At 67.3% G+C, this 229366-nt stretch carries 192 protein-coding genes and 2 pseudogenes (2 of these 194 running past the window's edge); 99 read left to right on the top strand and 95 right to left on the bottom strand.

Features of this window, described 5'->3' with window-relative positions:
• The 6 genes from F0U60_RS27260 to F0U60_RS27235 form a co-directional block, all read left to right on the top strand.
• Positions 1-179, top strand: partial view of a phosphatase PAP2 family protein gene (locus F0U60_RS27260; protein WP_395803735.1) — the final stretch only. The gene continues 769 nt to the left of window position 1, outside the view; 179 of the gene's 948 nt are visible here — the last part of the coding sequence; its start codon lies beyond the left edge, outside the window; its stop codon occupies positions 177-179.
• Positions 180-195: 16 nt separating this feature from the next.
• Positions 196-1392, top strand: coding sequence for an aminotransferase class I/II-fold pyridoxal phosphate-dependent enzyme (locus F0U60_RS27255; RefSeq protein ID WP_395803733.1), 1197 nt, complete (start codon positions 196-198; stop codon positions 1390-1392).
• 66 nt (positions 1393-1458) lie between these two features.
• On the top strand, positions 1459-3354 hold the full coding sequence (locus F0U60_RS27250) for a methylmalonyl-CoA mutase (protein WP_395803731.1): 1896 nt from the start codon (positions 1459-1461) through the stop codon (positions 3352-3354).
• A 101-nt stretch (positions 3355-3455) separates the two neighbouring features.
• Positions 3456-4184, top strand: coding sequence for a class I SAM-dependent methyltransferase (locus tag F0U60_RS27245; protein WP_395803729.1), 729 nt, complete (start codon positions 3456-3458; stop codon positions 4182-4184).
• Positions 4177-4581, top strand: coding sequence for a cobalamin B12-binding domain-containing protein (locus tag F0U60_RS27240; protein WP_324956501.1), 405 nt, complete (start codon positions 4177-4179; stop codon positions 4579-4581). The genes F0U60_RS27245 and F0U60_RS27240 overlap by 8 nt, the downstream gene beginning before the upstream one ends.
• A complete protein-coding gene (locus tag F0U60_RS27235; protein ID WP_395803727.1) occupies positions 4548-5522 on the top strand; it encodes a hydroxymethylglutaryl-CoA lyase in 975 nt (324 codons plus the stop codon). Before F0U60_RS27240 ends, F0U60_RS27235 begins: the two co-directional genes overlap by 34 nt.
• Before the next feature lie 66 nt (positions 5523-5588).
• On the opposite strand, the gene F0U60_RS27230 is transcribed toward F0U60_RS27235, so the two are convergent.
• Positions 5589-7127 (bottom strand): penicillin-insensitive murein endopeptidase, encoded by a 1539-nt coding sequence (locus tag F0U60_RS27230; protein WP_395803725.1) that lies wholly within the window; start codon positions 7125-7127, stop codon positions 5589-5591.
• 303 nt (positions 7128-7430) lie between these two features.
• Here F0U60_RS27230 and F0U60_RS27225 point away from each other — a divergent pair, with 303 nt between their 5' ends.
• Complete coding sequence (locus tag F0U60_RS27225) at positions 7431-10697, top strand: C45 family autoproteolytic acyltransferase/hydolase (RefSeq protein ID WP_395803723.1); 3267 nt, start codon at positions 7431-7433, stop codon at positions 10695-10697.
• 152 nt (positions 10698-10849) lie between these two features.
• On the opposite strand, the gene F0U60_RS27220 is transcribed toward F0U60_RS27225, so the two are convergent.
• Positions 10850-11404 (bottom strand): hypothetical protein, encoded by a 555-nt coding sequence (locus F0U60_RS27220; protein ID WP_395803721.1) that lies wholly within the window; start codon positions 11402-11404, stop codon positions 10850-10852.
• 42 nt (positions 11405-11446) lie between these two features.
• Entirely contained in the window at positions 11447-13114 is a 1668-nt protein-coding gene (locus F0U60_RS27215; protein ID WP_395803719.1) for a hypothetical protein, read from the bottom strand.
• Positions 13115-13488: 374 nt separating this feature from the next.
• On the opposite strand from F0U60_RS27215, the gene F0U60_RS27210 reads away from it, so the two are divergent.
• Positions 13489-13779: a hypothetical protein gene (locus tag F0U60_RS27210; protein ID WP_395803717.1), complete on the top strand. Its 291-nt coding sequence runs from the start codon at positions 13489-13491 to the stop codon at positions 13777-13779.
• Positions 13780-13902: 123 nt separating this feature from the next.
• On the opposite strand, the gene F0U60_RS27205 is transcribed toward F0U60_RS27210, so the two are convergent.
• Entirely contained in the window at positions 13903-14709 is an 807-nt protein-coding gene (locus tag F0U60_RS27205) for a response regulator transcription factor (RefSeq protein WP_395803715.1), read from the bottom strand.
• Positions 14710-14820: 111 nt separating this feature from the next.
• On the opposite strand from F0U60_RS27205, the gene F0U60_RS27200 reads away from it, so the two are divergent.
• The 3 genes from F0U60_RS27200 to F0U60_RS27190 all read left to right on the top strand — a co-directional run bounded on the left by F0U60_RS27200 (position 14821) and on the right by F0U60_RS27190 (position 20453).
• Positions 14821-15372, top strand: coding sequence for a hypothetical protein (locus tag F0U60_RS27200; RefSeq protein ID WP_395803713.1), 552 nt, complete (start codon positions 14821-14823; stop codon positions 15370-15372).
• Positions 15373-15460: 88 nt separating this feature from the next.
• Positions 15461-18334 carry an ATP-binding protein gene (locus F0U60_RS27195; protein WP_395803711.1) on the top strand — a complete coding sequence of 958 codons (2874 nt, stop codon included), beginning with the start codon at positions 15461-15463 and terminating at the stop codon, positions 18332-18334.
• Positions 18335-18410: 76 nt separating this feature from the next.
• On the top strand, positions 18411-20453 hold the full coding sequence (locus F0U60_RS27190; RefSeq protein WP_395803709.1) for a serine hydrolase domain-containing protein: 2043 nt from the start codon (positions 18411-18413) through the stop codon (positions 20451-20453).
• A 21-nt stretch (positions 20454-20474) separates the two neighbouring features.
• On the opposite strand, the gene F0U60_RS27185 is transcribed toward F0U60_RS27190, so the two are convergent.
• Positions 20475-22070, bottom strand: a complete 1596-nt coding sequence (locus tag F0U60_RS27185) for a galactose oxidase-like domain-containing protein (protein ID WP_395803707.1) — start codon at positions 22068-22070, stop codon at positions 20475-20477.
• Positions 22071-22186: 116 nt separating this feature from the next.
• Positions 22187-26164 carry a serine/threonine-protein kinase PknK gene (locus F0U60_RS27180; protein ID WP_395803705.1) on the bottom strand — a complete coding sequence of 1326 codons (3978 nt, stop codon included), beginning with the start codon at positions 26162-26164 and terminating at the stop codon, positions 22187-22189.
• Positions 26165-26310: 146 nt separating this feature from the next.
• Here F0U60_RS27180 and F0U60_RS27175 point away from each other — a divergent pair, with 146 nt between their 5' ends.
• Positions 26311-26538 carry a hypothetical protein gene (locus F0U60_RS27175; RefSeq protein WP_395803703.1) on the top strand — a complete coding sequence of 76 codons (228 nt, stop codon included), beginning with the start codon at positions 26311-26313 and terminating at the stop codon, positions 26536-26538.
• Positions 26539-26566: 28 nt separating this feature from the next.
• Here F0U60_RS27175 and F0U60_RS27170 read toward each other — a convergent pair whose 3' ends face one another.
• Positions 26567-28843, bottom strand: a complete 2277-nt coding sequence (locus F0U60_RS27170) for an ATP-binding cassette domain-containing protein (RefSeq protein WP_395803701.1) — start codon at positions 28841-28843, stop codon at positions 26567-26569.
• 264 nt (positions 28844-29107) lie between these two features.
• Between F0U60_RS27170 and F0U60_RS27165 the strand changes: the two genes are divergently transcribed.
• Entirely contained in the window at positions 29108-29596 is a 489-nt protein-coding gene (locus tag F0U60_RS27165) for a YciI family protein (protein ID WP_395803699.1), read from the top strand.
• Positions 29597-29654: 58 nt separating this feature from the next.
• On the opposite strand, the gene F0U60_RS27160 is transcribed toward F0U60_RS27165, so the two are convergent.
• On the bottom strand, positions 29655-30701 hold the full coding sequence (locus F0U60_RS27160; protein WP_395803697.1) for an alpha/beta fold hydrolase: 1047 nt from the start codon (positions 30699-30701) through the stop codon (positions 29655-29657).
• Positions 30702-30876: 175 nt separating this feature from the next.
• On the opposite strand from F0U60_RS27160, the gene F0U60_RS27155 reads away from it, so the two are divergent.
• Both F0U60_RS27155 and F0U60_RS27150 read left to right on the top strand, forming a co-directional pair.
• The gene (locus F0U60_RS27155; RefSeq protein WP_395803695.1) at positions 30877-31983 is read left to right on the top strand and encodes a HEAT repeat domain-containing protein; all 1107 of its coding nucleotides are present in this window, start codon (positions 30877-30879) and stop codon (positions 31981-31983) included.
• 224 nt (positions 31984-32207) lie between these two features.
• On the top strand, positions 32208-34097 hold the full coding sequence (locus F0U60_RS27150) for a PKD domain-containing protein (protein WP_395803693.1): 1890 nt from the start codon (positions 32208-32210) through the stop codon (positions 34095-34097).
• 216 nt (positions 34098-34313) lie between these two features.
• On the opposite strand, the gene F0U60_RS27145 is transcribed toward F0U60_RS27150, so the two are convergent.
• A complete protein-coding gene (locus tag F0U60_RS27145) occupies positions 34314-35450 on the bottom strand; it encodes an epoxide hydrolase family protein (protein ID WP_395803691.1) in 1137 nt (378 codons plus the stop codon).
• Between the two features lie 185 nt (positions 35451-35635).
• Between F0U60_RS27145 and F0U60_RS27140 the strand changes: the two genes are divergently transcribed.
• Genes F0U60_RS27140 through F0U60_RS27125 form a run of 4 tightly spaced genes read left to right on the top strand, consistent with a single transcriptional unit; the run spans position 35636 to position 41767 of the window.
• Positions 35636-37336, top strand: coding sequence for a kelch repeat-containing protein (locus tag F0U60_RS27140; protein ID WP_395803689.1), 1701 nt, complete (start codon positions 35636-35638; stop codon positions 37334-37336).
• Positions 37337-37396: 60 nt separating this feature from the next.
• Positions 37397-39406: a kelch repeat-containing protein gene (locus F0U60_RS27135; protein WP_395803687.1), complete on the top strand. Its 2010-nt coding sequence runs from the start codon at positions 37397-37399 to the stop codon at positions 39404-39406.
• Positions 39407-39458: 52 nt separating this feature from the next.
• Complete coding sequence (locus F0U60_RS27130) at positions 39459-40043, top strand: hypothetical protein (RefSeq protein ID WP_395803685.1); 585 nt, start codon at positions 39459-39461, stop codon at positions 40041-40043.
• Entirely contained in the window at positions 39977-41767 is a 1791-nt protein-coding gene (locus tag F0U60_RS27125) for a kelch repeat-containing protein (RefSeq protein ID WP_395803683.1), read from the top strand. Before F0U60_RS27130 ends, F0U60_RS27125 begins: the two co-directional genes overlap by 67 nt.
• Positions 41768-41809: 42 nt before the next feature.
• Here F0U60_RS27125 and F0U60_RS27120 read toward each other — a convergent pair whose 3' ends face one another.
• Genes F0U60_RS27120 through F0U60_RS27105 form a run of 4 tightly spaced genes read right to left on the bottom strand, consistent with a single transcriptional unit; the run spans position 41810 to position 45636 of the window.
• Positions 41810-42739, bottom strand: coding sequence for a hypothetical protein (locus F0U60_RS27120; protein ID WP_395803681.1), 930 nt, complete (start codon positions 42737-42739; stop codon positions 41810-41812).
• A 10-nt stretch (positions 42740-42749) separates the two neighbouring features.
• Positions 42750-44351 carry a caspase domain-containing protein gene (locus tag F0U60_RS27115; RefSeq protein ID WP_395803679.1) on the bottom strand — a complete coding sequence of 534 codons (1602 nt, stop codon included), beginning with the start codon at positions 44349-44351 and terminating at the stop codon, positions 42750-42752.
• A complete protein-coding gene (locus tag F0U60_RS27110) occupies positions 44348-45100 on the bottom strand; it encodes an ACP synthase (RefSeq protein ID WP_395803677.1) in 753 nt (250 codons plus the stop codon). Before F0U60_RS27110 ends, F0U60_RS27115 begins: the two co-directional genes overlap by 4 nt.
• Entirely contained in the window at positions 45097-45636 is a 540-nt protein-coding gene (locus tag F0U60_RS27105) for an RNA polymerase sigma factor (protein ID WP_395803675.1), read from the bottom strand. The genes F0U60_RS27110 and F0U60_RS27105 overlap by 4 nt, the downstream gene beginning before the upstream one ends.
• A 277-nt stretch (positions 45637-45913) precedes the next feature.
• Here F0U60_RS27105 and F0U60_RS27100 point away from each other — a divergent pair, with 277 nt between their 5' ends.
• Genes F0U60_RS27100 through F0U60_RS27090 form a run of 3 tightly spaced genes read left to right on the top strand, consistent with a single transcriptional unit; the run spans position 45914 to position 49562 of the window.
• Positions 45914-47332 (top strand): hypothetical protein, encoded by a 1419-nt coding sequence (locus F0U60_RS27100; RefSeq protein ID WP_395803673.1) that lies wholly within the window; start codon positions 45914-45916, stop codon positions 47330-47332.
• The gene (locus F0U60_RS27095; protein WP_395803671.1) at positions 47322-47996 is read left to right on the top strand and encodes a hypothetical protein; all 675 of its coding nucleotides are present in this window, start codon (positions 47322-47324) and stop codon (positions 47994-47996) included. Before F0U60_RS27100 ends, F0U60_RS27095 begins: the two co-directional genes overlap by 11 nt.
• Before the next feature lie 9 nt (positions 47997-48005).
• Positions 48006-49562, top strand: coding sequence for a hypothetical protein (locus tag F0U60_RS27090; RefSeq protein ID WP_395803669.1), 1557 nt, complete (start codon positions 48006-48008; stop codon positions 49560-49562).
• A gap of 97 nt (positions 49563-49659) precedes the next feature.
• Here the strand turns inward: F0U60_RS27090 and F0U60_RS27085 are convergent, their stop codons facing one another.
• The 5 genes and pseudogenes from F0U60_RS27085 to F0U60_RS27065 all read right to left on the bottom strand — a co-directional run.
• Positions 49660-53775 (bottom strand): IPT/TIG domain-containing protein, encoded by a 4116-nt coding sequence (locus tag F0U60_RS27085; protein WP_395803667.1) that lies wholly within the window; start codon positions 53773-53775, stop codon positions 49660-49662.
• Between the two features lie 46 nt (positions 53776-53821).
• Complete coding sequence (locus F0U60_RS27080; protein WP_395803665.1) at positions 53822-55036, bottom strand: peptidoglycan-binding protein; 1215 nt, start codon at positions 55034-55036, stop codon at positions 53822-53824.
• A 2-nt stretch (positions 55037-55038) separates the two neighbouring features.
• Entirely contained in the window at positions 55039-55425 is a 387-nt protein-coding gene (locus F0U60_RS27075; protein WP_395803663.1) for a hypothetical protein, read from the bottom strand.
• A 112-nt stretch (positions 55426-55537) separates the two neighbouring features.
• A complete protein-coding gene (locus tag F0U60_RS27070; RefSeq protein WP_395803661.1) occupies positions 55538-56494 on the bottom strand; it encodes a homocysteine S-methyltransferase family protein in 957 nt (318 codons plus the stop codon).
• Positions 56495-56612: 118 nt separating this feature from the next.
• A pseudogene (locus tag F0U60_RS27065) lies at positions 56613-56795 on the bottom strand (SDR family oxidoreductase); the annotation flags it as partial.
• 1 nt (position 56796) lies between these two features.
• Here F0U60_RS27065 and F0U60_RS27060 point away from each other — a divergent pair.
• Positions 56797-57012 (top strand): annotated as a pseudogene (locus F0U60_RS27060) (LysR family transcriptional regulator); the annotation flags it as partial.
• Positions 57013-57067: 55 nt separating this feature from the next.
• Entirely contained in the window at positions 57068-57358 is a 291-nt protein-coding gene (locus F0U60_RS27055) for an alpha/beta fold hydrolase (protein WP_395826017.1), read from the top strand.
• Positions 57359-57572: 214 nt separating this feature from the next.
• Here F0U60_RS27055 and F0U60_RS27050 read toward each other — a convergent pair whose 3' ends face one another.
• Positions 57573-58373 (bottom strand): hypothetical protein, encoded by an 801-nt coding sequence (locus tag F0U60_RS27050; protein ID WP_395803659.1) that lies wholly within the window; start codon positions 58371-58373, stop codon positions 57573-57575.
• Between the two features lie 287 nt (positions 58374-58660).
• On the opposite strand from F0U60_RS27050, the gene F0U60_RS27045 reads away from it, so the two are divergent.
• Positions 58661-58870, top strand: a complete 210-nt coding sequence (locus F0U60_RS27045) for a hypothetical protein (protein ID WP_395803657.1) — start codon at positions 58661-58663, stop codon at positions 58868-58870.
• Positions 58871-59352: 482 nt separating this feature from the next.
• A complete protein-coding gene (locus F0U60_RS27040; protein ID WP_395803655.1) occupies positions 59353-62307 on the top strand; it encodes a dynamin family protein in 2955 nt (984 codons plus the stop codon).
• A gap of 182 nt (positions 62308-62489) precedes the next feature.
• Here the strand turns inward: F0U60_RS27040 and F0U60_RS27035 are convergent, their stop codons facing one another.
• On the bottom strand, positions 62490-63029 hold the full coding sequence (locus tag F0U60_RS27035) for a hypothetical protein (protein ID WP_395803653.1): 540 nt from the start codon (positions 63027-63029) through the stop codon (positions 62490-62492).
• A gap of 156 nt (positions 63030-63185) precedes the next feature.
• Positions 63186-63728 (bottom strand): GFA family protein, encoded by a 543-nt coding sequence (locus F0U60_RS27030; protein WP_395803651.1) that lies wholly within the window; start codon positions 63726-63728, stop codon positions 63186-63188.
• 212 nt (positions 63729-63940) lie between these two features.
• Between F0U60_RS27030 and F0U60_RS27025 the strand changes: the two genes are divergently transcribed.
• Both F0U60_RS27025 and F0U60_RS27020 read left to right on the top strand, forming a co-directional pair.
• Positions 63941-66067, top strand: coding sequence for a hypothetical protein (locus F0U60_RS27025; protein ID WP_395803649.1), 2127 nt, complete (start codon positions 63941-63943; stop codon positions 66065-66067).
• 29 nt (positions 66068-66096) lie between these two features.
• Positions 66097-66732, top strand: a complete 636-nt coding sequence (locus F0U60_RS27020; protein ID WP_395803647.1) for a nucleotidyltransferase domain-containing protein — start codon at positions 66097-66099, stop codon at positions 66730-66732.
• Between the two features lie 73 nt (positions 66733-66805).
• Here F0U60_RS27020 and F0U60_RS27015 read toward each other — a convergent pair whose 3' ends face one another.
• Positions 66806-68374, bottom strand: coding sequence for an alpha/beta hydrolase (locus F0U60_RS27015; RefSeq protein WP_395803645.1), 1569 nt, complete (start codon positions 68372-68374; stop codon positions 66806-66808).
• A gap of 196 nt (positions 68375-68570) precedes the next feature.
• On the opposite strand from F0U60_RS27015, the gene F0U60_RS27010 reads away from it, so the two are divergent.
• The 3 genes from F0U60_RS27010 to F0U60_RS27000 all read left to right on the top strand — a co-directional run bounded on the left by F0U60_RS27010 (position 68571) and on the right by F0U60_RS27000 (position 69658).
• Positions 68571-69134, top strand: coding sequence for an NAD(P)-dependent alcohol dehydrogenase (locus tag F0U60_RS27010; RefSeq protein WP_395803643.1), 564 nt, complete (start codon positions 68571-68573; stop codon positions 69132-69134).
• Positions 69104-69295, top strand: a complete 192-nt coding sequence (locus tag F0U60_RS27005) for a zinc-binding dehydrogenase (protein WP_395803641.1) — start codon at positions 69104-69106, stop codon at positions 69293-69295. The genes F0U60_RS27010 and F0U60_RS27005 overlap by 31 nt, the downstream gene beginning before the upstream one ends.
• Before the next feature lie 126 nt (positions 69296-69421).
• Positions 69422-69658: a hypothetical protein gene (locus tag F0U60_RS27000; RefSeq protein WP_395803639.1), complete on the top strand. Its 237-nt coding sequence runs from the start codon at positions 69422-69424 to the stop codon at positions 69656-69658.
• An 85-nt stretch (positions 69659-69743) separates the two neighbouring features.
• Here F0U60_RS27000 and F0U60_RS26995 read toward each other — a convergent pair whose 3' ends face one another.
• Positions 69744-70142 carry a VOC family protein gene (locus F0U60_RS26995; RefSeq protein WP_395803637.1) on the bottom strand — a complete coding sequence of 133 codons (399 nt, stop codon included), beginning with the start codon at positions 70140-70142 and terminating at the stop codon, positions 69744-69746.
• Between the two features lie 236 nt (positions 70143-70378).
• Between F0U60_RS26995 and rarD the strand changes: the two genes are divergently transcribed.
• Positions 70379-71296 carry an EamA family transporter RarD gene (gene rarD / locus F0U60_RS26990; RefSeq protein WP_395803635.1) on the top strand — a complete coding sequence of 306 codons (918 nt, stop codon included), beginning with the start codon at positions 70379-70381 and terminating at the stop codon, positions 71294-71296.
• A gap of 46 nt (positions 71297-71342) precedes the next feature.
• Here the strand turns inward: rarD and F0U60_RS26985 are convergent, their stop codons facing one another.
• The gene (locus tag F0U60_RS26985; RefSeq protein WP_395803633.1) at positions 71343-71867 is read right to left on the bottom strand and encodes a DUF4833 domain-containing protein; all 525 of its coding nucleotides are present in this window, start codon (positions 71865-71867) and stop codon (positions 71343-71345) included.
• Between the two features lie 172 nt (positions 71868-72039).
• Between F0U60_RS26985 and F0U60_RS26980 the strand changes: the two genes are divergently transcribed.
• Positions 72040-72399 (top strand): hypothetical protein, encoded by a 360-nt coding sequence (locus tag F0U60_RS26980; protein WP_395803631.1) that lies wholly within the window; start codon positions 72040-72042, stop codon positions 72397-72399.
• 44 nt (positions 72400-72443) lie between these two features.
• Here F0U60_RS26980 and F0U60_RS26975 read toward each other — a convergent pair whose 3' ends face one another.
• Complete coding sequence (locus F0U60_RS26975) at positions 72444-73478, bottom strand: cyclic nucleotide-binding domain-containing protein (RefSeq protein ID WP_395803629.1); 1035 nt, start codon at positions 73476-73478, stop codon at positions 72444-72446.
• A 218-nt stretch (positions 73479-73696) separates the two neighbouring features.
• Between F0U60_RS26975 and F0U60_RS26970 the strand changes: the two genes are divergently transcribed.
• Entirely contained in the window at positions 73697-75049 is a 1353-nt protein-coding gene (locus F0U60_RS26970) for a hypothetical protein (RefSeq protein ID WP_395803627.1), read from the top strand.
• Positions 75050-75078: 29 nt separating this feature from the next.
• Here the strand turns inward: F0U60_RS26970 and F0U60_RS26965 are convergent, their stop codons facing one another.
• The 24 genes from F0U60_RS26965 to F0U60_RS26850 form a co-directional block, all read right to left on the bottom strand.
• Positions 75079-76245, bottom strand: coding sequence for an FAD-dependent monooxygenase (locus F0U60_RS26965; protein WP_395803625.1), 1167 nt, complete (start codon positions 76243-76245; stop codon positions 75079-75081).
• Positions 76246-76639: 394 nt separating this feature from the next.
• The gene (locus F0U60_RS26960; protein ID WP_395803623.1) at positions 76640-77263 is read right to left on the bottom strand and encodes a TetR/AcrR family transcriptional regulator; all 624 of its coding nucleotides are present in this window, start codon (positions 77261-77263) and stop codon (positions 76640-76642) included.
• Entirely contained in the window at positions 77263-78678 is a 1416-nt protein-coding gene (locus F0U60_RS26955) for an amidase (protein WP_395803621.1), read from the bottom strand. The genes F0U60_RS26960 and F0U60_RS26955 overlap by 1 nt, the downstream gene beginning before the upstream one ends.
• A gap of 74 nt (positions 78679-78752) precedes the next feature.
• A complete protein-coding gene (locus F0U60_RS26950) occupies positions 78753-79424 on the bottom strand; it encodes a LysE family translocator (protein WP_395803619.1) in 672 nt (223 codons plus the stop codon).
• Positions 79421-80371 carry a pyridoxal-phosphate dependent enzyme gene (locus F0U60_RS26945; protein WP_395803617.1) on the bottom strand — a complete coding sequence of 317 codons (951 nt, stop codon included), beginning with the start codon at positions 80369-80371 and terminating at the stop codon, positions 79421-79423. The genes F0U60_RS26950 and F0U60_RS26945 overlap by 4 nt, the downstream gene beginning before the upstream one ends.
• A gap of 19 nt (positions 80372-80390) precedes the next feature.
• Positions 80391-81491, bottom strand: a complete 1101-nt coding sequence (locus tag F0U60_RS26940) for a hypothetical protein (RefSeq protein WP_395803615.1) — start codon at positions 81489-81491, stop codon at positions 80391-80393.
• 105 nt (positions 81492-81596) lie between these two features.
• Entirely contained in the window at positions 81597-82046 is a 450-nt protein-coding gene (locus F0U60_RS26935; protein WP_395803613.1) for a hypothetical protein, read from the bottom strand.
• 13 nt (positions 82047-82059) lie between these two features.
• Positions 82060-83211, bottom strand: a complete 1152-nt coding sequence (locus tag F0U60_RS26930) for a zinc-dependent alcohol dehydrogenase (protein ID WP_395803611.1) — start codon at positions 83209-83211, stop codon at positions 82060-82062.
• 110 nt (positions 83212-83321) lie between these two features.
• The gene (locus tag F0U60_RS26925) at positions 83322-84113 is read right to left on the bottom strand and encodes a glucose 1-dehydrogenase (protein WP_395803609.1); all 792 of its coding nucleotides are present in this window, start codon (positions 84111-84113) and stop codon (positions 83322-83324) included.
• Positions 84114-84232: 119 nt separating this feature from the next.
• The gene (locus F0U60_RS26920) at positions 84233-86137 is read right to left on the bottom strand and encodes a nitrogen regulation protein NR(II) (RefSeq protein ID WP_395803607.1); all 1905 of its coding nucleotides are present in this window, start codon (positions 86135-86137) and stop codon (positions 84233-84235) included.
• Positions 86138-86272: 135 nt separating this feature from the next.
• The gene (locus F0U60_RS26915; RefSeq protein WP_395803605.1) at positions 86273-86824 is read right to left on the bottom strand and encodes a VOC family protein; all 552 of its coding nucleotides are present in this window, start codon (positions 86822-86824) and stop codon (positions 86273-86275) included.
• Between the two features lie 51 nt (positions 86825-86875).
• Positions 86876-87658: an SDR family oxidoreductase gene (locus F0U60_RS26910; RefSeq protein ID WP_395803603.1), complete on the bottom strand. Its 783-nt coding sequence runs from the start codon at positions 87656-87658 to the stop codon at positions 86876-86878.
• Positions 87655-88431, bottom strand: a complete 777-nt coding sequence (locus F0U60_RS26905; protein WP_395803601.1) for a cupin domain-containing protein — start codon at positions 88429-88431, stop codon at positions 87655-87657. Before F0U60_RS26905 ends, F0U60_RS26910 begins: the two co-directional genes overlap by 4 nt.
• Positions 88428-89492, bottom strand: a complete 1065-nt coding sequence (locus F0U60_RS26900) for a zinc-binding dehydrogenase (RefSeq protein WP_395803599.1) — start codon at positions 89490-89492, stop codon at positions 88428-88430. Before F0U60_RS26900 ends, F0U60_RS26905 begins: the two co-directional genes overlap by 4 nt.
• Positions 89489-89872, bottom strand: a complete 384-nt coding sequence (locus F0U60_RS26895; RefSeq protein ID WP_395803597.1) for a hypothetical protein — start codon at positions 89870-89872, stop codon at positions 89489-89491. The genes F0U60_RS26900 and F0U60_RS26895 overlap by 4 nt, the downstream gene beginning before the upstream one ends.
• Positions 89869-90624, bottom strand: coding sequence for a cupin domain-containing protein (locus F0U60_RS26890; protein ID WP_395803595.1), 756 nt, complete (start codon positions 90622-90624; stop codon positions 89869-89871). The genes F0U60_RS26895 and F0U60_RS26890 overlap by 4 nt, the downstream gene beginning before the upstream one ends.
• Entirely contained in the window at positions 90617-91789 is a 1173-nt protein-coding gene (locus F0U60_RS26885) for a sedoheptulose 7-phosphate cyclase (protein WP_395803593.1), read from the bottom strand. Before F0U60_RS26885 ends, F0U60_RS26890 begins: the two co-directional genes overlap by 8 nt.
• A 76-nt stretch (positions 91790-91865) precedes the next feature.
• Positions 91866-93662 carry a GMC family oxidoreductase gene (locus F0U60_RS26880; RefSeq protein WP_395803591.1) on the bottom strand — a complete coding sequence of 599 codons (1797 nt, stop codon included), beginning with the start codon at positions 93660-93662 and terminating at the stop codon, positions 91866-91868.
• 195 nt (positions 93663-93857) lie between these two features.
• A complete protein-coding gene (locus F0U60_RS26875; RefSeq protein WP_395803589.1) occupies positions 93858-94739 on the bottom strand; it encodes an HNH endonuclease in 882 nt (293 codons plus the stop codon).
• Positions 94736-96193 carry an AAA family ATPase gene (locus F0U60_RS26870; protein WP_395803587.1) on the bottom strand — a complete coding sequence of 486 codons (1458 nt, stop codon included), beginning with the start codon at positions 96191-96193 and terminating at the stop codon, positions 94736-94738. The genes F0U60_RS26875 and F0U60_RS26870 overlap by 4 nt, the downstream gene beginning before the upstream one ends.
• 207 nt (positions 96194-96400) lie before the next feature.
• Positions 96401-98062, bottom strand: a complete 1662-nt coding sequence (locus F0U60_RS26865; RefSeq protein WP_395803585.1) for a hypothetical protein — start codon at positions 98060-98062, stop codon at positions 96401-96403.
• A gap of 119 nt (positions 98063-98181) precedes the next feature.
• On the bottom strand, positions 98182-98409 hold the full coding sequence (locus F0U60_RS26860; protein WP_395803583.1) for a type II toxin-antitoxin system HicA family toxin: 228 nt from the start codon (positions 98407-98409) through the stop codon (positions 98182-98184).
• Positions 98410-98847: 438 nt separating this feature from the next.
• Positions 98848-99726: a sugar phosphate isomerase/epimerase family protein gene (locus tag F0U60_RS26855; protein WP_395803581.1), complete on the bottom strand. Its 879-nt coding sequence runs from the start codon at positions 99724-99726 to the stop codon at positions 98848-98850.
• Positions 99719-101440, bottom strand: coding sequence for a GMC family oxidoreductase (locus F0U60_RS26850; protein WP_395803579.1), 1722 nt, complete (start codon positions 101438-101440; stop codon positions 99719-99721). Before F0U60_RS26850 ends, F0U60_RS26855 begins: the two co-directional genes overlap by 8 nt.
• Before the next feature lie 147 nt (positions 101441-101587).
• Here F0U60_RS26850 and zwf point away from each other — a divergent pair, with 147 nt between their 5' ends.
• Together zwf and F0U60_RS26840 are read left to right on the top strand one after the other, a co-directional pair.
• Positions 101588-103132, top strand: coding sequence for a glucose-6-phosphate dehydrogenase (zwf, locus tag F0U60_RS26845; protein WP_395803577.1), 1545 nt, complete (start codon positions 101588-101590; stop codon positions 103130-103132).
• Positions 103133-103272: 140 nt separating this feature from the next.
• Positions 103273-104202: a hypothetical protein gene (locus F0U60_RS26840; protein ID WP_395803575.1), complete on the top strand. Its 930-nt coding sequence runs from the start codon at positions 103273-103275 to the stop codon at positions 104200-104202.
• 91 nt (positions 104203-104293) lie between these two features.
• On the opposite strand, the gene F0U60_RS26835 is transcribed toward F0U60_RS26840, so the two are convergent.
• Positions 104294-104917 (bottom strand): DUF2239 family protein, encoded by a 624-nt coding sequence (locus F0U60_RS26835; RefSeq protein WP_395803573.1) that lies wholly within the window; start codon positions 104915-104917, stop codon positions 104294-104296.
• 157 nt (positions 104918-105074) lie between these two features.
• Here F0U60_RS26835 and agmC point away from each other — a divergent pair, with 157 nt between their 5' ends.
• Together agmC and F0U60_RS26825 are read left to right on the top strand one after the other, a co-directional pair.
• Positions 105075-106805, top strand: coding sequence for an adventurous gliding motility protein AgmC (gene agmC / locus F0U60_RS26830; protein ID WP_395803571.1), 1731 nt, complete (start codon positions 105075-105077; stop codon positions 106803-106805).
• Between the two features lie 121 nt (positions 106806-106926).
• Positions 106927-107511, top strand: a complete 585-nt coding sequence (locus F0U60_RS26825; RefSeq protein WP_395803569.1) for a hypothetical protein — start codon at positions 106927-106929, stop codon at positions 107509-107511.
• A gap of 21 nt (positions 107512-107532) precedes the next feature.
• On the opposite strand, the gene F0U60_RS26820 is transcribed toward F0U60_RS26825, so the two are convergent.
• Positions 107533-109512 carry a TIM44-like domain-containing protein gene (locus F0U60_RS26820; protein ID WP_395825115.1) on the bottom strand — a complete coding sequence of 660 codons (1980 nt, stop codon included), beginning with the start codon at positions 109510-109512 and terminating at the stop codon, positions 107533-107535.
• 102 nt (positions 109513-109614) lie between these two features.
• Here F0U60_RS26820 and F0U60_RS26815 point away from each other — a divergent pair, with 102 nt between their 5' ends.
• Complete coding sequence (locus F0U60_RS26815; protein WP_395825112.1) at positions 109615-110391, top strand: enoyl-CoA hydratase-related protein; 777 nt, start codon at positions 109615-109617, stop codon at positions 110389-110391.
• A 49-nt stretch (positions 110392-110440) separates the two neighbouring features.
• Here F0U60_RS26815 and F0U60_RS26810 read toward each other — a convergent pair whose 3' ends face one another.
• Positions 110441-111136: a head GIN domain-containing protein gene (locus F0U60_RS26810; protein ID WP_395825109.1), complete on the bottom strand. Its 696-nt coding sequence runs from the start codon at positions 111134-111136 to the stop codon at positions 110441-110443.
• 202 nt (positions 111137-111338) lie between these two features.
• Positions 111339-112349, bottom strand: coding sequence for a Kelch repeat-containing protein (locus F0U60_RS26805; RefSeq protein WP_395825106.1), 1011 nt, complete (start codon positions 112347-112349; stop codon positions 111339-111341).
• Between the two features lie 143 nt (positions 112350-112492).
• On the opposite strand from F0U60_RS26805, the gene F0U60_RS26800 reads away from it, so the two are divergent.
• The 3 genes from F0U60_RS26800 (at position 112493) to F0U60_RS26790 (ending at position 116278) form a co-directional block, all read left to right on the top strand.
• Positions 112493-113248: an ATP-grasp domain-containing protein gene (locus F0U60_RS26800; RefSeq protein WP_395825103.1), complete on the top strand. Its 756-nt coding sequence runs from the start codon at positions 112493-112495 to the stop codon at positions 113246-113248.
• A 201-nt stretch (positions 113249-113449) separates the two neighbouring features.
• Entirely contained in the window at positions 113450-114994 is a 1545-nt protein-coding gene (locus F0U60_RS26795) for an aldehyde dehydrogenase family protein (protein ID WP_395825101.1), read from the top strand.
• Between the two features lie 33 nt (positions 114995-115027).
• Positions 115028-116278, top strand: a complete 1251-nt coding sequence (locus tag F0U60_RS26790; protein ID WP_395825098.1) for a saccharopine dehydrogenase family protein — start codon at positions 115028-115030, stop codon at positions 116276-116278.
• On the opposite strand, the gene F0U60_RS26785 is transcribed toward F0U60_RS26790, so the two are convergent.
• Positions 116268-116837 (bottom strand): hypothetical protein, encoded by a 570-nt coding sequence (locus F0U60_RS26785; RefSeq protein ID WP_395825094.1) that lies wholly within the window; start codon positions 116835-116837, stop codon positions 116268-116270. The two genes, F0U60_RS26790 and F0U60_RS26785, sit on opposite strands and share 11 nt — an antisense overlap.
• A gap of 20 nt (positions 116838-116857) precedes the next feature.
• Positions 116858-117571 (bottom strand): autotransporter outer membrane beta-barrel domain-containing protein, encoded by a 714-nt coding sequence (locus tag F0U60_RS26780; RefSeq protein ID WP_395825090.1) that lies wholly within the window; start codon positions 117569-117571, stop codon positions 116858-116860.
• 283 nt (positions 117572-117854) lie between these two features.
• Here F0U60_RS26780 and F0U60_RS26775 point away from each other — a divergent pair, with 283 nt between their 5' ends.
• Positions 117855-119045 carry a family 16 glycosylhydrolase gene (locus F0U60_RS26775; RefSeq protein WP_395825087.1) on the top strand — a complete coding sequence of 397 codons (1191 nt, stop codon included), beginning with the start codon at positions 117855-117857 and terminating at the stop codon, positions 119043-119045.
• Positions 119046-119062: 17 nt separating this feature from the next.
• Here F0U60_RS26775 and F0U60_RS26770 read toward each other — a convergent pair whose 3' ends face one another.
• The 3 genes from F0U60_RS26770 to hutG all read right to left on the bottom strand — a co-directional run bounded on the left by F0U60_RS26770 (position 119063) and on the right by hutG (position 123057).
• On the bottom strand, positions 119063-120673 hold the full coding sequence (locus F0U60_RS26770) for a Na+/H+ antiporter (RefSeq protein ID WP_395825084.1): 1611 nt from the start codon (positions 120671-120673) through the stop codon (positions 119063-119065).
• A gap of 185 nt (positions 120674-120858) precedes the next feature.
• Complete coding sequence (locus tag F0U60_RS26765) at positions 120859-122244, bottom strand: formimidoylglutamate deiminase (protein WP_395825081.1); 1386 nt, start codon at positions 122242-122244, stop codon at positions 120859-120861.
• A gap of 15 nt (positions 122245-122259) precedes the next feature.
• Positions 122260-123057 carry an N-formylglutamate deformylase gene (gene hutG, locus F0U60_RS26760; RefSeq protein ID WP_395825078.1) on the bottom strand — a complete coding sequence of 266 codons (798 nt, stop codon included), beginning with the start codon at positions 123055-123057 and terminating at the stop codon, positions 122260-122262.
• 394 nt (positions 123058-123451) lie between these two features.
• Here hutG and F0U60_RS26755 point away from each other — a divergent pair, with 394 nt between their 5' ends.
• The 3 genes from F0U60_RS26755 to F0U60_RS26745 all read left to right on the top strand — a co-directional run bounded on the left by F0U60_RS26755 (position 123452) and on the right by F0U60_RS26745 (position 127124).
• A complete protein-coding gene (locus tag F0U60_RS26755) occupies positions 123452-124240 on the top strand; it encodes an alpha/beta fold hydrolase (protein WP_395825075.1) in 789 nt (262 codons plus the stop codon).
• Positions 124241-124254: 14 nt separating this feature from the next.
• The gene (locus F0U60_RS26750; protein WP_395825073.1) at positions 124255-126240 is read left to right on the top strand and encodes an ATP-binding protein; all 1986 of its coding nucleotides are present in this window, start codon (positions 124255-124257) and stop codon (positions 126238-126240) included.
• A gap of 134 nt (positions 126241-126374) precedes the next feature.
• The gene (locus F0U60_RS26745) at positions 126375-127124 is read left to right on the top strand and encodes an SDR family NAD(P)-dependent oxidoreductase (protein WP_395825069.1); all 750 of its coding nucleotides are present in this window, start codon (positions 126375-126377) and stop codon (positions 127122-127124) included.
• A gap of 169 nt (positions 127125-127293) precedes the next feature.
• Here F0U60_RS26745 and F0U60_RS26740 read toward each other — a convergent pair whose 3' ends face one another.
• Entirely contained in the window at positions 127294-127722 is a 429-nt protein-coding gene (locus F0U60_RS26740) for a hypothetical protein (RefSeq protein ID WP_395825066.1), read from the bottom strand.
• 76 nt (positions 127723-127798) lie between these two features.
• Here F0U60_RS26740 and F0U60_RS26735 point away from each other — a divergent pair, with 76 nt between their 5' ends.
• The 8 genes from F0U60_RS26735 (at position 127799) to F0U60_RS26700 (ending at position 136033) form a co-directional block, all read left to right on the top strand.
• Positions 127799-128542: an ABC transporter ATP-binding protein gene (locus tag F0U60_RS26735; protein WP_395825459.1), complete on the top strand. Its 744-nt coding sequence runs from the start codon at positions 127799-127801 to the stop codon at positions 128540-128542.
• A gap of 5 nt (positions 128543-128547) precedes the next feature.
• Positions 128548-129354 (top strand): ABC transporter permease, encoded by an 807-nt coding sequence (locus tag F0U60_RS26730; RefSeq protein ID WP_395825063.1) that lies wholly within the window; start codon positions 128548-128550, stop codon positions 129352-129354.
• A 45-nt stretch (positions 129355-129399) separates the two neighbouring features.
• Positions 129400-130395, top strand: coding sequence for an LLM class flavin-dependent oxidoreductase (locus F0U60_RS26725; RefSeq protein WP_395825060.1), 996 nt, complete (start codon positions 129400-129402; stop codon positions 130393-130395).
• Positions 130396-130452: 57 nt separating this feature from the next.
• Positions 130453-131442, top strand: a complete 990-nt coding sequence (locus F0U60_RS26720) for a protocatechuate 3,4-dioxygenase (protein ID WP_395825056.1) — start codon at positions 130453-130455, stop codon at positions 131440-131442.
• 164 nt (positions 131443-131606) lie between these two features.
• A complete protein-coding gene (locus tag F0U60_RS26715; RefSeq protein WP_395825052.1) occupies positions 131607-132206 on the top strand; it encodes a TetR/AcrR family transcriptional regulator in 600 nt (199 codons plus the stop codon).
• A 7-nt stretch (positions 132207-132213) separates the two neighbouring features.
• Complete coding sequence (locus F0U60_RS26710) at positions 132214-132651, top strand: hypothetical protein (RefSeq protein WP_395825050.1); 438 nt, start codon at positions 132214-132216, stop codon at positions 132649-132651.
• Positions 132648-134123, top strand: a complete 1476-nt coding sequence (locus F0U60_RS26705; protein ID WP_395825047.1) for a DUF3943 domain-containing protein — start codon at positions 132648-132650, stop codon at positions 134121-134123. Before F0U60_RS26710 ends, F0U60_RS26705 begins: the two co-directional genes overlap by 4 nt.
• 59 nt (positions 134124-134182) lie before the next feature.
• Positions 134183-136033 carry an ATP-binding protein gene (locus tag F0U60_RS26700; RefSeq protein WP_395825044.1) on the top strand — a complete coding sequence of 617 codons (1851 nt, stop codon included), beginning with the start codon at positions 134183-134185 and terminating at the stop codon, positions 136031-136033.
• 1 nt (position 136034) lies between these two features.
• Here the strand turns inward: F0U60_RS26700 and F0U60_RS26695 are convergent, their stop codons facing one another.
• From F0U60_RS26695 to F0U60_RS26685, 3 genes are read right to left on the bottom strand one after another with little or no spacing between them, the layout of a single operon-like run.
• A complete protein-coding gene (locus F0U60_RS26695; RefSeq protein ID WP_395825041.1) occupies positions 136035-138386 on the bottom strand; it encodes a hypothetical protein in 2352 nt (783 codons plus the stop codon).
• 13 nt (positions 138387-138399) lie between these two features.
• Positions 138400-139062: a hypothetical protein gene (locus F0U60_RS26690; RefSeq protein WP_395825038.1), complete on the bottom strand. Its 663-nt coding sequence runs from the start codon at positions 139060-139062 to the stop codon at positions 138400-138402.
• Entirely contained in the window at positions 139059-139838 is a 780-nt protein-coding gene (locus tag F0U60_RS26685; RefSeq protein ID WP_395825035.1) for a hypothetical protein, read from the bottom strand. The genes F0U60_RS26690 and F0U60_RS26685 overlap by 4 nt, the downstream gene beginning before the upstream one ends.
• Positions 139839-139915: 77 nt before the next feature.
• Between F0U60_RS26685 and F0U60_RS26680 the strand changes: the two genes are divergently transcribed.
• Positions 139916-140401 (top strand): hypothetical protein, encoded by a 486-nt coding sequence (locus tag F0U60_RS26680; RefSeq protein WP_395825032.1) that lies wholly within the window; start codon positions 139916-139918, stop codon positions 140399-140401.
• A gap of 21 nt (positions 140402-140422) precedes the next feature.
• On the opposite strand, the gene F0U60_RS26675 is transcribed toward F0U60_RS26680, so the two are convergent.
• Entirely contained in the window at positions 140423-141046 is a 624-nt protein-coding gene (locus tag F0U60_RS26675; RefSeq protein ID WP_395825030.1) for a nuclear transport factor 2 family protein, read from the bottom strand.
• Between the two features lie 114 nt (positions 141047-141160).
• Between F0U60_RS26675 and F0U60_RS26670 the strand changes: the two genes are divergently transcribed.
• Together F0U60_RS26670 and F0U60_RS26665 are read left to right on the top strand one after the other, a co-directional pair.
• Positions 141161-142234, top strand: a complete 1074-nt coding sequence (locus tag F0U60_RS26670) for a HEAT repeat domain-containing protein (protein WP_395825027.1) — start codon at positions 141161-141163, stop codon at positions 142232-142234.
• Between the two features lie 54 nt (positions 142235-142288).
• Positions 142289-143545, top strand: coding sequence for a TonB C-terminal domain-containing protein (locus F0U60_RS26665; protein WP_395825023.1), 1257 nt, complete (start codon positions 142289-142291; stop codon positions 143543-143545).
• Here the strand turns inward: F0U60_RS26665 and F0U60_RS26660 are convergent.
• Both F0U60_RS26660 and F0U60_RS26655 read right to left on the bottom strand, forming a co-directional pair.
• Positions 143542-144252, bottom strand: a complete 711-nt coding sequence (locus F0U60_RS26660; protein ID WP_395825020.1) for an MYXO-CTERM sorting domain-containing protein — start codon at positions 144250-144252, stop codon at positions 143542-143544. The genes F0U60_RS26665 and F0U60_RS26660 overlap by 4 nt on opposite strands.
• A gap of 231 nt (positions 144253-144483) precedes the next feature.
• Positions 144484-144831 (bottom strand): YtxH domain-containing protein, encoded by a 348-nt coding sequence (locus tag F0U60_RS26655; protein ID WP_395825017.1) that lies wholly within the window; start codon positions 144829-144831, stop codon positions 144484-144486.
• Positions 144832-145075: 244 nt separating this feature from the next.
• Here F0U60_RS26655 and F0U60_RS26650 point away from each other — a divergent pair, with 244 nt between their 5' ends.
• From F0U60_RS26650 to F0U60_RS26590, 13 genes are all read left to right on the top strand, one after another.
• Positions 145076-146605 (top strand): acyl-CoA carboxylase subunit beta, encoded by a 1530-nt coding sequence (locus tag F0U60_RS26650; RefSeq protein ID WP_395825014.1) that lies wholly within the window; start codon positions 145076-145078, stop codon positions 146603-146605.
• 35 nt (positions 146606-146640) lie between these two features.
• Positions 146641-147786, top strand: a complete 1146-nt coding sequence (locus tag F0U60_RS26645) for an acyl-CoA dehydrogenase family protein (RefSeq protein ID WP_395825011.1) — start codon at positions 146641-146643, stop codon at positions 147784-147786.
• Positions 147786-148655: a hypothetical protein gene (locus F0U60_RS26640; protein ID WP_395825008.1), complete on the top strand. Its 870-nt coding sequence runs from the start codon at positions 147786-147788 to the stop codon at positions 148653-148655. The genes F0U60_RS26645 and F0U60_RS26640 overlap by 1 nt, the downstream gene beginning before the upstream one ends.
• Positions 148656-148659: 4 nt before the next feature.
• On the top strand, positions 148660-149700 hold the full coding sequence (gene meaB / locus F0U60_RS26635; RefSeq protein ID WP_395825005.1) for a methylmalonyl Co-A mutase-associated GTPase MeaB: 1041 nt from the start codon (positions 148660-148662) through the stop codon (positions 149698-149700).
• Positions 149701-149706: 6 nt separating this feature from the next.
• Positions 149707-150492, top strand: a complete 786-nt coding sequence (gene rnc, locus F0U60_RS26630; RefSeq protein WP_395825002.1) for a ribonuclease III — start codon at positions 149707-149709, stop codon at positions 150490-150492.
• 77 nt (positions 150493-150569) lie between these two features.
• Positions 150570-151127, top strand: coding sequence for a peptidylprolyl isomerase (locus F0U60_RS26625; RefSeq protein ID WP_395824999.1), 558 nt, complete (start codon positions 150570-150572; stop codon positions 151125-151127).
• 145 nt (positions 151128-151272) lie between these two features.
• Positions 151273-152214: a GTPase Era gene (era, locus tag F0U60_RS26620; RefSeq protein WP_395824996.1), complete on the top strand. Its 942-nt coding sequence runs from the start codon at positions 151273-151275 to the stop codon at positions 152212-152214.
• 11 nt (positions 152215-152225) lie between these two features.
• Positions 152226-153677, top strand: coding sequence for a ribosome biogenesis GTPase Der (der, locus tag F0U60_RS26615; RefSeq protein ID WP_395824993.1), 1452 nt, complete (start codon positions 152226-152228; stop codon positions 153675-153677).
• Positions 153678-153756: 79 nt separating this feature from the next.
• The gene (locus F0U60_RS26610; RefSeq protein WP_395824990.1) at positions 153757-154566 is read left to right on the top strand and encodes a tol-pal system YbgF family protein; all 810 of its coding nucleotides are present in this window, start codon (positions 153757-153759) and stop codon (positions 154564-154566) included.
• Positions 154567-154576: 10 nt separating this feature from the next.
• The gene (locus F0U60_RS26605; RefSeq protein WP_395824987.1) at positions 154577-155737 is read left to right on the top strand and encodes a PQQ-binding-like beta-propeller repeat protein; all 1161 of its coding nucleotides are present in this window, start codon (positions 154577-154579) and stop codon (positions 155735-155737) included.
• An 8-nt stretch (positions 155738-155745) separates the two neighbouring features.
• Positions 155746-156165, top strand: coding sequence for a (deoxy)nucleoside triphosphate pyrophosphohydrolase (locus F0U60_RS26600; protein ID WP_395824984.1), 420 nt, complete (start codon positions 155746-155748; stop codon positions 156163-156165).
• Positions 156165-157049, top strand: coding sequence for a ribonuclease H-like domain-containing protein (locus tag F0U60_RS26595; RefSeq protein WP_395824981.1), 885 nt, complete (start codon positions 156165-156167; stop codon positions 157047-157049). Before F0U60_RS26600 ends, F0U60_RS26595 begins: the two co-directional genes overlap by 1 nt.
• Positions 157050-157181: 132 nt before the next feature.
• Positions 157182-158300, top strand: coding sequence for a serine/threonine-protein kinase (locus F0U60_RS26590; protein ID WP_395824978.1), 1119 nt, complete (start codon positions 157182-157184; stop codon positions 158298-158300).
• Between the two features lie 26 nt (positions 158301-158326).
• Here F0U60_RS26590 and F0U60_RS26585 read toward each other — a convergent pair whose 3' ends face one another.
• Positions 158327-158875, bottom strand: coding sequence for a hypothetical protein (locus F0U60_RS26585; RefSeq protein WP_395824975.1), 549 nt, complete (start codon positions 158873-158875; stop codon positions 158327-158329).
• Positions 158876-159268: 393 nt separating this feature from the next.
• Here F0U60_RS26585 and F0U60_RS26580 point away from each other — a divergent pair, with 393 nt between their 5' ends.
• The gene (locus F0U60_RS26580; protein WP_395824972.1) at positions 159269-161350 is read left to right on the top strand and encodes a S46 family peptidase; all 2082 of its coding nucleotides are present in this window, start codon (positions 159269-159271) and stop codon (positions 161348-161350) included.
• Positions 161351-161445: 95 nt separating this feature from the next.
• Here the strand turns inward: F0U60_RS26580 and guaA are convergent, their stop codons facing one another.
• Entirely contained in the window at positions 161446-162999 is a 1554-nt protein-coding gene (gene guaA, locus F0U60_RS26575) for a glutamine-hydrolyzing GMP synthase (RefSeq protein WP_395824969.1), read from the bottom strand.
• A gap of 95 nt (positions 163000-163094) precedes the next feature.
• Between guaA and F0U60_RS26570 the strand changes: the two genes are divergently transcribed.
• Positions 163095-163709: a hypothetical protein gene (locus tag F0U60_RS26570; protein ID WP_395824966.1), complete on the top strand. Its 615-nt coding sequence runs from the start codon at positions 163095-163097 to the stop codon at positions 163707-163709.
• 32 nt (positions 163710-163741) lie between these two features.
• Here the strand turns inward: F0U60_RS26570 and guaB are convergent, their stop codons facing one another.
• Entirely contained in the window at positions 163742-165199 is a 1458-nt protein-coding gene (gene guaB / locus F0U60_RS26565) for an IMP dehydrogenase (RefSeq protein WP_395824963.1), read from the bottom strand.
• Between the two features lie 163 nt (positions 165200-165362).
• Between guaB and F0U60_RS26560 the strand changes: the two genes are divergently transcribed.
• Positions 165363-167792 (top strand): TIGR02266 family protein, encoded by a 2430-nt coding sequence (locus F0U60_RS26560; RefSeq protein WP_395824960.1) that lies wholly within the window; start codon positions 165363-165365, stop codon positions 167790-167792.
• 59 nt (positions 167793-167851) lie between these two features.
• On the opposite strand, the gene F0U60_RS26555 is transcribed toward F0U60_RS26560, so the two are convergent.
• The 6 genes from F0U60_RS26555 to F0U60_RS26530 form a co-directional block, all read right to left on the bottom strand.
• Positions 167852-168601 (bottom strand): DedA family protein, encoded by a 750-nt coding sequence (locus F0U60_RS26555; RefSeq protein WP_395824957.1) that lies wholly within the window; start codon positions 168599-168601, stop codon positions 167852-167854.
• A gap of 336 nt (positions 168602-168937) precedes the next feature.
• Positions 168938-169393 carry a cyclic nucleotide-binding domain-containing protein gene (locus tag F0U60_RS26550; RefSeq protein WP_395824954.1) on the bottom strand — a complete coding sequence of 152 codons (456 nt, stop codon included), beginning with the start codon at positions 169391-169393 and terminating at the stop codon, positions 168938-168940.
• 38 nt (positions 169394-169431) lie between these two features.
• Positions 169432-169947 carry a gamma carbonic anhydrase family protein gene (locus F0U60_RS26545; RefSeq protein WP_395824951.1) on the bottom strand — a complete coding sequence of 172 codons (516 nt, stop codon included), beginning with the start codon at positions 169945-169947 and terminating at the stop codon, positions 169432-169434.
• A gap of 10 nt (positions 169948-169957) precedes the next feature.
• Positions 169958-171340 carry a tRNA (N6-isopentenyl adenosine(37)-C2)-methylthiotransferase MiaB gene (gene miaB, locus F0U60_RS26540; RefSeq protein ID WP_395824948.1) on the bottom strand — a complete coding sequence of 461 codons (1383 nt, stop codon included), beginning with the start codon at positions 171338-171340 and terminating at the stop codon, positions 169958-169960.
• Between the two features lie 92 nt (positions 171341-171432).
• Positions 171433-171936, bottom strand: a complete 504-nt coding sequence (locus F0U60_RS26535; RefSeq protein WP_395824945.1) for a hypothetical protein — start codon at positions 171934-171936, stop codon at positions 171433-171435.
• Between the two features lie 12 nt (positions 171937-171948).
• Positions 171949-173346: a VWA domain-containing protein gene (locus F0U60_RS26530; RefSeq protein ID WP_395824942.1), complete on the bottom strand. Its 1398-nt coding sequence runs from the start codon at positions 173344-173346 to the stop codon at positions 171949-171951.
• A 102-nt stretch (positions 173347-173448) separates the two neighbouring features.
• Between F0U60_RS26530 and F0U60_RS26525 the strand changes: the two genes are divergently transcribed.
• The 3 genes from F0U60_RS26525 to F0U60_RS26515 are packed head-to-tail and all read left to right on the top strand — an operon-like array spanning position 173449 to position 175792.
• Positions 173449-174174, top strand: a complete 726-nt coding sequence (locus tag F0U60_RS26525; protein WP_395824939.1) for an SDR family NAD(P)-dependent oxidoreductase — start codon at positions 173449-173451, stop codon at positions 174172-174174.
• Positions 174171-175010 (top strand): dihydroneopterin aldolase, encoded by an 840-nt coding sequence (locus F0U60_RS26520; RefSeq protein WP_395824936.1) that lies wholly within the window; start codon positions 174171-174173, stop codon positions 175008-175010. Before F0U60_RS26525 ends, F0U60_RS26520 begins: the two co-directional genes overlap by 4 nt.
• On the top strand, positions 175004-175792 hold the full coding sequence (locus F0U60_RS26515) for an SDR family NAD(P)-dependent oxidoreductase (protein WP_395824933.1): 789 nt from the start codon (positions 175004-175006) through the stop codon (positions 175790-175792). Before F0U60_RS26520 ends, F0U60_RS26515 begins: the two co-directional genes overlap by 7 nt.
• Positions 175793-175795: 3 nt before the next feature.
• On the opposite strand, the gene queD is transcribed toward F0U60_RS26515, so the two are convergent.
• From queD to F0U60_RS26465, 10 genes are all read right to left on the bottom strand, one after another.
• Complete coding sequence (gene queD / locus F0U60_RS26510; protein WP_395824930.1) at positions 175796-176158, bottom strand: 6-carboxytetrahydropterin synthase QueD; 363 nt, start codon at positions 176156-176158, stop codon at positions 175796-175798.
• 27 nt (positions 176159-176185) lie between these two features.
• Positions 176186-177475, bottom strand: coding sequence for a class I SAM-dependent RNA methyltransferase (locus F0U60_RS26505; RefSeq protein ID WP_395825455.1), 1290 nt, complete (start codon positions 177473-177475; stop codon positions 176186-176188).
• Between the two features lie 128 nt (positions 177476-177603).
• Entirely contained in the window at positions 177604-178260 is a 657-nt protein-coding gene (locus F0U60_RS26500) for a CoA transferase subunit B (protein WP_395824927.1), read from the bottom strand.
• Positions 178261-178269: 9 nt separating this feature from the next.
• Positions 178270-178968 carry a CoA transferase subunit A gene (locus F0U60_RS26495; protein WP_203404806.1) on the bottom strand — a complete coding sequence of 233 codons (699 nt, stop codon included), beginning with the start codon at positions 178966-178968 and terminating at the stop codon, positions 178270-178272.
• Positions 178969-179059: 91 nt separating this feature from the next.
• Positions 179060-180238, bottom strand: a complete 1179-nt coding sequence (locus F0U60_RS26490; RefSeq protein WP_395824924.1) for a thiolase family protein — start codon at positions 180236-180238, stop codon at positions 179060-179062.
• 647 nt (positions 180239-180885) lie between these two features.
• Complete coding sequence (locus tag F0U60_RS26485; RefSeq protein ID WP_395824921.1) at positions 180886-181692, bottom strand: class I SAM-dependent methyltransferase; 807 nt, start codon at positions 181690-181692, stop codon at positions 180886-180888.
• 40 nt (positions 181693-181732) lie between these two features.
• On the bottom strand, positions 181733-183898 hold the full coding sequence (locus F0U60_RS26480; RefSeq protein WP_395824918.1) for a diguanylate cyclase: 2166 nt from the start codon (positions 183896-183898) through the stop codon (positions 181733-181735).
• Between the two features lie 2 nt (positions 183899-183900).
• Positions 183901-184176, bottom strand: a complete 276-nt coding sequence (locus F0U60_RS26475; RefSeq protein WP_395824915.1) for a septum formation initiator family protein — start codon at positions 184174-184176, stop codon at positions 183901-183903.
• Between the two features lie 66 nt (positions 184177-184242).
• Positions 184243-184764 (bottom strand): TlpA family protein disulfide reductase, encoded by a 522-nt coding sequence (locus F0U60_RS26470; RefSeq protein ID WP_395824912.1) that lies wholly within the window; start codon positions 184762-184764, stop codon positions 184243-184245.
• On the bottom strand, positions 184761-185201 hold the full coding sequence (locus F0U60_RS26465) for a Fur family transcriptional regulator (protein ID WP_395825452.1): 441 nt from the start codon (positions 185199-185201) through the stop codon (positions 184761-184763). Before F0U60_RS26465 ends, F0U60_RS26470 begins: the two co-directional genes overlap by 4 nt.
• 231 nt (positions 185202-185432) lie before the next feature.
• On the opposite strand from F0U60_RS26465, the gene F0U60_RS26460 reads away from it, so the two are divergent.
• The 4 genes from F0U60_RS26460 to F0U60_RS26445 all read left to right on the top strand — a co-directional run bounded on the left by F0U60_RS26460 (position 185433) and on the right by F0U60_RS26445 (position 188640).
• A complete protein-coding gene (locus F0U60_RS26460; RefSeq protein WP_395824909.1) occupies positions 185433-186653 on the top strand; it encodes a hypothetical protein in 1221 nt (406 codons plus the stop codon).
• 17 nt (positions 186654-186670) lie between these two features.
• Positions 186671-187000 (top strand): FmdB family zinc ribbon protein, encoded by a 330-nt coding sequence (locus F0U60_RS26455; protein WP_395824907.1) that lies wholly within the window; start codon positions 186671-186673, stop codon positions 186998-187000.
• 297 nt (positions 187001-187297) lie between these two features.
• Complete coding sequence (locus F0U60_RS26450; RefSeq protein ID WP_395824904.1) at positions 187298-187888, top strand: hypothetical protein; 591 nt, start codon at positions 187298-187300, stop codon at positions 187886-187888.
• Between the two features lie 11 nt (positions 187889-187899).
• Complete coding sequence (locus F0U60_RS26445; RefSeq protein WP_395824901.1) at positions 187900-188640, top strand: hypothetical protein; 741 nt, start codon at positions 187900-187902, stop codon at positions 188638-188640.
• A gap of 62 nt (positions 188641-188702) precedes the next feature.
• Here the strand turns inward: F0U60_RS26445 and F0U60_RS26440 are convergent, their stop codons facing one another.
• A complete protein-coding gene (locus F0U60_RS26440; RefSeq protein ID WP_395824898.1) occupies positions 188703-189443 on the bottom strand; it encodes a PHP-associated domain-containing protein in 741 nt (246 codons plus the stop codon).
• 65 nt (positions 189444-189508) lie between these two features.
• Positions 189509-189784 (bottom strand): hypothetical protein, encoded by a 276-nt coding sequence (locus F0U60_RS26435; protein WP_395824895.1) that lies wholly within the window; start codon positions 189782-189784, stop codon positions 189509-189511.
• A gap of 208 nt (positions 189785-189992) precedes the next feature.
• Between F0U60_RS26435 and F0U60_RS26430 the strand changes: the two genes are divergently transcribed.
• The 5 genes from F0U60_RS26430 (at position 189993) to F0U60_RS26410 (ending at position 200256) form a co-directional block, all read left to right on the top strand.
• Positions 189993-190184: a hypothetical protein gene (locus F0U60_RS26430; RefSeq protein ID WP_203404795.1), complete on the top strand. Its 192-nt coding sequence runs from the start codon at positions 189993-189995 to the stop codon at positions 190182-190184.
• Between the two features lie 255 nt (positions 190185-190439).
• Complete coding sequence (locus F0U60_RS26425) at positions 190440-195065, top strand: HEAT repeat domain-containing protein (RefSeq protein WP_395824891.1); 4626 nt, start codon at positions 190440-190442, stop codon at positions 195063-195065.
• Positions 195066-195076: 11 nt separating this feature from the next.
• A complete protein-coding gene (locus F0U60_RS26420; RefSeq protein WP_395824888.1) occupies positions 195077-196636 on the top strand; it encodes an NACHT domain-containing protein in 1560 nt (519 codons plus the stop codon).
• Positions 196525-199899 (top strand): HEAT repeat domain-containing protein, encoded by a 3375-nt coding sequence (locus F0U60_RS26415; protein WP_395824885.1) that lies wholly within the window; start codon positions 196525-196527, stop codon positions 199897-199899. The genes F0U60_RS26420 and F0U60_RS26415 overlap by 112 nt, the downstream gene beginning before the upstream one ends.
• 36 nt (positions 199900-199935) lie before the next feature.
• Positions 199936-200256 (top strand): hypothetical protein, encoded by a 321-nt coding sequence (locus F0U60_RS26410; RefSeq protein ID WP_395824882.1) that lies wholly within the window; start codon positions 199936-199938, stop codon positions 200254-200256.
• Here F0U60_RS26410 and F0U60_RS26405 read toward each other — a convergent pair.
• Positions 200253-200546 carry a hypothetical protein gene (locus F0U60_RS26405; RefSeq protein WP_395824879.1) on the bottom strand — a complete coding sequence of 98 codons (294 nt, stop codon included), beginning with the start codon at positions 200544-200546 and terminating at the stop codon, positions 200253-200255. The genes F0U60_RS26410 and F0U60_RS26405 overlap by 4 nt on opposite strands.
• 274 nt (positions 200547-200820) lie before the next feature.
• Between F0U60_RS26405 and F0U60_RS26400 the strand changes: the two genes are divergently transcribed.
• The 5 genes from F0U60_RS26400 (at position 200821) to F0U60_RS26380 (ending at position 208735) form a co-directional block, all read left to right on the top strand.
• A complete protein-coding gene (locus F0U60_RS26400; protein WP_395824876.1) occupies positions 200821-202821 on the top strand; it encodes an alpha-1,4-glucan--maltose-1-phosphate maltosyltransferase in 2001 nt (666 codons plus the stop codon).
• Between the two features lie 15 nt (positions 202822-202836).
• A complete protein-coding gene (gene treS / locus F0U60_RS26395; RefSeq protein ID WP_395824873.1) occupies positions 202837-204498 on the top strand; it encodes a maltose alpha-D-glucosyltransferase in 1662 nt (553 codons plus the stop codon).
• Positions 204495-205832, top strand: coding sequence for a phosphotransferase (locus F0U60_RS26390; protein ID WP_395824870.1), 1338 nt, complete (start codon positions 204495-204497; stop codon positions 205830-205832). Before treS ends, F0U60_RS26390 begins: the two co-directional genes overlap by 4 nt.
• Entirely contained in the window at positions 205829-208027 is a 2199-nt protein-coding gene (gene glgB, locus F0U60_RS26385; RefSeq protein ID WP_395824867.1) for a 1,4-alpha-glucan branching protein GlgB, read from the top strand. Before F0U60_RS26390 ends, glgB begins: the two co-directional genes overlap by 4 nt.
• Before the next feature lie 195 nt (positions 208028-208222).
• Positions 208223-208735 (top strand): DoxX family protein, encoded by a 513-nt coding sequence (locus tag F0U60_RS26380; RefSeq protein ID WP_395824864.1) that lies wholly within the window; start codon positions 208223-208225, stop codon positions 208733-208735.
• A gap of 131 nt (positions 208736-208866) precedes the next feature.
• On the opposite strand, the gene F0U60_RS26375 is transcribed toward F0U60_RS26380, so the two are convergent.
• Positions 208867-209958: an acyltransferase domain-containing protein gene (locus tag F0U60_RS26375; RefSeq protein ID WP_395824861.1), complete on the bottom strand. Its 1092-nt coding sequence runs from the start codon at positions 209956-209958 to the stop codon at positions 208867-208869.
• 270 nt (positions 209959-210228) lie between these two features.
• Between F0U60_RS26375 and F0U60_RS26370 the strand changes: the two genes are divergently transcribed.
• Both F0U60_RS26370 and F0U60_RS26365 read left to right on the top strand, forming a co-directional pair.
• Complete coding sequence (locus tag F0U60_RS26370) at positions 210229-212007, top strand: protein kinase (RefSeq protein WP_395824858.1); 1779 nt, start codon at positions 210229-210231, stop codon at positions 212005-212007.
• 198 nt (positions 212008-212205) lie between these two features.
• Positions 212206-213300, top strand: coding sequence for a Kelch repeat-containing protein (locus F0U60_RS26365; RefSeq protein WP_395824855.1), 1095 nt, complete (start codon positions 212206-212208; stop codon positions 213298-213300).
• Positions 213301-213344: 44 nt separating this feature from the next.
• Here F0U60_RS26365 and F0U60_RS26360 read toward each other — a convergent pair whose 3' ends face one another.
• Entirely contained in the window at positions 213345-214541 is a 1197-nt protein-coding gene (locus tag F0U60_RS26360) for a trans-sulfuration enzyme family protein (RefSeq protein WP_395824852.1), read from the bottom strand.
• Between the two features lie 120 nt (positions 214542-214661).
• Between F0U60_RS26360 and F0U60_RS26355 the strand changes: the two genes are divergently transcribed.
• A complete protein-coding gene (locus tag F0U60_RS26355) occupies positions 214662-214883 on the top strand; it encodes a hypothetical protein (protein WP_395824849.1) in 222 nt (73 codons plus the stop codon).
• A gap of 123 nt (positions 214884-215006) precedes the next feature.
• On the top strand, positions 215007-216464 hold the full coding sequence (locus tag F0U60_RS26350) for an MEDS domain-containing protein (protein ID WP_395824845.1): 1458 nt from the start codon (positions 215007-215009) through the stop codon (positions 216462-216464).
• Between the two features lie 268 nt (positions 216465-216732).
• Here the strand turns inward: F0U60_RS26350 and F0U60_RS26345 are convergent, their stop codons facing one another.
• The gene (locus F0U60_RS26345) at positions 216733-217191 is read right to left on the bottom strand and encodes a YaiI/YqxD family protein (protein WP_395824842.1); all 459 of its coding nucleotides are present in this window, start codon (positions 217189-217191) and stop codon (positions 216733-216735) included.
• Positions 217192-217414: 223 nt separating this feature from the next.
• On the opposite strand from F0U60_RS26345, the gene F0U60_RS26340 reads away from it, so the two are divergent.
• Positions 217415-217897, top strand: a complete 483-nt coding sequence (locus tag F0U60_RS26340) for a peptidylprolyl isomerase (RefSeq protein ID WP_395824839.1) — start codon at positions 217415-217417, stop codon at positions 217895-217897.
• 17 nt (positions 217898-217914) lie between these two features.
• On the opposite strand, the gene F0U60_RS26335 is transcribed toward F0U60_RS26340, so the two are convergent.
• Positions 217915-218268 carry a hypothetical protein gene (locus F0U60_RS26335; protein WP_395824836.1) on the bottom strand — a complete coding sequence of 118 codons (354 nt, stop codon included), beginning with the start codon at positions 218266-218268 and terminating at the stop codon, positions 217915-217917.
• A 52-nt stretch (positions 218269-218320) separates the two neighbouring features.
• Positions 218321-218686 carry a VOC family protein gene (locus tag F0U60_RS26330; protein WP_395824833.1) on the bottom strand — a complete coding sequence of 122 codons (366 nt, stop codon included), beginning with the start codon at positions 218684-218686 and terminating at the stop codon, positions 218321-218323.
• A gap of 245 nt (positions 218687-218931) precedes the next feature.
• Here F0U60_RS26330 and F0U60_RS26325 point away from each other — a divergent pair, with 245 nt between their 5' ends.
• The gene (locus tag F0U60_RS26325) at positions 218932-219249 is read left to right on the top strand and encodes a hypothetical protein (RefSeq protein ID WP_395824830.1); all 318 of its coding nucleotides are present in this window, start codon (positions 218932-218934) and stop codon (positions 219247-219249) included.
• 69 nt (positions 219250-219318) lie between these two features.
• On the opposite strand, the gene F0U60_RS26320 is transcribed toward F0U60_RS26325, so the two are convergent.
• Positions 219319-221094: a DUF4832 domain-containing protein gene (locus F0U60_RS26320; protein ID WP_395824827.1), complete on the bottom strand. Its 1776-nt coding sequence runs from the start codon at positions 221092-221094 to the stop codon at positions 219319-219321.
• A gap of 128 nt (positions 221095-221222) precedes the next feature.
• On the opposite strand from F0U60_RS26320, the gene F0U60_RS26315 reads away from it, so the two are divergent.
• Entirely contained in the window at positions 221223-223535 is a 2313-nt protein-coding gene (locus F0U60_RS26315) for a kelch repeat-containing protein (protein WP_395824824.1), read from the top strand.
• Between the two features lie 59 nt (positions 223536-223594).
• Here F0U60_RS26315 and F0U60_RS26310 read toward each other — a convergent pair whose 3' ends face one another.
• Positions 223595-225490, bottom strand: a complete 1896-nt coding sequence (locus F0U60_RS26310; RefSeq protein WP_395824820.1) for a S8 family serine peptidase — start codon at positions 225488-225490, stop codon at positions 223595-223597.
• Between the two features lie 162 nt (positions 225491-225652).
• Entirely contained in the window at positions 225653-226219 is a 567-nt protein-coding gene (locus F0U60_RS26305; protein ID WP_395824817.1) for a TetR/AcrR family transcriptional regulator, read from the bottom strand.
• A 223-nt stretch (positions 226220-226442) separates the two neighbouring features.
• Here F0U60_RS26305 and F0U60_RS26300 point away from each other — a divergent pair, with 223 nt between their 5' ends.
• Together F0U60_RS26300 and F0U60_RS26295 are read left to right on the top strand one after the other, a co-directional pair.
• Positions 226443-227747, top strand: a complete 1305-nt coding sequence (locus tag F0U60_RS26300; protein WP_395824814.1) for a glycosyltransferase — start codon at positions 226443-226445, stop codon at positions 227745-227747.
• A gap of 8 nt (positions 227748-227755) precedes the next feature.
• Positions 227756-229366, top strand: the 5' portion of a protein-coding gene (locus F0U60_RS26295; protein ID WP_395825449.1) for an MDR family MFS transporter. Its footprint extends 183 nt past the window's final position; only the first 1611 of its 1794 coding nucleotides appear in the window; its start codon is at positions 227756-227758; the stop codon falls past the right edge of the window.

The raw sequence follows: 229366 nt of genomic DNA, 5'->3' as shown, positions 1-229366 counted from the left end.
CAGGCCTCGGCCTCATCCTCGCCACCCTGGTGGGCCGCTTCCACTACGCAACGGACCTGCTCTGCGCGGTGCCGCTGGTGATGGTGGTGGTGGGTCTGGCTCTGGGCTGGAGCCGAGCGACTGCGCGGCGCGATGCAGTGGCGCGCCCGGTACGGATGAACGCTATCGTGCGCCCCTGAACAAGGGAGCGTACGCATGAGCAGGCCAATTCTCGCGGGCCGCGTGGCCCACCTCGGTACCACCGTCTTCTCCGAGTTCAGCGCGCTGGCCCTGAAGCACGGGGCCATGAACCTGGGGCAGGGCTTCCCAGACTTCGACGGGCCCGAGCCCGTGAAGGAGGCCGCCCGCAAGGCCATCACTGACGGGGTGAATCAGTACGCCCCCAGCACGGGCCTGCGGGACTTGCGCGTGGCCATCGCCGAGCACGGTGCGCGCTTCCACGGACACACCGGCATTGATCCGGACACCATGGTGACTGTCACCAGTGGTGCCACAGAGGCCATCCTCTGCGTGATGTTGGGCCTGGTGGATCCAGGTGACGAAGTGGTGGCCTTCGAGCCCTTCTACGACTCGTACGACGCCAACATCGGCTTCATCGGGGCGAAGGCGCGTTACGTGCCGCTGCGTCCGCCGGATGCCTCGCACACCACGTGGTGGTTTGACCGCGACGAGGTGCGCGCGGCCTTCGGTCCCCGGACGCGGTTGCTCATCCTCAACACGCCTCACAATCCCACCGGCAAGGTGTTCACCCGCGAGGAGCTCGAGTTCCTCGGCGAGCTGTGCGCCGAGCACGATGTGCGGGTGCTCTCGGACGAGGTGTACGAGCACATTGTCTTCAGCCCCGCGCGGCACGTGCGTCCCGCCACGGTGCCTTCACTGACCGACCGGACGGTAAGTGTGAGCAGCGGCGGCAAGTCCTTCAGCCTCACCGGTTGGAAGATTGGATGGATCATCGCGCCACCGGCTTTGCGTGACGCGGTGCAGCGGGCTCACCAGTTCGTGACCTTCGCCACGGCCTCGCCTCTGCAAGCAGCCATGGCCGCGGCGCTGCGGATGCCGGACGCGTATTTCCAAGAGCTGTCCGCCTCCTATCTGGCGAAGCGCGAGCGGCTGCTGTCGGGCCTGGCCGAAGCGGGGCTGAAGGCGTACGTGCCCGAGGGCAGCTACTTCATCATCACGGACATCTCCGGGCGGGGCTTCGCGGATGACGTGGCCTTCTGCCGCCATCTGGTGACGGAGGTGGGAGTAGCAGCCATCCCTCCGAGTGTTTTCTATGGTCCCGAGCACAAGTCCCTGGGGCAGGGGATGGCACGCTTCGCCTTCTGCAAAACGGAGGCAGTGCTGGATGAAGCGGTGCGCCGGTTGAAGGTGGGACTTGCTCGGGGCCGCTGACGTCTGGACATCGGGAGCCGGGCGGCTTGCGACCCCTACACCCCGATGCTACATCCCCGCGCAACCATGCCCTCCTCTCGTTCCCCGACCGAGTCCAAGAGGCTCTCCGCTCCTCGTTCCAACCAGTCCGCCAAGAAGGCCGGCCGGTCCTCCACCAAGGTGTCGAAGGCCAGCAAGCCGGCCAAGGCGGCAAAGAAGGCCGTGAAGGCCGCCACGAAGGCCGTGAAGGCAGTCGCGCAGAAGGCCGCCAAGGCCGCTCCGCGCAAGAAGAACGTGGCGGTGCGCTCCTATGACTCGGCCGCGGTGAAGGCGGTGGGCAAGAGCACCGAGAAGTGGGCCAAGAGCGACCTGGCCGCGGTGACGCAGAAGATGCCGCTGCGCCGCAAGTCGTTCGTCACCGACTCGGGCATCCCCATCCCCGACGTGGTGACGCTGGCGGATCGCAAGACGGAGTCCCCGGAGCGCATCGGACTGCCGGGCCAGTTCCCGTTCACCCGCGGTCCGCAGCCGACCATGTACCGCGGTCGCCTCTGGACGATGCGCCAGTTCGCCGGCTTCGGCACGCCCGAGGACACCAACAAGCGCTTCAAGTACCTCATCAGCCACGGCATGACGGGCCTGTCCACGGCCTTCGATATGCCCGCGCTCATGGGCTACGACTGCGACCACTCCATGAGCCGCGGCGAGGTGGGCAAGGAGGGCGTGAGCGTCTCCTCGCTGCGTGACTTTGAGATCCTGTTCGACGGCATCCAGCTCGACAAGGTCACCACCTCGATGACGATCAACGCGAGCGCGATCGTGGCGCTCTGCATGTACATCGCGGTGGGTGAGAAGCAGGGCGTTCCGATGGCGAAGCTCGCGGGCACCATCCAGAACGACATGCTCAAGGAGTACATCGCGCAGAAGGAGTGGATCGTCGGCCCACGGCCCGCGGTGCGGATCGTGACGGACATGATCGAGTTCTGCACGAAGCACATGCCCAAGTGGTACCCGGTCTCCGTCAGCGGCTACCACATCCGCGAGGCCGGAGCGACGGCGGTGCAGGAGCTGGCCTTCACGCTGGCCGACGGCATCGGCTACGTCGAGGAGTGCGTGAAGCGCGGCCTGGACGTGGACGACGTGGCGCCGCAGCTGTCCTTCTTCTGGGACGTGCACAACGACTTCTTCGAGGAGGTCGCCAAGTTCCGCGCCGCGCGCCGCATCTGGGCCCACGTGATGCGCGATCGCTTCGGCGCGAAGAACCCGCGCTCCATGCAGCTCAAGACGCACGCGCAGACGGCCGGCGTGTCGCTCACCGCGCAGCAGCCCTACAACAACGTGGTGCGCACGGCGCTGCAGGCCTTCGCGGCGGTGCTCGGTGGCACCCAGTCGCTGCACACCAACTCGCTGGACGAGACGTACGCGCTGCCCACCGAGGAGTCGGTGACGATCGCGCTGCGCACCCAGCAGCTCATCGCCCACGAGTCCGGCGCGGACCGCGTGGTGGACCCGCTCGCCGGCAGCTACTACATCGAGTACCTCACGGACGAGATGGAGAAGCGGGCGCTCGAGTACATCCGCCGCATCGACGAGATGGGCGGCATCATCCGGGCGGTGGAGGAGCAGTACCCGCAGAAGGAGATCGGCGAGAGCGCCTACCGCTTCCAGCGCGAGGTGGAGCAGGGTGACCGACTCATCGTCGGCGTGAACGCGTTCAAGTCGGACAAGGACGCGCCCATCGAGCTGCTGCACATCGACGAGAAGGTGGCCGAGGCGCAGATCGCCCGGCTCAGCCAGGTGAAGGCCGAGCGCAACCAGGCGGCGGTGGACGCGGCGCTGGTGAAGGTGGAGGCCGCGGCGCGGGGCACGGACAACCTGATGCCGCCGGTGCTCGAGGCCGTGAAGGCCTACGCCACCCTGGGGGAGATCTGCGACGTGTTCCGCAAGGTCTGGGGCGCGTACCGCGAGGGTGGGGCGTTCTGACCTCCCTCTCCCTCTGGGAGAGGGTCGGGGTGAGGGTATGTGCCGGGTCAGCGGGTCACGGGGTCGATAACCCGTGGCCTTTGGCCCTGGAGGCCAACGCCATGAGCTTCTTCGGCGAGCTGTACCTGCGCTCCACGCTGCCGTTCATCTCGGAAGAGATGACGGCGAAGGAGGTGGCGTACCTCGCGAAGCGCTTCGAGGATCTCCAGGTGCCCGGGCCCGTGGTGGACCTGGGCTGCGGCCACGGCCGGCACGCCGCGCGCCTGAACACCGAGGGTCCCCTAGCGGGTCGCATTATCGGCCTGGAGCTGGATGCCCTTTCACTCCAGGAGCGGCTCCCAGGCTTTCCGGCGGTGCGAGCGGATCTCCGCTCTCTCCCATTCCGCACGGGCTCGCTGGCGGGAGCGTACGCCTGGTATTCGACACTGTTCGTCTTCTCGGACGAGGAGCACGTGGCCCTGCTGCGCGAGATCGCGCGGTGCTTGCGGCCTGGAGGGCGCCTGGTGCTGCACACCGTGCCGTACGAGCGGCTCGCGGCACAACCTGAGGCTTCCTTCTCCACTCGATTACCGGATGGGAGCCTGCTGGAAGAGCGGAGCCGTTTCGACGCGGCGCGTGGTCGAGACGAGGCCTCCAGGCGACTGACATTCCCGGACGGACGCGTCCTTTCAGGGCAATATGCCGTCCGTTACTATCCCCTTGCGGATTTGATCCAACTGTTGGACTTCACGGGATTTTCGATGTGCTGGGTGCATGGCGGGCTGGAGGGGGAGCCGCCGTCTGGCACGTCAACCGATCTCATCGTGGGAGCTGAGCTGCGACATGGCTGAGAGGAAGCTACGAATTCTGGTGGCCAAGCCGGGCCTGGATGGTCACGACCGCGGAGCGAAGATCATCGCTCGGGCCTTGCGCGACGCGGGCATGGAGGTCATCTACACGGGGTTGCACCAGACGCCCGAGATGATCGTCAACGCCGCCATCCAGGAGGACGTCGACGCGATCGGCATGTCCATCATGTCGGGAGCGCATATGACGCTCTTCCCGGCGGTGATCGATCTGCTGAAGAAGAGCAACGCGATGGACATCGCGGTGTTCGGCGGAGGCATCATCCCGGACGACGACATCCCCAAGCTCAAGACCCTGGGGGTGACGGAGATCTTCACACCCGGTAGCTCGACGCAGGACATCGTCCAGTGGATACGAACCAACATCGCGGCCCGCGCGTGACAGGGCTCGGCAGGCTGCCGGAGCGGGTCGACATCTACGAGGTCGGCCCTCGCGACGGCCTGCAGAACGAGCTGCGCACGTTGCCCACGCGCGACAAGGCGCGGCTCATCGAGGCGCTGATCGCCGCAGGGGAGAAGCGCATCGAGGTCACGTCCTTCGTGTCCCCGAAGTGGATTCCCCAGCTCGCGGACGCGGAGGAGCTGCTGCGTCTGGTGGGACGGCGTGAGGGCGTCACCTTCTCGGCGCTGGTGCCCAACCTCAAGGGCCTGTCGCGCGCCAAGGAGGCGGGCCTGGAGGAGGCGGCGGTCTTCATCTCCGCGTCCGAGGCCCACTCGAAGAAGAACATCAACAAGAGCATCGCCGAGGCAGTAGCCGAGGCCAGGCAGACCACCGAGGCGGCCCTGAAGGCGGGGCTGCGGGTGCGCGGCTACCTGTCCACGGTGTGGGGCTGCCCCTACGAGAACGAGGTGCCTGTGTCGCGCGTGGTGGAGATCAGCCGCGCGCTGGTGGACGGCGGCATCTACCAGCTCAGCCTGGGTGACACGATTGGCGTGGGGACGCCGAGGCAGACGGACGCCATCCTCTCCGCGCTGCTCGAGTACATCCCGGTGGAGAAGCTGGCGCTGCACCTGCACGACACGCGCGGCACGGCGCTGGCGAACGCGCTGGTGGGCCTCCAGATGGGCGTGACGACGTTCGACGCCAGCATCGGCGGGCTGGGCGGTTGCCCCTACGCCCCAGGCGCGGCCGGAAACCTGGCCACCGAGGACATCGTCTACATGCTCCACGGCATGGGCGTGCAGACGGGCATCAACCTCGACAAGCTGGTTGAGGCGGGCATGGTCGCCCAGGAGCTCATCGGCCGGAAGCTGGCGGGGAAGTTCCTCCAGGCGGCCTTGGGCGAGCGCGAGAAGAAGGCGAGCCGTCGGGCTCAAACCTGATCCGCGTCACTCGGGAGCGGGGGAGCGCGGTGTCCCCGCGCTCCCGCTCCGCTCCCACTCACACCTCTACCGCTTCAGCAACGGCATCACCGGCAGGATCGACGCCGAGGTGTGCGTCACCGCCGGCAGGCTCGCACCCGCGGGCGCCTCCCGAGGCAGCTCGGGGGCCTCGGGCTTCGTCTCGGGCGCGTTGTCGGCGCTCGCCGGCTCGCTGCCGCCCGTGTTCTCGGGCTGCGCGGCCATGGCGGGCTGCTCCGAGGCGGGAGGAGGCGTCGCGGCGGCCGGAGCCTGCAGGGTGACCTCCACCGACGCCGGCGCCGGAGCGGTCTCGGAAGCCGGCTTCGCGGCCACGGCAGGCGCCTGCTCGACGACCTCGGGCGGCATCCGCCGAGGAGGAACGACGAGGGGAGGGGGCACCGGGCAGCGGGTGCAGGGGCCCCGCAGGGGCACCGCGAGCACCTGGCCGAGGCGCAGGAAGGTGCTGCGCATCCGGTTGGCCTTCTTGATGCTCTGCACGCTGGAGCCGTAGCGCAGCGCGATGGCGCCGAGCGTGTCACCCGAGCGAACCCGGTGCATCTGGATGTTCTTGTCGGGCTGCAGCGCGAGCAGCGGGGCGATCCGCCGTCCCAGTTCCTGGGCGCGCGGGTTGTAGAACCGCACGTGGAAGTGGTCGCGGTGGCCGCGCGCGTGCTTGATGAGGGACTTCGCTCCGGCGTGGAAGAGCGAGTCCACCCACTCCTTGTTCTCGCCCTTGCGCAGCGCGTACTCGTACAGGACCTTCTGGACGCGCTTGTCCACGAGGATCATCTGCACGTCGGTGTGCACGGCGAGCGCCTTGATGAGGGCCCAGTTCAGCTCGAGGTCGATGTGCTTCTCGCGCTCGCGCACCCGGATGGGCTCGGCGGTGGGGTAGTAGAAGCCCAGGTCCACGTCCCGGCCGTTCTGGTGGCTCTTGTGGGGCCGCAGGTAGCCGCCCTCGCGGGAGCTGAGCTGGTTCACCCGGAGCGGGGGAGCCTTCGGATACGCGGCTCGCACCTCGCGGATGGCCTTGGCGATGTAGTCCAGCGTCTCGCGGGTGCCCCACGCCAGCTCGGGCGAGACCACGATCCAATCATCCCCCGCGGGAAAGCGCTCGGCATTCACCATCCGGCCGCTCTCGACGAACCCCACGGAGATGGAGCCGAGGGAGGCAGGATCCTTCTTCCACATCTCCGTCAACTGCTCGTCCGACAGCTCCGCGGTGTACAGCGGCCCCGTGGGAACCTCGCCCGTCGCTGCCTGGACCTCCTGAGCCTCGCCCTCATCCGCATCCGAGGCGTCCGCCGGCTCATCCTCTTCCCCCTCGTCCTCGCCGCTGTCGTCGGCGGAGGCCTGGAGGGCCGCGTCATTGTGCTCGACCACCTGCGTCACGGCTTCCGGGAGCTTCGGAGGCTGTGACGCCCCGTTCTCCTGCGAAGGCACCGCGTCAGGCTGGCCGGCGGCCGAGCCAGGAGACGCCGAGGCCTCTAAGGACGGAGCCGCCACGTTCGACGGGGCGACGGTGGGTACAACGTGCGCGGTGCAGCCGGCGCACAGCCACAGGATGATCCAGGATGTAGAACGCACTCGCGATACAGCATGACCCGAAATTGTTCCTGGCCAAAGTAATCCGTCGAAGCTGGCCAGGTCTCCTGGCAGGCGGTGCGATAGAACTTGACGCGTGGGGGAGGGCTCGTCCTACCCGCGGCGGCGCTCCACTCCCACGGATTACCAAGTGAAACCGGGTACTTGCTCTCGCGGGTTCTCGTTCCATCAGTCCTTCGGACCCCAAGTCCGGCCATCGGTTGACGGTCGGGGGGGCGGAGCGGGAGAAGTACGCGGACCCTTCATTTCCCACCACACTCCGGGAAGGACATGACCCCTCTCCGAATGACCTCGCGATTCCTCGGCGCACTGCTGCTCACCGCCGGAGCGCTCCACTCGCCAGCCTCATGGGCTGCGCAGGTGCCCGTGACCAATGCAGGCTTCGAGTCACTGGCCTCCTCGGGACATCCCACCGGCTGGACCGCGACGGGTGAGGGCAAGGTGACCTCCAGCCCGGACGGCAAGGCCGAGGGCGCGCGGGGGCTCTTCATCGAGAACCCAGCCAGCGGCGCCGAGACCACCGTCCAGTCCGAGCCCGTGAAGCTCCAGGTGGGCCGCCTCTACCGCTTGAGCGCGTGGGTGCGCACCCGAGGCGTGCAGGCCGATCCCCAGGCGCGCTACCCCACGGCGATCGGCGCCTGCCTGTCGATGAAGAGCTTCCCCTTCACCAACTGCTCGCCCACCCAGGGCGCGGACCAGGACGGCCGCGTCTCGGTGCTCTTCTTCGCCATCCAGGCCTCGGATCGCGTGCAGGTGCACCTGGGCCGCAACGGCAAGGCCACCGGCTCCGCCTGGGTCGATGACGTGCGCCTGGAGGAGGTGGACGACATCACCGCCTACATCCCCATGGAGTCCGTGCGCTGGGCCGGCAAGGGCTTCCGCTACGACGACGGCGGGTGGAAGTACATCCACATCGAGGGCGAGCCCTATGAGCGCGGCCAGCAGTACGGCCAGCTCGTGGCCGAAGACATCGTCCGCTACATGGAGAAGCTGGGCATCCAGAAGAACCGCCAGGACGCCGTCAATGGCTGGTCCCAGGTGCGGCTGCTCACCGACTCGCTCTTCCTGCGCAAGTACGACCCCGAGTACCTCGAGGAAATGAAGGGCATCGCCGACGGCGTCAACAAGGCCGGCGTGAAGTTCAAGGACCGCGAGCTGGATGTGCTGGACATCGCCTCGCTCAACTCGGCGGTGGACCTGGGTCAGCTCGAGGACGCCAACCGCGTGAGCGCCACGTCGCTCACCGGGCGCTCCTTCCTCAAGGCCGAGGACGAGACGGCCCGGGCGGGGGAGGGTGATCACTGCTCGTCCTTCGTGGCCACCCGCTCGGCCACCAAGGATGGCCAGTTCATCATGGGGCAGATCTTTATGTGGAACGGCTACACGGGCGTCCACTGGGACGTGATGCTGGACGTGCAGCCCACCCGCGGCCACCGCTTCATCATGCAGACCTTCCCGGGCGGTATTCACAGCGGCGCGGACTGGTTCATCAACGACGCGGGGATCGTCATCGGAGAGACCACGGTGGGCCAGACGCCCTTCGATCCCGATGGCACGCCCCAGAGCAACCGCATCCGCAAGGCGGCCCAGTACGCCTCGTCCATCGAGGACGTGACGCGCATCCTGAAGGAGCGCAACAACGGCCTCTACACCAACGACTGGACCCTGGCGGACGCCAAGACGGGCGAGGGCGCTTGCTTCACGCTCGGCACGAAGAAGACGAAGCTGTGGCGCACCGGCAGCAAGGGCCATGCCGCCGACACCCCGGGAAACCTCAAGGACTTCATCTGGGCCAACAACAACAACCGGGACCTCGAGGTTCGTAAGGAATACATCCCCAACCCCCAGAACGCGCCCGTGGACCTGGCCTTCAACACCTGGAACCGGGACATCGCCTTCCAGAAGTACTTCGAGCAGTACGGCAAGGGCGGCATCGACCTGGACAACGCCATCCGCATGCTGGCCTCCAGCCCCATCAACCGGCCCCACGCCTGCGACGGGAAGATCACCACCGGCGAGATGGCCAGCCGGCTCATGTTCCTCGCCCATTACGGCAAGACGACCCTGCGCGAGAAGATGGTGGGCGGCCGGTGGATCCAGGACCTCCCGGGCGCCTCGGCCCATCTGACGCTCGGCTACACCACCTTCAGCCCCATCTTCGTCGCCGATAAGCTCAAGGCCGCTCGCGCCAAGGCCCTCGCGAAGGAGGAGAAGGCCGCTGCGGCGAAGCGGGATACCGCCAAGATCAAGGACGCCCTCGGCTTCGACAAGAAGCTCCTGTGGGCCAACACCGTGTTCCCCGCCACGGATGGCGAGAACTGGCTCGTGAGTGGCACGGCCGCCTACTGGATCCAGCTCAACAAGCTGCCGGACTCCGCGGACAAGGCCTTCGATCTGCAGCGCGATGCCCTGGCGGAGCTCAACAGCCGCTACCTGTACCTCACCTCGCGCGAGGAGGACGTGGTGCCCGTGGCCGCACGCACCTCGTACAGCCGCTACGGCACCTACGCGATTCCTCGCATCAAGGGCACCTTCCTGCTGCACCAGCTGCGGCTGCTGCTCGGCAACAAGGCCTTCTCGAAGGTGATGGGCACCGTCCACGAGCGCTACGCCAACAAGAACATCACCACGGCGGACTTCGTGCGCACGGCCTCGGAGGCCGCGGGGAGGGATCTCAAGCCCTTCATTTCCCAGTGGGTGGATCGCGGCGGCCTGCCCGAGCCGCGTATCACCGCGAGCGCCACGAAGGCCAAGGACGGCTACGACGTGACGCTCAAGGTGGAGCAGGGCGGTAAGCCCTACCACTTCGTCACCGCGGTGGAGCTCGTCTCCGCCAAGGGCTCGACGCTGGAGCGCGTGGAGGTGAAGGGCGCGAGCGACTCCTTCTCCTTCCACGTGGCCGAGCAGCCCGTGCGCGTGGTGTTCAACCCGTCCAACGACATCCCCGTGCCGCGCGAGCACTTCCAGGTGTTCTCCAACGCACTGGACGACTTCAGTCAGCTGCTCTTCGTCCACGGTACTGCCCGCGGAGTGGAGGCGGATCGCACACTGACCCTGAACTTCCGCGATGTCGTGGCGGATGTCTTCACGGACCAGCTCGCGCCGCTCGAGCCGGATGCCGAGGTGACGGATGCGCAGCTGGCGAGCAGCGATCTGTTTGTGCTCGGCGGCGCCGAGGACAACGGGCTGGTGGCGCGGCTGGCCGCAGAGAAGAAGCTGCCGGTGGAGATCGGCCGCCGGTTCTTCCGCTGGCAGGGGAAGACGTATGGGCGCTCGGATGACGGGCTCGCGGTGGCGCTGCCCAACCCGTGGAACCCGAAGCGGATGCTCTACCTCTACCTGGCCAACAGCGGCCCGCAGCTGTGGCACATGACCCGCTCCTTCATGCCGGGCCAGCTCCAGGGCTGGGCACTCTTCCGGGGCGGCGACGTGAGCGCCAAGGGCTACCACGGCGTCGACGCGCTGGCGGTGGAGTTGAAGACGGCGGAGCCGAAGAAGGAGTTGCCGGCTCCCGCGGTCAAGCCGATCGGCTCGGCGGCAAGCTCGAACTGAGTCCGGGCGTTTCCGAGCAGCAGGGAAGGGGAGACAGGTTCAAATCCTGTCTCCCTGGCCAGTCAAGGGATCCACCGTCGTGGCAGAGGACGGCTCTCCTCCTCCGGTCCCGGCTCCGCCCCCCCCCGCTTGAGGGAACTGTCTCGGCGGCATCAAGAGATGTCGGGGCGCAACCCGGTGCCCTTATCTGCTGGGCTAGCTCCTGTGCGATTTGATGGCGCAGCACCTTCAGCACGCTCACCATCGGTATCCGTCTTGTCTTCGTAGTTCCAGGCGACCAAGAACCATCCCGCACAAATGAGAAGACCGATTAGCACCAGGACTGTTTTTCCCACCGTGGCGAACTGGTCTGGCAAATATTTCGTGCGCATGGTGTGGCCGAACATGAAAATGTCCACGACCATGACGACAGTAAACAGGATCATGCCAATGGACAGGTGAGGAAGAGACAGGTTTCCCACAAACTGACGCCTGGTCCTTTCGGCAAGCAACTTGGCGAGGGCAAACGCTCCGCCGTTCACGGCAAAGAGCAATTCATATCGCCTGTGCTTTCCATCCTCGTAGGCTTGAAAGCTCTTGGGGACTTCCCGTGGTTCAGTCACGTAATCCCACTTGAAGGCCGTCAAATCATAGACAGCCAGAACCGCTAGTAGAAAGCTGATTGCCGTCGCGGCCAGCAACCACCTATTTGTCGCTCGCTTCATCATCCGCCTCCTTGCCTCGGCTTTGAATGAAAAGCCGCCGTAGCCTCACGGCGCGGTGACCCCGCTCGCCCCGAGCCCGCTGAGCAGCGGGAGCAGCTCGGGGATGGAGACCCCGATGAGGACATACTGGCCGTCATCAGCAGTGGGGGCCCACGCGTAGCCGAAATGGAAGGCGCGGGCCAGGTTCACCCCGATGCCGAACGCGAAGCTCGGAGCCTCCTGCTCACCTCCCGCGATGACCGAGACAGAGGGCGCCAGGGCGACATACTCGGCCAGCTTGGGGGCAGAGCGGGTGTTGACGCCGAGGATGAACGGAAAGGTGATGGCGTAGGAGTTGGCCCGCCCTCCCCGGACCGACATCGCCCAGGAGATGGGGATGACGGACGTCGACTCGATGTCCTTCGGCGAGGAGCTCAGGGTCGCCGCGACGATCTCCGAGGCGACCGGGAAGATGGTGATGAGCCCCAGGTTGTGGACGTCGAATGCGTCCCGGTAGATGACGAGGTCCTCCCTCTCCGGGAGCCGGAAGACGATGCGGAGGGTCACCCGCTGGCCCAGGTAGTCCTTCCATTGCGCCGCCAGCGCCCGGGTGCAGCCATCGCGGTACAGAAGCTCGATGTTGATGCGCCGGGTTCCCGTGTCAGCCTTCGCATCCGCCACTTCCAGCTCGACATGCCACGGGGGCCTCAGCAGCTCGCCCGCCGGGAACTGGAAGCAGATGACGGGCTCGAGCGAGAGTATCACCTCCGACGCCTGGTCCATCTGTTCCGCCAGGGGCCTGACGCCCCCGCCTGTTTCCTCCGTCAGCCGCACGGAGCCTGCGGCCTTGAGGAGGGTGACGGCGTACTCGTCACGGACGAAGAGGAGCGCGCCCTCGTGCCCCTCGGAAGTGGTGTCCACCACAGACTGCCCGAAGCGCGACGGGAACTGGTTGAGCTGGGCGGCCAGCCGCTCGACGAGGGCCATCTTGTGCCGCTGCAGGACCTTCTCGCGCATCCCTGTCTCGGAGAGGTCCTCGAACCGGAATTTCTCCAATGCCCTGGCGGTGTCATCCACCGGTCTGGCGAGCTTTTCCCAGTCCACCTGCTCATGGAGGAACACATCACCGGGGCGCTTGCAGAAGGAGTAGAGGATGGCGGTGTCCTCTCCTTCCGCGAGGAGGAGAGTCCGAGTCTCCTTGCACGCCTCCGGCGGCTTCTTCTCGCATGCCTTCGGTACGAGCGCTTCCGAGATTTCGACCCGCTCGGCCCGCGTGCCGCGTACGAACAACTCTTGCTCCTGGAGACACAGGAAGGCCGCCGTGTAGATGGACTGCACCTCGATCCTCACCCGGGCTAGGGCTTCCCGCTGCCCATCTCCCCGCCAGACCAGCAAGGGAATCTCCCGGGCCGGATTCTTCTCGAGCTCGCCCATCTCGAGCCTTACGTCCTCGAAGGTCTTGTCCCCGACGCTCACGTGGAAGACGAACTTCGAGAAGGCGACCATCGTGGTCGCAGAGAGGGCGTCCGCATGGAAACGGGCGATGATCCGATCCAGGCGGTGGCTCTCACTGCCATCCGGCAGCGTGGAGCCCTTCGTCAGTGGAAGCTCGATGGGACGCCCCGACTCGGAGAGGGGCGCATAGATGGCAAACAGCTCGTACGGCTCCGCATGGGCGGCCACCGCGGAAGCCAGCACGGTGCACAACACGCCAAGGCGACATACGGAGCGCATACGTCCCCCGTCGAACGAGAAATGACCCCCGCAACCGGCTCAACTCCGGGGCACACCAAAATGAGGTGGGCAGCTCCATCCACGGTGGGATGGGCCTCCGGGGCACACCTGCCTCATCATCCGAGAGAGGCGTCTCAAGGTGCAGCACCAATCCTCATGAGCCGATCACTTCCGTCAGCAAGCGTAGACGTCACAACACATCCGTTGGGCTCCCACAAACAAGGCGTGTGCCGTCGCGGGTTTAGGACACCCCTCCTCCACGGGTTCAAATTCTGTCTCCCCGGCCAGTTCGGTGAGGTCCATTTCCTTCCTGGGGCAGGCCACCTCGCTTAACGTGGTCCGCGCAGTGCCCACCCAGGGAGACACATCACAGTATGCGCAAGGCAATCATCGCAGGGTTGATGGCAGCGGGGCTGCTGGCGGGTTGTGGAGGCACCACGACCGACGGAAACGGAGAGGTGAACACGGCGTGCGCCGACGGCACCGTGTGCACCGGTTCCGCTGACGAGTGTGCGAAGACGTGCGGCCAGTCCGATGAGGGCAAGAAGCACGCTGAGTGGTTCAGCATGATTTGTTGCGACGGCAGCGAATGCCGCACCCCCGGCGCTCCGTCCATCTGCATCGACTACTGCAACAAGTACGGCGACGGCGGCTACTGCGGGTAACACCTCTCGTTCTCTGTCCATGCGGCGGCCCGCCCCGAGCTTTCAGGGCGGGCCGCTGTCCTCGAGCTGGCCCGAGCAGGGCTACGACACCGCCACCCAGAGGATGGGAGGCCTGTTACGGCGTCAGGGAGTCCAGGCTCTCGCCGCTGGCGGCTGGTGGCCGAGCAGGCGCGCGATGAGCGCCGCCCGAGAATGCACGCCAAAGCGGCGGTAGACGGACTTCGTGTACTGGTTCACGGTGAACCGGCTGATACCGAGATGTTCGGCGATCTCCTTGTCCATGAGTCCCCGCAAGAGGAGCTCCAGCGTCTGGCGTTCGCGCGGTGAGAGCCGGGCCCGCAGGGACTTGTCGACAGCCGGCACTCGCGCGCGGAACATCGACTCGCATTCGACGTGAAACAGGTGGACGAGGTTGCGGTCCGCTTCGTCGAATGGCCGCTCATTCCTGGCACGATAGAACCCCAGCCCCTGCACCACCGTCGGCTCGTCCATCCGGAGGCACGTATACAGCGCGTCATCGAGGTGCGCCGGTCCGAGGTGCTGCTCGACGTACTGAGAGCCGTACCAGTCCCTGTCAGCGACCAGCTCGCGGCGTGTCGCCGTTACCGCGGACGAAGGAGACTCGGGGCACCGTTGCATCAGCGCGCGAAGGCCAGGGTTGAACGCACTTCCGGTCCGCGCCAGGACCTGCAGCACGGGCAGCGTGGTGGAGTCCCAGCCCTCCAGGACGACCGCCACGAAGGCGCCGTGCCCTCCAGGACGGAAATCACAATCCGTGACGCAGCCACCCACCGTTGCGTGCAGGATGCCCAGGAGCCCGGAGATGAGATGCCTCGCCCGCGCGTCCCCGTCCGCCGGGAGCTCGTGCGCCTCGTTGATCAACCGCACCAGCGCGCGCACCTGATGGGTTCGCAGTTCGGCCCTGGCCATTGGGCTCACGAGGGTAGGTGACGGCGAACCCGCCGCCTCCCTTGTTTTAGGGAATTGTCGCATTGCCAACGTAGGTCGACACTGGGCGCACGACCTGGAAAGGAAACGACAATGACCTTCCTCCGCAACCTCACCATCTATCTCCCCGCCATCCTCGGCATCATCCTGTATGTCTCACCGGCCGCCGCGCAGTCGCCTGTCTCCTGCGGCACGGTCGTTGCCGGCTACCTGGATGCACCTTACGCGGGCAGCGACTGGTTGGAGATTGTCGGCAGCCGGGTGGTCGCCCGTGGCTCCTTTGGCTTCTCCTCCTTCACGATGGCCGACGGTTACCAGGTCGAGTCCACTCCCTTGCACACCGCCGCGGCGGGAGGCAGATCAGTCTTCAGTGCTCCGAGGAGCGGCAGCGCGTACACCGGCAACTTCCATGAGGTGTTTCCCGGCCGCGGAAACGGCGACGAGGATCGCTGGCAGTTCTGGATCGAGCGCAGCGGCAGCGTCTACCTCCGCTCGATTACCTGGAACGGTTCATGGGCCCCAATGCAGAACGTGGTTTGCTACACGGGTTCCTCCGGCCAGTTGGTCGTCGTCGGCCTGATCAATAACCCGGGCTTCGGCACCGACTACTGGACCTTCGTCATGCGGCGCAATTATTTGATCTAGCCTCTCTCTTGCCGCACCCGCGCGAGCCGTGCGCCAATACTCCACACTCCATTATTCCTGGAGCGGAGAAGAAGCGGGGGAGCGGACCATGGATGACTCGGAGATCGTGGCACGGGTACTCGAGGGCGGCGGAGAGATGGGCGCCCGCATGCGAGCGCTCGACTGGTCGCGTACGCCCGTGGGGCCGGTGGAGCGCTGGCCCCAATCCCTGCGCACGGCGGTCTCCATCCTGCTCAATTCCCGCTTCCCCATGATGATCCATTGGGGTCCCGAGCTCACCCAGTTCTACAACGACGCTTACGCGCCGAGCCTCGGCTCCAAACACCCCGGGGGCCTGGGGCAGGCGGCCCAGCCCTGGTGGGCGGAGATCTGGGACGTGCTCGAGCCCATGTTCGAGCGCGTGCTCGCCGGTGAGGCCACGTGGCATGCCAACCAGCTCTTCACTCCCAACCGGCGCGGCTTCCTCGAGGAGGCCTACTTCACACTCTCGCACAGCCCCATCCGGGATGAGTCGGGGGGCATTGGCGGCATCTTCCTCACTGTGACGGAGACGACGGGCCAGGTGGTAGGCGAGCGGCGCCTGCGGGCCTTGAAGGCGTTGAGCGAGGCCAACGCGAGCCCTCCTTCCGCCGAGGAGGCCTGTCGTCAGGCGGCGCGGGTGCTCGAGGACTACCGCTACGACGTGGCCTTCGCCCGGTTCTACCTCACGGACGCACCCGGAGCGCAGCCGCGTCTGGTGGCCAGCGTGGGCCTGTCCGAGGGAGCCGCTGACGACGGGGCCTGGCCACTGGAGTCCGTGCTGCACGGCGGCGAGGCCTGGACCCTCACCGATGTCCACTCCCGGGTGGGCGTCCTGCCCGGAGGGCCCTGGCCGGAGGCACCCCACTCGGCGCGAGTGCTGCCTCTAGGGGAGCCGGGTGCCATGGCCAGCGGAGCGCTGGTGGTGGGCCTGAGTCCCCGCCGCCCCCTGGACGCGGAGTACTTCAACTTCCTCGGGCTGGTGGCGGCACAGGTGAGCACGGCCATCGCCTCGGCGCGCCAGAGCGAGGCCGCCGCCGCGCTGGAGCGGGCCAAGTTGGACTTCTTCAGCAATGTGTCGCACGAGCTGCGCACGCCCCTGACGCTGCTCCTGGGCCCGCTGCAAGACGCGCTCGCGGACACCACACACCCGCTGCCCGAAGCCCAGCGAGAGCGCGTGGAATGGGCCCAGCGCGGCGCCCAGCGGCTGCTCAAGCTCGTCAACACCCTGCTGGACTTCAGCCGGCTGGAGGCGGGGCGTCTGCAAGCCACCCCCGAGTGGACGGACCTGTCCGAGATGACGGCGGGCCTCGCCAGCTCCTTCGAGTCCCTCCTGCGGCGGGAAGGCGTGCACCTGCGCGTGGACTGTCCTCCCTTGCCCGGGCTGGTGTGGGTGGACCGCGAGTCCTGGGAGAAGATCGTCCTCAATCTGCTGTCCAACGCCTTCAAGTTCACCTTCGAGGGGGAGGTGCGGGTGTCCCTGCACTGGCGCGAGGGCAGGGTGGAGCTGGAGGTGGCGGACACCGGCACGGGCATCGCCGAGGCGGAGCTGCCGCGCCTCTTCGAGCGCTTCCACCAGGTGCGGGGCGCGAGGGGACGCAGCATGGAAGGCAGTGGCATCGGGCTGGCGCTGGTGCACGAGTTGGTGGTGTTGCACGGGGGCGACATCCGCGTGGACAGCGCCCTGGGCCGGGGGAGCACCTTTCGCGTCCGCCTGCCCGCGCCTCTGGCCCCCCACCACTCGCAGAGTGACGAGCTCCGTCCTCTTTCCAGCGAGGCCAGCGCGCGCGCCACGGCCTACCTCCAGGAGGCCGAGGGCTGGCGGGGGCGGGCCCCCCTCGGTGCTCCCAGTGCTCCGCCCTCGGCCCGTGGCGCACGGCCCCTGTCCCGCGGGGGGGGACGCGTGCTGCTGGTGGATGACAACGAGGACATGCGCAGCTACCTGCGGAGCCTGCTGGAAGAGGCCGGCTATACGGTCGAGGCCGTCGCGGACGGGACGAGTGCCCTGGAGGCCATTCGGCTCCGGCGCCCGGAGCTGGTGCTGTCGGACGTGATGATGCCGGGGCTGGATGGCTTCGCGTTGATCTCCGCGCTGAAGGCCGACCCACGCACCGCCAGCACCCCCGTCATCCTCCTGTCGGCCCGCGCGGGTGAGGAGGCCACGGTGGAGGGACTCGCGGCGGGGGCCTATGACTACCTGGCCAAGCCGTTCTCGGCGCGCGAGCTGCTCGCGCGGGTGGAGGGCACCTTGAAGGCGGCCCGGGCCCGGGCGGACCTCGATGCCTTCGCGGGCCGCATCGCCCATGACATGCACAACCTGCTCACCCCTCTGTCCATGATTGGTGCCCAGGTGCGCACCTCGCCCGATGCGCGGATGAAACGCGCGGGCGAGCGCTTGGATCGCACCACCCGCCGGGCCCTCAACCTGCTCGATGGCATGCTCGCGTTCTCGCGCACGGCGAGCGCGGGGCAGGTGTCCACCTCGGAGCTCACTCCGGTGCCCTTCGTCGTCGCGGACGTGGCGGAGGATCTCCAGAGTTTGCGTGAGCAGATCCAGGCCGAGCTGGATCTCAACGGCGTGGAGAACGTGCGCGTGGCGATTCCCCGGGGATTGCTCTACGTCTTGCTGCTCAACCTCGTATCCAACGCCTTCAAATTCATGCAGGGCTGCGCCACCCGGCGGGTCGAGGTGTTGGCGCACGCCTCCGGAGACAGGTGCGAGCTGGTCGTCCGGGACACGGGTCCTGGCATGTCACCCGAGGTGCGCGAGCACATCTTCGAGCCTTTCTACCGGGCGCCGGGCGCGAAGGCTTCGGGCAGCGGCATCGGGCTGGCCACCGTGCAACGCATCGTCCACGCCTACGGGGGGGCGGTCGTCGTCGAGTCGGTCCCTGGTCAGGGCACGGCCTTCACGGTGCGACTGCCCCTGGGCGATCCCCGCTGAGCGATGCGACGCAATCGGGTTTCTGCCCGTGCGTTGTAGTGGCCACACCCGTCTCTCCGACCGGAGTCTCCCGTCCATGCGCATTCGCGCGCTTCCTCTCCTGCTGCTCACCTCGTGTACCGCGGCCAGCACCACCGTCACTCCGCCGTCCTCCACCCCGACGCCCCAGGCCTCCGCCGCGCGGGCCCGGAAGCTCGAGGCGGCCACGCTCATGCGGACGGCTTCCAGCACTCCCTTCACCGTGTCCGCTGGCTGGTACGTCACCGAGGAGCACGGGCGGCTGTTGCTCGAGGATCCTGAACGGGAGATCCGCATCACGCTGCTCGAGGTGCCCGGCGCCTCCGCCGAGCGTGCCCTCGCCGAGGCCTGGAAGCAGACCCGTCCCGACTTCGCCCTCCCCGTGAAGCTCTCTGCCCACCCTCCCGTGCAGGATGGTTGGGACGAGCTCATCCAGAACACCTACGACACTCCGCCTCGGGAGGCGCGCGTCGTCGCGGGCTTCGCACGGCGCAAGGGGGACACCAACTATGTCATCCTCCTGGACGGCTCCGACGCCGCCATGGAGCGCCGGGGCGCCCAGGCCGCCCAGGTGCTGCTCGGCTTCAAGTCCGCCCGGCTCGCCGAGGAGTCCTTCGCCAGCAAGACCCCGCTCCCCCTCACCGCCGAGCGCCTCCAGACCCTGGAGTCCTTCGTCGAGCAGGCCCGCCAGACGATGAAGATTCCGGGCGTGGCCCTCGCCGTCGTCCAGGGCAACCGGGTGGTCTACGAGAAGGGGTTCGGGGTGCGCGAGCTCGGCGGGTCGAAGCCGGTGACACCCGAGACGCTCTTCCTCATCGGCTCCACGACCAAGTCGCTCACCACGCTGATGATGGCGCGGCTGGTGGACGAGGGCCGCTTCGGCTGGGACACCCCCGCCACCCAGCTCCTGCCTGACTTTGCGCTCGGAGACCCCGAGATGACGAAGAAGCTCACCGTGCAGAACACCGTGTGTGCCTGCACTGGCATGCCTCGCCAGGACATGGAGATGATCTTCGAGTCCGCGGGCTTCACCGGCGAGCAGCGCATCGCCGAGATGCGCCAGATGAAGCCCACCACGGGCATTGGCGAGACCTACCAGTACAGCAACCCCATGGTGACGGCGGGAGGCTATATGGCCGCGCATGCCGCCGAGCCGAAGCTCCCGCTCGGTCAGGCGTATGACCGCGTGATGCAGACGCGCGTCTTCGATGCCCTGGGCATGAAGGCCACCACCTTCGACTTCGCCCGCGCGAGGAAACAGGAACACGCCTCACCCCACGGGATGAACTTCGCGTTCGACTACGTGGTCCTGCCCCTGTCCACGGAAGAGGCGCTCATCCCCGTCCGCCCCGCGGGCGGCGCGTGGTCCAACGTGCGCGACATGGCGCGCTACGTGATGCTCGAGCTGTCCAAGGGCCGTACGCCAGAGGGCAAGCCGTTCGTCTCCGAGGCCAACCTGCTCGCGCGTCGTGAGCCGCAGGTGAAGATCAACGACACGATGAGCTACGGGCTGGGGCTCATGGTGGGCGAGATCCATGGCGCCCGTGTCATCCATCATGGCGGCAACACGCTGGGCTTCAGCTCGGACCTGTTCTTCCTGCCCGAGGCCAACGTGGGCGTTGTCCTGCTCACGAACGTCCAGGGCGATGGCCCCTTCCGCAACGCCGTGCGCCGCAAGTTCCTGGAGGTGATCTTCGATGGCCAGGACCTGGCCCAGGCGAAGCTCGACTTCGCCCTGAAGAACCGCCAGGAGGCGTTCGCGAAGGGAGTGGTGGGACTGCACGAGCAGCCGGACATGGATTGGATCAAGCCCCTGACGGGCTCCTGGTCCAACCGGGGGCTCGGGCGCGTCACCCTGCACATCGAGGGCTCCCGCGCCATGTTCGACGCGGGCGAGTGGCGCAGTGCCGTGGGCGAGAAGCGGGAGACGGACGGGTCTCGCAGGCTCATTCTGCTCGATCCGCCGATGGCCGGGCTCGACTTCCTGGTCCAGCAGGAGGCGGGCCGCACCACGCTCGTGCTCGAGCTGCCGCAGCAACGCTACGTCTTCGAGAGGGGAGATGGCGCAGCCCCCTTGGCGTACACGCCTGCGCGGCAGTGACCTCACTTTGTCCTCGGTCGCTTAGTGCGCCAGCCGCACGAACGGTGCCTGGACGCAGGGTCGGTCCATGGCATCGACGATCCACAGCATGTAGTCGCCCGGGGGCAACACCGAGGCGTCGGCCGGATAGGTCACCCGCAGGTTGGCGGTCCCCGCCTCATGGGTGAAGGCCAGGGCCACGTAGCGCTGGTCGTAGTCCGCCGCGTGGGTGACGGAGCCGCAGCGGATGAGCGCCACCTTGCGGATGGACGCCGCCTCGGAGAGTGAGGCGGTCTCGAGCACGAACTCGGTCGAGGTGTAGTGGAGCGTCTGCGGGCTGGAGACGATGCGCGGGCGGTTCGGGGCGTTGAAGTAGGGTGGGAAGAAGATCTCAATGTTCTTCTGGCCCACCACGTTCGGGTCACCCGCGTTTCCGTTTTGGCTCGAGCTCGCCGTGAACACGCTGCCGTCGGGAAGGAGGAGCGCCACGGTGTGATAGTTGCGCGCGACCTGGGCCGGCTCTCCCTCGAGCGTCAACCAGGCGCCCTGTCCCGGGCCGTAGCTCCGAGCCGTCCAGTCGATGTCCGGCGTGTAGATTTCGGGCTCCCTGACCGCGTCGCTGTCGCTGGTTCCGTTGATGCCGCCGCTCACGAGAATCTGTCCGGTGGGCAGATAGACCGGGCAGGAGAAGTTGCGCGCCTTGCCGGCGGCGCTCCCCGTCCGCGTCCCCGCGGGCCCCCAGGCCGGCGTGGGGGCTCCTGCATCCAGGTTCAGCTCTATCTTCTGGGGATTGACGCCATTCACCGCCATCACCCGGGCGCGGTAGCTGTCGCCCGGCACCAGCGGCAGGAGGATGACCGCATAGTCCCAACCCCTGTTGTGGCCGGGCGCTGACCCCACCGTGGGCCCGACCAGGGCATCCGCATTCGGGTCGAAGAACCGGCACGAGCCGCCGAGGGTAGTGGTGATGAACAACCAGCCGCCGCGGATGAGGTTCATCCGTGGGTACCAGTTGCCCGGCAGGAGAGGGTGCTCGAAGTTCAGCGTCGAGGTGAGCCAGCTCCAGCGGCCGGTGGCGGCGGAGTAGCGCTCGGGCCTGTTGTTGTGGTGCCAGTTGTTGCTGCGACGGCTGGGGTGGCCACCCATAGCGAGCAGGTCGCCCGAAGGGAGGGTCAGCACCGTGGGATACCAGCGACCTCCGCCCCGGCCCGGGCCGGTCTCGAAGCCCAGGTCCGCCGCCCGGGTCCAGGTGTTGAGCGAGGCGTTGTAGAGCCAGCAGGCCTGATGCCCGCCGAAGTTGCCGTGCTGGTGCTGGTGGCCGCCGCCCGGACCTCCTCCTCCCTGCCAGGACTCCGTGCCGCCGACCAGCATCAGCCGTCCGTCCCCGAGGAAGGCATGGCCGCAGCAGAAGACGTCGGTCGTGGGCGAGGAGATGCGCGTGACCGTCCGGGTGTCGACGTCATAGAGGGCGGTGCGGTCGACGTCGGCCGGGTCCGCGGGCGTCGCGTCGTTTCCCGCCTGGCCCGGGTTGTGCTCATCGCCACCGAACATGAGCACCCGGCCTTTGGCCCCGCCGGGTATCAACGCGGCGTGCACGGACAGGATTTCGGAGTTGATCAAGCCAGGGAGCCAGGGCATGGCACACCTCCTCTCGCGAGCGACCATCTGGAGAGAGTGCGGGACCTGGAAATGTGATGACCGATTGCTCGAAGGCCCGGGCTCCGCATTCGACCTGTTCCCGGGCGCGGTGTTTCTCAGACGGGACTTGTGAGTGGGGGGACGCACTGCCGCTGCTGGGCCAACTCCAGGAGCCGGGCATTTTCTGGCACCTGGTGCAGGAATTGTTCGCGAGCGGTGGGGGAGGGGATGTCGCTGGCACGAGCGTGCACACACCGCAACGCCTCGTGGAGCGCCGCGTCCCCCGCGAGCTCATCTCCTTGCGCGAAGCAGGCTTCCACCCGTTCCAGGTGCATGGCGACGGCGTACACGCCGTTGTTCCCCATCCGCTCCAAGTCCTGGACACCCAGCTCCGCCACCTGCCGGGCCTCAGCGAGCTTTGCTCGGGCGCGCAGAATGGAGCTGAGGACCGTTCGCGCTTCGACGAGGTGGAGCCGGAATGGCGTCAACAGCTCGCAGGCCTGGCGTGCATGGGTTTCCGCCTCGTCCAGCTCGCCGTTGGCCAGCACCAACCGCGCGAGCATGACGTGGCCGATGCCTTCCCTGAGCGCATTGGCCTCCTGGAGCCCTGTGGATTCCTGGAGCATGGTCCGAGCCTCCTGGTGGTGCGCTGGATCCGGGCTGCCAGAAAGCAGCATGAGCAACCGTTGGTGGATATGGGCTGCCATGATGTGCTGCTCCATGCGACGCGCATCAGCCAGGGCCTCTCGCAGCTGAGCCAAGGCGCCGGCCATGTCGCCCAGCGCGGCCAACGTCTCCCCGAACAGGGTTTGTAGGACGTTGAGCTGGATGGTGTTCTTGCCCTGCTCCAGTCCGAGCTCACGCAGCTCACGAATCCCCAGCTCGCTCTGGGTGAAGGCTTCCCACGGCTTTGCCTCGAAGAAGTGGAAGAAGATGCCCTTCGTCAGTCTTAGATGACTGCGCACCACGGCATCGTCGAGCAGGAGGGGGGCGACGATCTCCTCGAGCCGCTCAATCGAGGCCTCCGCCTTCTCTCGTGCACCCGAGAAGATGTGCATGTCCTGCAACATGTGAACGGCTTGAATGTAAGCCATGACGGCGTCCGGCTCTGGAGTGGTTCGTCGCAGGAGCTCGCCCAGCCTGCCCACCTCCTCCAGGTGCCCGTGGTAGAGGTTCCCGACGAGCAGCCCGCCCATCAACCAGCACCACAGCCGGCTCCCCACCTTCAAGTCGTTCAGCACGGCACTGCCCTGTGCCAGGGACATCGGCAGCTCATTCATCCAGAAGGCCACCACGGCCTGGAGCGCACGCAGCCGCGTCAAGGGCGCACCACTCACGCCGCAGGCCAAGGCCGCCTCGACGCAGCGCATCGCCGCCTGGAGGTCTCGCCGCTCGAAGAGCTGCTCCGCTGCACGGGTGTAGAAGTGGGCGGCTCGCTCTGGCCTCTGGCCGCGCTGGTAGTGCGCGGCGAGCTCCATCGGCTCGGGCTCGCCCACCTGCTCCAGCCATGCGCCCGCGAGCTGGTGACCCAAGGGCCGATGTGTGTCGGGCACCAGGGCATAGGCGGCATCCCTCACCAGTGCATGCCGGAAGCGGTACTCCTCCATTCCGGCGAAGCGGCTGTCGGGCAGGGCCTCGATGACTTCCAGCTCCACCAGCCGCTCCAGGTGCCTCTCCACGAGCTCCTTCTCGAACTCCCGCTGCAGCAGCTCATTCACGCCTCCCGACCAGAACGTGCGGCCGAAGATGCTCGCCGCCAGAAGCACTCGCCGGGCGCCGGGCTCCATGCGCATCAGGCGAGTCTGCAGCACCGCCAGCACCGTCCCTGGCGCCTCCGCTCCTCGGCCCTCCGCCGCCATCCGGATGAGCTCCTCCAAGAAGAGCGCGTTGCCGTCGGCCATCTCCACCGCCCGCTGCACCACCGCCTCGGGCACTTGCTGCCCCAGCACCTCCCTCACCAGCCGCGCTCCCGCCTTGCGGCTCAACCCCGACAGCGTCACCGCCTGCAGGTGCCGAGACCAGAGTCCCGGGAAGAGCTCCTTCACCTCGGGCTTCGCCAGCGCCAACACCATCAGGGGTTGCTCGGCCAGCTTCCGCAATACCTCGTCCACCAGCTTGATCGTCAGCGCATCGCTCCAGTGCAGATCCTCCAGCACCAGCAGCACCGGCTGGTGGGCGCACTCGGCCTCGAGGAAGGTCACCAGTGCCTGGCCCACCTGCGCGCTCATCAGCTGGGGGTCGCTCCGTGCCGCCTTCAGGCGAGGACTGTGCTCCTCGGGGAAGGGGATGCCGCACAGCTCGCCCAGGAACTCCACGGCCTCCTGCGCCTGTGTGTCGGGCAGACGCAGGGCCACGCGCCAGTACAGCCTCACGCGGCGCGCTTCCAGATTCTCTCCCTCCTCAATGCGACACAGCCGCCGCAGCGCCTGGCCCAGCAACCCGTACGAGGCCCCCGCGCTCATCGCCTCTCCGCGCCCCTGCAGCAGCAGCACCTGCTGCTCCCGCCGCTCGATGCGGCGCAGGAACTCGTGACGCAGCCGGGACTTGCCCACTCCGGCCGCGGCTGTCACCAGGAGCGCCTTCGCGGCGGGCGCTTCGATGCAGGCGTTGAGGGTGAGGTCGAGCAGGGCCAGCTCCTGCTCGCGGCCCACGCAGGGGGTCGGCCTGCCCAGCAGCGGACGGGAGGCGTCGGCGCCCAGCAGCTCGCCCTCCAGCAGGAAGGTGCCCGAATCCAAGCGGGTGAGTTGGAAGCCAGGCCCGAGCAGACCGGCCGTGATGTCGTCCAGCACCACGGAGGAGGATGAAGGCATCCGCTCGGCCCGGCGCAGCAGCCGGCCCGCCCTGTCCATGGGCTCGCCCACCGGCAGCTGCTCGTCGAGGATGCTGAGGCCCGTGGCCAGCACCACCGCGGCTTCCGGCCAGCGCGCCTTGAAGGTGAGGGCGAAACGCGCCGCCAGCACCGCCTGATCCGTGGCGGTGCCGTGCTCCGGCACCAGCGTGGCGACCAGCGAGCCGTCCGCCAGCAGCTCCACCTGTGCCCCATGGGGGAAGAACTCCGTGCGCAGCGAATCACGCAGCGCGAGGCCCTGATCCCAATTCACGGTCTCCTCTAGGGTCAGGCCATGGAGGGACACCAGCAAGACGCTGGCCAGCTTCGGCTCGCCCCCCTTCATGCGGTGGGAGGACAGGTCCATCTCGACGTGAGGCCGCAACACCTCGGACTCCAGGGCCGCGAGCTCCTGTAACAAGGTGGCCGCATCCGGCAGCCGCCGCTTCGGGTCCTTGACCAACATCCGATCCACCAGCGCCTGCAGCCCAGCGGGCAGGCCAGGACGGAGCGTGTGCAGCGGGGCCGGAGCGGCGTACAGAATCTTGGCCAGCACGGCGGCGAAGTGGGGCGCCGCGAAGGGCGGCTTTCCCGTGAGGCACTCGTACAGCACACACCCGAGCGAGAAGATGTCCGCGGCGGGGAGGATCTCCGGCTGGCTGGAGGCCTGCTCCGGCGACATGTAGCCCGGCGTGCCCACGACGGTGTTTCGCCCCGTGACTCCCATCAAGGAGGGCTCGGCGAGACGGGCCAGGCCGAAGTCCAGCACCACCACGTCCTCGGGCCGGCCCCCTCTCAGGAACAGGTTGGCGGGTTTGATGTCGCGGTGGACGATGCCTTGGCGATGGGCCTCGGCCAGCGCCTCGCCGATCCGGCGCAGCAGCGACAAAGACTCGGACAGGCTCAACGGCTGACGTTGCAGGCGTTGCGCCAGATCTTCACCCGCGAGCCACTCCATGACCAGGTAAGGCTGGCCGCGCTCGGTGGTGCCATGCGCGACGTAGGAGACGATGCCCGGGTGACTCAGCTCCGAGAGCAACGCTCGCTCTCGATTGAAGCGGTACACCGCCCCTGGAAGCGTCGCCCCATGCAGCAGCTTGAGGGCAACGGGCTGGCCGGTCGCGCTGTCTTTCGCGCGGTAGATCGAACCCATGCCGCCACGACTCGCCAGGGTCTCGATGCCGAAGCGACCGCCGACGATTGCCCCTCGCGGAAGAACCCCAGGTGGGTTGTTGGATGGAGCCGTATCGTCGCTGGAGCTGTACATGCTGTGCGCCTCCCCCCCATTGCTGGAGCACAAACGGCTCGCTCGTGTGCGAACGAACTTCGTGTTCGGAAGATCTTCGTTCGGCATGGACAACTTTGCCAAATCCGCATCCGAAGAAATCCCCTAGAAGGTAGGACAACCGGAGCATGGGTGGTCTGACCTACACGGGTCTTCCAGCCGCGAAGGATGAATCCAGTGGAGCAATTCACCCCCCGAGGAAGAAGATTCACTCGAGGCGCCAATCTCAGACGTCCCCGCGGCGGAAGCCCGAGGACATCTGCTCCGACGCGCGCCAGCGCCTGCTGGACCGGCGCGTGAGCATGATTGGCGGCCGCATGCTGCCCCGTGACAAGACGCCCGCGACCGGCTCCTGACCGAGGAGCAGAGGACATCGGAAGGTCGTCAGAACTCGCCGCGGAGCGCCGCGCCCGTCAGCGAGTTCTTCACCTTCAAGAGCTCCGTCGGCGGTCCCTCGAACACGACCTCGCCGCCCTTGCTTCCGCCGTCGGGTCCGAGATCGAGCACCCAGTCCGCGCTCCGGATCACGTCCAGGTTGTGCTCGATCACGACCGCGGTGTTCCCCTCATCCACCAGCCGGTCGATGATCTTCATCAGCAGCGAGATGTCGGACATGTGCAGGCCCGTCGTTGGCTCGTCGAGCACGTAGACCGAGCCCTTCTTGTGCAGCTCGGTCGCGAGCTTGATGCGCTGGCACTCGCCGCCCGAGAGCGTGTTCAGCGGCTGGCCTAGGGTCAGGTAGTCCAGGCCGACGTCGCGCATCGCCTCCAGCTTCCGTAAGAGCGGCACGCGCTTCTTCGCGCCTTTGTTGGACCCGAGCGCCGCGAGCGCCTCGGTGACGCTCAGCGCGAGGTAGTCGCTGATGGAGCTCCCCTCGAGCTTGTACTCGAGCACCTCGTCCTTGAAGCGCTTGCCGTGGCACGTCTCGCAGGGGGTCTTCACGCCCTCCAGGAACGCGAGATCGGTGTAGAGGACACCCAGCCCGTTGCACGTCTCGCACGCGCCCTTCGAATTGAAGCTGAACAGCGAAGCGTCCACGTCGTTTGCGTCCGCCAGCTCCTTGCGCAGATCGTCCATCACTCCGGTGTAGGTGGCCGGCGTCGAACGGCTGGAGGTGCCGACGGCGGACTGATCGATGACCACCGCACCGGGCGTCGTCGGGACGAACACCTCGTGGATGAGCGAGCTCTTCCCCGAACCCGCGACTCCGGTGACGACGGTGAGCACGCCGGAGGGGATGTCCACGCTCACGTCCTTGAGGTTGTTCACGCGCGCGTTCCGGATGGGCAGCTTTCCTTTCGGCCGGCGCGGGGTCTCCTTCAAGGGCAACTGGCGCTCGAGGTACTGGCCGGTGAGCGTCTTCGACTGCAGGAGCTTTTCGTACGAGCCCTCGAAGACGACGGTGCCGCCCTTGCGGCCCGCGTGAGGCCCGACGTCCACGATGTGATCGGCGATCTTGATGACGTCAGGGTCGTGCTCCACCACCAGCACCGTGTTGCCCTTGTCCCGTAGCTCCCGGAGCAGCGTGCCCAGGCGGTACACGTCGCGCGGGTGCAGGCCCACGCTGGGCTCGTCGAAGATGTAGAGCACCTCCACCAGGCTGGAGCCGAGGTGCTTCACCATCTTGATCCGCTGCGACTCGCCGCCAGAGAGCGTGTCGGTGGGGCGGTCGAGCGACAGATACCCGAGCCCGATGTCCACCACGTGCCCGAGCCGCTCCGCCAGCGTTTTCGCCAGCGGCGCCGCGGCGGCGCCCTCGAGCGACTTCACCCAGGGCAAGAGCTCGTCGACCTCCATTGCCGTCAGCTCGGCGATGTTCTTCCCCTGAATCTTGCAGCCGAGCGCGGCCTGGCTGAGTCGCGCCCCCTTGCACAACGGACAGGGCCCCATCGTCAGGTATGGCGCGACGGTCTTCTGCGTCCTCGGCGAGAGCGTCTTGAGATCCCGCTTGATGTACGCGCGCGTGAACTTCTCGATGATGCCCATGTACGTCGCGTTCATGTCGTTGCCGTTGAACTTCGCCTTGAACTTCCGCGGCGACGCGTAGAGCAGCAGGTCCAGCTCCTCCTTCGTGAACTCCGACAGCTTCTTGTTCACGTCGAAGAAGCCCGACGCGGCGTACATCGCGTTCTCCCATTTGGCGAACACCGGGACCTGGACCGCGCCCTCCGCGAGCGACTTCGACATGTCGAGGAAGCCGTCCGCCTTCACGCCGAGCTTCTGCCCGATGCCGTTGCACTCGGGGCACATGCCCTGCGGATCGTTGAACGAGAACTGGTTCGAGTACCCGACGTGCGGCTGCCCGACGCGCGAGAAGAGGAGCCGCAGCAGCGGGTTGATGTCCGTCGCGGTGCCGACCGTGGAGTGCGAGCCGCCGCCCAGTCGCTTCTGGTCGACGATCACCGCCATGTTCAGGTTCGCGATCGCGTCCGCCGCGGGCTGCGGAACCTTCGGCAGGAAGTTCCGGACGAAGAGGCTGAAGTTCTCGAACAGCTGGCGCTGGGCCTCGGCGGCGATGGTGTCGAAGACGATGGAGGACTTGCCGGAGCCGGAGACGCCGGTGAAGAGCGTGATCTTCCTCTTCGGAATCCGGAGGTTCACCTCTCTCAGGTTGTTCTCCCGCGCGCCGCGGATCTCGATGTGCTCAATGTCAGTGGACATGGACCGGGAGTATAGAGGACTAGGACAAGGACAGCGTCCACTGACGAGAGGGGCACGTGCCAGCACCCCCTCCACCCGGACCGCACCAGAGTCTCGTGGCACGCGTGCTAAGAACTCGTTTCAAAAATTGATTCGATGGGTCAGGTCACCTGACCCAGGTTTTTCGCCCTCGGGGAAGTCGCCTTCTGAGTTCGATGTCCCCTCTGCAGGTCATGTTACCTGCCTGCCCTGGTCCATTTTTGATTCGAGTTCTAAGCAGCCAGCATGCGAACCCTTCTCTCCGTTCTCGTCGCCATCGCCACGGGCTGTGCCACAACCCAGGGCGCCACCCCTCCAGCAGTCGAGCCCGCTGCTGCGGCGGCTCCTGCCGCCAAGACGCCGGCCAAGGAGTTCTCCATGCGCACCTACTACATGGGCTTCCTGCGTCGCGGGCCGGCGTGGACGAAGGAGCGCACGCCGGAGGCTCTCGCGGACGGCAAGGGGCACATGGCCAACATCGAGCGGCTGGCGAAGTGCGGGAAGCTGGTCATCGCCGGCCCCTTCGGATGGGGAGACGAAGCGCCGGCGGATGCCCTGGCCGGCATCTTCATCTTCGACGTGGCCACCCGCGAGGAGGCACTTGCCCTCTCCCAGCAGGACCCGGCCGTGAAGTCTGGCCGCTTCACCGTCGAGGTGCTGCCCTGGTACGGCCCCACCGGCCTCACGTACGAAGGCCACATCCCCGCCGACCCTAACGTGTCTTGCACGCCGTAACGCGCATGGGCGCGTGACTCACCTGTAGCGCTGTTGGAGCGGGGGGCTCACCCCGTGCTCAACGGGTCTCGGACTGCATCGGGAGGAACTGCAGCAGCGCCTCCAGATAGCGATCGAAGTCCTCCACCTGGGGCACGTGGCCGACGCCGGGGAGCTCCACCAACCGTGCGCCAGGAATCGCCGCCGCCGCCTTCCGGCCGAGCGCGGGGTAGTCACCGAGCGAGTCCCTCACCGACTCGGGCGCCCAGGCCCGGCCGAGCGCGGTGCGATCTCTCTGCCCGATGATGAGCAGCGTGGGCACGCGCACGTCGGGGAACTCGTGGACGACGGGCTGGGTGAAAACCATGTCGTAGGTGAGCGAGGAGACCCACGAGATGCGCTCGCGATCCGGACCGCGCAGCCAGCCGGCCTGCATCTGCACCAGCTTGTCGTACTCCGGCTTCCACTGGCCGCCGAAGTAGCTCACGCGCATGTACTCGCGCACGCTCTCGGGCGTGGACTTCAGCTCGTTCTGGTACCACGCATCGATGGTGCGGTAGGGCACCACTCGCTTCCAATCCTCCAGGCCAATGGGGTTGACGAGCACCAGCCCGGAGAAGCGCTCGGGGAACATCAACGCCAGGCGCGTGGCGAGCATCCCGCCCATGGAGTGGCCCACCACCACCGCGCGCTCCACGCGCAGGGTGTCGAGCAGCTCCCGCGTATGGGTGGCCAGGGCCTGGAAGGTGAACTGGAAGCGCTCGGGCTTGCTGGACTTGCCGAAGCCAATCTGGTCCGGCACCACCACGCGGAAGCCCCGCTCGGAGAGCGCGCGGATCGTGTCCTCCCAGTGGCCTCCCGCGAAGTTCTTCCCGTGCAGCAGCACCACCGTGGTGCCGTTGGGCTTCGCCGGGGTCACGTCCATGTACGCCATGCGCAGCTTCAAGCCCTGGGCCTCGACAGGGTGGAAGCGCACCTCGTAGGGGTACGGGTACGTCGTCAGCTCGGCGTCGTATGCGGGGCCACCTGCGGTGTCCGGGGCCGCCGGAGTCGCGGGCGCACTCTGGCCATGGGCACAGGCCGTCACGGTGAGAAGGAGGGAGAGCAGGAGGTGTCGGATCATCATGCTCGCAGGGTAACGGCACCGGCTGGGCCCGCCCACTGCATCTTACGAATCGCTGGCTTAAGAAGACCCTCACCCTCGCCCTCTCCCAGAGGGAGAGGGAACACCCACGGGCTCTCGGACTGTGTCCAAGAACTGTTGGATTTCGGCATCACGGCGGCTGTGGTGGAATCGGGGCATGCGCTCCAAGTTCTGGTGGGTTGCATGGGCGTTGCTCGCGGGTTGTGCCCCGTCCCCTCACATCAAGGCACCTTCGCCCGAGGCTCCGGCGGCTGCCCCCGCCACGAAACCCACGGAGGCGCCCGCGCCTTCACGCTACCGGCTGGTGAGCGTCGAGGTCTTCGGCTCACGTCGCTACTCGCGCGAGGAGGTGCTTGCTGTCTTCGGTGTCCCGGAGGGCCGGGACGTGGACCTGTCCGGAGTACGACATGAGGCGAAGCAGGGCAAGGAGCGCCTGTTGTCGCGCTTCGCCTTCGCGCAGGTCCGCGTTGGCATCACCAACTACGAGGACACGCACACCGTGGAGGTGATGGTGAGTCTCGTGGACATCGGGGACGAGTGGCGCCTCGACTTCGCGCCCAAGCCGGATGGAACACCCGAGGATCCAGAGGGACTGGTTGCCGCCTGGGCCGCCTATGAGGAACAGGCCGGAAAGCTGTACCGCGCGGGAGCGATGCCGGTAGGGGATGGCTCCTGCCGCGCCTTCCACTGCGGAGCCGGGTTCGGCCACCCGACGCTCGCGCCCCTGGAGGCGCGGTTCATCACCGGCGTGCCCGCGCACTTCGAGGCGCTGGTGAAGGTGCTGCGCACGGAGAAGGATGAGTACCGCCGCTCGCTGGTGCCCTTCCTGCTGGCCTACGGCCGCACGCGCGAAGAGGTCGTGGAGGCGCTGCTGCCTGCGATGCGGGATTCGAGCAGCGCGGTGCGCAACAACGCGATGCGGGTCCTCTGGCAGACGCAGCGCGGGGCCTCGAAGGCGCTGGTACCGCTTGCGCCGGTGCTGCGCGCGTTGCATGGCCCGTCCCTGACGGATCGGAACAAGGGCTCGGTCCTGCTCGGCGCCGTGGTGGAGAAGGACGCCAGCCTGCGGCTCGCGGCCCTGAAGGACGCTGGGCCGGTGCTGCTGGAGATGGTGACCATGCGGCAGCGAACGGACCGGGAAGGAGCCCTGCTTGCGCTGCGAGCCCTGGCGGGACGTGATCTGGGCGAGGACCCTCAGGCGTGGAGGGGTTGGGTCGCGGAGACACTCGCCGGCGCTGGGGCAGGGGAGGCGGCCCGGAAGTGAGCCTGGAAAAAAGCGTATCGCGGTTTTTCTTCTAAACGCCGTTGGTGTGTCTCTGCACCAGAACCCTCTTTCACTCATGAGGAGCACAGGTGCTTCGACGACTCATTCTGGCAGCCACCCTCTGCCTCGCGGAGGACGCGTTGGCCAAGCCTCCTGCGGGAGGCATGAACACTTCGGCTGCGACGTCACTGCCGGAGTGCGCACCGCGGGAAGCCGGTGGGCCTATGTGGCTCACTGCTGACTGTGTCGACCCTCTGTACAACCGCCCAGTCATCGACAGCCAGATCGATCTGACCACCCCGGTGCCACACCTCAAGGTGTCGGGCCACTTCGAGGGCACCGATAAGCGGTTCAACTTCTACTTCCCGCCGAAGAGCCAGTGGGAGGGCCGCTTCTTCAACCTGGTGTATCCACTCCAGGACGAGAACGCTACCGATGAGAACGTCAGCTTCGGCGCGGACAGCGGGGCGTACACGGTGCAGACAAACGGCGGCGGTGGCTACCGGGTCGACGCGGCCGCGGCCAAGTTCTCCAAGACGGTCGCAGCGAGCTACTACGGCTCGTCCAGACGGATCTATGGCTACATCTACGGCGGAAGCGGTGGTTCCTTCCAGACCCTCGGTGCCATCGAGAACAGCTCCGGGGTGTGGGACGGCGCCGTGCCGTTCATCCCAGGCGTGCCAACCTCCATCCCGAACGACTTCTTCATCCGGGCCTTCGCGCGCTTCGTGCTGGAGGACAAGGCACCGCGGATTGCGAGCGCAGTGAGCCCAGGGGGTAGCGGTAACCCCTACGCCGGGCTCAATGAGGTGGAGCGGGCGGTGCTGCTCGAGGTGACGAGGCTGGGCGTACCGCTGCGGGCCTGGGAGGACGACGCGTATGTGCTCGGCCTGAACGATCCGCAGGGCCTCCTCGGTTTTGGAAGTGTGATTCGTGGCAGCGATCCCACGTATGTCGACGACTTCTGGAGCAAGTCGGGGTACCTCGGAACGGAGCAGTCGGCCCTCGGCGAGCTGTTCCGTGCCGCCAGGATCGATCGCATCGCCACCATCACCGAGGTCAACCGGAACGCACAGAACGTACCGACCAGCCTGTTGCTCGATAGCGCGCCAGCTGTCCCGACGACAACCGGTCTCGACTACACGCTCTACGCAGCCGATGGCACGACGGAGGTCGGGACACTGTCGGGCTCACTGGACCCGACCACGAAGGTCTTCACCCTCGGGAGCGGGAATCCCTCCAGCGTGCTGAGCGCCATCGGCACCGGCGCCAGGCTGCGGATCGACAACCGATGGTCCCTCGCGCTGCTCTCGTACCATCGGCACCAGGTTCCGAAGCGGCCGGGCTTCTACGCTTGGAACCAGTTCAGGGCACCTGACGGAACACCGCGCTACCCTCAGCGTCCTATCGAGATGGGCCCGATCATCTCCCGCAGCGTGACCGACGGCGGCACGCACACCGGCATGATCCACGGCAAGGTCATCGTGGTCGCCAACCTGCTCGATACCGACGCCTACCCCTGGCATGCCGATTGGTACAGCGCGAGGGTGAGGGAGTCCCTCGGTGCGCGCTACGACGACAACTTCCGGCTTTGGTACAACGACAACGCGGATCACATCGGTCCCCGCACTGCCCGTCTCGTGCAGTACAACGGCATCCTCCAACAGGCACTTCGGGACGTGAGTGCCTGGGCCGAGAGGGGCGTGGCGCCTGCGCGATCGACCCGTTACGACGTGGTCGACAGTCAGATCTGGGTGCCGGAGAACGCCGCGGCGCGCCAAGGTATCCAGCCCGTCGTCGATCTGACCGTCAACGGCGCCACCCGGATCGATGTCGCCGCCGGCCAGACCGTCACCTTCGTGGCGAAGATCCAGGTTCCGCCAGGGGCCGGCAAGGTCGTGGGCACCGAGTGGGACTTCGTCGGCACGGGCAACTTCACGGCATCGCCCTTCGGAAGCCCCAGTCGGACGGTGACGGTATCAGTGCCATTCACCTACACCACGCCCGGTACCTACTTCCCGGCGCTGCGAGTGACCGCCCAGCGGAAGGGGGACACGAGCACGCCCTTCGCGAAGGTCCAGAACCTGGGTCGCGTTCGCGTCGTGGTCCACTGAGCTCCTTCAGGGAAGTGACCGAAGGGAACTGATACTCCCTCTCCCCTCGGGAGAGGGCGGGGGTGAGGGTAGCCGAGCCCGTTCTTCAACCCGTGGCCCCCAGTGTGGACAGGGGGGTCTAACCCGAGTTCACCCGATACCCTCACCCCGTCCCTCTCCCAGGGGGAGAGGGGAAATGTGCTGTACGCAGCTGCAAGGCTGCGTGCCGATGAGGGCTTAGCGAAGCTCCCGGAAGAACGCGCGCACGTCCTCGAGGAACAGGTCGGGCGCGTCCACGGCGGCGAAGTGGCCTCCGCGTGCCATCTCCGTGTAGCGCCGCAGGTCGTACCGGGCCTCCAGCCAGCGCCGGGGCGGGAGGGGCGCATCCTTGGGCAAGACAGCCACCGCCGTGGGCACTCGTACCGGACTGCTTTCATCCGGGCGCCGCACACCATGGGTCTCGTAGTACAGGTTGGCCGCGCTCGCGGCGCTGTTCGTCACCCAATAGAACATCAGGTTGGTCAGCAGCCAGTCCTTGCTCAGGACGCGCTCGAGCTCCCCATCGCAATCGACCCAGGTCTGGAACTTCTCAACGATCCAAGCGGCGAGCCCCGCGGGTGAGTCACTCTGTGCGATGGCCAGGGACATGGGCTTGGTGCTCTGTACCTGGAAGTAGCCCCCTTCGGTCGCCATGAGCGTTGCCATCTTCTGGCCATACTCCCGCGCCAGCTCGCTCTGCTCCTCTCCAGGAGGCGGCCCCGCGAAGGCCGAGTTCAGGTGGATGCCCACGAGGTGCTCGGCGCGGTCCACCCCGAGCGACGTGGTGACGACGCCTCCCCAGTCTCCTCCTTGCGCGCCATAGCGGGAGTAGCCGAGGTGCTCGACCATCAGCCGGTCGAACGCCGCGGCCACGCGCGAGGCATGCCACCCCGGCTCGCGCGGCTTGCCGCTGAAGCCGTAGCCGGGCAGGGCGGGGATGACCACGTCGAACGCATCCTCGGGGTTTCCCCCGTGCGCGGCGGGATCCGTCAGCGGACCGATGAGGTGGTGGAACTCGTAGATGGAGCCGGGCCAGCCGTGCGTCAGCAACAGCGGCAGGGGTGAGGGGCCCTTGCCCCGAACATGCCAGAAGTGGATGTCAACGCCGTCCACCTCGCACAGGAATTGAGGGTAGCGATTGAGCTCGGCCTCGTGCCGGCGCCAGTCGTACTGGTGACGCCAGTAGGCGCACAGCTCGCGCACATACGAGACGTCGGCGCCGCGCTCCCATGGGGCACCCGGCAGCGGCTCGGGAAAGCGGGCGGCGTCGAGGCGGCGGTGGAGATCGGTGAGGACGGCCTCGGGCACATCGATACGAAAGGGGCGCGGAGACATGGGGCTCCTGGAATGCGAGAGGTGGATCACCGTATGGATTCACCGTGCCATACGGGCACCGCGCGGAGTGATGCTAAAAAAGAATCGAGGGGAGGGGAGACAGGTTCAAATGCAAGGGTGGAGGGACTGTTCTACAGTACTCGCCGCCGCACGTCGCACGCGGCCCTCCCTTGACTGGACTCCTCGTGTCTCTTCCGCGTCTCTCCGTGCTCCTGGCGCTCCTGCTGGGGGTGCTCGTCGGCTGTGACTCCTCGCCGCCCTCTGTCCTGTCCACCACCGGCACGATGCGACTGGCCATTGCCCTGCCCACGGCCGCACCGGGCGACATCTCGCGCATCGCCGTCACCGTGCTCGGCGACGACATGGCCCCGCGGTCCACCGACCTGGTGCTCACCGACGGGATCTGGGGCGGCATCCTCGGGGACCTCCCCGCGGGCACCAGGCGTACCTTCGAGGCCCAGGCCTTCACCGCCTCCAGCACCTTGCGCTACAGGGGCCGCGCCGAGGACGTCACCATCACGGCCGGTGCCACGGGCTCGATGACCCTGACGCTCCACGATGTCTCCGGCCCGCCGCCCTTCACCAACGAGGCCCCCATCATCGACTCGCTGGTGGCCTCCTCCGCCATCGTGGCTCCGAACGGGACGCTCACCCTGACGGCCAGCGCGCATGATCCCAACGTGGGTGACACCGTGAGCTACGCCTGGACGGCCCCTCGGGGCATATTCTCGGCTCCCACCCAGACGAGCACCACCTGGACGGCGTCGACGCTCCGGGGGCCGGTGAGCCTGTCGCTCACGTTGCGCGACTCGCGTGGCGCGGCCCTCACGGTGAGCGTCACGGTGAAGGTGTCGACGGGCAGTGAGACGGAGCCGAGCTGGACCTCGACAGGCGACATGCACGGCGCCCGCTACACGCATGTGGCGACGCTGCTCGCCAATGGCAGGGTGCTCGTCTCGGGGGGCAACATCCATAACACCGCCGTGTCGTGGGCGGAGGTGTACGACCCGGCCACGGGCCGATGGAACTTGACCGCCTCCATGGCTTCCGCGCGCCAATGGCATACGGCGACGCTGCTCCCCACGGGCAAGGTGCTCGTCGCGGGGGGAAGCAACGACAGTGACTACGTGTTGGGGGCGGAGCTGTACGATCCGGCCACGGGCACTTGGAGCCCCACCGGCCTCATGTCCGCCCATCGCACCAGGCATACGGCGACACTGCTGCCCTCGGGCAAGGTGCTCGTCACGGGAGGCGCCAGCGGTGGCGTCCTGGCGTCGGCGGAGCTGTACGATCCGACCACGGGCAAATGGACTCCCACCGGCTCCATGTCCAAACCGCGCCACAGTCATTGTGCGACGCTGCTCGCCAACGGCAAGGTGCTCATCACGGGAGGAAACGAGTACAGCTACTGGAGCACGTTGGAGGCGGAGGTGTACGACCCGGCCACGGGCACCTGGAGCCCCACCGGCTCCATGTCCACCTCGCGCAGCGCGCATACAGCGACGCTGCTGCCCTCGGGCAAGGTGCTCGTCACGGGGGGAGATGGCGGCGGTGCTGGGCTGACGGCGGAGGTGTACGACCCGGCCACGGGCACCTGGAGCCCCACCGGCTCCATGGCCTTGACGCGCTCTGAGCACGTGGCGACGCTGCTGCCCTCGGGCAAGGTGCTCGTCACCGGGGGAAGCAGCACCACTGGCGGGGCGGAGCGCACGGAGGTGTACGATCCAGCCCTGGGCACCTGGCGCTTCACCTTGTCCATGACCGAGCGGCGCTACAGGCATTCGGCGACACTTCTCTCCACGGGCGAGGTGCTCGTCGCTGGCGGACTCGGCTTGCGCGACTACCTGGCCACGGCGGAGGTGTACGACCCGGCCATGGGGCCCTGAAGCACCCCGTGCACCGTCGTGCCTCCTCCATCTCTTCTCCTTCGAACGAAGAAACAATCCATGTCTCTCTTGCGTCTGTCCGCGGTTCTCTCGCTCGTGCTGGTGTGGCTCACTGGCTGTGAGCCCGCTGCCCCCGCCGGCACGTCCGCCACCGGAGCGATGCGACTGGCCATTGCCCTGCCCATGGCCGCACCGGGTGACGTCTCGCGCGTCACCGTCACCGTGTCCGGCTCCGACATGGCCTCGCAATCCACCGACCTGATGCTCACCGATGGGGCCTGGGGCGGCGTTCTCGGGAGGATTCCCGCCGGCGAGCGCCGCACCTTCAAGGCCCAGGCCTTCAACGCCGCCAACGTCCTGCGCTACGAGGGCCGCGCCGAGGACGTCACCGTCACCGCGGGAGTCACAGGCCTGGTGTCCCTCATGCTCCAGGACGTCACCCTCCCGCCGCCTTTCACCAACGAGGCGCCCCTGGTTGACTCGCTGGTGGCCACCCCCACGTCCGTGGTGCCGGGCGGCACGGTGTCTTTGTCGGCCAGCGCCCATGACCCCAACGCGGGTGACAGCGTGAGCTACGCGTGGACGGCCCCCGCGGGCAGCTTCGCGGCCCCCACCCAGGCGAGCACCACCTGGACGGCGTCCATGACCCAGGGCGTGGTGAAGCTGTCGCTCACGGTGAGCGACTCGCGCGGCGCGGCCCTCACCGTGAGCCTCACGGTGACGGTGTCCGCGGGCAGTGGCGCGCAAGAGGTGAGGGTGGACTTCAACACCGTGCCCGGGGTGGTGGGCCTGACGTCCTCCCAGTCCGTGCTGGACGTGGGCCAGCAGACGGCGCTGTCGGTGTCGGCCAGTGACGCGGACGGTGACACGCTCAGCTACCAGTGGAGTGCCACGTGCGCGGGCAGCTTCTCGGGGGCGACGTCCTCCAGCGCCACCTTCACACCCTCGGCCCTGCCCACGGGCGCCTGCAACAACTGCCAGTTGAGCGTGGTGGTGAAGGACGGCCGGGGCGGGCAGAACACGGGCAGCCTCGCGCTGTGCGTCACGAAGGACGCCATTCCACGTATCCCCGCGAGCTGGAACCCGACGAGCTCCATGGCCACGGTCCGTGGCAGCCCACAGGCGACACTGCTGCTCAATGGCAAGGTGCTCGTCACGGGGGGATACACCAACAATGGGGCCGTGGCGACGGCGGAGGTGTACGACCCGGCCACGGGCTCCTGGAGTCCCACCGGCTCCATGTCCCAGGTTCGCGGCAAGCATACGGCGACACGGCTGCTCAATGGCAAGGTGCTCGTCACGGGGGGAGGGCTGAGCAGTGCCGACGAAATGAAGACGGAGCTCTACGATCCGGCCACGGGCAGATGGAGCCCCACCGGCTCCCTGTCCGTGCTGCACAGCAACTACAGGGCCACGTTGCTGTCCAACGGCAAGGTGCTCATCTCCGGTGGGAGCTACGAGACGGCGGAGGTGTACGACCCGGCCACGGGCTCCTGGACCAGCGCGGGGTCCATGGTCCTGCCGCGCTACTCTCCTTCGGCGACACTGCTGCCCTCGGGCAAGGTGCTCGTCGCGGGAGGCACCAGCATTCGTGGGGGCGACCAGTCGACGGCGGAGGTGTACGACCCGACCTCGAACACCTGGAGCCCCACCGGTTCCATGTCCATCCCGCGCAGCTCGCATACGGCGACGCTGCTGCCCTCGGGCAAGGTGCTCGTCTCGGGGGGATACCACGTTGGCAGTGGTAACCAGGTGATGGCGGAGGTGTACGACCCGGCCACGGGCACCTGGAGCCCCGCCGGCTCCATGTCCACCCCGCGCAGCGCGCATACGGCGACGCTGCTGCCCTCGGGCAAGGTGCTCGTCTCGGGGGGATTTGACATGATCTCCATAGCGACGGCGGAACTCTATGACCCGGCCACGGGCACCTGGAGTTCCACCGCGACCATGCTCTTCCCGCGCTACGCACATCCCGCGACGCTGCTCTCTACCGGGAAGGTGCTCGTCATGGGGGGTAGTAGCGACACGGACTACCATGCCTCGGCGGAGTTGTATGACCCGGGTACGTGAAGCTTCCTCCTCCCCGATGACCCGATTCGCCATCTCCGAACAAGGACCGTCGATGTCTCCGCTACGTCCCGCCGTCGTCCTGTCGCTCGTGCTGGCGGTGCTCGCTGGCTGTGAGCCCGCTGCCCCCGCCAGCACGTCCGCCACGGGAGCGATGCGACTGGCCATCGCCCTGCCCATGGCCGCACCGGGTGACGTCTCGCGCGTCACCGTCACCGTGTCCGGCTCCGACATGGCCTCGCAATCCACCGACCTGATGCTCACCGATGGGGCCTGGGGCGGCGTTCTCGGCGACATTCCTGCGGGCCCCAACCGCACCTTCAAGGCCCAGGCCTTCAACGCCGCCAACGTCCTGCGCTACGAGGGCCGCGCCGAGGACGTCACCGTCACCGCGGGAGCCACGGGCCTGGTGTCCCTCATGCTCCAGGACGTCACCCTCCCGCCGCCTTTCACCAACGAGGCGCCCCTGGTTGACTCGCTGGTGGCCACCCCCACGTCCGTGGCGCCGGGCGGCACGGTGTCTTTGTCGGCCAGCGCCCATGACCCCAACGCGGGTGACAGCGTGAGCTACGCGTGGACGGCCCCCGCGGGCAGCTTCGCGGCCCCACCCAGGCGAGCACCACCTGGACGGCGCCCATGACCCAGGGCGTGGTGAAGCTGTCGCTCACGGTGAGCGACTCGCGCGGCGCGGCCCTCACCGTGAGCCTCACGGTGACGGTGTCCGCGGGCAGTGGCGCGCAAGAGGTGAGGGTGGACTTCAACACCGTGCCCGGGGTGGTGGGCCTGACGTCCTCCCAGTCCGTGCTGGACGTGGGCCAGCAGACGGCGCTGTCGGTGTCGGCCAGTGACGCGGACGGTGACACGCTCAGCTACCAGTGGAGTGCCACGTGCGCGGGCAGCTTCTCGGGGGCGACGTCCTCCAGCGCCACCTTCACACCCTCGGCCCTGCCCACGGGCGCCTGCAACAACTGCCAGTTGAGCGTGGTGGTGAAGGACGGCCGGGGCGGGCAGAACACGGGCAGCCTCGCGCTGTGCGTCTCCAAGGACACGTCCCCACGCGCGGCCCCCCTCGTGACGCGCTCCTACCAGTCGAGCCCGACGGCCCGGGCTGGTCAGCAGCTCACCTTCGAGGTGGAGGCGAGCGATCCGTCGAACTCCGCGCTCACCTTCGCCTGGACCGCCAACGTGGGCACACTCGGTCCGGCGGTCTCGAGCGCTTCCATCAGCCGTATCTCCTGGACGGCCCCCACGTGTGTCACTTCGAGCACGACCCCGAGCCTCACCGCCACGGTCACCAATGCCTTCGGCCTGACGGACACCGAGGGCTTCACGGTGACGCTCCCCGCGTGTATCCCCGCGACATGGGTTTCCACGGGCTCCATGGCCGCGTCACGCAGCGAGTTCACGACGACGCTGCTCTCCACGGGCAAGGTGCTCGTCGCGGGAGGATGGAACGGCGATGACAGGTTATTGACGGCGGAGCTCTACGACCCGACCACGGGCAAGTGGAGCCCCACCGGCTCCATGAGCTCGCGGCGCACCCTGCACTCGGCGACGCTGCTGCCCTCGGGCAAGGTGCTCGTCGCGGGGGGATATGGAACGACCTCCCTGGCGACGGCGGAGCTCTACGATCCGGCCACGGGCAAATGGAGCCCCACCGGCTCCATGGCCTCGGTGCGCTACTTTCATACGGCGACGCTGCTGCCCTCGGGCAAGGTGCTCGTCGCGGGGGGATATGGAACGACCTCCCTGGCGACGGCGGAGCTCTACGATCCGGCCACGGGCACCTGGAGCCCCACCGGCTCTCTCGCGACCCCGCACTACTGGCATACGGCGACGCTGCTGCCCTCGGGCAAGGTGCTCGTCACAGGGGGACTGGGCGGCATCGGTGCCTATCTGGCGACGGCGGAACTCTATGATCCGGCCACGGGCACCTGGAGTCCCACCGGCGCCATGGCCTCGGCGCGCTACCAGCACAGGGCGACGTTGCTGCCCTCGGGCAAGGTGCTCGTTACCGGGGGGGAGAACACCAACAGCCTGGCGATGGCGGAGCTTTATGACCCGGCCACGGGCACCTGGAGCCCCACCGGCAACATGACCATTGCGCGTTACAACCATGCGGCGACGCTGCTGCCCAATGGCCAGGTGCTCGTCGTGGCGGGAAGAAACTACTACGGCAATCAGGTGACGGCGGAGCTCTATGAGCCGGCCACGGGCACCTGGCGCCTCACCAGTGCCCCGGCCGTCGCGCGTCAATGGCATCCGGCGCTCCTGTTGCCCAGCGGCAAGGTGCTCGTGGTGGGGGGGTACAACGGGATGTACCTGGTGACGGCGGAGCTGTACGACCCGGGCACGAGCAACTGACGAACCCGCTCAACTCCAACCGCGCGCAGTGCCACACACGCCTCAATCCCCCAGCGCGGAGACGTCCGGGCAGGCGGAGGCATTGCCCACCTCGTTCGTGTCACTCTTCCTGTAGGTGACACGGAAGCTGGCATCCCAACATTCGACCAGGGTGGCAGTGGAGCCCGAGGGCACGTCTCCGCCTGTCGCCTCCAGGATTCCGATGCCCCCCTGGTCTCGCGTCCAGCGGCTGAGGACGGTCACCTTCTCCTTCTGTTCGCCGGGGACGAAGTCGATGTCCTCACTCTGGAACCTCATTTCACCCAGGCCGTCAGGAAGCTCGCGGTAGGCGTAGCTCTGCCTGGCCGCACTCCCGGGGGCGGTTGGTACGAAGTCCATCCGCACGCTCATGGGCGGTGCACTCGTCTGGTAGTCGATGTCCACCCGCTCCAGGTTCGTGAGCCAGGGCTCGTGGATGCCGTGGTTCCTCATCTCCGCCGTGAGGATGCTCAACGTCCCCTTTCCCTTGCGGAGTCCTCCGTCCGGCCAGGCGCTGCCCTCCGCGACGGGCCACCACGCCCCCTCGTCCGAACCCATGAGGCGAAACTCGATTCTGTATAGGAAGCCCTCGGGCTTGCGCTCCATCTTGAGTCGCGTCTCGAGGCCGGGATGACGCGGGTTTTCCAGGGGCCCCCAGATGCGGAGATTCGGCGCGCGTGTCGTCGGAGAATCCTTTCGGAGCTCCTCCATGAGGAAGAGCCCTTCGGCGGGCACCCTGTTGAAGCCATCCGCTGCCTGGCGGGTGTTCACGTAGAGCTGGGAGCGCTCACCCAGGTCGAGTCCCATTCTCTCGAAACTTTCGGATCCGGGCAGCTTGGCGGCCAGGTCCTCTTGCGTCGGCAGCGCGTTGAGGAACTCGAGATCGCCGTTGGAGAAATTCCCACCGCACGCGGTGGCGAGGCAGCCCAGAAGGAGGAGCCGGGTCCGCATCATGTCTGTCCTTTCAGAGGCGGTACTTCACTTGCAGCATGAACTCCCAGTACCCGAGGGAGCGCTGAGAATCGACGTTGTAGAAGAAGTAGTGGATGCGGGTGCTCCCGTTGAACTCGAAGCGGTTCGAGAACCGCCAGCGAAAGCCGGTCACGAGGCCTGGGGTGAGCACTCCATACTTTTGATCCGGGAAGCTCGCGTCCTCGAAGTCGCGGCGCATGGCGTTGTAGGCGAGCCGGGGTCCAATGATGAGAGACACGCGACCCAGGGGCCACTCGGCCACCAGCGAGGTGCCCACGGTCAGCAGCGAATAGCGGTAGCGCGGTACCGAGAGGGTGGGGAGCTCGAGCGTGGCGTTTTTCGTGCCCAGGGCCAGGTCGAAGGTCCAACTCCAGCCCTCGCGCAAGTAGTCGTGCAGGCCCACCTCCAGGCCCATCATGGGCGTGTAGGGGAAGAGGCTCTCGCGGGTAGGGGCATCGAAGAAGGCCTGGTGTCCGAGGGAGAGACCCGCCGTCCAATACGAGCGGGGCTCGCGCCACCGGGAAGGCACGCCCTTCACCGGATCATCCGAGAAGGGCGTGTCCCGCAGCTGCGATTCGTCGAGCACCGTGGTGGACCCGCGCCGGACCTCGGCCTCGCCCACGCGCAGCCGGTCCGCCATCCTCCGCTTCACCGTATACGTGCCCGGGGCCAGGGCGAGCTTCCGCTCGGAGTCCTCGGCCTTGTGCAGCTCCGCCACCACGAGGCCACGCGGGTTCACGAAGTAGTAGGCCCCCGCGGGCGCGGTGCGAGGCACCAGCAGTCCCTCGTTGCTCCCGCGCACATCCGTCAACACCAGGTCGCCCTGGCCCGCCAGGTCGTAGCTGAAGGTCGGGTGCTGGGGACCGGCGCTGCTGTCCGCGGTGTCCGCCACGGTGCGGGCATAGGCATGGGAGTAGGCCTCGAAGAGTGTCACCTGACCCTCCCCGGAGCGGTCCGCGTCCCCCATCAGCCCGCTGGCCAGGTGGTGAGAGAAATAGCTGCCGCCCAGCAGATCCGACTCCTGCGAGTCCTCGTTCGCCGAGCTGGAGGTGAGGATGACGAGCCCCCGGCTCTCGTGCACGGCGTCCGTATCGATGGCGAAGGCCGGAGCGCGCCGGGCTCCCTTCGTCCGCGTGATCGCCCCGGAGCGGCACGAATCCAGGATGGCGATGCGGATGTCCATGGGCGTCGCCGCCAGCCGGCGCTTCAGCGCCTCCAGCTCCAGCGCGCTGTCTCCCATCCGCAACGAGCCGTCCTTCGCATGGCCCGAGTAGTAGACGAGGAGCGAGGTGCGTTCGCCCCGAGCCCGTGCCTCTCGTGCGCGCGCTTCCAGCTTGGAGAGTGCCAGGAGGAAGTCCTCCGCGGTTTCGTCCAGCAGCAGCCGCGCATCACCAGGCTCCACGCCGCCCAGCCGCACCAGGAGGTCGTGCATCTTGCGCGCATCGTCCCGCGCGAAGCGCAGGGGCCGAGTGTCCGCGCCGCCCTCGTCGTTGCCCGCCACCAGCGCGAAGCGGCGCAGCGGTTGGGCCTGCACGGCCGTTGTCAGCAACAGCCCCAGGACGAGCACCCAGGCATGGCCAGCCAGGCGTCTCATGGCTTGCGCAGGAGCCAGTGGAGCTCCTCGCCCTCCACGCCCAGCGTGGACATGGCCTCCACCTTGCCTCCCGCGGCCTCCCAGGCCCGCCGTGCCGCCGCCTGCACGGTGTCCACGCTCAACGGCCTCTCGGAGAGCACCACCACCACTCGCTCATAGCCCGTGCCCGTGAACTGCACGCTCTCAGGCAGCCAGTGTCTTCCGGCCCCTGCTTCGACAGGGAGGCTCAGCCCCAGCGCGGAGTAGAGCGTCGACACCTCGCCGGTATCGTCCACGGACACCGCCATCACGTACGGGTAGGGCCCCGCCACGTACCCCAGGCGCACCCGCTCGCCGGGCAGGAGCTCCTCGGTGTCGCCTGGGAGGACGGTACGCTGGGGCCCCTCGCCGCCGATGCGCAGCTCCGAGGAAGCTCCGCCCTTGAGCCGGTTGAGGGGAGGGGAGGACGACAGCAGCGGTCGAATTCCCACCGCCAGCAGGACCGTGGCCGCCACCGCGATCAGCACTCCATTGAACCGGGAACGTGAAGGCGCCGCTGACGGTTTGCGCAGGGCGCGCTCCACGCCGGCCTCGAATCGATCGAAGGGAACCTCCTCCTGGAAGCGGGCCTGGTTCGCCTCGAAGCCCTTCATCACCTCGCGACACTCGGCGCACGAGGACACATGCGCCTGGGCCTGTTGGGTTTCCGGACCGGGAAGCTCGCCAGCGTGCAGCCGCCGCAGCGTCCATTCTGACGGGTGAGCGCTCATGGGACCTTCAGCTCCTCGTTCGTCAAGGCGGCGAAGCGCTCCAGGCGCTTGCGCACCGTGGGCACCGAGCGCTCCAGGATCGCGGCCACCTCTTCCAGCGTCATTCCATCCACCCAGTAGTGCACCACCGCCGCCTGCGTCTCCAGGTCCACCCGGGAGAGCAGTGAGCGCACCAGCTCGCGCGCCTCCATCTTCTGCTCTCCCCCATCTCCCTCTGGAAGGGCCTTTGCGTCCTGCTCGAACCAGCGTCGCCAGGGGGCCCGCTCCGCGCGCAGCAGGTTGAGGCAGTGGTGGGTGGCGATCTTCATCAACCACGCCAGGGGCGAGCCTCCGTTGCGCAGCTCGTGCGCGTGGGTGAGGGCGCGGGCGAACACCTCCTGCATCGCGTCCTCGGCCTTCGTGGCGTCCTTCAACAGATAGCGGCAGCGCCCGTACACGCTTCCGCCATACGTCGTGTACAGCTCTCGCAGGAACTCGCGCCGGTCCTTCTGTTCTCCAGGGATGACCTTCAAGGCTGGTGGGGTGGGTCCTGCCACGAACTGCCTCGCCTCGCTGCGGGGATGGGGATCCCGGAGCTTACATCGAGGAGTCTGTCGGCGTTGTAAGGATGCGGCGGTTGGCAAGCTAGCGTCCCAGCACTCGTGTTTCTTCCTGCTTCAGCCCTCGCCCATAGGGACACAGCAGGCGCCCGGAACAGAAAGCCGCTCCGCGGGGACGTGGCTTCCAGGAAAAAACGTATCGCCGTTTTTTCATTTAAACGCCGCGTGAGTGTCTCTCCCGCAGAACCCTCTTCCACTCACACAAGGAGCACTGGTGCTTCGACGACTCATTCTGGCAGCCACCCTCTGCCTTGCGGGGGGCGCGTCGGCCAAGCCTCCCGCGGGAGGCGTGTTCTGCTCCACCTATCCTTCGGCGCCTGCGTGTACAGGACAGCAGCCTTCCTGCAATTACTGTCACATCGCGCCACCCCAGCGAAATGTCTTTGGCGCCGGGCTGGAGCCCCACCTGGCCCCTGGCGCCGCGCGCCCGTTGTCCGATACGGACTTCGCCTACGCGCTCCCCGCGGCGCTCAAGGCCGTCGAGGCGGAGGATGCCGACGGTGATGGGGTGTCCAACCTCGAGGAGATCCAGCGCGGCACCTTCCCGGGCGATGCCACCAGCGTGCCCGTGGACACCGGCCGCTGCCAGGCGGGTGACACCAATCCTCAATACGACGTGTGCCGTTACGACACGCGCTTCGCGTACAAGCGCCTGCTGCTCGACGTCTGTGGCGTGCCGCCCACCTACGAGCAGCTCAAGGAGTTCAGTGCGTTGAGCCGTGACGACCAGTTCGCTCGGATGGATGCCGAGCTGGACCGGTGCGCTCAGAGCGAGTTCTGGCGCGGCAAGAACGGGCAGCTGTGGAAGCTGGCGCATCCGAAGATCCGCCCGCTGGGCACGTTCAAGGCTGGCCCGGAGGACACGGGGAGCAATCCCCTCGCCGACTACTACGACGACTACGCGCTCTACACCTACACGCAGATCGACGACCACGACGCGCGCGAGGTGATGACGGCGAAGTACTACGTGCGCCGGGACACCAACCCCACCCGCTACACGCCGGTGCCGTCGCTGCCGACGCAAGTCATGGATGAGCCGCACCGCGCGGGTAACCTCACCTCCAAGTGGAGCATCCTCTACTTCGTGATGTTCAGTGCGATGCCGCGCAACGCCGCGTCGCAGGCCTACCGGGCGTACCTCGGACTCGACATCGCCAAGCAGGAGGGCCTCTTCAGCGTACCCGGCGAGCCTCGCGACTACGACCACGCGGGCGTGACCTCACCCGCCTGTGCGGCCTGCCACGCCACGCTCGATCCACTGACCTATCCCTTCCGCAACTACCAGGGGATCTACATCTATGATTACCCCACCTCGGGGCACTACGTACCCAACCGCCTCGAGAAGTACTTCTCCAATGTCTCTCCGATCATCACCCAGACACCGGAGACCGGCTACCTCTTCGGCCAGAAGGTGAACGGCGTCATCGAGTGGGCGGAGGTCGGAGCCAACAGCGATGCCTTCGCCATCGCGGCTGTCACCGACTACTGGAAGCTGCTCGTGGGCCATCCCCCGACCCCCGAGGAGAACGCCGAGTTCGTCGCCACCTGGAAGCGCTTCAAGGGCACGCACCAGTACCGCGTGCAGCGCATGCTTCATGACCTGATCCGCACGGAGGCCTACGGTGCGCCCTGATTTCCTTCGCGTGTTCCTGCTGTCCTCCGCCTGTGTCCTCTCCGCGTGCCCGTCGTCCGCTCCTTCGGTGCCGGATGCCGGTACGCCGCCGCCCGTCGATGCCGGCACGGGCTCCAATGGTGAGGTGACCCGCTCCTCGCGCAACAACCTGCGCTTCAAGAATCCGGAGCAACTGACGGCCCACTTCGCCTCGGCGATGTCCCTGCCGCCGGAGCAGGTGTGCAACGAGCTGGGCAAGTACGCCTGCACCACGGACGTGCACAACGTGGTCCTGAACGGTGTCGATCCGTATGTCGTCGGCCTCTTCGAGCCTCTGAAGGTCACGGGCGCGACGACTCCCAACGTCATCGACCGCGTGGCGCTGGCGGCTTGCGCCCGGCGCGTCTCGCTCGACGTCACCACCCCTGGGGAGGCTGTTTTCTTCAAGGGGCTCGAGCTTGACGCGCAGGGGCGCCTGACCCACCGGGACGGTGCGCCGGTCCGCGACGCCATCACCTCGCTCTACCAGCGCACCCTGTTGCGAGATCCCTCGGAGGCGGAGGTGGGCGCCCTGTCGCAACTGGTCACCCAGATCGAAGCCTCGGGCAGCCAGACGCCGGGCCGCGACTGGATGACCGCGTCCTGCTTCGCCGTCCTCTCCTCCGCCGAATCCATCTTCTTCTAAGGGAACGTCATGTCACTGCGAAACAATGGACGGCTTTCGCGCCGGGAAATCTTGAAGGCGTTGTCGATGTGCGCGGCGGGCTCCGCGACCCTGGGGCCCCTGCTGACGGGGTGCCGAGAAGGACTCAATACTCCGGCGGCCCTCGAGCAACTCGGAGGCGTGCGCCAGGCACGCCTGGATGGCAAGCCTCGCTTCCTCATCGTAGTGGGCGCCGTGGGAGGCGCCTCCATCGTCGACAGTATGCTGGCGGTGCGAGCCTCGGAGACGACGGCGGCGGGTGGCGACGCCGCGAAGCTCAACACCTTCGCCGACGCGCAGGTGCAGAGCGTGGACGGCTCTCCGTTTCGTGCCGTGAAGGTGGATGCCGATGTTCTGGGCAGCATCCCCATGAAGTTGAAGACGGACCAGTTGCCCTTCGTGAAGAAGTACAAGGACTCCATGCTGGTGGCCACCTCGGTGGGCACGTCGGTGAACCACGTCATCGCGCAGAAGCGCAGCCTCACCGGCAGCAACGCCTGGCGCGGTCGCACCCTGCAGGAGTGTGTGGCCCTCCAGTACGGCGCGGGCTTCCCCCTTCCCAACGTGAACATGGGCAACGGGGGCTTCTCCGAGCGCGGCACCGACACCTCCCTGCCGGCCTATTGCTATGGAGAGGTGGTGACCAAGCCCTCGTTCTGGCCCCTGGGCTTGGATGGTATGAAGGGCATCAAGGACGTGCCTTCCCGCGACGTGGTGAACATGGCCCGAGTCGTGCGCAACTCGCTCGATGCCCAGTCGGTCTTCGGGAAGACCTTCGACGATGCGGCGGCGCTCAAGCTCTGGAACGAGCAGCGCACCTCGGGGCAGGCCTCGCTGGAGGTGCAGGAGCTGATCAGCCGCCTCAACATGATGCCCGACAATCCATCGGAGACGCCGCTTTCGGAGTACGGCCTGTCGAGCTCCCCCGACGCGGATCGGCTGCGCGCGGTGTTCCCGAACTACATGACGGATCCCGTGGAGGCGCAGGCGGCGCTGGCCTTCCTGCTGATCAAGAACCGGGTGTCGGTCTCGGTGACACTGGGCCCGTCGTTCAACATCGCGTACGGTTCATCGAATCAGTTCACCAACCCACCGCTGGCCTACGACTTCAGCCACAATGAGCACCGCTCGGTCCAGGCCTTCATGTGGTCGCGCATGATGGACACGATCGACAAGCTGATCGAGCTGCTCAAATCGGAGCCCTTCGACTCGAGTGGCGAGAGCCTGTGGGATCGCTCGTTGATCTACATGGCGACCGAGTTCGGGCGCACGCGCACACGGTCGGAGGGAGCCAGTCGGTTCGGCACGGGTCATGACCTCAACAACGGCTTCATGATCCTCTCGCCGATGGTCCGGGGCAACACGGTGCTGGGAGGCGTGGATCCGAAGACCACGCTGACCTACGGCTTCGACCCGCGCACCGGCGCGCCCCTGCCCGGCAAGATGGAGGCGAACGAGGCGGACATCTTCTCGGGCCTCCTCACAGCGATGGGCGTCGATACCTCCGGCAGCGGGCTGCCCGACGCGAGCGCCTTCCGGCGCACCTGATCCGCTCGGAACCGGGGAAGGGAAGGGGAGACAGGATTTGAACCTGTCTCCCTGGCCAGCACCGCCTTCCGCCAGGGCGTGGCCCGGTTCTCCGCTGTCAGAGCCACGTGTAATTGGGGTAGCTCAGGTTGGCCATGAAGGCCCTGAGGGTCGACAGGCTCGGAGACGGCGGTACCGCGCGCGGGAACGCCAAGATGGGATTGCCGGCCGCCAGCGGAGCCCCCGAGTTGTAGTACTCGCACGGGAACAGGCTGATGTGGTCCATCCCTGGCGCGCCCGCGTTATGGCGGGCCGCGGCCTCCGCGTTCAACGGCGTCACCGCGCCAGTGGGAATCGCGGTGTTGTAGTGATTCAGGAGGCTCGCTACCGTGAGGGTCGTGAGGGGGGCGGAGTCGACGAAGGCGCTGATTTCCCCGTCATACTGCATGCTTCGGAAGGACCAGTTCGCCGAGCCCACCACGAGCCACTGGCCGTCAAAAGCGGCGACCTTCGAATGCGTGTAGACGGTGTTGCTGCGGGACGCCGGCGGTCCCGGATGGATGTACTGGGGAGTGTAGAAGTGCATCGCGGACTCGACCGCGAGAATCTGATGAAACCGGACCACGACGGGGCCCGCTCCGGCATCGAACGTCAGCGTGTCGTTCTCGAGCCAGTTCGTCGCCGTCGGCGCCGCCGGGTTGTAGCAGTCGAAGACGTTCCAGTTGGCCCCACAGGCTGCTCGCAGGACCGTCACCGGGCCGGCCCCGATGTCGTAGACGACGCGCGTGCAATAGGGCGCCGCTGGCGCGACGCTCCCGTCCTCGAAGGTGAGCGCGAAGTGCAGCCAGGCCCGGCGCGTCATGTAGCCCGACGCGGCATCCATCGGATGCGGAATGACGACGACGACGCGGAGGTTGCCGCCGGCCAACGTGAGGGCGCGGTGACGCGCGACGATGGCCTGGACCAGATCCGGGTCGGAGAAGTGGTAGTTCTCGAAATAGATGTAGTTGTTGGCCGCGTTGATGCGCTCGATGACCTTGTCCCGGATATGCGTGTGGCGCGTCGTGCCCTCGGAACGCGTGACGGCAATCGTCACCGGGGTGTTCTGCATGTCGTGAGGCTGCAACGTGGTGTTGTCCACCGTCTCGATGGCCCGGCGCCGGACGGTCGCACTCTCGAAGAAGGAGAAGTCGCGGGCCAGGAACTCGCCGTTGTATCCATACATGTTCGCCATGCCATACCACGTGGCTTCGAGGGCTTCCGTCCTGCGCCAGCGCCGCATCCACTCGCGCTCGACGTCATCCGTGGCCGGGCCCCGGATGTAGATGGCGGCGTCGTGCCAGGGCTGGCATTGGTTGGCGAGTGGTGGGAACGAATGGTCGGGCGCCGCGAAGTAGGCGTTCGACAGGTTCAGGCCGCCAATGACCGCGTGACGGATGCCTCGGATGGAGAAGATGGCAATCTTCTGGTGGATGGAGGAGCCCGTCTCTCCCTCCGAGTGTTCGAAGTAGACGCGAACCCGTCCGGCGCCCTCCACGGCCGCCATGGCGACATCCATGTCATAGAGGTGCTTCGCCATGTCCGCGTTGGAGCTGAACACCCCGCGGCCCATGTCGACCTTGCTCTCAAGGGCATTGGGGCGCCACAGGATGACCTCGACGTGATGTCCTGCCCGGACGACCCGTTCGATGGCGTGAAGGAGCCGGTGGTTGGGGTGCCCGAAGACGGCCCGGCCTCCGATGGTGACGTCATCGTGCGCGTTCCAGTAGGCGAGGCGGACGTACGTGAGCCCCTTCGGGTCCGGCGGGGCCTGGCGCACCTGCTCGAACCCGTACTCGAGGAAGCCGAAGAAGTTCTCTCCGTCCAGGAGGAACTGCGCGAAGTTGCCTCCCGTCGAGGTGTGGGGATCGACGACGTAGGTGAAGGCATTCGCCCGGATGGGGCCGGGCGTGGGGTCTCCCGGGTTCTGTACCGCGAGTGAGACCGGACCGGCGGCGTGCGCGGGTACGCGGCAGCGCAGCGTGGTGGCATTGACCACCTCGACGTCCGCCGCCTCCTGCCCATCGACGAGGACCTTCGCGTCCGGGAGGAAGTCGGCTCCGGTGACGGTGATGGCGCGTCCGCCGGTGTCGGGGCCCTGCGCGGGCTGCGCGTTCGCGGTGACGGTGGGCGGATTCCGATAGGTCCAGAGGTTGTTGCCAACGCTCGGGCCGCCGGCGCCGGGGTTGAGGACGGACACATTGACGGCCGCGAACGGAGGGCCCACCGCCGCGGCCGGTGTCCTGGCGGTGAGGGTGGTGGGGGAGATGACCTCGACGTTCGTCGCGGCCACGCCCGCGATGAAGACGCCAGCGCCCTTCACGAAGCCGGTTCCGGTGACGGTGATGTCCGTGCCGCCCGCGCTCGTTCCCGTCGCGGGCTCGACCGCTGTGACGGTCGCCGCGGGCTGGAACGTGTAGCCCTGGGTGAAGGTGCCGGCACCGGATTGGGTGACGACGACGTCCACCGGGCCCATGGCGTGCACCGGGCTGGCGACTCTGAGCTGGTTGGCGGAGATGATGGTCACGGGCGCGGCGGCGACCCCACCGAAGCTCACCGCGGTGGTGCCATCGAAGCCCGCGCCATGGATGTTCACGGTGGTCCCGGGCGGACCGGCGTTCGGCTCTACCTTCGTGATGGCGGCATACTCGAAGCCGTCCATCAGCGTCTCACCGTCGACGTCGATGTCCACCAGGCCCACGGCGTGGGCAGGCGTGGTGACCACGAAGTCCGGTCCCGCGGCGGATGCGGCCGCGGTGCCGTCGAAGGTCACCGCCGCGCCGGGTGGGGGGAGGAACGGCATGTGGATGGTGACGTTCTCCCCACCGGCGGGAAGCCCGCGCCGGGGCTCCACCCGGAAGCCGGTGTACGTGTAGCCATTGACGAGCGTGCCCGTGTCGCCGCCGTCGTTCTGCACCTCCACGTCGACCGCGCCATGGGCATGGGCGGGGACCTTGCAGCGTATCGCGGTGGGGGAGAGGACCTTGATGTCGGTGGCGTCTTCGCCTCCGAACCGGACCTCCGCGCCCTTCTCGAAGCTCGTCCCTTGAATGGTGACCTCGGTGCCCTCGGGGCCTTGCGCGGGGTCCACGGCCGTGACGGTCGCACGCGGGACGAAGGTGAAGCCATTGGCCAGGACCGCCACCGGGTCGCCGAGGCTGTTCTGGACCGAGACGTTGACCGGTCCAGGCGCGAACGCCGGCGTCGTCGCGGTGACCGTCTTCTCGTCCACGAGGAGCGCATTGACCGCCGCGCCGCCAATCTGCACTCCGTTCACCGCGAGCGTGAGCAGCCCGCGCCCCTTGATGGTGACCTGCGTCCCTCCCGCCACGGGCCCTCTGGGGGGGTCGATGCTGACGACCTCCGAGGCACCAAACTCGAAAGCATCCAGGATCCCGCTGGAGGCCCCCACCACTGGGGCTGGCGACACCCCCACCACGGCGCCCAGGGCGGGGTTCGTCACCACGACCTGGACGGGCCCTGCTGGATGCGCGGGCGTGTGGACCCGCAGCTCCTTCGACGAGGTGAAGGCCACGGCGGCGGCGGCCATGCCATTGAAGGTGACCGCCGAGTTGTGCACGAAATATTGCCCGGTGATGGTCACCTGCGTGCCACCCCCAGGCCTGACGCGTCCCGGGGAAATCGAGTGGATCATCGGCTCACAGAAACGGATGCCGAAGCCGTAGGCCACGAGGTCGCCCGGAATCAGCACGCAGACCTCGGCGGGGCCGAGCGGATGCTGCTGAAGGGTGCAAGTGATGCGCGTGGCCGAGACACGGGTCACCATCAGCGCGTCGATGCTGCCAACACCGGGACTGCGAACCTGGACCTGGGCTCCCACGGGAAAGCCTTCGCCATGAATCGTCACGGCGCCGCCCGCGGTGGGCAGCAGGTGCGAATCGATGCTCTTGATGTGGGGGTAGTAGCGAAAGGGAGTGCCACACGCGGCGGTGGGCCCACCGTCGTAGAGGTAGCCAGGGTCGTTCGTCACGGTGATGGTGACGGGGCCGGCCACCAGCTGTGCCGGCGCTGTGGCAATCAGGGTTGTCGAATTGACGCGCTCCACCTTCGTCGCCTTCACGTCCCCGAACTTGACGCGGACCGACCTGGCGAAGTCCGTCCCCGTGAGGGTGATGCGCTCGCCGCCGCTGGCTCTGTCGAAAGCTGGGACTGCGTTCGTGACGGTGAGTGCCAAAATCGCCTCCGATGAAACTGCGTCGAGTTGGGGGACGGTCGATACTTCAAGCCGAGTACAGCTGCGCGAGCCGCGCGCGGGTTGGCCCATCGATTTCGCCCGTGATGCCCAGGCCGTACTTCTTCTGGAACTCACGGAGCGCCCGGCGCGTCAGCGGGCCCACCTCGTCACGCTCCGAGCCGCACCAGAACCCGAGATTGAAGAGCCGCCCCTGCACGCCGGATATCGTCTCGAGCGGGTCGAGGTGAGCGAAGCGGAAGTGGTAGGTCTCGGGGTGGGGGCGGGTGGCCAGCGTGAGCTCCAGCGACACCGCATCGGCCGGGACGGCCTCGTCGAGTGCGCCGTCGCCGTTCGTCTTCCCGGTCCAGACGTGCTCCGTCCCGTCGGCCGTGACGACCTTGGCGAGGAAGCGAATCTCGGAACGCGCGGCCCCGTCCACGCCCTGGAAGCGCAAGCGAGCTCGCGCCTCGGCCGGCTCGCAGCGCAGCCGGACCTCCTGCCCCGTGCTGACGTCCACGAGGGTCTTCGGGCTCGGAGGGACGGACACAATGTCCCCGGGAGCCAGGATGTTGGGGCTGCGCTCGCCCTGGTGAAGGCCGGGGTTGCCGTCCCACAAGGTTCGCGAGTCGACGCCGAAACGGACGGCAAGCGTCCAGAGGCACTCGCCCTGTGCCACCTCGTGCTGCTCCGTCCCGGCGGGTGGAGGGCTCCACACCGCATTGTAGGCCGACGCTTCACGGCCCTCCGGAAGCGGCCGGGTGCCTTCGAGCGACCAGGCGCCGACGCCCAGCACCCGCACCTGATGGGCGTCGGAGTCGAGCAGTCCCTCGAAGCGGACCCGGCCCTGCGAGTTGGAGCGCAGGGCGAGGATGCCGTCCTTCCCCTTGCGGCGCAGCTCGACGAGGGCTCCCGCGACGGGGCCTTCCTCCCCGGTGAGCACCACCTCGAGCGCGCTGTTCGGCGGCTTCCGCTCGCAGCGCTGGATGGTATTGCCCGCCTCGCCTTCCAGCGTGGAGGCCGCGGCGTCCGCCGCCCGGAGGCGGGCGGCACGCTCTCGGGCCGCATCATCCTTCGCGTCGGGTTCCTCGTGCTTCCAGTCCTCGTGGGGACCGAAGCTCGTGCGCCACCTCCGAAGCAGGTCCTCCGGTAGTTCTCCCGGCCGGCCGAGGACCTCGGGCGAGGCCGTCTCGGTGCCACCTCCGAGGGTGTGCGAGTGCTCGTGCGTGGGGGTGAACTCGAAGTGGCCCTTGGGAGGAGACATGCTCATAGCCCTAGCTCTCGCCGGTAGGCGGACGTCGTGGCTTCCTGGTCGAGCCGCTGGAGGCAGCGCTCATGAACGCGCTCCAGCCGCACGCTCGGGCTGCTCGTCGGATCCTGGAGCATCTGGGCGGGCCATTTCAGCTCGGTGTCGAAAGACCACCCAAAGCACGCCGCGAGTGCCAGATAGCGAGCGCAGTCCCGACGCGAGGTGATGCCATACGTGGCCGCGCGGCCAAGACAGCCCTCGATTTCCTCTCCCAGCTCCCAGTCGGGCAGTGACGCCAGCTCTTCCGGGAAATGGGTGCGCAGGTGGGTCATCATCTCCAGGACGAACTGCTGGAAGCGGGTCCGCTCGAGGACCCTGACTTGCGCATCGCGAATCTTCATCATGGGCGAGCGCCTCGCTGACGGTTCCCATGGAGTCCGTGCATCCAGGAAAAATAATACAACCTGGACTTCCACGCGATAAACATCGACAGCCCGGAACCTGAAGGCCCTGGCGTCAGCCCGTGAGGACGCCGGCGAGCGTGGCGATATGCCGCTCGTCGGTGCCACAGCATCCGCCGAGCAGGCGCGTGCCGAGTTCCGCGCGCACGCGGGCCATCTCCCGCGCGAAGGCGTCCGGGGGCTCGCTGTCGAGCTCCGCCCGCCCGTCGAGCTCCTCGGGTGAGAGGCGGGAGGTGTTGGCCTGCAAGCCGACCACGCGCTCGCCGAGTGAGGGCCAGGCCGCCAGCTGGCGCGCCATCCCCTCGCGAAAGACGGAGGGGTGGACGCAGTTCACCATGTACGCCGTCGGGCGCGCGCCGGGCAGGGCGTCGAGCTGCGCCACGGCCTCACCCAGCGGGGTGCCGTCGAGCAGCGCCCCGGTGGGACGCAAAACGAAGCTCAAGAGGAACGGCGCCCCCGTGCGCGCCATCGCGAGCGCCAGGCCCTCGGCCTCCGAGAGGGCCGGCAGCGCCTGGGCCACGAGGAAGTCCACCTCCGCGCGCGCGAGCGCCTCTACGTGCGGCGCGTGGAACGCCGCCGCCTCCTCGCGCGGCAGGGCCTCCGCGGGCTGGTAGGCGTCCCCGCGACACCCGACGAGCCCGCCGATGAAGACGTCTGCGCCCCGGTCGCCGACCTCGTCGCGCAGGCCCGCCAGCAGCCCCACCGCCTCGCCGAAGACGTCCCGGCCGGCGAGGCCCGCGCGCGCGAGCCGCTCCGCGTTCGCGCGCCAGGTGGGCGTGAGGAGGAGGGTGGGCAGGCCGTGGCGCAGGCCGATGTCACGGTAGTCGCGGTAGATGCCGGCGAGCGCCTCGCGCCCCTCCGGCCTGAAGAGGAGGCCCGCGTTGGCCACGTGCGGGTCCAGCAGTCCGGCAGGGTGGCGGCGCAGGCGCTCGACCACAGAGCCTTCGGCCAGCAGCAGCGGCGCCTCGAGCAGGGCACGGAGGAACGGTGCGTGTCTCGCCAGGAGTCCCATTAGCGCCCCCCCGTCATCGTCAGCACCATCGAACGATTCCTGGTCATGGTTGCCCCTTTCATGGGCTCGGCGCCGCCAGCGCGGCCGCCACGCCGCGGGTCGCGGCATCGAGGAAGGGTCAGCTGTACTTGTTGCGTCCTGCCATGACGCCGCCGTCAACATCCCAGATTGCGCCGGTGACCCACGATGTCTCGTTCGACAGCAGATGGGCAATGGTTTGCGCAACATCCTCTGCGCGACCCACGCGGCCGAGCGGATGGAATCCGTTGAACCCCTGGAGCGCACTGTGAACCTGCTCCTTCTTGGACGAGGAGGTCTATCCCGTTTGCTCGCCTGCCCTCCTGCGGCAGAGTCGCCGTCCGCGCCGGCCGTCGGACCTGGCCGGCCTACGGCTCATCCACGACCGGTCCGTGGATGCCCGCTTGGGATTCGCCACGTGGGAGGCCTGGCTCGAGAAGGCGGGCGCAAGGGACGTCGACACGAAGCGAGGCCTGCGTATCAACAACTCCGCTGCCGTGCTGCAAGCGGCAATCGACGGGCAGGGCGTGGCGCTGGCCCGCAGCATCATGGCGCATGAAGGAAGCCCGAGAACTCCTCAGGACGATGCAGCGTCAGATCTTCGAACTCCAGGACGGGATACAGGGGGTGGAGGTCGACGACGTCGCGGTCGACCCGTCACGGATCGCGGCCCCGGTCAGCCTGTTCTCGGGCGCTCATGATTCGCCGTACTTCGCCGAGAGCGCGAGGCTGCTGACGGCGTCGTTGCCCCGGTCTCAGCACACCGTCCTCCCGTGGGCCGGTCACCTGCCGACTCTCGAATGCCCGGTCGACGGGAGTTCGCTGGTCCGTGAGAGCCTGGGGTGATCGAAGAGCTGCAATCCGTCGTGCACAGCACGCAGAAATGAGCGCCGTGAAACAGTACCTCGACCGAACCATCCTCCAGCTGGGGCGTGGCTTCCAGTTCTCCGCCGAGCCGCCGCCGGCGCTCGCGAGCGCTGAACACCTGGCCAGCCGCGACTCCTGGACCGTGCTCGGCATATTGGAATGTCCTGCCCGTCGGCGAGGGGCTCCGGGTCACTCACTGCCCGAGCGACTGGGGCGGTGGCTTCGCGCTGAAGGCGGGCACGTAGCACTTGCCCTGGTACTCGTAGAGCACGTCCGGGCATGGGGCTTTCAACTCGTGCGGCGTCCAGCAGGCACCGATGAGCTCCACCTCGGCGTAGCGGGTGCAGGGAGGGCGCTTCTGGCCTTTGAATGGCTCGCGCGGCAGTGGACGGGCGATCACGGATGATTCTCCAGCGTCCGTGGTGTCCACGAGCGTACCGATGTCGAAGGGGTCCGGAGTCCCGGCTACCGTGGACACCTCGTCGCTCGTGGGGGGGAGCGAGGTGCTTGCCAGGGGCTCCGGGCCGCTCGGCGGTTGGGGCACGGAGGCCAGACGCACCAGCGCGAACATCAGGGCACACACCGCGGCGGCGATCGTCAGGCTCAGCCCCAGGCGCAAGAGAGGGCGGGGCTCGGAGGGAGAGGGAAGGGCGCGGGCCATGCGGCGAACGCCCTCGAGCACCCCCTCGAAGGTGAACACCAATGACTCCACCGATTGCTTCTCGGGGGACACGGACCAGGGTGTCTGCTCCACCTGCATGGCGACATAGCGCGCCGCGTCCGAAGAACTAATGAGCACCCGCCAATCCTTCAGGGGAGCCTTGTCCTCCTCGGAGGGTTTGAGCACCAGGGCCGTGGCTCCGCTCGACTCGTGCGTGGCCAGGTAGAGCTCTCCCTGTTTGTTATCGGACTGCGGTACCTGCTCCTCGAGCAGGTACGGCCCCAACTGCTCCAGTTCCTCCTCGCTGCTCGCATCGGTCTTCTTCTCGTCCACGCGTGCTCCTCTCTGGCCTCCATGCCTGCTTGATGCCCGAGGCGCTTGTTCGCATGGAGCCGAGCCCTTCTTCCAGGAGCTACTTGGTGCCTCCGGGGCGTCCTACTCGCCAGGTGCACGCACGACCCCTCAGCGTCCATTTCCCATCCGGGTCCCTTGAAGATGAGGGGCGCCAGTTCCCTCTTGAGTCTGGAAAGAGCTCAGAAGGGCATCCGCTGGGACATCCGCGCTGTCACCTCCTGGGACAGGTCAGGTGACAACCGTGCTTCGTGCCAGGGGAGGGCGGCGTGCGCTTCGAGGCGTTGCCGCCGCCCACGCAAGGTGAGGTGGAGCAGCTGCTGAGGGTGGTGCGTCATCGGGTGCTGCGCCTGCTGGAGAAAAGAGGGGCCCTGCCCGCGCAAGGGTCTGAGGACGCGCTGCTGGCGTACCAGGCGCACTCCCTGCAGCAACGGCTGCGCTGGACGGAGGTGGACGTCCGGCCCCCTCCCAGTAAGTAGCCTTGGTGCGCCTTTCTGGAGGGGTTCTCCCTGCATGGTCACGGTAGGGACGGCCCTTCGCCTCATCGACTCGGGCCGCGTGATAGGCGAGGTAGCCGCGCACCACACTCCCGAGCCACTGCCCCTGTTCTGGTACGGGCAGATGCTGGCGTCGCCGCAACTCGGGTCTTCACCTCGCGCAGCTTGTCCCGCATCCGTTTGCGCATCGTCCGCCGCATCAGCAAGAAGCTCCCCTTTTTCGTCTTCGCGCACAGGTGCGTGAATCCCAGGAAGTTGAATGCCTCCGGCTTTCCCTCTCCGCGTCTCCTTCTCCATTCAGCCGCATACCGGCCAAACTCGATGAGGCGCGTCTTCTCGGGGTGCAGTTCCAGTGAGAAGATCCGGGGCGAAGGAGGATGGAGCCTGAGGGCCCCCAAATCACCAGTTTCTGGGCTGCGCGGCGTCTGGTACTAGAACGCTCCGGTTACACTTCCGGGGGATGAATGAGCTCGATTCGCTGGCTGCACCTCACCGACTTCCATCAGGGGATGGGGAGTCAGAAGTGGCTCTGGCCCGGAATGAGGGAGCGGGTGTTCGAGGACCTGGCCCGGCTTCAGGAGAAGATGGGTGGCCCGTGGGACCTCGTCCTGTTCACTGGAGATCTCACCCAGCGGGGCTCCGCCGAGGAGTTCCAGTCCTTCGAGGACAACCTTGCCCGGTTGTGGGCTCATCTCCAGGATCTCGGCTCGAATCCGCGCCTGCTCGCGGTCCCCGGGAACCACGACCTCATGAGACCCGCCCCCAGGAAGGCCACGGTTAAGGCACTGGGCACCTGGTGGGACGACTCGGACATCTCGGATGAGTTTTGGAAGGACGACACCAGCGAATACAGGCGCTTGGTTGCGGAGGCCTTCAAGCCGTACAGCGACTGGCAGCGCGCGTCGAGGTTCCACGGGCAGCCCCTGACGCCCGGACTCCTGCCTGGGGACTTCTCGTTCACGCTGCCGAAGGACGGCGTGAGCCTGGGAGTCGTGGGCCTGAATTCCGCGTTCCTCCAACTGACGGCCGAGGACTTCGAAGGGAAGCTCGCGCTCGACCCCCGCCAGTTCCAGGCCGCCTGCGGCGGTGACTCGTCGGATTGGCTCGCCCGGCACGACGCGACGATTCTGCTGACCCATCATCCCCAGAGCTGGCTGCATTCCCGGGCGGTCACGTCGTTCGAGCAGGAAATCCTGGCGGGTGACAACTTCACCCTCCACCTGTTCGGGCACATGCACCTCGGTGCTTCGGGGAGCATCCGGCATGGGGGAGGAGCCCCCCGCCGCTTCATCCAGGGGCCATCCCTCTTCGGGCTGGAGGAGTTCGGAGAGGAGAACCGGACCCAGCGGATTCATGGCTACATCGCGGGTCGACTCGACTTCGAGGAGTCTGGCGGCACGCTGAGCATCTGGCCCCGGGCCGCGACGCTCAAGGAGGGCAACTTCCGGGTGCTCGGTCCAGACCCCAGCGCCATCTTGGACGGGCGCGATGCCTGGAGCGAGCCGTTCACTCCAAGAGGAATGAGACGCGGGAGGCGCTCGGCGTCTGCACCCGACGCCGCCGGTCTGCCCTCGGGCAGCGCGGAGCCGGGAGCAGGCCCCCCCTCCATGCGCTCCGAGCTCTCGGCAGGCGACTACACGCGCCTGCATGGGCGTGCACGGCTCGCGGTTGAGCGCCTGAGCACGATTGCGCAGCAGCTTGGCTGGCACAGTGTGGCGGAACAGGGGCAGGACCTGCTGAAGATCCTGCATCAGGAGCCTTACCGGGTCGTCATCACGGGAAAATCGCGCGCAGGGAAGAGCACGCTCCTCAACGCCTTGGTGGGTCGGGCCATCTGCCCGGTGCGGCGCAGCATTACCACCGCGGTCCCCATCATCATCAAACCGGGGGAGAAGGAGTTCCTCACGGTCAATATCGAGGGCGAGCGTCCGCGCCTGAGCGATGGCCCGATAACGCAGGACATGCTCGCCCCCTACGCGGACCAGCAGAACAACCCGGACAATGAGAAGAAGGTCATCGACATCCAGGTGGAGTTGACGGACGAGGTTCTCGACCTCGGTGTCATGTACGTGGACATTCCCGGGTTCGATGACCCGACAAGCCGGATCTGGTCCTCCACGGCGGAGGTGCTCCAGACGGCGCATGCACTTGTGCTCGTCTTGGACGTATCCTCGGTCCGGGTTGGCGGCTTCGCCCTGGACAAGCAGACGAGAGAGTTGCTTCAGGACGCGCAGGCGCGGCAGTGCGCCGTCTTTGTCGTCTGCAACAAGGCGGACCAACTGAACGCGGAGCAAGCCCGGGAAGCGAACGAGATGGTGCGGTCCTATCTCGAACGGTTTGGCGTCTGGACCATGCTGGCGCATCCGCCGTTCTTCCTGAGCGCCAATGCAGTCCCCGTGCCACGTCAGCAGGAGAAGGCGAATCCGCCATCCTATAAGGCGTTCTATGACGCACTCTGGGAGAGCCTCTGGAAGACGGAGGCCATCGGGCTGCGCCGTCTCTACCGGGTCTTCGAGCAGCTACGGCTCGCCGGTGACGAAGTCGCCACGTTGATTGCATCCCGGCGTGCGAAGGAGCCGGAGCGTATCAAGCTTCGTGCGGCACTCCAGCGCTGTGAGGAGCAGCGGAAGGAGATCGTCGAGGACTGCACCAAGACCATCCAGCTCGCCCAGGCGCACGGAAGGCAGCTCATGCAGACGGCGAGGACGGAGCTTCGGGACGAGGTGCGCAAGTGGGTCGAGGCCTTGCCCACCGGACAGGACCTGCCCAAACCCTCCGCGTGCGTGGATGCGCTGAAAGGCTCGATGTTGAACCGGCGAAAACAGATCGTGGAGCAGGTTCAGCAGAAGTTAGAGGACAGGCTGGCGCGGATCGATCAGCGCATGCGGAAGAGCCTGGCGGAGTTGCGCTCCGAGGCGGGCTCATCCGCTCAGACCCGGCAGATGCAGGGCCTTGTGCAGACGCTTTCCACCTGGAAGGAGCAGATGGAGTTGTCGGTCCCCGAGCATCAAGGGCGCCAGGCGGCTCGGTTCGCCAGCATGGCATCTTTCGGCATCGCGGCCCTGACGGGACAATTGTTCGGGCTGGGGGGACTGCTCGCGACGGCCTTTACATGGGCCATCAACATTTTCACTGATAGCGCCGACACACCGGCCGAGCTGGAAGAAGACGTGGCACAGACTTTTGAGAGGAACTGGAACCAGTTCGCGACGAGCCTGGAGCAACGCATCAGCGAGCTTGGCAGGTTGGTCACCCAGCGAATCCGCTCCAACATGATGAGGTTCATGGAGGACATGCGGACCCAGCTCGACGACATCCGCGAAGCGACTCCGGAGGAACTCCAGCTCTTCGAGCAGCTGAAGACAGAGACGGAGCAGGCCACGGTGTCGCTCCATGCAATCCTGCGAGCCGCGAAGTAGACATGGGGCGCTCCCACTCCAGGGGCTGGGGCAGGAAGCCGCGATGGCTCCCTCCCAGGCCAAAGACAGCCCGGTGCACCCGGGAGGAGAAGCGCTGCGCGCCGGGCCTTGAGGTGCCACGGGTCCGGCCCGCGCGCGAGGCACGGGCCGGACTTCGAGGACTCACGCCTGGAGGGTGCGCCTTACAGCGAAACGCTAGCGGAGGTCACGGAGATGAACGCGCACGGAACGTTGCTGGACAGCGTGCTGCAGGTCGACGGCTGCGCCGGGGTCCACGTCGTCGCGTTGAGCTTGATCGCCGCCTGGGCGCGCTGGCGATAGGTCCCAGCGGTGTAGGTGGTGGGGGTGGCCGTCTGCCCCCCGAAGTCGGTGTTCGTCTCGGCGTAGCAGCTGCGGCTGCCCGGCACCGCCGTCCAGGTGACGGTGCCCGTGCTGCTCACCGACCTCTTCTCCAGGATCGAGCAGATATAGACAATCGGATAGTCCTGGCTGCAGTCCCAAACAGACGCCTGGGCGCTGATCATGCCCGCGTACGGACCGCTGTCGTACGTGTAGGGCTCCGTCGCCTCGACCACGCACGTCGTGTTCGGAATGGCCTTCGTCAGCGCCGACTCGGTCCGCGCGATGCCGCTCTCGGCCTGCTCCGTCCCTTCGGGGGCGGGACCGCACGCGCTGAAAGCCATTGCCACCACGGCGAAGCCATACGTCTTGAAATGATTCATGTCCGTTTTCTCGGAGGATGAGATGCTTGGGGGCTTGATGCGGCGGTGAACTAACACATCATCTCTCCACCGTCCATGTCTTCCCGGGAAAACCCGACAGCTCGTAGAGCAGACGGGCCCGGCATCCTGGCGTGGAGGAGTCAAAGCCGGCGCCGCTCATGCCTCGATCTTCGTGCCGTCGATGCCGCGCGGAGTACGCAGTCCCATCGCGAACCACGCCGCGAACAGCCGCCACATGAACGCCACCGAATGCGTGGCATAGGCAGGCACGTTTCCGTCCAGGGGCGCGCCATCGGGGCGGTCCCGGGTCATCACCCGCATCTCCACCGGCGGCGCACCGGGGATGCGGTTCCGGTACAGGCTCAGCCAATGGCCTTTGTTGAATTCGAGGAACATCGCCGAATTGCAGCAGGTCGCCACCACCCGCCGCGTCGGCGAATCGGGCTTGAGGCGATATTCCTTGAGCTGCTCCCCACCGCTCGTGCAGCGCACGCGGTCCTTGCGATGGAGCACGAAGCTGGTGCCGCCATCGGCATCGAGCACCGGTGCCGCGCCGGGAAGCGCCTCGATCCGCCGGCCCGCTTCGCGGCAGCTCGCGCAATCACAGACCGTGGTCAGGATCGGCGCACCCGCCGCCTCGAACACCACCTGGCCGCATGCGCACGCGACGAGGTGGGACCTATCCGAATCAACGCTCATATCGCCTCGTCCTCGAGTCAAACCAGACCGTCCAGATACTACATGGTCCAGGATGCGCAGGAGCGCTCCCGACGTTGTGCTCAGTGCCCATGCCGGGATGCCATGCGTGTCTTCGCGGAGACGAACCTCACAAAGTGAGAACGAATGTCCCATGGGTTTTCGGGTAGGGTGCTCCGGCGGTCCTGCTCGAACAACCTGATGGAGTTCATCCGATGAAACGAAGTCTGGGTCTCCTGCTGTCCCTCGCCCTGGCGGGTGGGCCCGCGACGGTTTCCGCCGCGAGCCGCGTGCCGGGCATCACGTCCTCGAGCCGGTTCCTGGTCTACTACGGTCAGGACTACGGCCCGACGGTCCTCGCGACCCTGAAGCAGGCGAACCTCGTCGTCCTGCATCCCACCAACTCGGCGCAGCTCACGCCCCGCGTCGTGGCCGAGTTGCAGGGCGCGGGCGTGAAGGTCATCGCCTACATCAGCGTGGGCGAGGACCCGGCGCCGCACGATGCCGCGGGCAACCCCATTCCCATCGTGGGCAACGGACAGGGGCCGGTCCGCTACACCGGAGGGAGCACGGGGTACGACGCGAGCAAGATCGTGCCGGCCCATGGCGGCGTCGCGTCCTTCTACGTGGACCAGCTCTGGAGTTCCAGCCAGGGCCAGTACGTCTCGGATGGGCTGCCGGACGTGAACACGAACTTCGGGGGGTTCTTCATCTGGCCCAATGATGACTGGCGCTGGGTGCTCAACGAGCAGCGCATTGGAGGCGTTCCCGCCACGTCCCTGGCCAATCGCAGCGTGGCGGGCCTCAAGCAACTGGCGGGTGCCCGGACGAGCGCGACGGACACCGATCGCACCCACGACTTCGGCTTCGATGGGTTCTTCCTGGACACCCTCGACACGGCCGGACCGTATGTGAATGCCTGGGGGTATTACGCCTGGGTCGCTCCGGAAATGCAGAAGACGGTGAAGTTCATCCACGACAGCTACCCGGGGAAGATCGTCTTCGCCAACCGGGGGACGTTCTTCTTCAATCCGCTCATCGCCAACCCGACCCATGGTATCCGGCCGTACCAATACTCCCTGCGGCCCTACATCCATGCCGCCCTGTTCGAGAGCTACGCCCTCGACAGTGATCCCTCCCACACCGGCCTGAGTCCCTACCTGCCAGTCAACCGGGACAACTACGCGCAGAAGCTCATGGCCGAGGCCAACCGTCCCGACGGCTTCACCGTCTTCAGCCTCGACTACGACATGGGCCGTGGCGCGACCCTGTCCGCGCAGGCGCTCCAGGAGACCGCCATCAAGAACGGCTGGGTGGAGTACATCGCGCCCACCGGCCAGTTGGACACCCTGGGCACCTATGTCTCCACCCATCCACCCGCGGCCGATACCGCCGCGCCCGTCTGGGACAGCACCGCCGCCTATGCCGAGGTCATCAATCCTCCCTTCCCGGACGTGCCGGACCGCGTGGGCGTCCAGCGCCTGTCCCTCACGTCACGGCCCGGAGAGGTCGTCGTCCACTGGGACGTGGCGCGCGATCAGAGCCTCCCGGTCCGCTACAACATCTACCGTTCCACCTCGTCCACCTTCAGCAATCCGGTCAAGTATGCCCAGGTGAACTTCGAGGTCGGGGAGGGCTGGTCCACGGATCCGACGACGAAGTTCGCCAACCAGTACACCCTCACCGGCCTGACGCCCGGGACGCACTACTTCCGGGTCCGCGCGGAGGACAGCGCCTCCGTGCCGCACGAGGACACCAACACGGTGACCCTGTCCATCACGGTGCCCACCTACGTGTCCAACCCCAATGCCAGCATCAACGTGAATGGCGAGCTCTCCGACTGGGCCGCGTTGACGTCGTTCGCGGTGGACCCCCAGGACGCCACGGCGTCCGGTGATGTGGCGGACTGGGCCCGGGCCTGGCTCGCCCACGACGCCAACAACCTCTACCTCGCCCTCCAGAACCACGTCTCCATCACCCAGCTCAACGCCGCCTTCTCGGTGTACCTGGACACCGACAACACCCGCTCCACGGGCTTCCGGGGGGGAGGGGATCAGTTCCCCGTGGGCGCCGAGTTCGTCCTCCTGGGCACGAGCCTCTACCGCTACACGGGCACGGGTTTGGATTGGCAGTGGACCCCGGTGGGAACGGCGGGTTTCAGCTGGGGCGGCCTGAACGCCGAGCTCTTCGTCCCGCGGGCCTGGGTGAACAATCCCTCCGTCATCAACCTGTTCTTCCTGGGAGACAATCCCTCGCTGGGTGGAACCACCGTGGATGCCTACCCGGACGCGGCCTTGCAGCCCCAGGGCGCGGTGCGCTCGGTCCTCTACCAGCTGCAGTAGGCCTCCCTTGAAAGACGGGTCTGGTACGCATGACGGACGAACTCCCACCCGGCGGGGTACCGGTCGATGAGGCCGACCTCGACGCCCGCTGGGCCGACTGCTGGCATCCCCGCGAGGTCGCCGCGCGCCTCAAGGGCGTGACCGCCCCCTGGTACGTCGCCGCGGGCTGGGCCCTGGACCTGTTCCGGGGCTCGCAGTCACGGCCGCACTCCGACCTGGAGATCGCCGTGCCTGCCGGCAGGTTCGATGAGTTCCGCACCGCGTTCGCGGGCTACGAGTTCGACGTCCCCGGCAATGGCCGCGTCTGGCCGTCGACGCCGCCGGAGCTGCTGCCCTTCAGCCACCAGACCTGGCTGCGGGATCCCGCCACGGGCACCTTCCGGGTCGACGTATTCCGGGAGCCGCACGACGGGGACACGTGGATCTGCCGACGGGACGAGACGCTCCGACTGCCCTATACCGAGATCATCGAGCGGACGGAGGACGGGATCCCGTACCTGATCCCGGAACTGGTCCTGCTGTTCAAGGTCAAGAACGGGCGTCCGAAGGACCTCGCGGACCTCGAGGGCGTCCTGCCGCTCCTCAACGCCTCCCGCCGGGCCCGCCTCTCCGACTGGATGGCCCGGGTGCACCCGGGCCATGCCTGGCTCTCGCTCCTGGGCTGAGCAGCGGCGCCAGACCGCGCCAGGGATATAGAGGTAGGGCTTCTCCCGGAGGGTTCAAATCCTGTCTCCGTCCCTACTGGGCCTCGTTCTCTTCCGCCTGGGAGGCGGTGGTGGCCGGGGGCTCGACGAGGAACGTGATGTGGCCCTTGGCCGCGCAGGAGGTATCGGGCCGCACCGCGGGCTTGAGCAGGAACGCCCGGGAGATGTCCGCCGCGCAGGGATGAGAGGCAAGCACCGCGTGAGAGCCGTCCGCGATGACCACGTGGTGGCCATGCTTGAGGGACTGTGCCGCGGCGCTCGCCAGCCCCGGCGGAGTGACGGGGTCGAACGCTCCCGAGAGCAGCAGCGTGGGCACCTTGGACACCACCGGTTCGTACCAGGATGCCTCCGCAGAGCCCGCAGGCCACTGAGCGCAGGTGTTGAACATGTCGAGCTGCGTGGGAAGGAAGAAGCTCCGGAGCTCCGGTAGCGCCCCGGCCGCTCCCGCCTTCACCGCTTCTGGGGTGGTGGCGGACACCTCCTCGCGGCACAAAGTGGAGAGGTGCATGCCGTAGCTGAGCTGCATGAACGACGTCAGCATCGGCGAGGCGCCGATGGCGTTGCCGAGCAGCGTCGTCTGCTCCTCCTTCAGTGCGTGGAGCATGGCGGGGAGCGTCTCCAGAAGCGCCGGGTCCTGGAGGAAGCTGTGCAGGAACTGGACGAAGAGGGCTCCGTTCACCTGCATGCGGCCGCTCCTGCCCTCCCGGGTCTGGAAGACCACCGGGAGGGGCCGCGCGTTGAGGGACTGAACCACCGAGGAGAAGAGGGGCTCCAATGAGGGATAGCGGGCGTCGCAGGCTGCGTCCGCGGCGCAGGCCTCGAACACCTTGCGGAGGGAGCGATCGAAGCCCGGCACCGCCTGGAGGTAGAGGTTGTCCCGCGGCGGCAGCACCGAGTCGATGATGGCGCTACGCACGCGCTCTGGCGCCCGGCGGAGCACCTCCATCGCGAGCCGCGAGCCATAGGCGGAGCCACGAAGGTTGATGTGCTGGAACCCCAGCGCGACCCGGAGGGCCTCCACGTCCCCGGCGCTCTCCTGGGTGTTGTAGGCCGTGATGTCAATGCCCTGGCCTTGCAGGCGCTCGCTGCACCGGCGCAGCGGGTCCGGATACGGCATGCCGACCTCCCAACACTCCAGCGCCGGTTGGGATGCCCCGACGCCGCGCGGGTCGAACACGATGAGCTGCCGGTCCGGGGCGAGGGCCTCCACCTGCTCCCGTGTCAGGGTGCTCGCAAGGTAGGCGGCGCGAGCTCCCGGACCTCCCGCCAGGAGCACCACCGGGTCCTTCGCCTTCACCTCCTCGGGGTCTCCGAAGAGGGCCACCGCGAGGCGGATCCACTTGCCCTCCGGCTGGGCGTGGTGCTCCGGGACGGCGACGTAGCCGCACCGGACCGTCTCGCCTTCCACCTGGTCAGGTGACAACGAGAACCAGCACGGCGTTGACTCAAAGCCCGCTGGCGCGTGCTTCTTCACCAGGGCCGAGTCAGTGCTGCCCGTTGCGGAGGATGGCTCGGCCTTGTCCGCCTGACCGCAGCCCGCGAGCAGCAGCCCACTTCCCACCCGCACCAGCCAACGCGTCAGCCCACTTCTCGAGAAACGCATGCTTCCTCCTGGGTTTGGTTGGGCACGGCATGTCGCGTTCAGCCGCGGGCCTTCCCCTGGAGGTGTGGCCCCGTGCGCCAGTTCTGGGTCTGGCACGATTACAGGAATTATTGAAAAATTTGAATCCCTTGTGCTTCCTGGATTGCTAGATGGGAATTGGCACGTGCTACTTTGGCGGCCGACGAGGGAGAACAGGATGCGCGCGATCAGGCTGAGGAAACCTGGCGGGCTCGAGCGGCTGGAGCTCGGAGAGGCGGAGCTGCCACCCGTTGGCAGAGGTGAGATCAGGGTGCGGCTGCACGCCAGCTCACTCAACTACCACGACTACTTCGTCGTGACGGGTAGGGGCCCGACGCCCGACGGCCGCATTCCGATGTCAGACGGGGCCGGCGAGGTGGTCGAGGTAGGGGCGGGTGTCACCGAGTTCGTGCCCGGCGACCGGGTCGTCAGCACCTTCTTCTCGCGCTGGCTGGGCGGCGAGCCGACAGTCGAGAGTCTGTCCTTGATGCCTGGTGACACCGGTGATGGCTATGCGCGCGAGGAGGTCGTGGCGCCCGCGACCGCCTTCACCCGCGCGCCGGCCGGCTACAGCCACGCCGAGGCCGCGACGCTCACCTGTGCCGGGCTCACCGCCTGGCGCGCACTGTTCGTGGAGGCAACGCTCCTGCCCGGTGAGACCGTGCTCGTCCAAGGTACGGGCGGCGTGTCGATCTTCGCGCTGCAGCCATCATGTCGGGCAACGTGCGGATCAGCGGACTGACCGTTGGCTCGCGCGAGCATCAGCTCGCGATGATCCGCGCCATCGAGGCGAACGGCATCAAGCCGGTGATCGACTCGAGCTTTCCGCTTGAAGGCATTGCCGACGCCTTCCGCCGCCAAGAGTCGGGTCGCCACTTCGGCAAGATCTGCCTCGAATGGTGAGCCGCACCTTGTTTTCGTTGCCGTCTGCTCCTGGACTGCGGCGCCCGTCAACGCGTAACGTGGTCCGGCTCCGCGAGGAGCGCCAATGATGTCGTGCAGCGCCAACCATCGAGAAGGGGATTTCGAGTGAAAATCAAGCTGCTCACCACGTTCATGGTCGCGTTCGGGTTCGCATTCGGGGCCACTACAGTCGGGGCCACCCCCGTCAAGGCCGCTGTGGCGCCGGGCGATGACATTCTGATCGTCTGCTCAGGCGGCCGTTATTGCGCGGACGAGCGTGATATTTGCCTCGCCTCCGGCAATCACCAGGACTATTGCGATCGGAATTGGCGTAGCTGCGTGCTCGACGCCTGCCCGCAGTAGGTCGGATTGCGGCGAGCCCGCCGCCCCGCCGTTCAGTAGCGCTCGCGCCTGGTCACGTTGGCGGCCATTCCGGCTCCCAGCGTGATCAGCGCGCTTGAGCTTCATCGAGGTACTCGGAGACTTCGACCAGATTGGCGTCCGGGTCCCGGAAATACACCGAGAGGATCGGACCGGTCGCACCCGTGCGGCGTAGGGGACCCTCGATGATCGGAACGCCCACCGCGCCGAGGTGTTTCACCACATCCGTCATGGGCGTCCGGGTAATGAGGCAGATATCGATGGCGCCGGGCGTCGGCGACTCGGCCTTGGGCTCGAAGGTCTTGCCCACCTCATGCAGGTTGAACTTCTGATTGCCAAAGGCGAGCGCCTTGCGCCCCTCACCAAAGGTGACGACTTCCATCCCCAACACCCGCGAATAGAACGCGCAGGTGTGCTCGATGCTGCGGACGGTCAGTACGAGGTGGTCGATCCTGTCGATACGCATGCGAGGGTTCTCCCGAGGCTTGGCGGTGCGTCCAGTGGTTAAGGCGAGGGAGCCGAAGGCTCAATCTCGATTCGACAGTCGACATGAGGAGTTGCTGTTCGCGGCGGAGGCGGCGCGGCCAGGATGTGGGCGTTCCACCCTTCGTTCTGTGGCCTGGTGCGGGCTCGGTGACGCTGCACTCGAGCCGGACCGCTGCTATGTAGCGCGGCGCCAGGGGGCAGAAAGAAGCGAGCACCATGTCCAGCAACTCTCCAGCGGCCGAGCGTCTGTCGGGCTTTGCCTATGCGTTCGGGGCCTATGTGTCCTGGGGGTGCTTCCCCCTTTATTGGAAGCAACTGTCCCACGTGCCACCCGTGGCGCTGGTGGCCCACCGCGTGGTGTGGTCGTTCCTCTTCGTGGCGGGGCTGCTGACGCTGCGCCGGCGCTGGTCCGAGATTCTGGGCGTACTGCGCAACGGTCGAGCCCTGGCTGCACTGCTGCTCACCACCACCCTCATCTCCCTCAACTGGGGCCTCTACATCTGGGCCGTCAACAGCGGCCGGATGATGGAGGCGAGCTTGGGCTACTACATCAACCCCCTGGTCAACATCGTGCTGGCCCGGCTCATCCTGGGCGAGCGGCTGCGCTGGCTCCAGGTGGGGGCGGTGGCGTTGGCCACCCTGGGGGTGCTCAATCTCGCGATGGGGCTGGGACAGGTGCCATGGGTGGCGCTGGGGCTGGCGGGCTCCTTCAGCCTGTATGGACTGGTGCGCAAGCTGGCGCCGGTGGAGTCACTCACGGGGCTGGCGGTGGAGACGGGACTGGCGACGCCCGTGGGGCTCGGCCTGCTGCTGCTGGGCGGCTGGGAGCAGCCGGTGCTGGGCTCCACCCCGCGAGAAACCCTGCTGCTCGTGGGCTGCGGCGTGGCTACCGCGCTGCCTCTGCTGTGGTTCGCCCTGGCCGCGCGGCGGCTGCGCTACTCGACGCTGGGCATCATCCAGTACCTGTCGCCCACGCTGCAGCTCGCCCTGGCGGTGCTCGTCTACGGTGAGACCTTCACCTCGCGCCATGCCATGACCTTCGCTTGCCTGTGGACGGCGGTGGCGCTCTACGCCTTCGACGGCATCCGGGGGGCGCGCGCGCCGACCCCCGCCCCAGCCCGCCAGGGCACCTGACGTCAGGACAGCTTCCGCCTCACCCAGAGGAGCAGGGCGCCAGCGCTCAGTGGCGGATGACTTCTTGGACGGTCCGCCCATCCGGGTCCACGCCGATGAGGAGGATGCGCTCGATGCCAAATGGCCAGGCCAGACGCACATAGACGTGGTCGAGCTGCGAGGTCACTCCTCCCACCGTGGTCCAGGTCCGGGTGACACAGCGACCATTCTCCCGGAGGACGTCGATCTCGATGGTCCGCTCCGAGAAGGCCTGAAGCTGGACCCGGACCCGCCATCCCTCCGGGGTGTGCTCCACCTGCTGCGCGTCGACCAACCCATAGGCGGGTGCCTCGATGCCCAGCAGGGGCGCCATCTCCGTCTCCCCCTTCTCGAGCATCCGCCAGTACCCATGGACGGGCTTGGGACCGAGGGGCCGACAGTCTTCGTCCACCCGGATGCCATAGTGCACCTGGTTCCGGTTCTCGCTCTTGGCGATGAAGAAGACGGACTGAGTCGAGCGGGCCGGGGTGGCGGAGCTGGCGTGCGCAGCGGGGGAGAGAAGTGCCAGCGCGAGGCCAAGAACAGACGACATCCAGGTCTTTGGGTGCATGTGTTCTTGGCCCTCGAGTCCAACGGCGCGCCGGTCTTAAACCGGCGGCAAGGGGCCGTCCATTCGGTCAACGAATTGTCACATCGGCTTGAGGCAGCTACACGCGACGGTCTACCGTCCTGCCATCGTTTCCAGTCCAGCCGCTGGATGGCCCATGCCTTCGGACCCAACCACCTATCTTGTCGCAGGTCTCGTCCTACTCGTCGTCCTCTACCTGTGCTTCCACGAAGCCCGCGCGCAAGTGATGCAGAAGCGCCTCCTCGAGACGGGGGATCTCGCTCGGGCCACGGTGGTGTCGGCGCGTCAGACCGGCTCCTGGGTTGCGAACAACCCCGTGCTCGCCATGACGTTGCGGGTGAGCGAGGACGGGCATCCCGACCGGGAACTCCAGGCGGAGAAGGTCGTTCCCGTCATGGCCAGCGGGCTGTTCATGCCGGGCGCCGTCATCCGGCTGCGCATCGACCCGACGGATCCGAACAACTTCGTCTTCGATGAGCCCTGGGCGTCCAAGTAAGGCCGCCGTGAATGGACTGTCGAGCGCTGGGTCTGAGGGGCCTCTTACGTCGCGCGGCGCTTGGACGAGGCGTCCTCCGCCCGCGGATTCAGGAGCACGAGCCGCGTGGCTTCCCGGGCCCTCACCCGGAGCGGCCGGCCGACCTCCAGGAGCGTGGAGTCCCGCTGGGTCACCACAAGCCCCGCGTGCTCGAAATCCACCGCGCCCGACAACACGAACAGGTGGGTGCCCGCCTCGAGCTTCTGCCACTCCTGCGGCCTCAGCTCGCGGTGCTCTCCGGAGCGTAGCAGGGAGAGCCGGTGCTCGCGCTCCAGGTGCCCGTAGCCCTCCAGCCCCCGCACCACATCATCGAAGCGCCGCTCGGCGAGCGTCTTCCACATCCGCTCGCGCAGGCGGTCATTCTCCTCGAGCAGCGGCAGGAGCACCGAGCGGGGAATGCGGATGAGCGTCGAGGCCGTCGCCGTGCGGACGGTCGCCGAGCGGCGCTCGTGGGTGAGCAGGGCCAGCTCCCCGAACACGGCGCCGCTGCCCAGCTTGTCCATGAGCTTCCCTCCCTGGGCCAGCACATGGACCACGCCGTCCTCCAGCAGGTACAACTCGTCACTGGCACTTCCCGCCTGGAAGACCTCCCTGCCCGCGGGCAGCACGAGGAGCTCCGCGCGCTCGGCCAGGCCGTGCAGGGTGGTCTCGTCGAGCTGGGCGAAGAGCGGCACGTGGCGCAACGTGTGGACCACCAGGGAGCGGCCCAGGCGCGCCCCAAGCCGCGTGCCCAACACCCGGGCTGACAGCCTCGTCATGGACTGGCGCACCCGCCGCTTTAGCAGGGAGTGGGCCATGCTCAGCACGGCCTCCAGCGTGATGGGCGCCACCGTCAACAGCCCGTGCCCTTCGGCATGGTCCGTATGGGTCTCGAGGAAGTAGAGCGCCTCGGGCCTGTCGCAGGGGCCCCACGCCTTGCGCTCTTCCTCCGATTCGAAGAGCCGAGCGTGGACGGCGTAGAGGCTGTCGGTGAGCTGGTGCCGCGCCTCGGCGGACAGGGAGGAGGGGAGGATGACCTCAGTGCTCGTGATGCGGGACATGGCGGCCTCGATGCCAGGGCGCCGCGTGTGAGGTTCGCACCCTGACACGAAGCACTCTGCCCTGGAGGCCGCCGAGGGGCTGTGACGGCGCCAACACCCGGCGAGTGAACGCCATCACAGGGGGGCCTCGAGCAGCGGTTGCCCACGAGCCCGACTCCCCCAAGCCCCGCGGACCTCGCCCTTGCCGTCTGGCGCGCCGCCTCCGCACAATGCCGGACATGACGAATCCAAGCGCAACGAGCAGGCTCCCCACATTCTTCATCATCGTGGCGGGGAGTTTGTTGCTGGTACTGCTGCTCGCCTTCGGTGCGCACTGGCGTCTGAAGCAACGGGCCCGCGCGGCCGCGGACGTGGTGGTCGCGGAAACCCGTGAGCGCACCGCCGCTGCGGAACGCGTGGTGCGCCCCTCCCATCTGGACTCGCCTGTTCCCGGGACACTCGCTGAGGCACTCGGGCCGCTGATGCCGGAGCTCATCGCACTCCGTGATTCCGAGCCCACCCTCTCGGAGGAGGTGGACGCCGCCTGCGTGGACGTCCGCAACGGCGTGAGACCCGTCTCGGAGCTGCCCCGGGAGTGTCGCGAGGCCCTCGACAGGGGCCGGCCGTTGATGCAGCGCGCGCTGAGGGCCTCCCGCGCCGAGGTGGGCGGGTTGCCCGAGGGGCTGCGAATCTTCGATGACCCCCGGCACCCCTCTCAGCGCACGCTCTTGCTGCCGTTCCTGCACATCCTCAAGCTCGCCGCGCTCGAGACGCGCTCCCAGACCGCGCGAGGAGAGGCCGATGCGGCCCTGGAGACCTGTCTCGACGGGCTCGCGCTCGCGAGGGACTTGTCCTACGGCAATGCACTCATCGGGGCGATGGTCTCCGCCACGGGGCACAAGACCCTGTTCTTCCCTTGTGCCGAGGCACTCGATCAGGCCTCTCCCTCCCGTCGGCAGCAGGCCTGTTTGGCGCTGCGGCGCATCCGCTCGGGCGTGGCCCCACTCTCCACCGCCCTCCGTGATGAGCGCGCCTATATGCCGCTCTACCTGGCTGGCGCGACGTTCGAACAGGACCAGTTCGACGCGCTCCCAACCGGAGCCAAGGCCCTGGCCCTCTACTCGTCCTCCCAGGATCTGGTCTCCACGGGAATGCCCGCCCTTCTCGCACGAAAGCTGATGCTGCAGGCCTGGCCCGTCGTGCATGAGTACATCGGCCAGGCCCTGCCTCTGATGGACCTTCCCTGGGACCAGCGGGCTCCCCAACTCGCCGCACTGGCCAGCACCTTCACGTCCTCCTGGAACCCGTTCCTCAATGAGTACGACGAAGGCTACGAGAGGTTCGCCACGCGCGTGGACACCCAGCGGGCGCAACTCGATCTCCTGGTCGCACTGGCCCTGGTGAAGCAGCAGCGCCTGGAGAGCGGCACGTGGCCCTCCGAGCCTCCGACGCTCTATCCCGAGCAGGAGGTGCTGCTGCCCACCGCGCTGAAGCTCCAACCCGGCGAGGGCGACAAACTGCTCCTCTACCCGGAGGACATGAAGCCCGAGGAGCTCTCAGTGACGGCGACGCCGGGTGCTGCTGAAGGATGAGCGCTTGCCCGCAGGGAGCCTTACGCACACTACCGGTCCGTCTCTAGCCGCCAGCCCCAGAGTTGTTCGTACTGCCGCCGCATGACATGCGCCGGGGCCAGCCGGATGGACTGCTCTCGCATCCAGACAGCGAGCGGGTGCTTCCACTGGCCGATGACGCCGAAGCGCCACGAGGTCCTCTGCAACCAAGCGGTACGCTCCCGGCGCCGGGCCTCGTAGTCCCGCAGGCCGCGCTCGATGTCCTCCGTTCCGCTCAACACCTGGGCCAGCACGCCCCCATCCTCGATGGCCGAGCACGCCCCTTGCCCCAGGTTGGGCATCATGGGGTGCGCCGCGTCCCCCAACAGCGTCACCCGGCCCCGTCCCCACTGCTCGAGCGGCGGTCGATCGAGGAGATCGTTGCGCAGCAGGTCCGCCTCATCCGTGGCGGCGATGAGCTGCGGGATGGGCGCATGGGCCGTCCGGAAGACCCCTTGCAGGAAGGCCTTGTCGCTCCCCGGGACAGGCTGTCCCTGCGGCCAATCGGCAGTGGCCCACCAGTAAACGACGTCCTCGCGCACATGACCCATGCCGAAGCGAGCCCCACGGCCCTGCGTCTCGCGCAGCATCCCCCGTGGCAGTCCCGGGTGCTCGAAGCCACGCGCCAGTCCGCGCCAGCAGGGATGGCCGGCATAGCGCAAGGGCTCCCCAGGGTGCAGCTGCGCACGCACCGCCGAGCGCAACCCATCCGCCCCCACCAACAGCTCGCCCCGCGCCTCCCGTCCGTCCTCGAAGTGCGCCACCACCCCGGCCCCGTTCTCCTCGAAGCGGGCCAGTCGCGCTCCGAGGTGTACCGGAATCTCGCCACCCAGCGCCTCATTCAGGGCGCCATGCACGGCTGCCCGGTGGAAGAGCACGGGTGGTGCCCCTTCGCAGGGCAGCTCCTCCACTCGCTCCTTCATCAGCGCCGACCCCCGCCACGTGCACATCTCCGCCTGCGTTACCTCGACCCCTCGCTCCACCACGTGACGCAGCCCCAGCCCGAAGAGGACCCGCATGGCATTGGGGGAGAGCATCAGCCCCGAGCCCACCTCCCGGAGCTGCGGCGCTTGCTCGAAAACCTCCACCCGCCAGCCCCGCTGGTGCAAGGCGATCGCCGCCGTCAGGCCACCCAGGCCCCCTCCGATGATCAATGCCTTCCGCTTCGCTGTGTGCATGGCTCGTCCCTCTGTCGTCAGCGCCTCTCGGCGCTCCCGGATTCCTTAGCCGGAAAGTGCCGCGACGCCCACGGCAGGAGCCAGGGGCCATTCAGTGCACAAAAGAGGAGGGCGGCCCCCCGTGACAGGGAGCCGCCCTCTGGTACTACCGAAAAGATTCGCGCCCGAGTGAGGAAGCCGTCTTCGTGCTCTACCATCTGAGCTACGGGCCCATGAGAGTGGACCCGGCGGGATTCGAACCCGCGACCTCGGCAGTCAGAATGCGTTGGGGCGTGTAGGGCCTCGTCGGCCGGGCGCGAAAGAGTGGGATGCAGGAACTCCGTATCCCGATTGACGGCGGGTGCCGCGCGGACCTGACAGACGCATTTTTTTGCCTGGGGTGTCTCGCCTGCCCTCAGGACTGCCCGTGCACCCACGCAGCGAAGCCGCGGAGGCCCGGGATCTGGTAGCTCCAAAAACCCTCGATGGCCTCGCGCAGCGCACGCTCGCTCTCGTGCTCCTCGAGGATGGCGGCCAGCATGCGACGGGTGTTCTCGAAGATGCGGGTGAGCACGAAGCGCGCGGTCGTGCTCACGCGCACGCCCGGGTGGGTGGCGCGGATCTGCGCGAGCGAGGCGGAGACCAGTTGCTCGACGAAGCGCTCGCCGTAGTGCGCATAGGCCGTGCCCTCGGCGCGGTCGAGCAGCACCACCACCGCGAGCCGGTTCTCCACCCAGAAGCGGAGCATCTCCTCGCCGTGGTCATCCACGGGCCGTGACGCGTCGCTCAGCGCCACCTGCGCGAGCGCGCGCACGCGTTGCTCGAGCAGCGCTTCGAAACGCTCCGCCAGAGCGGGCGTCACGACCGCGTCGAACAGCTCCCCCTTGCTCGCGTAGTAGCGGTACAGGCTCGCGGTCCCGAGCCCGGCGCCTTCCGCGATGGCCGTCATGGTCGCGCCGATGTAGCCGTGCGCCGCGAACACCTGGAGCGCGGAGACGAGGATGCGCTCGCGTACGTCGTCTTTGAGTACCTGGGGCATCAGGCGTCGAACAGCCGGGGATACGAGTAGGGTGCCCACCGATGATGCCACGGCCGCGCGGCCTCGAGTTGGTAGGCGAGGCCGAGCAGCAGGGCGTCGCCCCCCGGGGCCGCGGCGAAGTGGATGCCGATCGGAAGCCCCTCGTCCGTCCAGTGGAGGGGAACCGACATGGCCGGGCAGCCCGCGATGTTGTGGATGGGCGTGTACCCCACGGCGTGCGCCGTGCGGCGCAGCAGCTCCTCCCTCGGGAGCACGGGCGAGAGGTGCCCGAGCCGCCACGGCACGGTGGCGAGGGTAGGGGTGAGCACCACATCGTAGCGAGCCACGGCCGCCAGGTAGCGCTCCGCGCTGGTCGCGAACTGCGCACGCGCCCCGGCGATCGCGTCGGGTCCTCGGCGCTGGAACTCCTCGGCGAGCGCCCAGCTGAACGGCTCGAGCTCGTGGCGCTCCACCGGCCGTCCGCGCAGCTGTCCTATCATCCCGACTACCCCGGCGACCATGGCGCCCGCCACCAGGAAGAACGCGTCCCCGAGCGCGGGGCCATCGAGCGCGGGCGGTACCACCGGCTCCACGTCGTGTCCGAGCGATACGCAGAGCGCCACCGCCTCGTCGTAGGCGCGGCGCACCGCGGGCTCGGGCTCCTCTCCCATTGTCGTGCGGGTCCACGTCCCGATGCGCAGGCGCCGGGCGATTGGCTCCCGGACGTAGCCGACGGGAGGGAGGCCGGCGTCCTGCGCCTCGGTGAGGGACAGGAGCAGCGCGCTGTCACGCACCGAGCGGCTGACGCAGTGCTCGCTGGTGAGCGCGCCGAAGTCCGAGGTGCCCAGGCTGGCCGGCACGCACCGCCCGCGGCTCGGCTTGAGCCCGAACAGCCCGCACACCGAAGCGGGGACGCGCACGGACCCGCCCCCGTCACTTGCGTGCGCGAGCGGCACCAGCCCGGCGGCCACGGCCGCAGCCGCGCCTCCAGACGAGCCCGAGGCCGAGACCGAGAGATCCCATGGGTTGTGGGTGACGCCGTCCAGGAGCGTCTCGGTGCTGCCGAGCAGGCCAAGTTCGGAGGTGGCGCTCTTGCCCACCGTGACCAGCCCCGCCTCGTCCAGCCGCGTGCTGTACGGCGTGCCCTGCGGAGCAACGTGGGTCGCGAACAGCCTCGAGCCAACCGACCAGCGCAGGCCCGGGTAGGGCGTCACGTCCTTCACCAGGAACGGCACTCCCGAGAACGGGCCCGCTGGGGGCCTCACCGCGCGAGCCCGTTCGAGATCCACCGCGGGGATTGCGTTCAGCAGCGGGTTCAGCGCCTCGATGCGCTCCGCGCACGCCTCGAGCAGCTCAGCCGCGCTGAGCTCGCCACGGGCCACCAGCTCTGCCTGCGCCACGCCGTCGAGACGGGCGAGACTACCCAATCTGGCCATGAGATGACCTCCTGATCCTTGAACACGAAACGCGAACACAGTGTTCCCGTTTCAAGTTCGCGTCAAGAGCACACCTACAGATGTCGCGCGAGGTCGACGATGAACGTCGCCGCCAGGTACACGAACAACACCCCCGTGAATCCGCTCACCGCCAGCCGGAACCGCTGAATGCGCGCTTGGATCGCGGGCAGCCGGAAGAAGAGCGAGACCAGGCTGAACCAGGCCAGGGTGATCGATCCAAGGAGCAGCAGCGTGATCGACGCCTGATAAGCGCTCAGCGTATGCGTCAGGCCCTGAGGCAGCACCGTGACGAAGTACAAGAACGCCTTTGGGTTGAAGAGGCAGTTGGTGAAGCCCGCCCAGAAGTACTTCTGGAAGCTCTCGTGCCCGGCCTCGGCTCGTGGGTTCAATGCGCTCGCGCCCACGTCTTTCGGGCCCGTGAAGATTCGTTGCGCCGACCTGAGCGAGAGGTAGCCCAGATAGAGCAGGTACAGCGCCGCGACGGCCTTGAGCACGAGCATGGCGCCCTCATGCGAGCTCAGCATCTGGTTCACGCCGAACAGCGCGAGGCTCGCGTGAATCAGGATGCCCACGCTCACGCCAAGCGCGGTGGCATAGCTCGAGAGCTTGTTGGCTCGCTCGGTCGCGACCTTGAAGACCAGGGCGAAGTTCGGTCCAGGGCTCATGGTGGCCGACGTGTGAACGGCGATCACCTTGGGGAGAAAGGCGAATTCCAGCATGCTCATGCTCCTTCTTGGAAACGGAGGGGGGCGCGCCCGAACACCAGGCGCGCGGCTCTGAGCTCCTCGGCGTAGGTCTCGCCCCGGTCGGGCAGGATGACGACGATCTTCTTGTCGGGCCCCACTTCGCGACGCAGCTGCGACGCCGCCGCCAGCGCGAGCCCACCGCTCATGCCGACGCTGCACGGAAACTCCTGAACGAGCGCGAGCATCTCTTTCCAGGCCTGGAAAGGGCTTTGCGGCACGATCCTGTCGATCTGCTCTCGCGAGGTGATGAGCGTCTCGCAGTACTCGTCGTCAGAGCCCACGCCGCGCACTTTCGCGTGCGGATACTTGAAGTGCCGCGTGCCCTCGTGCACCAGGCTCGAGCTCAAGTCGACGCCGACGGTCGTGAGCTTCGCGCCGTGCGCGCGAAGATATCTCGCGCAGCCAGCGAGCAAGCCGCCCGTTCCGACAGGCGCCACGAGATAGTCGGGCGCGAGCTGATGCTCCCTGAACTGGCGGGCCAGCTCGGGCCCGAGGCTCTTCTCGAAGGCCTCGATCACCGCGACGTTGTTGTGCTGGTCGGGAACCCAGATGCCCGAGCTGCGCAGCTCATCGAGCTTCGCGAGCCGGGCCGCGTTGTTGTCGACGACGTGAAAGCACCCGCCGACGGACTCCACGAACTGGCGGATGTACGGATGGGGGTCGCCCACGGTGACGAAGGAGCTCGTGGCCCCCGCCACGCGCGCGGCCCACGCCAGGCCCATGGCCCAGGAGCCCGAGCTTCGGTCGGCGACGTGTGAGACCCGCTGGCCCGCGCTCAGCGCCTTGATCAAGAGGTACGCCGCCGAGCGGAACTTGTGCCCATAGATCATCCCACCGCCTTCGAACTTGAGGTAGGTGTTCGGATCCCGGTGGTCTTGGCGAAGCGGGGTCTCTTGCCGGCAGACCGACTCGAGGCGTCTGATCACGGCAGCCGTGTCGAGCCCCTCAGCAAGCATGGCTCGTCTCGATCTCGACGTCTCCAAAGACCTGGCGCACCTGCTCGGCCGCGAGCGCGAGCTGCTCGACGCTCGAGTTACCGTCGATCGCGAAGCCTTCGAACTCGCCAGCCGCCCCCATCAGCACCGTGCCGAACGAGAGCTGGGGGACGCGCGAAGCCTGCACGACACGGTTTTTGCCGCGCAGGTAGATGACCGGCGAGCCGAGCTGCCGCTGCGGGCGGCTGAGCAGCTGCGGCCCCGCCATCCAGGTCGAGTAGATCTCAGCAGGCAGCCCGTAAAGCGATTGCAGCTCGCCCGTCATGCGCGCCTTTTCGCCAGCGGATGCCCCTTGAGGAACCAGCAGCCCGATCGCCGTGCCTGAGTGCGCCACCACCAGGCCAGGCGAACCGAGCCTGGCTTGAAGCAACCTGGCCCTCTTGAACTCGCGCTTCGGCAAGAAGCGCTCGTTGATCTCGGCGCTCAGGCTGCTGGCGCGTCCCACCAGCGACAGGTCCTTGTTCCGGATGCCCTCACGCGCCCAGCCGAAGGCGAGCTCGAAGCTGGCTTCCTCCTGGGCCGTGTAGGCGAGCGACTTCGAGTTGTAGCTGACGGTGTCGACCTCGTTCTCGAGCAGCACGCCCGCGAGCTCGAAATCGAAGGAGCCGAAGTTCTCGATCAACTGGCACTCGTGCTGGGCGTAGGCATTGATGCCCGGATACATCACGCCGTCGGTGGGCTCGACCTGGGCCGCGGCCCGCGAGATGAGCGAGGAGTGGAAACAGGCGTCGATCTCCAGGGAGTGCAGCAGCGCCGTGCCGACGGCCGTCAGGTCGGCCGAGCTCGAGGCGAGTCCCTTGCCGCGAGCGAGCTGCGACTCGATCGAGAACTGACAGCTCAAAGAGCGGCCGAGCAGCTGGCCCAAGGCCTCGATAAACCGATCGCATTTAGAGAACGCGAGGCTCGGCCGGGCCTCCTTCATCGACTGCGGGATGGTGACCCTCGAGAACTTCGAGATCGGCAGGGTCACCAGGAAGTTTCGTTTCGCGATCCGCCCTTGGACGAGTTCGCCGAACGTTCCGGGACACATCGTGCGCCATGGGGTTTTCATGCCCCAGATGGACGAGGCCCGATCGAAGTGTGACAACCCAGTCCGCCGTCCAGTCCGGAGCCACGTAGCTGCCGTGGCCCCGGAGGGCGACAGCCGTGCGCTACCTCAATCGCGCACGCGTCGGAGGAGGAGCAGGGCGGCTGCGATGGGCAGCGCGACCGGCAGGTACCTCCGTGCGTTGTAGCTCCACGAGTCGACCCGGTCGCCCAGCATCATCAACAGCCAGTGGCGCGGATAGTGGTCCGGGTACGAGTAGGCGAGCTTGCGGATCGCCCCGGAGAGCCCGCGCAGCGGGACGGAGGTGCCAAACACAGGTGGCATCTGTTTGTTGGGGCGCCCGTGCAGGGGCGACGCCGGTTCACCGGGCTGGCGCTCCGGAGGGTAGCGCGTATTCGGAAACGGCTGCGGGTTCTCCTGCATCATCGGGACACCCGGCCGGCGGGAGGGGTCCAGGTCAACGCCCCAGTAGTCCGGCCTCATCACGGGCTGAAGGGATTGGTACCCGGAGCGCCGCTGAATCGTCTCCGGTGTGGTCACCTCTGGCGTGGGCTTCATCAGGGTCTCCGTTCTAGTGAAGGGTTCCATTGGGGAAGAGCGCCACCTTGATGCAGCCGTCCTTCTTCTGGGCGAACGTGTGGTAGGCCTGGGGGGCCTGCTCCAGCGGCACCCGATGTGTGAAGACCTTGCTCGGCTTGATCCGTCCAGCCCGGACGTGCTCGAGCAGGTGCGGCATGTAGCGCTTCACGCTGGCCTGGCCGGTGCGCATCGTCTGCGCCTTGTTCATGAAGGTGCCGATGTCGACGCCGTTGTACGGAGGGCCATAGCCGCCCATGAGGGAGATCGTTCCTCCCTTGCGCGTCGCGTGGATCGCGAAGTTGATCGCCTGCGGCGAACCGGCCTCCAGCTTCCCGTAGACGCCGAGCGCGCGATGCACCGGCGAGCCCGCCGCCTCGCAGCCGACAGCATCGATGGTCGCGTCGGCGCCTCTGCCTTCCGTCATCCCCTTCACCGTGGTGACGAGATCGAGCTCCTTGAAGTTGAGCGTCTCGACGCCAAACCAGTTCCTCGCGAACTCGAGGCGGTAGTCGATGTGATCGACGGCGATGACTCGGCCGGCACCCATCGCCCAGGCCGACCACATCGCGAACAGGCCGACCGGGCCGCACCCGAGCACCAGGACGGTCTCGCCCCCTCGGAGGTTGCACATCTCCGCCGCCTGATAGCCGGTGGTGAAGGCATCCGTGATGGGTAGGGCGTCCAGGTCATCGACATCGTCTGGAATTTTCTCAGCGTCCACACCGATGAAGGGGACACGGACATACTCGGCCTGGCCGCCGTCATAGCCACCCATCGTGTGTGAGTAGCCGTAGATACCCGTCGCCGCGTCCGTCGCGGGGTTGGTGTTGTCGCAGCACGCGGTGAGGCCTCGAGTGCAGAAGTAGCAGCCACCACAGAAGATCTGGAAGGGCAGCATCACCCGATCGCCCTTTTTGATCCCCTGGGCGCCGGGGCCCACCTCTTCGACAATCCCCGTGAACTCGTGGCCGAAGGTGAACCCGATGCGGGTATCCGGGATGAGCCCGTGCAGCAGGTGGAGATCGGAGCCGCAAATGGCGGCGCTCGTCACGCGGATGATGCCGTCCTGGGGATGCTCGATCTTCGGCTCGGGCTTGTTCCTGATTGCGACTCGGTAGGGTCCTTCATAGGTCAGCGCTCTCATGCCCACAGGCTGGGGATGCCAGGGCCGATTGCCAATCAGGAAACCCTTGCAAGAGGGGCAGGCGAGGCACCGACCTCACCGCCCCCGAGTCGCTGGAGGGGATTGCAGGCTCAGCCCGCCTGCTTCAGCGCGAGGGGCGAGACACCCGTCGCGGTCAGACCGCCATCCACCGCGAAGTCCTGGCCGGTGATGAACGAGGCCTTGTCGCTGAGGAGGTAGGCGACGAGCGAGGCCACCTCCTCGGGAGCCCCCACGCGGTTCATCGGGTGGATCCCCGCGGCGAAGGCACGCCCCTGGGGATCATCGAGCCGCCAGCCCTCGGTGGCCATCTCCGACTCGATGACGCCGGGGCTCACCGAGTTGATGCGGAGGCCCTGCTGCGCGTACTCGACCGCGGCGCCGCGTGTGAGCGAGACGACGGCGGCCTTGGTCGCGCTGTAGATGGAGACGCCGGGAACGGCCCGCCAGGCGCCTACCGAGGCGCAGTTGACGATGGCGCCTCCGCCGCCCGCGAGCATGGCCTTGAGCTGGTGCTTCATGCACCAGAAGACTCCGCGGAGGTTGGTGTTCATGAGGAAGTCGTACTCCTCGTTGGTCGTCTCGATGAACGGCTTCATGATGCCGCCGCCCGCGTTGTTGAAGGCACCGTCGAGCCGGCCATACGTAGAGAGGGCTGTCTGGACGAGCCCCTCGATATCGCGCTCGACCGTCATGTCCGCCTTCACCCAGGTGGCCTCGCCGCCCCGCTCCTTGATGAGCGCGACGAGCTCACGGCACTTCGCCTCGCGCCGCGCACTCGCGACGACGCGGGCTCCCGCCTCGGCGAGCGCGATCGACGTTGCCCAGCCAATACCCGAGCTCGCGCCGGTCACGAGGATGACCTTGTTCTTCAGCATGCCCATGTGTGCTTTCCCTTGCCCTGTGTACGGAGTGAGAACGGGCGCCCGCGGCGAGGAGCCGTCAGGCACCCGGTTGAGGCGGGGCGCATCGTAGCTGGGCCGTGTGACGCGGCCCACCCACCTCAAGGCTGGGTTGCCATCGGTAGCTCAAGGGTGAACGTGGCGCCCTGCCCGAGGCCGGGGCTGCTGCAAGTGAGCCGGCCCTTCATCTCCGCGGCAGCCAGGGCGCTGATGTGCAGGCCGAAGCCATGCCCCGTCTTCTTGGTGGTGAAACCCTGAGTGAACATGCGACCCAGGTTCTCCGGAGCGATGCCAACGCCGTTGTCGGCCACTTCGATCTGCAGCTCCCCCGCGGGCGAGCACCGGACGTAGATGTCCAGGCGCTTGTCCTGCTTCGGGCTCGCCACCAGCGCATGCCGCGCGTTGCCCATCAGGTTGATGAGGATCTGCAACAGCTTGTGCCGATCCACGTAGATGGGGGGCACCTCGTCGTAGTGACATTCCACGCGGATGCCCAGGCGCTCGAAGGAGACGGCGTGCAGGCGCAGCGCCTCGGTGATGAGCTGCGGCACGGAGATCTGCTCCACGGCTCCCGCGGCCCGCGCGTGCTTCTGCTGCATGCTGACAATGGACTTGATGTGCTCGAGGCTTTCACCCAGGGCGTGCATCTCCTGGATCATGCCGTCGCGCTCCTCCTGAAGCTGATCCGACAGGGCGATGAGGTAGGCCGGGAGCTTCTGGCCCTGCGGATCCTGGGCGAAGAAGGAGGGGATGTCAGAGAGGTGCTCGCGCAGGAGCTGGGTGGCCTTGGCCAGGCCGGTGATGCGGGACTTGCGCAGCTGCTCGGTGACGAGGCTGGTGGAGATGTTGACGCTGTTGAGGGTGTTGCCCACGTTGTGGAGCACGCCGGTGGCGACCTCGGCCATGCCCGCCTGGCGCGAGACGTCCACCAGGGTGCGGTGCATCTCCCCCAGCCGCGTCTCGGCCTCCCGGCGGGCGGTGACGTCGTGGCCGAAGAGCGTCACGCCCACCACCCGGCCGTCCACTGCCACAATGGGATGCAGGCTGACGTCCATCACGATGCGGGCGCCCTCTTCCCCATACAGCTGCTCGATGCGCAGGCGCTTGCCCTGGAGCACCTGGGCCAGCCGTGCCTCCCATTCCGCGCGCCTCTCGGGCGTCTCATGATGGAAGAGCGACAGCCCCGGCTCGATCGCGATGCCCGCGCGCTGGTAGGCGAGCTTCGCGGCCGAGTTCGCGGTGAGCATGCGCCCCTCACGGTCCACCGAGACCACGATGTCGTCGGTGCTCTCGAGGATGCTGTTGAGCCTGCTCTCGCTGTCCCGGAGCTCCCTCAGCGTCCGCTCGAGCGAGGCCTGCGCGGCGTTGCGCGCGGTGCTGTGCAGCGCGCTCAGCCCCCATGCGCCCAGGATGCAGATACCCGCGAAGACGTGGCCGAACCAGATGTTCCCGGCGGTGAAGGCGCTGGGATCAATGCCGACCTGCAACCGGTAGTACGGGTGGGCCAGTCCCACTGTCGCGAACACCAGGAGGGTGATGGACAGCCCCAGGCGCGGCCCCACCAGGTACACGGAGAGGAGGGGCAGCAGCATGTTCACGGCATGCTCGCCGCCGGTGGGTTTCTTGTTCACGAAGATGGACCCCACCAGCCCGATGCTCAGGGCCACCAACAAGAGCATCGCCGGTGCGGTGGACGTGCGGGCCCTGCGTGCCAGCACCAGCGTCCCCAGGAAGCCGCTGCCGGCGATGAAGGCCGCGTACGGGATGGTGTGTACCTGGAAGGCCCGCAGCATGAACAGCGTGTTGGCCACGGTCAGGAAGCAGGCGGCACCCACCATGAGCCGGTAGCGGGTGCGCTCCGAAGGAGCCGCCTGACGCAGGGACTCCGAGAGCAGGGCGTCCAGCCGTGCCAGGATCCAGCGGCCCGCCGAGGACAGGCGGACCCGTCCTCGAGGCTCGAAGGGCTTGGGGGAGGGGGGAGGCTCGAGGGTCGTGGTGTTCGCCATGGCTACGTGGCGGCACTCGCGGGGAGTCAATGCTCACGAGCGGCGCCAGAGAGGCGATTGTCCACCGAATGACGGTTTTTCACCAAGAGGCCGGGCAGGCGGTGGGAGCACCGCACTGCCGTGGCCCAGGTGGTTTTACCGAGAGTCCCAGGGTTCACTGGGATCGAACAGGCGAGCGTTCGTGTCCTTCTCGTAGGGCATGCCCTTGGGCATGTGGAGGACCTCCATCTGCATGCCCCACGGGGTCAGGAAGTAGACCCAGCGGTCTCCGGCGATGGGCCCCTCGGTGATGGTCTGCGCCTCGCCGAGGATCTTCACGCCGGGCACGGAGCGGAGGTAGTCGACCGCGGCATCCACGTTCTCGACGCCGATCGCCAGGTGGTGGCCGCCCCAGTCGCTGTTGCGTGGGAGCTGCTGCCGCTGACCGGGCGCGGTGTACTCGAACAGCTCGAGGTTGGTGTAGGGCCCGAACCGGAGCATGGCGATGTGCGTCGAGGCGCGTGGGTGCACGTTGAGCTGGCGGGTCATCCAATCGCCCGTCTTGTCCTCGACGGGGCCAATCCGGTACAGCAGCTCGGCCCCGAGGACATTGACGAAGAAGTTGACCGCCTGATCGAGGTTGGGAACGGTTTCGGCGACGTGGTGGACAGCGAGCGCGCCGGGAATGCCTTTGGTGGTACGGCTCATGGATGTTTCTTCTCCTGTGTCTGGAATGGAGTCCTCGCGGCCCGGATGTGATCAAGAGCGGCCCGCGTACTCCTGGTTGGGGATGGCGCTCATCAACAGCAGGCCACCATCGACGGTGAGGGTGATGCCCGTGATGTAGGCGGCGTCCGGCCCCGCCAGGTGGGCGATGATCGCCGCGACCTCGCGGGAGCGTCCGGGCCTGCCGAGGGGAATCGCAGGCCGGGAGATCTCCGCTGCGTCACGGCTCTCGGGGACGCCGTTCATGGGCGTGGCCGTCTCTCCCGGGCTGATCGCGTTGACGGAGATGCCGTGCTTCGCCAGCTCCAGCGCCATCACCTTGGTGAGCAGGCCCAGCGCGCCCTTGGAGGCGCAGTAGGAGGAGCCACCCAGGATGGGCACCAGCTCGTGCACGGACGTCACGTTCACAATGCGCCCGCCACGCCCCTGCGCCACCATGCGCCGCGCCGCCACCTGGGCGCACAAGAAGGGGCCCGTGGTGTTGATGGTGAGGATGCGCTGCCAGTCCTCCGGTGTCTCCTCGAGGAACGAGGCGCGGCGGTTGACGCCGGCGTTGTTCACGAAGACGTCCACGCCGCCCAGCTCGCTGATCGCCCGCTCCACCGCGTCCGCCGCGGCCGTCGGGTTCGTCAGATCCATGCGGAAGGGCAGGGCGCGCACGCCATACGCTTCCACCTCCGCCGCGACCTGCCGGGCGCCCTCGGTGTTTGAGTTGTAGCCGATCCCCACATCGAAGCCCTTCTCAGCCAGGGCGATGGCGGTGGCCTTGCCGATGCCGGAGCTGGCTCCGGTCACGATGGCGATACGCGAGTTCATGTCTCTTCCTCCAGCAGTTCGTAGCCAGCCTGGGCGAGGCTCCCCGCGCCCAGGTAGCCGTAGACGGTCCGGGTGGTGACGCCGGGATCGGTCTGGAACCCGTGCCATTCGCCGGCTGGGATGTAGGCCAGGTCACCCGGGTTCAACCGCACCGGGCCGTCCTTCGTGAGGTGTTGTCCGCCCCCTTGCAGCACCAGGAAGAACTCATCGGCATTCGGGTGCCGATGGAGCTGGTGGCTGCCTCCTGGGGTGAACGTCGAGGTGGCAACGACCACCGAGCGCGTGCCGACCGTCTGCGAGGTCGCCAGCCAGTGCACGCCCATGTCGATGAAGCCACCGGCCTCGCCCAGGGGGCTGTGCTTGCCGTGGTCCGCCGTCCGGGAGATGCGGCAGCCGCACCCGCCACCGTTCACCGCGTGGGGCAACGCGTTCCGAGGATCGTTGGTGCCTCCGTACACCACCAGGAGCACCGCGTTCCGGTCCTTCTCGGTCTCGAAGGCGCGGCGGGTCCCTGGCGGGTTGAACACGCCCTCGCCAGGAGTCAGCTGCCAGGCGCTCCCGTCCGCGAGCCAATCTCCCTTGCCTGACAGCAGGAAGGTGACCGACTCGGCCCCGGGCAGGCTGTGCGGCGGCAACCTGGCGCCCCCGGACAGCTCCTGGACCATCAGCATCCCGAGCGCCTCCGGGACAAGCTCTCGGTTGACCAGCCACTGCACGCCCGCGGTCCGTTGCCGCGCGGACTCATTCCAAGCCGCGACGGTTCGCCGGATCATGACTCCCTCCGATCGTTGTTGAAGTTCAGCAGCACCTTGGGAGGACCCGAGCGGCCGTGCTCGAGCATCTCGAAGGCGCGTTCGGCCTGCTCCGGAGGCAGCACTCCCGCGATCAGCGGCTTCGCATCCAGCACCCCGTCCACGAAGAGCTGGATCGTCCGGTCGTAGTAGTCCAGGCCGTGCCGGATGCCGAGGAGATCGATCCCTCGCAGGACGAGCTCGCCGGGAGCGAAGCCCGCCACCGGATCATTCGCCACGCCGACCACCGCCACCCGGCCACCGGTCTCTGCGAGCTCGATGCTCCGCATGAACGCGCGCGAGGAGCCGGAGGCCTCGATGACCAGTGAGTACGAGCCGTTCCGGGCTTGATCCGGCCGCAGCGTGCGCCGAGCCCCGCAGGCAGCGGCCAGCTTCAGCCCCGCCTCGTCGATGCCAATCGCATCCACGCTCCGCGCCATCCGCGAGGCGAGCTGCACGGCGAGCAGGCCGATCGTCCCCGTGCCCACCACCGCGACCTCATCCTCCAGTCCGCAGCCGGCCTTGTCGAAGCCTCCCACCACGGTGACCGCCGGCTCGATGAACGCGGCGCTCAGGTCAGAGAGGGCATCCGGCAACACGGTGAGCGAGCGCATCGGCATGCGGATGTACTCGGCCGCGGCGCCCTGCAGCCCGTAGAGGCCCACCTCCACCAGCCGCTCGCAGTGTTGCCGCTGGCCGCGCTGGCACATCCGGCACAGCCCGCAGGGCACCATGGTCTGGCCCACGACTCGGTTGCCCACCGTGATGCCCTTCACGTCCTCGCCCACGGCGACCACCTGGCCGCACCACTCGTGGCCGAACACCAGCGGGAACTGGGCTCGGCCATCCTGGAGGTACGAGGCCTTGCCGTGCAGCAGTTCCAGATCCGTGCCGCACAGCCCGACATACGAGGGGCGGATCAGCACTTCGTCTGGCCGGGGGCCTGGGATCGGAATCCTCGTGAGCTCGACACGTCCCGGCGCCGTGATGGCCACCGCGCTCATCGTGCCTTCCGGCCAGGTTCTCGGTTGAATTGCACTCATGCTACGGGTCTCCTCATGGGAAGGGATTGGGAAATGGCGCGGGGCATCACGGAGAGCCAGAGCAGCTCCAGCCCGTTGGCCCCACTGGCGAGGCGCATCTCCGAGCCAGCGGGCAGGAGCACCAGGTCTCCCGTCACGATGGGGCGCCCCTTGGACTCAGGGTTCGGCTCCAGGAGCTGCCCCGTGCCGGCGAGGGCGAACCACGCGCTCTCGGTGCCCTCACGGCCTCGGAGCGCGAACTCGGTGCCCGGCGCGAGCCGCACGTAATCGAAGGACTCGCACTCGGAATGCAACATCCCGCGCCGGGCCAGCGAGCGCCATCGGATCTCCTCGTCTCGCTCGCGCGTGCTGGAGGTCCTGTCGATGGTGGAGATGATCATCGCGCTCCACCCCCCGGTACTTCGAGGCTCGCCAGGAAGTACTCCAGCCCGTCCTCTCCGGCGGTGACGGCCATGCCGGTCCCCAGCGGCAGCGTGACGGAGACGCCGTACTTCAGGGGGACGGTCGCCTCACCCGAGGTGATCTCCCCGGAGCCGCGGAGCGCGAACAGGGTGTACTCCTCGCCCTCCGCGGACAGCTCCGCGCGCTGCCCGGGCTTCAGGTCCACCAGGCGGATGCTGCGCAGGGGGCCGGTGAAGACGGTGCGTGGATTGACTTCGTAGGTCTGTCGCAGGTTGAGAACCACGGCGTTCGTCACGTCGTTTCCTCCTCGTTGGGTTTCGTTTGTGCCGGGGACGTCCGAGGGCGCCGAGCCGCGCAACACCGCCGCGGTGGCCGGGCTCAGCACCTCGATCACCAGCCAGCCCAGGCCCTCGTCGCCGACGTTGCGCAGGCCGTGCTTCGTGCCGAGCCCCGTCAGGATGAGGTTGCCGGGGCCCACCGGGTGCCGCTTCCCGTTAAGCGTCATCTCTCCGCGGCCCGAGAGGATGAAGTAGATCTCCTCGGTGCGCGTGTGCACGTGCTCCCCGCTGATACCGCCCGGGGGAATCCAGGCCCACTCGACCGCCTCCCACGAGCCGTGCAGTCCGGCTCGCCGCGCCAGGCACTTCCACTGGGAGAGCCCCGCGGTGCCGTGCACGCCGTACACCACGGAGGGATCCTCCAGGTCTCCGATGATCAACCCCTCACGCATGAGCGGCCTCCAGTGTGAGCTGCGAGTCGGAGTCCAGCTCTCGAAGGGTGGAGATCGCCTCGCGCAGCTCGGAGGGCTGGACGTCGTTGACGAAGCACGCCGCGCCGATGCCGATGGCCAGCGGCAGCCGCTGGAGCCCGTCACGGTGACGGACGGTGTCGGCCAGGGCCTCCTCCAGCACCGTGGGCTCGCAGAGCCGGTGGTACACGGGGAGATCCAGCTTGCGCATGAGCGAGAAGATGCGATCCCGCTCCTCGAGGTTGATCAACCCGCGCTGCGCGGAGATGACCGTGGTCAGCGCCATGTCGATGTTCACCGCCTCGCCGTGCAGCAGCTCCGGCAGCGCCAGCATCTCCACGGTGGGGCTGAACGTGTGGCCGTAGTCCACCACTCGCTCCAGCTTGTGCTCCCACAGGTTCAGCTCCAGCTCCTCGAGCATCCCCGTGATGGCCCGATCGATGACCTGCTTCGCCGCTTGATCGCTCTCGGGAGTCCTTCCCTGGAAGCGCTCCTCGATGAGCGTGGTGCCGTAGCGCTCGAGCAGCTCGAACAGGGTCCGATCCTTGATGAGGGCGATCTTCAGGATCTCCGCCAGGCCGTTGACGATGTGCCGGGTGTCCAGCGTGCGCAGGAAGCTCCGATCGAGCAGCGTGTCCTTGGCGGGGAAGTACGTCCCGAGCCGGTTCTTGTGCGAGGAGTGGTTGACTCCCGTCTTCGCGCCCACGCCGGCGTCCACGAGGCCGATCAGCGTGGTGGGGACCCGCACGTACGGCGTGCTGCGGCGGTAGAGGCTCGCGGCGAGCCCGACGATGTCCATGAGCACCCCGCCGCCAATGGCGATGATGGGCTCGTGGCGGCGCGCGATGCCGAACTCGTTGATGGCCTTCACCACGGAGAAGACGGACTCCATGGTCTTGTCCGTCTCGGAGATGGGCAGCGCGAGGATCTGGTACTTCACGCCGTGGTGCTGGAAGTAGTGGCGGAGCTGGACCCCATAGAGGCGGTCCACCAGGGCGTCGATCACCACGAGCCTGCGGATGGTGCCGGAGCGTTGCGTGGCGCCTGCCTCCAGCAGCGTCCGGTTGTTGGGGTCGAGCAAGCCGTCAACCACCCGCACCTGATAGTGGACGGGCAGGGCCGCATTGACGATCCAGGTTCGTGACATGTCTTGATTCAAGATCTCGTCTCCTGTTGTTGCCGTGTGTTGGTCTGTCAGAGAGCGCCGGACGCGGATGTGACGGTCAGTCATTTCGCGTCGCGAGGATGAAGCGCGACGCCTGCTCGCCAATGAGGATGGTGGGGGCGTTGGTGGGGCCGGAGGTGATCTCCGGCATGACCGACGCATCCGCCACGCGCAGGCCCTCGAGGCCATGGACGCGCAGCCGCGGGTCCACCACTGCTCGCTCGTCCACGCCCATGCGGCAGGTGCTGGTGGGGTGGAAGAAGCAGGTGGTCGCCTTGCGAATCCACTCCACCATCTCGGTGCGGCCGAGCGGTCCGGGCATGAGCTCGCGCTTGCGGAACCCGTCGAAGGCGCGCGAGGCGCCCAGCTCCCGGCTCAGCTCGACGGCGATCCGCAGCGCCTCGACGTCCGCCTCGTGGCCCAGGTAGTTCATGTCGAGGATGGGCGGGGCGGAGGGGTCGGCGGAGGCGAGCCGCATGCTTCCCCGGGAGGCCGGGCGGATCAGGCCGGGGATGATGGAGTAGCAGTTGGAAGGCAGCGGGCCGAGCGCGGGGGAGACGACGGGGAACTCGTGGAGGATCGGCTGGATGTCGGGGCGCGAGAGCCCTGGGTGCGAGCGCCAGAACAAGGTCGCCTCGGCGCCATTGCCTCGGGGCGGGGGCAGGGGGACGCTGCTCTCGTAATTGACGCCGGCCACCAGGATGTGGTCCTGCAGCTCCTGGCCCACGCCGGGCAGGTCGAGCACCACGGGGATGCCCAGGGCTCGGAGCTCGTCCGCGGGTCCCACGCCGGACTGCATCAACATCTTGGGCGAGTTGATGGCCCCGGCTGACAGCACCACCTCGCGGGTGGCGCGCACCCGGCGCACCTGGCCTCCGTGGCGGAACTCCACGCCGGTGCATCGGCGGCCCTCGAAGATGAGCCGTGAGACCTCCGCGTAGGTGAGCACCGTCAGGTTGGGCCGGCTCATGGCCGGGAAGAGCAGGGCACGGGCGACGTTGAAGCGCTCGCCGTTGGCGACGCTCAGATCGAAGAAGCCCGCGCCCTCCATCCGCGCGCCGTTGTAATCGCGGGTGGTGGGGATGCCGACCTGCTGAGCGGCCTCGATGAAGGCCAGCGCCAGGGGATGGGGATCGGTCGAGCGCGAGATGCGCAGTGGGCCGCCTACGCCCCGGTACTCGTCCTCGCCGCCGGAGTAGTCCTCCAGCTCCTTGAAGATGCGGCGGACCGTCTCGTCATCCCACCCGGGGTTGCCCTGAGCGGCCCAGCCCTCGAAGTCCAGGCGGTGGCCGCGCACCCAGACGCTGGCGTTATTGGCGGCGCAGCCTCCGAGCATCTTGCCGCGAGGGCAGGCGACGATCTGATTCGCCGCGTGTCGCTGGGGCACCGTCTGGTAGTTCCAGTCCAGCTCGGTGCCGAGCAGCTGCTTCCAGCGCGACGGGATGAATACGTCCGGGTGCGTGCCGGGGCCCCCGGCCTCGAGCACCAGCACCTGATTCGCCGGGTCCTCGGAGAGCCGGGCGGCCAGCACACAGCCAGCCGAGCCCGCGCCGATGACGATGAAGTCATAGGCCTCGCGAGGGTTCTCTCGCAGCCGGCGCTGGTTCTCCCAGGCAGCCAGGGCCTCGTCCGCCAGTCCCGCCGCCCGCTCCTCCGTGACACCTGCCTCCCGGGCGGCGCGCAGAAAGCCCTCCCGATCGAGTTCGCCGCTGCGCACCTGGTGAACGAGCAGTCCGAGGCCGCCCTTGCCGTCGTGCTCCATGGTCTCTCCTGTGAGGAATCGGTCCCGCTCAGGAGGAGTGCGCGCCTGGCCGTTGTGAACGGTGAGCCGCGCCGACCGCATCACATGAGCCATGGCTCCGCTCTAACCGTCAATCCAAAACAAGACGCATAGGGCCGGTGGAGAGGCCGTACAGCCCTCTTTGGGCACACGCCCGCTCAGGCCGCGCTCTCCTCAGGGGCGAGGCAGGGGGCGACGAGCGTGCCGGTCCTGCGCTCCAGATGGAGACGGGACGAGAAGACGTGGTGGACGGGAGCCGTCGTCAGGCGTCTAGGGAGCGCCGGGCCTCGGGGGGGCGGTAAGCCCGTGCTGGAGCCTGTAGGCGACTGGTACGAGGTAGGCGAGTGCGTGCCACGTGAAGGCGGTCCACTCCGCCCGGGGAGAGAGACTGTCCTTGAGGAAGCGTTGCCAGCGCTGGCGCGCTTGCAGGATGCGGCTGGCATCCAGGTGTTGCTCGACCTCCTCGATACTTGGCAGCAGGGCCTCAATGACGTGTCCCTGTGCCCGTCCGGCCAGCTCTTCGAGCTTCAGGATTTCGATCGTCGCCTCGCCCTTCTCGGTGAGACCGAAGGGAGACCAGATCCATTCACGCCGGTCGAGGTGTGTGAACCCGGGTCGCCACGTGATGTGGTCGAGCGGGTCTTCGCTCCCCGCCGGATCGAGCAGCAAGGCCTGCTCGCCAGACACATCGACGATGGGCGAGGTCGGTGGGTTCGGCAGAGGCGCGGTGGGAACGGCTGCGGGGACTGTCGTGGGACGCAGCGGGAAGTAGTTCGCCTTGTGGGCTCTGTCGTTGCACCGTGCGCACGAGAACAGCAGGTTGGACCACGTCCAGGTGAGCCACCAATAGTGGCCCTGGTCGACGTGCTTCATCGTCGCTTTCGGCAGATGCCTCCAGGCGCCGTCCTTCGGACGGTAGTGCTCGACCGGCGCGCTACTGAAATCCGTGTGGCGCTCGCACCAGGCGCACTTCTCGTGTTGAGCGAGGAACAGCGCCTGCTTCGTCTTCTCCGTGCCGTATCCGGTCAACTTCTTCGTGAGGGCCTTCGACGGAGCGCCGTGCCGATTGAAGACCTTCGCGGCGGCTCTCAGCCGCTTCGGCGCCGCGATCTTGAGTCCCCTGGGTTCTGCGCCCCGGTCGATGCGGATCATCGAGTGGTCCCCCAATTCGTCTTGAGCTCTTCGAAGGCTTTCTTTCCTTCGGCTGCTCCGAGGCGCTGGGTGAACTCCTTGCGAACATCGTCACGCAATCTCTTCAACTCCCTCTGTTGCTCCGCCGACGGGGCTGGGTGTGCCGAGAGGATCTGGAGACGCCGCAGTTTTTCCCCGATCGGATTGGGCGTGGTGCCCTCGAGCCCGAACCAGGTCCTGTACAGCTCTCCACCCGTCATGATGCGTGGATCGGGCTGGAGCTCGGTGTCCTGGATGCCGGGGTGGAACCGCCCATCGTCACGCGACCAGCCGCCCTGGACGATGTCGCCGGTCTCCTCGTCGACGACGAGCCGGACGACCTCGTGTGGAGCCAGCGACGAGAGCACGACGGGCGAGTGTGTGGTCGCGACGAACTGCATGTTGGGAAACACGCGGCGCAGAGCGGGGATGAAGCTTGCCTGCCAGGTCGGGTGCAGGTAGAGGTCGATCTCGTCGATCAGGACGAGACCTTCCATGTCGGTCGTGTCGAGTTCGGTCTTCGATTCGAGCAGCACATGGCCGATGAGGTCGGCGATCCACGCGAAGGTCGACTGGTAGCCATGGGAGAGCGCTACCCCCGCGACCGCGACCGGAGCCTGGCCCCTGGCCATCACCTGGTAGAAGCGGTCGCTCTCGATGAGCGAGGTGCTCGAGCGGGCGCCGCCCTTCCCCCGCAGTTCGAGACGCGCGAGGCTGGGGAACAGATCTGCACCTCCGAGCTGGACCGCCTGATTCAGCATGCGACTGAATTGGCGTGATGTCTCTCCGAGCCTGCGGCCCTCTTTCTGGTCCTTCTGCAGGAAGTGGTTCGCGAAGCCGGTCGACACGAGCTGTATCTGCCGGAACAAGGGCTCCAGTCGCTCGATGGAAGGACGCGCCAGGGTGGGGATCTCGAGCGCATTAGGGAGCGCGCGCGAGATGCCGTAGCCCGCGACGAACCAGAGGGGCGTATTCATGGCACGGGCCTCCGCGAGCGGGTCGGAATGCTGCTCCTTCAGCTTCAAGGGCTTGCTGCCGTAGAAGGCAGAGGCATCGAGCGAGGTCGAGCCGGCCTCGAGACTGACCCGGGAGCGGAGGAGCGGCTCCCGCGGCTTGTGTCCGCTCGTGGGTGGCAGATGCGGGTGGATCGCCTTGCCACCCCTCAGCGACATGGGGCCAAACGAGAACGTCGCGTCGATGGACATGCGACTCTCGTCGCGCCGGTCGGACATGTGCTTGACGGTTGAACCCGCAAGCCCGCTCACCTCCTTGTATCCTGCCGCCGCCAGAGCGATGGCCTGGAGGAGCGTCGTTTTCGCCGTTCCGTTCTCTCCGATCAGCACCGTCCACATGCGCGGCTGGTCACGGTGCGTGAAGTCGAGCTCGAAGCTCCTGAGCCGCTTCAGGTGCTCGACCTTGAGGTGGCGGATGTACATGGGTGGAAGGTCACACGCGGTGACGCCTGCTGCAAGAAGCTGGTGGAGGAATACGGGCTGACGGAGTCGCCTGGAGATGCGCCCTCCGCGCAACGTGAATGGGACCGAGGCTCCCCCAAGCAGGTGCGGAGGAGGCGAACGAGGCGCCCCAGGTAGCGGCCAGCAAGGAGCCGCTGAAGGAGAGGACGCCGCGAGTGGACCGGGCGGTCATCGGCGGCGGCGCGGCTTCACGCCGTCGCCGCGCCGATGAGCGCCCGGCACAGGGGCACCGGAGCCGCTAGCATATACGGCGAACGACTGGGGCCCCAGGGTCGATGTCCTCCGCGAGTCCACCTCCTCCTGCATGCGCTTCAGCCTCCGAAGAAACATCAGCACGTCTTGAGGGACGGATGGGACTTCCTGGGGGACGGGTGGGAGCGCCCTGAGGGCCTCGAGCACGCGACCGAACCAGAGCTTGGTTTCGGGCTTTGCCCCCTCCTTGAGATGCCTGCACCCTTGAATCAGGCCCCCCTGGATGAAGAGGCCCTGGCATTGCCACTGGTAGGCTTCGGCTTCGGCCTTGAGCCCCTCCTTCGCGGTCTTTCCCACGAAAGTGAAGACCTGGGCGAGCACGCCCACGGTTAGAAGGGCCTCCGGCGTCAGCTCCTTCCCGGCCAGGGTGTGGAAGACGTGCTGGAGACACGCGACATAGGTCTGGGCTCTCTCTTCGAGAGGTGAAGCGAACAGCGGCGCCCAGGGGTGCGAGGGGCTATCCCGGGGGAGGAGGACCCACTGATGGAGCAGTTCCTTCGCCACGGCAGATTCGGAGAAACCCTGCCCCTTGAAGAAGTGCTCGATTCGGGCCGAGACGGTCTCCACCGCGGCAACATCTCTCAGAAGTTCCACCCACTTCCCCAAGGGCGTGGCAATGACGCGCTTCCAGCTCTCGTCAGGGAACTTCTCCAGCATGGCTCTGCGCAGCGTCGGCCCCAGCGGGGACTCCCCTCCGGCGGTGAACAGCTGGGACATCAGGTCCTCGCGCACCTCCTCAGCGAGGCTCTCTGTCCGCTCCAGCAAGGTGCCCTGCGCCACCGCTATCAGCTTCAGCAGGGACATGAAGAGTCGCCCCAGCTCGTCCTTGCCGACCACGTCCGCCAGCGGTTTCACCACGAGGGACAACTGCCGCGCCTTGCGCAGGTCGTCACTCACCTCGGTGAGGTCCATGCCCTTCTTCTGGGCGATCACCCGGGCGATGTCATCCACCCGGTGCTCTGGGATGATTGCCTTGGCCTTCAGCCACTGGTCCACCGCCTCCTTGGTCACGTCCAACGCTTCGGCGAGCGCCATGCGGGTGATGCCCGCCGACTTGAGCGCCTCGCGCAGTGCGTGCGACAGGAGCAGGCGGTGAGATTCCACCTGCTGGCGATCGACCAGGTCAGGGGGATAGCGCATCGTGGTGTGGTTCAGCCGGAGCATGCCGGAGATGCGCATGGCCAGCTCCACGACAACCAGCCGCAGCGCGACCGTGGTCGTGAACACGGTGGGCTCGGCCGGCAGCGCGTGTTGGAGCCTCATGCAGAGATGGTCCCACCAGGCCGCAAGATTCAGCAGGAGGCCGAGGAGGGCCTCGGACTCCTGCGCCAGCGTGCGGGTGTCACCCTGTGCGTGGAGGCTCGCGTCTATCTTGCGGACGAAGCTCTCCACCATCTCCTCCAGGATGGCGCGGCGGGTGCGGCCCTGGATGTGCTCGCCCTGACAGAACTTGCGCCAGGTGCGGTCCCGGGCGCTGCGCGTGGGTTGCCAGTCACAGAGGCGCGCCAGCGCGCCGAGGAGCTCGCTGCTTCTGGGAAGGAGCCCCTGCCACCGGGGCTGCCGGAATTTGCGCTTCATGGTCCTCCTTCCCCGGGCTGTACCTCTGAAAGCCCGGGTGTTATCGACCCCGAGCATCCTGAGACATCCCAGGCCTCAGCGCAGCGAAGCGGTTCTGGCAAGCCGCCATTCCCCCGTTTTCACGAGGCATCCAGGTCGAGGTGAAGGCGCTCCCGGCGAAGGATACGCCGGATGGAACTCAGGACGGTACGGGAGACTTCGGCGCCAGGGTGGGAGATGACCACCGTCAGCGCAGCCCCCCGGGGCGTGGTCCACTTCTGGTGGGAGCCCCCGCGCGGGGGGGTGGCGCGGCACCCCAGGCGTGCGAGCGCCTTCATCAACTCACGGGTTTTCGGACGATAGGACATGGAGCACCTCCATCGGCCGAGGCTTCAGCCGAGGGGCTCCTTTTCCGCGTTTCATGCGCTCGGATCAGCGCAGCGAAAGTGGCAGCCGCGAGACCCGGGCGTGCCACTTCCGCTTCGTTGCGGCTGTATTCACGGGTTGCTTCTGAGCCGGGCCACAGCAGGCACGCTCGTTCAGATCCTCAGGCGGGCCCGGCGGGGAGCCGCGCAGGCAGGCGCCAGTTGCCGCACGAAGAAGGTGAGCGCGGACAGGGCGTGGACGACGAAGCACAGCGTGCTGCGCTCCTTGATGAGCAGCCGCGTGGTGAGCGGAATGGCGGACTCGCGAACCTTCCGCCTTCGCTGCTGCCTCAGGCGCGGGGCTCGCCTCTTGCGGCTTCGGCTCTACCCCCGCTTGGGGGAGCTGCGCGCCGACCGCACTTGGGTGGACGGGAGCCGTCGTCAGGCGACACCGGCATCGGCGAGTGTCCGCTGGAGCGATTCGCGGGAGAGCCGCGCGATCTCGGCGGGCGACCGACCGTCGTTCGTCGGGGAGAAGATCTCCGGGTTGACCTGCCTCAGCGCGTCCTTCTCGGCAAGGATCTGCAAGAGCTCGACCAGCGGGAACTCGCCCTCGCCCGGCCAGTCGCGCTCGAAGCAGTTGGTCTCCAACGTCACGCCGGGCGGCAGTGACAGCGGGCCGTCGTTGAGCTGGACGACGTGGATGCGCTCACCGGGAACCTCGCGAAGCATCTCGGGCGTCGATCCGCTGCGGACATAGTGAAGCGTGTCGAAGACGATGCCCGCGTCGGCATCCCCGGAGTCGGCGACGATCGACCAGGCGTCACGGACCGTTCGCACACCCCACATAGGCATATTCTCCAGATCGAGAATGACACCGCTCTCCGCACCGCGTCGGGCCACGGCAGCGAAGTGCTCGACCACCTCGTCGTGGGTATACACGCCCGCGGCAAAGGTGGCGTTCACGCTCGCATAACGGATCTGCAGCGCCTCGCAGATCTCGAAGAACTGCGAGGCCGGGATGTCGAAGTCTCGCACGTACTGCGCATCCATGTTCGTGGGCAGCCACAGCGGGTTCCAGTTGCTGAGCGGGTCGAGCCGGGTGAGCTCGACGCCGGCGTCGGCGGCCATCTCGAGCATCTCCTTCGCCGTCCGGCGCTCGAGCTCGGCTCGAGCCTGGTGGGGGTGCATCGACAGCTGGCCGAAGCCGGCAAGACGAGTGGCCTCCAACTGCTCGGCGTACGACAGGTGTCGCACGTTGGCGAAAGGCATCATCAGGGCACCATGGATCCGGGGATCCTGCGAAGTCGTCTCAGCCATTCCTGTTCCTCCTGGCATCGGTTCGAGAAAGGATGAAGCGCGAGGCCTGCTCTCCAATCATGATGGTGGGGGCATTGGTGGGGCCGGAGGTGATCTCCGGCATGATCGACGCGTCCGCCACGCGCAGGCCCTCGAGGCCATGGACGCGCAACCGCGGGTCCACCACCGAGCGCTCGTCCACGCCCATGCGACAGGTGCTGGTGGGGTGGAAGAAGCAGGTGGTCGCCTTGCGGATCCACGCCACCATCTCGGCGCGGCCGAGCGGTCCGGGCATGAGCTCACGCTTGCGGAAGCGGTCGAAGGCGCGCGAAGCACCCAGCTCTCGGGACAGCTCGACGGCGACCCGCAGCGCCTCGACGTCCGCCTCGTGGCCCAGGTAGTTCATGTCGAGGACTGGCGGAGCGGAGGGGTCCGCGGAAGCCAGCCGCATGCGGCCCCGGGAAGCGGGACGGACCAGGCCGGGGATGATGGAGTAGCCGTTGTCGGGCAGGGGACCCAGTTCGTCGGTGACGACGGGGAACTGGTGGAGGATGGGTTGGATGTCGGGGCGGGAGAGCCCCGGCTGGGACCTCCACCACAAGGTCGCCTCGGCGCCATTGCCCCGAGGCGGTGGCAAGGGAATGCGGCTCTCGTAATTGATGCCCGCCACCAGGATGTGATCCTGCAGCTCCTGGCCCACGCCCGGCAGATCGAGCACCACGGGGATGCCCAGGGCGCGGAGCTCGTCCGCCGGCCCCACCCCGGACTGCATCAGCATCTTCGGGGAGTTGATGGCACCGGCTGACAGCACCACCTCGCGCAGGGCGCGCACCCGGCGCACCTGGCCGCCATGACGGAACTCCACGCCCGTACACCGGCGGCCCTCGAAGATCAGCCGCGTCACCTCGGCGTGGGTGAGCACCGTCAGGTTGGGCCGGCGCATGGCCGGAAAGAGCAGGGCCTGGGCCACGCTGAAGCGCTCGCCGTCGGCGACACTCAGGTCGAAGAAACCCGCGCCCTCCATCCGCTCGCCGTTGTAGTCGCGCGTCGTCGGGAGGCCCGCCTGCTGGGCGGCTTCCATGAAGGCCCGGGCGAGCGGATGCGGATCCACCGCGCGGGAGATGCGCAGCGGGCCGCCCACGCCCCGGTACTCGTCCTCGCCACCGGAGTAGTCCTCCAGGTCCTTGAAGACGCGGCGGACCGTCTCGTCATCCCAGCCGGGATTGCCCTGGGCGGCCCAGCCGTCGAAGTCCAGGCGGTGGCCCCGCGCCCAGACACTGGCGTTGTTGCTGGCGCAGCCTCCCAGCATCTTGCCGCGAGGACAGGGGACGACCCGGTCCGCGGCGTGTTTCTGGGGCACCGTCTGGTAGCGCCAGTCCAGCTCGGTGCCGAGCAGGTGCCGCCACCGCGAGGGGATGAACACGTCCGGGTGCGTGCCGGGGCCCCCGGCCTCGAGCACCAGCACCTGGTTGGCCGGGTCCTCGGACAGCCGGGCGGCCAGCACGCACCCGGCCGAGCCCGCCCCAATCACGATGAAGTCATGGGACTCACGAGGGTTCTCTCGCAGCCGGCGCTGATTCTCCCAGGCGGCCAGGGCTTCGTCCGCCAGCTCCGCCGCGCGCTCCGCCGGGACGCCCGCCTGCCCCGCCGCCAGGAGGAAACCCTCCCGGTCCAGCTCGCCACTGCGCACCCGATGGACGAGCAGTCCGAGGCCACTCTTACCGTTCCACTCCATGGTCTCTCCTGTGAGGGATTGGGTCTTCACAGGAGGAGTTCGGGCGCCGCGTTTGTGAAATCCACACGGTCTTCATCCTCGCGAGGTCACATGCGTCACCGGACCTCTCCACCACTAGCAAATTCCAAGGAGCCAGACGGGGAGCGGATGATGCAATCAGCGATGAAGGTATGGGATGGGATCGAGACAGTCGGCGAGCGAGCCAGGGAGATCCCCGAGCCGTGCACGATGATCCTCTTCGGAGCCTCCGGTGACCTGGCGGCACGCAAGCTCATCCCCGCGCTCTTCCGACTCTTCCAAGAGGGACAGCTCCCGGCGGAGTTCACCGTTGTCGGGGTCTCTCTCTCCCAACTGGGGAACGAGGGATTCCGAACGCGGATGCGCGCCGCGGTCGAGCGGGCCCACGGAGCCGGAGGTGTGGACGAGGCGGCATGGAGCGTGTTCGCCCGGGGGCTGTTCTACATGTCGATGGACATCACCTCGGCGTGGGACTACGCGCGGCTGGGCGAGCTGCTCGGCCAGGTGGAAGCGGAGCGCCGGACGCGGGGCAATCGTCTCTTCTATCTCTCGGTGTCACCCACGTTCTTCGGTGATGTGGTGGAGCGGTTGGGCGAGGCAGGGTTGTCCCGGTCCAACGCGAAGGGCTGGTCGCGCATCATCGTCGAGAAGCCCTTCGGAACGGATCTCTCCAGCGCGCGGGAGCTCAACACCCGTATTCGCCGGCACTTCGACGAGCAGCGCATCTACCGGATGGATCACTATCTCGGGAAGGAGATGGTGCAGAACCTGATGGTGCTCCGGTTCGCCAACGGCATCTTCGAGCCGCTGTGGAACCATCGGCACATCGATCACGTTCAGGTGACGTGCGCCGAGCCACTGGGCGTCGAGGGGCGGGGTCGGTACTACGAGCAGGCGGGGGTGGTGCGGGACATGATCCAGAACCATGCCTTCCAGGTGCTCTCGCTGATCGCCATGGAGCCGCCCGCGAGCCTCGATCCCGAGGCGGTGCGTGATGAGAAGGTCCGCGTGCTGGAGTCGGCACGGCCCTTCACTCCCGAGCGCATCCATGCCGAGTGCGTGCGCGGGCAGTACGGGCCGGGCCACATCGCTGGCGCGCCCGTATGCGGGTACCGCGAGGAGCCGGGTGTTTCGCCCACCTCGGGTGTGGAGACCTACGCGATGCTCACCATGCGCTTCGACAACGCGCGTTGGGCTGGAGTGCCCTTCTACGTGCGCTCCGGCAAGCGGATGAAGGAGCGCGTCACCGAGGTGGTGGTGCAGTTCAAGGAGGGGAGGGGAAACCTCTTTGGCATGGAGCAGCGGGAGCGGCTGTCCGCCAATCAGCTGATCATCCGGATCCAACCGCAGGAGAGCGTCACGCTGCGAGTGGCGATGAAGGCGCCTGGGCGCGCGGTGCGGGTGCGCGACATGGACATGAGCTACTTCTACTCCTCCATGCGAGAGGGCCCACCGCCCGAGGCCTACGAGCGGCTGCTGCTGGACAGCATGCTCGGGGTCTCCACGCTCTACACGCGGGAGGACATGGTCGATCGGGCCTGGGAGCTGGTCATGCCGGTGCTGGACGAGTGGTCCAAGGATGGCGCCGCGCCCAACTACGCCGCCGGGAGTTGGGGCCCGGAGGCCGCAAGCCGACTGCTCGCGCGCCACGGGCACACCTGGAACGAGGAGTAAGAAATCGCCCAGAGCACCTGGACCTCTTGCGCTATCCTTCATGCCGAGCGGTCGTTCGATCGGCTGGCCCCAAAGTTGCTCCCTGGCAGCGCGGAGCCGAAGCACCTAAGGAAGAAGCGCAGCGGCCGAGGAGGGCACCCGTGAGTCTGCGGCATGAAATCAAGCTGAGAGGTCCGGTTGTCCATCCCGAGCGCATCTCAGCGCCGCTCTTCCATGACCTGCTGCACATCTTCGTCGAGGGTGCGCAGCGGGCTCTTCGATTCCACCTCGAGGGACGGAGCACCGCGAGAGGAACCCAGCCCGCGTGGATGCGCTCCGCCGCGCAGTTCGACCTGCTCATCGAGCCCCAGTCCGAGCCTGGGGTATTCCGGGTCGAGTCGCGCCCGTTGAGGCAAGCCCTCCCCGCGAACCTGCGTTCGAGCGATGTTCTGTTCGAGCTCGATCTGGATCAGACGGCCGTGGATCTCTTTGAGGCGGGGCTCGAGGACGCGCTCGCCGGGGCCGCGGACAGCGACAAGTTCGATGAGGGACTCGTCGAGACGTTCAGCACGTTCGCCAGGCTTTTCGATCAAGGGGTGGAGGCCATCGAGATCGTCAATGGCCGCACCATTCCCATCAACACCGAAGGAGTGGAGAGGGTCGTCCGGCTCCGCCGCCAGATACGTCCTCCCCAGGCCGTTCGTATCGCGGGCAAGCTCGACACCATCCGGCACAGTGATCGTGTCTTTACCCTGGTGCTGGAGTCGGGTGCTGTGCTCAAGGGTGTCGCGGAGCGCCTGGATCCAACTCAGATGGCGTTGCTCTTCGGGCGCACGGTGGTGGTTTCGGGAATGGCCGTGTTCCGGCCTTCGGGTTCGGTGTTGCGGATCGATGCGGAGCAGATGCAGGAGTCCTCTCCGCAGCAGACGTCGCTGTGGTCCAGGTTGCCGAAGCCGCTCCTGGCGCCCCTGGACACGCGCTCGCTGCGGGTTTCCCAGGACGAGCGCTCGGGGCTCAATGCCATCTACGGCAGGTGGCCGGGTGATGAGTCGGAGGAGGAACTCGTCACCGCACTCGAGGCACTCTCGTGACTTCGACCCCTGGTTTGTTACTGACCACGGACAAGGACTTCGATCCCCTGCACCAGGAAAACCTCTTGCGTCGCGTCTGGTACGACCCGGTTCAGGGCTGACTCGCAGCCTTCTCGTCCCGGATGGCGATCGCCACCAGCTTCCGGAGGTGATTCCTCACATCCTTCGGCCAGGCTTGGATTTGCTCATCGAAGCGCTCGTGGCTCTTCGCGAAGAAGGCGCGCGAGGCTTCCTCGAAGCCGGGGAAGTCTCCCGCCATGGCCTGCATGAACTTGTAGGCCGCGTCCCACGAGCGCCGCGCCCGATCCGTCCCCACGCTTGCGCGCTTCGCTTCCTCGACGAGCTTGCGCAAGGTCGCCGACGCGCCACCGGGTTGCTCGTTGAGCCACTCCCAGTGGCGCGGCAGCAGCGACACTTCCCGGGAGACGACCCCCAGCTTCGGCCGGCCTGGACCGGACTTTCGCGGCTCTTCCGCTTCCTCGGACCCGCTCGCCGCCCGGGCCATCTTCTTCTCGAGCTTCTCCAGGAACTGCTCCCGCGTCCCTCGGAAGTCCGGGTGGATGGGCTCCCCGGTCTCGTCGTCGAAGATGAGGATGTGAGAAGTCTCGCCCCTGTCGAGCCGCTCCTTCGCCTTCAAGGCAACGTCCACCAGCGCTCCCGAGCCGATGAGCTGGTGCCCCGCGAACCCCGTGTAATTCTTCTGCTTTTCCGACACCGTACCCGACTCCTCGTGAGACCCGGGACCTCACCCGGGCAGGATTCAGGGAATAACACCCGGGTAGAATTCCTGTCAATATTACCCGGGTAGAATCATCCGTCGGCCTCGAGTTCCTCACCAAAGAGGGGAGCCTCGCTATGGCAACATCCGCTCCATGCGGATTGCCCTCTTCTTGATTGGGTTGCTCGTCGCGGGTCGCTCGTGGGCCGAACCGGACACCTTCGAGCTGGGTTCGGGCAAGGACGGTGATCTGCTCGTCAGCGACGCGGGGGTCGTCATCAACCGCTATGCGCGGCTCATGGCTGACGCAGCGGAGGGCTCGAGTACGCTGACGGTCTCGGACTCCACGGGGTTCGCCGCTGGAGACCTGGTGCTCCTGCACCAATCCACGGGCCTGTCGCCCGCGCCAGACTCTGGAGATCAGAATCCCATCAACCTCGGCGATGGACCCGTGGGCCGCTTCGAGTACGCGCGGGTGGCCTCGGTGTCAGCGGGGGTGCTCGGCCTCACCGCGCCGCTGCTGTATGGCTATGCAGCCAACCTGTCGCAGGTGGTGGAGGTGCCCGAGTACACGGCGCTGGAGGTCCAATCGGGAGCCTCGCTGCGCGCCGAGCCCTGGGATGGAGGCGTGGGCGGCATCCTCGCGGTGATGGTCACCGGAAGCCTGCGCAATGACGGCCTCATCACCGTGGATGGCGCGGGCTTTCGGGGCGGTGCCTTCCTCTCTCACGATAGCTTCTTTAAGTGCACGGGCCTGGATGAGCCGGTGGACGCGGGCGGCGCCTACAAAGGAGAGGGCCTGGTGGCTGGCAGCGTGGGCTCGGCCTCCGGACGAGGCAACCTGACCCACGGCGGTGGAGGGGGCATCTGCCACAACTCCGGCGGCGGAGGCGGAGGGCATGCCGGGAGGGGCGGCCCGGGTGGGCGCACCGCTCCCGAGGATGATGAGCGAGACGTGGGAGGCCTGGGCGGAGCGCCACTGGTGTACCTGCCTTATGAGCGCCTCGTCTTTGGCGGTGGCGGTGGAGCGGGGGAGGGCAATAACAACGAAGGGACGGGAGGCGGGACCGGGGGCGGATTGATGCTCATCCGTGCCGGGGACGTCCAAGGCCAGGAGGGACGCTTCAGTGCGATGGGAACCACCACACCGGAGAAGGTCGGGGACGACGGCGCGGGAGGGGGTGGGGCAGGTGGGGCCATCTCCATCCGGACCGCGCAGCGGCTGGAGTGCGGTTCTTTGGAAGCCTCGGGCGGCGCGGGAGGCAGCGTGGGCGAGTTGAACTTTCCTGTCGGACCCGGAGGTGGAGGTGGCGGGGGCGTGGTGTTCCTCCAGGGCTCGCCCATTGCGTGCACGCCCCAGGCGCGTGCCGGGGCTGCTGGCCGAACGGCGGTGGACGGTGGCACGCATGGGGCTGGTCCCGAGGACGTAGACGGCGGGACGGTGCGCGGCTCCGAGCAGATCGACTCCTCTCCCTTCCGGCTGCCCGCCGCGCCCACGCTGACGTATCCCGCGGATGGAGCCACCCAGGTGGCACCGGAGCTCCGCATCGAGGGTCATGCCAGGCCAGGCGTCCAACGGGTCCAGCTCTTTCTCGATGGAAAGCTCCTGACGCAGCTTGAGCCGGAGGACAATGGCCACTTCGCGTACGACGTCCCCAAGGCGCTCACGCAGGGCGTCCACGAGCTGCGCGCCTCCGCGGAGCAGCTCGGCGTCCGCAGCCCCGTCTCCGCGCCCAACACCTTCGAGGTCGACAGCGTGAACAGAGTGCTCCCCCCCATGGCACTGGACGTGGGGTGCGGGTGCGCGAGCGCTTCGGGCGTGGGGCTCTGGGCTGGGATGATGCTGCTGGCCGTCTGGGCCTCGCGGCGCCGTCGCTCGCTCTGACCCCCACCTGCCTGGCGGGGGCCTGGTTGCCTCCTCTCCAGAGCGGGAGTCACAGCGCGTCCGTCATGCATTCCTCTCCAAGGAAGAGGTGACGTCCTCTTCCCCTGGAGGAACAAGCGCCATGATGGACTCACACATTGATCAACGCATCAAGCGGAGCTGGGACTTCTTTCTGGCGAACGTGGGGGGACTTCTGCTCGGGGGCCTGGTGGCGCTCGTGGGTTGGTTCTTCATCATCCCGGGACCCTGGTTCTCGCTCAACCTGCTCCAGGAGACGATCGAGTCCGCTCGCACCGGACGCCCCGTCCGCTGGCAGGCCACCTTTGAGCGGCAGGGCAACTTCCTGAAGAGCTGGGGGCTCACCCTGGCCATGGGGATTCCCATCGCCATCGGCTACATGCTCCTCGTCATCCCGGGCGTGCTCCTCTCTCTCTACTGGTTCCACGCGCCGATGCTCGCCGCCGACGGCCGCAAGACGCTCGACGCCATCGCCGAGAGTGGCCGCATCTTCCGGCGCAGGAACGACTGGGCGGCGTACTTCCTCAACTGGCTCATCCCGGCGGTCCTCGCGGGAGTGGCCGGAATCACCGCCTTCGCCATCATCCTGACGCTGCCGCTCACGCTGGCGTACCTCGCCTTCTGCTACTCCGACGAGGTGGGGCCGGTGTCGACGGTCGCCCTGCCCAAGCGCGAGGTCGTGGTGTAGAGGCCAAGCGGCCGGGGCTGGCTACCGCTCGCGGAGCAGCTCCGGCAGCTTGTCGGTGAGGTCCAGGTGGCCGGCGGCGAACTCGAGCATCCGCCGCTCCTTGCGGTCGATCCGCCCGTCCACGAGCGCCATCTCGACCAGGTTGCGCAGGAAGACCTCGGCCTCGGGCGTGCGGCGCTGGATGAGCTTCGTGAAGAGCTGAGGGCCCGTGTTGAGGGCCATCTCCACGTTGCTCCAAGGCACGCTCCAGCGGCGCGCGCACAGCTCGAGCAGCTTGCGCTCGGAGCGGTCCACCTCGCCATCGGAGGCGGCGAGCGCGGCCATCATGTAGAGCAGGCGATGGCGCTCCTGGGGATCCGTGATGACGTCATCCACGGGCCCTTGTTCTTGGACGAACGCCGTCTCGTCCACCGCGGGCGTGCGCACCGGATTGTGCACCACGTTCCCGCGTCGGCTCGTGGCGACATCGAAGCGCCGCTGCTCGCGAGCGTTCCAGGACTCGAAGGGATCCGCCGAGGCCAGCACCCAGTCCCGCTCGCCGCTGCCGAGCGCGGTGCCGCAGTAATCGCAGGTGATCGCGGCCGAGTCGGTGAGGGGCGCGTTGCACTGGGGGCACCGGTTGGTGGACATGCCGTTGTCGGTGTTGGTCTGTGCGCCGTGCTTGCGCAGCAGCGTGAAGACCCAGCGCTGCGGGACGGTCGGCAGGGAGGGAGGCCGCTCGTTGGCCGGACCAATGCCCATGCGGGCGCTCCAACGCACCTCGATGTGGGCCCGGTCGAAGCCATCCGGGTTCAGCTCGAAGCCCCGGGTGATGACCCCGCCCACGGCGCACTCCAGGAACACCTTGCGCCGGCCCTGCTGGCGCAGCTCCCCGAGCTCCTCGTCCAGCCCGTCGATAGCCTGGGGCGCGGCCACCTTGTGCAAGCGCTGCGTGGTGTTGTGGCTCTGGGCGTCAATCCACTTCCAGAACAGCAGCGAGGCGCGGTCCTCGAGGATCTCCAGGTTGAGGGCCGGATCGGCCTCGCGCGCCTCGCGCAGGTTGTCCACCTGGGCGTAGTGGCGCACGTGCTCAATCCCCTGGGTGATCTCCGAGAGCGTCCAGTCGTAGTTGCCCGAGTTGACGATGGCGTTGCAGTACTCGCACTGGTTGGAGGCACCGCCCTTGAAAGGGGCTCCGCAGTGGGGGCACTTGCCCTGGAAGAGGTCCTCACCGATTCGCGTCTGGACTCCGGGCTTGCGGACGAAGGACCAGACCTCGGTGAAGGCCTCCATCGGCGCGCGCTTCGCGGCGGCGATGGCCTCGGCGTCGGAGGCAGAGGCGGCCACGTCGGTGTCGCGCATCTGGGCGCGCACGCGCATGTGGAGGGTGTCGAACCACTGGCTCTGGTCGAGCCCGATGATCTGCACGTCCAGCACCTGGATGTCGGTGATGGCGTCGCGCACGCCCTGATCCTTCATGAGCTGGAGCTGCACCTCGAAGCGCTGGTAGGTGGCGTCCGAGAGGAAGGGCCGCACGGGGGACATGTCCCGACGGAACCAGGCGTCCTGCAGCGCCAGGAAGAGCTGCCGCGTCTTGTCGATCAGCGGCACGAGCTCGAACTGGGGGTCCTTGAGACGCAGTGCGTTGACCCAGCCCTGGATGTCTTGGGCGGAGACCGTGGTGCGCTGCTCGGCCTCGCGCTGCTGGATGGCCCGCTGGGTCGCGCCGGTGGGGTGGAGGTTGCGCTGGTAGAAGTACCAGCCGGCCACTCCGAGCCCGATGAGCGGGAGCATGATGTGGGGATAGTGGAAGGTGAGCCGCAACAGCCAGTAGATGAGCTCGATGGGAAGGCTGCCACCGCCATCCCCGCCAGAGTCTCGGTCACGGGAGGGAGCGGTGTAGTTCTCACCCCCGCCGCCGCGCGCGAGCGCCACGAGGGGGACAACAAGCAGGACGAGCCCGAGGCCCGGGAGGAGCCAGGGAGCCCAACGAGCGAGGGAGCGGTTCCAAGCGGTGCGCATCGTCAACAACACTAACCGTTTCCGCCTTGTCAGGCCCGAGGAGTCGCCGCAGGCTGGGGGGTCGATTGGTGGCCCGGTGTAGGGCCCGGTAAGGGAGGGTACATGGCGGAGTTCAAGGTCGACGCACGAGGACCCATCGAGATCTGGACCATTGACGGCGAGGGGCGGCGCAATGCCATCAGCCGGGCGATGTTGAAGGAGTTCGAGGAGATGGTGGCCCGGGTGTCGCGCGGTCACGAGACGCGGGCGGTGATCATCACCGGGGCAGGGGACAAGGCGTTCTGCGCGGGGGCGGACCTCAAGGAGCGCAGCACGATGAGCGAGCCCGAGGTGCGGGCCTTCCTGGACGGGCTGAGGCGCACCCTGCGGTCGCTCGAGAAGAGCGACTGTGTGTTCATCGCGGCGATCAACGGGGCGGCATTTGGGGGCGGAACGGAGCTGGCGCTCACGTGTGACCTGCGGGTGGCGGCGCCGGCGGCCGAGCTGGGGCTCACGGAGGTGAAGCTGGGCATCATCCCCGGCGGAGGCGGGACGCAGCGCCTGACGCGGCTGGTGGGGCCAGGGAGGGCGAAGGATCTGATCCTCACCGGGCGGCGCATCAACGCGGCGGAGGCCTTCAGCATCGGGCTGGTGAACCGGCTGGCGCCAGAGGGGCACCTGCTGGACACGGCGTATTCGATGGCGGAGAGCATCGTGGAGAACGCGCCCATCGCGGTGGCGACGGCGAAGCACGCCATTGATGAGGGCATGTCCAAGGAGCTGGACGAGGCGCTCGCGCTGGAGCTGCGCCACTACGAGAAGGTGTTGGCCACGGAGGACCGTCTGGAGGGACTCAAGGCCTTCGCTGAGAAGCGCAAGCCCGCCTATAAGGGCCGCTAGGACGCAACGTCCTCTCAAGGAATGAACGCTTCGGCGGCGTGCCGAGGGCTCACTTGTACTCGACCCCGGAGCCGCCGGAGCTGTCCACCTGGACGTGCTTGGGCTTCGTGAAGGACCTCACCCGCGAGCCACCGGACAGCTCGCCCTCGATGCTCCGCTCGGGAGCGGCCTGGATCTCAGAGCCGCCGCTGGCCTCCACCTCGAGCGACCCGGCCTGGACCTTGTTCGCTTCGATGACCGAACCGCCGCTGGCGGAGACTTCCAACTCATCCGTGCGGCCTTTGAGCGACAACTGGGAACCGCCGCTGGCCTCCACGTCGAGCTTCCGCGAGTCCAAGTCGGTGATGCGCAGCTGCGAGCCGCCGCTGGCTGTCACCTCGAAGTTCTCCGCGCGGGTGGCCTCGGCGTTGACGTGGGAGCCGCCGCTCGCCGTCACCTTCTCCACCCGTGGGTTGGTGACATAGAGGCGTACGTTTCCGAGCCCCCTGGAGAAGAACGAAGACTTCTCCACCTTCGTCGTCAGCAGGCCGTCCTTCACCTCGAGCTTCACCCGGGACAGGTCGTCCGCACTGCCCTCCAGACGCACGGACTTGGGACCTGGCTTCACCTCGGCGTGGATGCCGTGGCTCACCGCCACCCCGCGGAAGTCAGGCACGTCGATCTGCCCTCCCTTGGCGGCGTCCTGGGCGAGGACGGGAGCGGAGACCAGCAGGAGGGCGGGGAGGAGCAGGGAGCGGAGCTGCATGTCGGCGGACCTCGGGAATGAGAGGCGCGGGGCCTCGTGTCACCCTGGGTACGTGCCGCCACCAGAGCCATTGCACGCCGGCCGCCCGGACGCCTGCTCCCGGGCGGGCTTTGCCTTGAGTTTTATTAGGAAATTCAGGGGCTTGCCGTCAGCGGCTCCCATGGAACCTGGAGGGAGCCGCCCATCCGAGCCGAGTGCCCGCTCAGGGAGTGAACGCCTCGACGGAGACGATGGGTCCCAGCCGCGTCTGCGACGCGCCACCCGGGACGTAGACCGTCGAGCCAACCGCGGCTGCGCCGGTACCGTGGCGCGGCGTCAGCATCGGAGCGAGTACCGCCCAGGTATTGGTCTCGGTGTCATAGACCTCGTTGTCGCCGTAGACGCCCTGGGAGCCCGGTGCTGGGTTGCCCTCACCGCCGATGACATAGATCTTCTTGCCAATCGAGGCCGTTGCGACGCCGCCGCGCGGTGTCGGCAGGGGCGCGCGCGCCGACCAGGTACCCGCCGAGATGTCGTAAGCGAAGACGGTGCCCTTGACGTTCTCGACGCCGTTGGCTCGCCCGCCGAGCACGTAGAACGTGCCGTCCACGACCGCGCCGCCGACGTGATCGCGCGGCTCGGGCAGATCCGGCAGGGTCTCCCACGTGCCCGTCACGACGTCATACGACGAGAACGTCGCCACCGTGTCCTGGAAGTCGGGCGCGAGTGAACGCAGCCCGCCCGCGAGGTAGATCTTCGTGCCGCTCACGCCCACAGCCGCGCTTCCTCGCTCCGTCCCCGCGGGCATGGGCGCGAGCTCCGTCCATGTGTTCGTCTGCGGATCGTACTCATACACGTTGCCGACGGCGTACCAGGGCAAGTCGCTGACCATGCCGCCGATGACGTAGAGCTTCCCTCCCGCCGCCGCGACATTCGGGTGGTTCATCGGCATCGGAATCGGTGCGGCCTGGGACCACGAATCGGTCTGCGGATCGTAGACGGAGATGCGCGCCGTGTTCGCCGGATTGACGCCGGCGACGACGTAGATCTTGCCGTCGAGCGCGGCGACGCCGTGCTCCTGGCGCGGGCCGCCCTCGATGGGAGCGACCTCACGCCACGAGCCCGGCGAGGTCACGGGCGGCGTGTTGGTTCCGCCCCCGTCGTCCTTGTCGCCGCAGGCGAGGGTGAGCAGGGAGAAGCAGAGAGAGAGACAGAGGGAGGTCATGGGACGCATGTCGCGCTTCCTTCCGGGGAAATTGACGCGAGTGAATCTGCCCCTGCTGCGTGCGCTTCACCAATCGAATAGGGGTATGAAGGGTATGCACGGCGTGCATGGTGCGGCTGCGCGCCGGGTCACCTGTTACAATATCGAGCCCCATGATTCGTCGCGCATTCATCCAGGAGCTGGGCAGCGGACGGATGGAGCCCGAGATGCGGGACTTGCTCGGAGGGCTCCAGGAGCGAGGCCTTTCCACCGAGCTGTTCACCGCCAAGCGACTCGAACGACGCCAGCTTCCGTTGGATCGAGAGACGCTGGTCGCGGGTGACGTGCCTACCGTGCTGGGGGCGTTGGGGCAGTTGGGCATCGAGCCGCCGCCAACGAACGACTATCCCAGGAGCATCGAGCCATTCCTCCACCGGCGTCTCTGGACGAGCACCCTTAGGAAATTGACGGCCGATATTGAGAACGGCATGAGCCCACCGGTGTTCGCCAAACCCCAGGGGCGGAAGAAGCGCTTCACGGGTCACGTCTTCCGCACGCAGGAAGATCTGATCTATCTCCAGCGGGCTTCGCTGAGCACGCCCATCCTGTGCTCGGAGGTGGTGCGGTGGCAGAGCGAGTACCGGGTGTTCGTCATCCGGGGTCGCATTGTGGGCCTCCGTCACTACGCTGGGGACCCAGCTATCCGCGTGGACGAGGCGCAGGTGGAGCAGGCCGTCCGTGCGCTGGAGGAGGCCGGCGAGGGCACCGCGGCCTACGGAGTCGACTTCGGTGTGCTGGAGACTGGCCAGACAGCGCTGGTCGAGTGGAACGATGGCTTCTCGTTGGGCTCCTACGGGCTGGACCGATCGCTCTACACGGAGCTGACGCTCGCACGTTGGGCGGAGTTGACCGAGTTCCCTCTGGGATAGGGGACATCCACGGGTTCACAACGCTCCGCGTGTTGGAACTGCTGCGTTCAGCCCACCTCCAGGGGCGAGGTTCTCGGCAGCCCCCTCCGTCGGGGCTTCTTGCGACGAGCGGACACGCCCCACACCTCTGACGCAAGTCGTCGAACTGGCAGGTGAAGCCCTCCGTTGCGTTGCGAGGGCTTCGCCTCCTGGAGGTGTGCTGTGTCCCATGTGCTGATTGCTTCTGCGGAGTGGTCCTATCTCCTGTCTCGCTTACGTGCGCTCGCCCCTGAGGCTTTTGACAGCCAGGGCAGGGTGCTCAACCTGATTGCTCGCGAGTGGGGCAATCCGGGCCATGGAAAACCCTACCTCTCACCGGTGGATGGTCGCCAACTGGGCGCGCTGCCCATGCTCGACCTGGCGACCGCCCAGTACGCGGTGGCCGCCGCGGCCAGTGAGGCCGAGGAGTGGGCTCGGGTAGATCTCGACACGCGCAAGGAGCGTGTCAGCGCCTGCCTGGAGCTCCTTCGTGAGAACCACGAGCTACTCGCGCTGCTCCTCACGTGGGAGATTGGCAAGCCCGTCCCTCAGTCGCGGGTCAGCGTGGAGCGGTGCATCTCCGGCGTGAAGTGGTACGTGGAGAACATCGACTCGATGATGGAGGGCCGTAAGCCGCTCGGGCTCATCTCCAACATCGCTTCGTGGAACTACCCGATGTCGGTGCTGGTGCACGCCATGCTGGTGCATGTGCTCGCCGGCAACGCGGTCATCGCCAAGTCTCCCACTGATGGTGGCCTCTTGGCCCTCACGCTCTCGATGGCCTTCGCTCGCCGCTGCGGGCTCCCGGTGTCGCTGGTGAGTGGCTCTGGAGGAAAGCTCAGCGAAGCCCTGGTGAGAGATCCCCACATCGCGTGCTTGTCCTTCGTGGGCGGCAAGGCCAACGGGCGTGACATCGCCTCGAGCCTCTATGATCGCAAGAAGCGCTACATGCTGGAGATGGAGGGGGTCAACACCTACGGCATCTGGCGCTTTAGTGACTGGGACTCGCTGGCGAAGCAACTCAAGAAGGGCTTCGAGTATGGCAAGCAGCGCTGCACGGCCTACCCGCGGTTCGTGGTGGAGCGCAGCCTGGTGCCTCGCTTCCTGGAGATGTATCTGCCGGTGCTCGCGTCGTTGAAGGTGGGCCACCCGTTGCTCGGGGAGACACCGGAGTCAAAGCCACCCGCGGTGGATTTCGGACCGCTCATCAACAGCCAGAAGGTCGAGGAGCTGCACGCCATGATGAGCGAGGCCGAGGCCAAGGGGGCCATCCCCCTGTACAAGTGCCGGCTGGAGCCGGACATGTTCCTGCCGGGCCAGGACGTGTCGGCCTACCTCGGGCCCTGCGCCTTCCTCCACGTGCCGAGGAACTGCCGCCTCTACCACAACGAGCCATTCGGCCCGGTGGACTCCATCGTCGTCGTGGACACGGAGGAGGAGCTCATCACCGAGATGAACGTCTCCAACGGCGCGCTCGTGGCGTCGATCGCCTGTGACGAGCCCGAGACGGCCAAGCGTGTCGCCTCGGAGCTGCGCGCCTTCAAGGTGGGCATCAACACCGTCCGCTCCCGCGGCGACCGCGAGGAGGTCTTCGGTGGCATCGGCCAGTCGTGGCAGGGCTGCTTCGTGGGCGGCGCCTACCTGGTGCGGGCCGTGACCGAGGGGCCCCCTGGCGAACGTCTCTTTGGCAACTTCCCGGACTACACCCTGTTGCCAGAGACACGTTGAGACTGCGCCTCGGCGAAGTAATGTCCGCGGCCTATGCCCAAGGCCTCGAACGTCGAATTCGACATCATCTTGTGGGGCGCCACCGGCTTCACCGGTCGCCTCGTCGCCGAGTACCTCGCGAAGACCCAGGACGCCCACCGGGCGCGCTGGGCCCTCGCTGGCCGTGACCGCGCACGACTCGAGCAGGTGCGCGCGTCGCTCGCCACGAAGCACCCCGCCTGTGCCGAGCTCCCCCTCGTGCTCGGGGATGCGAAGGACTCGGCCTCGCTGGATGCCATGGTGGCCCGCACGCGTGTGGTCATCACCACCGTGGGCCCCTACGCGCGTCATGGCGACGAGCTGGTGGCCGCCTGTGCCCGTAGCGGAACGGACTACTGCGATCTGACGGGCGAGGTGCAGTGGATGCGCCGGACGATCGACGCCCACCACGCCCGCGCCCGGGAGACGGGCGCGCGCATCGTCCACACCTGTGGCTTCGACTCCATCCCCTCGGACCTGGGGGTGCTCGTCGTCCAGGAGCACATGCGGCAGCACCATGGCTCGCACTGCAACCGCGTGCGCTACCTCGTGAAGAAGCTTCGCGGCGGCGTCAGCGGGGGCACCGTGGCGAGCATGCTGCAGGCCGTGGACGAGACCCGCGCGGACCCTTCCGTGCGCCGCGTGCTCGGCAATCCCCATGCGCTCGACCCGGAGCCGCGGCGCGGCCGTCCCGAGGAGCGCGACCAGCTCGGTGTGCGCTACGACGCGGAGCTCGGGCGGTGGACGGGGCCCTTCGTGATGGCGGCCGTCAACACCCGTGTGGTGCGGCGCTCCAACGCGCTGCTCGGCTACCCCTGGGGCCAGGACTTCCTCTACTCCGAGGCGTCGACCTTCGCGCCGGGTGTGAAGGGGCTGCTCGCCGCGGCCGGCATGTCCGCGGGGCTCGTCGGTGGCCTCTTCGCGGCCGCGAGTATTCCTCCGGTGAGGCGCCTGATTGAGAAGCGCATCGCCCCCGGAGAGGGCCCCTCGGCCGAGCAGCGCGAGCGGGGTTCCTTCGAGATCCAGCTGGTGGGCGAGGGGACGTCCGCGAAGACCGGAAGCCCCGTGCGCCTGGAGGGGCGAGTGGCCGGCAAGGGCGACCCCGGCTACGCGGCCACGTCGCGGATGCTCTCCGAGTCCGCCCTGTGCCTCGCCTTCGACGACATTCCCAAGGAGGGGGGAGTCCTCACCCCCGCCTCGAGCATGGGCATGAAGCTCGTCGAGCGCCTGCGCCGGGCGGACATGACCTTCGAGGTTACGGGGTAGGGAGGAACAGGTAGAGGTAGTTGACCCGGACCCTGAAGGCCATGCAGGCCTGCCCGCGCAGGGTCCACTCCTCGTGGGGGAGTGCTCCCTTGGCCTGGAGGTAGAGCTCCACCGGACCGTCCTTGTTCAACTGGGTCAGGTCCACCTCCTCGCCCCGGAGCTGGGCGCCCTGGAGGCCAACGCCCGGCTGTCGCTTGTAGGCGAGGAGCATGGTGGCCCGAGAGAGATCGGTGGCGCCCTCGGGCCGCATCGCCAGCATCGCCTCGTCGATGGTCTCGAACCGGGAGTTGTCGTCGGTCTGCAGCGTCACCTCGGTGAGCTGGAGGGAGAGCGAACCCACGGTGTCGCTCTCGATGCTGCCGGGGAAGGAGAAGGGGAGGACCGTGCTCACCTCATAGGACTCCGGCGGCGCCGCCGGCATCACGATGTCCTCCAATTGCTTGCACAGCCGCTCCTCCTCCAGCTCCACGAAGAAGAGGTCCTTGAAGGAGAAGTCCGCGCAGCCCCCGAGGACTCCGGACAGGGACAGCAGCAGCAAGGCGCGTCGAAAATGGCTCATGGTGATCTCTGTCTCTGGAATCAACGGAAGTAGATGAGGAAGCCCAGCTTCGCCGAGGGGGAGGTGAAGCGCAGCCCGACGGGATCCGCGCTGATCCCTGGATCATCGAAGACGGTCCGGAGAAAGGCCTCGGAGTTCTGGGCGTCGAAGGACCAGTAGCTGATGCCCGCGCGCAAGAAGAAGACGAAGTGGCGCGGTGAGCCGACCTCCAATCCGACGGTGGCGGAGGCGAAGTCGTAGCTGAGATCCTTCAGCAGCTCGATGCCCTCATCGGAGCTGGAGCCGCCGAGCCTCTGGTAGAGCGGGCGGTAGTCGGCACCGAAGTAGTGACCGACGTCTAGATTCAGGGAGGGCGTGATGGGGAAGTAGAGGGCCACGCCGACGCCGGCGCGCACCGCCACGCCGGCCGTGTTCGTCGCCAGGCCTCCGCTGAACCTCAGCCACGGCAACGGGCGGTAGAGCACCGAGGCACCCGCCAGATCGGGAAGGCCCCCGTCGAGCATCAATCCCCAGCGCGTGTGCGGCCGGACGGCACTGGGAGCCGAGGGTGCACTGGGCGGAGGGGATTCAACCACCGCCTCGGGCTGCGGCGTTGGGGCGAAGGGATCCGTGCTGCTCGCTGCGGGACTGCTCACGGCCTCCTGTGTGACGGGCGCGGCAGGCACATCCGCGGGTGGTTCGGCAGGTGCGACGCTCCCTAGAGAGAGCGCCAGGGCGAGTTGAATCAAGGGCATGAGGAGATTCCTGGAAGGCGTCCATTCTCATGGACGCGCGGCCTCCGAGGGGTCGGAGCAGCTCCTCGAACCGATGTGCGTGAACTCACTGTGGGCCCCCTCGGACAACGCGGCACCACCTTAATGTTTGAGAAAGGACGAATCAATCAGACGCCCGTCGCGCTGTCGTTGCGATTCCCAGACATCCTGGATTAACGCTCGAGAAAGGACTTGTCGGAATCTCAGAAGGCGACAGGTCCTCCCTACCCCAAGTGAGGAGCGACAGATGCGGAGCAGTGAATCCATGAAGGCTGGAGCCAGGGGGCTTCTGGCAGTGCGGTGGATGGTGCTGATGTTCGCCGTGCTGCTCGCGACGGGCGCGTCCGCGGCCACGTCGGGTTACACGATCACCTCCACCACCAGCGTGCACTTCTTCGTGAGCGACGCGCCGTGGGCGGATCTGCACTATCAGATCAACGGTGGGACGCAGCTCAACGTCCGGATGATCACCAGCGGAACGAACCACCATATCTACAACGTCACGGGAGTGCCGGCGGGCGCGACGGTGCGCTACTTCTTCACGATCGGCAGCTACTCCGGCGGCGCGACGGACACGGCGTGGGCGCAGTTCTCCATGTCCGGCACCAACCCCAACCCTCCTACCGGCACCTGGACCGTGGTGTGGGAAGACACCTTCTCGGGCAGTGGCCAGCCCAATCCGGCCAACTGGAGCTACCACGTTGGCAACGGCTGGAATCCGGGCGCGGGGGCCTTCTCGGGTTGGGGCAACGGGGAGTGGGAGTGGTACCGGCCGGAGAACACGTACGTCCAGAACGGCAACCTCGTCATCAAGGGCGAGTACCACACCACGCCTACGGTGATCGCCGGCCGGAACTGGTACCAGCGCTCGGGGCGCATCACGACCAAGGGCAAGCGCTCGTGGACGCATGGGCGCATTGAGGCGCGGATCGCGATGCCCAACGCGATTGGCACCTGGCCGGCCTTCTGGATGATGGGGACGGCGTGCGACGACACCGTGACCACGAACTACGCCGCGCCGATGAGCCACTACGACGTGATGGCGTCCAACTGGTCCAGCTGCGGTGAGATCGACATCATGGAGCACAAGAACAGCGAGACGAACACGTACCAGAACCTGTTCTGGGACTCGCGCATCGGGCTCTACCCGTGGGCGAACGGCATGAACAACGATCAGCCTGGCAACATCTACGTGGGCAACGTCACGCAGTTCCACCTGTACACGATCGAGTGGGAGCCCACGCAGATTCGCTGGTACGTCGACCGTGAGACGAACCCCTCGCCGGTGCACACCGTGGACATCACGGCGAGCAACAAGGAGGAGTTCCAGAAGCCGTTCCACATCATCCTGAACCTGGCCCTGAGCGGTCAGTTCACGGGCAATGCCGAGCCCAACCCGGCGGACTTCCCGATGTACATGTACGTCGACTACGTCCGGGTCTGGCAGCGCAAGTAGGAGCCACGGCCCTTGTCTCAGGTGCCCACCGCGCCCGGAGTGGGGGAGGAGCCCTCCTCCGGGGGCAGGTGACTCCCGGCGGCGTCCGCCTGGGCGATTCGCTCGTCCAGGTCCGCGACCAGGTGCTCGAAGGCCTCCTTGCCGATGGCCCCCTTCTGGTACGCCTTGAGGAGTGACTCCTTCTCCACGATGAGCACCCGCCGGACTGCCTCCTGGTGCTCCTCCTCGTGGAAGCGCATGGACTGCTGCTTGAGCTCGGAGAGCTCCCGCTCGGCGGCGGCCGCCTTCTCCTGGTAGTCCCGCTCGAGCTGCTCCAGCACGTCGGCGGGAATCTCCCGCGTGCGGCGCATGCCCTCCAGCGCGGACAGCGCCGCGTGGATCGCCCCCAGCCGGCCCCGCGCCAGCTCGTACTGCTCCTGGTAGGCATCCTTCATTCCGGTGATGCCCAGCCACCGCAGCAGCGGCGCCATGGTGAGTCCCTGGAAGATGATGGCGAGCACCACCACGCCGAACGTCATGTTCACCAGCAGCTCGCGGTGGGGGAAGTCCGCCGGCAAGCCGAGGATGAGCACCATGGAGATGGCCCCGCGCAGCCCGCTCCAGGTGAGCACCGCGGTCCAGCTCCAGGGCATCCGCTCGGACGTGAACCGCAACAAGCCCGACACGCCGTACACCACCAGCGCGCGCCCCACCAACACCGCCACATACGCCGCGAGAATCGGCTTCCAGGAGGCCAGCAGCGCGCCGAGCTTCACCTCCAGGCCGATGAGCAGGAACACCACCGAGTTGAGCGCGAAGGCCAGGTACTCCCAGAAGCTCGCCACCGCCACCCGCGTGGTGGGGCTCATGCCCTCGTGCGCCGCCCAGTTGCCGCACAGCATGCCCGCCACCACCGTGGCGATGACGCCCGAGTAGTGGAAATGCTCGGCCACCACGAACGATCCATACGCGGCGATGACCGTGAGGGTGATTTCCACCATCGCGTCGTCCACACGATGGATGACCTGCGAGACGGCGAAGCCCACCGCCCCGCCGACGAGCATGCCCATGCCGGCCACCTTCACGAACTCCAGCACCGCCCCGCCCACGGTGAAGGAGCCTCCGGTGGCCGCCGCGACGATGAGCGTGAAGAGCACCACGGCCGTCCCATCATTGAGCAGGCTCTCGCCCTCCACGAGGATGGCCAGCCGCTTGGGCGCCCCCAGCGCCTTGAAGAGCCCCACCACGGCGATGGGATCCGTGGAGACGATGACCGCGGCGAACACCAGCGCGTGGATGAAGCCGAAGCCCGATACGAAGCGCAACCCCTCCACCACTGGCGAAAGGATGAGCGCGGTGACCCCGACGGACGCCGCGACGCCCGGAATGGCCAGCGAGTGGATGGCCAGCTTGTTCTTCCAGAACTTGCGGAACTCCACCTGGAAGGCCGCCTCGAAGAGCAGCCCCGGCAGGATGATGGCGAAGAGCAGTTCCTTGGTGAGGTGGGGAGGCTCGAAAGCGTGCGCCGTGCCAAGCGCCAGCCCCGCCACCACCAGGGCCACCGTGTACGGGAACTTGAAGTAGCGCGCCGCGATCGCCACCGCCGTCGCGATGGAGAAGATCAGCACGAAGGCCAGCTCGAAATGCATTACTTCACTCCGTTTGAACTCAAAGAGCCAGTTCCTATCCCATAGGCGGCTTCATCCCCGCAACTTGGCTCACGTCGTCCTACCTTTCATCACCAGCGACACGTGTCTTTCGTGAGCTTCGCACCTGTGCTGGCCAGCGCCTCCGCGATGGCCGTCAGGAACCCGAGGCGAAGTAGCCTTCCAGCTCAGGCCTCCGCGAGCAGTCGGTCCAGCTCGCGCCGGTAACGTGCCAGCAGGGCGTCCTCCGCTTCATGGTGCCGCTCGCGTACCACGAAGCGCCCGGCCACCATGACGTCGCGGACGCAGTCGCTCCCACTGGCGAAGAGGTAGGAGTCGAGCAGCGCATCCCGCGTGCGCCCGTAGAGCTTGGGGTGCTCCGCATCGAGGACGACGAGATCGGCCGGGGCGCCCACCTCCAGCCCGGGAGCGGACAGCCCCAGCGCTCGGGCTCCTCCAGCCACCGCGGCACGGTAGAGGCCCGCGCCCACCGAGTCCTCCGAGCCCACACGCAGCACATTGCGGCGCCGGGCCACCAGCCGCTGGCCGTACTCCAAGAGGCGCAGCTCCTCCGGCGCGCTGACGCTGATGTGGCTGTCCGAGCCGACGCCGAACACGCCCTCCTGGCGCAGGTAGTCCACGGCAGGGAAGAGGCCATCTCCCAGGTTGGCCTCCGTCGTCGGGCACAGGCCAGCCACGGCGCCACTGGCGGCCAGCCGGGTCACTTCCTCGGACGTGAGGTGCGTGGCGTGCACCAGGCACCATCGCGCATCCACCGGCACGTGATTCAGCAACCACTGCACGGGGCGCTCACCACTCCAGGCCAGGCAGTCCTCTACCTCCTTCACCTGCTCGGCGATGTGGATGTGGATCGGCGCCCGCGCGTCCAGCGCGCTCATGCCGGCGAGGGCCTCGCGCAGCTCCTCGGGCGTCACCGCGCGCAACGAGTGCAGCGCCAGGCCCACGCTCACCGCGGGCTCCGCTGCCGTCACCTGTCGCACGGACTCCACAACTCCGAGCAACCCCTCCACCGTGTGGAGGAAGCGCTTCTGTCCCTCGGTGGGAGCGCGTCCGCCGAAGCCACCGTGGGCATAGAGCGTGGGCAGGTGCGTCAGCCGGATGCCTGTCTCGCGCGCGGCGGCCACGATGCGGAGCGAGTTCTCCGCTCGGTCGGCATACGGTGTCCCTGCCCGGTCATGGTGGAGGTAGTGGAACTCGGCGACGGAGGTGTAGCCGGCCTTCAGCATCTCCAGGTACAGGAGCGCGGCCACCGCCTGCAGGCCCTCCGGGGTGAAGCGGGCGAGGAAGCGGTACATCGTGTCCCGCCACGTCCAGAAGTCGTCCTCGGTGCGGCCGGCTCGCTCGGCGAGCCCAGCCATCGCGCGCTGGAAGGCATGGGAGTGCAGGTTGGGCATCCCCGGCACCACCGGCCCCGAGGCCTGTGCACCCTCGGGCTTCGCCCCGCGCTCGACTGCGACAATGAAGCCCCGGTCATCGAACCGGAGCAGGACATTCTCCGCCCAGCCGTCCGTCAGCAGCACGGAGCGGCAGAACAGGCTCATCTCACGACTCATGGAGGGTCCTCGTGCTCAGGAGAGGCCGCCGGAGCGGGCGAAGTCGGCCAGCACCTCGACGAAGCGCCGGAGCGTGGGCCGGAGGGCCTCCGCACGATCCTCGCGGAAGGTGAAGGGCGCGTCCTCGTCCATGTAGTTGCACTGGGCCATCTCGAGCTGCACGGCGTGGTAGCCGGTGGTGGGCCGCCCGTAATAGCGGGTGATGTAGCCGCCCTTGAAGCGCCCGTTGAGGACGTGCGAGTAGTTGCTCGAGGCGCAGGTGGCCACCAGCCGCTCGGTGACTTCCGGCGCGAGGCTCCGCCCATCCGCGGTGCCGATGTTGAGGTCCGGCAACCGCCCCTCGAACAGCCTCGGGACAACGGAGCAGATGGAGTGCGCATCGAGCAGCACCGCGATTCCATGCTGCGCGTGGAAGCCGGCCAGCGTCTGTTCGAGGCGCTCGTGGTAGGGGCGCCAGTAGGTCTCGAAGCGCGCCTTGCGCTCGGCGGGCTCGGGAGCACGGCCGTGACGGTAGAGCGGGCGCCCGTCGAAGAGCGTCTCGGGGAAGAGGCCGGTCGTCGCGGTGGCGTAGAGCGGCGTGTCATCCGGCGGACGGTTGAGGTCGATGGTGTAGCGCGAGTAGCGAGCCACCAGCACGCTGGCGCCCACCTCCTCGAGGAAGTTGTAGAGGAGCGGTAGGTGCCAGTCGGTGTCCGGAAGGCTCTGGGCCTCGTCGGTGAGCCGCTCGTGCAGGCCGTCCGGGAGCAAGGTCCCCACATGCGGCATGCTGACGAGCAACGGAATGCGTCCCGGCTTGAAGAGGTAGGGCTCCATGGGTCTCGAGTCGTGCGTGTAGAGGGCGCGAGTCTATCGCTCTTGGATCTTCTTTGGAGCTTCCTCAGATCCACGGAGGCGCGTTGCCGTCAATGATCGTTGGCAGGAACCTCGCGCGGTGGAACTCAAGGCGCAAAAGCTCGACTCAGCCGCTCTGTCTCTCACGGAAAGTCGCTACTGGGCGGGCACTATGTGTGAACCCCTACGCGGCTACGGCACCGCATTGTCTGTGGCGAATATTCGGGCCGCAGCCGGAGAATGCACGTTCCCTTATGTGTAGCTCCCTGGAGATATTTGAGCGGCCAGGCGAGCGCCCCGCATCGTCCCGGCCGTGAAGTGGTATGGTGGGTTGGTCGCTGGCGTAGCTCGTTGAATTCATTCAGGTTTTGTGAACATGAACGCCATCAAGCGGAATAATGTAAAAGTTCTGGGACGCGGTAAAAAGGCGATGCTCTTCGCCCATGGGTATGGGTGCGATCAGAACATGTGGCGGCTCATCACGCCGGCCTTCCAGGATGATTATCAAATCGTCCTTTTCGACCACGTCGGGAACGGGCAGTCGGAAATCTCCGCCTACAACCGCACCAAGTACAGCTCGCTCAAGGGCTATGCGGAGGATGTGCTGGAGATCTGCCGCGAGCTGGGTGTGAAAGATGTCGTTTTTGTCGGTCACTCGGTGAGCGCCATGATCGGGGTGTTGGCCGCGCTCGAGGAGCCGGACCGGTTCGAGAAGCTGGTCCTGATCGGACCCTCCCCCTGCTACATCAATCACGACGATTACGTGGGCGGCTTCTCCCGGGGGGACATCGAGGAGTTGCTGGAGTCCCTGGACAGCAACTACCTGGGCTGGTCGAGCACGATGGCGCCCGTGATCATGGGCAATCCGGATCGCCCGGAGCTGGGGGCGGAGCTGACCAACAGCTTTTGTCGTACCGATCCCGAGATCGCGAAGCACTTCGCGCACGTGACGTTCCTCTCGGACAACCGGGCCGACCTGCCGAAGCTGAAAACTCCGTCGCTGATCCTGCAGTGCTCGCAGGACGTGATCGCTCCGGAGTGCGTAGGCGAATACGTGCACCGGACCCTGGCCAATAGTCGATTGGTGGTGATGAAGGCCACCGGGCACTGCCCCAACCTGAGTGCGCCTGAAGAAACCATCGCGGCAATGAAAACCTTTTTGTGAGTGGCGGTTGAATCTTGAGAGGTCAGCCAGAGAGGGAGATACATGAGGCGCTGCTCGGGGACAGCGCGGAGGATCTCTATGAGAACGCGCCTTGTGGCTACATTTCCACGCTGCCGGACGGAACCATCATCAAGGTCAACCGGACCTTCCTGACGTGGACGGGTTACCAGCGGGAGGAGCTCCTCTCCGGCAAGCGCTTCCAGGATCTCCTGACCATTGGAAGCAAGATCTTCCATGAGACGCATTACGCGCCCCTGCTGCGAATGCAGGGTTTCCTCAATGAGATCAACTTCGAGCTGGTTCACAAGGATCGTCAGAAGATCCCGATCCTGATCAACACCACACAGAGAAGAGACGCCGCCGGCAATCCTCTTTCAAACCGGACGACCGTCTTCAACATCTCCGACCGAAAGAAGTACGAGCAGGAGCTGTTGCTGGCCAGGAAGAAGGCCGAACAGGCCGTGAAGGCGAAGGCGGACTTCCTGTCGATGATCAGTCATGAGATTCGCACTCCGATGAATGCCATCGTCGGGCTCTCGAATCTCCTGCAGGAGGCCCAGCTCTCGCCCCAGCAACAAGAGTATGTCCGCATCTTGAAGCTCTCCTCTGAGAATCTGCTGAGCCTGCTCAACGACGTCCTCGACTTCAGCAAGATCGAGGCGGGCAAGGTGACGCTGGAGGAGCGGAGCTTCGAGGTCCGCCAGTTGATCGACAGCATCGTCCATGGCCTCGGCATCAAGGCCGAGGAGAAGGGCTTGAGGGTCCGGGTCGAGGTCGACAAGCGGGTGCCGATCCTCCTTGTGGGCGACCCGATCAAGCTCCGGCAGATCCTCACGAACCTGTTGAGCAATGCCATCAAATTCACCGAGCGCGGGAGCGTCACGGTCGCGCTGCGGGTCCTGGAGTTGTTCCCGGATGCGGCCTCCCTCGAGTTCAGGGTCACCGATACGGGCATTGGAATCGCCGAGGACCGTCTGGGCGCGATCTTCGAGGAGTTCACCCAGGCCAGCTATGAGATCAACATGAAGTACGGAGGAACCGGCCTGGGCCTCGCCATCACCCGGAAGTTGTTGGATCTGCATGGCAGCAAGATGTCGGTGGAGAGCGAGCCGGGGGTGGGTTCATCGTTCTCCTTCAATCTGCGCTTGAAGCTCGGTCAGGAAGCCAGGGAGTCGCATCGCCCGAGGACACGGGATGCGCAGGCCATCCAGGGCGTCAGGGTCCTGGTCGCAGAGGATAACGACGTCAACGTCTTCGTGATCGAGCGCTTCCTGCGGAGCTGGGGTGTTGAGTTCGATGTGGTGGAGAATGGGCAGGCCGCCGTGGAGAAGGTCACGGCGAACCATTACGACCTGGTGCTGATGGATCTCCAGATGCCCGTGTTGGATGGGTATGACGCCACCCGGAAGATCCGGAGTCTTCCCGAGGAGAGGTTCCGACGGCTGCCCATCATCGCCTTGTCCGCCTCCGCGCGGATCGGGCTGGAAGACAAGTTGGAGCACGCGGGCTTCACGGACTTCGCCAGCAAGCCCTTCGAGCCGGAGGAGCTCTTCGCGAAGATCGCCGAGCACGGTTCCCGGTCCGTGCCCGCCTCCGCGGGGCAGCGCCCCGGGCGGGAGAAGGAGCAGGCGGAGTTGGGCTCAGCCCCACCTTCGCGGAGTTTCAGCCTCGAGGAGTTCCGGTCGCTGACCGCGGGGGATCGGAAGGCCATGCTCAAGCTGTGCTCCACCACCCTCAAGAACTGTGAGAACTACAAGCATGAGTTCCAGGAGGCGATCGATACGGGCAACCTGGAGCGGTTCGCATTTCATGCCCACAAGGGAAAGATGACCCTGGAGTTGCTGCAGGCCCACGCGCTGCTGGCCGCGCTGAAGCAGGGCAAGACGCTCCTGGCGGAGAAGGAGGGGGAGCCGACCAGGCTCCAGTCCATCGGGCAGGTCATCCAACGAGAGCTGGATGCCATCATCGAGGTCTTGAAGGCGGAGCTGCAGCAGGGATAGCGGTGGGAGGGGCGTCTCTTCGCGTTGGGGCCCGCGATAGACTCGGAGCTCCGCCGGGCCCTGCTCGACTCCTGAACCGCATTCAGCCCGAAGGGAAGTGGCACCCCAGGCGTTACGGAAAGAGAGGACCGAGGATGCTGCTGGAGAACAAGGTGGCCGTCATCTATGGCGGGGGCGGCTCGATTGGTGGTGCCGTGGCCCGCGCCTTCGCTCGCGAGGGGGCGAGGGTCTTCCTCGCGGGTCGCACGAAGGCGAAGCTCGATTCGATCGCGGACGACATCCGTTCTCGTGGCGGACAGGCGGACACTGCCATTGTCGACGCACTCGACGAGAAGGCCGTCGGCGCGTTCGTTGATGCGGTGGTTGAGCAGGCCGGGCACATCGACATCTCGTTCAACCTCATCGGGTACGGCGACGTGCAGGAGCCGCTCATGAAGCTTTCGGTCGACGACTTCCTGCAGCCGATCACGAACGCGGCGCGGACACAGTTCGTGACGACGAGGGCGGCTGCTCCGCACATGATTGCGCGCGGCTCGGGTGTCATCCTCACATTCGGTGGTTCGGGGCCGCAGACACTGCCCGGCCTGGGGGGATTCAAGATCGCTCTCGACGCCCTCGAGGGCCTTCGTCGGCAGTGGGCCTGCGAGCTCGGCGCCCACGGCATCCGCGTGGTGACACTGAAGACGGGCGGAATCGCCGAGACCATCCCCGACACGGTCCCCGGGTGGAAGGACATCGTCGCAGACATCGAGCAGAAGACCCTGCTGAAGCGTGCGGCGAGGCTCGCCGACGTGGGCAACGTCGCGGCCTTCGTGGCTTCCGATCTGGCCCGCACTCTGACCTCTACCGAGGTCAACATCTCCGCCGGAGCGATCGTGGACTGAGCCAGGAGATGAGAAAGTCCTGGCTGCCCTCCGGCCGCACTTTTCGTGGACCTGTCCGACAGTCGGACAAGTAGCGGAAGATCGCTCCCGGAGGGGGCTCCTGTTCTTGGTTCGTTCGGGCCCCTTGGGCGTTTCTTCGACTGGCCGCCCGGAAAGATTCAGGTCGCCGTCATCCCTGCTCGGACTTGCGCACGGCCTCCTCGCAGATCCCCACGCAGCGGAGTGCATCGTCGAGCGGCTTGAATGCACCGGACTCGATCTCGGCGGCCCTCATCGGGTTCTGCCGGAAGCAGTAGAGCGTGGTGGGGTGGATGGGCTCGGTGCACAGCTTCTTGTAGTGCAGTGCCAGCTCCAGCGCGCGCCGGGGCTGCCCATCCTCGATGAAGAAGTCCATCGCCTGCTTGAGGACGTCCGGGTGGTAGGGGTTGGCCTCCAGCATCTCCTCCATGAGCGGTCCGCGGCGCGGGTCCCTCGGCGCGAACTGGTTGAGGTAGTTCATGAAGTTGGACATGGCGAAGCTGTTGCCACGCAGCAGCCGGTAGCCCGCATGCGCGTGGGCCAGGATGTGCTCGGCGTTCCACGGGTCGCGTTGGAACATGTGAGCAAAAAAGGTTGTCGCGCTCCGCCGGCGGCATCAGAACAGGGGCCTCGTGGAAGGAGCAGTCGTGGAGAGCATATCGAAGGTCCTGTCCGTCCAGGGTCTGCGCAAACAATATGGGGCCACCGTCGCCGTCGATGGCATCTCGTTCGACGTGGGCCGCAAGGAGATCGTCGGGCTCCTGGGGCCCAATGGGGCAGGGAAGACCACGACCATCAACATGGTCCTCGGCGTCCTCGAGCCAAGCTCCGGGTCCATTCACATTGAGGGGGTGGACCTCGCGAAGCGCCGGGCCCAGGCGCTCGAGCGCACCAACTTCGCCGCCGTCTATGCGCCTCTGCCCGGAAACCTCACCGTGCGGCAGAACCTGCGCGTCTTCGGGCTCATCTACGGCGTGAAGGAGTTGTCCAAGCGGATTGAAGAGCTGATTGCGCAGTTCGACCTCGAGCGGTTCCGCGACGTGAAGTGCGGCGTGCTCTCCTCGGGAGAGCAGACGCGGGTGGCCCTGGCCAAGGCCATGCTCAACCGTCCGCGGCTCCTGTTGCTCGATGAGCCGACGGCCTCGTTGGATCCCTCCACGGCGCGCGACCTCCGCGCTCGGATCCGCGAGTTCGCCACACAGGGCACCGGTGGCGTGCTGTGGACCTCGCACAACATGTACGAGGTCGAGGAGGTGTGCGATCGCGTGCTCATCGTCTCGCACGGGAAGATTCTGCTCGAAGGCGACCCCAGGACCCTGCCGGGCGAGCACGGCAAGGCGACGCTCGAGGAGCTGTTCATCACCGTGGAGCGCGAGCCGCTCGCGCTGGAGCGGGTCTGACTCCCATGTCCTTCAACCGTGCTGCCGCCGTCGTCCTTCGTCAGTTCTATCTCATCCGGGGGAGCCCCTCGCGCGTCTTTCCACTCTTCGTGTGGGTGGCCATTGACATGGTGTTGTGGGGCTTCATCACCCGCTACCTCAATACCGTCACCGGGAGCGGTGGCCCCGACTTCGTTCCCTCGCTGCTGGGCGCGGTGCTCCTGTGGGACTTCCTGACCCGCGTCATGCAGGGCGTGACGATGGCGTTCTTCGAGGACGTGTGGTCGCGCAACTTCCTCAACATCTTCGCGACGCCCTTGTCGATCTCCGAGTACATCAGCGGGCTCGTGCTCTCGAGCATCGCGACGAGCTCCATCGGCCTCATCGTGATGCTCGTTGTCGCGAGCACGGCGTTCGGGCTGTCCCTGTTCTCCTTCGGCCTGCTGATCGTGCCGTTCCTGCTCGTGCTCTTCCTCTTCGGAATCGCGCTCGGCATCTTCGGCACCGCCATCGTGCTGCGGCTCGGGCCGTCCGCGGAGTGGTTCGTCTGGCCCATTCCCGCCGTGGTCTCACCGTTCGCGGGCGTCTTCTATCCGCTCGCAACGCTCCCGGAGTGGATGCAGCTCGTCGCGCGCCTGCTGCCGCCGTCCTACGTGTTCGAGGGCATGCGGACGATCGTCTCGGGTGGGGCCTTCTCGGCGACGACCCTGCTCTGGGGAGTGGGGCTCGCCTTGTTGTACATCCTGCTGGCGTGTTGGGTCTTCACGCGCGTCTATCGGCAGGCCGTGCGCACAGGCCTCATTGCTCGTTATAGCGCCGAGAGCGTGAGCTGATGATGTCCCGGCGGCGAGGCCGACAACCCGTTAAGAGGCGTGGCCATGGTTCCGTTCTCTGTTCTCGATCTCTCCCCCATCCTCCAGGGCAGTGACGCCGCCCAGTCCTTCCGCAACACCCTGGACCTGGCACGGCATGCGGAGCGCTGGGGCTACCGCCGCTACTGGCTGGCCGAGCACCACAACATGCCCGGTGTCGCCAGCGCGGCGACCTCGGTCGTTATTGGCTATGTGGCCGGTGGCACGTCGACCATCCGCGTGGGCGCGGGCGGCGTCATGCTGCCCAACCACTCGCCGCTGGTCATCGCCGAGCAGTTCGGCACGCTGGCGTCCCTCTATCCGGGCCGCATCGACCTGGGGTTGGGGCGCGCGCCGGGCACCGATATGCTCACCGCCCGCGCCTTGCGTCGCGATCTGGCGAGCAACTCCGACGAGTTCCCGCAGGATGTGGTCGAGCTGCAGTCCTACTTCAAGCCCGCGGCGCCCAACCAGGCGATCCGGGCCGTGCCCGGCGCGGGCCTGAACGTGCCCATCTGGATCCTGGGCTCGAGTCTGTTCGGCGCCCAGCTCGCCGCAGCGCTCGGGCTGCCGTTCGCCTTTGCCTCGCACTTCGCGCCCGACCATCTGATGTCTGCCCTGCGGATCTACCGCAGCCAGTTCAAGCCTTCTGAAGCGCTCGAGAAGCCCCACGCCATGATCGGCGTCAACGTCTTCGCGGCGGAGACGGATGCGGAAGCCCGGCGGTTGGCCACCTCGGCGCAGATACAGTTCGTCAACCTGCGGCGCGGTCAGCCCGGCCCTCTCCAGCCACCCGTGGACAGCATGGAAGGGCGCTGGTCGGAGATGGAGAAGGCAGGCGTCGAGCATGCGCTCTCCTGGTCGGTCATCGGCTCCCCGGAGACCGTGCGCCGCGGGCTGGCGGACATCCTGGAGCGGACCGGCGCGGACGAGGTCATGGTGACGGCGCAGATCTACGACCACGCGGCTCGGCTGCGCTCGTTCGAGATCGCCGCCCAGGCCCGCGACTCGCTGGCGGGTTAAGGGAATCTTAATAAGTCGCGCCTACCGTGCTCTTCAGTTGTCCCTCTGGAGAGCACGATGACCAAGAAGACAAACACCCTGGTAGCGCGACAGCCCGCTGACTCCCTGCCCAGCCGGAGGCAGGCGCTCGGTGTCATTGGGGCCCTCGGCGCTTTCGGCGCCATGGTGATGCTGAGCTGCGGCGAGGACGATTCTGGCGGCGGAACGACGACGCCGGACGCGGGGTCGGGCGTCGTTGACCCCGGCTTCTGGGCGACCGGTGGCACCGCCGCGATGACCGCCGCCAGCACCTATCCGGATCCGTTCGCCGCGGGCCCCGGTACGACGTGCGCCCTGCTGTGCGAGGCGACCCTGGGCCCCTGCTACGCGGAGACGTTGGAGCGCAAGGACATCAGCGAGGGCCACGAGGGTCTGCCCGTGCGCCTCGTGTTCCTCGTGGTGGATGAGACCTGCAAGCCCATCCCCGGTGCGAGCGTCGACATCTGGCATGCCGCGCCGGAGGGGCTCTACTCGGGCGAGGACGCCAGCACGTTCTGCACCGCGGACGACCCGTCCGCCACCTCCGCCCGGTGGTTCCGTGGCGTCCAGACGACGGACGCGAACGGCCGGGTGGAGTTCGATACGTGCTTCCCCGGCTGGTACAGCAGCCGGACCATCCACATCCACTTCACGGTCCGTCTCAATGGCGAGGAGTACGTGACCTCCCAGCTCGTCTTCGATGATGCGCTGAACGACGACATCATCGGGACCCAGCCGCTCTACAAGGATCGCGGACCCCGGGACACGACGAACGCGACCGACAACGTCGTCTCCGAGGAGTCCGCTCCTGACTACATGCTCCAGACCCAGCGCATGTCGGACGGCGCGATGTTGGCCTGGAAGACGCTCGTCATCCGGTCCTCGCTCTCCAACGCGGCGTGCCAGATGCCGGGTGGCGGCGGTGGGGGCCCCGGCGGTCCTCCTCCGGGCGACGGTGGCGTGCGCCCCCCTCGCGGTGATGGCGGCATGGGTCCTCCTCCGGGTTGGGACGGCGGCACGGCCCCTTGAAAGGGGTGGTGGTGCACACACCCACCTCCGCTTGAATACCCCGCGCCAACCCCCCTTGTCGCAGGTTGGCTTGCATCCCATATTCCTGAGCCCTATATCCCGGGCTCAGGATTATGAACCCGCGTTCAACATCTCGAACCAAGCCTCAGTCCCTCCGGGTTCGGATGAAGGAGGAGGCGCGCGCCGCCATCCTCGACGCGGCCGAGCAGGTCCTGTCCGAGCAGGGCCTCCACGCCACGCGCATGGACGACATCGCCGCGCAGGTGGGGGTCTCGGTCGGGACGCTCTACAATTATTTTGAGGATCGTCAGCAGCTCCTGCTGGCACTGCTTGAGGTGCGCGCCAGGGATCTGCTGGCCCTGCTCGACGCGGAGCTGGAGCAGAGCCAGGGCTCGCCGTACCGCGCCCGGCTGTACGGCTTCCTCCGCTGCGTCCTCGAGCATTCCCAATCCCACTTCCGGCTGTTCAGTGTCCTCCTGGAGGAGGGGCCGCGGCACAGTCGTCCCAAGGACGAGCCGGCCCAGCGCCGTTACCAGCAGGAGCTCGCGCGCGAGCTCCTCCGCCGCGTCGAGCTCCTGTGCGAGGACGGTCTGAGACAGGGGGCCCTGCGGCCCGAGGACGTCCGGCACTACCCCATGTTGCTGCTGGGCATGGTCCACAGTGTCCTATTCCAACAATTCCACATGAAGCAGCCCGTTCCGGTCGATGAGTCCATCGCGCCGTTGCTGCGCTGCTTCCTCGATGGCGCCACCCCGCGCCCGTGAGCAAGCCATGCTGACGACGCTTCTGACTGCCACTGTGATGGCAACAGCCCCGGTCTCCTCCCCACCTCAGCAGGAGACGCGGCCGGCGCCGATCGTCGAAGCAAAGCCGGAGCCCTCCATGCGGAGCCGGGCGCCCATCATGGCGGGGGTCGGCGCGACCCTCGCGCTCTCCGGCACGGTGCTCTGGATCGCCGGTAACTTCCAGCAGGGGCTGACCGCCTCGCCTCGCCAGAACTCCGGTGAGCTCACCCCCGCGGCGCGGACCGCGCAGCAGAACCTGCTGGGAGGGGTGGCGTTGACGCTCGTCGGGGCGTGCGTCGTGGGCGTCTCGGCGGTGATGTGGAGTGGGGCGCCTCCTCCGGAGCGGCCGCGCAGCAATGTGTCCGCGTCCGTCATGATTGCGCCGAACGGGGGTGGGGTGTCCCTGACGGGTACCTTCAAGTGAGAGGGGGAGGGCTGCTGGCGCTGTTGTGCGTGTGTGGAACGCTCGCGCGCGCCGAGGGCTCGCCGCCCTCCGTTCCCGATGAATCAAGCGCCGTGCTCGTGCCGGTGCCCGCATTGCCCGTGGAGGTGCCGGTACTGCCCGCGGATGCGCCCGTGCGGACGAATTACCTCGTCCCGGCCATCGAAGCGACGGCGGTGAACCTCGGCCTCTTCTCCTTCCACAACCTCATCTCCCGCGAGCCGTTCGCGCTGATCTCCTGGGAGACGGTGCGCAGCCACCTCGATGGCACGGATGGCTGGACGTTCGACGTCGACAACTTCGTCACGAACCAGTTCGCCCACCCGTACCACGGCTCGTTCACCTTCGCCGGAGCGCGGTCCTCGGGCGTGCCGTTCTGGCAAGCGGGCCTCTACACCTTCTTCTCCAGCCTGGTGTGGGAGTACTTCGCGGAGAACGAACCGCCCTCCATCAATGATCAGATCACCACGACGCTCGGCGGTGTCTTCCTGGGCGAGGTCCTTCACCGGACGTACAGCGTCCTGACGGAGCCACAGGGAGGGAAGGTGAGCACGGTTCGGAGGCTCGCCGGGGTGCTCGTCAGTCCGGCCTCGTCCCTGAATGACTGGATCTTCGGCGGCGAGATGAATCCGGGCGACATCGACTCGTCTCCGCCGCTCTATGGAGAAATCGCACCGGGCGTGAGCCTGATGACGCGCTTCGTGGACAGGACGGGCGCCGAGCGGTTCCCGCTGCTGACCCAAGGGCCCCAGGTCTCCTTCTCGGGAGAGCTCACCTACGGAGCGCCGGGAGATCCCCAGTGGCGCTACCGCCACCCCTTCTCCTATTTCGACGCGACCGCGGGGGTGACCTTCCCCGGGACCCTCATGGCGAATCTCCACATCCGGGGACTCGTCGCGGGGGCCCAGTACGGCGGCCAGGAGAGCTCGACGCGCGGGCTCTGGGGGCTGTTCGGCCTCTACGACTACGGCGCGAACCACATCGTGCGGGTGTCGTCCGTGGGGGTGGGCTTCGGGACCACGCTGCAGACGCGGATCAGCAGCCGGTCGTTCCTGCAGGGCACCGCCATTCTGGGCGGACTGGGATTCGCCGCGGCGGGAAACCTCGGCTTGGATCCGTCCATCCCGCGCGACTACCACATCGGACCGGGAGCGCAGGCCGTCCTGGAGGCGAAGCTGGTGCGCCTGGGTCTAGGCATGCTCCGAGTGCGGGCGAAGAACTGGTGGGTGACGGGAGCGTACTCGGAGCCCCGAGAGGGTTTCGAGTCCATCGCCTACCTCACCTGGGATGGCCGTGTGCGGGTCGCACCTGGACTGGCAGTGGGGTTGGAGATCCCCATGGCCTTGCGCGCCTACGATTTCGGTCCGACTCACCATCAAGTGATTGGCGGAGGAGGGCTGCGCCTGACCTTGAGTTACATGTCCGACGATAACTTCGGAATCTCAGGCTTCTGAGGGGACCGGGCCGGAAGGCTCCCTGTCGCAGGGGGGCCGTGTGCGCTATAAAAGGAGGAATGAGCCAGGGGTCGCGTGCGTGGTTGCTCAGACGACTGGATGCGTTCCTGACCGAGGAACAGCGCCGCTCCCCACCGGACGAGCTCAGCCGCTACCGCTTGCTGGTGGGGGGCACACTCTTCCTGGTGGCATTCAACCTGGCGCTGGCGCTGTCGGCGTCACTCTTCCAGGACATCAGCCTGCCTCGCTTCGTGCACGGGCTGGCGATGGCGGCGCTCTTCGGAATGGTGCTGGTGGTCCTGCGCCGGGGGAGCTCGATCCGGCCCGCGGCCATGATGGTGTGCGGCCTGTTCGTGAGCGGATACGTCTCGGCCACCTTCTCGATGCCCCATCCCGCCATCGCCTCGCACGCGACCGTCATGCTCATTCCGGCCCTGGCCGTCTACCTGATGGGGCCACGGCTGGGGCTCATCATCACGGGGGTCTTGTGCCTCAACGCGAGTGTTCTCCTCCCGCTGTGCCTGTCGGGGTTCGGCTCCCTGGAGCCGATCTTCGCCCAGCCCAGGTTGTGGGCCGCAGGCGTGATGGATTCCCTGGTCCTGCTGCTCGGCTGGGGGGTGAGCTCACTGTTCTGCGCCGCGCGCGACGAGGCGATCGCCACGGTTCGCGAGAGCGAGCGCAAGCTGATCAGCCTCGTTGAGAGCACGGATGACCCGGTCTGTTCGCTCGACCCACAGGGGCGCATCGTCACCGCCAACTCCGCGGCGAGGCGGATGTTCCGCGAGGCGTTCGGCCGGGAAGTGAAGTCGGGGGATGCGCTGGACGAGCAGGCCACGGAGGAGCGGCGTGCCGAGTGGCGCGCGGTCCTGGCTCGGGCCTTCGGGGGCCAGTCCGTCCGCTACGACGTCCCCTTCCGGGTGGGGGAGCGCTCCATCAATCTGGATCTCTCCCTCCACCCCATTCAGGGCAACAAGGGGCAGGTGATCGGCGTGACCTTGTTCGGCCGGGACGTGAGCGATCGCAAGGCGGCCGAGGCCCGGCTGGACGAGCTGCACCGCAACCTGGTGGACATGTCTCGCCGGGCGGGCATGGCGGAGGTGGCCACCGGGGTCCTGCACAACGTGGGCAACACGCTCAACAGCGTCAACGTCTCGGCCACGCTCGTCATCGAACGGCTGCGCGGTTCGCGGGTGCCCCTGCTGGTGCGTGCCGTGGAGCTGCTGCGCGCGCACGAGGCGAAGCTGCCGGCCTTCCTGACGGAGGACGACCGGGGTCGCAAGCTCCCGGAGTACCTCTCCACTGTGTCGCAACACCTGGCGGGAGAGGTCGAAGCGCTCCTGGCAGAGATGCAGGGGCTGGCGCGCAATGTGGAGCACATCAAGTCCGTGGTGAGCATGCAGCAGGAGCACGCGCGCTACGGCGGCAGGGTGGAGCAGGTGACGGTGCCCGAGCTCATCGACGACGCGCTGCGCCTCAACGCGACCTCCTTCGAGCGGCTGGGCATTCGCGTCCACCGCGAGTGTGAGGACGTGCCCCCAATGGAGGTGGATCGGCACAAGCTGCTGCAGATCCTGGTGAACCTGCTGGGCAACGCGCGGCACGCGCTGGTGGAGAGCGGGCGCGCGGACAAGCAGCTCTCCCTCCGCGTGCGCAGGGAAGGGGAGGCGTGTTTGCGCATCGAGGTGGCCGACAACGGGGTGGGCATCGCGCCGGAGCACCTACCCCGGCTCTTCGTTCATGGCTTCACCACGAAGAAGGACGGGCACGGCTTCGGGCTGCACGCCAGCGCGCAGGCCGCCGAGGAGATGGGAGGCCGGCTCGGCTGCGCGAGCGGGGGGCGCGGCCAGGGCGCCACCTTCACGCTCGAGCTGCCCCTGCGCGCGCGGGAGGTCCAGGCCGCCTCGGCCTGACTCAGTTCCGGTACAGCAGGAACAGCGGCATGTCGATGGAGACGCCCGCGTTGACCCGCCAGGCCGGGTGGGGCGTCACGCCCCCCGCGTCGAGGTCATACGCCGCGCTCACCGAGAGCGTGAAGGGTGTCCTCGGGAACATGCCCTTGAGCCACAGGCCGGGGCTGATCGCCTCCGCCACGCGCGGCGCCTTGCGCTCCTCCATGCCGACGAAGTTGGTGTAGCCCGCCAGGTCGATGGCTTGGAAGAACAGGCTCCAGGTGAGCCCGGCTCGGCCCAGTTGGTAGTCCACGCCGAAGGGCACCAGCACCCGCGGCTTGAACGGATCTCCCCCGGGGGCGCCGGAGAGGTAGTAGGCACCACCAAACCCCACCATGCCGCTCAGCGAGACGAAGTGGTGTACGTCCGGATCGCTCCGCCACCGCCAGCTCCCCACCGGCGTGGTCGAGGCGAGGATGACGGCCTTCACCTCCTCGGCGTCCTTGGCGTCGGCGAGCGCTACCAGCAGGCCTCCATACCGGGTGAATCCGTCCGGCAGGCAGATGCAGGGTCGCCGCTCGCATCGCCACTCGGAGGCTTGGGCCTCGGGCTCCGTCATCGCCGGGGCCTTCCAGACCTCCGCCTGATTGCACCGACTCGCGGCTTCGTCACCGTACCGGCTGGTCCTGCTGGAGATGGCCTGGTGCTCGAGCAGCAACTGGTACACGGTGGTGATGTCCCGGGCGATCGCCGCCACCACCATGCGCAGCACGTCCCGCGAGGCCAGGAGCACGGTGCGCGCCTCGAGCAGGGCCTTCTGGTTCTCCTCCACCTGGAGGTTGGAGTTCGGCATCCACCCGCCCAGCAGCCTGTTGAGGCGGAGCACCCCATCCAGCGCCACATCCGCCGCATCGAGCGCCGACACGCCCTCCTGCGCCAGCAGCCGGGTGGCCTCGGCGATCTGCGCGGGCGTCCCATCCTGAGACACCGCCCCGAGCCGCCGCGCCTGCTCCACCAGTTGCTGCAGGTCCGTTGAGACCGTGGCGATTCCCTCCGCCGACTCCGAGAGCGGTGCGGCGAGTGCAGCCCAGACCTTCAACCGCGACTGCGTTCCAATCGGTTCGTACACCCAGCCGCAGCTCTCCCGCTGGAGCGAGAGCAGCATCACGGCCAGGCCTCGGGCTCGCGAGTCCATCTGGGGAACGAGGCCCCGGTTGGCGTCGTTCACCAGCTCGATGTAGCGCGTGAAGGAACCGGGCATGGCGCTGACGCACGCGAGCCGCGTGTAGAGCTTCGAGACAGTGGCAGGCACGCCCGGCTCCAGGGGGAGGGCCTCGAGCCGGCGGGACAGCGTGTCCAGTGCGCGGACCGGGTGCACGCCCCCGATCATCGCGTCGACCAGCTCTCGGACGGCCGGCGCGGCGCGTGCGTACTTGCGCCCATCCGCCTCGAAGACAACCTCGAAGGCCAGGTGCGAGGGGATGGCTCGGAGGTCCTCCTCCACCGTCTTGCGCAGCAGCGCGAGCGAGGCCGTTCCTCCCGCCCCGAGCGACGCCGCGAAGACATTGTTGTGCGCCGCGGTGCAGGTGCTCGGCAGCCAGTCCCGGATGTGCCCCCGCATCTGGCCCCAGGTGTCCTTCACCTCCCGGGCGCAGATCCGCTCGTCGAACTCGAGGAGCACGTACAGCACGGCCTCGGCCTCGGCACGATCCTGGAGCGCCAGGGCCAGTCCTTTGAAGAGCTGATCCAGGAACGCGCTCAGCTCAATTCCCGGCAGCAGGCCCGCCAGGCTGGCGGCGGTCTCCACCCCCGCGTTCAAGGAGAGCCTGGAGCTCGCGAGGTCCAACACCCCCTGGGTGGCGGCCAGCTCATCCTGCTGCGCCTGCGGGGAGGACTTCGACAGCTTCACGGTGGCGAGCGCGGACTCCATCGAGGCCAACGCCTGGAGGAGCGGCTCCCGCGCACTGAAGTACGCGGCCAGCACCAGGGCGTCCGAGTCCAACAGCGTCGCCGCGTCGAACTCGGTCGCGTTGGGGCCGTGGTAGCGCGTGCACCAGCTCGCAACCTCGGGAGTGGACTGAAGGTTCGTGCACACCCCACGGATGCGCTCGGAGAGGTTGCCCCGAAGCGGACCCCACCATTGGGCGAAGGCGCTCATCGCGTCGAGGGTGGGCTGCATGCGGGTGCCCGAGAGGGAAGGGGAGCCGCCTCCGGTGGTGCTGCTCACGGGCATGCCGTTGTCAGCGTTGAGCCCAGCGCCGATCGGGGCTCCGGGTGGAGGCCCCGCCACTTGAGGAATCTGCTTGGAGGCCGCGAGCGTGGCGGTGGAGAGCAGCAGCGCCAGGGCCACGCCAGTTCGTGCGAGCGGATGCATCCAGACTTCCTTTCTAGACATCAAAGCCCAGCGCGCGCATGGCCTCGACCATGTCGTCGCTGGAGAACGCAATGGCCTCACCCTGCTGGGTGTCGGCATGGAAGGCGCGGTGCAGACCGATGACCTCCTCGGGGAGATCCGGGCCTGAGCTCCGCAGCAGCGGGCCTCCGCTGAAGGCTGGGAGGTTGGTTGCGGGGTAGTGGAGGAGCCCCTCCTCGTCGACAGTGACGGTGATGGGGATGGACACCTGGGCGCGCGGCTGAATCAGGGTCCAGCCCCACAGCGCGGCGCTCCCTTCTTTCTCCGAGTCGACGACCAGAGGCGGCTGCATGGGCCCGCAGACCTCCCAGGGCATGCGGAGCACCGCCAGATCCGTGGAGGGCACGTAGCCGGCGTGCTCGACAAAGCGCGAGGGAATCACGACGGCATCGGCCCACGCCCGCACATTGCCCAGCTCCACCTTCACCTGGGCCGCGGCGAAGAGCCGAGCGCCCGCGCGGAACATCACCGCGTGAGCCACCGTCACCACCAGGCGCGGATGGACCAGGAGCCCACTGGCTGCTTGAGAGCGGTTCCAGGCGAAGGACTCGAGGCACGCCACTGGCGTGAAGCTCCCCGTGAGCGGCTGGTTCGGAAAGAAGCGAGCGAGCCTCGCCGCCGACCAGCCTCCGATCATTTCGTCACCGGGATGGAATGTTCGACGCCATCAACGTCGACCGAGATCGCCTCCGGCAGCGGCGGAGCACCGGGCACCTGCTCCACCCGGAACTCCAGGCAGGGGTGGGTCGGCCACCGGCGGGGCGCATCCACCAGCCGGACCTGCTTCACCCCCTCGAGCCGCTGGAGCTCGGGCAGCTTTCGCAGCGCAGCCGCGCGCAGCTGCTCGAACGAACCCGGCGAGGAGGCGTTTGTCGAGGGAGGTGTCGTCGGGGTCACCTGCACGGGATTGCCCGGTAGGACAGGGGTCAGCGCCGAGGGCATCTGGCTCGCCAGGGCGGAACGGGTTCGCCGCACCTCGGTCAGCACGTTGAGCAGCTCGTACCAGAAGGACGAGCCGACGGCGGAGGCCGCGCCGGTGAGCAGCACCTGCGCCACGAAGCTGAAGTGGAGCTCGGAGAGCTCGGGCCAACCGCACGAGCCCAGGAAGGCGTTCGCCCCCGTCAGCAGCGCAATCAGGATGCCGATGAACAGGGTGTTCTCGGCGTTGGCGGCTCGCGTGAGCCGATCCACCTCGTTGCTGCCGAGCGAGACCGGCAACACCGGCTTGGAATCGACGTAGGCCTCACCGGTCCGCAGGTCGATCTGGATGTTCCCAGCTTTCTTCTTCCGCTTGCCGAGCGCCACTCTCGGCCGGAGCGGTTGCCAGTCCCGCCGCTTGAACACGGCTGCGAGGCGCTCGGAGCTCAGGGAGAGCACGAACAACACCAGGAGGCCTCGCAGCAGGAGTTCCATCACCTCTGACTATACTCCGCGCATGGGCCGGTTGTGTTTGAAGCTCGTCATGCTGCTGCCGCTCGTCACCGCGGCGTGTGCCACCTCGGTGGCCCCGGGGCAGCCCCGAGGCACTGGAGATCTCCAAGGGCCTGCGGTTCGAAGCTCCCGCCATCGACAAGCCGGCGGCGGAGTTCGTCTACCACTACCGGATGGATGCTCGGGGAGGCCTGGGCGGCGCGATGACGTTGAACCTCCAGCCCATGGCCTTCCTGTCACGCCGGCTGGACATCGGGTTCCACGCCGCCTTCGGCACGGGCCCGGCTGAGCTCAATGGCTTCATCGGGTACCAGCACTTCGCGTCCACCTGGGCCGTGCCCTATGTGCGGATGATGCTCGGAGGGATTCCGGCGGCGCCCCCCGGCATGGGGTTCAACTACGGCGGGGAGCTCGGGTTGAAGCTGTGCCTGGGACCGATCGGACACCTGGAGTTCGCCGCCGGCTCTTCGAGGGCCAGTCCGCTCCATGCCTCGGTGGGACTGGGGCTGAACGCGATCTTCCTCCTGCTCCTCGGCCTGCACTGAGCGGGGCGGATCAGCCCTTGGTCAGCCCTTGGAGGGTGGGAGGTACTTCGCCGGCAGCGGCTGGTCGGGCGTCTCCGACGTCCAGGCGACCGTCAGCACCCACCAGCGCTTGCCATCGTTGAAGAGCTGGATGCTGTTGACGCCGCGCATGAAGGGCTTGGGCTCTTCCCCGCGAAAGGCCTCGTAGGTGCTGAAGACGTGCACGAGGCCACCGAAGCGCTCCTCGACACGGTGGACCTCCCGCTCGCGGAACCCCTCCTCGACGAGCATCTTCCCGGACTGGGTGATGTACTCCTCGGGGGTGATCATCCGGTAGCCGATGGTGCCGTCCTTGCGCTTGCCGGAGGGGATCAGCCGCGCACCGGGAGCGAAGAGCGAACGGAAGCGATCCCAGTCACGCGCCTGGCCCTTGGGTCCGGAGATGACGTCGTAGAGCGCAGCCACGATCGCCTCCGGCGTGGCCACGTCCTCCGGCTTCGCCGCCGGGGAAGCGGTGGCCTGGGCGGGCGCGGCCGGAGCGGGGACAGTAGGGGAGGGCGGTGGGGTGGGCTTCTTGGGCTCGGCGGCGAACGCCGGAGCCATCACACCGGAGGAGAGCAGCGCGGCGACGAGCGGCCACACGCGAGGCTTGAGAGTGGAGTGCATGGGCATCCTCTGGACTGCGGGGACTTCGCATCATGGCCCACCCCCCTCGCGACGGCGAGCACTCCGACACTACAGTCGCGAGCCCTGTCTCCATGCCGAGCACGGAGGGAACCCGTGAAACGCCTCGTCGCCAGTCTTGCCCTTCTCACCGCGTGCACCACCACCACCCGTCAGGCCGAGCCACCCGCCGCCGCCCCCCCGCCCCAGGCCACGGCGCCCACACCTCCCAGTCCCATCTTCACGTTCGGAGGCGTGGAGATCTTCGGCTCGCGCAAGGTGCCCAAGGAGAAGCTGCTCGAGCTCATGGTGTTTCCGGCTCCGGGTACGCCCGTCGATACCAGCAAGCAGGAGTTCATCCAACAGCTCATGGAGAGCAAGAAGCGCATCACCTCGGCGTACTCCTTCGCCTACAGCAGGATGTCGGTGGTCCAGTGGGCACCGACGCACACGGTCCGGGTGACCGTGGATCTGGTCGATACCGGAGACGAGTGGCGCATGGCCTTTGCCCCCGAGCCACAAGGGGACGTCCCCGATCCGGACGGGCTCATGGCGGCCTGGAAGGATTGGCTCAAGAAGCTCTGGAAGTTGCGGAGCGAGGGCGTGCTTCCCGGGGAGACGGGTCCGTGCCGTGCCCCCATCGGGTGTTACGGGAGGTTCGATCACCCCGAACTCGAGCCTCTGGAGCAGCGCTTCATCGACGGTGTGCCACGCAACGTCGACGCGCTCGTGCGGGTGATGCGTGAGGACCGGGACGCGCGCAAGCGAGAGACCGCAGTCATGCTCCTGGGCTACATGACCTCGCGAGAGGAGTTCGTGCGAGCCGTCCTCCCGTCGGTGCGTGACTCCGACCAGGGCGTGCGCAACGAGGCGCTGCGCCTGCTCGGTGCGGCACAGAAGGACCAGAAGCGCGTCATCATTCCGTTAGAGACTGTACTCGAGGCGCTCTGGTTCCCTTCGGCGACCGATCGCAACAAGGCGGGCTGGGCGCTCGTGCGCATCGTGGAGACCGAGGGGGCCGTCCACCGCCAGCAGATCCTCGACAAGGTGGGCAAGGTGCTTCTGGAGATGGCGGGCGCGCAGCAGGAAATCGATCACCAGCCCGCTCGTAAGGTGCTCGCCCTGCTGTCGGGACAGGATTTTGGTGACGACGTGGCGGCCTGGCGCCGTTGGGTCGAGCAGGCGCGCTGAGAGGAGGGAAGAGAGTTTGTGCGGAAGGTGCATCTCTGCCAGCGTGGTGTCCCGATGCGGCGCTCCCGCCTGCTCCAGGCCCTGCTCGTCTCACTGGCCCTCCATGTGGGCCTGGGGCTCGTGCTGTACCTGACACCGCCCGCGGAGCTCGGGTCGCCCTCGAACCGCCAGCAGGAGCCCCTCCAATTCGAGGTGGTCGAACGCACACCGCCTCCGAGCGCCGAGCCTCCCCGTTCCCCCCCTTCCGTGGTGAAGCCACCGCAACCGCCGCGAGGCCCCCGTCAGCCGCCCCGAGCCTCGGCCCCACCCGATCCTTCGCCCCCCCCCGCGCCCATCCCGCCCGAGGCCGAGGCCTCGGCGCCACCCGAAGTCGTGCCAGATGTACCCCGCGCCGTGCGACTGTTCCCGGGCCCTGGAGGACTCGCCGTGGCGCCCCCCGCCAGCACGCCTCCGGGAGCCTCCACGGGAGGACGCACGTGGAGGCCAGGCGACGGGCCCACTGCCGAGCAGCAACTGGCCGAGGAACGCGAGCGGGTCCGGGGCCGGGTCCAGGGATTCCTCGACGACGGCATGGCGGTGCTACGCGTGGAGAACGGCCTCGTCGACAGCTTCTTCGGGGAGATGGACACGGCGCTGGAGAAGGGGCTCTCGGGCGCGCCGCTCTTCGCGTACGACGGGGTGATCAAGCACTTCTTCAAGCCAGGTCCCGGGATGATTCAAGGCCTGCAGGAGCTGCAAAAGAGCGCCGAGAACTTCGGTGCGACGGGCAATCCGTACTCGCAGGGGGGCTCCATAGGGGCGACGGACCGGCTGGAGGACGTGGCGCACAAGGGGACGACGGGCAAGCGAGCCCGAACATCAGGCCTCTCGAACGTCGACAGGCTCGATGGGTACAGCAAGGGCGCCGGTACATTGCACGCGGAGCTCGATCTCGAGCAGTCACGCACGGGGCAGGTGCTGTCGGTGAAGTTGAGCAGGAGCTCTGGCAATCCGCTCTTCGATGCGTACGTCCTCGAAAAGGTGCCCGAGTCCCTGGCGAAGCTCCCACCCGCGCCCGAGCACTTCGCCAAGAGGGCAAAGGGAGAGTCCGTGCGCAGTGTCTGGGCCATCGATGGGCACGTGAGCTTCGCGCGGACCCTCAAGGTCACGAAGCTCGACGCGCTCAATGCCGGGGATGCGGCCTACCTCTCGGGACTCATGGCACTGGGAGTGCTGTCGGGCAACTTCGACGAGGTGCGCGGCGAGGTGATCGTCCCGGACATCCGGAGGCCGCACTTCGACATCCGGACCGAGTTGCTGCGCGTGTATTAGCGGCGAGGCCGGCGGCGAAGAGCCCCGAGCCCGAGCACCGACAGCACCATCAGGGCGACTCCCCCGGGTCCACCCGCGGCACAGCCCCAGCCGAGGGGCGACTCCAGCGGGCCTGGGTCATCGGTAGTCCCCATCCCGCCGTCCTGGGAGGAACCACCGTCAGTGAAGGTTCCACCGTCTGACGGTGTGCCAGGAGAACCCCCATCGGTTCCCGCGTCGGCCGTGCCACTGTCCGGTGTGCACACACCGCCGGGAAGTGCCGCGGGCGCATCGCCCGTGCTCCCATCCTCGAGCAGCACGAGGACGCCATCCGAGGACACGTAGGTGGACAGGCCCGCGCCGTTGGTCGCGCGAATGGTGACGTAGTAGCGCTGTCCGCGGGTGAGGTTGAGGTCGTACAGGGTTTCCGACAGAAGGAGCTCGCGGGGTTCGAACACTCGGACCTCGGTACCGCATGGCCGGGTGCCGATGGCGCGCGCATAGCCGCTGATGCCCGACTCGGGATCGGAGAACCGAGGCGATTGGCCCCAGTCGGCCTGAAGGATGTTGGTGTAGTCCTGCGTGTCCCTTTCCCTGTCGGGGCCGCCGAGTCCATCCAGGACGATCCCCGGGCTTGGTGGCGAGGTGTCAGCCTGTGGTTGGCTCCACGCGACGAGCGGCAGAAGGGCGAGACCGACGGCCACGCCGCCAAGTACGCGAGGGAACACGGATTCCTCCAGGGGATGACACAGCGCCTCCCACAGCCTCCACAAGAAGACCGTGAGGCGCCAGCCCCGGAGAGCCCCGAACCCAATCACTTCAGATATTTGCAATACAAAGAGGCCCGGGAGGCAGGCGAGTAGCCGCCACCGGACCTCGCTCCATGGAATCCCGGCCAGGAGGGCAGGGAAGCACAACCTCGGGCTCCCCACCCTCTCTAGAGGGTATCCAGGCAACTACTAGGCGCTGGCGGTCTTCTCCGAGCCCACGGCGATGCCCTGCTTGCCGAGGTAGCCCATGGCCTTGTCCTTCACGTCCGTGCGCAGCTCGGTGCCCGTCTTGGGCGCGAGCAGGAGGGCGGCGATGCCACCGACGGCGCAGCCGATGACGAACGCGCCAACGCCGGCGAACGAGCTGCGGGCGGGCTTGTAGGTGGTGAGGCCCACGTAGCGCAGCACGTCATCGGGGTCGAACTCCTCCCACTGCCCCTTGGCGTACTGGGGAAGGTCCTTGAGGATCTTCTTGGCGAGGTACTTCCGGTACACGTCGCTCTTCACCGCAAACTTGGCCTTCTTCGCGAACAGCATTCCGTCCTCCTCCTGACAGCCACTCGAAGAGAGGTGGCCTCCCCCAGGGCAGCCCACCCCTATGGAGTGACAAGGTAGGGAGGGGCGAGCGAGGTGGCACCCCCTGGGCAACGTGTCTGTAACTCGGAAATGGGGGCAGGCGTCGGCTGGAAGTCAGAGCAGGACTTTGACGCGCCGTGCCCAGGCTTGGAGTGAACGGAGACAGCAGCCAGGCGAGCACCTTTCTGCTATGCCCCCCGGCGCCATGTCATTCGATCAGAAGCTGCTCGAGAAGATCGCCCAGGTGGAGAAGGGCGGGGCTGAGAAGTACCACGCGAAGAACCGGGAGACGGGCAAGCTGTTTGCCCGCGAGCGCATCCGGCTGCTGGTGGACGAGGGCTCGTTTGTCGAGGACGCGAAGCTCGCCAACAACCTGGACCCGGAGCTTCCCTCGGATGGCGTCATCATTGGAGTGGGGAAGGTCGCGGGGCGTCCGGTGGCGATCATGGCCAACGACTCCACGGTGAAGGCGGGGAGCTGGGGCGCGCGCACGGTGGAGAAGATCCTCCGCATCCAGGAGACGGCGAAGCAGCTGCGCTGTCCGCTGCTGTACCTGGTGGACTCGGCGGGGGCGCGCATCACGGACCAGGTGGAGATGTTCCCTGGCCGCCGGGGCGCGGGCCGCATCTTCTATAACGAGGTGCACATGTCCGGCGAGGTGCCGCAGGTGTGCCTGCTCTTCGGGCCCTCGGCGGCGGGCGGCGCGTACATCCCGGCCTTCTGTGACATCGTCATCATGGTGGACGGCAACGCCTCCATGTACCTGGGCAGCCCGCGCATGGCCGAGATGGTCATTGGCGAGAAGGTGACACTCGAGGAGATGGGCGGCGCGAAGATGCACTGCTCGGTGTCCGGCGTGGGCGACATGCTGGTGAAGACGGAGCAGGAGGCGATCGAAGCGGCGAAGAAGTACATCTCCTTCTTCCCGGAGAACTTCACCCAGGCGCCGCCGCGAACCGATCCCATGCCGCCCAAGAGCAGCGGCAAGCGGGTGGACGAGATCATCCCCGCGGACCAGAACAAGCCCTTCGACATGTACGCGCTCATCAACGAGCTCATCGACGAAGGGAGCTGGTTCGAGGTGAAGAAGCTCTTCGCCCAGGAGCTGATTACTGGCCTGGCGCGCATCGGTGGCCGACCGGTGGGCATTGTCGCCAACCAGCCCAAGTACAAGGGCGGCGTGCTCTTCGTGGACTCGGCGGACAAGGCGGCGCGCTTCATCTGGCTGTGTGACGCCTTCAACATCCCGTTGCTGTACCTGGCGGACGTGCCGGGCTTCATGATCGGCACCAAGGTGGAGCGTGCGGGCATCATCCGCGCTGGCGCGAAGATGATCTCCGCCGTCTCCGAGGCCAGCGTGCCGAAGATCTGCGTGGTGGTGCGCAAGGCGTACGGCGCGGGCCTTTACGCCATGAGCGGCCCAGGCTTCGCTCCGGATGCGACCCTGGCGCTGCCGCAGGCGATGATCGCCGTGATGGGTCCCGAGGCCGCGGTGAACGCGGTGTACTTCAACAAGATCCAGGAGAAGCCCGAGGCCGAGCGAGCCGCCTACGTCCAGCAGCTCCGGGACGAGTACCGTCAGGACGTGGACATCTACAAGCTGGCGAGCGAGCTGGTGGTGGATGAGATCGTCCCCGGCGACCGGCTGCGCCAGGAACTCCTGCAACGTTATGAGTTGTATTCTCGGCGCTTCCAGCCCCGGGAGACGAAGAAGCACGGCGTCTACCCGGTTTGATAGCCCCTTACCCCCCTCTGCTATACATCCCCGACATGGACTTCGAACTTCCCGAAAGCCATCGAGCCCTTCAGTCCTCCCTTCGTGACTTCTGCGAGCGCAAGGTCAAGCCCTACGCGCGCGAGTGGGACAAGGAGGAGAAGTTCCCGATGGAGGTCGTCCGGGAGCTGGGTGAGCTGGGCGTGCTGGGCATGCTGGTGTCCGAGGAGTACGGCGGCGCCGCCATGGACTCGCTCGCCGTGGCGGTGGCGGTCGAGGAGATCGCCCGCTACGACGGCTCGCTGGCCCTCACCGTGGCCTCCCACAACGGGCTGGGCACCAGCCACCTGCGCGTGTTCGGCAATGACGCGCAGCGGCGCAAGTACCTGCCCAAGCTGGCTACCGGCGAGTACCTCGGCGCCTGGGGCCTCACCGAGCCCGGCAGCGGCTCGGACGCTGCGGGTATGAAGACGACTGCCGTCCGCAAGGGCGACAACTGGGTGCTCAACGGCGCGAAGATGTTCATCACGCAGGGCACCGTGGGCAGCGTCTTCGTGGTGCTGGCGGTGACGTCGCCGGAGAAGAAGCAGAAGGGCATCACCGCCTTCATCCTGGAGAAGGGGATGCCCGGCTTCAGCCAGCGGCCCATCCACGGCAAGCTGGGCATGCGCTCCTCGGACACGGCGGAGCTGGTGCTGGAGAACGTGGAGGTGCCGGACTCGCAGCGGCTGGGTGAGGTGGACCACGGCTTCATCGACACGATGAAGATCCTCGACAAGGGCCGCATCACCATCGGCGCGCTGGCGGTGGGCCTGGCCCGCGGGGCGCTGGAGGAGTCGGTGCGCTACGCCCGGGAGCGCACGGCCTTCGGCCAGCCCATCTCCGAGTTCCAGGGTCTGCGCTGGATGTTCGCGGACATGAAGACGGAGACGGACGCGGCACGATTGTTGGTTCACCGCGCGGCCTACCTGGCCGATGCGGGCCAGCCGTACAGCCAGGAGGCCTCGATGGCGAAGCTGTTCGCCTCCGAGGTGGCCACGCGGGCCTGCGGCAAGGCGGTGCAGATCCACGGTGGCTACGGCTACACCCGCGAGTTCCCCGTCGAGCGCTACCTGCGTGACGCCAAGCTGTGTGAGATCGGCGAGGGCACGAGCGAGATCCAGCGCTCCATCATCGCGCGCGAGGTCTTCAAGAAGGCGTGATGGACACGGCCCGGCTGAGACAGCTCGGACTGGAGGTGCGGGGCGAGGGGGAAGGCCTGGAGGCGACCCTCGTCCTGACCGAGCCCCTGGAGAACCCAGTGGGTGGCCGCCAGGTGGAGCGGGTGGGCTTCCAGGTCCAGGGGGAGCGGCTGGTGCCCGTGGACCCGCCGGAGGTGGTGGGGCTGCGTCCCATCGCACTGGGCTCGGTGCAGGGGACTCGCGAGGTGGAGGCGGAGGTCGTGGACGCCTTCAACGAGCACCTCTTCCACGTGCAGCGGCGCTCCGCGGAGCTGCGGGCGCTGGGGCTGAGCCCCGAGGTGGATCCGGTATCGCTGAGGCTGTCCACGCACCTGTCCGAGCACGGGCTGGCGCTGACGTTGGTGGCGGACCGGCAGGGCAACTTCCAGGTGTCGAGCGCGGTGAGGGACGGGCAGGCCCTGTCCGTGCCGCAGGGGCACACCTTCGAGCTGTCCGAGTTCCGTGAGCGCGGTGCGTTGGTGGGCTACCTGGCCGCGCTGTTCGGCGAGCAGGGGTCGGCGGAGGCCGTCCGGACGAGGCCGGAGGCGAGCGAGGGTGTGGTGGGCTTCTCGGAGGTCGTTCGGGCCTTCGGGGAGGGAGCACTCGTGCCCCCGCGCAGTGGGCTGGAGCTGCTGGTGCTGCTCGAAGTGGAGGGGCGACCCTACCGTTTCGCAGCGGCACGCGTGGCCGGCCGGACCTTCCGGGGTCTGCTGGCGGGGGCGCAGGGCAAGGTATGGGCGGAGCGTTTCGAACTAGATGATTTCCCCGGAGTTGTCCCACTGGTGGCGGACCTGCTGAAGGTCCCCGCCGAGGCCGTGAAGCTGATAGGCCCGGGCGCTCGACAGGAGTAAGGGTTTGGCAACGAAGGCGAGTCTGTCCCAGAGGGTTCTGCAGGGCGATGTGCGGGCCGCGTCGCGCCTGATGCGCAACATCGACGATGGCGAGCCGGAGGCCACCGAGGCCCTGCGCGAGCTGTTCCCCAAGACGGGGCGGGCCTACATCATTGGCATCACCGGCTCGCCGGGCGCGGGCAAGTCCACGCTGACGGATCGGCTCATTGCCCACCTGCGCAAGGCGGGCAAGACGGTGGGCGTCATCGCGGTGGACCCGACGAGCCCGTTCACCGGCGGCGCCATCCTGGGCGATCGCATCCGCATGCAGGACCACGCGACGGATCCGGGCGTCTTCATCCGCTCGCTGGCCACGCGTGGGCACCTGGGAGGCCTGTCGCGCGCCACGGGCGACTGCATCCGGGTGATGGACGCCATGGGGCGCGACGTCATCATCGTGGAGACGGTGGGCGTGGGGCAGGATGAAATCGACATCGCCCAGATGGCGCACACCACGCTCGTGGTGACGGTGCCGGGCATGGGGGATGACATTCAGGCCATCAAGGCCGGCATCCTCGAGGTGGCGGACATCTTCGTGGTGAACAAGGCCGACCTGGACGGGGCGGACCGGGTGGTGCGCGAGCTGCGGATGATGCTGGAGCTGCGCCACGCGGTGAAGGCGCCGCCCATGGACCATGACGCCCACCACCGGATGGTGCGCGCCAAGGCCGAGGGCAAGCACGTGGAAGAGCCGGCGGGGCCTCGGGAGTGGGAGCCGCCCATCCTCAAGGTGGTGGCCGCGAGGGATCAAGGCGTGGCCGACCTGGTGAAGAACATCGACGAGCACCGCGCCTTCCTGGAGGAGACGGGAGAGCGCAAGACGAAGGAGCGCACCCGGGCGGCGGCGCAATTCGTGGCCCTGCTGCGCGAGCGGCTGCTCAAGAGCGCCTTGTCGCGCCTCGAGCGAGAGCGGGGCCAACTGGACGAGGTGGCCGGGCGCATCGCGGAGCGTCAGGCGGATCCCTACGCGCTCGCCGAGGAGCTCGCGAGCCAGCTCGCGGAGTAGAGGCCCGTGCCGACCCTGCAACCCTCCGAGCGCGTGAAGGCCCTGGAGGAGCGGCTGGGGACGACGTTTACCCGTCCCGAGCTGGCCCTCACCGCGCTGACACACAAGAGTTGGATCAACGAGCACCGGGGCGAGGGCTTCCAGGACAACGAGCGTCTGGAGTTCCTCGGGGATGCGGTGCTGAACCTGGCCGTGGGCCACCGGTTGATGGAGCGCTTCCCCCAGATGAAGGAGGGGGAGCTCACGCCGCTGCGCGCCCGTATCGTCAATGAGGAGGGCCTCTCGCGCATCGCCCGCCGGCTGGCGCTGGGCGAGCTGCTCCAGTTGGGGCGGGGCGAGGAGCTGAGTGGCGGCCGGGAGAAGAGCTCGCTACTGGCCAACGCGCTGGAGGCTGTCTTCGCCGCCATGTACCTGGGCTCCGGGCTGGAGCCGGTGATGGCGTTGGTGGACCGGCACTTCTCGGAGGCGCTGGAGGGCGTGGCGCAGGCGCTCGGCCGGCAGGACTACAAGACGAAGCTTCAGGAGGCGGCGCAGGAGCGCCTGAAGCTGACGCCGCGCTACCAGATCGTCTCCGAGACGGGCCCCGACCACGAGAAGATCTTCGAGGTGGAGGTAGTGCTGGGCCCGGACGTGTATGCCCGGGCCACGGGGCGCAGCAAGAAGGACGCGGAGCAGACGGCCGCCCACGCCGCCCTGGAGTTGCTGGATCGGGGGGAAAAGCCGGGGCAGGGGGTGGCCCAGGGGGTGACTCTGGCACCCGCTCCAGGTCCGAAGGACGACACCCCGGCCTGAAACTGCTTGGCCGCCCTGGGGTCGGGGAATAAGGTCCCGCGCCCATCCGCTAGTGGGTTTAAACCCGGGAGGCAGCCATGGGAATGATGGATGAGGCGCGTGCGGGCAACGATCTCTACGCCACCTTCGACACCACGGAGGGGCAGATTGTCGTGAAGCTGTTCCCGAAGGACGCGCCGGAGACGGTGCAGAACTTCGTTGGGTTGGCCACGGGCGAGAAGGAGTGGACGCACCCGGCCACGCGCGAGCGCATGACGGGCAAGCCGCTCTACGACGGGACGATCTTCCACCGCTGCATCGCGAACTTCATGATTCAGGGTGGGGATCCGCTCGGCCAGGGCATCGGCGGGCCGGGGTACAAGTTCAAGGATGAGTTCCAGAGCGGCCGTCGTTTCGACAAGAAGGGCCTGCTGGCCATGGCCAACGCTGGCCCCAACAGCAACGGCAGCCAGTTCTTCATCACCGTGGTGCCGACGCCGCACCTCAACAACCGGCACACCATCTTCGGCGAGGTTGTAAAGGGCCAGGACGTCGCTGACCGCATCGCCAACGAGATTCCCAAGGGCGCGGGCGACCGGCCGCGTACCGATGTGCGCATCAACAAGCTGACCATCTCTACCTCCGCACCGGCCTAGGCCTCCTCGCAGCCGCCCTGGAGGCGGTTGCTTGCCTGCCTGGGAGGGTTCACGGCGGGTCAGATGTTCTATGTCGTTCCGAGTAGTTCCTGGGGAGTCCCCGCGGAGGGGACTCCTGATCACCTTCGACCTTCGAAGCACCTAGATGGCCCAAAAGACACACCGCAGCGGGTTCGCCGCGCTCATTGGTCGTCCCAACGTGGGCAAGAGCACGCTGCTCAATCAACTGACTGGCGAGAAGCTCGCCATCGTCTCTCCGAAGCCGCAGACCACCCGGAACCGGATTCTGGGGGTGGTGACGCGGCCGGAGGGGCAGGTGGCCTTCCTCGACACGCCCGGCATCCACCAGGCCAAGGGCGAGCTCAACCGTTACATGGTGGACGTGGCCCTTCAGGCGGCGGACGAGGTGGACCTGGTCCTCTTCGTCGTTGAGCCGACGGGCTCGGACAAGCCCGAGGTGGGGCCGGGCAACCGGTTCATCCTCGAGCGACTGCAGAAGGCGGGCAAGCCCACCTTCCTGGTCATCAACAAGATCGACACGGTGCCCAAGCCGGTGCTGCTGCCGCTCATCGACCTGTACCGCAGGGAATTCCCCTTCGCCGAGGTGGTGCCCATCTCCGCGAAGGAGGACGACGGGGTGGAGAATCTCTTCCAGGCGGTACTCCAGCACCTGCCCGAGGGAGAGCCGCTCTTTCCCGAGGACGTGCTGACGGATCAGGCGGAGAAGACGCTGGTGGCGGAGTACATCCGCGAGCAGGTGCTGCGGCACTGCCGGCAGGAGATTCCGTACTCCACGGCGGTGCTGGTGGACTTCTTCGACGAGTCCGAGCGCGAGCCGCCGCCTGGAACGCCCCCCGGAAAGCTGGCGGGCCTGATTCGGATTGCCGCCTCCATCTACGTGGAGCGTGACAGCCAGAAGGCCATCATCATCGGGAAGCAAGGGCAGATGTTGAAGACGATCGGGACGGACGCGCGCAAATCCATCCAGCGGTTGCTGGGGGCGCACGTGTACCTCTCGCTACGGGTCCGGGTGGAGCCTCGCTGGAGCGAGCGTCCCGAGGGCCTCAAGAAGCTCGGTTACGAGTAGGAAGTACGCGCATGAAGCCTTTGGTCGCCATCGTGGGTCGCCCCAATGTGGGCAAGTCCACGCTCTTCAATCGCCTCGCCCGGCGTCGCATCGCCTTGGTGGAGGACATCCCCGGAGTCACCCGCGACCGGCAGTACTGGGACGTGGAGTACGAGGGCCGGGAGCTCACCATTATCGACACGGGCGGTTTCGTGCCCGGGGAGAAGGACTCCCTGCTGCAGCAGGTGCGCGAGCAGGCGCAGCTGGCGGTGGAGGAGTGTGACGCCATCATCTTCGTGACGGACGCCCGTGCTGGGCTGACGTCCGCGGACCAGGAGGTGGCCTCCTACCTGCGCCAGAGCGGCAAGCCGGTGGTGGTGGCCGCCAACAAGCTGGACAGCGAGTCACAGTCCCTCCAGGCGCACGCCGCCGAGTTCTTCCGGCTGGGCCTGGGGGATGTGTTCCCCATCTCGGCCGAGCACGGTCTGGGCGTGGGCTCGATGATGGAGACGGTGGTGGGCAAGCTGCCGCCCCTGTCTCCGGAGGAGCTCGAGGCCCGGAAGAAGGCCGCAGAGGCCGAGGAGCGCGCGGAGCGGGGGGAGGAGGAGGGCGCGGAGGAGGCGCCCGCCGAGGAGGAGGAGGAGCGTCCCATCCGGGTGGCCATCATTGGCCGGCCCAATGTGGGCAAGAGCACCCTGGTCAACGCGCTGCTGAAGGAGAAGCGGGTGGTGGCCAGCGAGGTGCCGGGGACCACGCGCGACCCCATCGACTCGGAGCTCAAGTACAAGGACCGGCAGGTGATCCTCACGGACACCGCGGGTATCCGGCGCAAGAAGACGATCGCCCACCGGCTGGAGAAGTTCTCGGTGGTGGCGGCGCTCAAGGCGATGGAGCGCAGCGACGTGGCGGTGCTGTTGATGGATGCCACGGAGCCGGCGGTGGACCAGGATGCCAAGCTGGCCGGCATTGCCGAGGAGAAGGGCCGCGCGCTGGTCATCGTGGTGAACAAGTGGGATCTGATCAGCACGGATCAGCGCAAGCAGGAGATCTTCCGCGAGGAGCTCAAGCACGCGCTGAAGTTCGTGGGGTACGCGCCCATCGTGTTCACGTCGGCGCTCACCGGCTCGAAGGTGGAGAAGGTGCTGGAGCTAGCGGTGGAGCTGGCGGACCAGTTCCGTTACCGGGCACCCACCCCGCAGCTCAACCGGCTGCTCAAGCACATCGAGGAAAACCACCCGGCGCCCATCGTGGGACGGGGACCACTCCGGGTGTACTACATGGCCCAGGTGGGTACGGCTCCTCCTACCTTTGCGCTCACGTGTAACCGGCCGGACGGGGTGCCGGACATGTACAAGCGCTACCTCACCAACCAGCTGCGCAAGACGTTCGACCTGCGGGTGCCCATCCGGATGCTGTTCCGGGAGCGACCGGGCCAGGCCAAGCGTGCTGCGAGGAAGAAGCCCAAGCTGGCCGGGAAGCATTGAGGGCCGTCCGCGTTGACACTGCCGGTGCGCGCTCCGTAGATTGCGCGCCCTTCGACCCCCGAGAGAGGTGCGAACCACCGTGGCCGAGAAGTCCGAGAAGATGACGAAGCAGGAGCTCCGTGCTCCGGATGCCTTCCAGCTGTATGGCGCCGAGGCGAGCGACTGGCTGGAGAAGCGGCGGCAGCTGATTGGCGCCGCGGTGGCTGTGATCATCGTGGGCGGACTGATCGCCGCGCTGGTGAACTACTTCTCCACCCGAGGCGAGGAGAAGGCCTCCAAGCAGCTGGGCCAGGCGCTCCAGGTGCTGGACCGGCCGGTGATCGCCAGCACGGAGCCGTTGCAGCCGCAGCCGGGCGAGGAGCCCCCCTTCAAGACCGACAAGGAGAAGGACGAGGCCATCGTCAAGTCGCTCTCCGACTTCCGTGCGGCGCACAAGGGCACGGAGGCCGCGGTGACGGCGGCGCTGCCGCTGGGGAAGGCCCAGTACCGGCTGGGGGACTACGATGGGGCGCTGGCCTCCTTCAGCGAGTACACCCGGGACGCCGACAAGAAGGAACCGCTGGTGGCCTCGGCCTACGAGGGTCAGGGCTACGCCCACGAGGCGAAGGGCCAGCTGGATCAGGCGCTCGCGGCCTTCCAGGAGATGGCGAAGGTGGAGTCGGGTGAGTTCCTCCAGGGGATGGGTCAGTACCATCAGGGGCGCATCCTCGCGGCGCAGGGTAAGAAGGACGAGGCGGCGCAGCTGCTGGCGGATCTGAAGTCCTCTCAGCCGAACACGGCGGCCGGACGCCTGGCCACCGAGCGGTTGGCTGTGCTTGCGGCCCAGGGCGTGAAGGTGCCCGAGCCGAAGACGGCGCCGGCCACCACCCAGGCGCAGGACGCGGGGTAGACGCTGGCCTATGTGGACCGCGAGCCGGTGGAAGCGTTGGGCAGGTGGGCTCGCGGCGGCGGGCCTGCTCGGTGCATGCACCACGGTGCCGGTGTACGGCAACCCGGTCACCTCCGCCCCGGTGCAGCCGCCACACCATTTCTTCTCGGTGGACTGGTGGAAGCAGCTCGTCAGCCCCACGCTGCTCGAGTACGCGCCGCGTGAGCAGGCCCAGCCGGCCTACGACGCGAAGAACGAGCGTGTCATCGCGCTCACCCGGGATGGCTACGTCCGGAGCATTGGCGCCGAGGGCCAGGAGGCCTGGAACTTCCGGGCGGGCAACCGCTTCTACGCGGGCGCGACGGTGGCCGAGGGCATCGTCTACGTGCCGGGCACGGACGGTGTGCTGTACGCCCTGGATGGGAAGACGGGCGAGCTCAAGTGGAAGTACGCGGCAGGCGAGGCGCTCGCCACGGCCCCGGTGCTCGCGGGCGACCTGGTGCTGGTGGCCTCGCAGAGCGACACCCTGTTCGCGGTGAAGCGGGCCACGGGTGAGTTGGCGTGGCTGTACCGGAGGGATCCACCGGCCGGCTTCACCATTCACCGGGCGTCCGCGCCGGCGGTGCGCGAGCAGACGGCATGGGTGGGCTTCTCCGACGGCACGCTGGTGTCGCTGGATCTCACGGACGGCAGCGTGAGGTGGGAGCGTTTGCTGGCACCGAGCGGCGTCGCGCAGTTCGTGGACGTGGACACCCAGCCCGTGCTGGACGAGTCGGGCCATGTCTACGCTGCGTCGTACGCGGGTGGCCTCTACGCGCTCGACGCCGAGACGGGTGACGTGGTGTGGAACTCGGTGGCGCAGGGCATCACCTCGCTGCTGGTGCACGCGGGGGTGGTGGTGGCCACGGGGGATGACCGCCTGGATGCCTACATGGCGGACGGCGGACGGCTCATCTGGTCGCAGACCCTCCAGGAACGTGCCGGGATGGAGCCCGTGTTGGTCAAGGGGATGCTCCTGGTACCGGCACAGCGCTCCTTGCTCTTCGTGGACCCGCGCACGGGCCAGTCGCGCCTGGCGTGGAACCCGGGCGAGGGAATCTCGGCTCCGCCGCGGGTGGTGGGGACGAAGGCGTACGTGCTGTCCAACAACGGCTACCTGTACGCCCTCCGGCTGGATGGGAGGAGCGGTTGACGCAAGGGGTGACGAAGAGGACGGTCCGTGTCGTGGCCGCCCTCATCCCCCAGCCCGGGGATGACTCGCGGTTCCTGGTGCAGCAGCGGCTGCCGGGTGGGAGCCGGGGGTTACTCTGGGAGTTCCCGGGCGGGAAGGTGGAGCCCGGGGAGTCCGAGCCGGCGGCGCTGGCTCGTGAGTGCCGGGAGGAGCTGGATGTGCAGCTCCACGTGGGGAGGCGGCTATGGGCGGGGAGACACGAGTATTCGGACCTGACGGTGGAGCTGGTGCTGTACGCGGCCCGGCTGGAGTCGGGGGAGCCGAAGACGCTGGGGGCGAACGCCCTGGCGTTCCTGACGCCGGCGGAGATGCAGGCGCTGCCGTTCTGCGAAGCGGACATTCCGCCCCTGGAGGACCTGGTGGCGGGCAGGTTGGATCCGCTGGGCTGATGCTGCGGCGCACCTTCCAGCTCATTCCGGGCGTGGGTCCCTGGAAGGAGAAGGATCTGTGGGCCCGGGGCATCCAAACCTGGGATGACTTCCCGGAGTCTGGCGTGGTGCTCGGCCAGAAGCTGGACGATGGGGCCCGCCGGCGGTTGGCGCTGGCGCGCGAGGCCCTCGAGCGGCGCGATCTGAAGGGCCTGGCCGCCATGGTGCCGCCGCGGGAGCACTGGCGGCTGTACCCCGAGTTCGCACGCGACGCGGTCTACTTCGACATCGAAACGGACGGTGCGCAGGATCAGGTGCCCACGGTGGTGGCGCTCTTCGATGACGGCGGTCTGCGCGTCTTCATCCAGGGCCGCAACATGGACGCGCTGCCCGAGGCCATGGCAGAGCGGCGGTTGTGGGTGACGTTCAACGGCTCGTGCTTCGACGTGCCGGTGCTGCGCCAATACTTCGGCAAGGCCTTCCCGACACCGGACGCGCACATTGATCTGCGCTTCGTGTGCCGGCGGTTGGGTATGGGCGGCGGTCTGAAGGAAATCGAAGACAAGCTGGGGCTGGGACGGCCACCACACATGAAGGGCGTGAACGGGTGGGACGCCGTGCTGCTGTGGCGTGCATACCTCGCTCGCGGAGACGTGGAGGCGCTGCGCTTCCTCGTCGAGTACAACCTCTATGACTCGTTCCAGCTCCGGTCGCTGATGGACAAGGCTTACAACCGCGCCTTGGACGACCTGAACATGGACGCTGAACCCCGGGTGCCGGTGTTCGAGCGAGGCGAGGTCCTCTATGACGTGAGCCGGCTCATCATGGAGCTCGGGCCCACGGAAAGAGACCTGCGCGTGCTGGAGCGGGTGCGCGCCCAGGACCGCGATCTGCGTCAGGACTGACGCCCCTCGGGAGAGGTCGGGCGGCTGTGTCAGCCCGGTCTGGTAGGGTGGTTGACGCTGGAGGTTCGGCGTACAAGCCCTACTTCTGGCATTCCATTGGCGCGGCGTTGGCGTCGCGAAGGAGAGCCCGAGATGTCCGTCGACAGGCCCGAGTCCTCGAACCACCCCCGGTTGCTGTTCTCCGTGGATGGGACCCGTTACGAGCTCGTCCGCAAGTTGGGGCGGCGGAGCAATGGTGAGCTGATGCTCGCACGGCGTCGCTACGCGAAGGGGCCCGCGGGCTCCGTGATCATCAAACGGCTGTCGCGGCCGGTCAGCGAGAAACAAAAGCAGCGCTTGAAGGAGGAAGTCCAGTTGGCGTACCGGCTGGATCATCCGGGGATCGCGAAGGTGCACCAATTGGTGCTGCATGGCGGCCTGCCATACGTGGTGATGGAGTACGTGGAAGGCCGTTCACTGGAGACGGTGCTGAGCGTCGCGGCCATGCGTCAACGGCCCATGTCCGAGGCCTTCGTTTGCCACGTGGTATCGGAGGTCGCGGATGCGCTCCACCATGCACACACGCGGACGGACGAGCACGGGCAACCCCTGGGGATCGTCCACCGGGACGTCAGCCCGGAGAACATTCGGGTGGGCTCCAACGGTGAAGTGAAGCTCGTGGATTTCGGGGTGGCGTACTCGCTGTTGCCCGGACGGGAGGCCACCACGGCGTCCGTGCTGCGCGGGGACATCGCCTATGCATCCCCCGAGCGCATGCGCCTGGAGAAGGTGGATCACCGCTCGGATCTGTTCTCGCTGGGGCTGGTGATGCTGGAGCTGCTCACGGGGAGGCACCTGTTTGATTTGGAGGACGTGGAGCAGGCGGCACGGGAGTCCGGGCCCGAGTCCGCTGCACTGGCCGAGGTGCGCTGCGAGGAGCCGAGCTGGGTTCCTGTCACGGAGATGGCGGCACGCATCGCGCGGTTCGGGCCGGAGGACGTGGAGCGGGCCACCCAGGGGCTTTCCGAGCCGCTGCGGGCCGTGGTGCACCGAACCCTCCGGAAGGATCCCGCCGAGCGCTACCAGTCCGGACTGGAGCTGCGTGATGCGCTCCGGGAGTTCCTTGTCATCCAGGGGCGCTCGTACGGACGGCCGGAGGCAGCGCGTGAGGTGCTCGTGGCGGTGAGGGAGGCGGAGCTGTTGCGCGAGTCCGCGGACGTGCTGGAACCGGACGTCTTCCCAGAGCTGCCTCCGCGGAGGACCGAGCACTGAGCGGAGGACCGGAGGCCGGCCGGGGCTCAGCGCTGGCGCCGTTTTTGTTTCTTCGTGGGAGGCGGTGGCTTTTCCTTTTCGCCAGAGACCTGGAAGGGAATCCGGACGTCGGCGACTTCGCGGCCCTGGGAATCGGTCATCGACGTGCCGGTCTGCGCGTCGATGACCAGGGTGTATTTGTGGCCCGTTTTGAGGGGCGTGGGCAGGGAGATCCGGTACAGCAGTCCGTTGGGGGATTCCTCGGCCGCATCATCCGAGACCATGGCGCGATCGACCTCGTCGAACAGGCGGATGCGGTAGTTGCGCAGCGCCAAGGAGCTGCGAACCTCGAGCGTCGACGTGGGATCAATGAGCGGACGTCCTTCTTCCTCGCCAACGAGGGGAATGGATTCCATCCCGGCATCCGCGAGCGCGTACTGAAGCGTGAAGGACGCGGGGCCCAATCCCGCGTCGGTGCCGGCGTCCGGTTCGGGGGCAGTGACGCCCGCGTCCTCGGTGGGGGCGGAGGGCTTGGGACATCCGGCCACGACGAGCGCGGCTGCGCAGACGGCGAAGCTCAAACGGAGGAGTCGCATAGGGGCTGGAGACCCTATGTCTCAACGCCCAGACGGAGAAGCCCGAAAGCCGGCAACCTGGCGCGGGGAGACGCCGTTCCGGAGGCTGGAGAACGGGCTTGGGACGGACCGACGCCCACCCCGTCTCCCTCTGACGAAGAGTCTGATAAGATGCGTTATGTAAACTAAGCCCCTGGCTTCCTGTGGAGCCTTGGACACGGGCTCCGGCCTCTGGTTTCCAGGTTCCCACTGGCTTCCGCCTGCGACGAGCCGCGTCATCACGACACCCTCCTGGCGCTCGGAATCAAAGTCCCGCTCATGGGTTCAGGTGCCGGGAATTTTCTCCCCGCTTGACCGGGACCCGCGGTTCCCAGGACAACCCCACCGCACCTCCGGATCCCGGAAAGGAATTTCATGAAGCGTCTGCTCATCGTCGCCTCCCTGATCGGCGCCACTCCCGCGCTCGCCGATGAGGGCATGTGGACGTACAACAACTTCCCCGCCGCCAAGGTCAAGGAGAAGTACGGCTTCGAGCCCTCCCAGCAGTGGCTCGACAAGGTCCGTCTGTCCTCGGCCAAGTTCGGCTACGGCTGCTCGTCGAGCTTCGTCTCCCCGAACGGCCTGGTGATGACGAACCACCACTGCGCCCGTGGCTGCATCCAGCAGCTCTCCACCGCCAAGAAGGACTTCATCGCCAACGGGTTCTACGCCAAGACCCAGGCCGAGGAACTTCAGTGCCCGGCCCTGGAGGTCAGCCAGCTCGTTCAGATCACCGACGTCACCGACCAGCTCAACACCGCCACCAAGGGCCTCACCGGCAAGCAGTACGCCGACAAACTCAAGGCCGAGATGGCCAGCCTGGAGAAGGCTTGCACCACCGGCGCGGACGTCCGCTGTGAAGTCGTGACGCTGTACCAGGGCGGCAAGTACAACCTCTACAAGTACCAGCGCTTCCAGGACGTCCGGCTCGTCTTCGCCCCCGAGCACGCCATCGCCTTCTTCGGCGGAGATCCGGACAACTTCGAGTTCCCCCGGTACGACCTGGATGTGACCTTCGTGCGCGTCTACAAGGACGGCAAGCCCGCGAAGATCGACAACTACTTCAAGTGGTCCGACAAGGGCGCCCAGGAAGGCGAGCTCACCTTCGTCTCCGGTCACCCGGGCAGGACCTCGCGCGGCCTGACCGTGGCGCAGCTCGAGTTCCTGCGGGACGTGACCCTGCCCAAGCAGCTCTTCAAGCTGTCTGAGATCCGCGGGATGGTCACCGAGTTCCAGAACCGCGGCGCCGAGCAGAAGCGCATCTCCACCAACCTGCTCTTTGGCGTGGAGAACGGCCTCAAGTCCATGAAGGGCAAGCACGAGCAGCTGCTCGACAAGAACTTCTTCGCCCAGAAGGTCGCCGCCGAGCAGGAGCTGCGCAAGAAGGTCGACGCGGATCCGAAGATGAAGACCAAGTACGGCGCCGCCTGGGACGAGATCGCTCGCGCCCAGGACACCTTCCGCAACATCCGCAAGGACTACGAGGCCATGGAGGCCGGCGGCATCAATTCGCAGCTCTTCAGCCTGGCCCGCACCCTGGTGCGCTACGCTGAGGAGTCCACCAAGCCGGACGCGGAGCGCTTGCGCGGGTTCAACGAGGCCAACCTGCCCATGCTCAACAACCAGCTGATGAGCAAGGCCCCCATCTATCCCGAGCTGGAGATCGCCCAGCTGACGTTCTCCTTCACCAAGCTGCGTGAGGAGCTGGGGCCGGATCACCCGTTCGTGAAGAAGGTGCTCGGCAAGGAGTCCCCGGCAGCCCTGGCCACCCGCCTGGTCAAGGGCTCCAAGCTGGCCGACCTCAAGGTCCGTGAGCAGCTCTCCAAGGGCGGCAAGGCGGCCATCGCGGCCTCCAAGGATCCGATGATCCAGCTGGCGGCCCTGATCGATCCGGACGCCCGTGCCATCCGCAAGACGTACGAGGAGCAGGTCGAGGCCGTCGTCCGCAAGAACAGCGAGCTCATCGCCCAGGCGAAGTTCGAGGTCTACGGCACCGGCATCTACCCGGACGCCACCGGGACGCTGCGCCTCTCCTTCGGCGCCGTGAAGGGCTACATGGAGGATGGCAAGAAGGTGGAGCCCATCACCCAGATGGGCGGCACCTTCGACCGCCACACCGGTGAGGATCCGTTCGCCCTGCCCAAGAGCTGGCTCGCCGCGAAGAAGGACCTGACGGCCACCACCCCGATGAACTTCGTCACCACCAACGACATCATCGGCGGCAACTCCGGCTCGCCCGTCATCAACAAGGACGCGGAGATCACCGGCCTGGTGTTCGACGGCAACATCCAGTCGCTCGGCGGTGACTACGGCTTCGACGAGAGCGTCAACCGCACCGTCGCCGTCCACAGCGAGGCGATCGTAGAGTCGCTCAAGAAGGTCTACAAGGCCGACCGCATCCTCGAGGAGCTGCGCCCGGGCTCCACGCCCGCCGTGAAGGCCAGCCCGGCCCAGTAGTCCCCCCGACCTGTAGCACCCTGAAAACAGAAGGGGCTGCCCGAGTGCATCCGGGCAGCCCCTTTGATTTCCGCCTCAGCACCCTGCCCGCGTGGTTACTCCCACTCGATGGTGGCGGGCGGCTTGGAGGAGACGTCGTAGACGACGCGGTTGATGCCACGCACTTCGTTGGTGATGCGCGTGGAGATGCGCTCGAGCACCGGGTACGGCAGCCGCGCCCAGTCCGCCGTCATGCCGTCCACGCTCGTCACCGCGCGCAACACGCAGGTGGACTCGTAGGTGCGCTCATCCCCCATCACGCCCACGCTCTGCACCGGCAGCAGCACCGCGAAGGCCTGCCACAGCTCCTTGTACAGCCCCGCGTCGCGGATCTCCTGCTGGACAATGGCGTCCGCGCGGCGCACCAGCTCCAGCCGCTCCTCGGTGATCTCCCCGAGCACCCGGATGGCCAGACCCGGCCCCGGGAACGGCTGCCGGGAGACCATCTCGTCCGGCAACCCCAGCTCGCGGCCCAGCGCGCGGACCTCATCCTTGAAGAGCTCGCGCAGCGGCTCCACCAGCTTGAGGTTCATCTTCTCCGGCAGCCCGCCCACGTTGTGGTGGCTCTTGATGGTGACGGACGGGCCCTTGTACGACACGGACTCGATCACGTCCGGGTACAGCGTGCCCTGCGCCAGGAACTCCGCACCCTGCACCTCGCGCGCGGCCTCCTCGAACACCGCGATGAACTCGCGGCCGATGATCTTCCGCTTCTTCTCCGGATCCGTGACGCCGGCGAGCTGCTCCAGGAAGCGCGCCCGCGCATCCACCGTCTTCAACGGCACGTGGAAGCGGTCCACGAAGAGCGCCTCCACCTGCGCGCGCTCGCCCTGCCGCAAGAGGCCGTTGTCCACGAAGATGCACTGCAGCCGCGCACCGAGCGCCCGGTGCAGCAGCAGCGCCGCCACCGAGCTGTCCACGCCACCCGACAGGCCGCAGATGACCCGGCCGTGCTCGCCCACCTGCCGGCGGATGGCCTCCTCCGCCTCCTGGATGAAGCCCTTCATCGTCCAGCTCCCGCTCACCTTGCAGTCGGTGAACAGGAAGGCGCGCAGAATCTCCTTGCCCAGCGGGGTGTGCACCACCTCGGGGTGGAACTGCAGGCCGTAGATGGGCTTGCTCTTGTGCGCCGCCGCCGCGAAGGGCGAGTTGCCGCTGCGGCCAATGGACTCGAAGTCCGGCGGCAGGGCGTCCACCCGGTCTCCGTGGCTCATCCACACCTTCACCCGGTCACCCTGGCGGAACGCGGCCAGCGGGCCCCGGGCTGCCAGCACCTCTACCTCGGCGGCGCCGTACTCGCGGTGCGCGGAACGGTCCACCCGCCCGCCCAGCAGCTTGGAGAGCAGCTGGAGCCCGTAGCAGATGCCCAGCACCGGCAGCCCCGCCTCGAAGACGAAGGGATCACACCTCGGGGAGCCCGGCGCCTCCACCGACGCCGGCCCTCCCGAGAGGATGATGCCCCGGGGAGCGAAGCGGCGGATGTCCTCCGCGGGTAGGTCGGGACGATGGATTTCGCAGTACACCCCGAGCTCCCGCACACGGCGGGCGATCAGCTGCGTGTACTGGCTCCCGAAATCGAGGATCAGGATCTTCTCGGCGTGAATATCCACACACTCTCCATGGGGGGCGCGCGTTGACGGATGCGGCCCTTACCGCTACAAACTTTCGGAAATCAACCATTAAGTCCCGCTCGATGAGGTCCTGGATGCGCCTGCCCGCCGTTGCAACCGTCCTGTTGCTGTCCACTACCGGTTGCGTGAAGGAGATCTCCTCGGAGGAGCGACTGGATCGCGAGACCCAGTTCCTGGGGGCCGCTGGGAGCACTCCGGATGCCGTGGCGCTGGGCAAGGTCCACTGCGACGACACGGACGAAGCCCTCAACCAGGCCCGGAACGTCAACCGCCCGGAGACCGACCGGGTGCTGAGCTACATCGACCTCTACACCTCGCTGATGAAGCGCAACGCCACCTTCGAGGAGGCGATGAACCGCAACCCGGACCTCCACTACACCGAGGGCAGCCAGAGCTTGGTGGCGGCTCGGGAGAAGTGCATCCTGCAGACCGCGGACGTGAGGATGGAGTTCGAGACCTACGTGCGCGAGCTCGTGGACGTGCCCACCGTGCAGGAGATCAAGGGCGGCAACACCGTCACGGTGGCCCGGATGGACTTCAACACCCTGCGCCAGGCCATCGAGGCCCTGAACCCGGATGACAAGGAGACCTTGCTGAACCGGGTGGGCAATGCGGAGAAGAAGGTGGCGCCCCCCAAGTCCGAAGAGGACTCCGCCCCCACCAGCTCCGGCCGCAAGCGCGGCAAGTAGCAGGCGGGCCCCCCGGCCCCCTCGTGAGCGCCCTACTCCACTCGGTAGTTGGGCGCCTCCTCGGTGATGATCACGTCGTGCACGTGGCTCTCCTTGAGCCCGGCCGAGGTGATGCGCACGAACTGTGCCTTGGTGCGCAGGTCCTCGATGGTGGGACAACCCACGTAGCCCATGCCGCTGCGCAGCCCCCCCAGCATCTGGTGGATGTTCATGGACAGGCTGCCCTTGTACGGCACGCGGCCCTCAATCCCCTCGGGGACGAGCTTCACCGCCTCGACCTCCGACTGGAAGTAGCGATCCTTGGAGCCCTGCTTCATGGCGCCCATGGAGCCCATGCCTCGGTAGCTCTTGTAGCTGCGCCCCTGGTACAGGATGACCTCGCCCGGAGCCTCCTCGGTGCCCGCGAAGAGCGAGCCGATCATCACCGTGCACGCCCCGGCGGCGAGCGCCTTGACGATGTCGCCGGAGTACTTGATGCCGCCGTCGGCGATGATGGGCACGCCGTGCTTGTCCGCCTCGCGCGCGCAGTCATCGATGGCGGTGAGCTGAGGCACTCCCACGCCGGCTACCACGCGCGTGGTGCAGATGGAGCCAGGGCCAATGCCCACCTTCACCGCGTCCACGCCTGCCTCGATGAGGGCCCGGGTCGCGGCGGCGGTGGCCACGTTACCGGCGATCAGCTCGAAGCCGCGGAAGTTCTTCCGCGTGTCGCGCACCGCGTCGATCACCCCCTTGGAGTGGCCGTGGGCGGTGTCGATGACGATCACATCCACGCCGGCCTTCACCAGCGCGTCGATTCGGGCCTCGCGATCCGCCGAGGCGCCCACGGCGGCCGCGCACAGCAGCCGGCCCTTGGCGTCCTTCGCCGCGTTGGGCCGCGTCCGGCGCTTCTCCATGTCCTTGATGGTGATGAGGCCCCGGAGCTCGAACTGCTCGTCCACGATGAGCAGCTTCTCGATGCGGTGCTCGTGCAGCAGCTTCTGGGCGTCGGCCTGGCTGATGCCCTCGCGGCCGGTGACGAGCTTGCGCGTCATCACCGCCTCCACCTTCTGCCCCAGATCCGTGACGAAGCGCACGTCGCGGCTGGTCACGATGCCCACCAGCTTGCGGCCCTGCACCACGGGGATGCCGGAGATGTTGTTGTGCTTCATCAGCTCGATGGCTCGCGCCAGCGGTGCCTGCGGCTCGACGGTGATGGGGTCCACCACCATCCCGCTCTCGAACTTCTTCACCTTCATGACCTCGAGCGCCTGCTGCTCGGGGGTCATGCTCTTGTGGATGACGCCGATACCGCCCTCTTGCGCCATGGCGATGGCGGTACGGGCCTCGGTGACGGTGTCCATGGCCGCGGACAGCAACGGGATGTTGAGCCGGAGGTTGCGGGTCAGCCGGGTCGAGAGGTCCGCATCTCGAGGAAGAAAGGAGCTCTCCGCTGGCTGGAGGAGAACGTCGTCGAAGGTCAGCGCGAGCCGGACGTCAGAGGTCAGCATGTGGGCTCCCGGGAGCAGCGGGTCATGCCCGCAGTGAAGCCGGTTTCCATAAAAGGTGAATCCGAGGGCCGCAACGCGCACTTTCACGGGCCGTCCGCCTGAGCCACCGACGAATGATGCTAGGATCGCCCGCTACCCCCCTTGGTTCTGCACAGGACCCCCTTTGACGCAGCCACACAACAAAGCCGCGGGAGAAGCGATCGGGTTGGTCGTCAAGCTGCCGTTCTCGACGCCCGAGGAGTTCCTGGCCAAGTACGGAGCGAACGTCACCCGTGGAGGCATCTACCTCCGCTCGAAGACGGTGAAACCTCCGGGTTCAGCGGTCACCCTGGACCTCAAGCTGGCTGACGGCTCGCGTCTCATCTACGCCTCGTCCGTCGTCCACTTCGTCACCGGCCAGGCCGGTCAGGGCATCTCCGGCATGGGGTTCCGCTTCCTGACCGTGGACCCTGCGACCCGGCAGTTCCTCGACTCCGCGGTGGCCGCCCTGCCACACGCACAGTCATCCTTACCTCCACTCCCAGCAGGCGTTGGGCCCGCCGATTACACGGTCCCCCAGGTAGAGGCTCCAGCGGTCGCCCCCGCGCCCGCTCCCGCGCCCGGCGAGCAGTTCCCGATGCCATCGTTCACCCCGTGGCCCGGAACCATCCCCGAGCTCCCCGATCCGCCCGCCGCGCCTCGGCCCGCCGCCCCCGCTGCTCATCCAGGAACCGTCCCCGCTGTCCGGCCTCCTTCGCACACGCCCCTGGATGTCCCGATGGCGATGCAGGCCCAGGCCTCGATGCCCTCGGGGCCCGTGTCGAACCCCGCGGCTCCAAGCGCCCCGCCCTTCGATCCGCCCACCGAGGAGCCCAAGCGGACCGGGCCCATCATCGGCATCGACCTGGGGACGACCAACTCCTGCGCCGCTTACGTGCGCAACAACAAGCCGGGCGTCCTCCCGAGCCGGGAGGGGCACAACACCGTGCCCTCCATCATCGCGCTCAACACCCGCGGCAAGCTCGTGGTGGGCCACCCGGCCAAGGGGCAGATGCTCACCAACCCGCGACAGACGGTGTACGGCGCCAAGCGCCTGGTGGGCCGCCCCTACGAGTCTCCCCTCGTCCGGCAGATCAAGGATCGCTTCGCCTATGAGATCGCCCCCGGCGAGGGCGGTGAGGCGGCGGTGCGGCTCGGCGATCGCATCTACACCCTGCAGCAGATCTCCGCGCTCATCCTCCGCGAGGTGAAGGAGGTGGCCCAGAATCAGCTCGGCCAGCCCATCTCGCGCGCGGTCATCACCGTCCCCGCCTACTACAACGACAACCAGCGCCAGGCGGTGCGCGAGGCCGGCCGGCTCGCCGGGCTCCATGTGGAGCGCATCCTCAACGAGCCCACCGCCGCCGCGCTCGCCTACGGCTTCGGCCGCAAGCTCAACCAGCGCGTGCTCGTCTATGACCTCGGCGGCGGCACCTTCGACGCCTCCGTGCTCGAGCTCAACGACACCCTCTACGAGGTGGTCTCCACCGGCGGCGACACCTTCCTGGGCGGCATCGACTTCGACAACGCCATCGTCGGGTACCTGCTGGAGCAGTTCCAACAGCAGCTCGGCTTCCCCTTCCAGGGAGACCGCGTGGCCATGCAGCGCATCCAGGACGCCGCCGAGCGCGCCAAGTGCGCCCTCTCGGAGCGCTCGCAGGTGCGCGTCCACGTGGCCTTCCTCACGATGATCGACGGCAAGCCCGTGGATCTCGACGTCAACCTCACCCGTGAGAAGCTCGTCGAGCTCACGGAGAAGCTCGTCGATCGCACCCTTGAGGTCTGCGCCGACGTGCTCGACGCCAAGGGGCTCACCCCCCGGAACATCGACGAGATCATCCTCGTGGGAGGCCAGAGCCGCTTCCCGCTCGTGCACGAGAAGATCTCCTGGTTCTTCGGCAAGGCGCCCACCAAGAACGTGCACCCGGACGAGGCCGTGGCGCTCGGCGCGGCGCTGCTGGCGCACAGCCTGGGACAGCTCGAGGGCGTGGTGCTCATCGACGTGCTCCCCATGGCCATCGGCGTGGGGCTGCCCGGTGGGCGCTTCAAGCCGGTGCTCGAGCGCAACGTGTCGCTCCCCGCAACCAAGAGCTACCAGCTCGCCACCAGCCGGGATGAGCAGCAGGAGATCGATCTGATCATCCTCCAGGGCGACTCGGAGCGGGCCGTGGAGAACGAGTACCTGGGGACGCTGAAGATCTCCGGGCTGCCTCCGGGGCCGCGCGGCTCGGTGAAGGTCTCCATCACCTTCGAGGTGAGCAACGAGTGCATCCTCAAGGTGACCGCACGCGAGCCGACCAGCGGCGTCGAGGTCATGAGCATCTTCAGCACGCGCGACACCCCGGAAGAGGTGAAGGCGAAGCTGGGGCTCCACCACCCGCATCCGGAGATTCCGGCTGGGCGTCTCCACCCCTCGTCGCCGGCTCGGACGCAGACGGGAGCGGGGGCCACCCCGGTGTACAAGCCCACGGCGGCTCCGCCAGTGCCGCTGCCCATCGCCATGGCTGCGACGGCTCGGGACGTGGCTCCGGGTGGACTGGTGGGCTGGTTGAAGCGAATCCTCGGACGCACGTGAGCCGGAAAGCAGGGCCCGAATGCCTCAGGGCCCTTCCCTTCCGGCTCAGGGGGAGGACATCAGTCGCGGATCTGCAGGCGCTCGGTGCCGGCGGGCTTGTCAAAGACGGGCGCCGCGGCCGGCTGGGCCTCGGGAGCGCCGGCCAGCAGGTGCGCGGGCACCGGCGAGGCCTTCACGGCGGCCTTGAGCGCCGCGCTGCGCAGGGCGGCGATCCGCTTGCGCCACACGAAGGCGACAATGCCCACCACCGCGAGCACGCCCACCACCACGATCTGGCCTTCCTTCATCCGATCGATGGCGTAGTCGAGCTTGTCGCCGAAGTGGAAGCCCAGCCACACGAAGAACGGCGCGGACAGGAGCGCCGCCAGGCCGTCCCAGAAGATGAAGCGCCAGTAGGACATGCCCGCAGAGCCGGCGGTGAAGTACGTCACCGCGCGCACACCGGGCAGGAAACGGGCGATCATCACGATCTTCTGCCCGTGCAGGGCGAACAGCCCCTCCACCTTGGCACGCTTCTCGGGCGTGACGACCCGGGCCAGGAAGCCCTTCGGCGAGCGGCCCACCTGCGTCCCCAACCGGCGCCCGGCGAGGAAGATGAGGCTGTCGCCCACCAGGATGCCCCCAAAGCCGATCAACATCATCATGGGCAGGCTGGCCGCGCCCTTGTGGGCCAGGAACCCTCCCAGGATGAGCGAGATGTCCTCGGGCAGTGGCACGCCGAGTCCGCAGGCCACCAGCACGCCAAAGACCGTGGCATAGGCAAGGAAGCCGTGGGTACTGCCCAGCAGATTGGTGAGGAATTCTTGCACGCTCGTCTCGTCTCTCTTCGCGTCCGTGGAGACCAGGTGGGCGTCACCCGGACCCTGGCCTCCAGCGCCCCCGCATGAACCAGGTGCGCCTCGTCAAAACTCCGAGCCCTATGCCGCAGGCCAGTGTAACCCCACGGCTGGCTGCCCCATCATCCCGTTGACCGCTTCTCCCCTTGGAGTCCGACCAGCCTTAACCAGGCGCCTCCCTGGCCGCATTCCCTCCTCGTCACCCCCAATGGGTGTGCGCGGGTAGGCATGGGTAGCAGCACTCGCGAAATCCCTCGCATTGTTCGCGGGGAAGGTAGCACGAGGCGCAAGGGGTACATCGTTACATCATCACGTCTTGCCCACGAGCGACTTCATGGCCTCGCGGTTGTCGCGGACCTTCTGGCCGAAGTGGGTGACGATGCCCATCAGCAGCTTCATGCAGGCCTGGGGCTTCTGGGCGGTGAGCTTCTGGAAGTCCGTGTGACGGATCTCCACGGCGGTCACATCCGTGACGGCGATGGCGGTGCACAGCCGCTCGCCTTTCTGGATGAGCGACAACTCGCCCAAGGGCTCACCCATACCTACATCGCCGAGCGTTACGTCCTCGCCCGCGGTGTTCCTCGCACTCAGGCGGACGGTGCCCTCTCCCACGATGAAGAGGGACTCGCCCGGGCGGTTCTCCAGGAAGAGCGCCGAGCCCTTGGGGAAGGCCCGGGCCATCCCGATGGCGGCGAAAATCTGGATGCCGACATCGGTGAAGTCCTTGAAGAGCGGGCTCGCCTTGAGTGCGGCTGCGACCTCCATGCGGTGTGGTCCTAACACGCACGCAGGCGTGCGTCACGTTAACGGCTGGCGCGGTGATCGGCGGCCGTGTGGACGTAGTGCTTGGCGGACTCGAGGAGGAAGGCGCGCTCCTCGTCGGTGAGGGTCCGCTTCACCTTGCCCGGAGAGCCCACCACCAGTGAGCCCGGAGGAATCTTCGTCCCCGGGGTGAGCAGCGTGCCGGCGCCGATGATGCAGTCGTCACCAATCTCCACGCCGTCCATGACGATGGCGCCCATGCCCACCAGCACGCGGTTGCCCACGGTGCACCCGTGCAGCACCACGTGGTGCCCCACCGTCACGTCGTCACCGATGTTCGTCGTGTACCGGTTGCTGGTGACGTGGATCATCGTGAGATCCTGGATGTTGGTCCTCTGGCCGATGCGGATGGGGTTCACGTCCCCCCGCAGCACCGAGTTGAACCACACCGAGGAGTCCTCCCCCAGCTCCACGTCCCCGATGACCTGGGCCGAGTCCTCGATGAAGCAGCTCGGGTGGACGCGTGGGGTCTTGTCCTTGAAACGTCTCAGGGCCATGGGTTTGGGCTCAGGCGACGACGCAGGAAATCTCGGGTTGAGGGGCCTCGGCGGCGGGCATCACCGTGGGCGGGCTCAGCATCGCCGTCTGCTTCCCGGCGAGCTGGTTGGGCGTGGCGCTCTCCACCAGCACCTTCACGAAGGACCCGGCCGGCGCGTCACCGTCGAAGTTCACCGTGCGGTTCTCCGGCGTACGCCCGAAGCGCTTGAGCGGGTTGTAGCGCGAGGGCCCCTCCACCAGCACCTCCACCTCCTGCCCCACCAGCGCCGCGGTCACCTCTCCGCTGATGCGCCGCTGGATCTTCTGCAGGCGCTCCAGCCGCTCGATCTTCACCTCGTGCGGCACCGGACCCCACTCGTCCTCCTTCAGCGCCGCGCCCGTCTTCGGCCGGGGGCTGTAGATGAACGAGAACTGGTTGTCGTAGCGGACCTTCTCCGTGAGCTCGAGCGTGAGCGCGAAGTCCTCCTCGGTCTCACCCGGGAAGCCCACGATGATGTCCGTGGTCATCGCGATGCCCGGACGCGCCGCGCGCAGCTTCTCCAGCCGCTCCAGGTACTGGGCCACGGTGTAGTCGCGCCGCATCCGCTTGAGCACCGGATTGGAGCCGCTCTGCACCGGCAGGTGGAAGTGCGGCATGATCTTCGGCTGCGTCCGGAAGGCCTCGATGAGCTCGTCCGACAGATCGTGCGGGTGGCTCGTGGTGAAGCGCACGCGCTCGATGCCCGGCACCTCCGCGGTCCGCAGCAGCAGCTGCGCGAAGCTGATGCCGCCCCGGTACGAGTTCACGTTCTGCCCGATGAGCGTCACCTCGCGCACGCCCACCCGGGCCAGGTCCGCCACCTCCGCGAGCACGTCCGGGAAGGGCCGGCTCACCTCGCGGCCACGGGTGTGCGGCACCACGCAGAACGAGCAGACGTTGTCGCAGCCCTTCATGACCGTGACGAACTCGGTCACCTTGCCGCGGCTCGTCTCGGGATCGGCGCGAGGGAAGACGTACTCCTCGGAGTCCACCCAGGCCGTCTCCACTACCCGCTCGCGCTCACCCTGCACGCGGCCGATGATCTCCGGCAGCTTGACGATGGAGTCCGGGCCGAAGACGAAGTCCAGGTAGGGCACCTTCTTGAGGAGCTTGTCCTTCTCCTGCTGGGCCACGCACCCGCCCACGCCGAGCAGCGTGCCGCGAGCCAGCTTCACCGTGCGATAGCGGCCCAGGGCGGAGAGCATCTTGTCCTCGGCCTTCTCCCGGATGGAGCAGGTGTTGAGGATGATGAGGTCCGCCTCCTCCGGAACGGGCGTGGGCCGGTACTCCAGCTTGCCGAGCACCTCGCTCATGCGGAGCGAGTCGTTGACGTTCATCTGGCAGCCGAAGGTGTGGATGAAGTAGCGCTTCATGTGTCTTTCCGTACGGAGAACGGGCTCTTATGCGATGGGCCCCGGCGGATTGCAACGGTTGCGGGGCACCGGCGGGCAGGCAGGCGGGCGCCTCAGGGCCGGGTCAGGGCCTTCTGCATCCGGGTATGGAGGGAGACCAGGCGGTCCTCGTGCTGATTCAGCAGGTCGATGGCCTCCTGACCGTAGCGCCGGGCCAGGGGCTCCAGGTCCTCGAGCCGGTGCAGCTCGTCGCGGGCCTTGCGGGCCTTCTCGACGGAGACGTCATCAGTCTGCTTCTCCAGCTCCGCCAGGCGGCTGCGCACCTTTCGCGCCGTCCAGCGCTGGCCGGCATAGGCGCGCAGCAGGGCGTTGCCCAGCTCCACCACCTTCACCTCCAACCCGGACGCCTGGAGGCCAAGCTGATGCGCCGTGGCGAAGGCATCGTGCGCCACCGTGGCCTGCTCCATGTGGGCGAGGAAGGCCTCCTGGTAGCGGAAGAGGCCGTCCAGCTCGGCGGGGGTGAGGGGGTGGGCGGAGAGCCGCAACGTGCGCGAGTCGGCTGCCTCCATGAGTCCGGCTGGCGCGCCATCAATGTCATCGAACATGGAACGGGACATAGGGTGTGCCTCTCAAGCAGGGACGAGCTGCTCCGCGATGCGGGACAGGTCGGCCACGGAATTCACCACCACGGTCTGGTGGCACTGTTTCGAGTAGGTGAGCATCTCGCTGTCCCCGAAGCCCCAGTTGGGGCGGTCCTCGGGGCAGATCCACAGGAGCCGCTTGCACTTCTGCTTCAGATCCTTGAGCGCCCAGGCGTTGTTGGCGTTGTAGTTGTTCCGGCCGTCCCCGATGATCATCACCGTGGTCCGGCGCGTGATGCTGCCGAGCTGATCCCGCGTGAACATGGCCAGCGCCCGGCCGTAGTTGGAGTTGGCGGTGAGCGAGACGGCCTCCCCCATGGTGGCCAGATCGATCGCGCGGTCCACGTCCTGCTCCTTGAAGTGCTGCGTCACCTCGCCCACGTCCGACACGAAGACGAATGAGCGCACGCGCACGAAGAGCGACTGCAGCGTGTAGGTGAAGAGCAGCATCATCCGCGAGGCGTTGCGCACCGAGTCCGAGACGTCACAGAGGACAACGACCTCGGGGCGCTCGGGGCGGCGGGCGCGGAACACAGGCACCATGGGCACCCCACCCCACGGCAGGTTGCGGCGCAGCGTGCGGCGGACGTTGAGTGTCCCCTTCCGCTTCGAGCGCTGCTTGCGGATGAGCCGGGCCTTCAGCTTCTCCGCCAGCGTCTTCACCGCCGCCTCCATCTGGTTGACCTCGGCCTGGCTGAGCTGGTGCAGGGGCTTGTCCACCATTCCACCCGTGGGCTTGCGGATACGGGCCTCGGCCTGACGCTTCACCTCTCGCCGCGCGGCGTCCTCCACCTTGCGCATGGCCTCGGCCACGTGGCGCGAGACGATCTCCACCCCCTCCGCCGGCAGGCCCCGCTTGCGCAGCTCGTCCTCGAGCGCCTTGAGCTCCGAGCGCGCCCGGTCCATCCCCGCCGCCACCATCAGCCGCCGCGAGAAGAAGCCCGTCTGCATCGAGCTCTGCATCTGCGACAAGTCCAGCTGCAGCGTGGCCGAGCGGAAGATCTGCGCCAGCCGCGCCCGGTCCCCCATGAGCGCCGCCTGGGCCAGCGGGGACAGCTCGGGGAAGAGCTGGTTCATCTGGTAGAGCAGCATCGTCAGGTTGTCGCCCTCGATGAGCCCCTGCTCCTGGATCTGCTGGGCGAGCGACTTGTCGAGCGCCTCGAACGTCTTCGCCGCCCCCGAGAAGAAGAAGTCGAAGGCGCGGTTGAAGACGTCCACGTCCTGCTGGCGCTTGACCATCGTGGTCCGCAGCACCGAGCGGAAGATGGACTTGTCCAGGAGGCCCACCTCGGAGGCGGCCCGGCTGGCGTCCGAGACCTCGGACGTGCTTACACGCACCCCGTTCTGGCGGAGGACCTCGGCGAACTCGACGATGCGTGCGTCCATGTGGTTATAGGCCCCTCGAAGCCGTGCAGACGTTCTAACAGCCCCGGGCTCGCGATGTGATCCTGTATACCCAGCCGCCAGGCAAACCCGAGGGAGACCTTCATGCCCACAGCAGTCGTCACCGGAGCCGGCGTCCGGCTCGGTAAGGCCATCGCCCAGGCGCTCGCCGAGGCGGGTTATGACCTGGCCCTGCACGTCAACCGTTCGACCGAGGGGGCCGAGGATGTCGCCAGGAAGGCTCGCGCCCTGGGACGTACCGCCACGGTGTACCGCGCAGACCTGGGCTCACCCCGGGAGTTGGAGTCGCTGGCGGCGACCCTGCGTGAGGCCCACCCCACCATCGATGTCCTGGTGAACAACGCGGGCCTCTACGAGCGGGTGGCCTTCGAGGACATTACTCGAGAGCAGTTCCACCGGATGCTCGGGGTCAACCTGGAGGCTCCCTTCTTCCTCACCCAGGCGCTGCTCCCGGCGCTGCGAGCCGCCCCCCGGCCGTTGGTGGTGAACCTCACCGACATTGGCGGCGAGCGGCCGGAGAGCCACTACGCCCACTACTCCGTCAGCAAGGCCGGGCTGATCATGCTCACCCGGGCGCTGGCGGTGGAGCTTGCGCCCCAGGTGCGGGTGAACGCCGTCTCGCCGGGTACGGTCATCTTCCCGGAGAACTTCGACGAGGCCGCACGACAGGCCCTTCTCGCCCGCATCCCCTTCGGGCGGGAGGGCTCGGCCGAGGACGTGGCCCGGGTGGTGGTCTTCCTGGCCCGCGAGGCCCCCTATATCTCCGGACAGGTGATCGCCGTGGATGGAGCCCGGAGCGCCCAGCTATGAACAACCGTCCCCTCTCCGACACCTTCGCGCCCGCCCCCCGTGACGAGCAGGGCCGCCCGTTGGATGTCATCGAGCTGCGTCACCTCTCCTTCCAGTGCATCGTCGGGGTGTATCCCGCCGAGCGCGGCACGCCGCAACCGCTGGAGCTCGACGTGGCCCTGTACCTGGACACCCGGAAGGCCGCCGCGGAGGGCAGTCTCCGAGACACGGTGGACTACGCGCGGCTGACCGGCGAGCTGCGCTTCCTGCTGGAGACGGCCGACTTCCGCGTGTTGGAGACGGCCGCCGAGGCCCTCTGCCGATACATCCTGGCGCCCCCCACCGCGGATACATCGCGAACCCAAGTGCAGGCCGTCACCCTGCGGCTGACCAAGCCGGAGGCGCTGGGGCGCGTCGGCCTCGCCTCGTTGCAGGTGCACCGCACGGCGGACGAGTACCGCTTCGAGCTGGAGGAGAAGCCCTTCGGACGAGTGGACATCATCTTCCAGGACGCGCACGTCGGCATCTACCGGCTGCGCATCGCGCCGGGTCGCACGATCCCCACCCACGAGCACCGGGTGATGAACGAGGCCGAGCTGGTGCTGGGCCACGGGCTGCTGCTCCAGGGCAAGCCGGTGCCGGCGGGCACGGGCTTTCGGTGGCCGCAGCACCTCCCGCACCGCTACGACAACCCGAGGCCCATCGAGCAGACGGTGCTGTGCGTGGACCGCCCGGCCTTCATCCCCCATGACGAGGTGGAGGTCCCCGAGCCCCCGGGTGGACTGGTGCCGGTGGAGGGCCGGGCCTACTACCCGGCGGCGGCAAGCGCCCCGGAGGCGGAGGGCGAGCGATGGTGAGCACACGGCCCCTGGGCACCCGGAAGGTGCTGGTGACCGGCGGGGGCAGTGGCATGGGCCTCGCGGTGGCCGAGACGCTGCTGCGGGCGGGAGGCCAGGTGGCAGTGAGTGGTCGGCGGGCGGAGCGGCTGGAGGCAGTGGTGCGTGCCTGGCCGGGTCAGGCGGTCACCCTCCCCTGCGATCTCGCCTCCCCTTCCGAGCGCACGGGGCTGTTGGCTCGGGCCCGTGAGGCACTGGGCGGACTGGATGGACTGGTCCACTCGGCAGGAGTGGTGGAGCACCAACTCCCGGGACACATCTCCGAGGAGGCGCTGCGGGCCCAGCTCGAGGTCAACCTGGTGGCCCCGCTGCGTCTGGGCGAGGAGGCACTGTCGGTCCTGGAGGACGGTGGGGGCATGGTGTTCATCGCGTCCACCCTGGCCATGCGGCCGTTGCCCACGAGTGCTGTCTACAGCGCGGCGAAGGCGGGGTTGCTGGCGGCCATGCGTTCCCTGGCCATCGCGGGCGCCGCGCGGCGGGTCCGGGCCAACGCCGTCTGCCCGGGCGTGGTGGACACGGAGATGGTCCGCGCCCCGCGCTTGAGTCCCGGTGAGCCGACTCCCGAGGGCGAGGAGCTCGAGCGGAGGATCTCCGCCCAGTTGTCCACGCTGGGAGCGCTCCATCCACTGGGACGGCTCGGGAAGGCCGAGGAGGTAGCAGACGCGGTGGTGCACCTGCTGGGAGCGCCGTGGACGACCGGCAGCGAGCTGGTCATCGACGGAGGCCTGCTGCTACGGGAGTGAAGCTCAGTCGTGCTCGCCGCGGTAGATGCAGCCCGAGGTGCAGGTCTCGCGCACCATCACCTGGCTGAGCTGCGGGAGCCGAGGCCGGACCCGCTGCCAGATCCACCGCGCCAGGTTCTCGCTGGTGGGGTTGGACAGCCCCTCAATTTCATTGAGGTAGTAGTGATCGAGCTGGGCCTGGATCGGCTTGAAGGCCTCGGTGATGTCCGCGAAGTCCATCACCCACCCCGTGTTCGCATCCATCGTGCCCTGGACGTGCAGGGTGACGCGGTACGAGTGGCCGTGCAGCCGGGCGCACTTGTGGCCTGGGGGAACATTGGGGAGGCGATGGGCCGCCTCGAAGGTGAACTCCTTGAAGATTTCCAAAACGGGCTCCTGTGTGCCGCGGGGAGCCTACCCGGGCAGCTCGAAGGACATCACGGATTCCACGTGATGTGTCTGGGGGAACATGTCCACTACCTGAAGTGCCAGCGGCTTGTAACCGGCCTCCACCAGGCCCGCCGCGTCCCGCGCCAGCGAGCCCGGATCGCACGCCACGTACACCACCCGCTTCACGCCCAACGTCTTGAACCATCGGGCGAGCCCCGGGGCCCCGGTCCGAGGCGGATCCGCCAGTGCCAGGTCGAACCGCTTCCCCTCGCGCATGAGGCCCTCGCAGACCTTCCGGGCATCCCCCTGGACGAAGCGGACATTGGCCACCCCACCCTCCCGTGCACTGCGCTGCGCCAGCTCCACCGACGCGGGGGAGGACTCCACCCCCAGCACCGAGGCCGCGCTCGCCGCCAGCGGGAACGTGAAGTTTCCATTGCCCGAATACAGCTCCAACACCGAGTCCGTCTCGCGCGGAGCCAGCTCGTACAGGGCCGACGTCACCAGCCCCACGTTGGCCTCGGCGTGGGCCTGAGCGAAGGCATCCGGACGCAGGTACAGCGGCACCTCCGGCCGCAGCGGCGACACCGAGCGCAGCGTCGGCTTGCCGATGACACGCGGTGAGCCCTCCTTGGGCACCAGCACCGCGCCCTCCAGCCGCAGCGTGCGAACCGCCGTCTCGCACGCCTCCACGTGTCGGGGCGTCGCCTGGCCCTTCAGCAGCACCGCGAAGGACGCCTTGGCACCCTCGGCCAACAGGTGCACCTCCTCCGCGTCTCGGGACACCGGCTTGATCAGCGGCCCCAGCTTCCCCGGCAGCCCCGAGAGCACCGACACCAGGGCAGGACACTCGCTCACCGGCACCCGGTCATGGCTCCGCCGCCCGAAGTACGACAGCTCATCCTTGAGGAAGTGCAGCACCGCGCGCCGCCGGTAGCCGAAGTCCCTCGGCGCCACCAACAGAGGCCGCACCGTGAAGGTGTCCCGCTTCAGCCGGCCCAGGTGCTCCAGCGCGGAGAGGACGATCTCCTGCTTCGCGGCGCGTTGGGCGGGCTCGGCCAGCTCCAGCCAGTCGCACCCACCACACCGGGCGCTCAGGGCACAAGGCGAGGGGCGCCGATCCGGGCTCGCGGCCAGCACGTCGCCGAGCAGGTGCCCGCGCACCACCTTGCCCTCCTGCTCCAGACGAACGCGGACCCGCTCGCCGGGGAAGGCACCAGGCACGAAGACGGTGCGGCCCTCGTGGGAGGCCACGCCTTCTCCGAGCTGCCCGAGGCGCTCGATGGTCAATTCAATGGGGGTATCCGGCAGCATGGGGAAACGGGGAACTGGCACCCGTTCGGGGCGCCATCCTTATTCGACCTCCGCTCCGGCCTGGGTATTCCGCCGCGATCCCGGGGGGCGGGACCGCGGCGGCACGACGGGAGAACCGGAGGTCCGGTTCAGATCTTCATCTCACGCACGTCCGGGGCGATCTTGAGCTTGGGCTCGGTGATGGCCTGGACCTGCTCCACCGTCACGCCGGGGGCCAGCTCGCGCAGCACGAGGCCCTCGGGCGTCACGTCAATGAGGGCGTACTCGGTGACGATGTGGTTGATGCACTTGAGGCCGGTGATGGGGAGCGAGCACTTCTTGAGGATCTTCGGCTTCCCCTCCTTGTTGACGTGCTCCATGGTCACGAAGACGCGCTTGGCGCCCACCGCGAGATCCATGGCGCCGCCCGGGCCCTTCACCATCTTGCCAGGGATCATCCAGTTGGCCAGGTCACCCTGCTCGCTCACCTCCATGGCGCCGAGCACGGCCAGGTCCACGTGGCCACCGCGGATCATCCCGAAGGACAGCGCCGAGTCGAAGAAGGCGGCGCCCTTCACCACCGTCACCGTCTCCTTACCGGCGTTGATGAGATCCGGATCCTCCTCGCCCTCCACGGGCCAGGGTCCCATGCCGAGGATGCCGTTCTCGGACTGGAACATGATGTCGATACCCTTCGGAATGTAGTTGGCAACCAACGTGGGGATGCCGATTCCGAGGTTCACGTAATAGCCGTCGCGCAGCTCCTGGGCGATGCGCTGGGCAATCTGCTCACGGGTCAGGGGCATGGCGTCCTCTCAAGCCTTCTTCTGCACGGTGCGGCGCTCAATCCACTTCTCGAGATTCTTCGACTGGACGATCCGGTGCACGAAGATGCCGGGCAGGTGCACCTGGTCCGGGTCAATCTCGCCGGCGGCCACGATGTGCTCGGCCTCGACGATGGTGACCTTTCCCGCCATGCACATCATCGGCGAGAAGTTGCGGGCCGTCTTGCGGAACACCAGGTTGCCCCACGTGTCCGCCTTCCAGGCGCGCACGATGGTGAAGTCCGCCTTGAGCGGCGTCTCCAGCACGTGCAGCCGGCCGTCAATCATCCGCGTCTCCTTGCCCTTGGAGAGCTCGGTGCCCGCGCCCGACGGCGTGAAGAAGCCGCCGATGCCACAGCCACCCGCGCGGATGCGCTCGGCCAACGTGCCCTGCGGGTTGAGCTCGACCTCCAGCTTCCCGGAGAGCATCTGCTGCTCGAAGACCTTGTTCTCGCCCACGTAGCTGGCGACGATCTTCTTCACCTGGTTGGCCTTGAGAAGAATGCCCAGGCCCAGCTCGGTGGTGCCGCAGTTGTTGGAGATGATGGTCAAATCCTTCGTCCCCTTGCGGTGCAGCGCCGCAATGAGGTTCTCCGGATTGCCGCATAGCCCGAAGCCGCCGCTCATCAGCGTGGCGCCATCCGGGATGTCGCGGACGGCCTCGTCCGCGCTCGCGATGATCTTGTTCATGACCCCTCCTACGAGAACGGGGCGAGAGCCTTCTTGTAGACCCTCACCCCGCCCCTCTCCCAAAGGGAGAGGGAGTATGCGTCCCGTTGGTCTAGCGCTCCACCATCAGCGCGATGCCCTCGCCGCCACCGATGCACAGCGACGCCACGCCCCGCTTCTTGTTCTGATCCTTCAGGGTGTGCAGCAGCGTCACCAGCAGACGCGCGCCCGAGGCGCCGATCGGATGGCCGAGCACCACCGCGCCGCCCCGCACGTTCACCTTCGACGCGTCCAGGCCGAGGATCTTGTTGTTGGCGAGCGCCACCACCGCGAACGCCTCGTTGATCTCCCAGAGATCCACGTCGCCGACCTTGTGGCCCGTGCGCTTGAGCAGGTTGTTGATGGAGTCCGCCGGCGCGATGGTGAACTCCACCGGCTTACGAGCGGCCCCAGCGTAGCCAGCGATGCGGCCCAGGACCGTGCGGCCCTCGGCCTTGGCCCGCTCGGCGCTCATCAGCACCAGCGCCGCGGCACCGTCGTTGATGGAGGACGCGTTGGCCGCCGTCACCGTGCCGTCCTTCTTGAAGACGGGCTTGAGCGTGGGGATCTTGTCCGGCTTCGCGTTCTTCGGACCCTCGTCCTCGCTCACCACCACGTCTCCGCCCTTGCCGCCGGGGACGGTGACCGGGACGATCTCCGGGGCGAAGAGGCCGGCCTTCTGCGCCTCGATGGCGCGCCGGGTGGACTCGAGCGCGTACTCGTCCTGGTTGGCGCGGCTGATGCCCTGGGTGACGGAGCACTCCTCGGCACAGTTGCCCATGTGGACGTTGCCGTAGGGATCCCACAGGCCATCGTGGATCATCGCGTCCTTGAACTCCACGTTGCCCATGCGAGCGCCGCCGCGCATGGTGTGGCTCAGGTAGGGCGCGTTGCTCATGGACTCCATGCCGCCCACCACCACCACCTCGGCGTCACCGAGCGCCACGGCCTGGGCGCCAGCGATGACCGCCTTGAGGCCCGAGCCGCACACCTTGTTGATCGTCACGGCGGGGACGCTGTCCGGAATGCCGGCGAAGATGGCGGCCTGACGCGCCGGCGCCTGGCCCACGCCTGCCTGCAGCACGCACCCCATGATCGTCTCGTTGACCTGAGCCGGGGAGACACCCGCGCGCTCGAGCGCCGCCTTGATGGCGACCGCGCCCAGCTGCGGCGCCGTCAGCTTCGACAGGGCGCCCTGGAAGGCTCCGATGGGGGTACGGGCCGCGCCCACGATGACCACTTCACGAGCCATGAACTGCCTCCTTGGGGTACTGAAGACAACTTGGGATAACCGTCGGGAGCGCCCTTATCACCACGCCTTGTGAGAGGGTCAAGCTCCCTTGCCTGCCCGGGAGCCGCATCGTCCACTAAAACGAGAGCTGTTCTTCTCGCTCCGAGGAAAGCGCGGAATCGCTCGGAGCTGACGCGACGTGTCATGGACTTGGAGTGAGGAAGGTGGGCGGCGCCGGATCAATCCCAAGCGGATGCAGCGCGGGGTCCAGCGAGCCTGTGAACAGCGTCTGGCCGAGGAACAACGGCGCTTCGAGCTCCGCCAGGAGAAGCGCAGGAAGAAGCACTGCTGTCACTGAGTTGCGGCTCTCAATTGATGAGAGTTTGACACCTCTCTCGAGCGCCTCGGGGAGAAGTGCTGAGGAGAAATGCCTCGGGCCGGGAATGGCTCGTCCCGAAGTGGGTTGTGAGCGTTGGATGAAGGGTCGTGCAGTGTTGACTCCTGAAAATCGTACGCAACATGCACGAAGGAGTGATGCGCAACCCGTCATCTCTGATTATCAATGGTGTGCCGCCAGGGTTTTCCCCCTCTCCCTGGCGTGCTCCTTGCCCCGGGGCCCGGAGACACACTCCTCCGTGCCCTGGGGCAAGTTTTTTATGGGCTCACTCTCAAGCAGTGGACGCGGCCGCCGGAACACGACCCCAGATGACGGACGTGTAACGGGAGCCGGGCTCGGCCTCGATCCCCAGCTTCTTCAGATCGTCCGAGTACTTCGAGCCCTTCACCACCACCCAGCGCCGCGCTACGCGCCGTGCCTCTTCGAGCGTCTCGGGCGTGAGCGGGGCGTGCTCGGCGAAGCGGCGGAGCATCTCGAACGCCGGCTGGGACTTCTTGGGCTTCTCGAACATCGGATCGAAGAAGACGATGTCGAACGAGCCCGAGGGCAGCGAGCGCAGGTACGAATGCGCGTCGGCGTGCACCGCCTCCACACGGCACGAGTCCGGGCCGTAGTCGTAGGCGTTTAGGCCCTCGGACACGACGGCGTGGAGCGCGAGGCTCGTCTCCAGGCCCACCACCCGCCCGGAAGGCCCCACCACCAGCGCCGCCACCAGCGCGTCCTGTCCGAGCCCCAGCGTGCAATCGAGGAAGTGGTCTCCCGCGCGCAGCTCCGCCACGCGCACGAGGGCGTCATCTCCTCCTAATTGTCCCGAGAGGATCCGCAGCCGGCGCAGGTGCGCCATGCCCGGATTGAAGCTGAAGGAGCCCTCCTTGTCCCAGAGCGACACCCCCTCGTGCTCGAAGACGATGAAGGCCTCCGCGGCGGACTCCAGCATCGGGCCGATCGGCTGCTTCCTGCGCCTGGGGATGAACGGCAGGCCCCACTGGCGCGCCGCCTCACGGGCCCTCGCGACCAGCGTGTCCTCTGGCTTTCCGCTTGTTGTCACCGCCAGCGGGACACGGCTCCGCTCGTTCACGACCCTCACCCCTCCCCTCTCCCAGGGGGAGAGGGAGTATTCAGCCCTCGACGGCCTGCAGCTTCCTTCCGCCCTGCGCTTCCGCCACCGTCACCGACTGGTTCCGGCCATGCCGCTTCGCGTAGTACAGGCACTGGTCCGCCTGCTCCACCAGCACCAGCTTCTCCGTGCCGTGGTCCGGCGCCGTCGCGATGCCCAGTGACAGCGTCACCTTCAGCGGCCCCATCTCCGTCTGGAACACCTCGGCCTTGATGGCCTCGCGGATCCGCTCGGCGATGACCTTGGCTCCCTTGGCGTCCGTCTCCGGCATGAGGATGGCGAACTCCTCGCCGCCGTAGCGAGCGACGATGTCCGTGTCCCGCGCCTGCTGCTTCAGGATGCGCGCCACGCCCTTGAGCACCTGGTCTCCCGTCAGGTGGCCATAGGTGTCGTTCACGCTCTTGAAGTGGTCCACGTCCGTGAGGATGAGCGAGCACTTGCGTCCGTAGCGCCGCGAGTGCGCCAGCATCTCGTCCGCCTTCGCCTGGAAGGTGCGGTTGTTGTACAGGCCCGTCATGCCGTCCGTCGTGGCCATCCGCTCCATGGCCTCGTAGAGCTGGGCGCGCAGCACGGCCTGTGCCGCCTGGATGGCGATGACCTCCAGCATTCGCAGCACGTCATGGTCCAGCGCGGACTTGCGGCGCGAGCCTGCCACCAGCGTCCCGAGGATCCGGTCTCCCGCCGTGAGCGGGAAGATCTTCAGCGCCCCGAGGCCACGCACCTGCGTCTCCTCGTCGAAGATGACCTGCCGGTCCATGGCCTTGATGTCGCGCCCAGGCAGCGGCGCGCCGTAGCGCACCACGTTGGCCACCAGCCCGTTGTTGTCCGGGAAGGAGCGGCCCTCGAGCGCCTTGCTGCCCTGCGCCGTGACGCCGAGCATCCTCGCCACCTTGTGGACGCGCTTGCCCTCCACCTCGTTCACGATGGTGACGGCGCAGAAGTCCAGCCCGGCCAGCTGCCGCGCGCTCTCCAGCACCGCCAGGAATACCTGCTCCGGGCTGCCGGCGCGGTTGAGCTCCTCGATGGCGCGGAAGAACCGGTCCTTCTCGTCGCGCGTCTTGCGGATGTACGTCATCACCCGCTCCACCTCGATGGAGCGCAGCACCTCCGCCGCGATGGTGGTGAAGAGCTTCTCGTCGTCGTCCGAGAACGGGTTGTGCATCAGCCGGTCCGCGACCAGCACACCGCGCACCAGCCCGCTGCCCTCGATGATGGGCACGGCCAGCACGGCCTTCAGCTCGGGGGCGCCTCCGTCGTACCAGGTGATGCCCTTGAGCCCATGCACCGAGTGCATCCGCACCGGAGCCCGGCGCTTGAGCACCCCGCCCAGCATGCCCTCGCCCGCGTTGAAGGGCTCGCGCTGCACCCGGTCCGACATGCTGCGGCAGTCGTACAGCTTCAGGCCCTTGTCGTCCGAGGTGAGCAGGAAGGCCGCGCACGTGTGCGTCTTCAGCGCCGTCTCGGCGATCTCCAGCGCCGCGCTCACCGCGCCCTCTACCTCCTTCACGGAGGCCAGCAGCCACTTCTCCTCGTCCTTCCCGTCGGGCGGGCTGTCATGGGAGCCGGAGCTGACGAGCCGGAAGGTGCGGGCGCGCTCCTCGACTTCCTTGATGCGCTTCTCCACCGCGGAGCTCTCCGCGCGGCGGGCGGCGGCGATGCGGGAGGCGAGCACCAGCTGGTACAGGCCCGCGAAGAGCGCGAGGAAGAGAGAGTGCGTGAAGAAGGCCGTGAAGCTGCGCTCCTGCCCGCCCAGGGTGACGAGCGCGTCGAACGCGAGCGCCACGCCCAGCAGCGCCAGGCCCGCGTTGCGCGGCAGGAACGCCACCAGGAAGGCCATGAGCAGGTAGATGAGGGGGAACACCGCTCCCCCGGCGATGGCCACCACGATGAAGGCCGAGGCGATGAGCACCGCGCCCAGCTCCAGGTCATCGCGCAGGAAGAGCGGCGCGCCCACGGCGCCACGGGTGAAGCGCCTCCACCCCATCACCCCGAGCGCGGCGAGCAGGAAGAGGACAATGGAGGCCTCCGTCCAGCCGAGCGTCTGCAGGCCGCGGAAGCCACCGCGGGCCGTGTGGACGAAGCAGGCCAGCACGGCCGCGGCGGGCACGGAGCGCACCACGAAGCGCAGGAACTTGGAGACTGGAGGGATGGCCGAGAGCGCGGACATGATTACTCCAGATGGAAGACGATCTCGCCCGGCTTGACGTAGCCGAGTTCCTCGCGCGCGGCGCGCTCGAGGGCGGTGGGGTCGTTGCGCAGCGCGTTGATCTCGCGACGAAGGACGTCGTTCTGCTCGGACAGGATGCGGTTGCGCTCCTGAATCGCCTCGACGTCCTGGCGCAGGAGCAGGTAGCGGCGAAAGCCCTTCGCGTCCACCACTGAAACCAGCGTGAGGAGCGCGGCCACACACGCCGCTACACCCAAGAGCTTTCGCCGCACCGTCATGAGTGGGCGGAAGGTACCAGTGGGGACTCCCCCGGCAAGAAAACCGCTCCAGACCTGTAGCGGGCTTCAGCGGCGCAGCAGTTTTTCCACTGCTTGTGACGTGTCCTCGTAGCTGGCCACGCCCTGCCACGCGCCGGCCACCTGGCCCTCCTTGTCGAGCAGGAAGGCGGCGGGCAGCGCGGGGATGAGCCCGAAGGCGCTCTGACCCTGCTGCAGGCGCTCGTCGGACACCAGCATCGGGAAGTTGAGGGCGTACTGATCCGCGAAGGGCGCCAGCGTCTTCGCCCCCTCTAGATCCATGCCCACCAGGACCACCTGGAAGCCCTGCGGGCCGTACTCCTTCTGAAGCGCCTCCAGCGTGGGCAGCTCCGCCACACACGGGAAGCACCAGGTCGCGAAGAAGGCCACCAGCACCACGCGCCCGGACAGCCGGCGCCAGTCATGAGGTGTAGGACCCACATAGGGCAGCGCCAACTCTCGCAGGTACGGCGAGGGCACCAGCGCCCCTCCGGGCGTCTCGGGCACCCGACGGCACCCTGCCAGGGCCAGCGCCAGGACACAGCCCACCGCCAGGGCCGAGCGCCTCATGCCTCGCTCTTGGCTGCGGCTCGCTGGCAGTTCCGGCACACCCCGTACAGCTCCATCTTGTGCGACGTCACCTTGAAGCCGTGCTTGGCCGCGACCGCGTCCTGCATGTGCTCGATGCGATCATCCTCGAACTCGACGATGGTGCCGCAGTGGGTGCAGATGAGGTGATCGTGGTGCTCGCGCCCGGCGGCCGCCTCATAGCGCGTCTGCCCGTCTCCGAAGTTGCGCGCGTGCGCCAGGCCACACTCGTTGAGCAGCTTCATGGTGCGGTACACCGTGGCCACGGAGACCTTGGCGTCCTGTTGTCGCACCTTGTTCCACAACTCCTCCACGGACAGGTGGCCACCCACGGAGAAGAAGGTGTCGATGATGAGGCTCCGCTGACGCGTGCTCTTCAGCCCGTGCTGGGCCATGTAGCGTTGAAGGACCTCGTCCATGTCCTGATGATTCACGGCTCGCCTGCCTCCCGACCCACCTCGGTGGCCCCAGGGTTCATCGAATGTCCACCGGCCGAACGAACGGGATGCATGCACCCCCGTTCGGGTGTAACACCGACTTGCACCGTCTTCTGGCTGTTTAGATTGGGGCCCGTCGGATTCATTGACACCCGTCTGCCAGCAAAGATAGAGGCACCCGGCCTCGTAAACGAGCATTTTTCCGCAACTTTCATGAACAGTCACTGGCAGAGACAGCGGCAACCCGATGACGTACCCACCCCGGTGGCGGTGGCGGTCTCCGACTTTTGTCGGCGAGCCAAATCGCCTGCAACCCCCACCGAGGTGCGCGAGGCGCTCGCCCTGCTGTCCGAGGCCGACGACTTCCGTGTACGAACCTTGACGGACAGTGAGCCGGCCGCGACGCCGCTCGGACCCTTTGCCGTGGTGGATGTGCTCCAGGGAACGGAGCCCTCGCTCGCCGCGGTGCGGCAGGGGTGCGGCTACTATGAGGTGGTGCAGGCGCTGGCCCGCGTCCATGAAGAGAAGCGGCCGCCTGCGCCTGCGCCGGCTCCGGAAATCCCCTCCTTCGCGACGCCCGCTCCCCGGGCCGGCGTGCCAGCCCCTGTGCCCGCCAAGCCGGAGAAGGCGCCCAAGACGGCCGGAGAGACGCTCCAGCAGCGGATTGCCCCCCGCAAGCGCACCGCGGAGCTGGCCCCGCCGGAGTCGGACTACGATGAGGCCGAGGCACCGAGCTTCCTCAAGCGCGATCTGCCGAAGCCCCGCGGGCGCTTCACCCGCCTGGACGCCCCCAAGACGAGCCTCCAGGAGCTGACGCGCTCCTCCGGCAAGGAGACGCTGGAGGCGGCGCTGGAGTCCCACGAGCACCGCTTCGCCCTGCTCAAGTCCTTTGCCCAGCAGTACAGCGGCGCTCGGGGTGAGTTGTCGCTGGCGGAGCTGGAAGGAGTCCTGAGGTCTCACGGGTTGATGGAGGCCATGGAAACCCGCGAGCGCACGGCCATCCTCGCCGCCTTTACGGATCAGCGCGGCGCCGCCGGCCGGGTCAGCTGGGCCCTGGGGCTTAGCCCCTCCGAGCTCAACCAGCTCGAGGCGAAGCTCGGCATCTCCCGGGAGGTTGAAGAGCTGCGCGAGCGCTTCCGCCGCGAGGCCCTCACCGCGCGCAACCTCACCCAGCGGTTGGATCTGCTCGGTCGCGAGAAGTACCTGGCGGACCTGGGAATCAAGAAGCGTTTCACGGACATGCTCCGCAGGGAGCTCGAGGTGCTGGTGCGCGACGAGCTCCCGGGGGCGAAGACCCTTGCCCAGCTCGCTGAGACGGTGGCCCGTAAGCACGGTGCCCCGTCGGAGCTGGTGCTCCGCGCCCTCGAGCGCCTGGGAGTGGCCGAGGAGCTGCGGAAGCGGACCTCGGACAACTCCCCTCACTCCACGCCTTAGAAGGAAGAGGCTCAGCCATGCCCATCTACGAGTACGCCTGCAAGTCCTGTGGAAAGATGATCGACGTCCTGCAGAAGGTGAGCGACCCGACGCCGGAGACCTGCACCGCATGTGGCGCCCAGGGCTCGCTCAGCAAGGTCGTCAGCCGCTCCAGCTTCGTCCTGAAGGGCGGCGGCTGGTATTCGGACCTGTACAGCTCGACCAAGAAGGACGGCAGCTCCTCCACCAGCTCGTCCTCCTCCTCTTCTTCTTCGAGCTCCAGCAGCAGCAGCTCGTCGGATTCGGGCTCGAGCTCCTCCAGTTCGTCGAGCACCCCGGCGGCGGCCGCCTCTGGCACCAAGAGCTGAGCGGCTGAAAAGTCGCGTGGGCCCTGGAGCGGGGGGAAACTGGCACCCGTGCCATTTCCTCCCTCCAAGCGCCCACCTCGCCATTGCGTGCTCTGTGGCCATCCGGAGCTGATCGACGCCCGGGGCCTGGGCCGCTTCCTGCTCGTTCCGGATCCCGACGGCCGGGGTCCCATCTGTCCGCCGTTAAAGGGCTGTGGTGTGCAACGGCAGAGAGAACGCGATAACGCATCGCTGACGCCGAGCCCCCGCTGAGCTAGGAAGGGCCCCTCCCGCGTAGTCAAGCCGAGGTGTGCCCGAATGCTGGTTCCCCTGCTGCTCGCGTCACTGTTCGCCGTTACCCCCGTCGAGTCGGCTCCCGCCGCCGATCCGACGGTGTCCTTCGCTCGCTCCATGGAAGGCCGCCACGCGCGGCTCCTCGAGGGGTTGGAGCTGGCGGCTACCTTCAAGCCCTCCGAGACGCCACCGCTCCGCCTCACGGACGCGATGCGCTTCGGTCTCATGGACGCTCCCCTGCCCCTGGACACCGGCGGCGGCGTGGACGCGGAGACGCGTCAGGTCCTCGCGCTCGTGCTGGGGTTGATCATCGGCTTCGGCACGGGTCACCTGGTGGCGAGGGATCGCGACGGCTTCATCCTGTTCCTGGTCATAGACCTGGCCATCATCGTGGTCAGCAGCGTCTTCCGGTTCGCCGTGGGCGGCTGGTTCTGGGGGCTGGGTGGCCTCGCGCTGCTCATCTCGCACGTCATCCAGGGCATCGACGCCCTGGGCAAGGCGGGCGGGCCGCGCCTCGTGGAGCAAACACGCCAGAGGGCGGTGGAGGTGGCAGACGTCTCGCGCGGACGCGATGCCCCGCCCGTCACCACCCGTGCTTTCGCCTTCACCTTCTGACCGAGGTCCCTGTGAAACGACTCCTTGCCCTGCTCGCCCTCGTTCCCTTGGCGCTGGCCACCGGCTGCGCGAGCCAGACCCTGCTCAGCGCGGAGGATCGGACGAAGCTCCAGCACGATCTGACCACCGGCCCGTCCTCCGAGCGCTACCTGAAGGCCTCCAGCTACATCACCCCGTTCTTCGGGGACTCGTCGAAGCGGCTGCTGACGCCCTACCCGCCTGAGGAGGTGCGGCTGCTCAATGACACCAAGGGCAACCCCATCAACCCCGGCCCGGCACAGGCGCTGATGCCGGCTGGCACCCAGGTGCGCGTGCTGAAGGTGGAGTTCCCCACCGCTTGGGTAATGGCGGAGCGAGTGCTGTACTCGCCGCGCACGCAACCCTGGGTGTACCTGGACGTGAAGGGCGCGCCGCCGGGGCCTCCGGTGATCCTCGTGCTCCCGCCGCAGCTCAAGACGAAGGAGGAGGTGCTGGCCGAGCTGGATCGGCACCTGCTGGCGCAGGATCCAACGCCGAGGATCTCCAAGTTCCAGTCGCGCTTCCAGGACGCCCTTCGGCAGAAGAAGGTGCTGGAGTACATGCCTGAGGCTGCGGTGGAGATGTCCTGGGGTCCGCCGGAGAGCATCCGTCGCACGCTGGACGGGCAGCAGGTGCACCAGGAGTGGGCCTACCCGGGAGGTAAGCGTCGGGTGTTCATCACCGACGGACTGGTGACTCGGGTCGACGAGGGCACGCCCGCCGCGACGAAGTAGACAGACTCTCTCCCTCGACAGGTCCCCTCTCCCTACTGGGAGAGGGAGCATGCGCACCTCAACTAACGGCGACGCCGTCCACCACCGCCGCCACCACCCCCGCGGCGCTTGCCACCGCCCCCACGGGCGGCCTGGGCCTCGCCCGGGCGAGTGAGCCGGGGCAGCTCGCCGGCCATGACGGGGAAGAAGTCCCCGGCCAGCAGCGCGGCCACCAGCTGTGCCTGCGTCTGGATGGGGTTCTTGAAGAAGGTGGCGCCATAGCCCACCTCGTCGAGCGAACCCCGAGCGTCGCTGCCACCAGTGCACGGCAGCTTGAGCGCCTCCGCGGCCTCCACGGCCAGGTCATTCGACGTCTGCTTCACCCGGGCGTTGTAGCCCTCGACGGCGCACAGCACCCCGCTCAGCGAGCGGACATAGTCCATGGCCGGGTTGGGCGTATCGCGGTCATACGGGCGCGCCGCCACGATGGCCGCACCCAGCGAGCGCACCTTCGGCAGGCACTCGGCGGCGCTCCACGGCTTCTCGCGGTTGCTGCCCCACATCTGCACCGGCTCGGGCGCCAGCTCCGGCTTCGGGAAGAAGCACAGGTACTGTCCCCGGTCGGTGATGAGCTCCAGACCGACGAAGACCTTCACCTTGGACTTCGCGCCGATCTCGAAGAGCTCGTCACAGCCGTCCTGGGTGTTGGTCTCAGTGAAAGCCACGCCGTCCAGACCGAACAGCGCGGCACGGTCCAGGACCGCGCGCGGATCCAGGTCGCAATCCTTCGAAAGGTAGGAATGCGCGTGCAGATCGATGAGCATGTGCGCCGCTCCCTAACAGGCTCCCGTGGGAGCTGTCGAGTCTCGGCGCACCACCCCGCCCACAATCAGGCGTACGCGTACCCCTGGAGGCCCGTCTGCTTCGTCTGGGTGTTCTTCTCCTCGTGGGTGCGGATGAGGTAGCCCATCAGCATCAGCGACGAGGTGTTCTCCAGCACCCGAGACGGGTCCTTGGAGATGAGGTTGGCGCTGTAGTTGAGGAAGAACTGGGCCAGGTCCTCGCCCGCTTCCTTGACGATCAGCGCATTCAGCGCGGCGGGATCCATCGTCCGGATCTCATTGATGAAGTCCACCGCCAGGTCCTTCTTGGTCTTCACGTCCACGGCCATCCCCCTTCGCCCATCCCCAACCCGAGGGCCCCTCCCTCAGGCGCCAGATCCAGCGACCCTCGAAATCTAGGCACGTCCCCCCGGGCGGGAACCCCCGGCCCCTCCCTGGCGCCTACAGGTAAGCTTTTTTGACACCTGTGAATAGCGCGCGATAACCTTCCTCACACTCAGTACGAAAATAACACAGCGCAAGGAGTGGAAGATGTTCACGGGCGTGAAGGTGTTCTCCGCGACGAAGGCGAAGGAGCGGGAAGAGCTGGGTGAAAACGTGACCCGCTGGATCAGGAGCAACTCGGATCTGGAGATCGTTGACCGGGTCGTGTGCCAGTCGAGTGACAACGAGTTCCACTGCTACACGCTGGTCCTCTTCTACAAGCACAAGTCGCAGCCGTAGCCGTTCCCTGAGCCGCACGTCTCGCGGATCACCCCCATCAAGCGCGGCTCCGTCGGATCTCCCCCAGGCCGACGTCGAGCGCGCCTCATCTCCCCTTTGCCGGACAGCCCCTCGGTCGGTCCGTGACGCGGTCCCTCCATCCGCGCGCCGGCCGGGCCCCCTGCCCTGTTCTCCGCCGAACGTCTGGAGCTGTTCACAGGTCAACGACTCAAAGGCCGCCCGTGCGATTTTCCACGGCGATTAGAGTCCGCGGCCATGGAGAACTCCCAGGTTGAGCTGGCGGAAGTGGAAGCGCTCTACCGGAAGACGGTGAGGGATGCGTTCGAGAGCCTGAGCTTCAAGGGCCTCACGCCCACGGGCCAGCCGGTGAGCCTGCCGCTCGAAGAGGTGTATGTCGGGCTGAAGCTCCTGGCCGAGGTTCCCGAGGTAGTGGATGACCTCAGCGCCGCCGAGCGCAGGCTCCTTCAGGATGCAGAGCAGCAAGGCCGCCTAGAGGAGGAGCAGGACCGGGAGCTGGACGGCTTGCGCTACCGACGCTGGCGGGAAGAGGCTCGCGGCGAACAGACGCGCCTCCAGCGCCGGAGCCTCGATGCCACGCAGGTGGAACTGGAGGAGCCCGTCATGGTCCTGCTGGGAGACCCGGGCTCCGGCAAGACGACGCTGCTCCACTACCTGGCCCTGCGCGCTATCGGGTCGGAGCAGGCCGAGCGCAAGGGACGTCTGCCCCTCTTCGTCCCACTCGCCGCGTATGACGAGTACCTGAGACGCACGGACGACACCGCCACGCTCGAGCAGTTCCTCGCCCTCCACTGCACACGCTGGAGCCACTTGAGCGGCCTGGAGTCGCTGTTCCACCGGGCCCTGGAGGAAGGCCGGGCCCTGGTCCTGCTCGACGGCTTGGACGAGGTGCTGGAGCTGACAACGCGACGGCGCGTGGCCCAACAGGTCAGCGACCTGCTTCAAAAGTGGGAGGGCCGGGGCAACCGCTTCGTGCTCACCAGCCGCTTCATCGGCTACCGCGAGGTCCGGCTTCCGGGCAGATGGCCGCACTACATGGTGCTGGATTTCGGCCCGGAGGAGATTGAGCGGTTCGCGCACAAGTGGAGCGAGGCGTTCGAGGTGCTGGCCGCGGGGGGCGAGCGCTCACCGGGGGTGCTGCAACGTGCGCGGCAGGAAGCGCGGGCCTTGCTGGCGGACGTGCACAGTAAGCCGGGCGTGGAGCACCTGGCCTCCAATCCCCTCCTCCTGACGATGCTGGCGCAGCTGCGACGGCAAGAGGGGCAGTTACCAGCTCGACGGATAGAGCTCTACGCGCGCTACGTGCGCATGCTGCTGGAGCATTGGGCCGAGCGAATCCAACCCGAGGTGGCCCACCAGCACTTGATGGACCTGGCGCTGTGGCTTCAGCGCCACCGGCCCAGCGGCACGGCGCGACAGAGCGACCTGAAGGCCCTGCGTCATCAAGAGATGCGCAATATCGCTGGACTGCTCGGCGAGCGAGGCCACGATGCCTATGGCTTCCTGCATCTGACCTTCCAGGAGTACTTCGTGGGGCGGGCCCTGGCGCGCGAATCCCCAGAGAGCCGGTGGGAGCTCCTCCGGCCCCACCTGCATGACCCGCGTTGGCACGAGCCCCTCTTGCTGTGTGCCGGTCAGCTCGGAGTCCTTGAGCACCGGGAAGACGAGGTGGATGAGCTGGTGGAGAGAATCCTGGGGGCAGGCAGCGAGCACGAGGAGGTGCTCCACCGGGATTTGTTCCTGGCGACTGCGGTGCTCGCGGAGGGCGTCACGCGCTCCAAGAGGATGCTGAGCGACATGACGACGCGACTCAAGGCCTTGCGAACGGCGCGGGTGCCCTCGGTTCGTCAACACGCACTGGCGGGAATGGCGCAGTTGATGCGGCTGGGACATGAGCCGGCAAAGGAGGTGTTCCTCGCCTGGGTCAATGAGCGGCCCTATGAAGATGAAATCATTGAAGCCGTAAAGAAGCTGCCCCACGGAGCGTTTCCCGCGGAGTTTCGCGAGACACTGGTCAGTTGGGCGATGAGCCCCAAGATTCGGGCCACGGCGGTGGGCGCGCTGCGTGCCATGGATGACAGCGACGGCTACCTGCGGCAGGCCCTCCTCTCCAAGCTCAACGACGAGGACGAGGAGTCGCAGGTACGAAGTGCATCGGCCTGGACGCTGGGAGACATTGCAGGCAGTGACGGAGCCGTGCGGCAGGCCCTCCTCTCCTGGTTCACTGATGAGGGCCCCCATGTGCGTCGAGCGGTAGCCGAGGCGCTGAGGGCCGAGGCGGTCAACGATGGGGCCTTGCGTCAGGTCCTGCGCTCCCGGCTCACCGACGAGAACCCCCATATCCGTGAAAGCGCAACCAAGGCGCTGGAAGACGTGGTGGACAGTGACGAAGCCGTGCGGAAGGCCCTGCTCTCCCGGCTCACCGACGAGGAGCCCGATGTGCGTGAACTGGCTGCCAAGACGTTGGGCTCCGTGGTGGGCCACGACGAAGCCGTGCGGCAAGCCCTCCTCGCTCGGCTCACCGACGAGGAGCCCGATGTGCGTGATGCGGCAGCCAAGGCGCTGGGAGCCGTGGTGGGCAGCGATGGCGCCGTGCGGCAAGCCCTCCTCGCTCTGCTCGACGACGAGGAATTCTCTGTGCGTCGAGCGGCAGCCAAGGCGTTGGGAGCCGCGGTGGGCAGCGATGGCGCCGTGCGGCAGGCCCTCCTCGCCCAGCTCGACGACGAGGACTCCTCTGTGCGTGAAGGAGTAGCCGAGGCGCTGGCGACCGTGGCGGGTAGCGACGAAGCCGTGCGCCAGGCCCTCCTCGCTCGGCTTGCTGACGAGGACCCCTATGTGCGTCGAGCGGCAGCCGAGGCGTTGGGGGCCCTGGTAGGCTGCGATGAAGCCGTGCGCCAGGCCCTCCTCGCGCTGCTCGACGACGAGCGTTCCGAAGTTCGTGGAGCGGTATCCGGGAGCTTGGGAGCCGTGGTGGGCAGCGACGAAGCCGTGCGCCAAACCCTCCTCTCCCGGCTTGGCGGCGAGCGCCAGCAGGTGCGTAGCGAGGCGATCCGGGTGATGGGAGCCCTGGTGGGCCGCGACGAAGCCGTGCGCCAGGCGATCCTCTCCCGGCTCGACGACGAGGACTGGGAGGTGCGTCAAGCGGCAGCCGAAGCGCTGGGAGCCGTGGCGGTCAGCGATGGGGCCGTGCGCCAAACCCTCCTCTCCCGGCTTGGCGGCGAGCGCCAGCAGGTGCGTAGCGAGGCGATCCGGGTGATAGGAGCCCTGGTGGGCCGCGACGAAGCCGTGCGCCAGGTGCTCCTCTCCCGGCTCGACGACGAGGACTGGGAGGTGCGTCAAGCGGCAGCCGAAGCGCTGGGAGCCGTGGCGGTTAGCGATGGAGCCGTGCGGCAGGCTCTTCTCGCTCGACTCGCTGACGAGGACAGGGATGTGCGTAGCGCGGCGGCCAAGGCACTGGGCGCCGTGGTGGGCAACGACGAGGCCGTGCGGCAGGCCCTCCTCGCCCGACTCGACGACGAGGACAGGGATGTGCGTCGAGAAGCAACCGCGGCGCTGAGTGCCGTAGCGGTCAGCGACGAAGCCGTGCGACAGACCTTCCTCGAGCGGCTCGACGACGAGGACTGGCAGGTGCGTCGAGATGCAACCGAGGCGCTGGGAGCCGTGGCGGCCTGTGATGGAGCCGTGCGGCAGGCCCTCCTCGCCCGGCTCGATGACGAGTCCTACCCTGTGCGTAGCACGGCGGCCAAGGCACTGGGAGCCGTGGCTGTCAGTGATGAAGCCGTGCGGCAGGCCTTCCTCGCTCGGCTTGAATGTAAGGACTGGATAGAGTGGCAAGAGGTAGCCGAGGCACTCGAACCCCTGGTGGGCAGCGACGGAGCTGTACGGCAGGCCTTCCTCGCTCGGCTCGACGAACACGTGGCCTCTCAGATACGTGAAAAGGCAACCAAGGTGCTGGGATCCTTGGTGGGCAGCGACGACGCCGTGCGACAGCTCCTCCTCTCCCGGCTCACCGACGAGCACACCGGTGTGCGTCGAGAGGCAGCCGAGGCGCTGGGAGCCGCGGTAGGCAGCAACGACGCCGTGCGGCAGGCCCTCCTCGCGCGGCTCACCGACGAGTCCTCCTATGTGCGTAGGGCGACGGCCAAGGCATTGGGCGCCGTGGTGGGCAGCGACGAGGCCGTGCGGCAGGCGCTCCTCGCTCGGCTCGACGACAAGGACTGGGATGTGCGAGCTGCAGCGGTGATGACTCTTTCGGAGAAGAGTCGTGCCGAGGATGTTCCCATCGAATCCTTCATTCCCTGGCTAGGAGCTGTCGGCTTCCGCCAAGATCTATCTGAGCAGGTTCGTCGCGCGGTCGCCCAGTTCGTCGCCCTCGAGGCCCGCCACGATGAACGTTGGTTGAAGCGGTTGTTGGAGATGGTGCGTCACCCGGAGTGGCAGACGCGCCGGGGCGCTGCGATCGCACTGCTGTCCATTCCCGGGGGGCCTCCGCCCGAAGCGAAGTCGGTCCTGCTGGGCCTGCTCGAGGATCTTCGTGACGAGGGCTCCTGGGATGAACGCCTGGAAACGGTGGAGCTCCTGCTCAATGTCCGTGACCGGGAAGCGAGCGAGAAGGCCATCGACTGTGCGATGCGCGCACTCGATTACGGCGTTCAGCCCTGGCACGACGGCCTGGTGAGTATGGACGTGCGCAGCAAGGCCGCGGAGATTCTTGGACGGTTGGAGCCAACCCATCGCAATGAGCGCGTGCTCCAGCGATTGCTCCAACTCCTGCGGGAAGACGATTGGGCAGATGTTCGCGACACTGCCTACCAGGCCGTATTGCGCCTCATCGCGGCCCCTGTTGAGCGCCGCGGCGATTAGAGTCCGCGGCCATGGCGAATTCCGAGGCCGAACTGGCGGAAGTAGAAGTGCTCTACCGGAAGACGGTGAGGGACACGTTCGAGCGCCTGACCTTCAAAGGCCTCACGCATACAGAGCAACAGGTGAGCCTGCCGCTCGAGGAGGTGTACGTCGGGCTGAAGGTCCTGGCCGAGGTTCCCGAGGTGGTGGATGACCTCAGCGCCGCCGAGCGCAGGCTCCTTCAGGACGCAGAGCGGCAGGGCCGCCTGGAAGAGGAACAGGACCGGGAGCTGGACAGCCTGCGCTACCGGCGCTGGCGCGAAGCGGCTCGCGGCGAACAGACGCGCCTCCAGCGCCAGAGCCTCAATGCCACGCAGGTGGAACTGCTGGAGGAGCCCGTCATGGTCCTGCTGGGAGACCCAGGCTCTGGCAAGACGACGCTCCTCCATTACCTGGCCCTACGCGCCATCAAGTCGGAGCAGGCCAAGCGCAAGGGGCGCCTTCCCCTCTTCGTCTCGCTCGCCGCGTATGACGAGTACCTGAGACGCACGGACGACACCGCCACGCTCGAACAGTTCCTCGCCCTCCACTGCACACGCTGGAGTCACCTGAGCGGCCTGGAGTCGCTGTTCCACCAGGCCCTGGAAGAAGGCCGGGCCCTGGTTCTGCTCGATGGCTTGGACGAGGTGCTGGAGCTGACGACGCGGCGGCGTGTGGCCCAACAGGTCAGCGACCTGCTTCAAAAATGGGAGGGCCGGGGCAACCGCTTCGTGCTCACCAGCCGCTTCATCGGCTACCGCGAGGTCCGGCTTCCGGGCAGATGGCCGCACTACATGGTGCTGGATTTCGGCCCGGAGGAGCTCGAGCGGTTCGCGCACAAGTGGTGCGAGGCTTTCGAGGTGTTGGCCGCGGGGGGCGAGCGCTCGGAGGAGGTGCTGCAACGTGCGCGACAGGAGGCGCAGGCCTTGCTGACGGACGTGCGCAGCAAGCCGGGCGTGGAGCACCTGGCCTCCAATCCCCTCCTCCTGACGATGTTGGCGCAGCTGCGGCGGCAGGAGGGGCAGTTACCGGCTCGGCGGGTAGAGCTCTATGAGCGCTACGTGCGCATGCTGTTGGCGCACTGGGCCGAGCGAATCCAACCCGAGGTGGCCCACCAGCACTTGATGGACCTGGCGCTGTGGCTTCAGCAGCACCGGCCCAGCGGCACGGCGCGACAGAGCGACCTGGTGAAGGCCCTGCGTCATCAAGAGATGCGCAATATCGCTGGACTGCTCGGCGAGCGAGGCCACGATGCCTATGGCTTCCTGCATCTGACCTTCCAGGAGTACTTCGTGGGGCGGGCCCTGGCGCGCGAATCCCCGGAGAGCCGGTGGGAGCTCCTCCGGCCCACCTGCATGACCCGCGTTGGCACGAGCCCCTCTTGCTGTGTGCCGGTCAGCTCGGAGTCCTTGAGCACCGGGAAGACGAGGTGGATGAGCTGGTGGAGAGAATCCTGGGGGCAGGCAGCGAGCACGAGGAGGTGCTCCACCGGGATTTGTTCCTGGCGACTGCGGTGCTCGCGGAGGGCGTCACACACTCCAAGAAGAGACTGAGCGATGTGATGGCGCGGCTCGAGACCTTGCGAACGGCGCGGGTGCCCTCGGTTCGTCAACACGCACTGGCGGGAATGGCGCAGTTGATGCGGCTGGGACATGAACCAGCAAAGGAGGCGTTCCTCGCCTGGGTCAATGAGCGGCCCTATGAATGGAAGACCATTCGAGTTGTGATGAAGCTGCCCCACGAAGCGATTCCCGCGGAGCTTCGCGAAAAACTGGTCCATTGGACGGTGAACCCCGAATTTCGGGCCATGGCGGTGGGCGCGCTGCGCGCCATGGATGACAGCGACGGCTACGTGCGGCAGACCCTCCTCTCCAAGCTCAACGACGAGGACGAGGAGTCGCAGGTGCGTATGTTCGCGTCCTGGACGCTGGGAGACATTGCGGGCAGTGACGGAGCCGTGCGGCAGGCCCTCCTCGCTCGGTTCACTGACGAGGATTTCCATGTGCGTCGAGCGGCAGCCGTGGCGCTGAGGGCCGAAGCGGTCAGTGACGGGGGCTTGCGTCAGGTGCTGCTCACCCGGCTCACCGACGAGAATCCCCATATCCGTGAAGGGGCAGCCACGGCGCTGAAAGACGTGGTGGGCGGCGACGAAGTCGTGCGACAAGTCCTGCTCACCCGGCTCACCGACGAGAACCCCGACATGCGTGAGGCGGCTGCCGAAGCGTTGGGCTCCGTGGTGAGTAACGACGACTCCGTGCGGCAAGCCCTCCTCGCTCGGCTCGCCGACGAGTCATTCGAGGTGCGTTATAAGGCAGCCAAGGCGCTGGGAGATGTGGTGGGCAGCGACGGAGCCGTGCGGCAGGCCCTCCTCGCTCGGCTTACTGCTGACGCGAGCATCGCCGTGCGTCGATTCGCGGCCAAGGTGTTGGGCACCGTGGCGGGTAGCGACGGAGCCGTGCGGCAAGCCCTCCTCGCTCGGCTCGATAACGAGGAACCCTATGTGCGTGAAGGGATAGCCGAGGCGCTGAGTGCCAGGGTGTACAGCGACGGGGCTGTGCGGCAGGCCTTCCTCGCTCGGCTCGACGACGAGAACGACAGAGTGCGTCAAGTGGCAGCCGAGGCATTGAGTGCCGTGGTGGACAGCGACAGGGCTGTGCGGCAGGCCTTCCTTGATGGGCTCGACGGCGAGGATTTCGTTGTTCGTAGCACGGCGGCCAAGAGCTTGGGCGCCCTGGTGGGCAGCGACGAAGCCGTGCGACAAGCCTTCCTCTCGCGACTTGGCGGCGAGCGCCGGCAGATGCGCAGCAATGCGGTAAGGGTGCTGGGCTCCCTGGTGGGCAGCGACGGGTCCGTACGAGAGGCCCTCCTCGCCCGGCTCGATGACGAGGACCCCCATGTGCGTCAAGCAGCAGTCGAGGCATTGGGAACCGTGGTGGATCACGATGAGGTCGTGCGGCAGACCCTCCTTGCCCACGACGACGAGGACCCCGACGTGCGTAGCGAGGCCGTCAAAGCACTAAGTGCCCGGGTGGGTCACGATGAGGCCGTGCGACAGGCCCTCCTCGCCCGGCTCGACGACGAGGGCCCCCATGTGCGTAGCGAGGCCGTCAAAGCGCTAAGTGCCCGGGTGGGTCACGATGAGGCCGTGCGACAGGCCCTCCTCGCCCGGCTCGACGATGAGGACTCCTATGTGCGTTATTTGGCAGCCGAGGCGTTGGAAACCGTGGTGGGCAACGACGAGGCCGTGCGGCAGGCCCTCCTCGCTCGGCTCGACGACGAGGACTCCGATGTGAGTGGGGTGGCAGCCGAGGCGTTGGGAACCGTGGTGGGCAGCGACGAGGCCGTGCGACAGGCCCTCCTCGCCCGGCTCGACGACGAGGACTCCGATGTGCGTCATGTGGCAATCGAGGCGCTGAGTCCCATGGTGGGCAGCGACGGGTCCATACGAGAGGCCCTCCTGGTTCGGCTCGACGACGAGGATCCCCGTATGCGTCGAGTGGCAGCCGAGGCGCTGGGAGCCGTGGTGAGCAGCGACGAAGCTGTGCGGCAGACCTTCCTCTCCCGGCTTGCCCTGGCCGACGAGGACCTCGCGGTGCATCGAGCGGCGGCGGAGGCACTGGGATCCGTGGTGGGCAGCGACACGTTCGTGAGTCAGGTCCTCTTCTCCCTGCTCACCAACGATCGCCTGTGTAGAGATGTTGCCCCCCTACTGGGAGCAGTGGCGGTCAACAACGAGGCCGTGCGGCAGGGCCTCATCACTCGGCTTGACGACGAGGAATGGTGGGTGCGTCGGGATGTCGCCGAGGCGCTGGGGGCCTTGGCGGTCAGCGACGGAGCCGTGCGGCAGGCGCTCCTCGCTCGGCTCGAGGACGAGCACCATCAGGTACGTAGCGTGGTAGCCGAGGCGCTGGGGGCCTTGGCGGTCAGCGACGGAGCCGTGCGGCAAGCCCTTCTTGCTCGGCTCGAGGACGAGCACCATCAGGTACGTAGCGTGGTAGCCGAGGCGCTGGGGGCCTTGGCGGTCAGCGACGGAGCCGTGCGGCAAGCCCTTCTTGCTCGGCTCGACGACGAGACCCGCGATGTACGTGTCGAGGCAGTCAAGGCACTGGGAGCCGTGGTGGGCAGCGACGAGTCCGTGCGGCAGGCGCTCCTCGCTCGGCTCAATGATGAGGAATGGAAGGTGCGAGTTGCATCGGTGGTGACTCTTTCGGAGAAGAGTCGTGCCGAGGATGTTCCCATCGAGTCCTTCATTCCCTGGTTGGGAGCTGTCGACTACTTCTCAGCAAGTTTGTCTGAGGAGGCTTGTCGCGCGGTCGCCCGGGTTGTCGCCCTCGAGGCTCGCCGCGATGAACGTTGGTTGAAGCGGTTGTTGGAGATGGTGCGTCACCCGGAGTGGCAGACGCGCCGGGGCGCGGCGAGCGCACTGTTGTCCATTCCCGGGGGGCCTCCGCCCGAAGCGAAGTCGGTCCTGCTGGGCCTGCTCGAGGATCTTCGTGACGAGGGCTCCTGGGATGAACGCCTGGAAACGGTGGAGCTCCTGCTCAATGTCCGTGACCGGGAAGCGAGCGAGAAGGCCATCGACTGTGCGATGCGCGCACTCGATTACGGCCTCCAGCCCTGGTACGACGGCAATGTCGGTGGGAGCGTGCGCAGCAGGGCCGCGGAGATTCTCGGACGGTTGGAGCCAACCCATCGCAATGAGCGCGTGCTCCAGCGATTGCTCCAACTCCTGCGGGAAGACGATCGGGCAGAAGTTCGCGACGCCGCCTACCTGGCCGCATTGCGCCTCATCGCGGCTCCTGTTGAGCGTCAGTAAAGGCCCGAAGCCAGACCTCCAGCCCCGTCAATCGCTATGAGCAATCAAGACTGGCGCCCTCGACTCACCACCATCGATGACCCGATCGCGGACGATCGCTGGTCGCACACCACCCAAGAGGGTGAAACGAGGGTCTCCAGGATCGTCGTTGGCCGTCCGCAGCCGCTTCCAGGCGAGGCGGATAGAGCCTGGTACTGCCCGCTCTCCATCGAGGGCTACCTCCCCGGCATCAAATGCGTCATGGGGGTAGGCCCTGTTGATGCACTCATGAATGCGATGACGCTCGTGCGGAGGTTCTTCGAGGAGAACTCCGATGTCACGCCTAGAGCGGGAGAGCCGCCCAGCGAGGGGGCCTAGTGCCTGACAGGCGGTCCGAATTCGGCACGACAGAACACCTGACACGCGGCCTTCCCCGCGTAGATCGCCGACCAGCACAGCGCTTTTCTCTTCTTGTTATCGTCAGGAAGGTTCCGGCAGTAGTCCTCGGCCTCCTCGATGCTCGCGTTGCAGGCCTTGAGGCACTCGAAGATGTTCTTCATCTCGATGGGCCCACCGTCCGGCCGTTCCTCCTTCGGCCCATCTGCCAGCCCCCACGTCGGGCCCAACAGCAATCCCGCGACCACCAGCGATTTGTACCCCTGCAGCACCGCGGACCTCCTGGCTTGAAAAGTCCCGGTAACGGTACTCGCCCGCTCGCCAGTCCTAGTGGCGGGTAGCCAGACCTCCCCTGCCTGCCCGCTCGTGCGGCAGGGAAACCGGCCATGAGAACAGTCCCGCCAGCGGGTGTGCACCTTGGGGGGGCATTCCTAATGTTCACGGGCCGACGTGACGGACGCCTGGAGCGTCCAACATCGACGCATGGTGAAAAACAGCGCCGGAGCATCGCGGCGCAGGGACCTATAAGGGGCCGCCTGCACATTTATGAGCGAGCGAATCGGAAGCACGGTCATCGAGAACGTCCGGCCGCAGCTGGACGCTGGCAGATGGGCAGTGAAGCGCGTTGAGGGTGAATCCCTCACGGTCAAGGCCGACATCTTCAAGGAGGGCCACGACGTCCTGGTAGCCGTGGTGCGTTGGAGACAGTCCGCGCCGAAGGAACAGGCGACGGAGTGGACCGAGACGCCCATGGAGGCCAAGGGCAACGACCTGTGGGAAGCCGAGTTCCCCCTGGCACGCACCGGCCGTTACGAGTTCACGGTGGAGGCCTGGCCCGACCTCTTCGCCACCTGGGTGTCCGAGCTCAAGCGCAAGGTCGACGTGGGCCGTGACGTGCGCAGCGAGCTGCTCGAGGGCGCCGCGCTGCTCGAGGGCGCCGCCGCCCGGGCCACCCAGGCCAAGGAGTCCGAGGACGCCAAACGCCTGACCGAGGCCGCCCAGTCCTTCCGCAAGGGCGTCTCCCACACGGCCATCGCCGCGGCGATGGATCCAGGGATCGCGCTCATCGCGTCGAAGTACGCGGACCGCTCCATCGCCACCCGGTACGACCGCGTGCTCGAGGTGTTCGTCAACCGGGAGAAGGCGCGCTTTGGCTCCTGGTACGAGTTCTTCCCGCGCTCGGCGCTGCGCGATGGCCGCACGCACGGCACCTTCAAGGACGCGGAGAAGTGGCTGCCGTACGTGCAGTCCCTGGGCTTCGACATCATCTACCTGCCGCCCATCCACCCCATCGGGCGCACGGCGCGCAAGGGCAAGAACAACAGCCTCACCGCGGGCCCCGAGGACGTGGGCAGCCCCTGGGCCATTGGCGCCGCCGAGGGCGGTCACAAGGCCGTGAATCCCAAGCTCGGTACGCTGGAGGACTTCCGCGGCTTCGTGAAGGCCGCCAACGGGCTGGGCATCGAGATCGCCCTGGACATCGCCTTCCAGTGCTCGCCGGACCATCCCTACGTGAAGGAACACCCGGAGTGGTTCCAGCACCGGCCGGACGGCACCATCAAGACGGCCGAGAACCCGCCCAAGCGCTACGAGGACATCGTCAACTTCGACTGGCTGGGCCCTGGACGCGCCACGCTCTGGCCCGAGCTCAAGTCGGTGGTGATGCACTGGGTGGAACAGGGCGTGCGCATCTTCCGCGTGGACAACCCGCACACCAAGCCCCTGCAGTTCTGGGCCTGGCTCATCCGCGAGGTGCAGACCGTCCGGCCAGACGTCGTCTTCCTCTCCGAGGCCTTCACTCGGCCCAAGGTGATGAAGCACCTGGCCAAGGCGGGCTTCCAGCAGTCGTATACCTACTTCACCTGGCGCAACTTCAAGCAGGAGATGGAGGAGTACCTGGAGGAGCTCACCTCTCCGCCCGTGTCCGACTACATGCTCGGCAACCTCTGGCCGAACACGCCGGACATCCTCCCCGAGTTCCTCCAGCGGAGCGGGCCCGGTGGCTTCCGGCTGCGCGCCGCCATGGCCGCCACGCTCTCCAGCACCTGGGGCATGTACTGCGGCTACGAGCTGTGCGAGGGCACGCCCGTCAAGCCCGGTAAGGAGGAGTACCTCGACTCGGAGAAGTACGAGCTCAAGGCGTGGGACCTGGACCGGCCGGGCAACATCCGCGACTACATCTCGCGGCTCAACGCCATCCGCCGCGAGCACCGGGCCTTCCAGCTCTACTCCAATCTGCGCTTCTTCAAGTCGGAGAACGACCAGGTGATGTTCTACCTGAAGCGCACGCCGGACGGCTCCAGCCAGGTGTTGGTGGCAGTGAGCTTCGATCCCTTCCACGCCCAGGAGTCCGTACTCCACGTGCCCCTGGCCGAGCTGGGCATCCAGCCGGACGAGACGTACCAGGTCCACGAGCTGATGACGGACGAGCGGAGCCTCTGGCAGGGGCCCACCGCCCACGTGCGGCTCACGCCCGAGCAGCCCGCTGCCATCTGGGCCGTGTACCGCTTCCGCCGCAGTGAGCAGGCGTTCGACTATTACGAATGAGACACCCCACCACTTATGACCCGGACGGATCCGCTCTGGTACAAGAAAGCAGTCATCTACGAGTTACACATCCGCGCGTTCTATGACTCGAACGCGGATGGGCACGGGGACATCCCCGGGCTCATTGAGAAGCTGCCGTACCTGCAGGACCTGGGCGTCACATGCCTGTGGATCCTCCCCCACTACCCCTCGCCGTTGAAGGACGACGGCTACGACATCGCGGACTACTACGCGGTGCACCCGGACTACGGGACGCTCGCGGACTTCCAGCGACTGGTGGACGAGGCCCACAAGCGCGACATCCGCATCCTCAGTGAGCTCGTCGTCAACCACACCAGCGACCAGCACGCCTGGTTCCAGGAGGCTCGGAGAGATCCCAAGAGCCCCAAGCGCGACTTCTACGTCTGGAGTGACACGGACGACCGGTACCAGGGCGCGCGCATCATCTTCCTGGACACCGAGCGCTCCAACTGGACGTGGGATCCGGTGGCCAAGCAGTACTTCTGGCACCGCTTCTTCAGCCACCAGCCGGACCTCAACTACGACAACCCCGAGGTCCAGGAAGCCATGCTCGACGTCATGCGCTTCTGGCTGAACATGGGCGTGGACGGCTTCCGCTGCGACGCGGTGCCCTACCTCTTCGAGCGCGAGGGCACCAACTGCGAGAACCTCCCGGAGACGCACGCCTTCCTCAAGAAGCTGCGCAAGGCGATCGACTCGGAGTACCCGGACAAGATGCTCCTGGCCGAGGCCAACCAGTGGCCCGCGGACGTGCGCGTCTACTTCGGTGACGGCGACGAGTTCCACATGGGCTTCCACTTCCCAGTGATGCCCCGCCTCTTCATGGCCGTGCGCAAGGAGGACCGTACTCCCATCGTGGAGATCCTCCAGCAAACGCCGGAGATCCCCGAGACGTGCCAGTGGGCCATCTTCCTGCGCAACCATGACGAGCTGACGCTGGAGATGGTGACGGACGAGGACCGGGACTACATGTACCGGGAGTACGCCACCGATCCGCGCATGCGCATCAACCTGGGCATCCGGCGTCGGCTCGCCCCGCTGATGGACAACGGCCGGCGGCGCATCGAGCTGATGCACAGCCTGCTCTTCACCCTGCCGGGTACCCCCGTCCTCTACTACGGGGACGAGATCGGCATGGGGGACAACATCTACCTGGGCGATCGCAACGGCGTGCGCACGCCCATGCAGTGGACGCCGGACCGCAACGCGGGCTTCTCCCGCGCGGACGGCGCCCGCCTGTACGCCCCCATCATCGGGGACCCCGTCTACGGCTACCAGAGCATCAACGTGGAGGCTCAGGAGCGCGTCCGCTCCTCGCTGCTCAACTGGATGAAGCGCATGATCCGCGTGCGCCAGCGCTACCCCGCCTTCGCCATGGGGAAGCTGCGCTGGCTCAACCCGGACAACCGCAAGGTGCTCGCCTTCACGCGCGAGTACGAGGGACAGACCATCCTCATCGTCTGCAACCTCTCTCGCTTCGCGCAGCCGGCCGTCATTGATCTGCGTGACTGGGAGGGCCAGGTGCCCGTGGAGCTCATTGGGGAGACACCCTTCCCGCGCATCTCCGGCAGCATGCCGTACCAGCTCACGCTCGGCCCCTACATGTTCCTGTGGTTCCGACTCGAGAAGCTCGCCCCTGGGAGAGGAATGCCGTGACGACGCCCATCGATCTGACGAAGCTGCCAGACTACCTGCGCAACCAGCGCTGGTTCGCGGGCAAGGCCTGGCCCATCAAGTCGGTGTCCACGGTGGACCACGCCACCGTGCCACTGCCCGGCGGGCGAGACTTCACTCTCGCGGTGGTGGAGGTCATCTACGAGCTCGGCCACCCGGACCGCTACCTGCTGCCTGTGCTCCCCTCGAGCGAGGGCATCCAGGACGCCTTGGATGACGTGGATGCACTGCGTGCCCTCTTCCAGGTCATCCGCGAGAAGCAGACGATCTCCAGTGCCTCGGGCCGGTTCGTGGGCGAGTGGCTGGACACGCCCGAAGGCCTGATGGCCCTCCCCTCGCCCGTGCCGGTGCGGCGGCTGCAGGTGGAGCAGAGCAACACCTCGGTGGTGGTCGCGGAGAAGGTCATCTTCAAGGTCATCCGCAAGCTGGAGGCCGGCATCAACCCCGAGTATGAGGTGGGCCGCTTCCTGGCGACGAAGACGTCCTTCCGGGCCACGCCCACCCTGCTCGGTGCACTGCAGTCGGAGGGGCCCGCGGGCGCCACCCTCGCAGTGGTGCACCGCTACATCCCCAACGTCACCGACGGCTGGCGCTACACGCTGGACAGCTTCCGCCGCTCGGCCCGGCTGTCGGACGCCTTCCTTGGCGAGCTGCGGGTGCTGGGTCAGCGGCTGGGCGAGCTGCACCACGCGCTCGCCTCCAGCACCGACGAGCCAGGCTTCGTCCCGGAGCCCATCCACGCGGAGGATCTCCAGCGTTGGAGCGCCTCCATGGTGGGCGAGCTGGGCGTCACCCTCAACGATGCCATGCGCCACTTCCCCGAGCTGGAGGGCCGCCGTGAGGGCCTCATCGAGCGCGCGAAGCAACTGGCACAGGTTCCCCCTTCAGGGCAGAAAATCCGCATTCACGGAGATCTGCACCTCGGACAAGTCCTCCGGACGGAGGGGGACTGGCTGATCTTCGACTTCGAGGGCGAGCCGGGGCGCAGCTTCGCCCTGCGGCGGGAGAAGTACTCGGCGCTGCGGGATGTCGCGGGAATGTTGCGCTCCTTCGACTATGCGGAGGCCACGGTGCAGTTGGAGGGAGAGGCCGCCGGCGAGCGCGTGGCACCGGCTCGCAAGGCCTTCCTGGAGGGTTACCGCTCCGCCACGCAGGGGGCTCCCTTCCTTCCCCAGGACGACGCGAGCTTCGACGCGATGCTTGACGCGTTCGAGCTGGAGAAGATGCTCTACGAAGTGCGTTACGAGCTACAGAACCGGCCGGACTGGGTGCGCATCCCCGTCCAGGCACTCATGAGGATGGAGGTTCGCAAGTGAAGAAGCCGATGGATCGGCAGCAGGTGGATGCGGAGCTGCAGCAGATGGTGGAGCTGAGGCACCCCGAACCGCATCGCGTGCTGGGCATCCACCCGGATGGGGATGGCACGGTGGTGCGGGCCTATCGCCCGGACGCGGTCTCCATCCACGTGGTCCCGGAGTTCGGTGGGCGCATTCCCATGACACAACGGGTAGGAGGCGTCTTCGAGGCCCGGATCAATGGCAAGGGGGACGCCTTCAACTACCTGCTGGAGGTGGAGTACCCCGGCAACAAGACGTTCACCCTGAGGGATCCGTACAGCTTCCTGCCCACGCTGGGCGACATGGACCTGTACTTCGCGGGCGAGGGCCGGCACGAGCAGCTCTGGAAGCGCATGGGGGCCCACCCCATCCACCACAACGGCATCAGCGGCGTGGCCTTCGCGGTGTGGGCGCCCACGGCCGCGAGCGTGTCCGTGGTGGGTGACTTCAATAGCTGGGATGGTCGGCTGCACCCCATGCGGCGCATGGGCTCCTCGGGCATCTGGGAGCTGTTCATCCCCGAGGTCGGCGAGGGCACGCGCTACAAGTTCGAGATCCGCCCCGGTGGCGGCGGCCGCCTGCTGAAGGCGGATCCGTTCGCCTTCCGCACCGAGGTGCCTCCGGCCACGGCCTCGGTGGTGCACGACCTGAAGCACTTCCAGTGGACGGACGAGAGGTGGATGACGGAGCGGGCCGCGCGCGACGTGGACCACTCGCCGTGGTCCGTCTACGAGGTGCACCTGGCGTCGTGGCGGCGCGTGGTGGAGGACGGGGACAGGTCCCTCTCCTACCGGGAGATGGCCACCGCGCTCGCGGACTACGTGAAGAAGATGGGCTTCACCCACGTGGAGCTGATGCCCGTGTCCGAGCACCCCTTCGGTGGCTCCTGGGGCTACCAGGTGGGCAACTACTACGCGCCCACCGCGCGCTTCGGCCACCCGGATGACTTCCGCTACCTGGTCAACTACCTGCATGAGCAGGGCATTGGTGTGCTGCTGGACTGGGTGCCTGGGCACTTCCCGCGGGATGCGCACGCGCTCGGCCAGTTCGACGGCACCGCCCTCTACGAGCACGCGGACCCGCGCCAGGGCACGCAGCCGGACTGGGGCACCTACGTCTTCAACTTCGGCCGCAACGAGGTGCGCAACTTCCTCATCGCCAACGCGCTCTTCTGGCTCGAGGAGTACCACATCGACGGCCTGCGCGTGGACGCGGTGGCGTCCATGCTCTACCTCGACTACAGCCGCAAGCACGGCGAGTGGATCCCCAACCGCTGGGGCGGCCGTGAGAACGAGGAGGCCATCTCCTTCCTGCGCGAACTCAACGACAGCGTGCGCCGCAAGTTCCCCGGCGCGGTGATGATCGCCGAGGAGTCCACGGCGTGGCCCAAGGTGAGCCAGCCCACCCATGAGGGCGGGCTCGGCTTCCACTTCAAGTGGAACATGGGCTGGATGCACGACACGCTGACGTACTACTCGAAGGATCCCATCTACCGGCAGCACCACCACAACCAGCTCACCTTCGGTCTGCTCTACGCCTTCAGCGAGCACTTCATGCTGCCGCTGAGCCATGACGAGGTGGTGCACGGCAAGGGCTCGCTGCTCGGGAAGATGCCGGGAGATGATTGGCAGAAGCGCGCCAACCTCCGGGCCCTGCTGGCGTGGATGTGGGCACACCCGGGCAAGAAGCTGCTCTTCATGGGCGGCGAGTTCGGCCAGCCCTCCGAGTGGAACAACGACCGGAGCCTGGACTGGCACCTGTTGGGAGAGCCGGGCCATGCCGGCATTCAGGCGATGGTGTCGGACCTGAACAGGCTCTACAAGAGCCACCCCGCGCTCTACGACGCGGACAGTGAGCCGCTGGGCTTCCAGTGGCTGCAGCCGGATTCGGCGGCGGCCAACGTGTTCGCCTTCGTGCGCCGCTCGCGCCAACCGGGAGGCCACGTGGTGTGCATCGCCAACCTGTCGCCCGTGCCCCGCGAGGGCTACCGCGTCGGCTTCCCCCGGCACGGCAGCTACGTGGAGCTGCTGAACACGGACGCCCGGGACTACGGCGGCTCGGGCCTCGGCAACATGGGGCGCATCCACACCGATGCCTTCGGGTGGGACGGACAGGAGGCCTCGGTTCAACTGACGCTGCCGCCCCTGTCGGTGCTGTGGTTCACCCCGGGGTGAGCCCGTCTTGAGAAGGGGGGCGGCTCACACCAGGTGGGCCCCCTCCCCTCCTACTCAGCCCTTCATCTGACCTCTGACTCGTCCGTGGCTCGGATGGACTCACGGGCGCTCGCTCCCCCGCCCGGGGATTCATTGCCACCCGGAGTGCGGATGCGAACGGTGTCTGAAACGCACCGTGAACACGGAGGGAAACGCATGGCCACGGCAATGACCCTGACGAGCCTGGAGGCGCAGCTAGCGAATCACTCGGCACTGCCACTTCGAGCCACGCTCGGCTCGACGATGCTCTACCACGGCATCTCCAAGCTGAAGCCCCAGGGCCTGGAGCAGACGGCGCAGTTCTTCGACAACATCGGTATCAAGCCGGGCCGGACCTGGGCACTCGCCACGGGTTGGACGGAGGCGGTGGCCGGCGTGCTCACCTTCCTGGGCATCGGCACCCGCGTGGCGGCCGTCTCCATCCTCGTGACGCAGGCCATGGCCATCGCGAAGGTGCACGGCTCCAAGGGCTTCAATAACCAGGCGGGCGGGTACGAGTTCAACCTGTCCCTGATCGCCGGCGCACTCGGGTTGCTGCTGGGCGGCCCCGGCATCCTGTCGGTCCACCACGTCGTCCAGCCCCGGGCGCGTCGCCGCGGGGGCCTCCTGGGCCTGTTGCGCCGCCAGCGCGTGAGCCCGATCAGCCGCATTGTTCCGCTGCTCGCGTAGCCCCGGAAGCTCCGCCCAGTGTCGTCACGCGACCTGGGCGGAGCCTTCATCGGACCCATGGGCTTACCCCGTTGGGTGCAGCTCGCGCGGTCCCTGCCCGGCCGCGGTGTCATCGGGTTCATCCCTCCGTCTCAGGCCACGTTCGCCAGGGGAGGCTCCCCGGACTCGGAGGAGGAGGACTCCTCCTGCCTGTGCCGCGAGCCAGGCGCTGGCGACAGGCGCCGCAGCGTCCCCAGCAGCTCCCGCGTCGGCTCCTTCCCTCGTCGCATCGACACGAACAGCGACCCACGCCGCCCCGCCCGCTCCAGGCACGACTCCAGCGAGTGCTTCACCAACGGATGCGGGCTGACCTCCAGGAAGGTGTCGTGCCCGTCATCGAGCAGCGTGTCCACCGCCTCGCGGAACAGCACCGGCTCGGCCAGGTTGCGCACCCAATAGTCCGCGTTGAAGCGCTGCCCCGCGAGCCCACCGCCCGTCACCGTGGAGATGATGGGCAGCAGCTCCGCGCGAGGTCTCAGGCCCTCGAGCCTGCCGCGCAGATCCTCGCGAAGCGGCTCCACCTGAGGGCAGTGCGCCGCCACCTCCGAGTCGATCCGCCGAGCCGGCACGCCCTTGCTCCGCAGCGCCACCAGCACCTGCTCCAGCACCTGCGGCTCCGCGGCCAACACCGTCCATTCAGGGCTCGCGTGAATGACGCGCCACACCCGCCCCGAGAACTCCGGTAGCACCTCGCCGGCTCGATCCCAGGGCAACCCCACCATGGCCATGGCCCCTTTCCCTCGGAGCAGCCCAATGGTTCGGCCCTGGTGGCAAATGACCCGCATGGCTTCTTCCAGCGACAGCACCCCTGCCACGTACGCCGCCGCCACCTCGCCAATGCTGTGCCCCACCACCGCCGCCGGTTCAATTCCCCACGAGCGCCACAGCGCCGCCAGGGCAATCTCCATCGACACAATGGCCGGACAGCTCACCTCAATGTCGCTCAGGCGCGCGTTCTCCGCCGTCAGCGCCTCCACCAGCGACCAGCCCATGAGCCGCTGTACGTGGACATCGCAGGCCTTCAGCATCATCCCGAAGACCGTCGAGAGCTCCAGCAGGACCCTTCCCATGCCTGTCCACTGCGAGCCCTGTCCGGAAAACACGAAAACCGGCCGGCATTGGCTTGGAACGCGGCCTGTCGGGTCCTCGTGACGCACCAGGGACTCCTTGGAGCTCCAACTCATGCTCCACTCCCCTCACCAGAGCTGTTGGACCCACTCCAGAAGGGGGAGGGTCGGGACAGCCCCACAAAATCAATTCAACCCAGGTGGATTATTAACCTCTTTTTCAGAGTAGGTGAAGAAAGTTTTTCCTGGAGTAACGAACTGAGAGATCTTTCCGGGGTCTTGAGGTCGAAATAACCCCTCGGTTTTCCCGTATGGGGCAAATTCCACACCACTTCCATGTCGCTCACTGGCGGTAGAAGGCTGGGAGGTCATAAAACTAAGGAACTCATGAGCCAGGTTCGTTACGAGATACTCGGTCCCCTCATCCCTGGCGAGGGCTCCCGCCCTTCTCTCGCGCTAGCCATCGAGGACGGCGCTCCACCGCAACCTGTTGTGTTGGTGTGGGCGCCTGCCGATGTGGTGCAGGACGCCGCCATGCTGAGCCGGCTGCGGCGAGAGACGGAACGTGCCGTCGTCTTTGATCACCCCAACATTCTGCGCGTGCACGGACTGGTGACGCTGGATGGTCGCGTCGCCCGGGTGACGGAGTTCGCTGATGGAGAGTCCCTTCGCCAGGTGTTGGAGTCGGGCCAGCGGTTGCCGTTGCCATTCGCCGCGCTCATCGCCGCGGATGTGGCCAAGGGCGTGCACTACGCCCACGTGGCGGGTAACGATGATGGAACGCCGCTGATCCACGGAGACATTCGCCCGGAGACCGTCATGGTCTCCTTCAATGGCGTCTGCAAGGTGTCGGGCTACGGGGCGCTCGGGGTGGCACCCCGAGAGCGCAACGGCCGCCGGGTGCGCAATCGGCGCCTGTACAGCGCCCCCGAGCAGCTCATGGGTGGCCGGGAAGCCTCCTCCGTCCTGACGGACGTGTTCCTCTTGGGCCTGTTGCTGTACGAGTGCCTCTCGGGGCGCAAGCCGTTCCAGGACTCGATCGATCAGGACAAGGCCATCCTCAACCGGCCGCTGCCGCCGCTGCCGGCGGAAGTGCCGCTGCGCTTCAACGAGGTGGTGCGACGCGCCACGGCGAAGCGCTCCGGGGATCGCTACCCGAGCGCCCTCGCCTTCCGCGATGCGCTGGTGGAGGTCGCGGGCGATCTGTCCTCCTCCGCGGCGTTCGCGGAGTACCTCACGAAGGTGATCCCCGCCAACAGCGAGGCCCGGATCGCCCGGAAGAAGATGATCGAGCAGGGCATCGCCGAGGTGGCGAGCCGCGCGCCCATCACCGCGTCCGCGCCCATCATCCGTGGCGCCGCGCCCGCCTACACGCCGCCGCCCATCTCGGGCTCCGCGCCCACCATCACGGCGCCCATGCCCGTGATCCCGCCCGCGGCGCCTTCCGCTCCGAACGCACCCTTCCCCGCCGGGCCTCAGGCTCCCGTCGCCGCCGTTCCCCCGGCCGCACCAGGTGCCGGGGCCGCTCGCTTCCGTCGCCTGGCCGTGCCGATCGCCGTGAGTGTGGGCGCGCTGCTGTTCGTGAGCGCGGTGGGCACCGTCTGGAGCACCCGGAAGAAGGCGGACCTCGCGATCCCCGAGGACACGGGCGCGGCCTCCAACACCGTGAACTTCGAGCCCCCCGTGCTGCTCGAGGCCGAGGCCCCGGATGCCGGGATCCTGAAGGCCATGCCCACGCCGAACGTCACGCGCACGATGGTCTCGCTCGCCGTGAGCCCCAGTGTGGCCGTGGCCGTCGACGGCCGGCCGGTCGGCGCGTCGCCCCTGACGGTTCCGCTGACGCCCGGCCGCCACCTGCTCACCTTCACCGACGAGTCGAAGGGCTTGAAGACGGCCCGGCTGATCGACGTGCGCGCCACGACGGACACGGTGTCCTTCACCATCCGCCTGGGCATGGGCTCGGTGCTGCTCCACGCGCCGTCGGGGGCCAAGGTGAGCCTGGATGGCCAGGACCTGGGGACGGCGCCGCTCGCCGAGAGGACGCTGTTCGAGGGCGAGCACACCCTCCGGGTCACCCAGAACGGAGCCGTCTGGGAGAAGGCCTTCGTCCTGCAGGGAGATCAGCGCCTGGTCTTCAACGCCGACCTCGAGCCCAAGTCCGAGTGAGTCGGTCCCCTTCCTCTTCCTGGCCGAGCATCGCGCCCCGGCCAGGGTGGGAACAGGAGCCCGCGCCACTGCTGACGCAGCCGCGGCACACCCGTGCCTGTTCGCGGCCGTTTTTTCACCCGGTACCTGTCCAGGTCATCCGAGTACATTGGCGTGTGGCCGCTTTCCGGCCGAACGTCACCCCTTGGGATGTGTACGATGAAGATGACGCGTTTGTCGTTGTTACTGGTGGGCTTCGCATCCGTTTCCGCTGGATGCCAACCCGAAGAGCCCTCGCAGGTGCCCACCGCGGGGCTGGTGGCCCACGAGGCAGCACTCACCGATCCTGTCGGCAGCTGGACGAGTAATTCCTCCCTGCTGTTCATGCACTCGGGTCCCCTCGCCACCCTGCTCGGCTCGGGCGAAGTGCTGGTGACGGGTGCCAGCACGGCGGAGGTGTACAACCCGTACACAGATAGGTGGCGGCCCACGGGCTCGCCCAACACCGCGCGCACCCAATACACCGCGACGGCGCTCCCCTCGGGCCAGGTGCTGATCGCCGGGGGTGAGGGCGGAATCTCGAGCGCGGAATTGTATGACCCGAAGTCGGGGACCTGGAGCACCACGAGCCCCATGGCCAATACCCGACGCGGCCATGCCGCCGTGCAGCTCCACTCGGGCAAGGTGTTGGTGGTGGGCGGCGAAACGGCCGTCGACATCCGGGGACCCCTGGATCCTCTGTCGGAGGTGTATGACCCGGAGACGGCCACGTGGACCCCTGTTGAGAGCTTCGTCTACCCGCGCATCCGTGCCTCCGCGGTGGTGCTCGACTCGGGCCAGGTGATGCTGACGGGCGGCGTGTACTGGTTTGGCTCGAATGCGTGGAAGAACGCCTCCGAGGTGAACATCTACGATCCAGCCACGAATAAATGGCGGACCGCGGGCTCCCTTGCCAAGGCCCGTCACGGCCACTTCTCCATCAAGCTCTACTCGGGCAACGTGATGATCGTCGGCGGCTTCGATGGCGACAACTCGGTGGAGATGTACGACCCGTACAACAACCGGTGGTTCATGGGACCCTCTGTCCCTCTCGAGGAGACCACGCCCATTGTCGCCGCGACGATGCTCTACTCGGGCGAGGTCCTGGTAACGAACATCCGCGGCCAGTCGGCGCTGTACGATCCGTTGACGAACGCGTGGCTTCCCGCGGCCAGTGTCAGCGGCAGTGCTGGCCCCGAACCGTCGACGACGCTGCTCCACACGGGGCAGGTGCTGATGGTTACGAGCAATCGCGTGGAACGCTTCACGCGCTGAGTCGACCGGTCCCCGAACCCGAGCCCGTCGCTTCAGACGGGAGCTCAGGGGGCCAGGGCCTGCTCGAGGTCGCGGATGAGGTCCGCGGGGGCCTCCAGCCCGATCGACAGGCGGAAGATGCCGTCACCCGCCCAGTCCCGGTAGCGCGCCAGGAGCTCGGGGGGAAGCTGGAAGGAGGTCCGCTGCAGATCCTCCGTGGGCAGGTAGAAGACGAGGCTGTGCGGCTTGCCCAGCGAGACGGCGTACTTGATGACCTTCAGCCTGTCGGCGAGGCGACGCGCCACCGCGGGGCCGTCCTCGGTCTGGAAGGCGATCATCCCCGAGGTGTTGCGCAACTGCCTGCGCGCGAGTTCCGCCTGCGGGTGTGAGTCGAGCCCGGGATGGAGGACGTGGTGCACGCGCGGGTGGGTCTCGAGGAACGAGGCCACTGCCCGAGCCGTGGTCTCGTGGGCCGCCATGCGCTGAGGCAGGGTGGCGAGGCTGCGGAGGATCAACCACGCGGGGAACGGATTGAGGACGGCGCCCAGGTGGATGAGCGAGTCTTGACGCAGCGCGGCCAGGTCGGTCCGCCGCCCCACGACGACACCCCCGAGCACGTCACCGTGACCTCCGATGTACTTGGTCAACGAGTGGATGACGAAGTCGGCGCCGAGGGTGAGCGGCTGCAAGCCCATCGGCGTGGCGAGGGTCGAATCGACGGCGAGGCGCGCCCCGGCCCCATGCGCGAGCGCGGCCACCGCCGCCACGTCGGTGAGCTTCAGGATGGGGTTGCACGGAGACTCGATGTAGACGAGCCGCGTGTTCGCGCGCAGGGCAGCGCGCACCTGGTCGAGGTCCGAGGTATCAACGAGGCTCACCTCCACACCGAAGCGCCGCAGCTTCCCGCGGACGAACTCGGCCGCGCCCGCGTAGCAGATATCACTGATGACGAGGTGATCTCCGGGTCCGAGCAGGTGCAGCAGGAGGCCGGTGATGGCGGCCATCCCGCTGGCGAAGCAGAGGGCGTCCTCCCCGCCCTCGAGCTCTGCCAGCCGCCGCTCCAGGGTCCGCACCGTGGGAGTCGACCACCGCGCATAGAAGTAAGGTGACTCCTCCTGCATGTCCTCGGCGGAGAACCCCACCCCCTCGGGGTGGGCGCGGAAGGTGGTGGAGAGCACCAGGGGCGTGTTGAGCGGCGCCCCCTCCTCTTCATTGGCATCGGCCTGCACGAGCCGGGTCCGTACGTCCCATTCTGAAGCCACCGGTCACCTCGTTCGGATGCCGCAGTGCCCCTGGAAGCAACTTTTCAGGACGCACCGCGATAATGACGGGAGAAGCTATTATCCGAGCCCCCCTCAACCCATCGTATTCTGGAGAACACCATGACCGTGACCCGCGCCGCGAGTGATGCCGTCAAAGCGGCGTTGCAGAACTCTCATGAGTTCTCTGCGCACGAAAAGCAGATGCTGTCCGGTCTCTCGGGAGCAGATCTGGACCGGGCCACGGCCCAGTTGACGCTCCAGAAGCAGCAGGAGACCGTCGCCTTCATCTCCAAGCTCCTGAAGAACGACACAACGATGCAGACGCTCAACAACCTGAAATAACAGCGGGGAGTGTCGTACGGTCGAACTCCGTTGTGTCCTGAGCACCACCACCCGGTCGATCCCCCCCAACGTGGTGCGCTTTTGCGGCACACTGCCTGCAAAGAGGACAGCGGAGCACCCGACATGGAGTCTTCGAGTCTCAATGGCCTGCGACAGCTCCAACGGGGCCAGCACGCTTGCCTCATCTACGAGGAACAGGATGATCCTCTCGCGCTCGTTGCGCCGTATGCCGCCCGAGCATTCGAGGCCGGCGAGCGCTGTGTTTATGTCGTAGGCGAGCAGGAGCCCGAGCGCATCGAGCGCAGCCTGGAGGCGGTGGGCGTCGACGTGGTCCGGCAGCGCGAGTGCGGCGCGTTGGTGCTGGTCAGCCGCTGGGAGGTGTCCTTTCCCAACGGCGAGTTCGATCCCACCGCCATGCTCGGCTACGTGCGCCAGACCATCACCCAGACGCTGGCGGAGGGCTTCACCGGCTTACGCCTCGTCGCCGAGATGACCTGGGCGCTGCAGATGGGCGTGGGCGCCAACAAGCTCATCCACTACGAGGCGCTCGGGAACCACCTGTACCCGGACGAGCCGCTGGTCGCCATCTGCATGTACAACCGCGCTCGGTTCCCGGCGGCCGTCTGCCACGACGCCCTACGGGTCCACCCGTGGGTTGCCATGGGAGAGACAGCGTACGACAACCTCTATTTCGAGCCGCCCGATGCGGTGATCGGCCCCGCCGCCGCCGAGCTGCGCCTGGAGTGGATGATGGAGCAGCTCAAGCGCGTACGCGCGGCCGAGGCGCAGCGCTTCGAGCTCGTCTCCGCCAGGGCCGCGCAGGTTGAGGCCGAGGCCGCGGCCCGCGCCAAGGACGCGCTGCTATCCATGCTCGCCCACGAGCTCCGCACACCCCTGACGACCATGCTCGCGCAGGCGCAGTCCTCCCTGCGCAAGCTCGACAAGTCGCGGGAGGTCGACCTGGACGCGATCCGGCGCAGCCTGGAGATCGTGGCCCGCCAGGCGAACCGCCAGGCGAAGCTGATCGAGCAGGTGCTCGACGCCGCCCGCCTCGCGTCGGACCAGTTGCCCCTGAAGCCCGTCCTGTGTGAGCTCTCCACGTTGGTCCGGGATGTGGCCGAGCAGATGCAGACCCTGGCAACCGAGCACACCGTGCTCGTGCGAGACTCCGACAAGGTCGAGGCGATCATCGATCCCCTTCGCATGGAACAGGTGCTGATCAACCTGCTCGACAATGCTCGGAAATACAGCCCGCCTGGGACCCAGATCGAAGTCGCGCTCACCGTGAATCCGGAGATGATCTCCCTCGAGGTCCGCGATCACGGCAACGGCATTCCCACCTCGGAGCATGAGCGCATCTTCGAGCGGTTCCACCGGTTGCGGCAGGACCAGAGCGGAGTGGGCCTCGGGCTTCACATCAGCCGGGAGATCGTCCGCATGCACGGCGGCGATCTCGTGGTGGAAACGCCCGCCGAGGGAGGTACCCGCTTCATTGCCCGTTTGCCGATCGCCCCATCGCGGGGGCACCCAGCAACCGATGAAGTCGTGCGTGCGGAAACCACGACGGTGAGCCAACCCTGACGGAGCCTACTTCGACTGAGGATGCCGAGATTGGACGCCACGTTGGCATGCGGGCGGGCCGGACGAGGACTGAGGTACAGCTCACCGTCGAGGATCTCCGCCACCATCTCCTCCGGGGCTGCCTCGAAGGCCGCCTCGACAGACGAGGCATTGCGTTCGGTGGACTCCTGCTCTGGAGGGCGACGGATGCTCATGAGTGAAGATTTCAGCATGCCTCTCACTCAGTGCAATGCCGAGGCCCTTCTGTCCGAGCGAGACGTCTCGACTTCTACGTGCGAGTCTTGAGCAGCCGGGTGAGCTCTCGGTCCAGGGCGGCGGCGAACTGCTGGCGATCCTGCGCGGAGAAGCCACTGGGACCCCCCGTCATCACGCCACTGTCGCGCAGTTCCTGCATGAAGTTCCGCACCGAGAGGCGCTCGGCGATGTTCTCCTCGCTGAAGAGCTCGCCACGCGGATCGATCACCACCACGCCCTTGGGCACGAGCAGCGCGGCAAGAGGAATGTCCTGGGTGACGGTGAGATCTCCGGCCTGGGCCGAGGCGGCGATGTGACCGTCCGCCACGTCGAGTCCGGCGCCTACCTGCACCGTGGAGACGAACTCTGAAAGGGGCAGCGACAGGCGCTTGTTGGCCACGAAGACGGTGGCCACCCGAAGCCGTTGCGCGGCTCGCAGGAGGATGTCTCGTACCGGCCCCGGACACGCATCGGCGTCGACCCAGATCTTCATGCGGCCGGGCATCCTTGCAGATAGGGAGAAGGAGGACACGCGATCTCCGCAGATAGAAGCAGACGGCCGACCCGCTTGTGGTAGACGGCACCGGCAACGCACTCGCCTGGCTGGCAGGTGAGCGTCGAGCTTCGCTGCAAGAGAACGTAGCCAACCCCATCATGAGCCGAGCGTGGCAGGAACCCCCGCGCACGCCTCGCTGCCACGCCCGAGGAGGGCATCCATGGAAATCGCGAAGGACAGCGTCGTCGCCATCGACTACCGACTGCACCTGGGAGACGGGAAGATCATCGACGAGAGCGACCCGGGAGATCCGCTCGTCTACCTGCACGGCTACGAGCAGATCGTGCCAGGGCTGGAGCAGGCGCTCGAGGGTAAGGGGCCAGGCGCGACCCTGAAGGTGCAGGTCTCTCCCGAGGACGGCTACGGGGAATACGATCCGGATGGCGTGGAGGAGGTCCCGCGCGAGGACTTCCCGCCGGACATGGAGCTGGAGGCGGGAGGGATCGTGACCGCCACGGATGAGGAGGGCGATGATGTGGACTTCCTCGTCAAGGAAGTGCGCTCCAAGACGGTGGTGGTGGACTTCAACCATCCGCTGGCGGGCAAGACGCTCCACTTCGAGGTGACCGTCAAAGAGGTGCGCGCGGCCACGAAGGAAGAGCTGGAGCACGGCCACGCCCACGGCCCGGGCCACGAGCACTGAAGCACAGGGGATGCGCGCTATGAAGCGCGTCCCCCACGTCGTCCCGCGCACAGGTAGGCGAGGATGGCCGCCTTATCTCCCGTGGCCAGCTCGTACCGAGCACCGGGAGGGATGAGGCCCTTGCGCGTAGCGAGAGCCTCCACGGCGAGCTGGGCCTGGGTGAGTTGTACGCCGGCCCCACCGCCGCCGAGCACCAGCGGTGCGCCCAGCTTGAGATCCAGCACGACGATCCATCGCCGCTCGGGGCGCGGATCCGACATGTCCACGATCACGAAGTCCCCCGCGAAGCGGCGCTGATCGCAGCGGAAGACCCACATGTTCCGCTTGCGGCGCAGCAGCTCGCGCACGAAGGGCTTCTCATCGCTCTTCAAGGCGTAGCGCTCGAACAGGAGCGAGGCGGTGCCGAGAGGGACAGGCCTCCGGTCAGACAGCTCTGGGGCGACAGCTCACCTCGACCAGGATGTCTCCGGGGGCCTTGCAGTACACCAGCACGCCGCGGTTGTTGCGCAGCACCTCGGAAACCTCCAATCCATCGCTTCTCACGCGCTCGTGGAACCCGAGGACGATGTCTTCGTTCTCGACGAGGAAGCCGACGTGGAACCCCTCGGGATAGACGTGTGCCGGGTCCTTGAGCCGCTGCAAGACGAGGACGAAGCCATGCCGGTCCGAGAGGATGGCGATCGCTGGTGACGCACGGTTCGATTGCAGCTCGAAGTCGAAGTAGCGCTCGAAGAAGAGAACAGCGCGCTGAACGTCGGGAACGTGCAGATCGATATGATTGAGCTTCATGGGTGAGCCTCCGAAAGGCACACGTGTGCCTTGCGTTGGCCGTGGGTTCTCACCCGTGAGGGAGGAACAAGTGCTCCCACCATGGGAGTGACCGGGGCTCACCGAACCGATCTGCCGTTTTTCGACCGGCAGTGAAAATAGAGCAGGCCTCATCCCAGGGCAAGCCCGCGGAACGCCGTTGGCGGACGGTCTTCTTGGTGGTCTAGGGTTCATCTGGCAGTGAACCCCCCACCCAGGAAGCCCCGATGACCCTCAGCCTGTCTGACCTCGTGAAGTCGTGGACCCGCCCGCTGCTCGTCGCGAGCTGCGTGGCCTTCACGGGATGTGGTGCCGGAGTGGAAGAGCCGTCCGTTCCCGGAGCTCATGAGCAGAGCTCCACGCGAAATGCAGCGGAGTACGCGGAGGGCGACTGCGACGGACCCAATGACTGCCCGGTGTCCAGCTCACTTGTCGATTGTGGTCCCGGGCAGCCCTACGCCTACGCCTGGAGGACGAACGACGGTGGCTACTGCATCGAGCGGGATGCCTGTGGCCCGAACGGGCTGGCCTGCCCGATCTGGTAGGAACTCAGCGCGTGAGGGAGCGCACTCGTGGAAGGCCCGCTCCCCCACCCGCCGTCTGCACTCCAGGCCTCAGTTCACCGTCACGGTCCGGTGAAGAGCGTTGAACCCGGTGGACGCCTCCCAGACGTTCTCGTTCGCGAGCTGGATGGCGTACTCCGGACGAGTGCTGAGCGACGGCGCCGGATCCGGAAGGTTCAGCAGCAGGGCGTAGCTTCCAGCCGGCAGGGTCGACGGAAGCGTGACGCTCTGGTTGATCGTCACGCTCGTCCCCGGCAGCCACCGGCGCGGATCCTCCGACAGGGGGAAGCGGTAGGTGGCACCGCTTGAAGTGTTGCGCAGGATCAGCTGGACCGACCGGGGGTTGAAGGGCGCGGCCCACCCTTCGTTCTTGAGCGTGATGCTGATGGGCATCGCCGCGCCACGGGTGGCGGTTGTCGGGAAGGTGCCCGACACAAGCGTGAACCTGTACCCGAGCCGGCGATCCATCTCGGGCCTGCACCCGCCGGTGTTCCAGCTGTTGATCACCGAGGGCTCGTAGTCGGCGTTCAGATACGAGTAGTGGAACAACGCCATCTCGCTCAACGCCGTGGCGCACGCCGAGCGCGGCGGGTTGAGGTTGCAGGTCTCGCCGCCCATGGGGAGGTAGGTCGTCTCGGCCGCCAGGTACGGGTATTCGACCGTCGTGTTCTCGAAGGTCCCCCAGTCATCGGGGCTGGCCAGGAAGCAGTCGTTGTGGTGACCGATGCGAGCGAGCGCGGTGCCGTTGTAGGCCTGCGAGGCCGTGAGCGCCGACGACCCGTACAGGGTGCGCTTGAACTTGGGGGTCCGCAGCTGGACCATGCGGGTGGTCGGGAGAACAGCCAGGAGCTTGTCGACCACGGCCTTGCGGTTGTTCCAATCGGCTTGCGACAGACTCCCCGCGTTCCCGAAGTTCTGCGTGTAGTACCACTCGCCCCACGCACCGATGAGTCCCGTCTGGACCACGGAGATGACGTCGCTGTTGGCACTCAGATACGGCGCCAGCTGATCCAAGTGCGCGGTGACACGACTCAGGGGTGCGTCGTCTCCAGCGGTTGAAGTGGTGTAGGCGAAGCGGACGATCATCTTGAGTCCCGCGGCCCGGACCGTGTTCGCCTGTCGCTGGAAGCGATCCAACTGGGCCTGGCTGATGGGACTATTCTTGAACTCCGACAGATAGAAGATGCAGAAGATCTGGGTGATGTTCTCGTTGGTGCGGTAACCCCTCAGCGTGGCTTCGACGAAGTCACTTTGGTTGCAATCACCGGTGTAGTGGTAGAAGCCCCGCTCCGGGTTGGCGAGCGTGGCGCTGCTCGCCGTGTACTGGGTCGTCGTGCCAGTGCCCGAGCTCCCACTGTAGACGTGCGTGTACTTGGGAGACGTCTCGAGCGGCGTCTCGATCTGAAAGACAATATCCGCGTCGTTCGGGGTCGCGGTCTCGCCGATGGAGGCGCGTGCGACCGACCACTGGGCCAGGCCCGCGGTGGCCGAGTGCGTCACCGCCTCGATGAACTGCCAACTCCAACCACCGCCCAGATGCTTGTACAGGGAGCCGTTCTCGAGCAGGTAGTCCGCTCCAATTCCTTGTTGAGCGAACCCCGTCGAGGGATTCCGGTCGACGTCGATGTACGCGCGCCGGAACGCCGGAGTCCCGCTGTATTGGAATTGGTAGGAGACGGAGGTGGCGTCATTGCTGACCACCACCGAGGCGATGGCCGCATAAGCGGGTTGTGACCCTCCTGTCAGACTCGAGAGTAGCAGTCCAAGAGAAGCAATCTTCGAGAAGATCGGAAAAGGAATCCGGCGCGGCACTCGATGCATGCTCATTCCTCGCTCAGAAGGTGATGACCCGGTTTCAACCCGAAGGCCATACACGTTTGCCCCCTGGGAATCCACGGTCGACTACAGTGCCGCGCGTCGTGCGATAGACGCGCGACTTCTCGTTGGAGGAACTCATGTATCAGAGGGGGATCATCCTGCGGCCCTGGTTGGTGGCTGCGTGGATGATTGTTGTGTCAGGTTGCCAGCCGCCCGAGGTGGTGAACTCCTCTCAGTCCTCTCCCGTACCGGCGGAGAGCGGCACCGTGACGCTGCAGGTGGAAGCGAAGGATCCGCAGAACAGCGCGCTCAGCTTCTCGTGGGAAGCGAGCGCGGGAACGCTGGGCACTCCCACGAATACCGCCTCGACGAGCGAGGTCGTCTGGACGGTGCCCGCGTGCGTGCCCGGTGAGAAACCCGTGACCCTCACGGCCACGGTGAGCAACGTGCTGGGGCTGTCCACGTCCAAGGCCTTCACCATCCGTGGAGCGCCGGGCTGCCCGCCCTCCGGCTCGTGGTCCGTCGCGGGCGGGTTGAGCTGGGGCCGGGGCTCCCATACGGCGACGCTGCTGCCCTCGGGCAGGGTGCTGGTGATTGGCGGGGAGGTCATGCCCACCGATGCCCGGATGACGGAGGTGTACGACCCGGCGACGAATACGTCCCTCTTGGGGGGCTCGCTGGTGGAGAGGAGCCGCACGTTCCATACCGCCACGCTGCTGGCGTCGGGCAAGGTGCTGGTGGCGGGAGGAGGAACCGCCTCAGCGGAGCTGTATGATCCGGAGACGAGGACCTCGACCTCGACGGGCTCCATGGCCGAGGCCCGTTCCGCGCACACAGCGACGCTGCTGCCCTCCGGCAAGGTGCTGGTGGTCGGCGGTTATGTTGACGCCAGGGGCCCTGGCCTCAAGACGGCGGAGCTGTACGACCCGGCGACGGGCACGTGGAGCCCCGCGGGGACCCTGGCCGAGCCACACCAGTCCCATACGGCGACGCTGCTTGCCTCGGGCCAGGTGCTGGTGGCCGGGGGCGCGACGACGGCAGTGGAGCTGTACGATCCCGCGACGGGAGCATGGAGCACCACCGCGGCCCTGGACGACGCTCGGTCCTGGCACGCCGCGGCACTGCTTGCCTCCGGCAAGGTGCTGGTGGTGGGTGGGAAGACCGCGAGCACGACGCTCGCGACCGCGCAGGTGTATGACCCGGCGACGGGGACGTGGACCTCGACGGGAGCCATGGCCGAGCCGCGTGAGCGCCTCATGGCCACGGTGCTGACTTCGGGACAGGTGCTGGTGGCCACGGGAGAGAACCAGTACGCATCTTCCGGAAAGGCGGAGCTGTACGATCCGGAAGCGGGAACCTGGAGGCCCGCCGGAAAGCTGTACATCGGCCGGGAACGAGCCACGGCGACGCTGTTGCCCTCGGGCAAGGTGCTGATCCTCGGAGGCCGTAGCGACTACTTCAGCGCGGAGGTGTTTGACCCCGTGAAGGAGACCTGGACGGATTCCGGCAGCCCCGAGGACATCAACCGTCACGAACACACGGCCACGCTGTTGCCCTCGGGAGAGGTGTTGGTGGCCGGAGGCCGCCTCTCGGATGAGGCCGAGCTGTACAACCCCGTGACGGGGACCTGGAAGTCCGCGGGATACACGTCCAGGCGCTCCAGAGGTACGGCGACGCTGTTGCCCTCGGGCAAGGTGCTGATGGCCGGAGGGGACCCCTACATCTTCTCCGATCCCCCGGTGGAGCTGTACGACCCGGTGACGACCAGATGGACCTGGATGACCTCCATGAACGCATCGCGCGCCGGGCACACGGCGACGCTGCTGCCCTCGGGCAAGGTGCTGGTCGTCGGAGGTGGAGAGGCCTCGGTGGAGCTGTACGATCCGGAGACGGACACGTGGACGCTGACGGGCAACCTGTCCGTGTACCGTGGCGCGCATACGGCGACGCTGCTGCCTTCGGGCAAGGTGCTGGTGGTCGGAGGCAACAGCACGGCCACGACGGAGCAGTACGATCCGGCGACGGGCACGTGGACGCTGACGGGCAACCTGTCCGTGCCCCGCCGTGGGCACACGGCGACACTGCTGTCCTCGGGCAAGGTGCTCGTGACGGGAGGCTTCACGGGCAGCGGGGGCTTGATGGCCAGCGCGGAGCTGTACGACCCGGAGACGGACACGTGGACGCCGACGGGCAACATGGCCGGGCCTCGTAGCTCGCACACGGCGACGCTGCTGCCCTCGGGCAAGGTACTGGTGGTAGGCGGCAGTTCCAGTCTGCCCCTCTCCAAGGACGTGGAGCTGTACGACCCGGAGACAGGCACGTGGTCTCCCGTGGAGGATTCCGGCTCCAGCCGTAGCTCGCACACGGCGACGCTGCTGCCCTCGGGCAAGGTGCTGGTGGTGGGCGGCTTCTCCTTCTCGACGAACCCGGCGGTGCTCTACAACCCCTGATGTCACCCTGATCCGCACCCGCCTTCGAGGGAAGTCCCCTTCGAAGGCGGGTGCATCCCTCAGGGACTGACGTACCGGATGATGCTGTCCTTCACCGTGACGCCCCACACCGTCCCATCCGCCGCCGCGGAGATCTGCTTCAGCATGCCGGGCATCTGCGTCCAGGCCGAGCCACTCCACTTGTAGACATTGTTGGAGCTGTCGAGTGCCCAGATGTTGGCGGCACTCCCAACGGACACGTAGGTCATCCCCGTGGGGATGTTGTACGCCCACTCGGTGCCGTTCCACCTCAGGACGCGCAGGGAGTCCCCTGGATTGGTGGCCCACAGCTCACCGTCGGAGCCAGCGGAGATCTGCGCGACGCAGCAGAGCTTCTTGTCCCAGTTCGACGCGGACTCATTCCACTGGAACAACCAACCCTCGTTGTCCAGCCCCCACACGGTGTTCGCGTTGACGACCGCGACCTGCTTCATCCCCGGAACAATGGAAAACCCATCCCACTCGGTGCCAGCCCACCGGAGGACGCGCATCCCATCCGGGGGATTGGTGGCCCACAGCGTGCCATCCGCGGCACCGGAGAGCTCCGTCACGCAGCAGCGCTGATAGTCCCAGGCCGACCCGTTCCACTTGTAGTGGTTTCCATTGGTGGCCAGGGCCCAGATGGAATTCGCGCTGCCGACGGAGACCTGCTTGATGATGGCCCCATCCGGAAGCGCCGCCACTTCGGTCCAGTCCCCCTGGGAGGGGGTGACGAGCGAGTAGAGCAACCGGTTGGGAGAGCCCTTCACGTCCTGCACGACGTCGGGGGTGCTGCCATCGAGGATGGCCTTCGCCACGTCGGTAGGCGCCGCGGTGGGGTTCTGCTCCAGGTAGAGCGCCGCCACGCCCGCCACATGCGGCGCGGCCATGGAGGTGCCGCTCATGGTTTCGTTCGCATCGTCCGCGGTGCTCGAGGCGGACGTGATTTCGTCGCCCGGAGCGAAGAGGTCCACACAGGAGCCCCAGTTGGAGAACCAGGCGCGCTTGTCTTCAATGGACGTGGCCCCCACGGTCAACGCCTCGCCCGTGCGCGCCGGGCTCTTCTGGCACGCATCCCCGTCGTCGTTTCCCGCAGCGAGGACGTACGTGACACCCGCCTTGATGGACCTGCGGACCGCGTCATCGATGAGCGAGTAGGCACCACCGCCCAGGCTCATGTTGGCCACCGCGGGCTTCTGGTGGCTCCTGGTCACCCAGTCGATCCCCCCGATGACTCCGCTGATGCTCCCCGACCCTTCGCAGCTGAGTACGCGCACGGGGTGGAGGGTGACGCCCTTGGCCACGCCCCAGGTGGAGCCTCCAATGGTACCGGCCACGTGGGTCCCATGCCCGCCGCAGTCCTCCACGCCTCGCCCGTCGCCGATCTTCGACGTGCCATTGCCGATACGCCCGGCGAAGTCCGCGTGGGAGGTACGGATGCCTGTATCGAGGACGTAGACGTGCACGCCCTTTCCCGTGGTGCGCTGCTCGTAACGCTGGTCGAGCGCCCGGGAGCGCGTATCGATGCGATCCAGGCCCCAGGTGGCGTTGTCCTGGAAGCTCTCCAGCTTGATCCAACCATCCTGACCGAGGCTCGCCACACGAGAATCCGAGGCGATGGCGAGCGCCTTGGTGTCATCAAGCCCGTTGGCCGAGAAGCCCACCAGGCTGCTCTCGTAGACATCCAGCAGGGAGCCCCCGTGCTGGCCGAGCAACTCCTCGGCCGTGGCCCGGGCCTTGTCTGGCGTGACGAGCGCGTCGTCGAAGATGAAGAGGTACTGGCCTTCGATGGCGTTATCGGGCCGGACGATCTTGGACGTATCGGGCGTACCCGGAGGGTCCGGATCCTTCGAGGGGCAGGCGGTGAGCCCGAGACAGGAGGCCAACATCAGCGCCTTGGGAAGGCGCGACAAGAGACGAGACTGAGGAATAGGCATGGTGGAGCCGCGCTCTTCAAATCCCTGGCCAACCCTCGACAAAAGGAAGACAGGAGCGAACACAGAGGAGGGACTCAGCGGTGCGAGTGTCCGTCGGCACGTCAGCCTCGCGCCTTGGCGTGTCACCTGTATTCGATGACACGTCAGCCCCCACGCCCTCCCCTACGTCCGCTTGTCGGGCGCCAGCGCGCCGAAGAGGAGCAGGTCGACCACCTGGTGGAGGAAGCCGTCGTCGATATCTCGGCCTTCGATGAAGAGCCGGTGCTGGAGGATGCTCGCGAGGAAGCGAAAGAGCAGCGAGGCATCGAGACCTGGAGCAAGCTCGCCGCGTGTCTTGGCGGTCTCGATGACGGGGCGCGGCAGGGCGTCCAGGGCCTCACGGAACTGCCCGGCGACTGCCATGAACTCCGGGTTCCGCTCCTCGGCGATGAGGATGCGCCTGAGGGCCTGCCCTCCCGCTGAGCTCATCACCGCAGTCATATGGCGCCCGACTTCGAGCAGATCTTCTCGGAGTGAGCCCGTGTTCGGCTGAATGACCCACTCGACGGTGACCGACCGGAGCGCCGCCCCCACGAGCTCCTGCTTCGTCGGCCAGCGTCGGTAGATGGTGGTCTTGTTGACCCCGGCACGCGCGGCCACGTCCTCGATCCGCAGCGCGCCATAGCCCACAGTGGCGAGCTCCTCGAGCGTGGCCTCGAGCACACCTCGCACCACGGGCTCTCCGCGCACGAGCACCCGCTTCTTGGAGGATGAGGATTTCCGCTTCGCTCCCACTCGGAACCCACTGCATCACACACCCTCCGCGCCGGCAACCCTGGTGCTTGGGGAGCGAGCATCGCAACTTCCCGTTGCGATGCTGACGCGAGGGCTCTATAGCATCGCAACTTCTTGTTGCGGTTGTTCACGCGGATGCGTGAGCCCCTCCTCCCCTCTCCCCAAGCAGGACATGAGCATGCCCTCGATCTCCGATGCTTCCCGAAAGCCCGCCACGTTCTTGCTAACGAGCTCGACCGCGCCGGGACACTTCCTGCGTGTCCTGGACCTCGCGCAGCAGCTCACCTCGCGTGGACACCGGGTGCTGTTCAAAGCGAAGGCCACCAAGGAGGCCGAGGTGAAGGCTGCCGGCGCGGAGCTCATTCCCTACGAGCACCAGCTGGATTTGCAGGATCTCGCGGCACTCGCTCCGCACTTCGAGCTACCGCGATGGATGCCCAAGATTCCGTTCACCCTCACGCAGGTCCGCAACTACATCCAGGCGAACAACGTCCAGCTCGCGCTTGAGCTCGAGCCCCTCCTGCGGCGTGAGCAGGTGGACTGCGTGGTCTACGACTTCTTCGAGTTCGGCGCGGCCTGGGCCGCGGAGCGCGCTGGCATCCCGTGGGTGAGCGCGGGAAACATGGGCTCGACCCTCTCACGCGATGATCTGCCCCTGATGTTCATCGCGAAGCCGCCAATGCAACACCTGGGCAAGGTCCCCGCGCTCGGGCACGCGCTCGGCAACCAGTTCCTACCCGTGAATGCGCCACGAACCAAGCTCGGTCTCCCGCCCTATACCGGCCGCACTGCGGAGTTCGTGCAGGCGATGATCTCGCCCAGGCTCCACATCGTCATGGCCCACCGAGGGCTCGCCGGTGACATTCCGATCCGCGACAACCAGCTCTTCGTCGGCCCGACGACCTTCAACGTGCCGGCCAAGACGCGTGAAGAGGCGCCGCGCGTCGAGCCCGGGACGGTGGTCATCAGCACGACGACGACTCCCGGGGATAACGGCCTGTTCCGGAGAGTGCTGGAGGCCGTCGCGCCGATGAATGTCCCTGTCCTCGCCACGTCCGCGGGTGCCCGCGACGTCCCCGCGGGGCTGGGCGCCCATGTCCGCATCGAGCGGTACGTCCCGCATGATGGAGTGTTTCCGCAAGCGCGGGCGCTGATCACCCATGGCGGCTGGGGGACGGTGGGACGTGCCCTGACGTACGGGCTGCCCATGCTGGTCATCCCTCTCTTTGGCGACCAGATCCTGAACGCGGCGCTGGTGGAGCGAGCGGGGCTCGGGCGCTACCTGCCCCTGAACAAGGCGACGCCTGAGGCGATCCGCGCCGAGCTGAACGCGCTCCTGGCGGACGACGGGATTCGTACCCGCGCACAGCGCGCCGCCGCTGAGATCAAGAAGCTCAAGGAAGAGCAGGTCGCGGCCCGAGCGCTCGAGCAGATTGCCTACGAGCGGAGAGCGAGCACCACGGCCAGGGCCTCCGCGGCCTAGCGAAGTCTCTGCTCTGCTCCCTCTCCCTCTGGGAGAGGGGACATCCACAGAGTTCGAGAACAGCCATGACCATGACCGCTACCGCACCCGCGACGATGCCTGGCGAGCGCATCGATTACGCGAACACTCTCTCGCCGCGCACGAAGGCGCTCGTTCTTGCCGGCGTGATGATGGGCCTGTTCCTGGCCGCGCTTGATCAGACGATCGTCGCCACGGCCCTGCCGCGCATCGTCTCCGAGCTCCAGGGCATGGAGCTCTTCGCCTGGACCTCAACGTCGTACCTGCTCGCCAGCACCACCATGGTGCCCATCTACGGGAAGCTCTCGGACAGCTTCGGCCGTAAGACGGTCATCCTCGTGGGGATCGGCATCTTCCTCCTGGGCTCGGTGCTATGCGGCCTTGCGGGCTCCATGCTCGCGCTGGTGATCTTCCGGGGGATCCAGGGGCTCGGCGCTGCGGCGATCACCTCCACCGCCTTCGCCGTCCCAGCGGACCTGTTCGTCCCCGCCGAGCGAGCGCGCTACCAGGGCATCTTCGGCACGGTGTTCGCGGTCTCCAGCATCATCGGCCCGGTCCTGGGCGGCACGCTCACGGACACGGTGGGCTGGCGCTGGGTCTTCTTCATCAACCTGCCGCTCGGTGCCATCGCGGTCGCGTTCATCGTCAGCAAGATGCCGCGGCTGCACAGCGGTCTCGCCAGCAAGGTGGACTGGCTCGGGGCCCTGTTGCTGATCGTCGCGACGGTGCCCTTCCTGCTCACGCTGCGGGGGAATCGGCCGCTCGAGGCGTGGCTGTCACCCGAGGTGCTCGGGATGCTCGCCCTGTCGCTCGTGGGGTTGGTGTTGTTCATCCTCGTCGAGCGACGCACGCCGCACGCAATCATCCCGTTCGCGCTGTTCCGCAGCCGCGTGTTCGTGCTGGTGTGCCTGACGTCGGTGTGCACCGGCGCGGCGTTCTTCGCCGCCCTGCTCTTCCTGTCGATCTTCGCCGTCAACGGGCTCGGAGCCACGGCGAGGGAGGCGGGAATGGCGATGATGCCGCTCACCGCCGCGGTGGTGCCGACCTCGCTCCTGACGGCGCGCCTGGTGAGCCGCACGGGCCGCTACAAGGCGGTCATCGTAGGTGGCCTCGTGATGCTGTGCCTGGGGCTGTTCCTGCTGAGCAGACTCACCGCGGAGAGCACCCTCTGGGACATTGGCATGAGCACCTTCGTCTTCGGCTGCGGCATGGGCCCCGTGCTCCCGATGCTCACCCTGTCCATCCAGAACGCCGTGCCGGCGCACCAGGTGGGTACCGCCACGGCGGGTCGGCAGTTCTTCCAGCAGCTTGGGCAGGCCCTGGGCAGCGCGATCTTCGGCATCATCCTCACGAGCTCGCTGGCGAATGCGCTCACGGACACGCTCGGGCCCGTGCGCGCGGAGGTGCCGGTGGCCATGCACGCGCAGTTCGATCGCTGGTTCGATACGGAGCGCCTCCAGAAGGGCGGAGTGTCGGAGGAGAGCCCTGGCGCAGGTCAAGGCTCGGCCAGCACGCGCATCACGGACGAGGTCCGCGCGCACTACGACACCCTGCGGCGCGAGCCCGGCGCCAACGAGGAGGCGCTCACGCGGGAGGAAGCG

The organism is Archangium minus (genome assembly GCF_044360475.1).
GTDB lineage: Bacteria > Myxococcota > Myxococcia > Myxococcales > Myxococcaceae > Archangium > Archangium minus.
The sequence above is the reverse complement of the archived record's forward strand: the minus strand, read 5'-3'. Positions and strand labels throughout refer to the sequence as shown.

Excerpts from the sequence above, each read along its gene's own strand:
- F0U60_RS27255 (WP_395803733.1), top strand. The coding sequence starts at position 196 with ATGAGCAGGCCAATTCTCGCGGGCCGCGTGGCCCACCTCGGTACCACC.
- F0U60_RS27250 (WP_395803731.1), top strand. The coding sequence starts at position 1,459 with ATGCCCTCCTCTCGTTCCCCGACCGAGTCCAAGAGGCTCTCCGCTCCT.
- F0U60_RS27245 (WP_395803729.1), top strand. The coding sequence starts at position 3,456 with ATGAGCTTCTTCGGCGAGCTGTACCTGCGCTCCACGCTGCCGTTCATC.
- F0U60_RS27240 (WP_324956501.1), top strand. The coding sequence starts at position 4,177 with ATGGCTGAGAGGAAGCTACGAATTCTGGTGGCCAAGCCGGGCCTGGAT.
- F0U60_RS27225 (WP_395803723.1), top strand. The coding sequence starts at position 7,431 with ATGACCTCGCGATTCCTCGGCGCACTGCTGCTCACCGCCGGAGCGCTC.
- F0U60_RS27220 (WP_395803721.1), bottom strand. The coding sequence starts at position 11,404 with ATGATGAAGCGAGCGACAAATAGGTGGTTGCTGGCCGCGACGGCAATC.
- F0U60_RS27215 (WP_395803719.1), bottom strand. The coding sequence starts at position 13,114 with ATGCGCTCCGTATGTCGCCTTGGCGTGTTGTGCACCGTGCTGGCTTCC.
- F0U60_RS27210 (WP_395803717.1), top strand. The coding sequence starts at position 13,489 with ATGCGCAAGGCAATCATCGCAGGGTTGATGGCAGCGGGGCTGCTGGCG.
- F0U60_RS27205 (WP_395803715.1), bottom strand. The coding sequence starts at position 14,709 with ATGGCCAGGGCCGAACTGCGAACCCATCAGGTGCGCGCGCTGGTGCGG.
- F0U60_RS27200 (WP_395803713.1), top strand. The coding sequence starts at position 14,821 with ATGACCTTCCTCCGCAACCTCACCATCTATCTCCCCGCCATCCTCGGC.
- F0U60_RS27195 (WP_395803711.1), top strand. The coding sequence starts at position 15,461 with ATGGATGACTCGGAGATCGTGGCACGGGTACTCGAGGGCGGCGGAGAG.
- F0U60_RS27190 (WP_395803709.1), top strand. The coding sequence starts at position 18,411 with ATGCGCATTCGCGCGCTTCCTCTCCTGCTGCTCACCTCGTGTACCGCG.
- F0U60_RS27185 (WP_395803707.1), bottom strand. The coding sequence starts at position 22,070 with ATGCCCTGGCTCCCTGGCTTGATCAACTCCGAAATCCTGTCCGTGCAC.
- F0U60_RS27180 (WP_395803705.1), bottom strand. The coding sequence starts at position 26,164 with ATGTACAGCTCCAGCGACGATACGGCTCCATCCAACAACCCACCTGGG.
- F0U60_RS27175 (WP_395803703.1), top strand. The coding sequence starts at position 26,311 with ATGGGTGGTCTGACCTACACGGGTCTTCCAGCCGCGAAGGATGAATCC.
- F0U60_RS27170 (WP_395803701.1), bottom strand. The coding sequence starts at position 28,843 with ATGTCCACTGACATTGAGCACATCGAGATCCGCGGCGCGCGGGAGAAC.
- F0U60_RS27165 (WP_395803699.1), top strand. The coding sequence starts at position 29,108 with ATGCGAACCCTTCTCTCCGTTCTCGTCGCCATCGCCACGGGCTGTGCC.
- F0U60_RS27160 (WP_395803697.1), bottom strand. The coding sequence starts at position 30,701 with ATGATGATCCGACACCTCCTGCTCTCCCTCCTTCTCACCGTGACGGCC.
- F0U60_RS27155 (WP_395803695.1), top strand. The coding sequence starts at position 30,877 with ATGCGCTCCAAGTTCTGGTGGGTTGCATGGGCGTTGCTCGCGGGTTGT.
- F0U60_RS27150 (WP_395803693.1), top strand. The coding sequence starts at position 32,208 with ATGTGGCTCACTGCTGACTGTGTCGACCCTCTGTACAACCGCCCAGTC.
- F0U60_RS27145 (WP_395803691.1), bottom strand. The coding sequence starts at position 35,450 with ATGTCTCCGCGCCCCTTTCGTATCGATGTGCCCGAGGCCGTCCTCACC.
- F0U60_RS27135 (WP_395803687.1), top strand. The coding sequence starts at position 37,397 with ATGTCTCTCTTGCGTCTGTCCGCGGTTCTCTCGCTCGTGCTGGTGTGG.
- F0U60_RS27130 (WP_395803685.1), top strand. The coding sequence starts at position 39,459 with ATGTCTCCGCTACGTCCCGCCGTCGTCCTGTCGCTCGTGCTGGCGGTG.
- F0U60_RS27120 (WP_395803681.1), bottom strand. The coding sequence starts at position 42,739 with ATGATGCGGACCCGGCTCCTCCTTCTGGGCTGCCTCGCCACCGCGTGC.
- F0U60_RS27115 (WP_395803679.1), bottom strand. The coding sequence starts at position 44,351 with ATGAGACGCCTGGCTGGCCATGCCTGGGTGCTCGTCCTGGGGCTGTTG.
- F0U60_RS27110 (WP_395803677.1), bottom strand. The coding sequence starts at position 45,100 with ATGAGCGCTCACCCGTCAGAATGGACGCTGCGGCGGCTGCACGCTGGC.
- F0U60_RS27090 (WP_395803669.1), top strand. The coding sequence starts at position 48,006 with ATGTCACTGCGAAACAATGGACGGCTTTCGCGCCGGGAAATCTTGAAG.
- F0U60_RS27080 (WP_395803665.1), bottom strand. The coding sequence starts at position 55,036 with ATGTCTCCTCCCAAGGGCCACTTCGAGTTCACCCCCACGCACGAGCAC.
- F0U60_RS27075 (WP_395803663.1), bottom strand. The coding sequence starts at position 55,425 with ATGATGAAGATTCGCGATGCGCAAGTCAGGGTCCTCGAGCGGACCCGC.
- F0U60_RS27070 (WP_395803661.1), bottom strand. The coding sequence starts at position 56,494 with ATGGGACTCCTGGCGAGACACGCACCGTTCCTCCGTGCCCTGCTCGAG.
- F0U60_RS27055 (WP_395826017.1), top strand. The coding sequence starts at position 57,068 with ATGAAGGAAGCCCGAGAACTCCTCAGGACGATGCAGCGTCAGATCTTC.
- F0U60_RS27040 (WP_395803655.1), top strand. The coding sequence starts at position 59,353 with ATGAGCTCGATTCGCTGGCTGCACCTCACCGACTTCCATCAGGGGATG.
- F0U60_RS27035 (WP_395803653.1), bottom strand. The coding sequence starts at position 63,029 with ATGAATCATTTCAAGACGTATGGCTTCGCCGTGGTGGCAATGGCTTTC.
- F0U60_RS27030 (WP_395803651.1), bottom strand. The coding sequence starts at position 63,728 with ATGAGCGTTGATTCGGATAGGTCCCACCTCGTCGCGTGCGCATGCGGC.
- F0U60_RS27025 (WP_395803649.1), top strand. The coding sequence starts at position 63,941 with ATGAAACGAAGTCTGGGTCTCCTGCTGTCCCTCGCCCTGGCGGGTGGG.
- F0U60_RS27020 (WP_395803647.1), top strand. The coding sequence starts at position 66,097 with ATGACGGACGAACTCCCACCCGGCGGGGTACCGGTCGATGAGGCCGAC.
- F0U60_RS27015 (WP_395803645.1), bottom strand. The coding sequence starts at position 68,374 with ATGCGTTTCTCGAGAAGTGGGCTGACGCGTTGGCTGGTGCGGGTGGGA.
- F0U60_RS27010 (WP_395803643.1), top strand. The coding sequence starts at position 68,571 with ATGCGCGCGATCAGGCTGAGGAAACCTGGCGGGCTCGAGCGGCTGGAG.
- F0U60_RS27005 (WP_395803641.1), top strand. The coding sequence starts at position 69,104 with ATGTCGGGCAACGTGCGGATCAGCGGACTGACCGTTGGCTCGCGCGAG.
- F0U60_RS26995 (WP_395803637.1), bottom strand. The coding sequence starts at position 70,142 with ATGCGTATCGACAGGATCGACCACCTCGTACTGACCGTCCGCAGCATC.
- rarD (WP_395803635.1), top strand. The coding sequence starts at position 70,379 with ATGTCCAGCAACTCTCCAGCGGCCGAGCGTCTGTCGGGCTTTGCCTAT.
- F0U60_RS26985 (WP_395803633.1), bottom strand. The coding sequence starts at position 71,867 with ATGTCGTCTGTTCTTGGCCTCGCGCTGGCACTTCTCTCCCCCGCTGCG.
- F0U60_RS26980 (WP_395803631.1), top strand. The coding sequence starts at position 72,040 with ATGCCTTCGGACCCAACCACCTATCTTGTCGCAGGTCTCGTCCTACTC.
- F0U60_RS26975 (WP_395803629.1), bottom strand. The coding sequence starts at position 73,478 with ATGTCCCGCATCACGAGCACTGAGGTCATCCTCCCCTCCTCCCTGTCC.
- F0U60_RS26970 (WP_395803627.1), top strand. The coding sequence starts at position 73,697 with ATGACGAATCCAAGCGCAACGAGCAGGCTCCCCACATTCTTCATCATC.
- F0U60_RS26965 (WP_395803625.1), bottom strand. The coding sequence starts at position 76,245 with ATGCACACAGCGAAGCGGAAGGCATTGATCATCGGAGGGGGCCTGGGT.
- F0U60_RS26960 (WP_395803623.1), bottom strand. The coding sequence starts at position 77,263 with ATGCCCCAGGTACTCAAAGACGACGTACGCGAGCGCATCCTCGTCTCC.
- F0U60_RS26955 (WP_395803621.1), bottom strand. The coding sequence starts at position 78,678 with ATGGCCAGATTGGGTAGTCTCGCCCGTCTCGACGGCGTGGCGCAGGCA.
- F0U60_RS26950 (WP_395803619.1), bottom strand. The coding sequence starts at position 79,424 with ATGAGCATGCTGGAATTCGCCTTTCTCCCCAAGGTGATCGCCGTTCAC.
- F0U60_RS26940 (WP_395803615.1), bottom strand. The coding sequence starts at position 81,491 with ATGAAAACCCCATGGCGCACGATGTGTCCCGGAACGTTCGGCGAACTC.
- F0U60_RS26935 (WP_395803613.1), bottom strand. The coding sequence starts at position 82,046 with ATGAAGCCCACGCCAGAGGTGACCACACCGGAGACGATTCAGCGGCGC.
- F0U60_RS26930 (WP_395803611.1), bottom strand. The coding sequence starts at position 83,211 with ATGAGAGCGCTGACCTATGAAGGACCCTACCGAGTCGCAATCAGGAAC.
- F0U60_RS26925 (WP_395803609.1), bottom strand. The coding sequence starts at position 84,113 with ATGGGCATGCTGAAGAACAAGGTCATCCTCGTGACCGGCGCGAGCTCG.
- F0U60_RS26920 (WP_395803607.1), bottom strand. The coding sequence starts at position 86,137 with ATGGCGAACACCACGACCCTCGAGCCTCCCCCCTCCCCCAAGCCCTTC.
- F0U60_RS26915 (WP_395803605.1), bottom strand. The coding sequence starts at position 86,824 with ATGAGCCGTACCACCAAAGGCATTCCCGGCGCGCTCGCTGTCCACCAC.
- F0U60_RS26910 (WP_395803603.1), bottom strand. The coding sequence starts at position 87,658 with ATGAACTCGCGTATCGCCATCGTGACCGGAGCCAGCTCCGGCATCGGC.
- F0U60_RS26905 (WP_395803601.1), bottom strand. The coding sequence starts at position 88,431 with ATGATCCGGCGAACCGTCGCGGCTTGGAATGAGTCCGCGCGGCAACGG.
- F0U60_RS26900 (WP_395803599.1), bottom strand. The coding sequence starts at position 89,492 with ATGAGTGCAATTCAACCGAGAACCTGGCCGGAAGGCACGATGAGCGCG.
- F0U60_RS26895 (WP_395803597.1), bottom strand. The coding sequence starts at position 89,872 with ATGATCATCTCCACCATCGACAGGACCTCCAGCACGCGCGAGCGAGAC.
- F0U60_RS26890 (WP_395803595.1), bottom strand. The coding sequence starts at position 90,624 with ATGCGTGAGGGGTTGATCATCGGAGACCTGGAGGATCCCTCCGTGGTG.
- F0U60_RS26885 (WP_395803593.1), bottom strand. The coding sequence starts at position 91,789 with ATGTCACGAACCTGGATCGTCAATGCGGCCCTGCCCGTCCACTATCAG.
- F0U60_RS26880 (WP_395803591.1), bottom strand. The coding sequence starts at position 93,662 with ATGGCTCATGTGATGCGGTCGGCGCGGCTCACCGTTCACAACGGCCAG.
- F0U60_RS26875 (WP_395803589.1), bottom strand. The coding sequence starts at position 94,739 with ATGATCCGCATCGACCGGGGCGCAGAACCCAGGGGACTCAAGATCGCG.
- F0U60_RS26870 (WP_395803587.1), bottom strand. The coding sequence starts at position 96,193 with ATGTACATCCGCCACCTCAAGGTCGAGCACCTGAAGCGGCTCAGGAGC.
- F0U60_RS26865 (WP_395803585.1), bottom strand. The coding sequence starts at position 98,062 with ATGAAGCGCAAATTCCGGCAGCCCCGGTGGCAGGGGCTCCTTCCCAGA.
- F0U60_RS26860 (WP_395803583.1), bottom strand. The coding sequence starts at position 98,409 with ATGTCCTATCGTCCGAAAACCCGTGAGTTGATGAAGGCGCTCGCACGC.
- F0U60_RS26855 (WP_395803581.1), bottom strand. The coding sequence starts at position 99,726 with ATGGCTGAGACGACTTCGCAGGATCCCCGGATCCATGGTGCCCTGATG.
- F0U60_RS26850 (WP_395803579.1), bottom strand. The coding sequence starts at position 101,440 with ATGGAGTGGAACGGTAAGAGTGGCCTCGGACTGCTCGTCCATCGGGTG.
- zwf (WP_395803577.1), top strand. The coding sequence starts at position 101,588 with ATGATGCAATCAGCGATGAAGGTATGGGATGGGATCGAGACAGTCGGC.
- agmC (WP_395803571.1), top strand. The coding sequence starts at position 105,075 with ATGCGGATTGCCCTCTTCTTGATTGGGTTGCTCGTCGCGGGTCGCTCG.
- F0U60_RS26825 (WP_395803569.1), top strand. The coding sequence starts at position 106,927 with ATGATGGACTCACACATTGATCAACGCATCAAGCGGAGCTGGGACTTC.
- F0U60_RS26820 (WP_395825115.1), bottom strand. The coding sequence starts at position 109,512 with ATGCGCACCGCTTGGAACCGCTCCCTCGCTCGTTGGGCTCCCTGGCTC.
- F0U60_RS26815 (WP_395825112.1), top strand. The coding sequence starts at position 109,615 with ATGGCGGAGTTCAAGGTCGACGCACGAGGACCCATCGAGATCTGGACC.
- F0U60_RS26810 (WP_395825109.1), bottom strand. The coding sequence starts at position 111,136 with ATGCAGCTCCGCTCCCTGCTCCTCCCCGCCCTCCTGCTGGTCTCCGCT.
- F0U60_RS26805 (WP_395825106.1), bottom strand. The coding sequence starts at position 112,349 with ATGCGTCCCATGACCTCCCTCTGTCTCTCTCTCTGCTTCTCCCTGCTC.
- F0U60_RS26800 (WP_395825103.1), top strand. The coding sequence starts at position 112,493 with ATGATTCGTCGCGCATTCATCCAGGAGCTGGGCAGCGGACGGATGGAG.
- F0U60_RS26790 (WP_395825098.1), top strand. The coding sequence starts at position 115,028 with ATGCCCAAGGCCTCGAACGTCGAATTCGACATCATCTTGTGGGGCGCC.
- F0U60_RS26785 (WP_395825094.1), bottom strand. The coding sequence starts at position 116,837 with ATGAGCCATTTTCGACGCGCCTTGCTGCTGCTGTCCCTGTCCGGAGTC.
- F0U60_RS26780 (WP_395825090.1), bottom strand. The coding sequence starts at position 117,571 with ATGCCCTTGATTCAACTCGCCCTGGCGCTCTCTCTAGGGAGCGTCGCA.
- F0U60_RS26775 (WP_395825087.1), top strand. The coding sequence starts at position 117,855 with ATGAAGGCTGGAGCCAGGGGGCTTCTGGCAGTGCGGTGGATGGTGCTG.
- F0U60_RS26770 (WP_395825084.1), bottom strand. The coding sequence starts at position 120,673 with ATGCATTTCGAGCTGGCCTTCGTGCTGATCTTCTCCATCGCGACGGCG.
- F0U60_RS26765 (WP_395825081.1), bottom strand. The coding sequence starts at position 122,244 with ATGAGTCGTGAGATGAGCCTGTTCTGCCGCTCCGTGCTGCTGACGGAC.
- hutG (WP_395825078.1), bottom strand. The coding sequence starts at position 123,057 with ATGGAGCCCTACCTCTTCAAGCCGGGACGCATTCCGTTGCTCGTCAGC.
- F0U60_RS26755 (WP_395825075.1), top strand. The coding sequence starts at position 123,452 with ATGAACGCCATCAAGCGGAATAATGTAAAAGTTCTGGGACGCGGTAAA.
- F0U60_RS26745 (WP_395825069.1), top strand. The coding sequence starts at position 126,375 with ATGCTGCTGGAGAACAAGGTGGCCGTCATCTATGGCGGGGGCGGCTCG.
- F0U60_RS26740 (WP_395825066.1), bottom strand. The coding sequence starts at position 127,722 with ATGTTCCAACGCGACCCGTGGAACGCCGAGCACATCCTGGCCCACGCG.
- F0U60_RS26730 (WP_395825063.1), top strand. The coding sequence starts at position 128,548 with ATGTCCTTCAACCGTGCTGCCGCCGTCGTCCTTCGTCAGTTCTATCTC.
- F0U60_RS26725 (WP_395825060.1), top strand. The coding sequence starts at position 129,400 with ATGGTTCCGTTCTCTGTTCTCGATCTCTCCCCCATCCTCCAGGGCAGT.
- F0U60_RS26720 (WP_395825056.1), top strand. The coding sequence starts at position 130,453 with ATGACCAAGAAGACAAACACCCTGGTAGCGCGACAGCCCGCTGACTCC.
- F0U60_RS26715 (WP_395825052.1), top strand. The coding sequence starts at position 131,607 with ATGAAGGAGGAGGCGCGCGCCGCCATCCTCGACGCGGCCGAGCAGGTC.
- F0U60_RS26710 (WP_395825050.1), top strand. The coding sequence starts at position 132,214 with ATGCTGACGACGCTTCTGACTGCCACTGTGATGGCAACAGCCCCGGTC.
- F0U60_RS26700 (WP_395825044.1), top strand. The coding sequence starts at position 134,183 with ATGAGCCAGGGGTCGCGTGCGTGGTTGCTCAGACGACTGGATGCGTTC.
- F0U60_RS26695 (WP_395825041.1), bottom strand. The coding sequence starts at position 138,386 with ATGCATCCGCTCGCACGAACTGGCGTGGCCCTGGCGCTGCTGCTCTCC.
- F0U60_RS26690 (WP_395825038.1), bottom strand. The coding sequence starts at position 139,062 with ATGATCGGAGGCTGGTCGGCGGCGAGGCTCGCTCGCTTCTTTCCGAAC.
- F0U60_RS26685 (WP_395825035.1), bottom strand. The coding sequence starts at position 139,838 with ATGGAACTCCTGCTGCGAGGCCTCCTGGTGTTGTTCGTGCTCTCCCTG.
- F0U60_RS26675 (WP_395825030.1), bottom strand. The coding sequence starts at position 141,046 with ATGCACTCCACTCTCAAGCCTCGCGTGTGGCCGCTCGTCGCCGCGCTG.
- F0U60_RS26665 (WP_395825023.1), top strand. The coding sequence starts at position 142,289 with ATGCGGCGCTCCCGCCTGCTCCAGGCCCTGCTCGTCTCACTGGCCCTC.
- F0U60_RS26655 (WP_395825017.1), bottom strand. The coding sequence starts at position 144,831 with ATGCTGTTCGCGAAGAAGGCCAAGTTTGCGGTGAAGAGCGACGTGTAC.
- F0U60_RS26650 (WP_395825014.1), top strand. The coding sequence starts at position 145,076 with ATGTCATTCGATCAGAAGCTGCTCGAGAAGATCGCCCAGGTGGAGAAG.
- F0U60_RS26645 (WP_395825011.1), top strand. The coding sequence starts at position 146,641 with ATGGACTTCGAACTTCCCGAAAGCCATCGAGCCCTTCAGTCCTCCCTT.
- F0U60_RS26640 (WP_395825008.1), top strand. The coding sequence starts at position 147,786 with ATGGACACGGCCCGGCTGAGACAGCTCGGACTGGAGGTGCGGGGCGAG.
- F0U60_RS26625 (WP_395824999.1), top strand. The coding sequence starts at position 150,570 with ATGGGAATGATGGATGAGGCGCGTGCGGGCAACGATCTCTACGCCACC.
- era (WP_395824996.1), top strand. The coding sequence starts at position 151,273 with ATGGCCCAAAAGACACACCGCAGCGGGTTCGCCGCGCTCATTGGTCGT.
- der (WP_395824993.1), top strand. The coding sequence starts at position 152,226 with ATGAAGCCTTTGGTCGCCATCGTGGGTCGCCCCAATGTGGGCAAGTCC.
- F0U60_RS26605 (WP_395824987.1), top strand. The coding sequence starts at position 154,577 with ATGTGGACCGCGAGCCGGTGGAAGCGTTGGGCAGGTGGGCTCGCGGCG.
- F0U60_RS26595 (WP_395824981.1), top strand. The coding sequence starts at position 156,165 with ATGCTGCGGCGCACCTTCCAGCTCATTCCGGGCGTGGGTCCCTGGAAG.
- F0U60_RS26590 (WP_395824978.1), top strand. The coding sequence starts at position 157,182 with ATGTCCGTCGACAGGCCCGAGTCCTCGAACCACCCCCGGTTGCTGTTC.
- F0U60_RS26585 (WP_395824975.1), bottom strand. The coding sequence starts at position 158,875 with ATGCGACTCCTCCGTTTGAGCTTCGCCGTCTGCGCAGCCGCGCTCGTC.
- F0U60_RS26580 (WP_395824972.1), top strand. The coding sequence starts at position 159,269 with ATGAAGCGTCTGCTCATCGTCGCCTCCCTGATCGGCGCCACTCCCGCG.
- F0U60_RS26570 (WP_395824966.1), top strand. The coding sequence starts at position 163,095 with ATGCGCCTGCCCGCCGTTGCAACCGTCCTGTTGCTGTCCACTACCGGT.
- guaB (WP_395824963.1), bottom strand. The coding sequence starts at position 165,199 with ATGCTGACCTCTGACGTCCGGCTCGCGCTGACCTTCGACGACGTTCTC.
- F0U60_RS26550 (WP_395824954.1), bottom strand. The coding sequence starts at position 169,393 with ATGGAGGTCGCAGCCGCACTCAAGGCGAGCCCGCTCTTCAAGGACTTC.
- F0U60_RS26545 (WP_395824951.1), bottom strand. The coding sequence starts at position 169,947 with ATGGCCCTGAGACGTTTCAAGGACAAGACCCCACGCGTCCACCCGAGC.
- miaB (WP_395824948.1), bottom strand. The coding sequence starts at position 171,340 with ATGAAGCGCTACTTCATCCACACCTTCGGCTGCCAGATGAACGTCAAC.
- F0U60_RS26535 (WP_395824945.1), bottom strand. The coding sequence starts at position 171,936 with ATGTCCCGTTCCATGTTCGATGACATTGATGGCGCGCCAGCCGGACTC.
- F0U60_RS26530 (WP_395824942.1), bottom strand. The coding sequence starts at position 173,346 with ATGGACGCACGCATCGTCGAGTTCGCCGAGGTCCTCCGCCAGAACGGG.
- F0U60_RS26525 (WP_395824939.1), top strand. The coding sequence starts at position 173,449 with ATGCCCACAGCAGTCGTCACCGGAGCCGGCGTCCGGCTCGGTAAGGCC.
- F0U60_RS26520 (WP_395824936.1), top strand. The coding sequence starts at position 174,171 with ATGAACAACCGTCCCCTCTCCGACACCTTCGCGCCCGCCCCCCGTGAC.
- F0U60_RS26515 (WP_395824933.1), top strand. The coding sequence starts at position 175,004 with ATGGTGAGCACACGGCCCCTGGGCACCCGGAAGGTGCTGGTGACCGGC.
- F0U60_RS26505 (WP_395825455.1), bottom strand. The coding sequence starts at position 177,475 with ATGCTGCCGGATACCCCCATTGAATTGACCATCGAGCGCCTCGGGCAG.
- F0U60_RS26500 (WP_395824927.1), bottom strand. The coding sequence starts at position 178,260 with ATGCCCCTGACCCGTGAGCAGATTGCCCAGCGCATCGCCCAGGAGCTG.
- F0U60_RS26495 (WP_203404806.1), bottom strand. The coding sequence starts at position 178,968 with ATGAACAAGATCATCGCGAGCGCGGACGAGGCCGTCCGCGACATCCCG.
- F0U60_RS26490 (WP_395824924.1), bottom strand. The coding sequence starts at position 180,238 with ATGGCTCGTGAAGTGGTCATCGTGGGCGCGGCCCGTACCCCCATCGGA.
- F0U60_RS26480 (WP_395824918.1), bottom strand. The coding sequence starts at position 183,898 with ATGTCCGCGCTCTCGGCCATCCCTCCAGTCTCCAAGTTCCTGCGCTTC.
- F0U60_RS26475 (WP_395824915.1), bottom strand. The coding sequence starts at position 184,176 with ATGACGGTGCGGCGAAAGCTCTTGGGTGTAGCGGCGTGTGTGGCCGCG.
- F0U60_RS26470 (WP_395824912.1), bottom strand. The coding sequence starts at position 184,764 with ATGAGGCGCTCGGCCCTGGCGGTGGGCTGTGTCCTGGCGCTGGCCCTG.
- F0U60_RS26465 (WP_395825452.1), bottom strand. The coding sequence starts at position 185,201 with ATGGACGAGGTCCTTCAACGCTACATGGCCCAGCACGGGCTGAAGAGC.
- F0U60_RS26460 (WP_395824909.1), top strand. The coding sequence starts at position 185,433 with ATGAACAGTCACTGGCAGAGACAGCGGCAACCCGATGACGTACCCACC.
- F0U60_RS26455 (WP_395824907.1), top strand. The coding sequence starts at position 186,671 with ATGCCCATCTACGAGTACGCCTGCAAGTCCTGTGGAAAGATGATCGAC.
- F0U60_RS26450 (WP_395824904.1), top strand. The coding sequence starts at position 187,298 with ATGCTGGTTCCCCTGCTGCTCGCGTCACTGTTCGCCGTTACCCCCGTC.
- F0U60_RS26440 (WP_395824898.1), bottom strand. The coding sequence starts at position 189,443 with ATGCTCATCGATCTGCACGCGCATTCCTACCTTTCGAAGGATTGCGAC.
- F0U60_RS26430 (WP_203404795.1), top strand. The coding sequence starts at position 189,993 with ATGTTCACGGGCGTGAAGGTGTTCTCCGCGACGAAGGCGAAGGAGCGG.
- F0U60_RS26425 (WP_395824891.1), top strand. The coding sequence starts at position 190,440 with ATGGAGAACTCCCAGGTTGAGCTGGCGGAAGTGGAAGCGCTCTACCGG.
- F0U60_RS26420 (WP_395824888.1), top strand. The coding sequence starts at position 195,077 with ATGGCGAATTCCGAGGCCGAACTGGCGGAAGTAGAAGTGCTCTACCGG.
- F0U60_RS26410 (WP_395824882.1), top strand. The coding sequence starts at position 199,936 with ATGAGCAATCAAGACTGGCGCCCTCGACTCACCACCATCGATGACCCG.
- F0U60_RS26400 (WP_395824876.1), top strand. The coding sequence starts at position 200,821 with ATGAGCGAGCGAATCGGAAGCACGGTCATCGAGAACGTCCGGCCGCAG.
- treS (WP_395824873.1), top strand. The coding sequence starts at position 202,837 with ATGACCCGGACGGATCCGCTCTGGTACAAGAAAGCAGTCATCTACGAG.
- F0U60_RS26380 (WP_395824864.1), top strand. The coding sequence starts at position 208,223 with ATGGCCACGGCAATGACCCTGACGAGCCTGGAGGCGCAGCTAGCGAAT.
- F0U60_RS26375 (WP_395824861.1), bottom strand. The coding sequence starts at position 209,958 with ATGAGTTGGAGCTCCAAGGAGTCCCTGGTGCGTCACGAGGACCCGACA.
- F0U60_RS26370 (WP_395824858.1), top strand. The coding sequence starts at position 210,229 with ATGAGCCAGGTTCGTTACGAGATACTCGGTCCCCTCATCCCTGGCGAG.
- F0U60_RS26365 (WP_395824855.1), top strand. The coding sequence starts at position 212,206 with ATGAAGATGACGCGTTTGTCGTTGTTACTGGTGGGCTTCGCATCCGTT.
- F0U60_RS26355 (WP_395824849.1), top strand. The coding sequence starts at position 214,662 with ATGACCGTGACCCGCGCCGCGAGTGATGCCGTCAAAGCGGCGTTGCAG.
- F0U60_RS26350 (WP_395824845.1), top strand. The coding sequence starts at position 215,007 with ATGGAGTCTTCGAGTCTCAATGGCCTGCGACAGCTCCAACGGGGCCAG.
- F0U60_RS26345 (WP_395824842.1), bottom strand. The coding sequence starts at position 217,191 with ATGAAGATCTGGGTCGACGCCGATGCGTGTCCGGGGCCGGTACGAGAC.
- F0U60_RS26340 (WP_395824839.1), top strand. The coding sequence starts at position 217,415 with ATGGAAATCGCGAAGGACAGCGTCGTCGCCATCGACTACCGACTGCAC.
- F0U60_RS26330 (WP_395824833.1), bottom strand. The coding sequence starts at position 218,686 with ATGAAGCTCAATCATATCGATCTGCACGTTCCCGACGTTCAGCGCGCT.
- F0U60_RS26325 (WP_395824830.1), top strand. The coding sequence starts at position 218,932 with ATGACCCTCAGCCTGTCTGACCTCGTGAAGTCGTGGACCCGCCCGCTG.
- F0U60_RS26320 (WP_395824827.1), bottom strand. The coding sequence starts at position 221,094 with ATGAGCATGCATCGAGTGCCGCGCCGGATTCCTTTTCCGATCTTCTCG.
- F0U60_RS26315 (WP_395824824.1), top strand. The coding sequence starts at position 221,223 with ATGTATCAGAGGGGGATCATCCTGCGGCCCTGGTTGGTGGCTGCGTGG.
- F0U60_RS26310 (WP_395824820.1), bottom strand. The coding sequence starts at position 225,490 with ATGCCTATTCCTCAGTCTCGTCTCTTGTCGCGCCTTCCCAAGGCGCTG.
- F0U60_RS26300 (WP_395824814.1), top strand. The coding sequence starts at position 226,443 with ATGCCCTCGATCTCCGATGCTTCCCGAAAGCCCGCCACGTTCTTGCTA.